At 67.1% G+C, this 179,055-nt stretch carries 179 protein-coding genes, 2 tRNA genes and 2 pseudogenes (2 of these 183 only partly in view); 100 read left to right on the forward strand and 83 right to left on the reverse strand.

Going from position 1 to position 179,055, the window contains the following annotated elements; all coding sequences use genetic code 11:
- A protein-coding gene (locus ABC347_RS13210) for an ammonium transporter (protein WP_413246182.1) crosses the window boundary here: on the forward strand, positions 1 to 694 show its 3' end. Its footprint begins 752 nt before the window's first position; 694 of the gene's 1,446 nt are visible here — the last part of the coding sequence; the start codon falls outside the window, past its left edge; its stop codon occupies positions 692 to 694.
- Between the two features lie 159 nt (positions 695 to 853).
- Positions 854 to 1,252 carry a GFA family protein gene (locus ABC347_RS13215; RefSeq protein WP_413246183.1) on the forward strand — a complete coding sequence of 133 codons (399 nt, stop codon included), beginning with the start codon at positions 854 to 856 and terminating at the stop codon, positions 1,250 to 1,252.
- A 5-nt stretch (positions 1,253 to 1,257) separates the two neighbouring features.
- Here ABC347_RS13215 and ABC347_RS13220 read toward each other — a convergent pair whose 3' ends face one another.
- From ABC347_RS13220 to recQ, 3 genes are read right to left on the reverse strand one after another with little or no spacing between them, the layout of a single operon-like run.
- Entirely contained in the window at positions 1,258 to 1,668 is a 411-nt protein-coding gene (locus tag ABC347_RS13220) for a protein tyrosine phosphatase family protein (RefSeq protein WP_413246184.1), read from the reverse strand.
- Entirely contained in the window at positions 1,665 to 2,111 is a 447-nt protein-coding gene (locus ABC347_RS13225; protein WP_413246185.1) for a hypothetical protein, read from the reverse strand. The genes ABC347_RS13220 and ABC347_RS13225 overlap by 4 nt, the downstream gene beginning before the upstream one ends.
- Positions 2,108 to 3,874 (reverse strand): DNA helicase RecQ, encoded by a 1,767-nt coding sequence (gene recQ, locus ABC347_RS13230; protein WP_413246186.1) that lies wholly within the window; start codon positions 3,872 to 3,874, stop codon positions 2,108 to 2,110. The genes ABC347_RS13225 and recQ overlap by 4 nt, the downstream gene beginning before the upstream one ends.
- Positions 3,875 to 4,036: 162 nt before the next feature.
- Between recQ and ABC347_RS13235 the strand changes: the two genes are divergently transcribed.
- Complete coding sequence (locus ABC347_RS13235) at positions 4,037 to 4,702, forward strand: PEPxxWA-CTERM sorting domain-containing protein (protein WP_413246187.1); 666 nt, start codon at positions 4,037 to 4,039, stop codon at positions 4,700 to 4,702.
- Positions 4,703 to 4,747: 45 nt separating this feature from the next.
- On the opposite strand, the gene ABC347_RS13240 is transcribed toward ABC347_RS13235, so the two are convergent.
- Complete coding sequence (locus ABC347_RS13240; protein ID WP_413247064.1) at positions 4,748 to 6,562, reverse strand: ABCB family ABC transporter ATP-binding protein/permease; 1,815 nt, start codon at positions 6,560 to 6,562, stop codon at positions 4,748 to 4,750.
- A gap of 118 nt (positions 6,563 to 6,680) precedes the next feature.
- On the opposite strand from ABC347_RS13240, the gene ABC347_RS13245 reads away from it, so the two are divergent.
- From ABC347_RS13245 to ABC347_RS13255, 3 genes are all read left to right on the forward strand, one after another.
- On the forward strand, positions 6,681 to 6,914 hold the full coding sequence (locus ABC347_RS13245) for a hypothetical protein (protein ID WP_413246188.1): 234 nt from the start codon (positions 6,681 to 6,683) through the stop codon (positions 6,912 to 6,914).
- 440 nt (positions 6,915 to 7,354) lie between these two features.
- Positions 7,355 to 9,019, forward strand: coding sequence for a tetratricopeptide repeat protein (locus ABC347_RS13250; RefSeq protein ID WP_413246190.1), 1,665 nt, complete (start codon positions 7,355 to 7,357; stop codon positions 9,017 to 9,019).
- Positions 9,020 to 9,070: 51 nt separating this feature from the next.
- On the forward strand, positions 9,071 to 9,922 hold the full coding sequence (locus ABC347_RS13255; protein WP_413246191.1) for an SDR family oxidoreductase: 852 nt from the start codon (positions 9,071 to 9,073) through the stop codon (positions 9,920 to 9,922).
- Between the two features lie 18 nt (positions 9,923 to 9,940).
- Here the strand turns inward: ABC347_RS13255 and ABC347_RS13260 are convergent, their stop codons facing one another.
- Positions 9,941 to 11,161, reverse strand: coding sequence for an FAD-dependent monooxygenase (locus tag ABC347_RS13260; protein WP_413246192.1), 1,221 nt, complete (start codon positions 11,159 to 11,161; stop codon positions 9,941 to 9,943).
- A 131-nt stretch (positions 11,162 to 11,292) separates the two neighbouring features.
- Here ABC347_RS13260 and ABC347_RS13265 point away from each other — a divergent pair, with 131 nt between their 5' ends.
- The 5 genes from ABC347_RS13265 (at position 11,293) to ABC347_RS13285 (ending at position 16,980) form a co-directional block, all read left to right on the forward strand.
- Positions 11,293 to 13,632, forward strand: a complete 2,340-nt coding sequence (locus ABC347_RS13265; RefSeq protein WP_413246193.1) for an FtsK/SpoIIIE family DNA translocase — start codon at positions 11,293 to 11,295, stop codon at positions 13,630 to 13,632.
- A 79-nt stretch (positions 13,633 to 13,711) separates the two neighbouring features.
- Complete coding sequence (locus tag ABC347_RS13270; RefSeq protein ID WP_413246194.1) at positions 13,712 to 14,314, forward strand: LolA family protein; 603 nt, start codon at positions 13,712 to 13,714, stop codon at positions 14,312 to 14,314.
- A 331-nt stretch (positions 14,315 to 14,645) separates the two neighbouring features.
- Entirely contained in the window at positions 14,646 to 15,434 is a 789-nt protein-coding gene (locus ABC347_RS13275; RefSeq protein WP_413246195.1) for an exodeoxyribonuclease III, read from the forward strand.
- Positions 15,431 to 16,486 carry a GTP cyclohydrolase II gene (gene ribA, locus ABC347_RS13280; RefSeq protein ID WP_413246196.1) on the forward strand — a complete coding sequence of 352 codons (1,056 nt, stop codon included), beginning with the start codon at positions 15,431 to 15,433 and terminating at the stop codon, positions 16,484 to 16,486. The genes ABC347_RS13275 and ribA overlap by 4 nt, the downstream gene beginning before the upstream one ends.
- Positions 16,483 to 16,980, forward strand: coding sequence for a L,D-transpeptidase family protein (locus tag ABC347_RS13285; RefSeq protein ID WP_413246197.1), 498 nt, complete (start codon positions 16,483 to 16,485; stop codon positions 16,978 to 16,980). The genes ribA and ABC347_RS13285 overlap by 4 nt, the downstream gene beginning before the upstream one ends.
- Here the strand turns inward: ABC347_RS13285 and ABC347_RS13290 are convergent.
- Together ABC347_RS13290 and ABC347_RS13295 are read right to left on the reverse strand one after the other, a co-directional pair.
- Complete coding sequence (locus tag ABC347_RS13290) at positions 16,973 to 17,635, reverse strand: HAD family hydrolase (RefSeq protein WP_413246199.1); 663 nt, start codon at positions 17,633 to 17,635, stop codon at positions 16,973 to 16,975. The two genes, ABC347_RS13285 and ABC347_RS13290, sit on opposite strands and share 8 nt — an antisense overlap.
- Positions 17,632 to 18,303 (reverse strand): YggS family pyridoxal phosphate-dependent enzyme, encoded by a 672-nt coding sequence (locus ABC347_RS13295; protein WP_413246200.1) that lies wholly within the window; start codon positions 18,301 to 18,303, stop codon positions 17,632 to 17,634. Before ABC347_RS13295 ends, ABC347_RS13290 begins: the two co-directional genes overlap by 4 nt.
- 21 nt (positions 18,304 to 18,324) lie before the next feature.
- Here ABC347_RS13295 and ABC347_RS13300 point away from each other — a divergent pair, with 21 nt between their 5' ends.
- Complete coding sequence (locus tag ABC347_RS13300; protein ID WP_413246201.1) at positions 18,325 to 18,906, forward strand: thiamine phosphate synthase; 582 nt, start codon at positions 18,325 to 18,327, stop codon at positions 18,904 to 18,906.
- On the opposite strand, the gene ABC347_RS13305 is transcribed toward ABC347_RS13300, so the two are convergent.
- Positions 18,879 to 19,778: a porin gene (locus ABC347_RS13305; protein ID WP_413246202.1), complete on the reverse strand. Its 900-nt coding sequence runs from the start codon at positions 19,776 to 19,778 to the stop codon at positions 18,879 to 18,881. The two genes, ABC347_RS13300 and ABC347_RS13305, sit on opposite strands and share 28 nt — an antisense overlap.
- A gap of 22 nt (positions 19,779 to 19,800) precedes the next feature.
- On the opposite strand from ABC347_RS13305, the gene ABC347_RS13310 reads away from it, so the two are divergent.
- From ABC347_RS13310 to holA, 4 genes are read left to right on the forward strand one after another with little or no spacing between them, the layout of a single operon-like run.
- On the forward strand, positions 19,801 to 20,238 hold the full coding sequence (locus ABC347_RS13310; RefSeq protein WP_413246203.1) for a DUF3576 domain-containing protein: 438 nt from the start codon (positions 19,801 to 19,803) through the stop codon (positions 20,236 to 20,238).
- A gap of 13 nt (positions 20,239 to 20,251) precedes the next feature.
- Positions 20,252 to 22,756, forward strand: coding sequence for a leucine--tRNA ligase (gene leuS / locus ABC347_RS13315; protein WP_413246204.1), 2,505 nt, complete (start codon positions 20,252 to 20,254; stop codon positions 22,754 to 22,756).
- Complete coding sequence (gene lptE, locus ABC347_RS13320; protein WP_413246205.1) at positions 22,753 to 23,262, forward strand: LPS assembly lipoprotein LptE; 510 nt, start codon at positions 22,753 to 22,755, stop codon at positions 23,260 to 23,262. The genes leuS and lptE overlap by 4 nt, the downstream gene beginning before the upstream one ends.
- Complete coding sequence (gene holA / locus ABC347_RS13325) at positions 23,259 to 24,284, forward strand: DNA polymerase III subunit delta (protein WP_413246206.1); 1,026 nt, start codon at positions 23,259 to 23,261, stop codon at positions 24,282 to 24,284. Before lptE ends, holA begins: the two co-directional genes overlap by 4 nt.
- Before the next feature lie 3 nt (positions 24,285 to 24,287).
- Here the strand turns inward: holA and ABC347_RS13330 are convergent, their stop codons facing one another.
- Genes ABC347_RS13330 through ABC347_RS13355 form a run of 6 tightly spaced genes read right to left on the reverse strand, consistent with a single transcriptional unit; the run spans position 24,288 to position 29,976 of the window.
- On the reverse strand, positions 24,288 to 25,169 hold the full coding sequence (locus ABC347_RS13330; RefSeq protein ID WP_413246207.1) for a ParB/RepB/Spo0J family partition protein: 882 nt from the start codon (positions 25,167 to 25,169) through the stop codon (positions 24,288 to 24,290).
- Positions 25,166 to 25,948: a ParA family protein gene (locus ABC347_RS13335; protein WP_413246208.1), complete on the reverse strand. Its 783-nt coding sequence runs from the start codon at positions 25,946 to 25,948 to the stop codon at positions 25,166 to 25,168. Before ABC347_RS13335 ends, ABC347_RS13330 begins: the two co-directional genes overlap by 4 nt.
- The gene (gene rsmG / locus ABC347_RS13340; protein WP_413246209.1) at positions 25,945 to 26,568 is read right to left on the reverse strand and encodes a 16S rRNA (guanine(527)-N(7))-methyltransferase RsmG; all 624 of its coding nucleotides are present in this window, start codon (positions 26,566 to 26,568) and stop codon (positions 25,945 to 25,947) included. Before rsmG ends, ABC347_RS13335 begins: the two co-directional genes overlap by 4 nt.
- Positions 26,565 to 28,403: a tRNA uridine-5-carboxymethylaminomethyl(34) synthesis enzyme MnmG gene (gene mnmG, locus ABC347_RS13345; protein ID WP_413246210.1), complete on the reverse strand. Its 1,839-nt coding sequence runs from the start codon at positions 28,401 to 28,403 to the stop codon at positions 26,565 to 26,567. Before mnmG ends, rsmG begins: the two co-directional genes overlap by 4 nt.
- A 53-nt stretch (positions 28,404 to 28,456) precedes the next feature.
- The gene (gene mnmE, locus ABC347_RS13350) at positions 28,457 to 29,743 is read right to left on the reverse strand and encodes a tRNA uridine-5-carboxymethylaminomethyl(34) synthesis GTPase MnmE (RefSeq protein ID WP_413246211.1); all 1,287 of its coding nucleotides are present in this window, start codon (positions 29,741 to 29,743) and stop codon (positions 28,457 to 28,459) included.
- Entirely contained in the window at positions 29,740 to 29,976 is a 237-nt protein-coding gene (locus ABC347_RS13355) for a DUF6489 family protein (RefSeq protein WP_413246212.1), read from the reverse strand. The genes mnmE and ABC347_RS13355 overlap by 4 nt, the downstream gene beginning before the upstream one ends.
- A gap of 52 nt (positions 29,977 to 30,028) precedes the next feature.
- Between ABC347_RS13355 and ABC347_RS13360 the strand changes: the two genes are divergently transcribed.
- From ABC347_RS13360 to ABC347_RS13370, 3 genes are read left to right on the forward strand one after another with little or no spacing between them, the layout of a single operon-like run.
- The gene (locus ABC347_RS13360) at positions 30,029 to 30,508 is read left to right on the forward strand and encodes a methylated-DNA--[protein]-cysteine S-methyltransferase (protein ID WP_413246213.1); all 480 of its coding nucleotides are present in this window, start codon (positions 30,029 to 30,031) and stop codon (positions 30,506 to 30,508) included.
- A complete protein-coding gene (locus ABC347_RS13365) occupies positions 30,496 to 31,191 on the forward strand; it encodes a dienelactone hydrolase family protein (protein ID WP_413246214.1) in 696 nt (231 codons plus the stop codon). The genes ABC347_RS13360 and ABC347_RS13365 overlap by 13 nt, the downstream gene beginning before the upstream one ends.
- Positions 31,188 to 32,165 carry a quinone oxidoreductase family protein gene (locus tag ABC347_RS13370; RefSeq protein ID WP_413246215.1) on the forward strand — a complete coding sequence of 326 codons (978 nt, stop codon included), beginning with the start codon at positions 31,188 to 31,190 and terminating at the stop codon, positions 32,163 to 32,165. Before ABC347_RS13365 ends, ABC347_RS13370 begins: the two co-directional genes overlap by 4 nt.
- A gap of 38 nt (positions 32,166 to 32,203) precedes the next feature.
- Here the strand turns inward: ABC347_RS13370 and rho are convergent, their stop codons facing one another.
- From rho to hemE, 3 genes are all read right to left on the reverse strand, one after another.
- Entirely contained in the window at positions 32,204 to 33,460 is a 1,257-nt protein-coding gene (gene rho / locus ABC347_RS13375; protein ID WP_413246216.1) for a transcription termination factor Rho, read from the reverse strand.
- Between the two features lie 186 nt (positions 33,461 to 33,646).
- Positions 33,647 to 34,072, reverse strand: coding sequence for a CopD family protein (locus tag ABC347_RS13380; protein WP_413246217.1), 426 nt, complete (start codon positions 34,070 to 34,072; stop codon positions 33,647 to 33,649).
- A 29-nt stretch (positions 34,073 to 34,101) separates the two neighbouring features.
- Entirely contained in the window at positions 34,102 to 35,160 is a 1,059-nt protein-coding gene (gene hemE / locus ABC347_RS13385) for a uroporphyrinogen decarboxylase (protein WP_413246218.1), read from the reverse strand.
- Between the two features lie 286 nt (positions 35,161 to 35,446).
- Here hemE and ABC347_RS13390 point away from each other — a divergent pair, with 286 nt between their 5' ends.
- The 10 genes from ABC347_RS13390 to ABC347_RS13435 are packed head-to-tail and all read left to right on the forward strand — an operon-like array spanning position 35,447 to position 41,473.
- Positions 35,447 to 36,262 (forward strand): pyruvate, water dikinase regulatory protein, encoded by an 816-nt coding sequence (locus tag ABC347_RS13390; RefSeq protein ID WP_413247065.1) that lies wholly within the window; start codon positions 35,447 to 35,449, stop codon positions 36,260 to 36,262.
- Positions 36,259 to 36,855 (forward strand): Maf family protein, encoded by a 597-nt coding sequence (locus ABC347_RS13395; RefSeq protein ID WP_413246219.1) that lies wholly within the window; start codon positions 36,259 to 36,261, stop codon positions 36,853 to 36,855. Before ABC347_RS13390 ends, ABC347_RS13395 begins: the two co-directional genes overlap by 4 nt.
- Entirely contained in the window at positions 36,852 to 37,703 is an 852-nt protein-coding gene (gene aroE / locus ABC347_RS13400) for a shikimate dehydrogenase (protein ID WP_413246220.1), read from the forward strand. Before ABC347_RS13395 ends, aroE begins: the two co-directional genes overlap by 4 nt.
- Complete coding sequence (gene coaE, locus ABC347_RS13405; RefSeq protein WP_413246221.1) at positions 37,700 to 38,323, forward strand: dephospho-CoA kinase; 624 nt, start codon at positions 37,700 to 37,702, stop codon at positions 38,321 to 38,323. The genes aroE and coaE overlap by 4 nt, the downstream gene beginning before the upstream one ends.
- On the forward strand, positions 38,304 to 39,029 hold the full coding sequence (gene dnaQ, locus ABC347_RS13410) for a DNA polymerase III subunit epsilon (protein WP_413246222.1): 726 nt from the start codon (positions 38,304 to 38,306) through the stop codon (positions 39,027 to 39,029). Before coaE ends, dnaQ begins: the two co-directional genes overlap by 20 nt.
- Before the next feature lie 57 nt (positions 39,030 to 39,086).
- Positions 39,087 to 39,665, forward strand: a complete 579-nt coding sequence (gene hpf / locus ABC347_RS13415; RefSeq protein WP_413246223.1) for a ribosome hibernation-promoting factor, HPF/YfiA family — start codon at positions 39,087 to 39,089, stop codon at positions 39,663 to 39,665.
- Between the two features lie 43 nt (positions 39,666 to 39,708).
- Positions 39,709 to 40,176 carry a PTS sugar transporter subunit IIA gene (locus ABC347_RS13420; protein WP_413246224.1) on the forward strand — a complete coding sequence of 156 codons (468 nt, stop codon included), beginning with the start codon at positions 39,709 to 39,711 and terminating at the stop codon, positions 40,174 to 40,176.
- Complete coding sequence (locus tag ABC347_RS13425; protein WP_413246225.1) at positions 40,127 to 40,630, forward strand: PaaI family thioesterase; 504 nt, start codon at positions 40,127 to 40,129, stop codon at positions 40,628 to 40,630. Before ABC347_RS13420 ends, ABC347_RS13425 begins: the two co-directional genes overlap by 50 nt.
- On the forward strand, positions 40,627 to 40,953 hold the full coding sequence (locus ABC347_RS13430; protein ID WP_413246226.1) for a DUF1491 family protein: 327 nt from the start codon (positions 40,627 to 40,629) through the stop codon (positions 40,951 to 40,953). The genes ABC347_RS13425 and ABC347_RS13430 overlap by 4 nt, the downstream gene beginning before the upstream one ends.
- A gap of 37 nt (positions 40,954 to 40,990) precedes the next feature.
- Positions 40,991 to 41,473 carry an MmcB family DNA repair protein gene (locus ABC347_RS13435; RefSeq protein WP_413246227.1) on the forward strand — a complete coding sequence of 161 codons (483 nt, stop codon included), beginning with the start codon at positions 40,991 to 40,993 and terminating at the stop codon, positions 41,471 to 41,473.
- Between the two features lie 16 nt (positions 41,474 to 41,489).
- On the opposite strand, the gene ABC347_RS13440 is transcribed toward ABC347_RS13435, so the two are convergent.
- Positions 41,490 to 43,832: a TonB-dependent receptor gene (locus ABC347_RS13440; protein WP_413246228.1), complete on the reverse strand. Its 2,343-nt coding sequence runs from the start codon at positions 43,830 to 43,832 to the stop codon at positions 41,490 to 41,492.
- A gap of 113 nt (positions 43,833 to 43,945) precedes the next feature.
- Here ABC347_RS13440 and ABC347_RS13445 point away from each other — a divergent pair, with 113 nt between their 5' ends.
- Positions 43,946 to 44,572, forward strand: a complete 627-nt coding sequence (locus tag ABC347_RS13445; protein WP_413246229.1) for a TetR/AcrR family transcriptional regulator — start codon at positions 43,946 to 43,948, stop codon at positions 44,570 to 44,572.
- A 54-nt stretch (positions 44,573 to 44,626) separates the two neighbouring features.
- Here ABC347_RS13445 and metW read toward each other — a convergent pair whose 3' ends face one another.
- Together metW and metX are read right to left on the reverse strand one after the other, a co-directional pair.
- Positions 44,627 to 45,214: a methionine biosynthesis protein MetW gene (gene metW / locus ABC347_RS13450; RefSeq protein ID WP_413246230.1), complete on the reverse strand. Its 588-nt coding sequence runs from the start codon at positions 45,212 to 45,214 to the stop codon at positions 44,627 to 44,629.
- Positions 45,211 to 46,332 carry a homoserine O-acetyltransferase MetX gene (gene metX, locus ABC347_RS13455; protein ID WP_413246231.1) on the reverse strand — a complete coding sequence of 374 codons (1,122 nt, stop codon included), beginning with the start codon at positions 46,330 to 46,332 and terminating at the stop codon, positions 45,211 to 45,213. Before metX ends, metW begins: the two co-directional genes overlap by 4 nt.
- A 78-nt stretch (positions 46,333 to 46,410) precedes the next feature.
- On the opposite strand from metX, the gene hisC reads away from it, so the two are divergent.
- Positions 46,411 to 47,514 carry a histidinol-phosphate transaminase gene (gene hisC / locus ABC347_RS13460; protein WP_413246232.1) on the forward strand — a complete coding sequence of 368 codons (1,104 nt, stop codon included), beginning with the start codon at positions 46,411 to 46,413 and terminating at the stop codon, positions 47,512 to 47,514.
- Positions 47,514 to 48,419 (forward strand): prephenate/arogenate dehydrogenase family protein, encoded by a 906-nt coding sequence (locus ABC347_RS13465; RefSeq protein ID WP_413246233.1) that lies wholly within the window; start codon positions 47,514 to 47,516, stop codon positions 48,417 to 48,419. The genes hisC and ABC347_RS13465 overlap by 1 nt, the downstream gene beginning before the upstream one ends.
- Positions 48,420 to 48,421: 2 nt before the next feature.
- Here ABC347_RS13465 and ABC347_RS13470 read toward each other — a convergent pair whose 3' ends face one another.
- From ABC347_RS13470 to ftsE, 4 genes are read right to left on the reverse strand one after another with little or no spacing between them, the layout of a single operon-like run.
- Complete coding sequence (locus ABC347_RS13470) at positions 48,422 to 49,117, reverse strand: lysophospholipid acyltransferase family protein (protein WP_413246234.1); 696 nt, start codon at positions 49,115 to 49,117, stop codon at positions 48,422 to 48,424.
- On the reverse strand, positions 49,117 to 49,647 hold the full coding sequence (locus ABC347_RS13475) for a YdcF family protein (protein WP_413246235.1): 531 nt from the start codon (positions 49,645 to 49,647) through the stop codon (positions 49,117 to 49,119). The genes ABC347_RS13470 and ABC347_RS13475 overlap by 1 nt, the downstream gene beginning before the upstream one ends.
- Entirely contained in the window at positions 49,644 to 50,531 is an 888-nt protein-coding gene (locus ABC347_RS13480; protein WP_413246236.1) for a cell division protein FtsX, read from the reverse strand. Before ABC347_RS13480 ends, ABC347_RS13475 begins: the two co-directional genes overlap by 4 nt.
- Positions 50,528 to 51,241: a cell division ATP-binding protein FtsE gene (ftsE, locus tag ABC347_RS13485; protein WP_413246237.1), complete on the reverse strand. Its 714-nt coding sequence runs from the start codon at positions 51,239 to 51,241 to the stop codon at positions 50,528 to 50,530. The genes ABC347_RS13480 and ftsE overlap by 4 nt, the downstream gene beginning before the upstream one ends.
- Before the next feature lie 154 nt (positions 51,242 to 51,395).
- On the opposite strand from ftsE, the gene ABC347_RS13490 reads away from it, so the two are divergent.
- From ABC347_RS13490 to ABC347_RS13505, 4 genes are all read left to right on the forward strand, one after another.
- Positions 51,396 to 52,088 (forward strand): zinc-ribbon domain-containing protein, encoded by a 693-nt coding sequence (locus ABC347_RS13490; RefSeq protein ID WP_413246238.1) that lies wholly within the window; start codon positions 51,396 to 51,398, stop codon positions 52,086 to 52,088.
- A gap of 15 nt (positions 52,089 to 52,103) precedes the next feature.
- A complete protein-coding gene (locus tag ABC347_RS13495) occupies positions 52,104 to 53,207 on the forward strand; it encodes a 6-phosphofructokinase (protein WP_413246239.1) in 1,104 nt (367 codons plus the stop codon).
- Between the two features lie 80 nt (positions 53,208 to 53,287).
- Positions 53,288 to 53,374, forward strand: a tRNA-Leu gene (locus ABC347_RS13500).
- A gap of 90 nt (positions 53,375 to 53,464) precedes the next feature.
- The gene (locus tag ABC347_RS13505; protein WP_413246240.1) at positions 53,465 to 56,368 is read left to right on the forward strand and encodes a PAS domain-containing protein; all 2,904 of its coding nucleotides are present in this window, start codon (positions 53,465 to 53,467) and stop codon (positions 56,366 to 56,368) included.
- Here ABC347_RS13505 and ABC347_RS13510 read toward each other — a convergent pair.
- From ABC347_RS13510 to ABC347_RS13520, 3 genes are read right to left on the reverse strand one after another with little or no spacing between them, the layout of a single operon-like run.
- Positions 56,365 to 57,543: a BaiN/RdsA family NAD(P)/FAD-dependent oxidoreductase gene (locus tag ABC347_RS13510; RefSeq protein WP_413246241.1), complete on the reverse strand. Its 1,179-nt coding sequence runs from the start codon at positions 57,541 to 57,543 to the stop codon at positions 56,365 to 56,367. The two genes, ABC347_RS13505 and ABC347_RS13510, sit on opposite strands and share 4 nt — an antisense overlap.
- Positions 57,540 to 58,883, reverse strand: coding sequence for an FAD/NAD(P)-binding protein (locus ABC347_RS13515; protein ID WP_413246242.1), 1,344 nt, complete (start codon positions 58,881 to 58,883; stop codon positions 57,540 to 57,542). Before ABC347_RS13515 ends, ABC347_RS13510 begins: the two co-directional genes overlap by 4 nt.
- Before the next feature lie 36 nt (positions 58,884 to 58,919).
- Positions 58,920 to 59,177 carry a DUF6356 family protein gene (locus ABC347_RS13520; protein WP_413246243.1) on the reverse strand — a complete coding sequence of 86 codons (258 nt, stop codon included), beginning with the start codon at positions 59,175 to 59,177 and terminating at the stop codon, positions 58,920 to 58,922.
- 147 nt (positions 59,178 to 59,324) lie between these two features.
- Here ABC347_RS13520 and ABC347_RS13525 point away from each other — a divergent pair, with 147 nt between their 5' ends.
- The 5 genes from ABC347_RS13525 (at position 59,325) to ABC347_RS13545 (ending at position 64,748) form a co-directional block, all read left to right on the forward strand.
- Positions 59,325 to 60,392 carry a type III polyketide synthase gene (locus ABC347_RS13525; protein ID WP_413247066.1) on the forward strand — a complete coding sequence of 356 codons (1,068 nt, stop codon included), beginning with the start codon at positions 59,325 to 59,327 and terminating at the stop codon, positions 60,390 to 60,392.
- On the forward strand, positions 60,389 to 61,078 hold the full coding sequence (locus ABC347_RS13530; protein WP_413246244.1) for a methyltransferase domain-containing protein: 690 nt from the start codon (positions 60,389 to 60,391) through the stop codon (positions 61,076 to 61,078). Before ABC347_RS13525 ends, ABC347_RS13530 begins: the two co-directional genes overlap by 4 nt.
- Positions 61,057 to 62,169 carry an NAD(P)/FAD-dependent oxidoreductase gene (locus ABC347_RS13535; RefSeq protein WP_413246245.1) on the forward strand — a complete coding sequence of 371 codons (1,113 nt, stop codon included), beginning with the start codon at positions 61,057 to 61,059 and terminating at the stop codon, positions 62,167 to 62,169. The genes ABC347_RS13530 and ABC347_RS13535 overlap by 22 nt, the downstream gene beginning before the upstream one ends.
- 30 nt (positions 62,170 to 62,199) lie before the next feature.
- Entirely contained in the window at positions 62,200 to 62,604 is a 405-nt protein-coding gene (gene msrB / locus ABC347_RS13540; protein WP_413246246.1) for a peptide-methionine (R)-S-oxide reductase MsrB, read from the forward strand.
- Between the two features lie 128 nt (positions 62,605 to 62,732).
- Positions 62,733 to 64,748 carry a transglycosylase domain-containing protein gene (locus tag ABC347_RS13545; protein WP_413246247.1) on the forward strand — a complete coding sequence of 672 codons (2,016 nt, stop codon included), beginning with the start codon at positions 62,733 to 62,735 and terminating at the stop codon, positions 64,746 to 64,748.
- Here the strand turns inward: ABC347_RS13545 and ABC347_RS13550 are convergent.
- The 3 genes from ABC347_RS13550 to ABC347_RS13560 are packed head-to-tail and all read right to left on the reverse strand — an operon-like array spanning position 64,745 to position 66,497.
- Positions 64,745 to 65,476, reverse strand: a complete 732-nt coding sequence (locus tag ABC347_RS13550; RefSeq protein ID WP_413247067.1) for a M48 family metallopeptidase — start codon at positions 65,474 to 65,476, stop codon at positions 64,745 to 64,747. The genes ABC347_RS13545 and ABC347_RS13550 overlap by 4 nt on opposite strands.
- On the reverse strand, positions 65,476 to 65,916 hold the full coding sequence (locus ABC347_RS13555) for a YcgN family cysteine cluster protein (RefSeq protein ID WP_413246248.1): 441 nt from the start codon (positions 65,914 to 65,916) through the stop codon (positions 65,476 to 65,478). Before ABC347_RS13555 ends, ABC347_RS13550 begins: the two co-directional genes overlap by 1 nt.
- Complete coding sequence (locus ABC347_RS13560; RefSeq protein ID WP_413246249.1) at positions 65,913 to 66,497, reverse strand: SCO family protein; 585 nt, start codon at positions 66,495 to 66,497, stop codon at positions 65,913 to 65,915. The genes ABC347_RS13555 and ABC347_RS13560 overlap by 4 nt, the downstream gene beginning before the upstream one ends.
- Positions 66,498 to 66,530: 33 nt before the next feature.
- Between ABC347_RS13560 and ABC347_RS13565 the strand changes: the two genes are divergently transcribed.
- Together ABC347_RS13565 and ABC347_RS13570 are read left to right on the forward strand one after the other, a co-directional pair.
- Positions 66,531 to 67,172 (forward strand): ankyrin repeat domain-containing protein, encoded by a 642-nt coding sequence (locus tag ABC347_RS13565; protein WP_413246250.1) that lies wholly within the window; start codon positions 66,531 to 66,533, stop codon positions 67,170 to 67,172.
- Between the two features lie 17 nt (positions 67,173 to 67,189).
- A complete protein-coding gene (locus tag ABC347_RS13570; protein ID WP_413246251.1) occupies positions 67,190 to 68,440 on the forward strand; it encodes a spinster family MFS transporter in 1,251 nt (416 codons plus the stop codon).
- Positions 68,441 to 68,453: 13 nt separating this feature from the next.
- Here the strand turns inward: ABC347_RS13570 and ABC347_RS13575 are convergent, their stop codons facing one another.
- Genes ABC347_RS13575 through ABC347_RS13600 form a run of 6 tightly spaced genes read right to left on the reverse strand, consistent with a single transcriptional unit; the run spans position 68,454 to position 72,964 of the window.
- Positions 68,454 to 69,521 carry a 5-(carboxyamino)imidazole ribonucleotide synthase gene (locus ABC347_RS13575; RefSeq protein ID WP_413246252.1) on the reverse strand — a complete coding sequence of 356 codons (1,068 nt, stop codon included), beginning with the start codon at positions 69,519 to 69,521 and terminating at the stop codon, positions 68,454 to 68,456.
- A gap of 7 nt (positions 69,522 to 69,528) precedes the next feature.
- Entirely contained in the window at positions 69,529 to 70,017 is a 489-nt protein-coding gene (gene purE, locus ABC347_RS13580) for a 5-(carboxyamino)imidazole ribonucleotide mutase (RefSeq protein WP_413246253.1), read from the reverse strand.
- A gap of 54 nt (positions 70,018 to 70,071) precedes the next feature.
- Positions 70,072 to 70,758, reverse strand: coding sequence for a 2,3-diphosphoglycerate-dependent phosphoglycerate mutase (gene gpmA / locus ABC347_RS13585; RefSeq protein WP_413246254.1), 687 nt, complete (start codon positions 70,756 to 70,758; stop codon positions 70,072 to 70,074).
- A 36-nt stretch (positions 70,759 to 70,794) separates the two neighbouring features.
- Positions 70,795 to 71,253 carry a GNAT family N-acetyltransferase gene (locus ABC347_RS13590; RefSeq protein WP_413246255.1) on the reverse strand — a complete coding sequence of 153 codons (459 nt, stop codon included), beginning with the start codon at positions 71,251 to 71,253 and terminating at the stop codon, positions 70,795 to 70,797.
- Positions 71,250 to 72,371, reverse strand: coding sequence for a M14 family metallopeptidase (locus tag ABC347_RS13595; protein ID WP_413246256.1), 1,122 nt, complete (start codon positions 72,369 to 72,371; stop codon positions 71,250 to 71,252). Before ABC347_RS13595 ends, ABC347_RS13590 begins: the two co-directional genes overlap by 4 nt.
- Positions 72,368 to 72,964, reverse strand: a complete 597-nt coding sequence (locus tag ABC347_RS13600; RefSeq protein ID WP_413246257.1) for a DUF4136 domain-containing protein — start codon at positions 72,962 to 72,964, stop codon at positions 72,368 to 72,370. The genes ABC347_RS13595 and ABC347_RS13600 overlap by 4 nt, the downstream gene beginning before the upstream one ends.
- Before the next feature lie 164 nt (positions 72,965 to 73,128).
- Between ABC347_RS13600 and ykgO the strand changes: the two genes are divergently transcribed.
- Both ykgO and ABC347_RS13610 read left to right on the forward strand, forming a co-directional pair.
- Positions 73,129 to 73,254, forward strand: coding sequence for a type B 50S ribosomal protein L36 (ykgO, locus tag ABC347_RS13605; protein WP_004210176.1), 126 nt, complete (start codon positions 73,129 to 73,131; stop codon positions 73,252 to 73,254).
- The gene (locus tag ABC347_RS13610) at positions 73,254 to 73,874 is read left to right on the forward strand and encodes an HAD family hydrolase (protein ID WP_413247068.1); all 621 of its coding nucleotides are present in this window, start codon (positions 73,254 to 73,256) and stop codon (positions 73,872 to 73,874) included. Before ykgO ends, ABC347_RS13610 begins: the two co-directional genes overlap by 1 nt.
- 15 nt (positions 73,875 to 73,889) lie before the next feature.
- On the opposite strand, the gene pheT is transcribed toward ABC347_RS13610, so the two are convergent.
- The 5 genes from pheT to ABC347_RS13635 form a co-directional block, all read right to left on the reverse strand.
- The gene (gene pheT, locus ABC347_RS13615) at positions 73,890 to 76,274 is read right to left on the reverse strand and encodes a phenylalanine--tRNA ligase subunit beta (RefSeq protein ID WP_413246258.1); all 2,385 of its coding nucleotides are present in this window, start codon (positions 76,272 to 76,274) and stop codon (positions 73,890 to 73,892) included.
- A complete protein-coding gene (gene pheS / locus ABC347_RS13620; protein ID WP_413246259.1) occupies positions 76,271 to 77,353 on the reverse strand; it encodes a phenylalanine--tRNA ligase subunit alpha in 1,083 nt (360 codons plus the stop codon). Before pheS ends, pheT begins: the two co-directional genes overlap by 4 nt.
- A 112-nt stretch (positions 77,354 to 77,465) precedes the next feature.
- Positions 77,466 to 77,843 carry a 50S ribosomal protein L20 gene (gene rplT, locus ABC347_RS13625; protein ID WP_413246260.1) on the reverse strand — a complete coding sequence of 126 codons (378 nt, stop codon included), beginning with the start codon at positions 77,841 to 77,843 and terminating at the stop codon, positions 77,466 to 77,468.
- A 15-nt stretch (positions 77,844 to 77,858) separates the two neighbouring features.
- A complete protein-coding gene (gene rpmI, locus ABC347_RS13630; protein WP_012048647.1) occupies positions 77,859 to 78,062 on the reverse strand; it encodes a 50S ribosomal protein L35 in 204 nt (67 codons plus the stop codon).
- Positions 78,063 to 78,199: 137 nt separating this feature from the next.
- On the reverse strand, positions 78,200 to 79,198 hold the full coding sequence (locus tag ABC347_RS13635; RefSeq protein WP_413246261.1) for an FHA domain-containing protein: 999 nt from the start codon (positions 79,196 to 79,198) through the stop codon (positions 78,200 to 78,202).
- A gap of 198 nt (positions 79,199 to 79,396) precedes the next feature.
- Between ABC347_RS13635 and ABC347_RS13640 the strand changes: the two genes are divergently transcribed.
- On the forward strand, positions 79,397 to 81,469 hold the full coding sequence (locus ABC347_RS13640; protein WP_413246262.1) for an AsmA family protein: 2,073 nt from the start codon (positions 79,397 to 79,399) through the stop codon (positions 81,467 to 81,469).
- Between the two features lie 4 nt (positions 81,470 to 81,473).
- Here the strand turns inward: ABC347_RS13640 and hisN are convergent, their stop codons facing one another.
- On the reverse strand, positions 81,474 to 82,238 hold the full coding sequence (gene hisN, locus ABC347_RS13645) for a histidinol-phosphatase (RefSeq protein WP_413246263.1): 765 nt from the start codon (positions 82,236 to 82,238) through the stop codon (positions 81,474 to 81,476).
- A gap of 123 nt (positions 82,239 to 82,361) precedes the next feature.
- Here hisN and ABC347_RS13650 point away from each other — a divergent pair, with 123 nt between their 5' ends.
- Positions 82,362 to 82,673 (forward strand): hypothetical protein, encoded by a 312-nt coding sequence (locus ABC347_RS13650; protein ID WP_413246264.1) that lies wholly within the window; start codon positions 82,362 to 82,364, stop codon positions 82,671 to 82,673.
- On the forward strand, positions 82,670 to 83,728 hold the full coding sequence (locus ABC347_RS13655; protein WP_413246265.1) for a DUF3616 domain-containing protein: 1,059 nt from the start codon (positions 82,670 to 82,672) through the stop codon (positions 83,726 to 83,728). Before ABC347_RS13650 ends, ABC347_RS13655 begins: the two co-directional genes overlap by 4 nt.
- A gap of 9 nt (positions 83,729 to 83,737) precedes the next feature.
- Here ABC347_RS13655 and ABC347_RS13660 read toward each other — a convergent pair whose 3' ends face one another.
- Positions 83,738 to 84,523, reverse strand: coding sequence for a hemerythrin domain-containing protein (locus ABC347_RS13660; RefSeq protein ID WP_413246266.1), 786 nt, complete (start codon positions 84,521 to 84,523; stop codon positions 83,738 to 83,740).
- A 171-nt stretch (positions 84,524 to 84,694) separates the two neighbouring features.
- On the opposite strand from ABC347_RS13660, the gene ABC347_RS13665 reads away from it, so the two are divergent.
- A complete protein-coding gene (locus ABC347_RS13665; RefSeq protein WP_413246267.1) occupies positions 84,695 to 85,093 on the forward strand; it encodes a hypothetical protein in 399 nt (132 codons plus the stop codon).
- Between the two features lies 1 nt (position 85,094).
- Here ABC347_RS13665 and gorA read toward each other — a convergent pair whose 3' ends face one another.
- The 3 genes from gorA to pgi all read right to left on the reverse strand — a co-directional run bounded on the left by gorA (position 85,095) and on the right by pgi (position 89,022).
- Positions 85,095 to 86,441, reverse strand: coding sequence for a glutathione-disulfide reductase (gorA, locus tag ABC347_RS13670; protein ID WP_413246268.1), 1,347 nt, complete (start codon positions 86,439 to 86,441; stop codon positions 85,095 to 85,097).
- A gap of 72 nt (positions 86,442 to 86,513) precedes the next feature.
- Complete coding sequence (locus ABC347_RS13675) at positions 86,514 to 87,509, reverse strand: NAD(P)H-binding protein (protein WP_413246269.1); 996 nt, start codon at positions 87,507 to 87,509, stop codon at positions 86,514 to 86,516.
- 13 nt (positions 87,510 to 87,522) lie between these two features.
- Positions 87,523 to 89,022 (reverse strand): glucose-6-phosphate isomerase, encoded by a 1,500-nt coding sequence (gene pgi, locus ABC347_RS13680; RefSeq protein ID WP_413246270.1) that lies wholly within the window; start codon positions 89,020 to 89,022, stop codon positions 87,523 to 87,525.
- 91 nt (positions 89,023 to 89,113) lie between these two features.
- Here pgi and ABC347_RS13685 point away from each other — a divergent pair, with 91 nt between their 5' ends.
- The 5 genes from ABC347_RS13685 to ABC347_RS13705 all read left to right on the forward strand — a co-directional run bounded on the left by ABC347_RS13685 (position 89,114) and on the right by ABC347_RS13705 (position 92,373).
- On the forward strand, positions 89,114 to 89,437 hold the full coding sequence (locus tag ABC347_RS13685) for a PilZ domain-containing protein (RefSeq protein WP_413246271.1): 324 nt from the start codon (positions 89,114 to 89,116) through the stop codon (positions 89,435 to 89,437).
- Positions 89,438 to 89,507: 70 nt separating this feature from the next.
- Positions 89,508 to 90,218 (forward strand): signal peptidase I, encoded by a 711-nt coding sequence (gene lepB / locus ABC347_RS13690; RefSeq protein WP_413246272.1) that lies wholly within the window; start codon positions 89,508 to 89,510, stop codon positions 90,216 to 90,218.
- 97 nt (positions 90,219 to 90,315) lie between these two features.
- The gene (locus tag ABC347_RS13695) at positions 90,316 to 91,356 is read left to right on the forward strand and encodes a Ppx/GppA phosphatase family protein (protein WP_413246273.1); all 1,041 of its coding nucleotides are present in this window, start codon (positions 90,316 to 90,318) and stop codon (positions 91,354 to 91,356) included.
- A 1-nt stretch (position 91,357) separates the two neighbouring features.
- Positions 91,358 to 92,029 (forward strand): RlmE family RNA methyltransferase, encoded by a 672-nt coding sequence (locus ABC347_RS13700; RefSeq protein ID WP_413246274.1) that lies wholly within the window; start codon positions 91,358 to 91,360, stop codon positions 92,027 to 92,029.
- 80 nt (positions 92,030 to 92,109) lie between these two features.
- Positions 92,110 to 92,373: a hypothetical protein gene (locus ABC347_RS13705; protein WP_413246275.1), complete on the forward strand. Its 264-nt coding sequence runs from the start codon at positions 92,110 to 92,112 to the stop codon at positions 92,371 to 92,373.
- A 7-nt stretch (positions 92,374 to 92,380) separates the two neighbouring features.
- On the opposite strand, the gene ABC347_RS13710 is transcribed toward ABC347_RS13705, so the two are convergent.
- The 3 genes from ABC347_RS13710 to ABC347_RS13720 form a co-directional block, all read right to left on the reverse strand.
- A complete protein-coding gene (locus ABC347_RS13710) occupies positions 92,381 to 93,124 on the reverse strand; it encodes a DsbA family protein (protein WP_413246276.1) in 744 nt (247 codons plus the stop codon).
- Positions 93,124 to 94,488, reverse strand: a complete 1,365-nt coding sequence (locus ABC347_RS13715; RefSeq protein ID WP_413246277.1) for a M48 family metalloprotease — start codon at positions 94,486 to 94,488, stop codon at positions 93,124 to 93,126. The genes ABC347_RS13710 and ABC347_RS13715 overlap by 1 nt, the downstream gene beginning before the upstream one ends.
- Before the next feature lie 82 nt (positions 94,489 to 94,570).
- Positions 94,571 to 97,309: an Rne/Rng family ribonuclease gene (locus tag ABC347_RS13720; protein ID WP_413246278.1), complete on the reverse strand. Its 2,739-nt coding sequence runs from the start codon at positions 97,307 to 97,309 to the stop codon at positions 94,571 to 94,573.
- A gap of 511 nt (positions 97,310 to 97,820) precedes the next feature.
- Here ABC347_RS13720 and ABC347_RS13725 point away from each other — a divergent pair.
- The 9 genes and pseudogenes from ABC347_RS13725 to ABC347_RS13760 all read left to right on the forward strand — a co-directional run.
- Positions 97,821 to 98,645 (forward strand): annotated as a pseudogene (locus tag ABC347_RS13725) (N-acetylmuramoyl-L-alanine amidase family protein); the annotation flags it as partial.
- A 225-nt stretch (positions 98,646 to 98,870) separates the two neighbouring features.
- Positions 98,871 to 98,933: pseudogene (locus ABC347_RS18265) on the forward strand (hypothetical protein); the annotation flags it as partial.
- A gap of 222 nt (positions 98,934 to 99,155) precedes the next feature.
- Positions 99,156 to 102,584: a beta strand repeat-containing protein gene (locus ABC347_RS13730; RefSeq protein ID WP_413247069.1), complete on the forward strand. Its 3,429-nt coding sequence runs from the start codon at positions 99,156 to 99,158 to the stop codon at positions 102,582 to 102,584.
- Positions 102,585 to 102,806: 222 nt separating this feature from the next.
- On the forward strand, positions 102,807 to 112,172 hold the full coding sequence (locus ABC347_RS13735) for a hypothetical protein (RefSeq protein WP_413246279.1): 9,366 nt from the start codon (positions 102,807 to 102,809) through the stop codon (positions 112,170 to 112,172).
- A 156-nt stretch (positions 112,173 to 112,328) separates the two neighbouring features.
- A complete protein-coding gene (locus ABC347_RS13740; protein ID WP_413246280.1) occupies positions 112,329 to 114,800 on the forward strand; it encodes a choice-of-anchor I family protein in 2,472 nt (823 codons plus the stop codon).
- A 75-nt stretch (positions 114,801 to 114,875) separates the two neighbouring features.
- Entirely contained in the window at positions 114,876 to 117,377 is a 2,502-nt protein-coding gene (locus ABC347_RS13745; protein ID WP_413246281.1) for a penicillin-binding protein 1A, read from the forward strand.
- Positions 117,378 to 117,408: 31 nt separating this feature from the next.
- Positions 117,409 to 118,536 carry a peptide chain release factor 2 gene (gene prfB, locus ABC347_RS13750; RefSeq protein ID WP_413246282.1) on the forward strand — a complete coding sequence of 376 codons (1,128 nt, stop codon included), beginning with the start codon at positions 117,409 to 117,411 and terminating at the stop codon, positions 118,534 to 118,536.
- Positions 118,517 to 119,254 carry a class I SAM-dependent methyltransferase gene (locus ABC347_RS13755; RefSeq protein WP_413246283.1) on the forward strand — a complete coding sequence of 246 codons (738 nt, stop codon included), beginning with the start codon at positions 118,517 to 118,519 and terminating at the stop codon, positions 119,252 to 119,254. Before prfB ends, ABC347_RS13755 begins: the two co-directional genes overlap by 20 nt.
- Positions 119,255 to 119,347: 93 nt before the next feature.
- A complete protein-coding gene (locus ABC347_RS13760; protein ID WP_413246284.1) occupies positions 119,348 to 119,866 on the forward strand; it encodes a PEPxxWA-CTERM sorting domain-containing protein in 519 nt (172 codons plus the stop codon).
- 119 nt (positions 119,867 to 119,985) lie between these two features.
- On the opposite strand, the gene ABC347_RS13765 is transcribed toward ABC347_RS13760, so the two are convergent.
- The 10 genes from ABC347_RS13765 to ABC347_RS13810 form a co-directional block, all read right to left on the reverse strand.
- On the reverse strand, positions 119,986 to 120,864 hold the full coding sequence (locus ABC347_RS13765; RefSeq protein WP_413246285.1) for a hypothetical protein: 879 nt from the start codon (positions 120,862 to 120,864) through the stop codon (positions 119,986 to 119,988).
- A gap of 31 nt (positions 120,865 to 120,895) precedes the next feature.
- Positions 120,896 to 121,063 (reverse strand): hypothetical protein, encoded by a 168-nt coding sequence (locus tag ABC347_RS13770; RefSeq protein ID WP_413246286.1) that lies wholly within the window; start codon positions 121,061 to 121,063, stop codon positions 120,896 to 120,898.
- Complete coding sequence (locus tag ABC347_RS13775; RefSeq protein WP_413246287.1) at positions 121,060 to 122,580, reverse strand: PAS domain S-box protein; 1,521 nt, start codon at positions 122,578 to 122,580, stop codon at positions 121,060 to 121,062. Before ABC347_RS13775 ends, ABC347_RS13770 begins: the two co-directional genes overlap by 4 nt.
- A gap of 5 nt (positions 122,581 to 122,585) precedes the next feature.
- The gene (locus tag ABC347_RS13780; protein WP_413246288.1) at positions 122,586 to 122,954 is read right to left on the reverse strand and encodes a CsbD family protein; all 369 of its coding nucleotides are present in this window, start codon (positions 122,952 to 122,954) and stop codon (positions 122,586 to 122,588) included.
- Between the two features lie 34 nt (positions 122,955 to 122,988).
- Positions 122,989 to 123,309, reverse strand: a complete 321-nt coding sequence (locus ABC347_RS13785) for a hypothetical protein (RefSeq protein ID WP_413246289.1) — start codon at positions 123,307 to 123,309, stop codon at positions 122,989 to 122,991.
- Between the two features lie 128 nt (positions 123,310 to 123,437).
- Entirely contained in the window at positions 123,438 to 123,617 is a 180-nt protein-coding gene (locus ABC347_RS13790) for a hypothetical protein (protein WP_413246290.1), read from the reverse strand.
- Between the two features lie 75 nt (positions 123,618 to 123,692).
- A complete protein-coding gene (locus ABC347_RS13795; RefSeq protein ID WP_413246291.1) occupies positions 123,693 to 124,583 on the reverse strand; it encodes an alpha/beta fold hydrolase in 891 nt (296 codons plus the stop codon).
- Complete coding sequence (locus tag ABC347_RS13800) at positions 124,580 to 125,473, reverse strand: pirin family protein (protein ID WP_413246292.1); 894 nt, start codon at positions 125,471 to 125,473, stop codon at positions 124,580 to 124,582. Before ABC347_RS13800 ends, ABC347_RS13795 begins: the two co-directional genes overlap by 4 nt.
- Positions 125,474 to 125,522: 49 nt before the next feature.
- Positions 125,523 to 126,002, reverse strand: coding sequence for a glutathione peroxidase (locus tag ABC347_RS13805; protein ID WP_413246293.1), 480 nt, complete (start codon positions 126,000 to 126,002; stop codon positions 125,523 to 125,525).
- Positions 126,003 to 126,010: 8 nt separating this feature from the next.
- On the reverse strand, positions 126,011 to 126,475 hold the full coding sequence (locus ABC347_RS13810; protein ID WP_413246294.1) for a MarR family winged helix-turn-helix transcriptional regulator: 465 nt from the start codon (positions 126,473 to 126,475) through the stop codon (positions 126,011 to 126,013).
- Positions 126,476 to 126,541: 66 nt separating this feature from the next.
- On the opposite strand from ABC347_RS13810, the gene ABC347_RS13815 reads away from it, so the two are divergent.
- From ABC347_RS13815 to ABC347_RS13825, 3 genes are all read left to right on the forward strand, one after another.
- Positions 126,542 to 127,639: a branched-chain amino acid aminotransferase gene (locus ABC347_RS13815; RefSeq protein WP_413246295.1), complete on the forward strand. Its 1,098-nt coding sequence runs from the start codon at positions 126,542 to 126,544 to the stop codon at positions 127,637 to 127,639.
- Positions 127,640 to 127,688: 49 nt separating this feature from the next.
- Positions 127,689 to 127,763, forward strand: a tRNA-Gln gene (locus ABC347_RS13820).
- 48 nt (positions 127,764 to 127,811) lie between these two features.
- Positions 127,812 to 128,060, forward strand: a complete 249-nt coding sequence (locus ABC347_RS13825; RefSeq protein WP_413246296.1) for a DUF3253 domain-containing protein — start codon at positions 127,812 to 127,814, stop codon at positions 128,058 to 128,060.
- Between the two features lie 10 nt (positions 128,061 to 128,070).
- Here ABC347_RS13825 and ABC347_RS13830 read toward each other — a convergent pair whose 3' ends face one another.
- Both ABC347_RS13830 and ABC347_RS13835 read right to left on the reverse strand, forming a co-directional pair.
- Positions 128,071 to 128,502, reverse strand: coding sequence for a CoA-binding protein (locus ABC347_RS13830; protein ID WP_413246297.1), 432 nt, complete (start codon positions 128,500 to 128,502; stop codon positions 128,071 to 128,073).
- 23 nt (positions 128,503 to 128,525) lie between these two features.
- A complete protein-coding gene (locus tag ABC347_RS13835; RefSeq protein ID WP_413246298.1) occupies positions 128,526 to 129,527 on the reverse strand; it encodes an Mrp/NBP35 family ATP-binding protein in 1,002 nt (333 codons plus the stop codon).
- 73 nt (positions 129,528 to 129,600) lie between these two features.
- On the opposite strand from ABC347_RS13835, the gene hflK reads away from it, so the two are divergent.
- From hflK to ABC347_RS13870, 7 genes are all read left to right on the forward strand, one after another.
- A complete protein-coding gene (hflK, locus tag ABC347_RS13840; RefSeq protein ID WP_413246299.1) occupies positions 129,601 to 130,779 on the forward strand; it encodes an FtsH protease activity modulator HflK in 1,179 nt (392 codons plus the stop codon).
- A complete protein-coding gene (gene hflC / locus ABC347_RS13845) occupies positions 130,776 to 131,645 on the forward strand; it encodes a protease modulator HflC (RefSeq protein ID WP_413246300.1) in 870 nt (289 codons plus the stop codon). Before hflK ends, hflC begins: the two co-directional genes overlap by 4 nt.
- 101 nt (positions 131,646 to 131,746) lie before the next feature.
- A complete protein-coding gene (locus ABC347_RS13850) occupies positions 131,747 to 133,324 on the forward strand; it encodes a Do family serine endopeptidase (RefSeq protein WP_413246301.1) in 1,578 nt (525 codons plus the stop codon).
- Between the two features lie 88 nt (positions 133,325 to 133,412).
- A complete protein-coding gene (locus ABC347_RS13855; protein WP_413246302.1) occupies positions 133,413 to 135,095 on the forward strand; it encodes a helicase HerA-like domain-containing protein in 1,683 nt (560 codons plus the stop codon).
- Between the two features lie 56 nt (positions 135,096 to 135,151).
- Positions 135,152 to 136,453, forward strand: a complete 1,302-nt coding sequence (locus tag ABC347_RS13860; protein ID WP_413246303.1) for a phenylacetate--CoA ligase family protein — start codon at positions 135,152 to 135,154, stop codon at positions 136,451 to 136,453.
- The gene (locus tag ABC347_RS13865) at positions 136,450 to 137,430 is read left to right on the forward strand and encodes an isopenicillin N synthase family dioxygenase (protein WP_413246304.1); all 981 of its coding nucleotides are present in this window, start codon (positions 136,450 to 136,452) and stop codon (positions 137,428 to 137,430) included. Before ABC347_RS13860 ends, ABC347_RS13865 begins: the two co-directional genes overlap by 4 nt.
- Before the next feature lie 89 nt (positions 137,431 to 137,519).
- Positions 137,520 to 139,046, forward strand: a complete 1,527-nt coding sequence (locus tag ABC347_RS13870) for a S10 family peptidase (RefSeq protein WP_413246305.1) — start codon at positions 137,520 to 137,522, stop codon at positions 139,044 to 139,046.
- A 292-nt stretch (positions 139,047 to 139,338) separates the two neighbouring features.
- Here ABC347_RS13870 and ABC347_RS13875 read toward each other — a convergent pair whose 3' ends face one another.
- Together ABC347_RS13875 and queF are read right to left on the reverse strand one after the other, a co-directional pair.
- The gene (locus tag ABC347_RS13875; RefSeq protein WP_413246306.1) at positions 139,339 to 140,028 is read right to left on the reverse strand and encodes a PEPxxWA-CTERM sorting domain-containing protein; all 690 of its coding nucleotides are present in this window, start codon (positions 140,026 to 140,028) and stop codon (positions 139,339 to 139,341) included.
- 120 nt (positions 140,029 to 140,148) lie between these two features.
- Positions 140,149 to 140,595, reverse strand: a complete 447-nt coding sequence (queF, locus tag ABC347_RS13880; RefSeq protein ID WP_413246307.1) for a preQ(1) synthase — start codon at positions 140,593 to 140,595, stop codon at positions 140,149 to 140,151.
- Between the two features lie 89 nt (positions 140,596 to 140,684).
- On the opposite strand from queF, the gene sseA reads away from it, so the two are divergent.
- Genes sseA through ABC347_RS13895 form a run of 3 tightly spaced genes read left to right on the forward strand, consistent with a single transcriptional unit; the run spans position 140,685 to position 143,137 of the window.
- Entirely contained in the window at positions 140,685 to 141,527 is an 843-nt protein-coding gene (gene sseA, locus ABC347_RS13885) for a 3-mercaptopyruvate sulfurtransferase (protein WP_413246308.1), read from the forward strand.
- Positions 141,482 to 142,705: a cystathionine beta-lyase gene (metC, locus tag ABC347_RS13890; RefSeq protein WP_413246309.1), complete on the forward strand. Its 1,224-nt coding sequence runs from the start codon at positions 141,482 to 141,484 to the stop codon at positions 142,703 to 142,705. Before sseA ends, metC begins: the two co-directional genes overlap by 46 nt.
- Positions 142,706 to 142,756: 51 nt before the next feature.
- Positions 142,757 to 143,137, forward strand: a complete 381-nt coding sequence (locus ABC347_RS13895) for a hypothetical protein (protein ID WP_413246310.1) — start codon at positions 142,757 to 142,759, stop codon at positions 143,135 to 143,137.
- Here ABC347_RS13895 and ABC347_RS13900 read toward each other — a convergent pair.
- The 9 genes from ABC347_RS13900 to ABC347_RS13940 all read right to left on the reverse strand — a co-directional run bounded on the left by ABC347_RS13900 (position 143,082) and on the right by ABC347_RS13940 (position 152,679).
- On the reverse strand, positions 143,082 to 144,629 hold the full coding sequence (locus ABC347_RS13900; protein WP_413246311.1) for an ATP-binding cassette domain-containing protein: 1,548 nt from the start codon (positions 144,627 to 144,629) through the stop codon (positions 143,082 to 143,084). The two genes, ABC347_RS13895 and ABC347_RS13900, sit on opposite strands and share 56 nt — an antisense overlap.
- Complete coding sequence (locus tag ABC347_RS13905; RefSeq protein WP_413246312.1) at positions 144,626 to 145,408, reverse strand: ABC transporter permease; 783 nt, start codon at positions 145,406 to 145,408, stop codon at positions 144,626 to 144,628. Before ABC347_RS13905 ends, ABC347_RS13900 begins: the two co-directional genes overlap by 4 nt.
- Positions 145,405 to 146,325 carry an ABC transporter permease gene (locus ABC347_RS13910; RefSeq protein WP_413246313.1) on the reverse strand — a complete coding sequence of 307 codons (921 nt, stop codon included), beginning with the start codon at positions 146,323 to 146,325 and terminating at the stop codon, positions 145,405 to 145,407. Before ABC347_RS13910 ends, ABC347_RS13905 begins: the two co-directional genes overlap by 4 nt.
- A gap of 142 nt (positions 146,326 to 146,467) precedes the next feature.
- Positions 146,468 to 146,884: a DUF3035 domain-containing protein gene (locus ABC347_RS13915; RefSeq protein ID WP_413246314.1), complete on the reverse strand. Its 417-nt coding sequence runs from the start codon at positions 146,882 to 146,884 to the stop codon at positions 146,468 to 146,470.
- On the reverse strand, positions 146,877 to 147,386 hold the full coding sequence (lspA, locus tag ABC347_RS13920) for a signal peptidase II (RefSeq protein ID WP_413246315.1): 510 nt from the start codon (positions 147,384 to 147,386) through the stop codon (positions 146,877 to 146,879). Before lspA ends, ABC347_RS13915 begins: the two co-directional genes overlap by 8 nt.
- Positions 147,383 to 150,337, reverse strand: coding sequence for an isoleucine--tRNA ligase (gene ileS / locus ABC347_RS13925; RefSeq protein ID WP_413246316.1), 2,955 nt, complete (start codon positions 150,335 to 150,337; stop codon positions 147,383 to 147,385). The genes lspA and ileS overlap by 4 nt, the downstream gene beginning before the upstream one ends.
- 73 nt (positions 150,338 to 150,410) lie before the next feature.
- Entirely contained in the window at positions 150,411 to 151,334 is a 924-nt protein-coding gene (locus ABC347_RS13930; RefSeq protein WP_413246317.1) for a bifunctional riboflavin kinase/FAD synthetase, read from the reverse strand.
- Between the two features lie 68 nt (positions 151,335 to 151,402).
- Positions 151,403 to 151,888, reverse strand: a complete 486-nt coding sequence (locus ABC347_RS13935) for a dihydrofolate reductase (protein ID WP_413246318.1) — start codon at positions 151,886 to 151,888, stop codon at positions 151,403 to 151,405.
- Positions 151,885 to 152,679, reverse strand: coding sequence for a thymidylate synthase (locus tag ABC347_RS13940; RefSeq protein WP_413246319.1), 795 nt, complete (start codon positions 152,677 to 152,679; stop codon positions 151,885 to 151,887). Before ABC347_RS13940 ends, ABC347_RS13935 begins: the two co-directional genes overlap by 4 nt.
- Before the next feature lie 119 nt (positions 152,680 to 152,798).
- Here ABC347_RS13940 and ABC347_RS13945 point away from each other — a divergent pair, with 119 nt between their 5' ends.
- Positions 152,799 to 153,173: a JAB domain-containing protein gene (locus ABC347_RS13945; protein WP_413246320.1), complete on the forward strand. Its 375-nt coding sequence runs from the start codon at positions 152,799 to 152,801 to the stop codon at positions 153,171 to 153,173.
- Between the two features lie 54 nt (positions 153,174 to 153,227).
- On the opposite strand, the gene ABC347_RS13950 is transcribed toward ABC347_RS13945, so the two are convergent.
- From ABC347_RS13950 to ABC347_RS13970, 5 genes are all read right to left on the reverse strand, one after another.
- Positions 153,228 to 153,377: a hypothetical protein gene (locus tag ABC347_RS13950; protein ID WP_413246321.1), complete on the reverse strand. Its 150-nt coding sequence runs from the start codon at positions 153,375 to 153,377 to the stop codon at positions 153,228 to 153,230.
- 97 nt (positions 153,378 to 153,474) lie between these two features.
- On the reverse strand, positions 153,475 to 154,317 hold the full coding sequence (locus ABC347_RS13955) for an OmpA family protein (RefSeq protein ID WP_413246322.1): 843 nt from the start codon (positions 154,315 to 154,317) through the stop codon (positions 153,475 to 153,477).
- A 14-nt stretch (positions 154,318 to 154,331) separates the two neighbouring features.
- Positions 154,332 to 154,676: a DUF4398 domain-containing protein gene (locus ABC347_RS13960; RefSeq protein ID WP_413246323.1), complete on the reverse strand. Its 345-nt coding sequence runs from the start codon at positions 154,674 to 154,676 to the stop codon at positions 154,332 to 154,334.
- Positions 154,677 to 154,838: 162 nt separating this feature from the next.
- Positions 154,839 to 155,642, reverse strand: a complete 804-nt coding sequence (locus tag ABC347_RS13965) for a DUF72 domain-containing protein (RefSeq protein WP_413246324.1) — start codon at positions 155,640 to 155,642, stop codon at positions 154,839 to 154,841.
- 11 nt (positions 155,643 to 155,653) lie between these two features.
- Positions 155,654 to 156,274 carry a YbhB/YbcL family Raf kinase inhibitor-like protein gene (locus ABC347_RS13970; protein WP_413246325.1) on the reverse strand — a complete coding sequence of 207 codons (621 nt, stop codon included), beginning with the start codon at positions 156,272 to 156,274 and terminating at the stop codon, positions 155,654 to 155,656.
- A 152-nt stretch (positions 156,275 to 156,426) separates the two neighbouring features.
- On the opposite strand from ABC347_RS13970, the gene ABC347_RS13975 reads away from it, so the two are divergent.
- The gene (locus ABC347_RS13975) at positions 156,427 to 157,173 is read left to right on the forward strand and encodes an OmpA family protein (protein ID WP_413246326.1); all 747 of its coding nucleotides are present in this window, start codon (positions 156,427 to 156,429) and stop codon (positions 157,171 to 157,173) included.
- A 54-nt stretch (positions 157,174 to 157,227) separates the two neighbouring features.
- A complete protein-coding gene (locus ABC347_RS13980) occupies positions 157,228 to 157,656 on the forward strand; it encodes a cupin domain-containing protein (protein ID WP_413246327.1) in 429 nt (142 codons plus the stop codon).
- Between the two features lie 110 nt (positions 157,657 to 157,766).
- Here ABC347_RS13980 and ABC347_RS13985 read toward each other — a convergent pair whose 3' ends face one another.
- A complete protein-coding gene (locus ABC347_RS13985) occupies positions 157,767 to 158,402 on the reverse strand; it encodes a choice-of-anchor C family protein (protein WP_413246328.1) in 636 nt (211 codons plus the stop codon).
- A 172-nt stretch (positions 158,403 to 158,574) separates the two neighbouring features.
- Here ABC347_RS13985 and gyrB point away from each other — a divergent pair, with 172 nt between their 5' ends.
- The 9 genes from gyrB to ABC347_RS14030 all read left to right on the forward strand — a co-directional run bounded on the left by gyrB (position 158,575) and on the right by ABC347_RS14030 (position 166,809).
- On the forward strand, positions 158,575 to 161,049 hold the full coding sequence (gene gyrB / locus ABC347_RS13990; RefSeq protein ID WP_413246329.1) for a DNA topoisomerase (ATP-hydrolyzing) subunit B: 2,475 nt from the start codon (positions 158,575 to 158,577) through the stop codon (positions 161,047 to 161,049).
- Between the two features lie 110 nt (positions 161,050 to 161,159).
- Positions 161,160 to 161,705, forward strand: coding sequence for a Ros/MucR family transcriptional regulator (locus ABC347_RS13995; RefSeq protein ID WP_413246330.1), 546 nt, complete (start codon positions 161,160 to 161,162; stop codon positions 161,703 to 161,705).
- Between the two features lie 41 nt (positions 161,706 to 161,746).
- Complete coding sequence (locus tag ABC347_RS14000; protein ID WP_413246331.1) at positions 161,747 to 162,073, forward strand: hypothetical protein; 327 nt, start codon at positions 161,747 to 161,749, stop codon at positions 162,071 to 162,073.
- 120 nt (positions 162,074 to 162,193) lie between these two features.
- Positions 162,194 to 163,393: an ADP-forming succinate--CoA ligase subunit beta gene (gene sucC, locus ABC347_RS14005; protein WP_413246332.1), complete on the forward strand. Its 1,200-nt coding sequence runs from the start codon at positions 162,194 to 162,196 to the stop codon at positions 163,391 to 163,393.
- 107 nt (positions 163,394 to 163,500) lie between these two features.
- On the forward strand, positions 163,501 to 164,250 hold the full coding sequence (locus ABC347_RS14010; protein WP_413246333.1) for an electron transfer flavoprotein subunit beta/FixA family protein: 750 nt from the start codon (positions 163,501 to 163,503) through the stop codon (positions 164,248 to 164,250).
- Positions 164,247 to 165,176, forward strand: a complete 930-nt coding sequence (locus tag ABC347_RS14015; RefSeq protein ID WP_413246334.1) for an electron transfer flavoprotein subunit alpha/FixB family protein — start codon at positions 164,247 to 164,249, stop codon at positions 165,174 to 165,176. Before ABC347_RS14010 ends, ABC347_RS14015 begins: the two co-directional genes overlap by 4 nt.
- Positions 165,176 to 165,778, forward strand: coding sequence for a hypothetical protein (locus ABC347_RS14020; RefSeq protein WP_413246335.1), 603 nt, complete (start codon positions 165,176 to 165,178; stop codon positions 165,776 to 165,778). The genes ABC347_RS14015 and ABC347_RS14020 overlap by 1 nt, the downstream gene beginning before the upstream one ends.
- Positions 165,775 to 166,524, forward strand: coding sequence for a glucose 1-dehydrogenase (locus ABC347_RS14025; protein WP_413246336.1), 750 nt, complete (start codon positions 165,775 to 165,777; stop codon positions 166,522 to 166,524). The genes ABC347_RS14020 and ABC347_RS14025 overlap by 4 nt, the downstream gene beginning before the upstream one ends.
- Positions 166,525 to 166,533: 9 nt before the next feature.
- The gene (locus ABC347_RS14030; RefSeq protein ID WP_413246337.1) at positions 166,534 to 166,809 is read left to right on the forward strand and encodes an acylphosphatase; all 276 of its coding nucleotides are present in this window, start codon (positions 166,534 to 166,536) and stop codon (positions 166,807 to 166,809) included.
- Positions 166,810 to 166,816: 7 nt separating this feature from the next.
- On the opposite strand, the gene ABC347_RS14035 is transcribed toward ABC347_RS14030, so the two are convergent.
- The gene (locus ABC347_RS14035) at positions 166,817 to 167,743 is read right to left on the reverse strand and encodes an isoaspartyl peptidase/L-asparaginase family protein (protein ID WP_413246338.1); all 927 of its coding nucleotides are present in this window, start codon (positions 167,741 to 167,743) and stop codon (positions 166,817 to 166,819) included.
- A 73-nt stretch (positions 167,744 to 167,816) separates the two neighbouring features.
- On the opposite strand from ABC347_RS14035, the gene ispG reads away from it, so the two are divergent.
- Genes ispG through ABC347_RS14060 form a run of 5 tightly spaced genes read left to right on the forward strand, consistent with a single transcriptional unit; the run spans position 167,817 to position 171,529 of the window.
- Complete coding sequence (gene ispG / locus ABC347_RS14040) at positions 167,817 to 168,947, forward strand: flavodoxin-dependent (E)-4-hydroxy-3-methylbut-2-enyl-diphosphate synthase (RefSeq protein ID WP_413246339.1); 1,131 nt, start codon at positions 167,817 to 167,819, stop codon at positions 168,945 to 168,947.
- A 34-nt stretch (positions 168,948 to 168,981) separates the two neighbouring features.
- Positions 168,982 to 169,209 (forward strand): hypothetical protein, encoded by a 228-nt coding sequence (locus tag ABC347_RS14045; RefSeq protein ID WP_413246340.1) that lies wholly within the window; start codon positions 168,982 to 168,984, stop codon positions 169,207 to 169,209.
- Positions 169,210 to 169,266: 57 nt separating this feature from the next.
- Positions 169,267 to 170,166: a DMT family transporter gene (locus ABC347_RS14050; protein ID WP_413246341.1), complete on the forward strand. Its 900-nt coding sequence runs from the start codon at positions 169,267 to 169,269 to the stop codon at positions 170,164 to 170,166.
- On the forward strand, positions 170,163 to 170,642 hold the full coding sequence (locus ABC347_RS14055) for a GNAT family N-acetyltransferase (protein ID WP_413246342.1): 480 nt from the start codon (positions 170,163 to 170,165) through the stop codon (positions 170,640 to 170,642). The genes ABC347_RS14050 and ABC347_RS14055 overlap by 4 nt, the downstream gene beginning before the upstream one ends.
- A complete protein-coding gene (locus ABC347_RS14060; RefSeq protein WP_413246343.1) occupies positions 170,639 to 171,529 on the forward strand; it encodes a bestrophin family protein in 891 nt (296 codons plus the stop codon). Before ABC347_RS14055 ends, ABC347_RS14060 begins: the two co-directional genes overlap by 4 nt.
- On the opposite strand, the gene ABC347_RS14065 is transcribed toward ABC347_RS14060, so the two are convergent.
- Positions 171,530 to 172,168, reverse strand: a complete 639-nt coding sequence (locus ABC347_RS14065) for a DUF1345 domain-containing protein (protein ID WP_413246344.1) — start codon at positions 172,166 to 172,168, stop codon at positions 171,530 to 171,532.
- A 35-nt stretch (positions 172,169 to 172,203) separates the two neighbouring features.
- Here ABC347_RS14065 and ABC347_RS14070 point away from each other — a divergent pair, with 35 nt between their 5' ends.
- Positions 172,204 to 172,518, forward strand: coding sequence for a DMT family transporter (locus ABC347_RS14070; RefSeq protein WP_413246345.1), 315 nt, complete (start codon positions 172,204 to 172,206; stop codon positions 172,516 to 172,518).
- A 14-nt stretch (positions 172,519 to 172,532) separates the two neighbouring features.
- On the opposite strand, the gene ppa is transcribed toward ABC347_RS14070, so the two are convergent.
- Entirely contained in the window at positions 172,533 to 173,090 is a 558-nt protein-coding gene (ppa, locus tag ABC347_RS14075; RefSeq protein ID WP_413246346.1) for an inorganic diphosphatase, read from the reverse strand.
- An 87-nt stretch (positions 173,091 to 173,177) separates the two neighbouring features.
- Between ppa and hisS the strand changes: the two genes are divergently transcribed.
- From hisS to ABC347_RS14100, 5 genes are all read left to right on the forward strand, one after another.
- Complete coding sequence (hisS, locus tag ABC347_RS14080) at positions 173,178 to 174,422, forward strand: histidine--tRNA ligase (protein WP_413246347.1); 1,245 nt, start codon at positions 173,178 to 173,180, stop codon at positions 174,420 to 174,422.
- Between the two features lie 58 nt (positions 174,423 to 174,480).
- Positions 174,481 to 175,557 carry a peptide chain release factor 1 gene (gene prfA, locus ABC347_RS14085; protein WP_413246348.1) on the forward strand — a complete coding sequence of 359 codons (1,077 nt, stop codon included), beginning with the start codon at positions 174,481 to 174,483 and terminating at the stop codon, positions 175,555 to 175,557.
- A gap of 3 nt (positions 175,558 to 175,560) precedes the next feature.
- Positions 175,561 to 175,935 carry a hypothetical protein gene (locus ABC347_RS14090; RefSeq protein WP_413246349.1) on the forward strand — a complete coding sequence of 125 codons (375 nt, stop codon included), beginning with the start codon at positions 175,561 to 175,563 and terminating at the stop codon, positions 175,933 to 175,935.
- On the forward strand, positions 175,929 to 176,759 hold the full coding sequence (gene prmC, locus ABC347_RS14095) for a peptide chain release factor N(5)-glutamine methyltransferase (protein WP_413246350.1): 831 nt from the start codon (positions 175,929 to 175,931) through the stop codon (positions 176,757 to 176,759). Before ABC347_RS14090 ends, prmC begins: the two co-directional genes overlap by 7 nt.
- 272 nt (positions 176,760 to 177,031) lie before the next feature.
- On the forward strand, positions 177,032 to 177,973 hold the full coding sequence (locus ABC347_RS14100) for a DUF4167 domain-containing protein (protein ID WP_413246351.1): 942 nt from the start codon (positions 177,032 to 177,034) through the stop codon (positions 177,971 to 177,973).
- Positions 177,974 to 178,030: 57 nt separating this feature from the next.
- Here the strand turns inward: ABC347_RS14100 and ABC347_RS14105 are convergent, their stop codons facing one another.
- Positions 178,031 to 178,411 (reverse strand): acyl-CoA thioesterase, encoded by a 381-nt coding sequence (locus tag ABC347_RS14105; RefSeq protein WP_413246352.1) that lies wholly within the window; start codon positions 178,409 to 178,411, stop codon positions 178,031 to 178,033.
- The gene (locus ABC347_RS14110) at positions 178,408 to 178,692 is read right to left on the reverse strand and encodes a hypothetical protein (protein WP_413246353.1); all 285 of its coding nucleotides are present in this window, start codon (positions 178,690 to 178,692) and stop codon (positions 178,408 to 178,410) included. Before ABC347_RS14110 ends, ABC347_RS14105 begins: the two co-directional genes overlap by 4 nt.
- 57 nt (positions 178,693 to 178,749) lie before the next feature.
- On the opposite strand from ABC347_RS14110, the gene ABC347_RS14115 reads away from it, so the two are divergent.
- Positions 178,750 to 179,055: the 5' portion of a CBS domain-containing protein gene (locus ABC347_RS14115; RefSeq protein ID WP_413246354.1), read on the forward strand. 123 nt of this gene lie beyond the right edge of the window; the window shows 306 of its 429 coding nt (coding positions 1–306); the start codon lies at positions 178,750 to 178,752; its stop codon lies off the right edge, out of view.

Below are 179,055 nucleotides of genomic sequence, written 5' to 3' on the forward strand. Positions count from 1 at the left end.
GCTGGGCTACAAGAGCGAGCCGATGCCGCCCCACAGCCTGGTGATGACGATGATCGGCGCCTCGCTGCTGTGGATCGGCTGGTTCGGGTTCAACGCCGGATCCGGGCTGGAGGCCAACGCGTTCGGGGCGCTCGCCTTCATCAACACTTTCGTCGCCACCGCGGCGGCGGGCGTGGCCTGGGCCGTGATCGAACAGATCGTCCACAAGAAGCCGTCGCTGCTCGGCGCGGCCTCGGGTGTGGTCGCCGGTCTCGTCGCGATCACGCCGGCGGCAGGCTTCGCCCATCCCGGCACCGCGATCATCCTGGGTGCGGTCGCCTCGGCAGTCTGCTTCTTCTTCGTCACCACGGTGAAGAACAAGCTGAAATATGACGACACGCTCGATGTGTTCGGCATCCATGCGGTCGGCGGCATCATCGGCGCGATCGGCACCGGCATCGTCGCGGCGCCGCAGTTCGGCGGGCAGGGCTGGATCGACTATACCGCGCCTGTCGCCAAGGCCGGCGAGTATGATCTGGCCGGCCAGGTGATCACCCAGATCTGGGCGGTCGGCACCACCATCCTGTGGACCGGCTTGGTCAGCGCGGCGCTGTTCGTGGCGCTGAAATATACGATCGGCCTGCGCCCGAGCGCCGAGGTCGAGACCGAGGGCCTCGACATCAACGAGCATGGCGAGCGCGCCTACAACTACTGACCGGATCGGGATCGGGGCGGCACGCACCGCCCCGGCCCAGCGAGGTTCCTCCTGCGGACGACCTGGGGCCGGTGGATCATCCACCGGCCTTCTTTTGTCGTGCGAGACGACTGGCCGGACTGTGGATGCTATGAGGTACGCGCGCAGAAGGAGGCGGGGATGACGTTGACCGGCGGGTGCCAATGCGGTGCGATCCGCTATCGGATCAACGGCCAGCCGAAGCGCCATTCGCTCTGCCAGTGCCGCGATTGCCAGCGATCCGCCGGGGCCCCGATCGTGGGGTGGATCATGGTTTCCGCCGACCGCGTCGTGATCGAGGGCACGCCCGCCAGCTACAATTCATCCGGCGACGTGCTGCGACAATTCTGTCCGCGTTGCGGCACCGGCCTGTTCTATCGGAGCGAGAGCCTGTTCCCGGGTGCGATCGACATCGCATCCAGCACGCTGGACGAAGTCGACGCGATCCCGCCGAGCGAGATCATCCAGACGGCCGAAGCGCCGCGCTGGTTCGATGCGATCGCGACCCTGCCGCGCCACGCCCGTTTCCCACGGGACTGATTCCGTCAGGGCAGGACGTGCGCGATCGGCGAGAGGTCGTAGCCCGCCTGCTCAGCCTTGGCGCGGAGCGCAGCACCGTCCTCCGCACCGGCCCGCGCCAGCGCCCAGAGAAAAGTCGATCGAGTGCCCGATCGGCAGAAGGCCAGCACCGGCCCGTTCGCACGATCGAGCGCGGCGCGCATCGCATCGATCTGCACCGTGCCGAACCCATCATGCCCGACCGGGATAGCGTCATAGGAAAGCCCCGCCGCTTCCGCCGCCGCGGCGATCTCGACGCCCTCGGGCTGGCCCGGTTGCTCGCCATCGGGCCGATTGTTGATGATCGCGACGAAGCCCTGGCGCGCGGCTTCGGCCACGTCTGCGGGGGCGATCTGACCGGCTACCGAGATGCGGTCGTCGATCCTGCGAAAGCTCATGATCCAATCTCCGGATAGCGGGCGAGCGCGGCCGACACGCGCGCATCGCCCCGATAGCGCGCCTTGAGCGACACGGCGAGCGCATCGATGCCGGCACATGTTTCGGCGGCCGCGACGGCGATGTCCTTCGCGCGCGCCGGATCGTCGAACGAAGGCTCGCTGCGCCAGTGCTGGCAATCCTCATGACGCGCGACGAATTGCTGCACATCGGCGGGCAGGCGGGCCGCATTCGGATAGACCTGCAACTGCTGCGCATCGAACGGCTTAGGCGCTGGCAGCGACGTCGCCGACGCGCGGGGTGGCGGTATCGAGGGCGTCGATCGATCCCGAGCCGTCTGATCGTTGGCTACCGGCGTGGCATCCGGCTGCGGCGTGGTCTGGCCGGCCGGCGGGGCATCGCAGGCAGCGAGCGCCAGCAGCATCACCAGGATCCGTATCGTCATCGCGCGTCCCTCAAAACCTGCAGGAATGCGTCACCGAACGCTTCAAGCTTGCGCGCGCCGACGCCGGAGATCTGGCCCAGCCCGTGCAGCGTCTCGGGGCGATGCGCCGCCATTTCGCGCAACGTCGAATCGTGGAAGATCACATAAGGAGGCACCCCCGCTTTCTGCGCCAGTTCGCGGCGGCGGGCCCGCAATGCATCGAACAGCGGATCATGGGCATGCTCGACCCCGTCCGAACCACGGCGGCGGCGCTCGCGGCGCGGTGGCAGCACGATCGCCAGCGGCTCCTCCCCCTTCAAAATCGGCTTGGCGCCCGGGCCGAAGAACAGGCCGCCATGATCATCCGTCCGCAGCGCATCTCGGGCCATCAGCGCGCGGGCGACCGGCTTGATCATCCGCAGTTCGGCCTCGTCCGCAATACCGAACACCGACAGCCGATGGTGGCCCTGGCCGATAACCTTGTCGGTCTCGCGGCCGGCCAGCACATCGGTCAGATGGCCGATGCCGAAGCGCATTTCCGTTCGAAACGCGGCGGAAAGCAGCTTCTGCGCAGCCTGGGTGGCATCCACGGTGGCCGGCGGGTTCAGGCAATTGTCGCAATTGCCGCAGGCGGGCGGCGGATCCTCGCCGAAATGGGCGAGCAGCACCGCACGCCGGCACCCCGCCGTTTCCACCAGCCCGGCCAGCGACGCCAGCCGCTGGCGCTCCCCGGCGCGGCGAGCAGGTTCGACCTCCGTCTCGATCCGCTGGCGGGCGCGCGCGAAATCCTCCGCGCCCCAGAACAGCTGGGCGATCGCGGGATCACCGTCACGCCCGGCGCGCCCGGTTTCCTGATAATAGGCCTCGATCGACTTGGGCAGGCCGGCATGCGCGACGAAGCGGACATCGGGCTTGTCGATGCCCATGCCGAAAGCGATGGTGGCGACCATCACCATATCCTCGGACGAGACGAACGCGCGCTGGCCAGCAGCGCGGAATGCGGGGTCGAGCCCGGCATGATAGGCGCGGGTCGGCCGGCCGGTGGCGGCAGCCAGTGCCGCGGCGATCTTCTCGGTGGCGGCGCGGCTCGGCGCGTAGACGATGCCGGGGCCCGGCGTCGCCCGCACCAGATCGGCAAGCTGGCCGGGCAGCCCATCGCGCGGAGCGATCGCATAGCGGATGTTGGGCCGGTCGAACCCGGCCAGCACGAGTCCGTCCTCGGGAATGTCGAGCTGGGCGAGGATGTCGGCCCGCGTATGGCGGTCGGCGGTCGCCGTCAGCGCCAGCCGTGGAATTTCCGCATGATCGTCCAGCAGGCCGCGCAGCAGCCGATAATCGGGGCGGAAATCATGCCCCCATTCGGACACGCAATGCGCCTCGTCGATCGCAATCAACGACAGCGACACGCGATCCACCAGCCTTCGAAAGCCGTCCTGCGAAGCGCGCTCGGGCGCGACGTAGAGAAGATCGAGTTCGCCGTCTCGAAAACGCCGGATGGTCTCGTCGCGATCGGCATCGGCGGAGGTCAATGCGGCGGCGCGGATGCCGGCCGCCTCCGCGGCGCGCACCTGATCGTGCATCAGCGCGATCAGCGGCGAGATCACGAGCCCGGTGCCGGCCCGTGCCAGCGCCGGCACCTGATAGCAGAGCGACTTGCCGGCGCCGGTGGGCATCACCGCCAGCGTGCGCTGCCCGGCCATCACCCGATCGACGACCTCGCGCTGCCGACCGCGGAAATCCGCGAAGCCGAAGGTGCTGTGCAGGATATCGATCGGATCGGCCATGGCGCCGGTTAGCGCGGGATGGGCCTGCGCGTCGAGTGTACCAGGATGGCACGATGGCGAATTCCGCGGTTTTGCAAGCCCCGATGCTGGCCCGCGGGGCAGCCGGGCCGCGCCTTGTTGAATTGGGCGCGTCCTTGCGCCGGTTCGATGAGGGGACATCAGATGTTCAACACAGGTTTCGGGCGCCTGCTCGGCGCAGCCCTGGCCGCGACGACCATCCTGGCAGGGGCAAGCGCTGCCAGCGCCGCCGATTTCAGCTTCGACCTGACCGGTGCCGTCGCCGATGGCAGCGGCGGCAGCTTCGTGATCGGCACCGACACGTACCAGTTCTTCTCGCTGCCGCTGAGCGGCTTCACCCCGTTCACGCTCAACAGCGGCGATACCGTCACGCTGACCGGGTTGCTGGACGGGCTACTGACGGTGCCCGCGTCGGGCGAGCAGCTGTTCGCGATCAACCTGCTCGGGATCGATGAAACCGACTTCGACAACGATCCCACCAACGACGTCACCAAATCGCTCGACGGATCGATGACCTTCACCGATGGAGATCTCGCCGGCCAGACGTTCGGCGGGTCGTGCAGCAACTGCCTGGCCAACATCAGCGGCCGGATACCGGGCGACGCCTTCTCCTTCTCCGCCTTCACCTATAATTCGACCGTGACGCTGTCGGCACCGTACGAGATCACGGCGATCACGTTCAGCTATCAGCTGCGCGATGCGGTGACGGCAGTGCCCGAACCGGCCAGTTGGGCGCTGCTGATCGGCGGCTTCGGCGTCAGCGGCGCCGCGCTGCGCCGCAGCCGGAAGCCATTGCGCGCGCTGGCCTGACGGAGGACGAGCGGGAACGGCCGGGCGGGGCGGGGCCCCGTCCGGTCACTCGGCCGCCAGCGCCTCCTGCTTTTCGAACAGCTGGCGCATCCACATCTCGGCATAAAGACCGCCATGGGCGAGCAGCTGCGCATGGGTGCCGCGTTCGACCACGCGGCCGCCGTCCAGCACCGCGATCTGCTCGGCATTGACGACGGTCGACAGGCGATGCGCGATGACGATCGTGGTCCGGCGCTGGGCGACCCGTTCCAGGGTCGCCTGGATCTCGGCCTCGGTCCGGCTGTCGAGCGCGCTGGTCGCTTCGTCCAGGATCAGCACCGGCGGATCCTTCAGCAAGGTCCGCGCGATGGCCACGCGCTGCTTCTCGCCACCGGAAAGCTTCAGGCCGCGCTCGCCGACGCGGGTGGCGTAGCCCTGCGGAAGGCTCATGATGAAATCATGGATCGCGGCACCGCGGGCTGCCGCCTCGATCTCGTCCTGGCCGGCACCGTCGCGGCCATAGCCGATATTGTAACCGATCGTGTCGTTGAACAGCACCGTATCCTGCGGCACGATCCCGATCTGGCGCCGCAGCGAGGCCTGGCTGACGGTGGAGATATCCTGGCCGTCGATCAGCACGCGTCCGCCGGTAGCATCGTAGAAGCGGAACAGCAGCCGGGCCAGCGTGGATTTGCCGGCGCCCGAAGGACCGACCACGGCCAGCGTGTGCCCGGCCGGGATCTGCAGATCGATGCCATGCAGGATCGGTCGTTCCGGATCATAGGCGAAGCGGACATCCTCGAACCGAACGGTGCCGCCGGCGATGTTCAATGCGGGTGCACCGGGCACGTCCTTCACTTCGGCCGGGGTATCGACCAGCGAAAACATCGCTTCCATGTCGATCAGCCCCTGCCGGATCTCGCGATACACCATGCCCAGCATGTCGAGCGGGCGGAAGAGTTGCGCCAGCAGCGTGTTGACGAGCACGACATCGCCGGTGGTGAACAAGCCCCGGCTCCACCCCCAGACGCTGTAGCCCATTGCGCCGGCCATCATCAGGTTCGTGATCAGCGACTGGCCGATATTCAGCGCGGCCAGCGAGGATTCGATCCGCACCGTCGCGTTCGTCAGCTTGGCGACCGCTTCGCCATATCGTCGCTGCTCGATCTCCTCGGCGCTGAAATATTTGACGGTCTCGTAGTTCAGCAGCGAATCGATCGCGCGCTGGGTGGCCTGCGAATCATGTTCGGCCCATTCGCGGCGTACCCCGATCCGCCATTCCGTCACGCGCCGCGTGAAGATGATGTAGACTGCGACCATCGCCAGCGTCGCAGCGACCAGACCCCAGCCGAACTTGACGAAGAAGATCACGCAGACCGCCGCGAGTTCGAGCACCGTCGGCGCGATCGAAAACAGCAGGAAATAGAGCATCGAATCGATGCTCTTGGTGCCGCGCTCGACCACGCGCGTCAGCGCGCCGGTGCGGCGTTCGAGATGATAGCGCAGCGACAGCGCGTGCAGATGAGTGAAGACCTGCATCGCCAGCCGGCGCGCCGCATCCTGCCCGACCCGTTCGAACACGGCGTTGCGCAGATTATCGAAGAGCACACCGCCGAAGCGCGCGCCGGCGTAGGCAACGACCAGTGCGATCGCCAGCATGACCGCAGGCTCGCCGCCCGGGCTCATCCGGTCGATCGCGGCCTTGTAGGCGAACGGCATTGTGAGCACCGCGGCCTTTGCCAGCAGCACCAGCAGCAAAGCACCCACGATGCTGATCTTCAGGTCACGTCGACCGGCAGGCCACAGATAGGGCAGGAAACGGCGAAGTGTGTGCCAGCCCTGGTCCGGATTGGCGGTTTCGGTAGGGCGATCAGGCGGCATGCGATTGCCTAGATAGGAGATCGCGCGCGCCATGCCAGCAAAGTATCGCGAATGTGCTGGCCGTCACTTTGGAACGGGTCATCGCAGTTTACGTTTTGGTCATGAAGGGAGAGCGGCGATGGGTCCGGTCTATTTCGTGATGGCGATCCTGGGGTGCGGCGATGCCGAGACGGCATGCCAGCAGGTCCGCGTCGTGCCGACCACTTATGCCAGCGCCGACGCCTGTGCCGCCGCGTCGGCCAGCATGCTAGTCGCCAACAGCGACATCGCCTTCCCGGTCGTGATGAGCCAGTGCCGCACGGCGAACCCGACTGCGGCGGCCGATGCCGGAGCAGCGCAGCCTAAGGGCTGATCGCAGAAATCAAAATATGCTGGATGATTAGTGGCCGGTCACAACCCAGTGGGGGTGGGTTGCAACCGGCTCTAACCGGCCGGCGGGCGAGGTTCGTGGGGGCGAACCCAACAACCCGAACCGGCCTGCTGCCGATGCCACCTCGCACCCGTTTCAGCCTGCGGGACCAGAACCGCCGACCGACAAGATGCTGAGGCCGCGACCCCGGCAGGCAGCGACGAAAGAGTTCCGCCGTTGCGTCTGCAACTGGGTCGGCCAGTGCGCCGGACTTAGCCAGAGTGTGACCGTTTTTTCACCGTGACATGGCTGAATCGCGCGCTTCTTGAAGGCGAAATCGGTCCTGCTCCGGGATGGATGACAGCGCCCGGAAGGCGCGCTATCGTGGTGCGGCCTCGCGGTCGGGGCGGGGAGCGCGGTGAGTCCGCGATGGAGCAGGCCGGATGGCCGATATGTCAGCGGCGGAGCATCAGGATCCCGATCCGGCGCGGATCGCCGATGAGCTCGCCACGATCTACGCGGGGCCGGAATTCGCGCGGGCACCGACCATGCGCCGGTTGCTCGATTATCTTATCGCAGAGACCCGCGCCGGCCATGGCGATCAGTTGAAAGCCTATGCGGTTGCAGTAGATGGGCTGGGCCGCGACCCCGATTTCGATGCGCAGGGTGACAGCTATCCGCGCGTTCAGGTCGGTCGGCTGCGCAAGATGCTGGATCGGCATTACGCAGCCTCGCCGCCGCGCAACGGCATCCGCATCGCGATTCCCGCCGGGCGCTACCGAGTTCATTTCGATGCACCCGCCGATCCGATCGCGGAGATCGATCAGATCGAGGCCGAGCCGAACCCGCGACGCCGCACATGGCTGCCGGCGCTTATCCTGGCGACGCTCCTGCTCGTGGGGGCGGCGGCCGCGATCTGGACGTTCCGCGGTTCCGATTCGACGGATCCTCCGCTGGTCGACTATCGCCCGATTAGAGCGATCACCGGCCAGGCGATGCTGGCGGACGCAGTGGACTCGATCCTGCTGGATGGGCTGCGCCGCAGTTGGCTGGTGCGCCTTGGCGGTGCCGCCGAGACGCGGCGATCGGACACGCCCGACTATCGTCTGATCGGCGAGCTGACCGCCACGCCGATGCTGCGCCTGCGGCTGATGCGGCTCGATCCGGAAGAGCTGGTGTGGACGGGGCAGGTGCAGCTGCCGTCGGGCGCGGACGACGCCGCGATCCGGAATGCACTGGCGCCGCTGATCGCGGAACTGATCCAGCCCTATGGCGTGTTCGCCAGCCGCGAGCGGGCGAACTTCGGCAATGCGCTGCCGACGGGGTATGGCTGCCTGCTGGGCTTCGATCGTTACCGGCGCGAGCGCAGCGCGGAGCGCCATACCGCTATCAGCCGCTGCCTCGATCGCACGATCGCCGCCAACCCCAACGATGCTGTTGCGTTGGCCGATGCCGCCTTCATGCCGATCGATGCGCAGATCTTCGGTTATCGCGGGACCGGCGAGCCGCCCGGCCCACGCGCGCTGGAACTGGCGCGTCGGGCAGTCGCTGCGGATCCGCTGCGCGCGCGGGCGCACTATATGCTGGCGCGTGCATTGTTGTTCACCGGCCAGTGCCCGGCGGCGGTACGGTCGGGCCTTCGCGGCGTATCGCTGAGCCCCTATGATCCGGACCTGATGGCGGCGGTCGGCGTCTACATGGTGAATTGCGGCGACCCGCGGGCCGAGACGCTGCTGCTGCGCGCGATCACGCTCGATCCGGGAGCGCCCGCGCATTTCTTCTCGCCGCTCGCCTATCTTGCGCTGGAGCGCGGTGATATCCCTGCTGCGCGCCGCGCCGCCGACGCGATGGTGACGACCGGGGGCGACAGCAGCATACACGATGTGACGCGCGCGGTCGTCTATGCCGCTGCGGGAGACATGGTCGCGGCCCGCCGGGCTTGGCAACTGGTTCGCACCACTTCACCCAAACTGGCGGCCGACCCCGAACGCGGGCTCGTGCGCTTCATGCTCGCACCGCGCCTCCGCCGGATCGCGATCGCGGAACTGCGCAAGGCTGGGCTGGTCCCGTCGCAGCCACGCTCCGTCCAAGCGGCCGATCACGGCTGAACCCTTGGTGCTGCCGCTCGTTCAGCGGCCATTCCAAGGAGTTGCGACACGATGGCCCTCGACGAACCCATGATCCATCAGGATGCCCTGCCCGGCGACGAGAGCCGGCTGGATCCGAGCCCCGAATGGCAGCCGCGCTACCCAGGATCGGGCCGGCTGGACGGCAAGGTGGCACTGATCACCGGTGGCGATTCGGGGATCGGCCGCGCCGTCGCCGCGCTCTACGCGCGGGAGGGTGCCGACGTGGCGATCATCTATCTCAACGAGGATGACGATGCGCACCAGACCGCGAAGATCGTGACGATCGAGGGTCGGCGCGCGATCACGATCGCCGGCGATATCGGGGACAAGTCGTTCTGCGAGCGCGCGGTGGCCGAGACCGTCGAGAAGCTCGGCCGCCTCGACATCCTCGTCAACAATGCCGGCGAACAGCATCCCGACAAGGACATCGTCGATATCGACGAGGCGCAGCTGAAGCGCACCTTCCAGACCAACGTGTTCGGCATGTTCTACATGACCCAGGCCGCGCGCCCGCATCTGGGCAAGGGCAGCGCGATCGTAAATTGCACCTCGATCACCATGTACCAGGGATCGAAGGAACTGATCGACTATTCGAGCACCAAGGGTGCGATCACGGCGTTCACCCGTTCGCTGTCCGAACAGCTGGTTGGCGAGGGGATCCGGGTCAATGCGGTCGCGCCGGGACCGATCTGGACGCCGCTGAACCCGTTCGGGGGTGCCACGCCTGAAAAGCTGGAGACGTTCGGGGAGGGTACGCCGATGGGTCGCCCCGGCCAGCCCAACGAGGTCGCGCCCGCCTTCCTGTTCCTGGCCTGTGAGGATTCCAGCTACATGTCCGGCCAGGTGCTGCATCCAAACGGCGGCACGATCGTCAACGGCTGACGATCGAACGGAAAGCGGTTAGACGGTCTGCCCCTGCAGCAGCAGGGGCAGCGCGCCGCTCTCGCCCCGCGCTTCCGCCATGAAGCGTTCCTTGAGCGGCGCAACCCGTTGTACGAGGCCCAGCCCCAGGCGGCGCACTGCGGCAGGCGCGCGACCGGGCAGGCCGAACAGCCGCGTCAGCGTATCGGTGGCGGCGGCGACCAGGAAGGTATCGAGCGAGCGCCAGCGGCGATAACGGTCGAGCAGCTGGGCATCGCCGAGATCGAGGCCTAGCCGCTTGCCGTCGACCAGCACCTCCACCAGCGCGGCAACGTCGCGGAATCCCAGGTTCAGGCCCTGGCCCGCGATCGGATGGATACCGTGGGCGGCATCCCCGACCAGCGCCAGCCGTTCCGCCGTGATCGTCGCGGCATGATGGAAGCCGAGCGGATAGCGTGCGCGGGGGCTGCACGGCTCGATCGCGCCGAGCAAGCCGCCCATCCGCGCGCGTGCCTCCGCCGCGAAGGCGCGATCGGGCAATGCCTGCAGCGCAGCACCGTCGCGCGCGGCCACCGTCCAGACGATCGCCGACCGATGGTGGCCCGCCGCGTCGTCGCGCAGCGGCAGGATCGCGAACGGCCCGGCCGGATAGAAGATCTCGTGTGCGACGCCGTCATGCGGACGTTCGTGGATCAACGAGCCGATGATCGCTTCATGATCGTAGCGCCAGCGTGCCAGCTTGATCCCGGCCGCCTCCCGCGTCGGTGAATGACGCCCCTCCGCCGCGATCAGCAGCGGCGCAGCGATCACCCGGCCGTCACCCAGCGAGACCCGCACACCGGCCGGATCGCGTTCCACGGCAGCGGCACGCGCGGGCATGTGGAGCGTGACGCCGGGCGCCGCGAGCGCCGCGTCTCGAAGCGCGGCACGCAACTGGCGATTCTCGAACATGTGGCCCAGCGCGCCATCGTCCGGTGCGGGTTCGAACAGCAGAGCCTGTGGCGTCAGGCCATCACTGACCCGGATAGTGGCGATCGGCTGGCCCCGCCCGGCAAGGCGATCGGCGATCCCGACCGCACCGAGCATCCGCCGTGATGCGCTGGCAACTGCCGATGCGCGTCCGTCGAAGCCGGCGGCCAGCTGGGTCGCCGGATCGGCCGGATCGATCACGGTCGCCGTAAGCCCGTGCGCATCGAGCGCGATGGCAAGCGTCAGGCCGACCAGCCCGCCGCCCAGGATGATGACATCGGAACGGTCCATCGGGTTGATGTAGCGCGCGCGCAACAGGACGGCCAGCCATCGTTCTGATGCGCCCGACCGATCGGCACGCGCATGGACTTGTAGGAACATTTGCGGCACGAACAGGGGCTGGGCTGACGGGGGCTGACGTCATGGCGACGCAATTTGCGATGGGGCGCGACGTGGCGCGGGCGATGGCGCTGCGCAGCGGTTCGATCCTAGGGGCGCTGGCGCTGCTGGCATTGGCGCTGGCGATCGGATTCGCGCTGGCCAGCTACCACGCCAGCGATCCTTCGCTGAACACCGCGGCGGGCGGGCCCGCGCTCAACGCGCTCGGCCTGCCGGGCGCCTGGCTGGCCGATCTGCTGTTCAGCCTGTTCGGCTTCGGCGCGGTCCTGCTGCCGCCGGTGGCGCTGATCGCGGGCATTCGCATGTGGCGCGGGCTGATGGTCGGCCGCTGGAAGCGCGGGCTGCTGCTGGCGGTGCTGGGGATGACCGTGCTGGGTGCGGCGCTGACGCTGTATCGTGGCGGCGCGGTCAGCGGCATGCCGGCCGGCTGGGGCGGGCTGGCCGGGCTTGGGATCGCCGGAGCGATCGACGCGGCCCTTGGCCTCGCGGGCGATCCCGCGCTGGTGCGCGCGCTACGTCTGGTGCTGATGATCCTGCTGGCCGCGGTCGGGATCGGCCTGTGGGTCTGGGGGCTCGAGCTGGATGCGGGCGAGCGCGCCTGGCTGTTCCGCCGGCCCCGATTCGCGCGGCGCAATGCCTTTGTCGGCGGCGATGCCGAAGCCGGTAGCGAGGATGCCCAGTCGCCGAAGCCCGTAAGTCCGCGAATGCCGCGGGCTGCGGCCGAGCGGCGCGTGACGATTGCGGTGGAGGAACGGACCCCGCCCACCATCACCACGCCGACGCCCAACGCCGCCCCGCCGCGCCGTCCGGTGGAGCGCCAGACCAAGCTCGATCTGCGCGATACCTATCAGCTGCCGTCGATCGACCTGCTGAAGGAAGCGCCGCCGGCGAGCGGCCAGACGATCGACCGCGCCGGGCTGGAGCGCAACGCCCGCCTGCTGGAAACCGTACTCGACGATTTCAACGTGAAGGGCCGGATCACCGAGATCCGCCCCGGCCCCGTCGTCACCATGTACGAGCTGGAACCGGCGGCCGGGATCAAGGCCAGCCGCGTGATCCAGCTGGCGGATGATATCGCGCGCAACATGTCGGCCTTGTCGGCACGCGTGGCGACGATACCGGGGCGCAGTGTGATCGGCATCGAGCTGCCGAACCCGGTGCGCCAGGCGGTCGTCCTGTCCGAACTGGTGGGCAGCGACGCGTTCGACGATCAATCGGGCGCGCTGCCGCTGATCCTGGGCAAGAATATCGCAGGCGATCCGGTGATCGCCGATCTCGCGCCGATGCCGCACCTGCTCGTGGCTGGGACCACCGGATCGGGCAAGTCGGTCGGCCTGAACTGCATGATCCTGTCGCTGCTCTACCGGCTGACACCCGACCAGTGCCGGATGATCATGATCGACCCCAAGATGCTGGAGCTGAGCATCTACGACGACATCCCCCATCTTCTGTCGCCGGTGGTGACCGAGCCTGCAAAGGCGATCCGCGCATTGAAATGGGCGGTGGAGCAGATGGAGGAGCGCTACCGGATGATGGCGTCGGTCGGCGTGCGCGGCCTGGCCTCGTTCAACGAGAAGGTGAAGACCGCCAAGGCCAAGGGCACCCCGCTCGGCCGCAAGGTGCAGACCGGATATGACGCCGAGACCGGCCAGCCGATCTACGAAGAAGAACAGCTGGAATATGACGTGCTGCCGCAGATCGTGGTGGTCGTCGACGAACTTGCCGACCTGATGATGACCGCCGGCAAGGAAGTCGAATTCCTGATCCAGCGGCTGGCTCAGAAGGCGCGCGCGGCGGGCATTCACCTGATCATGGCGACGCAGCGTCCCTCGGTCGACGTCATCACCGGCGTGATCAAGGCGAACCTGCCGACGCGGATCAGCTTCCATGTGACCAGCAAGATCGATTCGCGCACCATCCTGGGCGAACAGGGCGCCGAACAGCTGCTGGGGAAGGGCGACATGCTGTACATGCCGGGCGGCAAGCAGATCGCCCGCGTGCATGGGCCGTTCGTCTCCGACGACGAGGTGCGCGCGGTGGCCGATCATTGGCGCGGCCAGGGCACGCCCGATTATATCAAGGCCGTGACCGAAGAGCCCGAGGATGGCGGCTTCGCGCTGGAAGGCGCCCCTACCGGGCCCGACGACCCCGAGACGCAGACCTACCGCAAGGCGATCCAGCTGGTGGTGGAGAATCGCAAGGCATCGACCAGCTGGCTGCAGCGCCAGCTGCGCGTCGGCTACAACTCGGCCGCACGTTTGATCGAGCGGATGGAAAAGGACGGCATCATCTCCAGCCCCGACCATGTCGGCCGCCGCGAAGTGTTGATCGAGATCGAGGAGATGTCGCGCTATCTTGGGTGATCGGGAGAATTGGGGTTCAGAAGTCGTTCAAGCGCGTCGCGGCACCTGCCGCATCATGACTGACAGGAAATTGAACCCCATGCCTCGTTTTGCACCGGCCGCAATCGCGCTTTCGATCGCATTGCCCGCCACCGCCGCCACTCCGCTCGATCAGGTGCAGGCGCATCTGCGGGCCACTACTTCGATGACGGCTGATTTCGTGCAGACCGACCGGGCCGGCAAGTCTGTGACAGGCACGCTCAGCCTGAAGCGTCCGGGCAAGGTGCGTTTCCAGTATCAGAAGGGCGTGCCGCTGCTGATCGTCGGTGATGGCAAGGCACTAACCATGATCGACTATTCGGTGAAGCAGGTTTCGCGCTGGCCGATCGGCGGTTCGCCGCTTTCGGTGCTGATCGATCCCAGCAAGGATATTTCGAAGGTCGCCAGGATCGTGCCGGGCGGCGTAGCGGGGCAACTGCTGCTGGAAGCGCGCGACCCGAAGCATCCCGAGTTCGGGACGATCACGATCGCATTCCGCCAATCCCCGTCCGCCCCCGGCGGGCTTTTGATGCAGGGTTGGACCACGCTGGACGCGCAGGGCAACCGATCCGCGGTGCGCCTTTCCGATCATCGATTCAACGTGCCGATATCCGATCAGACGTTCCGCTGGAGCGACCCGCGCCCCCGCAGCAACAATCGCTGACGATATCGTTCATCCGAGCGACAGGTAAGCATCGCTAGAAGCAGACTCGTGGTTGCGGCAAAACGCGCCGGTCGGGATTTCCCCCTGTTGCCCGACAGGCCGCGCAACCCACCAGCGTGACGAACGCTAGGTCGGCCCTCGTTCCATGCCCCCGGAGCGAGGGCCTTTCCTTGTTCGTGACCCCTGCGGGGGCAGGCCCCCCCTTGCTTGCTGCCTCGCAAAGCTCGGGCGCGCCGTCGCGCTTGCGGGCGTTCGGCCCGTTTGAGGGGTCGGGGGTGATCCGGACGTGTCTGGCTGGCATCGGCACGGGCGGATCGCTACATCGCGCGGCATGCCGCTGAAGATCGCTTCCTGGAACATCAACTCGGTTCGCGCACGGATCGATATCGTCGCACGCTTCCTGACCGAGGAAGCGCCCGATATCCTGTGCCTGCAGGAAACCAAGGTGGTAGACGGCACCTTCCCGCGTGCTGCCTTCGACGCCCTCGGCTATACGCATCAGATCCTTCACGGGCAGAAGATGCATCACGGCGTCGCGATCCTCAGCCGCGTGCCGATCGAGGCGGACGACCGGCTGGACTGGCAGGCGAATGGCGAGGCCCGCCATGTCGGCGTGCGGCTGCCGAACGGGGTGCGGCTGGAGAATGTCTATGTGCCCGCTGGCGGGGACATTCCCGATCGTACGCTGAACCCGAAATTCGGGCAAAAGCTCGATTTCCTGGAGCGCATGATCGACTGGTCGGCGACGCTGCAGCACTCCACCATCCTGGTCGGTGATTTCAACATCGCGCCGCTGGAATGCGATGTCTGGAGCCACAAGCAGCTGATCGACGTCGTCAGCCATACGCCGATCGAGGTGGAGACGCTGGCGCGGCTGCAAGCGGCGCATGGCTGGATCGATCTTGGCCGGCGCTTCATTCCCGCGCCCGAGCGCTGCTTTACCTGGTGGAGCTACCGCGCGATCGATTGGGCGGCATCGGATCGCGGGCGAAGGCTGGATCATATGTGGGCGAGCCCGGCGCTTGCCGACAGCGCCGTCGCGCACCGCGTGTGTGAGCCGTGCCGCGGCTGGCTGAAGCCTTCCGATCATGTGCCGCTGGTGACGGAGTTCGCCTTTTGAGCGATCCGCGCGCCGCCGCCCGGGCGATCGATGCGATCCGGCGCGGCTGGCCGATCGCGATCGAGGACGGGGGGGCCACGCTCACCCTGTTGCCGATCGAGACGGCCGACGAGGCCGCGCTCGCCGCATTCGATCCGGTAGCGACGGCCACGCTGCTGATTTCGGCCGGGCGCGCCGAGACGCTGAAGCTGAGCAACCAGCGCGACGCCGCGGAGCCCGACGCCCCGGTGATGATCGCGCGCGCGCCGTGGATCGATCTGCCCGCCGCGATCGCGATCGCCGATCCGCAGCTGGACCTGGCGACGCCGCTGAAAGGGCCGTTCCGGGCGATGGCCTGTGCGAGCGGCCCTGCGGCAGCAGCGCTGCGGCTGGCCAGGATCGCGGGGGTGCTGCCCGCCTTCTTCGCGGGTGGCGCATCGAGCGAGCTGACCATCACGCCAGCGGATATCGACGCCCACGAGGATCCGGCGCGGCTGCGAATCGCGACGCGCGCGCGGTTGCCCGTGGCACGCGCCGAGCATGCCGAGATCGTGGCGTTCCGCGCCGATCATGGTGGCGAGGACCATGTCGCGTTGTTGATCGGGCGGCCCGATGGCGGCGCGCCGCTGGTAAGGCTGCATAGCGAATGCCTGACCGGAGACGTGCTCGGCAGCCTGAAGTGCGACTGCGGGCCGCAGCTGGATGCCGCGCTGGCCGCGATCAGCGCCAGCGGCTGGGGAATCCTGCTCTATCTGCGGCAGGAGGGGCGCGGGATCGGGCTGGTCAACAAGCTGCGCGCCTATCAATTGCAGGATCAGGGCTTCGATACGGTCGATGCGAATCGGCGGCTGGGGTTCGCAATCGATGCGCGCGATTTTGGCGTGGCCGCGCGAATGCTGGCGCTGCTGGGCCAGGACCGGGTGCGGTTGCTGACCAACAATCCGGCCAAGGTTGCGGGGCTCGAGCGTGCGGGAATTGCTGTGGTGGACCGGGTGCCGCACAGTCTGCCCGCGAACCCCCACAATATCGACTATCTTGCCACGAAGCGCGATCGCACCGGACATCTGCTGTGATCCACGTCGATACCGCCACCGGCCTGCTGACTGCCGACGGGGTATCGATCCGCTGCGAGATCGGGCGCGGCGGGGCCGTGCCGGCTGCGGACAAGCGGGAGGGCGACGGCGCCACGCCGATCGGGCGCTGGCCGCTGCGCGCCGTGCTGCTGCGGGCCGATCGAGTGGGCCGACCGGCGGGCCTGCGGTTGCCGTGGCGCTGGATCCGGCGCGACGACGGCTGGTGCGATGATCCCGCCGACCCGGCCTATAACCGGCCGGTGCGACATCCCTATCCGGCATCGGCCGAGCGGTTGTGGCGCGCGGACGGGCTGTATGACGTCATCGTGGTGCTGGGGCATAACGACTCGCCGGTGGTGCCGGGAGCCGGCAGCGCGATCTTCCTCCACTGCCTGGAGGGCCGGCCGACCGCCGGCTGCGTTGCGATCGATCGGGCGGCGCTGCTGGCGCTTGTCGCCCAGGCCGAACCGGACGAGGTGCTGACGATCAGCTGATCAGTGCGGCGATTGTCTCGAAATCCGGGGCGATATCATGCACCCCGAGCGCGCGAAGCCGGGCGGCGTGATCGGGCGGGCAATGGCTGCCGGCGCAGAAGCCGATGACATGCGCGCCGGAGGCGACCGCGCCTTCCGCGCCGACCGGCGAATCCTCGATGATGACGGCACGGGCGATAGGTATGCCGAGCGCTTGCGCGGCGTGAAGATAGATGTCCGGCGCCGGCTTCCCGCGCGCGACATGTTCGCGCCCGCTGAAGATGCGGCCTGCGAAGCGATCGAGCAGACCGATATGAGCCAGGTGGGTCTCGATCCAGTGGGTGCTGCTGGACGAGACGATCGCGATCGGCACTGCGGGCGGCAGCGCGTGTACGAACGCGACCGCGCCGGCGACCGGATCGATACCATCGGCCAGCACGCGCTGATTCTCGATCTCGCGCGCGGCATGGAAATCTTCGGGCAACGGCCGGCCGATCGCGCGCTCGATCGCTGTGATGAAGGCCGGGCCGGCCAACCCCATGAACTGCGCCATCGCCTGATCGGCCGAGGTCGGATGACCGATGCCGGTCAAATAATCGGCGACATGACGATTGCCCGTGGCTTCGCTGTCGATCAGAACGCCATCGAAATCGAACAGGATCGCGGCAAACCTCAACCGCGTTCACCGAACAGCGCGGTGCCGATCCGGACTTGAGTCGCGCCCAGCATCACCGCAGTTTCGAAATCGCCCGACATACCCATGCTGAGACCTTGCAAACCGTGCCGCTTCGCAAGCTTTGCAAGCAGCGCGAAATAGGGCGCCGCCTCGGTATCCGCAGGCGGCACGCACATCAGTCCGGCGATCGGCAACGCTGCCGCTTGGGCATCGGCGATCAATGCGGGCAAGGCATCGATCGCACAGCCGCCCTTTTGTGCTTCGTCACCGATATTGACCTGGAGAAAGCAATCCGGCCGACGGTCCTGTGCGGCCATCGCCTGCGCGAGCGCCCCGACCAGCGACGGGCGATCGACCGAATGGATCGCATCGAACAGTGCGACCGCGGCATCGGCCTTGTTCGATTGCAACTGGCCGACCAGATGCAGGCGAATCCCGGGTGTGGACTCACGCAGCGCAGGCCATTTCCCTTGCGCTTCCTGCACGCGGTTTTCGCCGAAGCTGCGGTGGCCGGCGGCGATCAGCGGCACGATCGCCTCCGCCGGTTGGGTCTTGGAGATCGCGATCAGCTCGACTGCGGCTGGATCACGACGGGCGGGCCGGGCGGCGTGAGCAATGGCGGCACGCACGGCTTCAAGGCGGCTCGCAGCGGTTTCGGGATCGGGCATCGCGGCTCTATAGGCGGCGGGATGCGCGCCCGCCAGCTTCCCGCCCGCTCGATTCCGACGCTGTGGCTGATGACCGACGAGCGGATGGGCGCTGCGCTATGGCCGGCATTGGCGCGACTGCCGCCCGGATCGGGAGTCGTCTTTCGCCACAAGCGGACGCCGGCGGCCGAACGGCGCGCGCTTTACGATCGCGTCCGCCGGATTGCGCGGGTACGCCGGCTGGTGCTGCTGCTGGCGGGATCGACGCGCCAGGCGATCGGCTGGCAGGCCGATGGCGTGCACGGCGCCGCGACCGGCCGGCTGCCGCGCGGCCGGTTGCGCACGCTGCCTGCGCATGACCGGATCGAGCTGATCGCCGCGCGGCGCGCGCGCGCCGACGCTGCCTTCCTGTCACCGGTGTTCGCCACGCGCAGCCATCCCGGTGCGCCCGCACTGGGCCCGCTGCGTTTCGGACTGCTGGCGCGCGGGGCCAGCATTCCTGTGATTGCGCTGGGCGGAATAACGTCTGCACGCGCGCGCCGGGTAGTGGGACTGGGTGCGGCGGGCTGGGCGGCCATCGACGGCCTTGCCCGGGATCAGAAGCGGAAGGCAGTTCCGATATAGACGGCCTGGCTGTCGCGCCGCTCGTCATCCGCGATCGGATCGAGCCGGTCGCTCTGCAGCTTGTAACGCACGCCACCCGTCACCGCGAGGTTGCTGGTGACCGAATAGGATCCGCCGACATCGACCGAATAGCTGTGCTCCGGCCCGATCGCGACCGGGCGGGTGCCGACCGAGCGATCTGCGCCGAGCTGCAGGCGGGTGCTCCACTTCGGCGCATTGTAGCTCAGCCCGACATCGACTGCTTCACGATCGACGGGCAGCAGGCCGCCTTCGATCTTGGCGATGTCACCTGAGAGCTGGAACCGCTTCCAGCCAACCGATACGCCGAGATTATAGGCGGAGGGCGTGATCGCGGAGGCGGTAAGTGCCGCCGTGCGCTGGGCTTCGGCCTTCGTGGTGGCGCGTGCGCGGACGGCGACAGTAACTGCGCGACGGCTGCTGGGCGAGGCCGATGGCGTGAAACGGAAGCCGCCGGCGGAAAGCGCCCCGCCCGCCAGACCGGCGGCGCGGCTGGAATCGCGGATCGCCGGGGTGAACGATCCGATCCCGCTGGGCATGGAAAAGGACAGCGCGGACGCTGCCTTGCGGGCCGGCTTCGACGGCGTCATCGTAGCGGCAAAGGCCGGGGCGAGGACGAGCAGGGAGAGCGCGACACCCGCACCCAACCATCCTGCACCGGATCGACTCGCGACCATGAACTTCATCCCCTCGCACAACGTGCCTAGCATGCGGCCGAGCCGTGCGACCACTGTCAGAAATGTGAATCCCGCCAGCCTGTTGCACGATCCACACATCAGCCGGGCGATGATGCCACCGCGCGCGCGGCTTGCGGGGCGGGCGGGCGCGTCTATAACGGCGGCGACATCGGCCAACGCCATTCTCCCGAGGACGACCATGACCCGCCTGATCCCCACCGCGATCCTGATCGGCGCGACTGCCGCGCTGGCGTCCTGCGCCAGCGACAAGCCCAAGGCCAACGCCGAGGTCGTGGCGGCATCGCGGGTCACCACGATCGGCGTGAATGCCTATCTGTGGCGCGCGGCGCTGGACGCGGTCTCGTTCATGCCGATCGCGCAGACCGATTCCAACGGCGGCGTGATCGTGACCGACTGGTACCAGAACCCCGCGCTGCCCAGCGAGCGGATGAAGGTGACGGTGACGATCCTCGACCAGGACCTGCGCGCGGATGCAGTGCAGGTGGCCGCCCAGCGCCAGACCTATGCCGGCGGGCAGTGGAGCGATGCGCCGGTGCAGGCAGCGACCGTGCAGAAGCTGGAGGAGATCATCCTGTCCAAGGCGCGTGACCTGCGCCGCGCCGCTGTCGCCGGCTGAGCCACACCCTGCCATGACCGACCGGTTCAATCCGCTCGCCGCCGATTCCCGCTGGCAGGCGGTATGGGACGAGCGCGCCACTTTCCGTGCGGACGATGCCAGCCCGAAGCCCAAAAGCTATGTGCTGGAGATGTTCCCCTATCCGTCGGGGCGCATCCACATGGGCCATGTCCGCAACTATACGATGGGCGACGTGCTGGCGCGCTTCCGGCGGATGACAGGCCATGAAGTGCTCCACCCGATGGGGTGGGACGCGTTCGGCATGCCCGCCGAGAATGCCGCGATGGAGCGGCAGGTACATCCGGGCGACTGGACCCGCGCCAATATCCAGTCGATGAAGGCGCAGCTGAAGCGGCTGGGCTTCGCGCTCGATTGGAGCCGCGAACTCGCCACCTGCGAACCCGACTATTACGGGCATGAACAGGCGCTGTTCCTGGATCTGTTCGCAGCCGGACTGGTCTATCGCAAGGAAAGCGCGGTCAACTGGGATCCGGTCGACATGACCGTGCTGGCCAACGAGCAGGTGATCGATGGCCGCGGCTGGCGATCGGGCGCGCTGGTGGAGCGGCGCAAGCTCAGCCAGTGGTTCCTGAAGATCACCGACTTCGCGGACGAGCTGCTCGACGGGCTGGGCGCGCTGGAGCATTGGCCCGACAAGGTGAAGCTGATGCAGGCCAACTGGATCGGCAAGAGCCGGGGCATGCGGTTCCGTTTTGCGATGAGCGAGCCGGTGGCCGGGCAGGATTCGTTCGAGGTATTCACCACCCGGCCCGACACGATCTTTGGTGCATCGTTCGCGGCGCTCTCCGTCGATCATCCGATCGCGCTGGCGCTTGCCGAGACGTATCCCGGGCTGGCCGCCTTTGCCGACGAATGTCGCCGCACCGGCACCGCCGCATCCGAGATCGAGACTGCCGAGAAGCGCGGCTTCGATACCGGGATCTCGGTCGTCCATCCGCTCGACCCGGATTGGTCGCTGCCCCTGTTCATCGCGAACTTCGTGCTGATGGATTATGGCACCGGCGCGGTGTTCGGCGTGCCGGCGCATGACCAGCGCGACTTCGAATTCGCGCGCAAATACCAACTGCCGATCACGCGGGTCGTGGCGCCGAGCCTGGCGGAAGCCGCGACCCCGATCGGTGACGAGGCGGATACCGCAGCCGGGATCGCAGTCAATTCGCGCTTCCTCGACGGAATGAGCACGGCTGACGCCAAGGCGGCAGTGGTCGCGCGGGCCGAGGCGGAAGGTTGGGGAACGGGCACCACCGTCTGGCGGCTGCGTGACTGGGGCGTCTCGCGCCAGCGCTACTGGGGCACGCCGATCCCGATCATCCATTGCGATGCCTGCGGCGCGGTGCCGGTGCCGAAGGACCAGCTGCCGGTGGTGCTTCCCGAGGACGTATCGTTCGACATTCCCGGCAACCCGCTCGATCGCCACCCGAGCTGGAAGCATGTCCCCTGCCCGGCCTGTGGCGCGCAAGCCCGGCGCGAGACCGATACGCTCGATACGTTCGTCGATTCCTCCTGGTATTTCATCCGCTTCGCCAGTCAGCCGCAGGATCGTCCGTTCGACCGTGCGGTGGCCGAGCAGTGGCTGCCGGTCGGCCAGTATATCGGCGGCGTGGAGCATGCGATCCTGCACCTGCTCTACGCCCGCTTCTGGACGCGGGCATTGCGCCATATCGGCCAGCTCGACGTGGCCGAACCCTTTGCCGGGCTGTTCACCCAGGGCATGGTGACGCACGAGACCTACAAGGATCCGGCCGGCAACTGGCTGGCACCCGACGAGGTATCGGGCGGCGTGATCATCGCGACGGGAGAGCCGGTGACGCCGGGCCGCGTCGAGAAGATGTCGAAATCGAAGAAGAACACCGTCGATCCCGGCCCGATCGTCGATCAATATGGCGCGGATGCGGTGCGCTGGTTCATGCTGTCCGACAGCCCGCCCGAACGTGACTTGCCGTGGAGCGAGGCCGGGATCGAGGGCGCCTGGAGATTCGTCAACCGGCTGTGGCGGCTGACCGCGGCCGAGGGCGGAGACGGCGAGGATCGCGAGGTCGATCGCAAGCTGGCGCGCACCGTCGCCGGCGTCGCCGAGGATATCGAAGCGCTGTCGTTCAACAAGGCGGTGGCCAAGATCTACGAACTGGTCGGCCTGCTCGAGAAGGCACCGCCTTCCGCCTCGCGTACTGCCGCCATCGCCACGCTGGTGCGGATCGTCGCGCCGATGGTGCCGCATCTGGCCGAGGAAGCGTGGGCGCGGCTCGGCCGGGATGGGCTCGTCGCCGATGCCGCCTGGCCCGAGATCGACCCTGCGCTGCTGGTCGACGACGAGGTTACGATCGCGATCCAGGTCAACGGCAAGCTGCGCGATACGCTGACCGCGCCGAAAGGCACCGACCGGCCGACGCTGGAAGCGCTGGCGCTGGGATCGGACAAGGTCGTCCGCCTGCTCGAAGGCCGTACACCCAAGAAGGTAATCGTCGTGCCGGATCGCCTGGTGAACCTGGTCGCATGACGCCGGGTCGTGCCCTCGCCGCGGCCCTCGTCGCGGTTTCGCTGCTGCCCGGCTGCGCGATGCGGCCGCTCTATGCCGGTGGCGGAGACAGTGCCGTCGTGGCGTCACTGGGCCGCGTCGACGTCGCGCCGATCGCGGGCAAGGCCGGCTGGCTGGTGCGCAATGCGGTGGCGGACCGGCTGGGCAATCCGGGGGCGAGCCCGCAATATCGGCTGGAAGTCGAGCTGGACGACCAGATCACCGGCTTCGGTATCCGCACCGACAATGCCGTGACGCGCGAGCGCCGGACGCTGCGCGCCAGGTACCGGCTGGTCGATGCTGCGCAAGGCACGGTGCTGCTCGACCAGACCGCAGGGTCGGACGCCGGCGTCGACGTCGTGAGCTCCGAATATGCGACGATCGCCGCCGAGGAGACCGCACTGGAGCGGCTGGCCGAGGATGTCGCCACCCAGATCGTGACGCGGCTTGCGCTCTACAGCCAGCGGACCGCCCGGCCGGCACGGTGAAGGCCAATCGCCAGCAGATCGAGCGCGCGGTTGCGCGGCCCGATCCGGCCCACCGGCTGATCCTCCTATATGGCCCCGACGAGTCCGCATCGCAGATGCTGGCGGGCGCAGTCGGCAAGGCACTCGGGGCCCAGGCGGAGCGAATCGACCTGACCGGCGCGATGTTGAAGGCCGACCCGGCCCGGCTGAGCGACGAGGCGGCCGCGATCTCCCTGTTCGGCGATCCCCGCTGGATCCGCGTGACCCCCGCGGGGGACGAGGCGATCGACGCGGTCGAGGCTTTGCTGGCGCTCGAAGTTCAGGCCTGCCCGGTCGTGATCGTCGCAGGCGCACTGCGCAAGGATGCGAAGCTGGTGAAGCTTGCGACCTCCCACGCGGCTGCGATGGCCTTCGCAAGCTATCTGCCCGAAGGGAGCGAAGCCGATCGGATCGCGATCCAGCTCGGCCGCGAACAAGGCATCACGCTTGGTCCCGATGTTGGCCGGCGGATCGCCGCCGCTGCAGGCGGCGACCGCGCGATCATCGCTCGCGAGATCGAGAAATATGCGCTCTATCTGGACGCGGATCCCGCGCACCCGGCCGAGCTAGATCATGATGCGCTCGATGCGATCGGCGCGGATGTCGACAGCGGTAGCCTCGATCGGCTCGTTGATGCGGTGCTGGGCGGGGATCCGGCGCAGGCGGACGCGGAATTTTCCCGGCTTGCGGAAAGCGGCACGGCGGCGGTGCCGATCGTGCGCGCTTTCCAGAGCCGGTTGCTGCTGCTGGCCCAGCTTCGCGCGCGGATCGAAGCCGGCAACAGCGCCGAAAGCGCTATCACGAGCGCTGGCCGCGGCATCCTGTGGAAATCCAAGGATGCGATCCTGCGGCAGCTTTCACGCTGGGACAGCGATGCCGTGGCGACTGCGCTCGGACGGATCGCGGAGGCTGGACGTGGCACGATGTCGGCTCGCGGCGCCGGGCTCGTGGCGGTGGACGCCGAGCTGCTGCTACTCGCCCGCCGCGCGGCACGACGACGCTGAACGTCAGATCGGCTCGCCGCTCAGCCGCTGGCAGATCATGTCGAGCTGATCGAGCGAGCTATAGTGCAGCGTTACGCTGCCGCCCCGGCTCGCATGAGCGATCGCCACCTTCAGTCCCAGCATATCGCCAAGCTGGCGCTCAAGTGCCTGGATGTCCGCGCTTGCCCCGCCAAGTTCGGTCACGCCCGAGCGCGATCGCGTTGGCTTGCCGCCACGGGCCAGCGTCTCGGCCTCACGCACCGACAGGCCCTTGGCAAGGATACGTTCGGCCAGCGCCTCGGGATCGGCCGCGGTGACGAGCGCCCGGGCATGGCCCATGGTCAACCGGCCTTCCGCCACCATCGCCCGCACCGGTGCCGGCAGATCCAGCAGCCGGACCAGATTGGCGACATGGCTGCGCGACTTATGGACGAGCTTCCCAAGCACCTCCTGGGTGTGGCCGAAGTCCCGCATCAGCCGGGCATAGGCCTCGGCTTCCTCGATGGCGTTGAGATCCTGCCGCTGGATATTTTCGATCAACGCGACTTCAAGCGTTTCGGATTCATCGAAATCCCGAATTATTACAGGGACTTCATGCAGCTGAGCACGCTGCGCCGCCCGCCAGCGGCGCTCGCCTGCGACGATCTGGTAACCGCCTTCATGCGGTCGCACGACGATCGGCTGGATCAGGCCGCGCGTGGCGATCGACGTCGCCAGTTCGTCCAGCCGATCTTCGTCGAAATGACGGCGCGGCTGATTGGGGTGGGGGCGGATCGAAGCGACCGCCACGGTTTGCACCCCGGCGGAGCGCGCTCCACCCTGCCCGGTCGGCTCCTCGCGATCGACGTCGCCGAGCAGGGCAGACAAGCCGCGGCCAAGCCCACGCTTCTGCGGCTCCTGGCTCATGCGGCCTTCGCAGGGCGCGGCAGTCGTCCGATCATCTCGCGGGCGAGCGCGATATAGGCTTCGGACCCCAAGCAGCGATGATCGTAGATCAACGCAGGAATGCCGTGGCTGGGTGCCTCCGACAACCGGACGTTGCGCGGTATGACGGTTTCGAACACCACTGCGCCGAGACAGGCGCGCACATCCTGCGCCACTTGCTCCGATAGGCGGTTGCGCCGATCATACATTGTCAGTGCGACGCCGAGAATGCCAAGCTCTGGATTGAAACGCGCTCGGATCCGCTCGAATGTTTGCAACAGCTGGCTCAGCCCCTCGAGCGCGAAAAACTCGCATTGCAGCGGGATCAGCAGCGAGCGGGCGGCGACGAGCGCGTTGATCGTCAGCAGACCGAGCGACGGTGGACAATCGATCAGGCAGATATCCCAGCGTCCGGGCGGTGCAGCCGTGATTGCCTGATCCAGGCGCCCCGTCCGATTATCGAATTCGATAAGCTCGATCTCGGCGCCCGATAGATCGACTGTCGCAGGCACCACGTCGAGCCGCGGTACCCGTGTGACGATCGCGGCGTCGGCCAGGCTGCAGTCACCCCGCAAGACTTCGTAACTGGATAGCGATCGGACGCTGTTGGAGATGCCGAGGCCGGTCGAGGCATTGCCCTGCGGATCGAAATCGATGAGCAGGACGCGCCATCCCGACGCGGCAAGAGCCGTTGCAAGGTTGATTGCGGATGTCGTCTTCCCGACGCCACCCTTCTGGTTCGCGATCGCCACCCGGATCATGTCACCCCCTTGCGACGGACATTGCGCGCGACGATGATCGCAGCATCGCGATCGGTAACGCTTGGCGCGACCTCGAAATCACCCTGCCATGTCTGCCGCACCGATTCTAGTTCACGCACGGCATTTCTTCCCTTCGGTAGCAACCAGCGTGTCTCAGGATGCGCGAAGCGAGCGCCGATCGGCAGCAGCCGTTCTAGCGGTGCGAAAGCCCGAGCGGAGATTATGTCATGCGTCGACGCCGATATCCGCGCCGCATCTCCCTGCACGACGTAAGCGTTCCGCAGTTCAAGGGTTTCGATCGTCTCGCGAAGGAATTTAACTCTTAACTGACGGGATTCTATCATTGTCACTACGCCGCGATCCAGCGCTGCAATCGCAAGGCCGGGAAACCCGGCACCAGTGCCAAGGTCGACCCAGTTGCTCCACTCCTCAGCATGATCAACGAGTTGGATCGAGTCCAGTAGATGACGCGACCAAATCTGACCGATTGTCGATGCAGATACGAGGTTTTGCCGCTTGCTTCCTTCAACCACAAGCGCCCCGAGCTTCCCGAGACGTTTTATTGTTTCATGTGGAACACCACGAGTTCGGATGCTGTCGATCGCTTCCTGCTCAGTCATGCGACCGCACGGTTTGCGATCAAGATAGCCGACAGCGCTGCGGGCGTTATTCCTCGGATTTGTGCGGCATCCCCTAGAGTAGCCGGCTTGGCTGCAGACAATTTCTCGACCATCTCATGTGATAGACCCGCGATCGACCCATATTGCAGAGCTGCGACCAGCTGAACGGACTGATCGGACAATAAGCGCTCGTTGTCGGCGGCCTGCCGCGCCACATACGGTGCGTAATGGGCGTCCGCCATCACCTCATCAGCAATTTCACGTGGAACATTCGTGAGGTTTGCTGCCGCTGCCGCCGCTTCCCACGTCATCGCCGGAAAGCGCATCCACTCCATAATCGTCCGCTTCACGCCGTCCTGCGGCAATCCCCCGATCGCGATCTCTGAAGAAGTTTTGAATTTGGAAAGTGCTTTGAGTGCACGCGATCGCTGGTCAGTATGCGCGTTAGCCCAAGACGCTCGTCGAGATGATAGCGCGTCGGCATGCTTTGCCGCTGCGGATAGCCGGCTTGCTGCGTTGTCGGCCCGGAGCACCAAGCGATGCTCCGCGCGGCTGGTCAGCATCCGATAAGGCTCGGTCACGCCTTGCAAGGTGAGATCATCGATCATCACGCCGATGTAGCTGTTCGATCGATCAAACCGGATTGCCCCTGAACCGCGCACATAGGCGGCCGCATTCGCGCCAGCGACCAGCCCCTGCGCCGCAGCTTCCTCATATCCGGTTGTGCCGTTAATCTGGCCCGCCAAAAACAGACCGGGGAAACGATCAACTTGCAGGTCGGTCCCAAGACACCGCGGATCGACGTGATCATATTCGACCGCATAGCCTAGTTGCACGATGCAAGCCGCCTCCAGACCGGGTATTGTCGCGATAATGGCCTGTTGCGCGTCGACCGGCAACGAGGTCGATATGCCGTTCGGATAAATCAGATGATCGTCAAGCGCCTCGGGCTCGAGAAAGATCTGATGTCCATCCCGGTCAGCGAAACGCCTCACCTTGTCCTCGATTGACGGGCAATAACGCGGGCCGCGTCCTTCGATCGCCCCGCTGTGAAGCGGGGACCGATCGAGATTATCCACGATCACACGATGTGTGTCGGGCGTGGTTCGAGTGATAGCGCAAAACAGTTGAGGCAGGCGTGGCGCGTCCGGCAGCGCACTCATCCGCCACGGATCGTCATCGGAAGGCTGAATTTCGAGCCGGCCCCAATCAATCGTCCGCCCATCCAATCGTGGCGGCGTCCCAGTCTTAAGACGGGCGATGGGCAAATCGCGCGCGCGCAATTGACTGGCCAACCGGCTGGCGCTGCCTTCTCCGCTCCGTCCTCCCGATATCCGGTCGAGCCCGCGAAAAAGGACGCCGCCCAGAAAGGTCCCGGTGGCCAGCACAACCGCAGCGCAAACGAGCTTGCCGCTGCCCAACTCGACGCCATCGATGCGACCGTCTTGGCTGAAGGAGAGTGCGACCACTTCGTCTTCAAGAATCTGAAGATCACCCTGCTCGGTCAGCATGGTCTGGATCGCGGCACGATATCGCACTCGATCTGCTTGGACGCGCGGTCCATGGACAGCCGCGCCTTTGCTGCGGTTGAGCATGCGATAATGGATCGCGGCAGCGTCCGCGGCGCGCGCGATCAAGCCGTCCCACGCATCGACTTCGCGGACCAGATGGCCCTTGCCCAGACCCCCGATCGCCGGATTGCAGGACATGGCCCCAACCTGGTCGCGCCGCATCGTGACCAATCGAACCTTCGCACCCATTCGCGCTGCAACGGCTGCTGCTTCGCACCCGGCATGGCCGCCGCCGACGACGATAATATCGCAACTGGGGATCATGACCGCGCCTTAATCTGACGGGGCCACGCGGTCAAAATGTTCCATGTGAAACATCATTTTCCAATACAGAAACGGCCGAAAAGAGCGTCGAGCATATCTTCCACACCTGCCCTGCCTTGAATCGCGTCTAGTGCATTGCGGGCAATTCGCAGTTCCTCCGCTGCCAGGACAAGGTCTGTCTCGGACTGCGCCGCGTGCAAAGCCGAACGAGCCTCGATAATCAGAGCTCGATGCCGGGCGTTAAGCGCCACTTCGCCATCACCAGGGATCAAGCTGCGCGCGCGTCGCCCGAGATCGCCCACCAACTCATCCAGTCCGGTCCCGGTAACAGCCGAGACAGCGATCCGGTCACTCGGCTCCTTACCGCGATCCGGCCTGTCGCATTGCGGATGAACCAGCAATGCGTCGTCCGAAGGCGAAGGACCATCGCCGAGCCATATGAGAATATCGGCAGCATCGATCCGCTGTCGCGCGCGCTCGACGCCGATCCCTTCGATCGCGTCGTCGGTTTCGCGAAGGCCGGCAGTATCGCTGAACAGGTAAGCGATCCCACCGAGTGCGAGCGGAACGTCGATCACATCGCGGGTCGTGCCCGCGACGGGTGATACGATCGCGGCTTCGCGGCCTGCGAGTGCGTTGATCAGCATCGATTTGCCGGCATTGGGAGGGCCCGCCACGACAACCCTGATGCCGTCGCGCAGCCGCTCGGCCGGCGGGCGATCGAGCAGCAAGCCAATTTCCGCAACGAGGCGACGGGCATTGTCGTGCCAGGCGACCGACTGAGACCTGACATCATCTTCATCGTCGAAATCAAGCTCGGCTTCGATCGCTGCCGCGATCCCCAATACGGTCTCACGCCAATCTGCGATCCGCCGGCCGAGCGCGCCTTCGCTCATCAAGAGCGCGGTCCGGCGCTGCGTTTCGGTTTCGGCGGCGAGCAGATCGGCCAAGCCTTCCGCTTCGGCCAAGTCGATCCGACCATTTTCGAATGCCCGGCGTGTGAACTCGCCGGGCTGCGCGGGGCGCAAGCCGTCGATCCGTCCCAGTGCGGCCAGGACCGCTGCGACGGTGGCCCGGCCGCCATGAAGGTGAAGTTCGACAAGATCTTCGCCGGTGGCAGTTGCAGGCGCCGGAAAGCGCAGCACGAGCGCGCGATCGAGCTCCAACCCGTCACCATCACGCAATGTGAGCAGCGTCGCCCGTCGCGGTGGTGGAAGCTTCGCGCTTAACGCGGCAAGCGCTGCGTCAGCTTGTGGACCGCTGATCCGAACGATCGCGATCGCGGCCGGTGGCGACCCGCTCGAAAGCGCGAAGATCGTCGCGCCATAAGATGTGCTCATGTTTTGCCGAGGTTGCCCATCTGCTCGAACATCTGGCGCCACATCGACATGCCGGCCTCGCCCATCGGGCCCCAGCTCTTCATCATCGTCTCGACCATGTCGGGCGTGACGCCCTCATCGACCAGGCGTCGCATCTTTTCCACATAGACCGCGTGGACCGGTGAAAGATCCGGCAGTCCGAGGAAGCGGCGCGCCTCTTCCGGGGTGCAATCCACATCGACCGTTACCTTCATGCCCGCACTCCCCGCGCTTGGACCCGACCTTGCCGATTGGTAGGATGGCATGATGCATACGTCCATGCCCAGCCTCGTCTTCGCGAGTCCGATCGGCCCGATCACGATCTTGCGCTCCGGCGCGGTGCTCGCGCGCATCATTGTTGGTGGTCGCCATACCGGAGATCGGCCGTCCGATGATCCGCTGCTGGCAGAAGCCCGCAGTCAGTTGACGCGCTATTTCGATGATCCAGCCGTGCCGTTCCAACTACCGCTTGCGCAGGCTGCCACGCCCCGCGGCCAGCAGTTGCGCGAGGCGATGGCAGCGATCGGCCCTGGCCACACCATCGCCTATGGCGCACTCGCCCGACAGACCGGATCGTCGGCGCGAGCGATTGGCCAGGTCTGCGCGCGCAATCCGTTCCCGATCGTGATCCCCTGCCACAGGGTGCTGGCGGCGGGTGGCGCGTTGGGTCATTATTCGGCGGGAGACGGCATCGCGACCAAGCGTTGGCTGCTCGCACATGAGGGAGCGGAGCGATGGGACGGTTGATGCGGATCGAGGCGCTGGACGGCAGCGCGCAGTTCGATGCCTACTGTGCCACGCCGGACGGCACGCCACGCGGAGCGATCGTCGTCATCCAGGAAATCTTCGGGATCAACGCTGGCGTCCGCGCACGCTGCGATCGCTGGGCGGCTAATGGCTATCTGGCGGTGGCACCCGATCTGTTCTGGCGGTTTGCACCGGGCGTCGACCTGGATCCGGATCGTCCGGAGGATTTCAAGCAGGCGCTGCAGTTGCTGCAGCAGTTCGAGACCGATCCTGCAGTCGCCGATATCGAGGCGGTGATCCGTGTCGCCCGCAAGGACAGCGGCGGCCGGGTCGGCGTCGTCGGCTACTGTCTCGGCGGCAAGCTCGCTTATCTGGCGGCCACCCGAACCGACACCGATGCCAGCGTCGGCTATTATGGCGGCGGTATCCACGAGATGCTTTCGGAAAGCCATGCGATCGCGCGCCCGCTGATGCTGCACTTTGCCGAGGCTGACCATTTCATCGATGCGGAGGCTCGGGCTGCGGTCCATGCCGCGCTCGATGGCAATGGCCATGTCGTGATCCACGAATATCCCGGCGTCGATCATGGCTTCGCTACAGAGACCGGCAAACGTCGCGATGAAGCGGCGGCCAACCTTGCGGACGAGCGCGCGGCTGCCTTCTTCGCGGAGCATGTGGGATGATCGACTGGCGACTGCTGATCCGGACCACGGGCGGGTCGGAGGTGATCGAGCGGGAGACGATCGAGACACCTGTGCCCGGTCCCGGCGAGCTGCGCGTGCGGCACTATGCGGTCGGTGTGAACTATATCGATGTCTACCACCGCTCGGGTCTCTACCCGTTGCCGCTGCCGACCGGGCTCGGCAGCGAAGCCGCTGGCGTTGTCGAAGCGGTCGGTGATGGCGTGACCGACCTGCAGCCTGGCGATCGCGTCGCTTATATGGCACATGTGCCGGGCACCTATGCCAATGTCGGCATTGCCCGCGCGGATCGCACGACGAAGCTGCCGGAGGCGATCGGATTCGATGTAGCAGCAGCCGCGCTGCTGAAGGGCTGCACGGTCGAAGCGCTGCTCGAGCGCTGCGCGCGGGTCGGGCCTGGCATGGCGATCCTCGTCCATGCCGCGGCCGGCGGGGTCGGATCGATGATGGTGCCTTGGGCGAAATCGCTGGGCGCGTTCGTGATCGCGCACGCAGGATCGTCCGAGAAGGCAGCGCGGGCCAAGGCGGCCGGTGCCGATGTCGCGCTCTCCGATCCGTTCGATGTGCTGGCCGATGCGGTGCGAAATCTGACCGGTGGGCGTGGTGTGGATGCAGCGTTCGATGGCGTCGGTGCCGCCAGTTGGGGCGCATCGCTGGCGTCGCTGGCGGTGCGCGGCCTGCTGGTCAGCTATGGCAACGCATCGGGCCCGGTTCCGCCCTTCACCACACTCGATCTCACGCGCGCGGGATCGGTGTTCGTCACCCGCCCGACCGTGTTCGATTACCTGCGCGACCCCGGCAGCTTCGGGCTGTCGGCGAAGCGGGTCTGGGACATGATCGCGGACGGCCATGTCCCGATCGAGATCGGACAACGCTTTCCACTCGACGCCGCGGCGGAAGCCCACCGCGCGCTGGAAGCGCGGAAGACGACAGGAGCGACTATCCTGGAAGTCTGAAGACTAAACTGCGAGATAAGGCTTGAACTCGAATATTCTCAGGAATTCATCGAGTCGAAAAAGTCTTCGTTGGTCTTCGAATCCTTCATCTTGTCGAGCAGGAACTCCATCGCGTCGATCGTGCCCATCTGCATCAGGATGCGACGCAGCACCCACATCTTGCTGAGCTTGCCCTTGTCGACCAGCAGCTCTTCCTTGCGGGTGCCGGACTTGCCAACATCCATCGCCGGGAAGATGCGCTTGTCGGCCACCTTGCGGTCGAGCACGATTTCCGAGTTACCGGTGCCCTTGAATTCCTCGAAGATCACCTCGTCCATGCGGCTGCCGGTATCGATCAGCGCGGTGGCGATGATCGAGAGCGAGCCGCCTTCCTCGATGTTGCGCGCCGCACCGAAGAAGCGCTTCGGCCGCTGCAACGCATTGGCGTCAACACCGCCGGTCAACACCTTGCCCGAAGACGGCACGACGGTGTTGTAGGCGCGACCGAGGCGGGTGATGCTGTCGAGCAGGATCACGACATCCTTCTTGTGCTCGACAAGCCGCTTGGCCTTTTCGATCACCATCTCGGCGACCTGCACGTGGCGCTGCGCGGGCTCGTCGAAGGTGGAGGAGATCACCTCGCCCTTCACGCTGCGCTGCATATCGGTCACTTCCTCGGGCCGCTCGTCGATCAGGAGCACGATGAGGAATACTTCGGGATGATTGTCGGTGATCGCGCGCGCCATGTTCTGCAGCAGCACGGTCTTGCCGACGCGCGGCGGCGCCACGATCAACGCACGCTGGCCCTTGCCCTGCGGCGCAACGATATCGATCACCCGCGCGGACTTGTCCTTGATGGTCGGATCCTGGGGATCCAGCGTCAGCTTCGATTCCGGGTAGAGCGGCGTCAGATTGTCGAAGTTGACACGGTGGCGCACGACATCGGGATCGTCGAAATTGATCGAGACGAGCTTGGTCAGCGCGAAATAGCGTTCGCCATCCTTTGGCGCGCGGATCTCGCCTTCGACCGTGTCGCCGGTACGGATGCCATATTTACGAACCTGGTTGGGCGAGATGTAGATATCGTCGGGCCCGGCCAGATAATTGGCCTGCGGGCTGCGCAGGAAGCCGAAGCCGTCGGGCAGCACTTCGATCGTGCCTTCGCCCATGATCTGCTCGCCGCGCTCGGCCTGTTCCTTCAGGATTGCGAACAGCAGGTCCTGCTTGCGCAGCGTCGACGCGCCTTCGACGCCGAGCTCTTCTGCCATCGCGACCAGGTCGGCCGGGGTCTTCTTCTTCAATTCCTTGAGATGCATGGGAATTTCCTGGGATTCTGGAGCAGGCGGGCAAGCGCTGGCGACGATCGGACGATGTCAGGCGGATGATGTCTGGCTGCGGGATAGCGCCCGCTCGAGCGGCAGGCATCCTCTTGAGCCCCGCGCCTATGCCGCGAGGCAGGGCAAGTCAATTGCGAATTCCTCAGCCCTATGGCGAAGCGCAAGTCAGAACGGGCGCACGATCACCAGGATCACGATCAGCGCGGTCGCGATGCCGGGCACCTCGTTCATCAGCCGCAGCGCCTTGCCGCTCACCGGCCGCTGGCCACGCGCCAGCTTCTTGCCATAGCCGACCATATAGCCGTGATAGGCGCTCAGGCCGATCACCAGCAGCAGCTTGGCGTGGAACCAGCCTTCGGCCCACGCGCCGGTGATCCATGCCAGGGTGAGGCCCAGGATCCAGACCAGGGCCATCGCCGGGGTCAGGATGATCGTTCGCAGCTTGCGCTCGCGGTCGATCCAGCGCCGCTCCTCGTCTGACCCGGGCGCGCTTTCCTGATGATAGACATAATAGCGCGGCAGCATGAACAGCCCGGCGATCCAGAAGATCACGAAGATCAGATGCGCAGCCTTGATCCAGGCATAGGTCATGGTCAGGGCAGCTCCGATCGTTCCGGAAGTCACGGGCGCACCGGATCGCGCAGCATCGCGCGCAGCCGTTCGACATGCGCGATCGGCGTATCAGGCAGGATGCCATGACCGAGGTTGAAGACATGCGGCCTGCCGTCGAACGCGCGCCGGATCCGCGCCACCGCATCGTCGAGCGCCGCGCCGCCCGCGATCAGCGCAAGCGGGTCGAGATTGCCCTGCACAGGCAGCGTCGCCGGCAGGTTGGCGTTCGCCCACACCGGATCGACCGTCTCGTCGATGCCGATCGCATCCACGCCGGTCTCGCGCGCATAGGCAGCCAGCTTGGCGCCCGATCCCTTGGGAAAACCGATTACCGGCGTATCAGGTCGCGCCGCATGCAGCCGCGCCACCAGCCGTGCGGTCGGCGCGATCACCCAAGCCTCATATTGCGCCGGGGAAAGGCTGCCGGCCCAGCTGTCGAACAACTGTACCGCATCCACACCCGCATCGATCTGGCCCAACAGATAATCGAACGTGGCATCCTCGATCAGCCCGATCAGTGACTGGAACGCCACGGGATCGCCATAAGCCAGCCGCCGCGCCTCGGCCTGCTCCTTGGAACCGGCGCCTGCCACCATGTAGGTCGCCACCGTCCAGGGTGAGCCCGCAAAGCCCAGGAAGGTCGTCTCGGGCGGCAACTGGGCCGCCACTTTGCGCACCGTCTGGTAGACCGGCTCCAGCCGCTCGGGCACCTTTTGCAAGCCAGCCCAGACGCCATCGACCAGCGGAGGCGAGAGCCGCGGCCCCTCGCCCGGCCCAAACGTCAGATCTTGGCCCAGTGCGTGAGGGATCACGAGGATGTCGGAAAACAGGATCGCGCCATCGAAGCCGAACCGGCGGATCGGCTGGATCGTCACTTCGGCCGCGGCGTCGCTGTCGTGCACCAGCGCCAGGAAGCCGCCCTTGTCGGCCCGCAGCGCGCGATACTCGGGCAGGTAGCGCCCTGCCTGCCGCATCAGCCAGACCGGCGGGGGATCGCGCCGATCGCCGCGCAGCACTGCGAGCAGGGGGCGATCGACGGTGCTCGTCGGGACCGGCGCGGGCTCCATATCTATCCTTAAGAGAGAATCTAAGAGAATCTGTAGAGGCTAGTAGGCGGCGTGATGCCGGGGTTTATTCCGCCCGCCCCGACTTGCCAACAGCTTGACCGGGCGGACCACGCGGAATTGCGCGATTCGCCAGCGCTGTCCCCATTGTCCACAGGCTGTGGATCGCCGTTGTCCCCTGTGGATCGATCCGCGAACGGCCGGCTGTCAGCGGGGATCGATCGGGCGCTTGTCCCAGGCGGGCGGTATCCGCTAGCGCGGTCCCCATGCTTGTCCACAGGCTTCTACGCTGATGCGCATTCACCTCCATCTGCTCTCCGATTCCACTGGCGAGACGCTCGAGGCGATCGCCAAGGCTGGCCTTGCCCAATATGACGGGGTGGAGACGATCAAGCATTTCTGGCCGATGGTGCGATCGGAAGGGCATCTCGATCGGGTGCTGATCGAGATCGCGCAGAAGCCCGGGCTCGTCATCTACACGCTGGTCAATCCCGATGTGCGCCGGAAGCTCGAGACGCGGTGCAACGCGCTCGGCCTGCCGACGGTCGCCGCGCTCGATCCGGTATTCGATGCGCTGTCGCATCTGCTGGGCCAGGAAAAGAGCGTGCGACCCGGCCGCCAGCACACCATGGACGCCGCCTATTTCGATCGGGTCGAGGCGATCCAGTTCACGATCGCGCATGACGACGGCATCGGAGCGGAGGATTGGGAGGAAGCCGACATCCTGCTCGCCGGCGTCTCGCGCTCGTCCAAGACGCCGACCTCCATCTATCTCGCGAACCGCGGCTACAAGACCGCGAATATCCCGCTAGTGATCGAATCGCCGCCGCCGACGTCACTCTATGATCTCCAGCATCCGCTGGTGGTCGGTTTGACGACCAGTGCCGATCGCCTGGTGCAGGTCCGCCGTAACCGCCTGCTTTCGCTGAACCAGGCGCCTGAAACCGCTTATGTCGATCAGGAGAAGGTCGCTGCCGAGCTGGCGTTCGCGCGACGGATCTTCTCCGATCGCGGCTGGCCGGTGATCGACGTCAGCCGGCGATCGATCGAGGAAACGGCGGCGGCGATCATCAACCTGCTCGGTGAACGGCGGGCGACATCATGAGGCTGATCCTGGCGTCGCAATCGCCGGCGCGCCGCGCGATGCTGGCGGCGGCGGACGTGCCGCACGAGGCGATGGCGGCCGGCGTGGACGAGGAACCGTTCAAGCAGGCGCTGCGTGCCGAAGGGCGCGATGCCCGTGCGCTTGCCGACGCATTGGCAGAACTCAAGGCAATGCGGCTGTCGGTGCGCTTTCCGGATGCGCTGGTGCTGGGCTGCGATACCACCGTTGCGCTCGATGATGGCACGATGCTCGACAAGCCGGAGGATCGCGATGATGCAGCCGCGCAGTTGCGCCTCCTTTCCGGGCGGCGCCACCGGCTGTGGAGCGCGGCGGTGATCTGCCGGGCCGGGGTTGCAGAGTGGCGTCACGTCGCGGTCGCTGCGCTGCATGTCCGTCCGCTCTCGGATGCCTTCATCGACGCCTATCTCGACCGCGAATGGCCGGCGATCGCAGGGTGCGTGGGCGGATACCGGCTGGAAGGCCCCGGCGTGCAACTGTTCGCGCGGATCGAAGGCGATCATTTCACCATCCTCGGCCTGCCGCTGCTGGCGTTGCTCGATCATCTCCGCCAGCGTGGGACCTTGGCGTCATGACCGTCTATGCCGAAGTGATCGGTGATCCGATCGCACAATCCAAGTCGCCCGCGATCCATGGTTTCTGGATCGATCGGCTCGGCATCGACGCGGCCTATCGTTGCTGCCATGTCACCGCCGATGACCTGACGGACTATCTCACCGAACGGCGCGCCGATCCTGAATGGCGGGGCTGCAACGTCACCATGCCGCACAAGCAGGCGATCATGCCGTTGCTTGACAGGATCGATACGGCTGCGGCGCGGATCGGCGCGGTCAATACGGTCGTCCGTGCGGAGGATGGGGGGCTGATCGGCCACAATAGCGATGCGCGCGGTTTTCTGGAACCACTGCAATCGCTGCTTTCGCAGCGGCATCTGTTCCGCATGGCGCGTATCCTGGGTGCCGGCGGCGCTGCCCGCGCGATCGTCTGCGCGCTTGCCGATCGGGGCTTCACGCTGGTGCTGGCCGCCCGCGATCCCGCCAAGGCACAGGCGCTGCTCGATGAACTCGCACCGGGCGATCATCATGTGACGACGCTCGACCATTTCGCGTCGCCGACCGATTTCGCCTTCGATGATCGCGAAGCGTGCCTCGACCTTATCGTCAATACCAGTCCGCTCGGCATGGCCGGCCAACCGCCGCTGGCGTTCGACATGACCCACGCCCCGCCCGGCAGCATCGTCTATGATATCGTGACGTCACCCGTGCGCACGCCGTTGCTGGATGATGCCGAAGCTGCCGGTTTTCGTACGATCGACGGGATCGCGATGCTGATCGGGCAGGCTGCGATCGCCTTCGCGCTGTTCTTCGGCACCGCGCCGCCGCGCACGGACGACGCCGAATTGCGCGCGCTGCTCGGCGCATGACGATCCTGCTCGGGCTGACCGGATCGATCGGCATGGGCAAGTCGACCGTGGCGGGCATGTTCCGCAAACTGGGCGTGCCGGTGTTCGATGCGGATGCGGAAGTCCATCGGCTGCAAGGGCCGGGCGGCCGCCTGATCGCGGCAATCGAAGCGCAATTTCCTGGCACGACGAGTATCGCCGGTGTCGATCGACGGGCGTTGGGGCGGGCGGTGCTTGGCGATACGGTCGCGCTCGGCCGGCTCGAACGGTTGATTCATCCGCAGGTCGAGCAGGCACGCCGCCGCTTCCTCGCCCGCCATCGCGCCGATCGAGTCGTCGTGGTCGATGTCCCGCTGCTGTTCGAAAAGGGGGGGTGGCGGCGCGTCGATGCCGTCGCCGTGGTGTCCGCGCCGGCCTGGGTGCAGCGCCGCCGCGTCCTGGCCAGACCAGGCATGACGCCGGCCAAACTCAAGCAAATCCGGGGCTTACAGATTCCCGACGCGGAAAAGCGGCGGCGTGCCGATTTCGTGATCGAGACTGCGCGGTCGCCGGCTGTGACACGGGGCCAGGTGAAGGCGCTGCTCGCTTGCCTATCCGCGCGCGGAGTCCGATATTGTCGTTATGCGCGAAATCGTCTTTGACACCGAGACCACCGGCCTCAGCCCCGATCGTGGCGACCGGATGGTCGAGATCGGCTGTGTCGAACTGATCAATCGCTGCGAGACGGGCCGCGAGTTCCACGCTTATTTCAACCCCGGCCGGCCGATGCCCAGCGAGGCCGAAGCGATCCACGGCCTGTCCACGACCTTTCTGTCGGACAAGCCCGGCTTTCATGAACGGGCCGCTGACCTGATCGAATTCATCGGCGATGCGCCGCTGATCGCACATAATGCCACGTTTGATTTCGGCTTTCTGAATGCCGAGCTGGCGGCGTGCGGCCGCGATCCCGTCTGTCTCAGCCGGATGATCGATACGGTGGCGATGGCGCGCGCGCGTCATCCGGGCGCCAAGCACAGCCTGGATGCACTGTGCACCCGCTACGGCATCGATCGCAGCCACCGGATCAAGCATGGCGCATTGCTCGATGCGCAGCTGCTGGCCCAGCTTTATGTGGAGCTGACCGGCGGGCGCCAGATCGGCTTCGAGATGGCCGTTACCATGATCCCGACCGGTGCCGGCGATGTCGACCACGCACCCGTCGTGGCCCAGCTGCGGGTGCGGCCGCCGCGCCCGCACGCTGCATCGCCTGCGGAACTGGAGCGCCACGCGACCTTTGTAGGTAGATTGAGCGACCCGCTCTGGGCGCGTTACGGCACGGTGGTTGACCCGACTGCCGCGGCGGCCTAGCCCGCCGAGCTTCGTCGAGACGCGGGGGCGGGGGCGAACAATATTGGAGGTGAACTTATGGAAATCCGCGTATCCGGCCATCAGGTGGACACGGGCGATGCTCTGCGCGAGCATGTGAATCAGCGGCTCCAGGGCATTGCCGACAAATATTTCTCCCGCTCCATTTCCGCCCATGTCACGTTTGGCACCGGCCCGCATTCCAGCTTCGTGTGCGATATCGTCGCGCATGTGATGCAGGGCGTGATCCTGAAGGGGCATGGTCAGGCGAACGAGGCGCATCCCGCGTTCGATCAGGCTGCCGACCGGATCGAGACCCAGCTGCGCCGCTATATGCGACGGTTGAAGGATCGCCATCATGCCAACGGCGCGGCCGCCGAGGCCAACGGTTATGACGCGAATGCCGGCTATACCGTGTTCGAAAGCGCGCAGGACGAGGAGCCGAGCGATAATCCGGTGATCATCGCCGAGACCCGCGTCGATGTGCCGGATGCCAGCGTGTCGGATGCGGTGATGATGCTCGATTTGCGCAACACCACGGCGCTGCTCTTCAAGAACAGCGGCACGGGCGCGTTCAACATGGTCTATCGTCGCACCGATGGCACGATCGGCTGGGTGGAGCCGCAGCGCGCCGCCTGATTTCCCTCCTCGTTTCGGCAGGCACCTGCCGGGCTGGATCAGCATGGACGATTTCAGCGATATCCTGGCACCGTCGGCGGTCTCCGCCGCATTGGCGGTGCCGAACAAGAAGGCCCTGTTCCAGCAGATGGCCGCGATCGCGGCCAAGCAGGTCGGGGTGGATGCGCGCATCGTGGTCGACCGGCTGGTCGATCGCGAGCGGCTCGGCTCGACCGGCTTCGGCGGCGGGGTTGCGATCCCGCACGCCAAGCTGGAAGGGCTGGATCGTGTCGTCGGCCTGTTCGCCCGGCTGGCATCTCCGATCGACTTCAACGCGGTCGACGACATGCCGGTGGATCTGGTGTTCCTGCTGCTGTCGCCACCCGATTCCGGGGTCGAGCATCTGAAGGCGCTGGCGCGGGTCAGCCGCCGCCTGCGCGATCGCGGGTTCGTCGCCAAGCTGCATGGAGCGGGCTCGCGGGATGCGCTTTACGCGCTGTTCGCCGCTTCAGAGAGCCGTGACGCCGCCTGATGCGGCGCCGGCCGGGGCGGAGGCGCATTATCGTGCGCTGGAATCGCTTTACGCCGCCGCGCCGATCAACCGTTTCTTTCCGTCCCGGCTCGAGATCGTCGGCGCGGGCCACGCCCGGATCCGTTTCCGCGTCGACCCGGAAATGCATCATGCTGCAGGCGCGGCCCATGGCACACTCTATTTCAAGATGCTCGACGACGCGGCCTTCTATGCCGCCAACAGCCTCGTCAATGACCGCTTTCTGCTGACGACCCAGTTCAACCTGCTGTTTACGCGCCCGATCCTGGCCGGCGACGTGATCGCGGAAGGGCGATGGATCAGCGGCCGTCGGCGGGTCTATGTCGCCGATGCGCGGCTGATCGATGCCGATGGCGAGGAAGCGGCGCGCGGCACCGGCACCTTCATGCGATCGCGGATCGCGCTGTCGACGCTGCCTGGCTACGCCCAGCCATGACTGCGCGAATCGCTGCGGGGGTGCTGGTGTCCGCGTTGATCCGACAGGTCGAGGCGGCGGGCGGATCAGGCATGGTGCTGGCGCGCGGGGATCGCGAATCGGGTGCGGTCCTGCTGGCACTTGCCGATCGCGGCGTGGCCGGCCAATTGCTTGAACGCACGCTCGGGTTCGATGGTCGCTATACTTGGACGGAAACCGGCCCTGACGATCCGGCTGCGCTGTCCGATTATCTGGCGCGTCGTCGTCAGCGTGATCCAGATCTTTGGGTGGTGGAGCTGGACGGCGCCCAGTCGCGCGCGATCGCGGATGCGATGATCGGCTGAGGCTTTTCTCCGTTCCCGACCTGTTCTAAAGAAGGGCATGGCCACCGCCCCCGCCTGCTTCGATGATCAACCGCTGATCGCCGCCGATGTCGCGCGCGGCGTCGCCCGGCTGTTCTGGCGGCATGACCTGGTATCGCTGTGCGAAGTGCCGCTGGGCAATGGCCGCCGGGCCGACATCATGGCGCTCGATGCCAAGGGCCGCGTCACCATCGTCGAGATCAAGGTGTCCCGCGCCGATCTGCGCGGCGATCAGAAATGGCCCGACTATCTGGAATATTGCGACCGCTTCTTCTGGGCGGTTCCGGCCGGCTTCGATCTCGCGCCGTTTGCGGAGAACTGGTTCCGGCCGGGTTGCTGCGGGCTGATCGTCGCCGACCGCTACGATGCAGATATCGTGAACGCCGCGGCGGACCGGCCGATGCCGGCGGCACGCCGCAAGGTGGAGACGCTGCGCTTTGCACGCCGCGCCGCGATGCGCCTGCTGGGCGGCCTCGATCCCGGGCTGGCCGGGATCGATTGACCGTCCGCACGACGTATCAGAACTTTACGCCAACCGTGGCGAACACCTGCCGCGGATTACCGTAATAGGCAGTCAGCACGCCTTCCTGGCCCAGCGTCGGACGCAGCGCGCCGGCGGCAGTGCGCAGGAATTCTCCCGTATCGGGGTTTTGGGCAAGGAAGTTGTAGCCGGACACGATATATTGCTTGTCCGTGAGGTTGCGGCCGTGGACGCCGAACGTCCAGCGGTCGCCTGGCGCGGTATAGACGATGCTGGCGTCGAGCAGCGCATATTTACCCTGGTCCAGCCCCGGGGTGCGCAGCTCGAACTGCTGGCTGGCGCTGCGATAGCTGAGCGTGCTCGAAGCGCGCAGCGATCCTTCGCCGATCGGCATGGTGTATGCCAGCGTGCCGCTCGCGGTCCATTTCGGGGTATTCTGGAAGGCGCGGCGATCCGCGACGTCGATGCCGCGGCTGTCGATGAAGCGCTTATAGTCCGCATTGATGTAGCCCAGCGACCAGGCCAGGCTCAGTGCATCGCCATCGGTGCCGAAATCGCGCGCGGCGATGGCGTTGCCCTCAAACTCGATGCCCTGGATTCGCGCCTTGCCGGCATTGGTGGTGACGCCGATGAAGGTCTGCTGTCCGTTGATCGTGGTGCCGACCGATCCCGGCACCTGCACATCGGTGTAGTTGGCATGGAAGCCCGACAGCGCGATCGTCACGCGGCGATCGAACAGCGACGCCTTGTAGCCGACCTCGTAGCTCTCGACCGTCTCGGGATCGAACGACAGGAAGTCGAAGATCTCCTGATAGCTGCGGGTGCCGTCGCCATTGGTGTCCGGCGCCGCAGTGGAGACGCCGCGCGGATCGAAGCCGCCGCCCTTGAAGCCTTTGGAATAGGACGCATAGAGCGTGTGATCCGGCGTGGGCTTGAAGCTGACCGAAGCGCGCGGCGTGAACTTCTTGAAGTTCCTGGCACCGCGGAAGTCCGATGTCGTGGCGAACAGCGTGCCGGTGCCGCCGAAAAAGGGCGAACCGCCGCCGAGGAAGGTCTGGCGCAGGATCCGCGACTTGCGCTCGTCCCAGGTGTAGCGGCCGCCGACCGATGCCGAGAACATCTCGTTGAAGTCGTAGGTCAGGTCCCCGAAGATCGCATAGGTCTCGGTATCGACATCGCCGAAGGTGAGTGCGGTGACTCCGCCCGGCAGGCGGACATCGAAGGCAGTGCGGGCATTGGCATCCAGGAAATAGGCGCCGACGAGCCCGTTCAGCCCGCCGACCTCGAACAGCAGCTGCACTTCCTGGCTGATCTGCTTGTTGTTGTAGAATGCGGGCACGTCGACATCGACCGCGGCCAGTGAATCGAAGTCGATCGGCGAAGCGCTGTCATCCTTGCGATAGGCGCTGATCGAGCGGATGGTGATGCCGTCGGTCGGCTCGACCTCCGCGAACAGCGAGACGCCCCAGGCCTCTACATCCTGCCGCGGCGAGGTGATGCCGGCGCGGGTATCATAGACATCGTCGAGCACCGGCGCGCCGCTCAGCAGGCCCGGGATCAGGCGGTGGCCCCCGCGCGGCTGGCTCTTGTCCTTGGTATAGTCGCCGGTCAGCCGGAAGAATGCGCCATCGGCATTGACCTGCGCAGTCAGCCGGCCGGCCCAGATGTCCTTGTCATAATTGTCCTTGCCGGTGGTGATGTTGTCGCCGAAGCCATCGCGGGTCAGCCGCGCCAGCGCGCCGCCCAGCCGCAGCGTACCGTTGCCCACCGGCACGCTGCCGCTGATCACGCCATCGGCCTGATTATAGGTGCCGTAGGTCGCACGAGCCGTCAGGGTCGGATCCGCAGCCAGCCGCTTGGTGACATATTTCACCGCGCCACCGATCGTGTTGCGGCCGTAAAGCGTGCCCTGCGGACCGCGCAGCACTTCGATCCGCTCGATATCGTAGATGTCGAGTACCGCGGCCTGCGGACGATTGAGATAGACGTCATCAAGGTAGAGACCGACGCCCGCCTCGAACCCGGCGACCGGGTCCTGCTGGCCGACACCGCGGATGAAGGCGGTCAGCGTCGAATTGGTGCCGCGCGATGTCTCCAGCGTCACGTTGGGGGTGGTGTTGGAAAGATCGGTGATGTCGATCGCGCCGGATGCCTCGAGCTGGGCCCCGCTGTACGCGGTCACCGCGATCGGCACGTTCAGCAGGCTTTCCTCACGGCGGCGCGCAGTGACGATGATTTCGCCGTCCAGGCTGGATGCGCCCTGCTCGGCCGCCGAAGTGTCGGCCGGCTCGGTCTGCGCGGCGGCTGGCATGCTCGTCAGCGCCGATGCGGCGACGCCAAGCGCCAGGAATGTGCGATATGAGAAAATGGCGCGAGCCATGCTGGTCCCCTCCTGTTGCGTCGCAGACCTGCCACTGGCCTTGCGCTCGTTGACCGAAGCCAATACTGAAACCTGAACCGGGTTTCAACTACCGGATCGAGAGGGGGCCGAAAATGGCGAACAACAGTGGTATGCAGGCCACGCCGCCGACGCCGGTGGACAAGACCCCGCGCACGGCACGCGGCCGGCGCACACTGCGCGCGATCCTGGACGCCGCCGCCGCCGAATTCGGCGAAAAGGGTTTCCACGACGCTTCCATCAGCGCGATCACGGCGCGGGCCGGCGTCGCGATCGGCAGCTTCTACACCTATTTCGACAGCAAGGAGGCGGTGTTCACTGCGCTCGTGCGAGATCTATCGGGTCAGGTCCGCGATTATGTCGCGCCGCGACTGGCAACCGTGGCGGACGGCTTGGCACGGGAGGAAACTGCGCTGGCGACGTTCATCGCCTTTGCCCGCACGCACAAGGAAATCTACCGGATCATCGACGAATCCGAATTCGTCGATCCGACCAGCTATCGCGAGCATTACACCAGCACGGCGGAGCGGATCCGCAGCCGGCTCGAGGCCGCGGCCGCCCGCGGGGAGATCAGCCCAGGTGCCCAGGATGTTCGGGCCTGGGCGATCATGGGCATGAATGTGTTCCTCGGCCTGCGCTACGGCGTCTGGGGAGAGGAACTCGATCCGGAGTCCGTGGCCGAGGTGGCGGGCGATCTGCTGCGGCGGGGGATCGCCCCCTGATGGATCGCGGCTGCAGCGCAGCTGCGTGTCGATCGCCGGCGGGGCCGCATGGGGTCAGCGCCGGAGCAGGAACACTGCCTGTTCCGCCCGGAAATTCGCCGCGGCTGCGCTACAGGCGCGATCGCGGTTCAGGAACCACGCGCGCTCGACGACGATGCCACGTTCGGCCACAAAAGCGCGGAAATCGTCGATCGTCAGCTGGTGGATATTCTCGGTCTCGTACCAGCTGACCGGCAACGCCGCGGTGACCGGCATCCGCCCGCCCCACATCAGGCTCCACCGCACCCGCCAATAGGCGAAATTCGGGAAGGATACGAACGCCTTGCGCCCGATCCGCAGCAGTTCTTCGAGCACCTTGTCCGGCGCGCGCGCGGTCTGCAGCGTCTGGCTCAGGATCGCATAATCGAACGCGCCATCCGGATAGAAAGCGAGATCGACATCGGCATCGCCCTGCACGACGGAAAGCCCGCGAGCGACTGCGGCGGACACGTTGGCAGCGTCGATCTCGATCCCGCGCGCATCGACCTGCCGGCGATCGCGGAGCTCGGCCATCAGCGCGCCATCGCCGCAGCCGATGTCGAGGATCCGGGATCCCGGCGAAACGCTTTCGGCGATGATCGCCAGATCGGGACGCAGGCTCATGCCTCGCCCGCTTTCAGGAAGCCGTCGACGACGCGGTCGAGTTCGGGCACGTCGAGCAGAAAGGCATCATGGCCGAACGGGGACGACAGCTCGACGAAGCTGACCGGCGCCCCAGCCGCGTTCAGCGCATGGACGATGCTGCGCAATTCTGTGGTCGGATAGAGCCAGTCGCTATCGAAGCTGACCAGGCAGAAGCGCGTCGCCGACCCGCGAAACGCATTCGCCAGGCGGCCGCTATGTTCTTCGGCCAGATCAAAATAATCCATCGCGCGGGTGATGTAGAGATAGCTGTTGGCATCGAACCGATCGACGAAGCTGATCCCCTGATGGCGCAGATAGCTTTCCACCTGGAAATCGGCATCGAAGCCGAAGCTCTTGGCGTCGCGGCCCTGCAGCCTGCGACCGAACTTTTCAGTCAGCCCCGCTTCGGACAAATAGGTGATGTGCGCCGCCATCCGCGCCACCGCCAGCCCGGCGGCGGGCGGCGTGGCATCGGCATAATAGTCGCCGCCGCGCCAGTTTGGATCGGCCATGATCGCCTGCCGCCCCACTTCGTGGAAGGCGATGTTCTGCGCGGAATGGCGCGCGGCCGACGCGATCACCACGGCGGCGCGCACCCGATCCGGAAAGGTCGCCGCCCATTGCAGCACCTGCATGCCGCCCATCGACCCGCCGACAACGGCCGCCAGCCGCTCGATACCCAGATGATCGAGCAGCATCGCCTGCGCCCGCACCATGTCGCGGATGGTGATGACCGGGAAGCGCATCGCATAGGGCATCAGGCAGGCCGGATCGATCGACGCCGGGCCTGATGATCCCATGCACGATCCGATCACATTGGCGCAGACGATGAAGTGGCGTGCGGGATCGATCGGCTTGCCCGCTCCCACCATCCGCGTCCACCAGCCGGGCTTGCCCGTGATCGGGTGGGTGCTGGCCACATGATGATCGCCGGTCAGCGCATGGCAGATCAGGATCGCGTTCGATCCGTCCGCGTTCGGCGCGCCGTAGGTTTCGTACGCGATCTCGACCGGCGACAGCGTGCCACCACCGTCCAACCGCAGCGGGCCGGGCAGCGAGACGTGGCGGGCGAGGCCGAAGCGGGCATCGTCGGTCATGGTGCGCGGCTACTGCATGGGGCGCCGCACGCGCGCAAGGTTTGGATTCCGCGGGCTGGATCGCTAAAGGCGCTGGCCATGACCGAACCGACCCCGAAGCCCTGGATCCAGGCCATCGCCCCCTATGTGCCGGGCCGTTCCACTACCGACAGCGGCGCGAAGGCGATTAAGCTTTCGTCCAACGAGAACCCGTTCGGCACCGGCCAGGCGGCGCGCGACGCTTATGAAGGCGCGGTGCGCACGCTCGACCGCTATCCAGATGCCGGCGCGACTGCGCTGCGTGAGGCGATCGCCGCGCATTACGGGCTGGATCCCGCGCGCGTGATCCACGGCACGGGGTCGGACGAGGTGCTGCACCTGGCGGCCGGCGCCTTCGCCGGCGTCGACGACGAGGTGCTGTACGTCCGCTACGGCTTCTCGGTCTACGACATCGCAGCGCGGCGGGTGGGGGCGACGCCGGTGGTGGCGCCCGATACCGACTATGCAACCGATGTCGATGCGCTGATCGCGCATGTCACGCCGCGCACTCGCGTCGTCTATCTCGCGAACCCCAACAACCCGACCGGCACCTATACCAGCCGCGCCGATATCGCCCGGCTGCATGCCGCGCTGCCCGGCGATTGCCTGCTGGTGGTGGACCAAGCCTATGCCGAATATCTTGATCCGGCGGACGACGATGGCGCGTTTGCGCTGGCGCAGATGGCGCCAAACGTGCTGGTCACGCGCACCTTTTCCAAGATCTTCGGGCTGGCGGCGGAGCGGATCGGCTGGGGCTATGGCCCGGCCGCGGTGATCGCGGCGATGCACAAGATCCGCGCGCCGTTCAACGTCACCACCGCGGGCCAGCAGGCGGCGATCGCGGCGCTCGGCGATACCGCGTTCGTGGCGCAGAGCCGCGACCATAATCGCGCATGGCTGGGCTGGTTCGAGGATGAGATGCGCCGGATCGGGCTCAATCCGGTGCCGTCGAAGGCCAATTTCTCATTGGTGCTGTTCGAAGGGCCGCTGTCTGCCGAACAAGCCTACAAGGGTTTGATGGAGCGCGGCTATATCGTGCGCTGGCTGCCGGGCCAGGGCCTGCCGCACGGCCTGCGCATCACAATCGGCACTGAAGAGGAGACGCGGGGCGTCGCCGCAGTACTCGGCGAACTCGTCGCGCAGCACAACGCCGTGCCGGCCTGATGCTGCCGTTTGCGCGCGTCACCATCATCGGGCTCGGGCTGATCGGATCGTCGATCGCGCATGCCGTGCGCCGGGCGATGCCGACAGTGCGGATCACCGGTCATGATGCCGATGGCGATGTGCGTGCGCGCGCCGACGCGCTGGGCTTCCTCGACGATATCGCGGATACGCCCGGCACTGCCGTGATCGATGCCGATCTGGTGATGCTGTGCGTGCCGGTGGGCGCGATGGGCGCGGTGGCGGAAGCGATCGCACCCGATCTGCCGGCCGATGCGATCGTCAGCGATGTCGGCGGATCTAAGGCCAGCGTGATCGCCGCGTTGCGCGCTGCGCTGCCGGATACGGTGATCGTGCCCGGCCATCCCGTCGCCGGCACCGAATTCAGCGGGCCGGAAGCCGGCTTCGCCAGCCTGTTCGACGGGCGCTGGTGCATTCTCACCCCAGATGACAGCGCACCTTCAGTCGCGGTCGAGCGGATGCGGGGCTTCTGGCAGCGCCTGGGCGCCAATGTCGAACTGATGGATGCCCGCCATCATGATCTGGTGCTGGCCGTGACCAGCCATGTGCCGCACCTGATCGCCTATTCGATCGTCGGCACCGCATCCGATCTCGAGGAGGTCACCCGCTCAGAAGTCATCAAATTCTCGGCCGGTGGTTTCCGCGATTTCACCCGCATCGCAGCCTCTGACCCGACGATGTGGCGCGATGTGTTCCTGAACAACCGTGAGGCGGTGCTGGAAATCCTGCAGCGGCTGACCGAGGACGTGACCATGCTGCAGCGCGCGATCCGCTGGGGTGATGGCGATGCGCTCTTCGATCTGTTCACCCGTACGCGGGAAATCCGCCGCTCGATCATCGATCAGGGGCAGGATGATGCGCGCCCTGATTTCGGTCGCGCGCACTGATCTCAGGCGCCGCCGGTCTCGATCCGGTTTATCTCTTCCCAGACGCGCTGCTCGGCCTCGCGGCGCGGCAGTCCGGGCGGGATCGGCGCACCGAACCGGAAGGTGATCACGCCCGGATATTTGAGGAAGCCGCGCCGGGGATAGAGCCGGCCGCTGTCGATCGCGACCGGCACGACCGGAAGGCCAAGCTGCCGATAAAGCCCCGCGAAGCCCGGCTTCAGCGCAGGCGTCTCGCCAGGCGGCACGCGCGTTCCTTCCGGAAAGATCACGATCGATCGCCCCTCGGCCTGTGCTGCGCGCGCCGCCGCCAGCATCCGCCGAAGCGCGCTCGACGATCCTTCACGATCGACCGGGATCACGCCATGACGCCGCGCCACCTTGCCCCAGCCGGGCATGTCGGCCAGCTCGCGCTTCACCACCACTGCGGGCAATTCGATCAGCACCAGCATCTCTAGGGTCTCGTACATCGACTGATGCTTGGCGGCGATCAGTGCGGTCCCGGTCGGCAGCGTGCCTTCGACGCGGGTCTCGATGCCCAGGATATGGCGCGCGCACCAGCGGTGATAGCGCGCCCAGCGTTCGGCATGATCGCGCACCGCCTTGTCGCTGAACGATGCGATCGCCAGCGCGATCAGCACGGCCCCGATCGATCCGAGGTAGAACAGGATCGTGAACAGCAGCGAGCGCAGGAAGATCATCACAGCCCCAATGGCGCGGTCAGCCGGCGCAGTAGATATTTGGTATATTCGGTCGTCAGCAGCAGTAGCCCGGGTTCCCCCGGTACCGCATCGGGCACCAAAGTCACGCCTGCGGGCAGCATGCGCGCCACTTCATAACGGGCACGCGGCATGTGCCAGCCATTGGTGATCAGCCGGATCGACCGATAATTGCCGCGTCGCACCCAGTCGGCGGTCTCCTCGGCATTGGTGCGGGTATCGACCGACTCGCGGCCAAGATCCACGCGCGCCGCCACCAACGCCGGATCGACACGATATTCGGCGGCCAGCTCGGCCAGTCGCACGCGCCGGTCGGCACCGGAAACCAGCATCCGTTTCGCACGACCTTGGCCCAATAGTGCCAGGCCGCGCGGCACGCGCCCGGGCCCGCCCGTCACCACAACGATTGCATCGGTCGCGCCATCACCCGCCGGGCCCGGCAGCGTGACTGCGAACAGCGCGAAGCCCAGCAGGTAGATCAGCGCCGCCGCCGCCGCGATCCGCGCGATCACAGGATCTGCCTCAGCGCAGTCACGACCGTCCAGCGCGCGGCCAGCATCGCCAGCAGCGTGCCGGCCAGCGGCAGCGCCGCCAGTGCGACCCAGGCGGCGGGCGGCAGCGCGATCGATCCGATCAGCTCGGATCCCAGTCGCGCCACCTGCGCGCCCAGCGCCACGATCACCAGCACCGCCAGCCCCAGCCCCAGCAGGCTGCCGAACAGCGCGTCGAGCGCAATCCGCCGCTGGAACAGGCGGGCGATCTGCAGGTCGGTCGCGCCCAGCAGGTGCATCACGTCGATCGTCGCACGGTGGGTATTCAGCGCCGCCCGCGCCGCCAGCACGACCGTGAAGCCGGTCGCCGCCGCCATCAGCACCACCAGCCCCACCGCCAGCCATTTCAGCGCGGCGATCAGCCCTGCCAACGGCGCGAGCGTGGTTGCATGGTCGTCGATCCGCGCTGCGGGCGCGGCGTCGCGGATCAACGCCGAGATCCGCTGGCGTTGCGCCGGATCGGCCAGGTCGACGTCGATCATCGCCGGCAGCGGCAGCTCGCGCCCCAACCCCTCCGCCCCCAGCCACGGCGCCACCATCGCCTCGAGTTCCGCATCGGGAACGCGGTCTGCGCGACGCACGGCGGGATCGCGCGCGAGGCGCGAGACGATCGCGTTGGTCTGCCGCTGGCGCACGGCAGGATCGGCGGCCACGATCTGCACGGTCAGTCGCTCTGCCAGATCCGATCCCAGCCCACGCGCGGCGTGGCCCAGCCCCAGTCCGCCGGCAGCGGCAAGCGCAGTTAGGAACATCATGATCGCGATCACCAGCGGCATCGGGCCGGCGATCCGGCCTTCGGGCAGCAGGCGGCGATCGGCGGCGGCAGGGCCGAAGGCGAATTTCATGGCGCCGCCGTCGCGCGTGGCGGCGGATAACGCAAGGCGCCGGTGGGATCGGACAGCCGCCCGCGATCGAGCCGCATCATCTCCGCATTGCCGACCCGGCTGAGCAGATGGATGTCGTGGGTGGCGACCACCACGGTGGTGCCGAGCTTGTTCAGCGCATCGAACAGGTGGAGCAGCCGGCTCGCCATCTCGGGATCGACATTGCCGGTCGGCTCGTCCGCCACCAGGATCTCGGGCCGGCCGATCACCGCGCGCGCGATCGCCACGCGCTGCTGTTCGCCGCCGGAAAGCGTCGCGGGTCGCGCGGTCGCGCGCGCCGACAGGCCAACCCAAGCCAGCATCTCGCGCACCGGCGTCTCCAGATCGGCCTCCTCGACACCCGCCACCCGCAGCGGCAGCGCGATATTGTCGAACGCGGAGAGATAGGGGACGAGCCGGAAATCCTGGAACACCACGCCGATGCGGCGGCGGAATCCGGGCATCCGCGTGCGCGGCAGCGTCACGACATCTTCACCAAACAGGCGGATCAGCCCGCGGCTGGGGCGCTGGGCGAGATAGAGGAGCTTGAGCAGCGATGTCTTGCCCGCACCGGACGGCCCGGTCAGGAAATAGAAGGCCCCGGGAGCCAGGCTGAAGCTGATGTCCGACAGCGTTTCCGCCCCGGTGCCGTAGCGCAGGCCGACATTTTCGAACTGCACGATGGTCGACACCGCGCTCCTCCCTCTTCGGCCCCAGGCGCCTTGCACGGCTGCCGCCATGGCAGCAACCGCGCCCGCTCACCCTTGCGGCTTGCATCGGGCGGCGACAAGATGCTTAGTCGCAGCCATCCGGCATCCGCCGGGCGACCAGGCTATCCGGAACGCGATGATCCTCTCCTGCCCAGCCTGCCAGACCCGTTATCTGGTTCCCGATGCGGCGATCGGGCCGAATGGCCGTCAGGTGCGCTGCGCATCGTGCCGCCACAGTTGGTTCGAAGGCCCACCGGTGCTCGATCTCGCTCCCCGCATCGAGCCCAGCGAGGCGGATTCGGGTGCGGTGCCGATCCCGCCGCCGATGCCGCCGATGTTCGCCGAGGAACCCCCTGTCGCAGTGGCGGACGCCGGGCCGGTGGACGACCCGGATTTCCGCCCCCGCCGCAATCCGGCGAAGCTGTGGACGATCGCTGCGGTGGCGACGGCCGTGCTGCTGCTGGCGGCGCTGGGCGCTGTAATGGCGTTCGGCTCACCGGCGCTGCTTGCACAGCTCGGCCTGCCGGTCAGTCAGGCCGTGAAGCTCGATATCGTCGGCGATGCCAGCCGGCGCACGATGGAATCGGGCAACGAGTTGCTGGAGGTGAAGGGCCGCATCACCAACCCCACCGATGGCGCGCAACCCGTGCCTGACATTCGCGCCGAGTTGCGCGACGCCTCGGGCCGCACCGTCTACAGCTGGACGATCGCGCGGCCGGTCGATCGGCTGCCGGCGGGCGGCACCGCCGATTTCGACAGCGCCGCGGTCGATGTGCCGCGTGGTGCGTCCGCGCTCAACCTCAGCTTTGCCGATCGCGTCGCGAACTGATCGGGCGGACAGGGCTTGCATATCGGGATCCTCACCGGCGGCGGTGACGTGCCGGGGCTCAATCCCTGCATCCGATCGATCACGCTTTCGGCGATCGATCTCGGCTGGCGCGTGACCGGCTTCCGCCGTGGCTGGCAGGGTTTCCTGGCGATCGATCCCACCGATCCGGCCACCATCGCCGCCAACAGCCGCCCGCTGGATCGCGAAGCCGTGCGCGGCATCGATCGGATGGGCGGCACCATCCTCCACACGTCGCGCGCCGATCCGCGCACCGTGCCCGGTGGCGATCGCACCGCGCATGTCCTGCACGTGCTCGATCGGCTCGGTGTCGATGCGCTGATCACCTTGGGCGGCGATGGCACGCTGCGTTTCTCGGCGCATCTGTCGGCGCAGGGCTTCCCCGTCGTCTCGATCCCCAAGACGATGGACAATGACGTTTTCGGCACCGATTATTGCATCGGTTTCTCGACCGCCGTCAGCCGCTCGGTCGAGGCGATCAACGCGCTGCGCACCACGATCGAGAGCCACGAGCGGATCGGTGTCGTCGAACTGTTCGGCCGGCGATCCGGTGAGACGGCGCTGCTGGCGGGGTTTCTGGCGCAGGTCGATCGCACCGTGATCGCCGAGGTGCCGGTCGATCTCGACCGGCTGGTGCCGCTGCTTGCCGCCGACAAGAAGTCACGGCCCGCCGCTTACGCGGTCTGCGTGATTTCGGAAGGCGCCGACATCGCGGGCGAGGCGGATACGCCCGACGCGGATCTCTCGCGTCCCGCAACGCAGCGCGCGATGGTCGGCGTCGGCCAGCGGCTCGCCAAGGAGATCGAGGCGCGCACCGGCCACGGTACCGTGGTTCAGGAACTGGCCTATCTGATGCGCGCGGGCGAACCCGATGCGTTGGATCGGATGGTCGGGTTCGCGTTCGGCGGCCTCGCGGTGCAGCTGATCCAGCAGCACGCAACTGGCCAGATGGTGGCGCTGAAGGGCGGCAATTATGCGCGGGTGCCGATCGATACCTTGCTGGGTGGCACCAAGACAGTCGATGTCGGCGGGCTATACGATGCCGATGCCTATCGCGCCCGGCTGATGACGGTCGAGGGCATGCCGATGTTCCTCTATTGAGGCGTTGCGGGGGCGGATATGCTCTGCTAGGGGCCTGCGCCTGCCAGCGCCCCGGCATCCGCCAGGGCCCTTCTCGATGTGCGGTCGTGGCGGAACTGGTAGACGCGCAACGTTGAGGTCGTTGTGGCCGAAAGGCCGTGGAAGTTCGAGTCTTCTCGACCGCACCATCGAAACCGTGCGGCGGGCCTTGTCGGGGCCGCCGTTCGCTGCCATCCGGCGGATATGCCGGACCTTTTCAGTTTTGGGGCCAGCCGGGCGTGAGAGCCGGGGGCGAACTCGGGCGACGGGTCGAGGCGTTGGATTGGGGGGCGACGCCGCTCGGCCCGCGCGATCAATGGCCGACGGCGCTGCGCGTCGTCACCCAGATGATGCTGCGATCGCAGTTCGGGATGTTCCTGATCTGGGGGCCGCACCGGATCATGATCTACAACGATGCCTATGCCACGCTGCTGGGCAAGCGCCATCCGGCGGCGCTCGGCCAGCCGTTCGAAGCAGTCTGGCCCGAGATCCTGGCGGAGACGATGCCGCTGATCGAGGGCGTCTATGCGGGCGAGCCGAGCTTTTTCGAGCGGCTGCCGCTGCGCGTGACCCGTAACGACGTTCCGGAGGACACCAGCTTCACCTTCTCCTATTCGCCGATCGAGGATGACGACGGATCGATCGGTGGCATGTTCTGCGCCACTTACGAAACGACCTCGATCGACCGCAGCGAGGAGGAGTTGCGCGCTACGCGCGATCGGCTGCTGCTGGCCGGCCGCGCGACCAGTGATGCGATCTGGGACTGGGATCTGCGTGCCGATCACGTCACCTGGAACGAGGCGCTGGAGGAAGCCTATGGCCACCGCCTCGACGAGATCGGCCTCGACGGGGCCTGGTGGCTGGCGCAGATTCATCCCGACGACCGCGAACGGGTCGATCACGACATTCATGCGGTGATCGACGGCGGCGGCACCAACTGGACCAGCGAATATCGCTTCCGCCGCGCCGACGGCAGCTATGCCGACGTGCTGGATCGCGGCTACATGCTGCGCGATCCCGAAGGCGAACCCGTGCGGATGATCGGAGCGATGCTCGATCTGTCGGGAACCAAGAAGGCTGAACGGGCCTTGGCGGCCAGCAATGCCGCCGTCGCCGAGAGCGAGGCCCGGCTGCAGGGGATCACCGATTCGGTCGATCAGATGATCTGGTCGACCCGGCCCGACGGCTTCCACGACTATTACAACCGGCGCTGGTACGAATTTACCGGCGTACCCTATGGATCGACGGACGGCGAGGAATGGAACGGCATGTTCCATCCCGATGACCAGGAGCGCGCCTGGGCGACCTGGCAGCATTCACTGGCGACCGGCGAGACCTATCATATCGAATATCGTCTGCGCCATCACAGCGGCCTGTATCGCTGGGTGCTGGGCCGGGCGCAGCCGGTGCGCGACGAGGCAGGTGCGATCATGCGCTGGTTCGGCACCTGCACCGATATCGAGGAGATGGTGGCCGCCCGCGAGGAACTGGCGCGCTCGCGGATGACGCTGGAGGAGCAGGTTGCCGAGCGGACGGCCGATCTGGCACGCGCGCTGGATCAGCTGCGCCAGGAAGCCGAGCAGCGTGAGCAGGTCGAGCAGGCCCTGCGGCAAGCGCAGAAAATGGAAGCCGTCGGCCAGCTTACCGGCGGGATCGCGCATGATTTCAACAATCTGCTGACGATCATCACGGGTAATATCGATCTGGTCGGCCGCAGGCTCGGCGACGATGCCGATCCCCGGCTGCGCCGCGCGGTGGACAATGCGTTGAAGGGTGCGGATCGCGCCGCATCGCTGACCCAGCGGCTGCTGGCCTTCTCGCGTCGCCAGCCGCTGCAGCCGAAGCCGACCGACGTCAACCGCCTGATTTCCGGCATGGCCGATCTCCTCACCCGTGCGCTGGGCGAGCTCGTCGCGCTGGAAACCGTCGCCGGGGCCGGGCTGTGGACGGTCGATGTCGATCCGCACCAGCTGGAAAGCGCGCTGGTGAACCTGTGCGTGAACGCGCGCGACGCGATGCCCCAGGGCGGCCGACTGACGATCGAGACCAGCAATGCGATGATCGACGACAATTACGCCGCCAGCCATGCGGAGATCGGCCCTGGCCGCTATGTGCTGATCAGCGTCACGGATACCGGATCCGGCATGGATGCCGATACGATCGCGCGCGCGTTCGATCCCTTCTTCACCACCAAGGAAGTGGGCAAGGGCACAGGCCTCGGCCTCTCGATGGTCTATGGCTTCGTCAAGCAGTCCGGCGGCCATGTGAAGCTCTATTCGGAGCCCGGACACGGCACCACGGTGCGCATCTATTTGCCGCGCCTGGCAGGCGATGCCAGCGTGATCGATGACGGCGTCGCGGCGGAAGGCGAGCGCGGCAGCCGCGACGAGACGATCCTGGTGGTGGAGGACGATGCCGAGGTACGTGCCTATACCGTCGATACGCTGCGCGATCTGGGCTATCACGTGATCGAAGCCGCTGACGGGGCGGAAGCACTGCGGCTGCTGGCGCGCGAGGCCCGGGTCCACCTGTTGCTGACCGATGTCGTGATGCCCGGGATGACCGGCCGCGAGCTGGCCGATCGTGCCCGCACTGCCGATCCGCAGCTGCGCGTCCTGTTCACCTCGGGCTACCCGCGCAACGCCATCGTCCATGGTGGGCGGCTTGAATCGGGCGTCTCGTTCCTGGCCAAGCCGTTCAGCTATGGCGCGCTGGCGACGCGCGTGCGCGACGTCCTGGATCGTCGCGATCTGCGCCGCGTGCTGATCGTCGATCCCGATCCGGGCGCGGCGGAGCGCACGGCCATTCAGATCGGGCGGCTCGGTTTCACCAGCGATGTTTCCCGCAATACTGCCGAGGCGCTCGCGCGTCTGCGCGCCAGCAACGGCCGCTTCGACGCGGCGTTGATCTCGGATCATGCCGCGCTCGGCAAGGTCGAGGGGCTGGTCGCCGAACTCCACGCCATTCGGGACGATCTGCCGGTGCTGATCGCCTGCGATACGCACGGGCCAGCCCTGCGCGATCATTACCGCGGGCATCTGTGCGTCGGGGTGATCGATCGGCCGGTGCCCGACACCCTGTTGACGACTGCGCTGCTGGCGCTGTCGATACGTTGCGCGGGCGGTGACGAGAACGACGTCTAGACGGCCTCGCCCGCGGCGCGTCCGCTGGCCCAGGCCCATTGGAAATTATAGCCGCCCAGCCAGCCGGTGACGTCCACCGCTTCGCCGATCGCATAGAGGCCGGGCACGGCGGTCGCTTCCATCGTGCGGGACGAAATACCGCGCGTATCGATCCCGCCGGCCGTGACTTCGGCCTTGGCGAATCCTTCGCTGCCATTGGGGATGAACGGCCAGCCGTTCAGCATGGCGCCCGCCGCCTGCAGCGCGCGATCGGTCAGCCCCGCCAGCGACCCACCAAGGCCGAGCCGATCCGCCGCCAGCTGCGCCAGCCGGCCGGGCAGCCATTCGGCCAGCAGCGTGCGTGCCTCGATCCGCGGGCGGGCGCGCTTGGCGGCGTGCAGCAGCGCGGGCGCGTCGCCACTTGGCAGCATGTCGATCAGGATCGGCTGGCCATGACGCCAATAGCTGCTGGCCTGCAGGATCGCCGGGCCGGACAGGCCGCGATGCGTGAACAGGCTGGCCTCCCGGAAGCGCGTCTTGCCGGCCGATACGATCGAATCGAAGGCGACGCCGGCCAGATCGCGGAATGCCAGCCCGTCATGGCCCAGCGTCAACGGCACCAGCGCAGGCCGCGGCTCGACCACTTTCAGCCCGAACCGCCGTGCCAGATCATAGGCGAAGCCGGTCGCGCCCATCTTCGGGATCGATGGCCCGCCGGTCGCGATCACCAGCGCCGCCGCGGAAAAGTCGTGCCCGCCGCTCCGCACCCGGAACAGCGTGTCACGATCGACCGCGTCGATCGGCGTGGCGCAGCGAAGTTCGACCGCACCCTTCTCGCATTCATCGACCAGCATCGCCACGATCTGTCGCGCCGATCCGTCGCAGAACAGCTGGCCGAGCGTCTTTTCATGCCAGGCGATCCCATGCGCCTCGACCAGCGCCAGGAAGTCGGCGGGCGTGTAGCGGTCCAGCGCCGATTTCGCGAAATGGGGGTTGGCCGAGATGAATCGATCGGGTGCCGTGCCGATATTCGTGAAATTGCAGCGGCCCCCGCCCGAGATCAGGATTTTCTTGCCGGGCCTGTCGGCATGGTCCAGCAGCAGCACGCGGCGCCCGCGCTGGCCCGCGGTCGCGGCGCACATCAGGCCCGCGGCACCCGCTCCCAGAACGATGACGTCATGCGTGGCGGCCGTCACAGGCCCTCGCCACCCACCCAATGCGCGTTGGAAAGCTTACGGGCGAGCGTCCAGGTCTGCACCCGGATGTCGGGCACTGCCACGATCTCCCAGAATGCGCCCCGCGTCATCGGCCCCAGCGCGAACAGCCGATCGGATGCGGTGCCGTCGCTGCCGATCAGCCGCGCCTGCATGTCAACGTCCAGCCCCAGCCTGAACCGGTCGGGCCGGATCAGGCCGCGCGTCGCCAGCCGGGTCAGCAGCGGCTCCTCGCTGCGCGCAAGATCGCCCTGCGGCCCGGAACAGTTCACGATCCGCCGTACGTCCATCGTCTCGATCGCATCACCGCCGCGCGGCCGCCACGTCACCCGCGCGCCGCGCCCCTGGGGCTCGGCCGCCAGCAGCGTGCCGGCGACCACATCGAGCCGCCCGCCTGCCCGGAGCGCCGAGATTCGCGCATCGACGATCGGGGCCAGCCGGTGCCGATGCACATCCCACCAAGGGCGCAGATGGCGCAGGAAGCGGGCCCGTTCGGCAGGCTCGGCCGCCAGCCACATGTCCTGGGTGTAGGGCCGCAGCTCGTCCACTGCACTGCGCCAGCCGATCAGCCGCGCCCGCGCCCGTACCGCGCGCAGCAGCGCGGTCGCGGTCAGCGGTGGTCGCTCGCTCAACCCGCGCGGCGCGGCCTGGCCATGGGCGCGCGGCACCAGACCGCGTCGCGACATCGCGATCATCTGCCCGCCGAAGCCGTTCGCCTCCAGCAGCAGCGCGACATCGATCATCGTCAATCCGGTGCCGATCGCCAGCACCCGATCGCCATCCTCCAGCCCTGCGGTGATGTCTGCGCGCCACGGATCCGGGGCATAGACGTCCGCCCCCAGCCGCGCGGCGGCGATTCCGGCCGGCTCGTGCGGGCGCAGATTGCCCATCGCCAGCACTGCGGCATCGGCAGTGATCGTGCTGCCATCGTCGAGGGCCAGCGCCACGCCATCCGCGCACTGCTCGACATCGATCACGTCACCCTGCACGATCCGCAGCCGATCGGGATCGCGTGCGACCGTCTCGGCCAGCAGCGCCGCCAGATAGTCGCCATAGACCAGCCGGGGTACGAAGCCGTCCGCATCGAGCCCCTGCTTGGCCAGCCACATCCGGAAATGATCGGGCTGGTCGGGCAGCGCGCTCATCCGATCAGCGCGCACGTTCAGCAGATGATCGGGGTGCGCGGCCGAATAGGCCACGCCGCGCGCCACCGCGCCGCGCCGTTCGATCAGCGTTGCGCGCGGGCCATCGTGGCGCAGCAGGTTGATGGCCTGCAGTGCGCCGGAAAAGCCGGCTCCGATGATGGCGACGTGGCGGATCATCGCCTGTGTCTAGGGATAGAGGTCAGTCAGCGCGCCCTAGATTTCATATTCGATCTGCCAGCTCGGCTCCTGCCAGCCGGCGCGCAGGCTCGGCTGGCGCGCGGCCATGATGCCGTGCAGTCGCTTGACCGCGCGGCTCGCGGTGTGGGGGAATAGCGCGGGGACGAAGGCGTGAACGATGCAGGCCAGCCCGCCGCCGATCATGATCGCACCGAACCGACCCGCCGTCACGAAATGCTCGACAAAGCTTTCGCCGATGCTGCGCGGATGGGAAAGGAACAATCTGTCGAACATCACGCGCGTCTCCAAGGCGATCGCCCGCCATGATAGCGGCAAAAGTCGCGCAAGACGACCGCCGATCCCGAATGGCTCGACTTGGACGCCGGGACGTTCGACAAGGAGAGTTGTCCGCCTGCCGCGGATGTCGGGAAAGGTCGCACTCTGGTCAACGCCCATATCGAAGCGATCGGCTGCGCGGTCCCGACTCACGATATCCATGCCGCCTTCATCGCCTGGGCCACGGATCGGCTTGCTGATCCGCGCGAACGGGCGCTGTTCGCACGGATGGCAAGCCGATCCGGCATCGCGCATCGCTGGTCGGTCCTGCCGCCGACCGCCGCGGGTGGCTCACCGGTCGCGGACGGCGGCTTCTACGCGGTCGATCCCCTGCCAGGCACCGCCGCGCGGATGGCACTCTATGCGCGCCACGCGCCGCCGCTGGCGCTCGCCGCCGTCGCGGATCTGGCGCGGCAGGTCGATTGCGATGCAATCAGCCATCTGGTCGTCGCCAGTTGCACCGGCTTCATTGCGCCCGGGCTCGATCAGGTGATCGCCGCCGCGCTCGGGCTGGGCGGATCGGTGGAACGCACGCTGATCGGTTTCATGGGTTGCTATGCGGCGGTCGCGGCGCTGCGCACCGCGCGCCACATCGTGCGGTCCGATCCGCAGGCCCGCGTGCTGGTCGTCACGGTCGAGCTTTCGACCCTGCATCTCCAGCCGGACGACCAGACCGAACCGTTGCTGGCGATGCTGCAGTTCGGCGACGGCGCGGCGGCGGCACTGGTCACTGCCGAGCCGCGTGGCTTTGCGATCCAGCGGCCGTTCGCGGCGACGCTACCCGATTCGGCACCGCTGATCCGTTGGGCGATCGGCGATACCGGCTTTGCGATGCACTTGTCGGGCGAGGTGCCGGGACGGATCGGGCAGGCGCTCGCGGATGCCGGGCTGCGCCATACCCTGTTGCCGGCGGACCTGCCCGCCCCCGATGCCTGGGCGGTGCATGCTGGCGGCCGATCGATCCTCGATGCAGTGGCATCAGCGCTGGCGCTCGACCCATCCGCGCTGGCCGCATCGCGCGGCGTGCTCGATCGGTTCGGAAATATGTCGTCTGCGACGCTGATGTTCGTGCTGGCCGATCTGCTGGCCCAGCCCGATGCCCGCCATGGCCTGGCCCTGGCCTTTGGTCCGGGGCTCGCCGCCGAAGGCTTCCGGTTCGAGCGCGCCGGATGAGCCTTGCGGTCCGCGATCGTCGTCCCGAACAGATGGACGCGCCCGATCTGCCGGCCGATGTCTATGCCGCGGTGCTGACCGATCTCGCCAAGGTCAACCGTCTGACCCTGTCCGCCCGCCCCACGCTGGCCTTCCTGAAGCGAGCGCTGGCCGGGCGGGCGACTGCGCGGATCCTGGATGTCGGCTTCGGCGATGGCGATATGCTGCGCACGATCGCACGCTGGGGCCGCAGCCGTGGACTGGCGCTCGAACTGGTCGGCATCGACCTCAATCCGGGCAGCGCCGCCGTTGCCGCGGCCGCGACGCCGCCCGACCTGGCGATCGACTGGCGCACCGGCGATTGCGCCGCGCTGGCGGGCGAAGGCTGGGACGTGGTGCTCTCCAGCTTCGTCGCTCATCATATGAGCGATGCTGAGCTCAATGCCTTCCTGCGCTTCATGGAAAACGAATCGGCGATCGGCTGGCTGGTCAACGATCTTCACCGGCACTGGTTCGCCCATGCCGGCTACCCGCTGCTGGCGCGGCTGATGCGCTGGCACCGGATCGTGCGGGAAGACGGCACGCTGTCGATCGCGCGCAGCTTCCGGCGCGAGGACTGGGTGGCGATCCTTGCGCGGGCCGGCATCACACAGGCGCGGATCGTGCGCCGCTTCCCGTTCCGGCTGTGCGTCGAACGGCTGCGCTGATCGTCGGCGGCGGGCCGGCGGGGGCGGCGGCGGCGATCGGCCTGGCGCAGGGCGGGTTGCAACCGCTGCTGCTCGAGCGATCGTCGGCGGCGCACGATGTGGTGTGCGGGGGGTTCCTGGGCTGGGATGGGCTCGCGGCGCTCGAATCGCTGGGGCTGGACCCGATGGCCCTGGGCGCGCGACCGATCGGCCATGTCCGCCTCGCCGCCGGTAACCGTGTCGTCGAGACCGATCTGCCGTTCCGTGCTGCCGGCCTGTCGCGCAGCCGGCTCGATGTGGCGCTGCTGGATCGTGCGATCGCGCTCGGCGTCCGGGTCGAACGCGGCGTCGCAGTCCGATCGGTCGATACGATGGCGGGCTCTGCCGCGCTTGCCGATGGTGGCAGCATCGCGGCCGATGCTCTGCTGATCGCCACTGGCAAGCATGAGTTGCGCGGGGCCACGCGGCAGACGGGCCACTGGCCGACCGCGATCGGCCTGCGCACCGCGCTCGATCCGACACCGGCGTTGGCCGCCGCGCTCGACGGCTATGTCGAGCTGCATCTGTTCGACGAAGGCTATGCCGGGCTGCTGCTGCAGGAAGATGGCGACGTCAATCTCTGCCTGTCGATCGGCAAGGCGCGGCTGGCGAAGGCGCGCGGCGATCCGGCGTCGCTGATCGCGGCGCTGGCCGGAGATTGCCCGCTACTCGGCGAGCGCATCGCCGCGGCGCGGTCGATCAGTCCCTGGGCCAGTATCGCCGGCGTCCCCTATGGCTGGCGCGCGCGCACCGCGCCCGATCCGGCTTATCGGCTGGGGGACCAGGCCGCGGTCATCGCCTCCCTGGCCGGCGACGGTGTCGCGATCGCGCTGGCGAGCGGCATCGCAGCGGCACAGGCCGTGCTGCGGGGCGAGCCCGCGGCCCGGTTCCAGCCGGCTTTCGCCGTCACCGCGCAGACCCCGCTGCGGGTGGCTGGCGCTGCCCGGCGGATGGCTGAATCATCCACGCTGCGGGGTCCGGCGCTGGCGCTGGTAGCCGCCTTTCCCGGTCTGGCACGATTGGCGGCCAGATCCAGCCGGATCGGCGGCCATTCACCGGCCGGAGGGCATTGACTCACGGCCGCCGCACCCCAGATTCACGATATGGACCGACTCGATCTTTCCGAACAGGAATGGCGCAAGCGCCTTTCCCCCGAACAATATCATGTGCTGCGCGAAGCGGGCACTGAACGCGCGTTCAGCGGCCACTGGAATGACAACAAGGTGCCCGGCGAATATCGCTGTGCTGCCTGTGGCAACCTGCTGTTCAAGAGCGACCGGAAATATGATTCGGGCAGCGGCTGGCCAAGCTTCACGGCACCGGTCGAGCCGGGCGCCGTTACCGAGCATACCGATATCAGCCATGGGATGCGCCGGGTCGAGGTGCGCTGCGCCAAGTGCGACGGCCATCTGGGCCATGTCTTTCCCGATGGCCCGCCGCAGGATGGCGGCCTGCGCTATTGCATGAACAGCGTATCGCTGGACTTCAAGGCGAAGCCGGCGGCGTGACGCCAATCGCTCGTGGCGGCGCGCTTGCCGCCCGGGCGGGGCTCGCGTAAGTCCGCAGCCCTGCAATGGCCGCTTCCCGTTCCAAGACCGCACGCCCCCGATCGCGGTGGCGCCTCGCCATCCGGCTGATGCTGTTCGCGATCGTGGCCGGGATCGCCGCGCTCGCGATCGCTGTCGGCATCTCCTACAGCGTCCTGCCGAATTACGGCGCGCTGCAATCTTCCCCCAACGGCCAGATGGTGCGCGTGCGCGCGGCCGATGGCACCGTCATCGTCTCGCTCGGGCCGAGCTATGGGCAGTGGATCCGCTACGACCAGATCCCGGCGGTGATGGTCGATGCGATGATCGCGGTGGAGGACAAGCGCTTCCGCATGCATCCCGGCATCGATCCGATCGGTATCGGCCGATCTGCGTGGCTGGCGTTCGATCGGCGCGGCGAGGGCCGACGCCTGCAGGGCGCGTCCACCATCACCCAGCAGATCACGCGCAACATCTTCCTGAACAACAGCTATTCGTTCGGCCGCAAGGCGCGTGAGATGATCCTGGCGCTCGCCATGGAGCTCAAATTCTCGAAGAACGAGATCCTCGAGCTGTATCTGAACCGCGTCTATTTCGGCGGGGGTGCCTATGGCATCGATGCCGCCGCGCGAAAATTCTTCGGGCATGACGGGCGCACGCTGAGCCTGGCCGAATCCGCGATCATCGCCGGGCTGGTGAAGGCCCCGTCCAACTATTCGCCAACCGCCGATGCCAAGGCCGCGATCGGCCGGGCAAGCGTCGTGTTGCGGCTGATGCGCGAACAGGGCCGGATCAGCGCCGCACAGGAACAGTCGGCCGATCTCGAAGGCGTCCAGCTGGCGCCCGAGCCTCGCCAGAACAGCGTGCGTTATTTCACCGATTGGGCATTGGCGCAGCTCGATACGCTGATCGACGAGACGACTGCGCCGATCGACGTCTGGACGACGATCGATCCCGCCATGCAGAAGGCGGCCGACGCGGCGATCCGGCAGAACACGCCCGATGGCCTGCAGGGCGCGCTGGTCGCGCTCGATCGCGATGGATCGGTGCGCGCCATGGTCGGCGGCAAGGATTATGTGTCGTCGATCTACAACCGCGCCACGCAGGCGGTGCGCCAGCCGGGATCGTCGTTCAAGCTGTTCGTCTATCTCGCCGCGCTCGAAGCCGGCTGGAAGCCCGATCAGGCGGTGGTCGACGAGCCGATCACGATCAATGGCTGGAGCCCGCGCAACAGCAGCCGGCGCTATTCGGGCGAGATCGATCTGCGCACCGCCTTCGCCTTCTCGATCAACACGATTGCCGCCAAGATCGGTGCCGATGTCGGCTTCGCGACGATCGCGGACATGGCCCGCCGGTTCGGTATCACCACGCCGATCAACACGCTGCCATCGATGGTGCTGGGCACGTCGGACGTGCGGCTGCTGGATATGACGCGCGCGTTCGCATCGGTCTCGGCCAGGGGTGTCGCGGTCGTGCCCTATGGCATCGTCAAGGTCACCACCGGCGAAGGCGTGCTGCTGTACGAGCACCGAGTGGATGATTCGCGCGTGCTGGTGGCGCCGTGGGTCGCCGCCGAGATGACCGATCTGCTGCAGACTGCAGTCAACACCGGCACTGCGCGGGCGGCGCAGATCGGGCGTCCGGTGGCCGGCAAGACCGGCACCACTTCTTCCAACAAGGATGGCTGGTTCCTGGGCTTTTCCAGCGGCATCACCACCGGGGTCTGGATGGGCCGCGACGATGCCCGCGCGGTTGGCGGGCTGCAGGGTGGCCGTGCGCCGGCGCAGGCGTTCGCGCAGTTCATGAAGGTCGCGGTCGCCAAGCGCCCCGTTGAGGAATTCGAGACCGAGGTCACGCTGCCCGAATGGCAGCTCGAACCCGACGAGGAAGCCTATTTCGGCACGCCTGACGACGGATCGGCCATGTATGTCGACGAGAATGGCATGGCGGTCGCGCCCGATGCGGGCAGCCCGCGCGAGGCGGCGCCGGCAGAAGAGGATGTCGAGGCGCCGGCCAATCTCGACGAGGGCTGGCTCGATGGCGTGCTGCGTGGCGACAGCCGCGGTGACGATCGGCGGGAGGAACGCCGCCAGCGCCGCCGCGAGGAAGAGGAAGCGCCGCTCTAGGCGCGGCCCCACCAGTGCAGGCTGGCGCCGTGCGCGCGCAGCCAGGCCCGCTCGGCGACAGGATCGCGGCCGAATAGCCGGGCGGCGGCGGCATGGAAGGCGGGCGAATGATCCATGTGCAGCCGGTGGGCCACTTCATGCGCCACCGTCGCGCGCCGCACTGCGGCCGGTGCCAGGATCAGCCGCCAGCTGTAGCGGATGTCGCCCGAAGCGGCGCAGCTGCCCCAGCGGCCGCGCGCATCGCCGATCGTCACAGCGCCGACGACCACCGCTGCATCATCCGCATAAGCACGGGTTTCGGCATCGAGCAGACTCAGCGCCCGGGCCCGCAGCCAGCGGACGACGCGCATGTTGAGCGCATCGAGCGGGCCGCCCACGATCAGCCGGTCACCGTCAAGTCGCGGTGTGCGCGGATGGGTGGCGGCCCAGTCGATCGTCGCCTCGCTTCCGCCCAGCGGAAAGCGCGCGTCCGGCGCGAACGGCCGTGCGATCGGCACCCGCGCCAGTTCCGCCTCGATCCAGTCGCGCTTGGATTCGACCCAGGCGACCGCGGCCCGCAGCCCCGCACGCGGCGGCAGCGTCAGCCGCACCTGCCCATCGCGCGGATCGATCACCAGCCGCATCGTGCGGGCATTGGCGATCCTCCGGATCACGATCGGCTCCGGCGTTCCATCGCGCGTGAACAGCGGCAGGCTCTGCGCAGCCGGCGGCCGTGCGCGAAACCCGATCACAGTGCGCGCTCGACCACATGATGCTCGAGTTCACCGGCTTCGAGTTCGGAGACCGTCCATCCGCGCACCGAGACGCCGGCAGCATGCACCGCTTCCCGATCGCCACAGATCAGATGATGCCAGTCGTACAGCGGCTCGCCATCGCGGATCAGCTTGTAGGCGCAGGTCGATGGCAGCCAGTCGAGCGCGTCCAGCTTGGCCGGTGTCAGCCGCACGCATTCGGGCACATAGGCGTGGCGGTTGCGATAGTCGCTGCATTGGCCGCTGCGTCGGTCGAGCAGCTTGCAGGCGACGTTGGTCGGCAGCAGCTCTCCCGTATCCTCGTCCTCCAGCTTGTGCAGGCAGCATTTGCCGCAGCCGTCGCACAGCGATTCCCATTGGGCGCGCGTCATCTTCTGCAGCGGCACGGTTTCCCAGAACCGATCGGGGGCGATCACGCGATCCACTTCGCGAGCTCGGCTTCGATCTCCTGCGCCGTGCCGTCCTGCGGAATCAGTGCGATCGGCTCGCCCTTCGGCCCGAACAACATCGCCTGCCGGCTGTGATCGACCAGATAGGCGGCCCCCGGGGTGGCGGGCGGCTGTGCCTGATAGATGATCGCATAACGCTTCGCGACCGCGGCGATCTCCGTCTCCGGCCCGGTCAGCCCGATCAGCTTGGGGTGGAACGCAGTCACGAACTGTTTGATAACCGGCACCGTATCGCGTTTGGGATCGACGGTGACGAAGATCGGCGCCAGCTTGGCGGCCTTCGCAGGATCGCTCTTTTCCAGCAGCGCATAGCCTTGCATCAGCTTCTGCATATCGACCGGGCACACATCGGGGCAGAAAGTATAGCCGAAATACATCAGCCGATACTGGCCGGCGAACATGCTGTCCGTCCGCATCCGCCCGTCCTGGTCGGTCAGCGTGAACGGTCCGCCGATACGCGCGCCGGCCAGCGGCGGTTCGGCCGCGGGTTGCGATTGGCAGGCCGGCAGCGCGAGCGCCAGCAGCAACGGCAGGATGGCTTTGTTCATGGTGCTGCCAGCCATGCTTTGCTAGCACGCGCCATGCAAGCAATTGACGGGACGATCGCTGTGGTGCGCACGAAGTGGGTAAAGGCCGGTGGTGCGATGCTGGCGGCGTTGGTGATGGGTTTGGCATCCACGCCTGCCGCGGCGCAATTCTCGGACAGCTATAATTTCCTGAAGGCCGTGCGCGACGGCGACGGCACCAAGGTGACCGACCTGCTGAACAAGCCGGGTAGCACGATCGTCAATACCCGCGATCAGAGCACCGGTGATGCCGCGATCCACATCGTCACGCGCCGCCGCGATACGACCTGGCTCAATTTCCTGCTGTCGCGCGGCGCGCGTGCCGATGCCCGTGACGAAGCGGGCAACACGCCGCTGATGCTGGCGGCGCAGCTCGGCTTCGTCGAGGGCGCGGAAGCGCTGATCCGTCGGCGCGGCGGGATCAATCTCGCCAATAATGCCGGGGAGACGCCGCTGATCGCCGCCGTGCAGCGGCGCGACATTGGCATGGTACGGCTGCTGCTGACCAACGGGGCGAATGCCGCGCAGACGGACCGGATCGCCGGCAAGTCCGCGCGCGACTATGCGGCGGAAGATCGCCGTTCGGCCGCGATCCTGAAAATGATCGACGACACTAAGGCAAAGCCCGCCGCGGGCCCTGCCGGCCCCACCCTCTGATTCCGGTCAAGGGGGGGATGACCGGGACGAATGTGCCGAGCCGCGGCTATCGCGGCGTGGTGCTGGCCATGCTGTTGCTGGTCTACACCTTTAACTTCGTCGACCGGCAGATCCTCGGGATCCTGGCGACATCGATCCAGGATGATCTAAAAATCAGCGATACGCGGATGGGGCTGCTGGGCGGCCTCGCCTTCGCGCTGCTCTATTCCACGCTCGCGATCCCGCTGGCGTGGATCGCGGATCGCACCAGCCGATCCTGGGTGATCACGCTGTCGCTGGGCGTGTGGAGCGGTTTCACCGCGCTCTGCGGACTTGCGACCGGCTTCTGGAGCCTGTTCCTGGCACGGCTCGGCGTCGGGGTCGGCGAAGCGGGCGGGGTCGCGCCCTCCTATGCGCTGATCGCGGACTATTTTCCTCAGGCAAGCCGCGCGCGGGCGCTGTCGATCTATTCGCTCGGCATCCCGCTCGGCTCTGCGCTCGGCGTGCTGTTCGGCGGCTATATCGCGGCAACAGTGGATTGGCGCGCGGCGTTCATCACAGTCGGCCTGGCCGGGGTCGCGATCGCACCGATCTTCCGGCTGGTGGTGCGGGAACCGGTACGCCAGATCGCCGCTGCAGATCAGGCGCCGATCGAACGCGTCTTCCCGATCCTCGCGGCCAAGCGCAGCTTCTGGCTGCTGGCGATGGGCGCGGCCTGCTCGTCGACGCTGGGCTATGGCCTCGCTTTCTGGCTACCCTCGCTGATGCGGCGCAGCTTCGGCCTCGATCTCGTGGAAACCAGCTATTTCTACGGCGCGATCCTGCTTTTGGGCGGGGTCGCCGGCGTGCTGGCGGGCGGCGTACTCGGCGATCGGCTCGGGCGCAGCGACAAGGCCAATTATGCGCGCGTGCCGGCTGTCGCCTTCGTGATCGCGGTGCCACTGTTCGCCGCGGGGATCCTGTCAAGCACGGTCACGTCAGCTTTCCTGCTGTTCCTGCTGCCGCAGGCGCTGGCCTATATCTGGCTTGGTCCGGTGATCGGCGCGGTGCAGCATCTGGTGCCCGCCCATATGCGTGCCACCGCATCCGCCAGTTTCCTGCTGATCAACAATCTGATCGGGCTGGGCGGGGGCACGCTGTTCCTGGGCCTGTTGTCGGACAAGCTGACCGCGCGGCTGGGAGACGAGGCGCTTCGCTACGCGATGCTGATCGGGCTCGGCTTCTACCTGCTGGCCGCGCTACTGATGGCGCTGGCGGCCAAGCATCTGCGCACCGACTGGGTGGATTGATCGGCGCGGCGGATCAGCCGGTCAGCCGCGTCACATGCCCCATCTTGCGGCCGGGCCGCGGATCGGATTTGCCGTAGAGATGCAGACGCGCCTGTGGATCGGCCAGGATCGCCGGCCAGTCGGCTGCTTCGTCACCGATCAGGTTGCGCATTTCGACGCGCGGCGCGCGCAGCGCGGTGCTGCCAAGCGGCAGGCCGCAGATCGCACGGATATGGTTTTCGAATTGCGACGTGATCGCGCCTTCGATCGTCCAGTGGCCGCTATTGTGCACGCGCGGCGCCATCTCGTTGAACACCGGCCCGTCGCGCCCGGCGAAATATTCGAGCGTCAGCACGCCGACATGGCCCAGCGCATCTGCCACGCGCCGCGCCAGTGCCACCGCGCCGTCGCGTTGCTCGGCGATCAGCCCTGTCGCCGGGACCGTGGATGTCGACAGGATGCCGCCCGAATGGACATTGTCGGGCACGTCCCACGCAGTGAATTCGCCCGCTTCGGTACGGCAGCCGATCACCGAATATTCCTGTGCGAAATCGACATGGCCTTCGAGGATGGCAGGCTGGCCGCCGATCGCGGTCCACGCGGCATCGGCATCCTCGGGCGTCGTGATCCGCGCCTGGCCCTTGCCGTCATAGCCGAAGCGCCGCGTCTTCAGGATGGCGGGGGTGCCGACCGCCGCCAGCGCGCGGGTGAGATCGGCGCGGTCCGCGACCGGCGCCCATGGCGCGGTCTTCAGGCCGAGCCCTGCCACGAACCTCTTCTCGGCCAACCGATCCTGCGCCACTTCCAGCGATCGCGGTGACGGATGCACGGCGACGCGCTTGGCCAGCGTGCGCACGGTATCGGCCGCGATATTCTCGAACTCGTAGGTGACGATCGAAACCTTGGCGGCGAACGCCGCCAGCGCGCGCTCATCGTCATAGGCGGCGCGCGTCCACGCTGCGCTCACCTCGGTCGCGGGACCGCTCGCCTCGGGCGCATAGACATGGCAGCGATAGCCCAGCTGCGCGGCGGCGATCGCCAGCATCCGGCCCAGCTGGCCGCCGCCCAATATGCCGATCGTGGCGCCGGGGGCGATCGTCATCGCCGGATCATTCGGGATCGACGGGCACGTCGGCCGTCTGGCGATCGCGCCATGCCTGCAGCCGCGCGGCTAGCGCGGGATCGGACAGCGCCAGGATAGATGCCGCCATCAGCCCCGCGTTGATGGCGCCGGCCTTGCCGATGGCCAGCGTGCCGACCGGTACGCCGCCCGGCATCTGCACGATCGACAACAGGCTATCCATGCCCTTCAGCGCATGGCTTTCGACCGGTACGCCCAGCACCGGCAGCCAGGTCATCGATGCGGCCATGCCCGGCAGATGCGCAGCGCCGCCCGCCCCGGCCACGATCACGCGGATCCCGCGATCCGCTGCGCTGCCGGCATAGTCGAACAGCCGCTTCGGGGTCCGGTGGGCGGAGATGACCAGCGCCTCGTGCGGCACGCCCAGCGCATCCAGCGTCTCGGCGGCATGAGCCATCGTCGCCCAATCCGATCGGCTGCCCATGATGATGCCGACCCGCGGCTGTTCCCCCGTCATCGCCAAGTCCTACGAAGATGATCGCGGCGAATCACGCGAATATTGCGCTGCCGGTCAGCGTTCCGACAGATAATAACGGTCATGCGCGGCCAGATCGTCGCCCAGCTCGTACACGATCGGCTGGCCGGTCGGGATTTCCAGGCTGGCGATATCGGCATCGGCGATACCCGACAAATGCTTGACCAGCGCACGCAGCGAATTGCCATGGGCCGAGATCAGCACGCGCTTGCCGGCCTTCAGCTCGGGCGCGATCCGTGCTTCCCAATAGGGCAGCACGCGCGCGATCGTGTCCTTCAAGCTCTCGGTCTGCGGGATCGCGATGCCGGCATAGCGGCGGTCATTGGCGAGATCCCACTTGCCGTCGGCTTCAGGCAGCGGTGGCGGGATATCGAACGAGCGGCGCCAAATTTTCACCTGATCGTCGCCGTGCAGCGCCGCCGTCTCGGCCTTGTCGAGCCCGGTCAGCCCGCCATAATGCCGCTCGTTCAGCCGCCAGTCCTTCTCGGTCGGCAGCCACAGCCGGCCCATCGCCTCCAGCGCCAGGTTCAGGGTCTTGATCGCGCGGGTCTGGAAGCTGGTGAAGGTCAGGTCGAAGTCCAGGCCTTTCGCCGCCATCAGTCCGCCTGCGGCCTTCGCCTCGGCCACGCCTTGATCGGTCAGATCGACATCCCACCAGCCCGTGAAGCGATTTTCGAGGTTCCAGGCCGATTGGCCGTGGCGGATCAGGACAAGGGTGGGCATTCGGCACTCCGCATGGTGGATCGCCCGCCGGCTAGCTCAAACCGCGCGTGACAGGAAGCGGCTGAACGGATCGGGGCGATAATCGGCGAACGGCGGACAGGGCGTGAAGCCGAACCGCGCGTAGAGCGCGGCGGCAGGCTCGAACAGCGGGCCAGATCCGGTTTCCAGGCTGAGCCGTTCGATCCCGGCTGCGCGCGCCGATACGATCAGATGATCAAGCAGAGCCGCGCCTACGCCCCGTCGCAGCGCCGCGGGCGCAGTCCGCATCGACTTGATCTCGCCATGATCAGGAGCCAGCTGCTTCAGCGCCGCACAGCCAAGCAAGGTCTCCGCATCCCATGCCGTCCAGAATGTCACATCGGCCGCGCGCAGCCGATGGACGTCGAACACATGGCAGCTTTCCTTCGGCGATCCCGCCTGCATCTCGGCCTGGTGATGACGCAACAGATCGATCACGTCCGCGCCGGTCAGGTCGTCGGCGCGAATCGTGATCATGCCGCGTCGATCAGCTCGGCCAGCGTGCCCAGGCAATCCTCCGCCAGCCGCTTCGATCGCGCGGGCGACCAGCCGGCGCGGGGATCGGGCAGATCGTCATTGTCCTTGAACGGCATTTCCAGCGTCATCGCCACCGCGCCGAACCGTTCGGCAAGCTGGTTGGTGGACATCGACAGATTGGCCTTGCCGGGCGCGGCGGTGGCATAGCCGGTCCGCGTCTGGAAATCGGGGCTGCGCTGCGCCAGCCGGTTGCGGAAGGCGTGATAACGATCGCCCTGCGCATCGGTCCATGCCGGGATCCCTTCGAACCCGGCGATGAAGACGTGCGGGATCGCCTCGTCGCCATGCACGTCCATCGCGAAATCGACGCCGGTCCGATCCATCTGGTCGCGCACGCACAGCACTTCGGGGCTGCGCTCGAGAGTGGGCGCATGCCATTCGCGGTTGAGGTTCACACCGGCCGCATTGGTGCGCAGATGGCCGCGTGCGCTGCCATCCGGGTTCATGTTGGGAATGATGTGGATCGTCGCATCGCGGCGCAGCTTGCGGGCGACGCTGCTGCCGGGATCGGCCAGTAGTTCCAGCGCGCCTTCCATCCACCATTCGGCCATCGATTCGCCGGGGTGCTGGCGGGCATAGAGCCAGACCTGCTTCGGCCCTTTTCCTACGCTTAGGCAATCGATCGCCTGGCCATCCAGCGTCAGCCCCAGCACTTCGTGGGTGAAGCCGGGGGCCGCAGCGATCCGCGCCACCAGATCATGATGCCGCTCCATCGCATAGGGCGCGAAATAGGCGATCCACACGCTGTCCGATTCGAAGCGGTGGCGGATGGTCAGCACGCCGTTCGCATAGGAGGTGCCGGCGATCCGCCACCAATCCTGCCGATCGTGCGATGCGCAGGCGCGGTAGTTCGGCCAGCCGTCCGGATACGCCGCCCTGCCTGCGTTCAAGATGCGCAGTACAACCTCGCGCCCGGCCGCACCGGTCAGGCGGAAGTGGAACCACTGGTAGAAGTCGGATCCGTGGTCGGCCGCGATCTCGAGATCGAAGCCGTATGCGGTTTCACTGACGACGCGGATGTTGCCGCTGTCGAAGCGGCTGGTGATGCGGATGGTCATTTCACCGTGATAGTGCGCCCCGATTCGCCGGGGAAGTCCCGGAACAGATCCTGCGCCAGCTTGTCGACTGCCGCCGCCGGGCTGGCATAGGGCGTATCCGAGCGAGCGGCCGTCTCGGCACGGCCCTCCCATACGACCGTGCCTTCGGACCGGCGCTTCAGCTGTACCGAGAGCTCGGTCACGGTCACGTCGCGGCTGCGCGACTTGCCGATCGGGAAGCTCACGCCGCCGCCCAGGCCGACACCGCCGCCAAAGGTGCCACCACCCAACCCGATCGAAACCGGCGAACGTTGCGCCAGCGTCTCGCGCGTGCCGCGTGCGACATCGACTACGGCCACCAGTTCCGAACGTGCCACGCCAGGCGCCACCGTGTAGCCCAGCCGTGCAAGCTCGCGGCCTACGGCGTCGCCATAGGCGCGAAACTCGAGATCGCCGGCCAGCGAGGGATCGCGCGGCTCGACCGCCACCTGCCCGGGCGCGATCGGCTGACCGAGGTGGAAGCGCGTCACGCGCGTTTCGGGAGTCTGCGCGGCGCAACCGGCCAGTGCGATCGCCACACCCAGGGCACCGGCCCGCATGATCACCCGCTTCATTTCATTCCTCCCAAGTACGCAACAGATCATCGTAACGCCTGTAGCGCGAAAAACGATGCCACGCCCGGCCGAATCGGGCCGATTGCTTGACTTGGCGCGGCCTGCCGCATAGGGAGCGCGCTCTTTTCACAGATCCGAACACAGACAGGCAGGCGTCTCAGGCCATGAAGATCCGCAACTCGCTCAAATCGCTCAAGGGGCGTCATCGCGACAATCGCGTGATCCGTCGTCGTGGCCGGACCTACGTCATCAACAAGACGAACCGCCGCTTCAAGGCGCGCCAGGGCTGATTCCCGCTGCACCGTCGGCCGTCGTCTTCGATGTCGGCCATGTGCTGTTCGACTGGGATCCGCGCTACCTCTATCAAACGCTGATCGACGATGCCGACGCGCTGGATAGCTTCCTGCGCGATGTCGTCACGCGTGAGTGGCATTTCCAGCACGATGCTGGCCGGCCTTTCGCGGAGACGAGCGCCGAGCTGATCGCAGCCTACCCGCAGCATGAAGCGCTGATCGCCCAGTTCGGGCCGCGCTTCCTCGATACGCTGCCCGGGCCGATTGCCGGCATGCCCGAGATCGTTGCTGCGCTCGATGCACGCGACGTTCCGCTGTTCGCGATCACCAATTTCTCGGCCGAATTCTGGGTGCCGTTTCGCGCGCGCGAGGCGGCGATCTTCGATCGCTTCCGCGATATCGTGGTGTCAGGCGTCGAACGTCTGATCAAGCCCGATCCGGCCATCTATGCGCTCGCGCTCGATCGCTTCGGGTTGAACCAGGGCGAAGCGCTGTTCGTGGACGATCGTGCCGACAATGTCGCCGCGGGCGAGGCGGCAGGCTTCGTCGGACATCATTTCAGCGACGCGACCACGCTGCGGGCGGATCTGGTCCGCTACGGCCTGCTCGCGGGGTAAGCGGGCCGGCGGCGGTCAGCCGCGCAGCACCGCCCCGACCTTTCCGGCCGCCGCCACGATCTTCTGGCTGATCGCGGACAATTCCGCTTCGGTGAAGCTTTTCTCGCCCGGTTGCAACGTCACCTCGATCGCCAGCGACACCTGCCCGTCGGGCACGCCGGCGCCGACGAAACGGTCGAACAGCCGCACATCGACGATCGCCGCCTTGTCCGCGCCACGCACCGCGCGCACCAGCGCATCGGCGGCCAGATCGGCCGGCACCAGGAAGGCGAAGTCGCGCGTCACGCCCTGTAGCGCGGGTGGGGCATAGGCCTCGCGCAGATGGCCGCTCGCCCGGCGGGCAGGGATTGCATCGAGATAGAGCTCGGCCGCCACCGCACCGCCGTCGATGTCGAACACGCGGGCCGTGGCGGGATGCAGTTCGCCGAAAGCCGCCAGCACGGTCTTCGGCCCCAGCCGCAGCGTGCCGGCGCGGCCGGGGTGCCAGGTGCCGTCGAGCGGCTCCATCACCTGCAACCGATCGACCGGCGCGCCGGCGGCGGCCAGCAGCGCGATCGCCTCCGCCTTGGCGTCATAGGCATCGAACCGGGCCGCCTTGCCGCTGCGCCAGTCTCGCGGGGAACGGTCGGCCGCCAGCAGCAGCGCCAGCGTCGGTCGCTCGCCATCGGCAAGGTAGCGCCGCCCGATCTCGAACAGGCGCACGCTGTCCGCCCCGCGCGCGATATTGCGGCGGGCCGCGGCGATCAGGCCGGGCAGCAGCGACGGCCGCATCACTTTCAGATCCTCGCTGATCGGGTTGGCCAGCGTCCAGTGGCCGCCGCCGACCGCATCGGCCTCGGCCTGCGAGAGGAAGCTCCACGTCACGGCCTCATGCAGTCCGCGCGCGGCGGCGGTACGGCGCACCCGCCGCTCGACCTTTTGTTCGGGCGTGGCGGTGGGCTTCGCGACGCCCTCAGCGCGGGGCAGCGGGGTGGCGGGCACCTTGTCCAGCCCCTCGATCCGGATCACTTCCTCGACCAGATCGGCCGGGCCATCGACATCGCGACGCCAGCTGGGGATCGTCACGGTGAAGTCATCGGCGACGTGGAAGCCGAGCCGGGTCAGGATCTCGCGCTGCCGGTCCTCAGCCACGTCCAGCCCGCCCAGCGACAGTGTCAACGCCGGATCGAAGCGGATCGTGCGCGGGGCCAGCGGCGGCGCGCCCGCCCGCGTGACAGGGCTGGGCCGGCCGCCGGCATGTTCGGTCACCAGCCAGGTTGCGATCGCAAGCCCATCGTCCAGGAAGGCGGGATCGACGCCGCGCTCGAACCGCTGGCGGGCATCGCTGGTCAGTCCCAGCTTCTGGCCGGTCAGGGCGATCCGATCGGGGGCGAAGAAGGCGCACTCGATCAGCACATCGGTGGTGGCATCGGACACGCCCGAATGCTCGCCGCCCATGATGCCGCCGATATCATGGACTGCGCTGGCATCGGCGATTACCGTCATCGACGGGTCGAGCGCATAGCTCTTGCCGTTCAGCGCGAGCAGTGTCTCGCCGTCGCGGGCGCGGCGCGCGACGAGGCCGCCGTTCAGCTTCGCGCGATCATAGACGTGCAGCGGCCGGCCGAGATCGATCGAAACGAAATTGGTGATGTCCACCAGCAGCGAGATCGGCTTCTGGCCGATCGCCGTCAGCCGCCTGCGCATCCATTCGGGTGAGGCGCCGTTGGCCACACCCGTCACCGCCTGCGCGTAGAAGGCGGGGCAGCCCTCAAGGTCCTCGGTCCGCACGTCGGGGGCCGGCCCCTCGTCAGCCACCGGATCGAGCGAAGCCATCCGATAGACCTGAGCGAGCGGCTTCAGCACGCCGGCGCCGGCCGCGGCCAGATCGCGCGCGATGCCGCGCACGCCCATGCAATCCTGCCGGTTGGGGGTGATTGCGACATCGAACAGCGGATCGTCCAGCCCGGCCCAGGCGGCATAGGCCGCGCCCACCGGCGCATCGGCCGGCAGTTCGATGATGCCATCATGCTCCTCGCCCAGCTGCAGCTCGCGCACGGAACACATCATGCCGTTCGATTCGACGCCGCGGATCGCCGCCACCTTCAGCGTGATCCCGCTGCCGGGCACATAGGCGCCGGGCGCGCCGAACACGCCGACCAGCCCCGCGTGCGCATTGGGTGCACCGCAGACGACCTGCAGCGGGCCGTCGCCGGCATCGACGCTCAGCACCTGCAGCTTGTCCGCCTGCGGGTGTGGGGCGGCGGTCAGCACCTTGGCGATACGGAACGGGGCCAGCGCCTCGGCCGGGTTGTCGATCGATTCGACCTCGAGCCCGATCCGGGTCAGCGCTTCGCCGATCGCGGCGGCGTCGAGATCCGTGTCGAGATGCTCCTTGAGCCAGCTCAGCGTGAACTTCATGCCCCCACTCCCCCGGACAGCGTGGGCACGTCGAGCGCGGAGAAGCCGTAATGGCGCAGCCAGCGCAGATCGCCGTCGAAGAAGGCGCGCAGATCATCCATGCCGTATTTCAGCATCGCCAGCCGATCGATCCCGCAGCCGAACGCGAAGCCCTGCCATTCGGCCGGATCGAGCCCGCAGGCCGCGATCACCTTCGGATGCACCATCCCGGATCCGAGGATCTCCATCCAGCCGTCGGGCTCGGCCCCGCCGACGATGCGGCGGCCGCTCTTGTCACGCGTGTAGCCGACATCGACTTCGGCCGAGGGCTCGGTAAACGGGAAATAGCTCGGCCGCAGCCGCAGCACGATGTCGTCGCGCTCGAAATAGGCCTTCACGAACGTCTCGAGCGTCCATTTCAGATGGCCCATCGTGATGCCGCGATCGATCACCAGACCCTCGACCTGATGGAACATCGGCGTGTGGGTGGCGTCGCTGTCCGACCGATAGGTGCGGCCCGGCGCGATGATGCGAATCGGCGGCGGCTGATCCAGCATCGTGCGGATCTGCACCGGCGAGGTGTGCGTGCGGAGCAGCATCCTGCGGCCCTCGCCATCCACGCGATCGAAGTAGAAAGTGTCGTGCATCGCCCGCGCGGGATGGGTTTCGGGAATGTTCAGCGCGGTGAAGTTGTGCCAGTCGTCCTCGATCTCGGGGCCGGTCGCGACCGCGAAGCCCAGATCCGCGAAGATCTCCGCCAGCTCGTCCATCACCTGGCTGACCGGGTGCACCGAGCCTTGCGGGCCAGGCGCGGCGGGCAGCGTCAGATCGATCCGTTCCGACGCCAGCCGCGCAGCCAGCGCCTCGTCCTCCAGCGCGGCCTTGCGGGTCGCGATCGCGGCCGCCACCGCCTCGCGCAGCCCGTTGATGCGCGGACCTTCCTGCTGGCGCTGCTCGGGCGTCATTCCCCCCAGCGTCTTCAGCAGCGCAGACACGCTGCCCTGCTTGCCGAGCGCCGCGATGCGGATCGCCTCGAGCGAGGCGAGATCGGGCGCCGCGGCGATCTGCGCGGTGAGGTCGGATTGCAGCTGGTCGGTCATGATGCCTCGTTGGTCCGGGGCGGGTTAGCGGGGCGGCAGCCCACAACGCAAGCGGGGCGCGGATCGCCTGTCGCAATCCGCGCCCCGCAAGCGTTCTCTCGTGCGAAAGACGTCAGGCCGCGACTCGGGCTCCTTCGGGCAGCGCGGCCTTCGCCTGCGCCACCACGGCGGTAAACGCCGCGCCCTCGTGCATCGCCATGTCGGCCAGCACCTTGCGGTCCAGTTCGATGCCGGCCAGCTTCAGGCCGTGCATGAACACGCCGTAGGTCAGGCCTTCGACGCGGACGGCGGCGTTGATGCGCTGGATCCAGAGCGCGCGGAACGAGCGCTTCTTAACCTTGCGATCGCGATAGGCGTACTGGCCGGCCTTCTCGACGGCCTGGCGCGCGATCCGGATCGTGTTCTTGCGGCGGCCATAATAGCCCTTCGCCTGATCCAGGATCCGCTTGTGCTTCGCCTTGGTGGTCGTACCACGCTTCACTCGTGCCATGGGTCGGCCCTCCTATCAGTTCAGGCCGTACGGCGCCCAGAGCTTGACGCGGGCCGTATCGGCCTCGGCAAGCACGGTCGTGCCACGGTTGGTGCGGATATATTTGCTGTTGTGGCTGATCAGCCGGTGGCGCTTGCCAGCGACGCCATGCTTCACCTTGCCGGTGGCAGTGAGCTTGAAGCGCTTCTTCACGCCGCTCTTCGTCTTGAGCTTGGGCATTTTCGTCTCCTGCTATGCGACGTATTTTGCGGACGGCCGCGGCAGCCCATACCGGCCGGGCAGTCCTGACAAATCGCGGAAGCGTGCGCCCCTAGGGCAATCGCCCGGCATTTGCAACCGCCGCGATCGGGGATCGATCAGCCGCCGGGGCGGATCAGCGTGGAATTGGCGTGCGCGGTCATCACCAGCGTCGCCAGCCGCGGCAGATCGGCGAACATCAGCCGGAATACGCGCTCTGGCTGTTCATAACCCTTGATCGCCACTTCGGTGGCGGGGGGATGCTGTTCGCGGCGCAGTGGTGGCACCAAATAATCGATCGACGATCGGCCGATGACCAGATCGCACTGCAATTCCTTGCTGGCGGTTTCCAGCCGGAACGCCTTGTTCACGGTATCGCCGAGCGCAGTGAAGTCGGAGATCGCGGCGCTGCCCATATTGCCGATCTGGGCATAGCCGGTGTTGATCGCCGCGCCGAAGGTCAACGGGCGCGACAAACCGAAGCGCTTCTCCATCGGCTCCACGATCAGCCGCAGCTCGGCGATCGTATCGATGATGGTGGCGAATTCCTCGCTCGTCACTTGCGGTTGATTATGGACCCAGACGCCCATCACCGCATCGCCGATATATTTTTGCGACCAGCTCTTGTTGCGGAACAGCAGCTCGCCCGCCTCGCGGAAGATTTCGCTCATCAGCGCCGAGATCCGTTCCTCCCCCAGCTCGCGCGCCAGCGGCGTATAGCCGCGAATGTCGATCACCAGCACGCTGATCAGGCTGTTGGAGAGGTGGATCATGGTCGCCGGCGCGGCCATCGCCTCGGCCACCGTATCGCTTTCCAGCTGATGGTAGCGCAGCTCCTGGAACCCGATCCGGATCACATCGCTGTCGGCAAGCTTGGTGGGGCTGGTCACCGGGCGGCCGTTCAGCGTCGTGCCGTTACGGCTGCCGCTGTCGGACAGATAGCAGTGGCCGGTCGCATCGCGACGGATCATCGCATGTTCGCGAGAGGCCATCTCGTCGACCAGCACGATGGTGGAATGCGTCGCGCGCCCGATCCGGCACACGGCGAGCCGCTCGATCGAAAAGGTCTGGGTCTGTCCCGCGATCGTCGCGGAAACATACGGATCGCTCGTCGGCATCGACGGAGAAGTGCCCCCTCTACTTCGGCCAGTTCGTTCGACGCGACACTCGAACCGGAAGCGGTGCGGCAATTTCCCGCAATCCGGCGCTATTTTTCTTTGCGCAAATGATAGGCGCGCCCGCCGACAGGTCAAGGAACCGAAACGATCGCGATGCTTTGACCTTCGATGGTCGATCGCAGAACCGGATCGGATTCGATGATTGCGGACGTCGGCAGCGGCGCTGGTGCGGTAGCCGCAACCTCGCCAAGACGGGATCCCGCCGACACCGCGATCTCCAGCGTGGTCGCGGTGATCGCAACCTTGGTCGGGCTCCTCGTGCTCGCCTGGGCGATCCTGTACGTCACCAAAGGTCGCTTCCTGAAGCCGACTTTCGAGCGGATCGCATCGCGCAATGCGGAGCGGGAGATCAAGGTCGCCGGCGATTTCCAGTTCTACTTCGATTTCATCGACCTCAAATTCCTGGCGGAAGGGCTGACGGTCGCCAATCCGCAGTGGGCCGAACGCCCGCTCTTCTTCCGTGCAGACCGGATCGACGCCCGCGTCGCCAGCATTCCCTGGCTGTTCGGCACGCGCCGCGTGAATATGCTCGATCTCACGAACGGCGATGTCGATCTCGAATGGGATCGCAACGGCCGCAGCAATACCTGGACATTCGGCGATCCGAACGCGCCGGGCGATCCGTTCGAGCTCCCGACCATCCGACAGGCACGGATCGTGGGCAGCGACGTACGCTATCGCGATCATGTACTGCAGTTGCTGGCCGATCTGTCGATCGACACGGTTCGCGCGGCCGATACGCGCTTTTCAAGCGATGTCCGCTTCACCGGCACCGGCACGATGCGTGCCCGGCCGTTCCGCGTCACCGGCAGCCTGCTTTCGCCCAACGCGACCATCTCCGGCGGGCGCAACCGGTTGGTCGCCCGCGCGACATCCGGCAGCGACACGCTCGATGTGTCGGGCACGCTGCCGGGCGCCACCGAACTCGAAGGATCGCGCCTCAAGGTGGCGGCGCGCGGCGCGAACCTTGCCGACCTGTTCGCCTTCCTCGGCGTCGTCACGCCGGACACGCGTGCCTATCGCCTGACGTCGAACCTCACCAAACGTGGTGAGGAATGGCGTTTCACGCGGCTGGCCGGACGGTTCGGTGACAGCGATCTCGGCGGCTCGATGACGGTGTCGTTACCGAGCAACCGGCTGTTGATCGAGGCTGATCTGGCGAGCCGGGTCGTCGACATCATCGATGTCGGTCCGTTCGTGGGCTATGATGCGCGTCTGCTCGATGCCAAGGGCGCTGCCGGGGCGGTCCGGATCGTGGCGGGCACGCCGCGCGTGTTGCCCGATGCCTCGCTCGAGATCGACGCCATCAGCCGCTTCGATGCGAAGGTGAACTATACCGTCCGCCGCGTGCGAGCCGAGACCTTCCCGATCTCGAACATCGCGGTCACCGTCGATCTCGATCGCAGCCTGCTCAAGCTGTCACCGCTCACGTTCGACATGGCGGGCGGCAAGCTTTCGTCCGACATTGCGATCAATGCACGCAGCCGGCCAGTCGTCACGGATTATGATATTCGCCTGGCACCGACGCCGATGGGCACATTGCTTGCCAGCTGGGGGACCGAGCGGTCCGGCACGACGGGGACTTTGGGCGCACGCGTCCAGCTAAAAGGCGAAGGCGATTCGGTGCGCGAGTCGCTGGCCAGCGCCGATGGGCGGATTGCGATCATCATTCCGCGCGGCACGTTTTGGGCGCGCAACATCCAGCTGAGCGAGCTCGACGTCGGCACGTTCGTGCAAAAGATGTTCGAAGGCGAGCTGAAGGATCCGGTCGATATCAATTGCGGCCTGATCGCCTTCACCGTGCGCGACGGGATCGCGGCCGCTGATCCGATCCTGATCGATACGCGCAAGAATGTGATGCTCGGCCGCGGTGGCTTCAGCTTCAAGGACGAGTCGCTGGATATCGGCTTCCGCGCGGATTCTAAGAAATTCAGCCTGTTTGCAGGTCAGTCCCCGGTCGGGATCGGCGGGCGGTTCGCGGCACCGTCGATCAACGTGATCAGCCCGCAACTGCTGAGCCGTGCGGGTGCCGGGGTGGGGCTGGCGCTGGTTGCCACGCCGCTGGCGGGCGTGCTGGCCTTCGTCGATGTCGGCAATGCCAAGTCAGCCGCATGCGGCCCTGTCCTGCGTGGCGCTACCGCCGTCGCCCAGCGCACCACGAAGGGCAAGCCGCGCGACGATGTCGGCAAAGGCCGCGCGACGCGCGACTGATCCTTCACCTCAGCCGTTCGAGCACCGCCTCCAGCAACCGGACGTCACCGACCGCGACGACATGGCCGTCGCTGTGCGCGCCAAGCGCATTGCCCTGCCAGTCGCACATGCCGCCGCCCGCACCTTCGACGATCGGCACGAGTGCGGCGAAGTCGTGCAGCTTGAGCCCCGCCTCGACCACCAGATCGATATGGCCGCTGGCGAGCAGGCCGTAATTATAGCAGTCGCCGGCATACAGCGCGTCGCGCGCCTGCGCCGCCAAAGCGAGATAGCGGTCGCGTTCGTCGCCGATGAAATAATCGATGCCGGTAGTCGCGATCAGCGCATCGCCGAGCGCGAAGCAGCGTCGGGTGCCAGCAGGCCTGTCCCCCAGCCTCGTCAGCTGTCCGCGCGCGCCGACCCAGCGTTCACCGGTGATCGGCTGGTCGATGATGCCCAGCACCGGGGTGCCGGCCTCGATCAGCGCGATCAGCGTGCCGAATATCGGCCGCCCTGCGATGAAACTGCGGGTGCCGTCGATCGGGTCGAGCACCCAGTGTCGCTCGGCCTCCTCACGCACCCGGCCATATTCCTCGCCGATGATCCCGTCGCGCGGCCGCTTGACGTCCAGGATCCGGCGCATCGCCGCCTCCGCCGCGCGATCGGCCTCGGTTACCGGAGATCGATCGGCCTTGGCTTCGGTCTGATAGGCGCGGCGAAACAGCGGGCGGATCGCATCGCCGGCCGCATCAGCAAGCATCTCGGCCAGCGCGATATCATCCTCGGTCATGCTCCATCGACTAACGCAGCGGAGCGCCGGCGCAAGCGCGAAGGGTTGACGCTGCCGCCGGCTTTCGGTCAGGCTTTGGCAGCATTTCAGCTGGACGAAGAGAGGCGCGCGATGTCGGGTTCGATGCACGATCGCCGGGGGGCGGAGGCCGCGCTGCGCCGGCTGGATCGCGAGGCCGGTGCGCTGCGCCGCCGCGGCCCGGGCCCGCATCATGATCCGGTGCGCGGTCGTCCCAGCATCGTCTCGATCCGTCGGCGCAGCGGTTTCGCGCTGATCGTGACGCTGATTGCGCTCGTCGTGCTGGTCGGCTGGGGCATGATGCGCTTCGTCATGTGGTTCGGTGCACTGCTGGGCAGCCAGATCCTGCCGGTGCCGGCCGCCTCGCTCGCCCATTCGGTGATCGGGATCGTCCTCGATATGCTGGCCGGGCGGTGACTGGCGGCTGGCCGGATCCTGCGCGTCCTTCGGGGCATATCCTCCTCGATTTCGATCTGCCCGGCGGCGACGCCACGATGCATGACCTGTCGGCCGCCACCCGCATCGGGCTGAGCCTGTTCGTGGCCGGTGACGAGGCGGCGGCGATCGAAAGGCTCGGGCCGGTAGCTGGCGATCGGTGGGCGGGCCAGCTTCGCTACCAGCTGCGCGACCTGCTCGACCTCGCCGATCCCGATGCCGAAGTTGATATCGAAGGGCTCGCGGCCGACGATGGCTGGCTGTGGATCGTCGGCAGCCATGCGCGCACGCGTCGCAAGCCCGAAAAGCAGGATGATGAGACGATCGATCTGGGTGTGCTGGCCGATCTCCGCGACACGCGGCCACGCTGCGTGCTCGCGCGAGTGCCGTTGATCGCCGATCCCGCTGCGCCTGGCGCGCTGATACCGGTCGCGCAGGATGGGATGCGGCGTGCCGGGATGATCCGCCAGACGAAGCGTGGCAGCGCGCTCGCCGAAGCCTTTGCCGCCGATCCGCTGATCGGCCCGTTCACGCGCGTACCGGCCAAGGAAGGCGGGCTGGATGTCGAAGGGATCGCGGTCGCCGGTGATCGTGTGGCGCTGGGCCTGCGCGGGCCGGTCATCGGCGGGCATGCGCTGTTGGTCGAACTGCGGATCGCGGTGACGGCCAAGGGGCGGCTCAAACTCGCTGCGCCGCCCGTGAAGCGCCTGCTGGCGATGGAGGGGCTCGGCATCCGGGATCTGAAGCGCTGCGATCGCGATCTTCTCATCCTGGCTGGGCCGACCACGGGGCTATCGGGCCCGGTTGCGATCTATCGCTGGCGTGATTGGCTGCTCGATGCCGGCAGCGACGCGGATTCGGTGCGCCTGCACCGGCCTGAACGGATCCTTGAACTGCCGCATGGCCGCGGCGTCGATCATCCCGAGGGGCTTGCGCTCTGGGATGACGACCGCCTGCTGATCCTGTGCGACAGCCCCGCCCCGGCGCGGATCGCCAAGGGCGGGTTCCGGGCCGATCTGTTCGATCTGCCCGGCTGATGCCACCCATCAGGCCAGCGCCAGGCCTTCGCGCTGGATGCCGCGGCTGATCTCGGCATTCTGATCGTCGGACAGCCGCGCCTTCAATGCCGGGAAGATTTCGTCCTCTTCCTCGCGCATGTGCTTCTCAAGCGCGCCACGGAATTCGACCAGCTTGGCCATCCACGCCGGCTCGTGATGCGGCATCTTCTCCAGATCGTAGAGATACTGTTTCACATAGCCGTGGTCATGGTTGAGCGAGTCCGCATGAGCGGCATCGTTCTGGTCGCGCAGCGCGCAGTAGACGATGTTCTCCTCCTCGACGGCATGCTTGCCCAGCGCGTGCTTGAGCTGGACGAGCAGCGTGCCGCGCTTGGCTGTCTGCTTCATGTCGGTCGCCTGGATTTCGTCGATGATCGCCAGCGCGGCCTTGTGTTCGTTGGCCAGCGCCTCGGCCCAGTCCGCCGACAGGCCGACCGATACGGCCTGCACCGCCATCTTGCGCCCGACCGTCGCCGCAAGCCCGGCCACCAGCCCGGCCGCCGCTGCACCGACCATCCGGCCGGTACCTTCGGGCAGGCTGTCGAATGCGCTGCGGACGGCCTTCCCGGCGCGCTTGGCGGCAGAGGGGGCGGGTTTCGCCGGCGGCTTGCGTTTCGGCGGGCTGGCTGGCTTCGTCGCGCCGTTTGCCTTTGCCGCATGGGCAGGCTTCGGCGTGGCGGACTTGGATGGGGCGGTGCGCTTGGCGGCGGGCTTGCGCGGCTTCGCCGGCTTGGCGGCGGGCGACGGGCTGATATCCTCGGCGGGGTCGGCCATGATGCTGCTCCTGAAACGAATTCGTAGCGGACTAACAGCCGGCGGCGAACGGGGTTCCTGTCGCATTGCTGACGGCACCGTTCAGCGCATCGTCAGCGGCATCGCGCGAAATTCGTATCGGCTGTGGCGCGCGTCATAGCTGCCGGGCAGGACCGTTCCTATCTGGCGATAATGTTCCGCGCTTCGGCGCATGGCGGAGAAGCCGCGATGTTCATGGATGCCTTCGTTCCCGGTCATGCCGATGTCGCCGGCGCCGATCTGGCGCCGACGGTGCTGACCCCGCTGGAATGGCGGGTGGTGATGCTGGCCCGGCGCGAAGCGGATCGCTTCGGCGCGGCCGCGATCGGATCGGGCAGCGCCGCCGGCCGCTGGCTCGGCCGGGCGTGGGCGCGGATGACCGGGCAGGAGGGCGTACGCCGCCTGGCGGACGACCGGCTGGAAGCGCTGCGCCAGTTCGTGTGTCTTGCCCGCCGCAACGATCGCCGGCTCTGCGCCGCGGCCACCGGCCTCGCTGCGCTGGGCTTCGCACCCGCCGCGATCGAACTGGCCCGCGCCGCCGCGCTCGGCTGATCTACTTCAGCAGGACCAGTTCCTCCGCCATCGACGGGTGCAGCGCCACCGTGTCGTCGAACTGCTGCTTGGTCAGCCCCGCCTTCACCGCCACTGCCGCCGCCTGCAGGATCTCGGGCGCGTCCGGGCCGATCATGTGCAGGCCGAGCACCTTGCCCGTCTCCGAATGGCAGACCATCTTGTACAGCGCCCGTTCGTTGCGGCCGGCCAGCACATTCTTCATCGGACGGAAATCCGACGTGTAGATCTTCACCTGGCCATATTTGTTGCGTGCCTGGCTTTCCGTCATGCCGACCCCGGCCATCGGCGGGTGGCTGAACACGGCGGATGGGATGCAGCCATAATCCACCCGAGTCGGCTTTCCACCGAACTGGGTATCGGCAAAAGCTTGGCCTTCGCGGATCGCGACCGGGGTCAGCTGCACACGATCGGTGACGTCGCCGACCGCGAAGATGCTCGGGCAGGTCGACCGGCTGTCTTCGTCCACCTTGATCGCACGTCGCTCGTTCAGCTCCACTCCGGCGGTTTCGAGCCCCAGCCCCTCGGTATGCGGCAGTCGCCCGGTCGCGAACAACAGCACGTCCGCCGCCACCGGATCATGACCCTTCATGTGGACCAGCAGCGATCCGTCGCCCTGCTTCTCGACCTTTTCGAAGGCGGCGTTGAAGCGGAATTCGATGCCCTTGGTCATCGAGATCTGCAGCAGGCGATCGCGGATCTGCTCGTCATAGCCGCGCAGGATCACGTCCGATCGCGAGACCAGCATCACATGCGCACCGAACTGGTGGAAGATGCCGGCGAATTCGTTGGCGATATAGCCTGCGCCAGCGATCACCACCCGCTTAGGCAGCGTAGGCAGGTGGAAGACGTCGTTGGATGTGATGCCAAGCTCGCTGCCCGGACAGTCCGGCACGTCCGGCCAGGCGCCGGTCGCGATCAGGATGGTCTTCGCGCTGATCTCGCGCCCGGAACCCAGGCGGATGCCGTGCGGACCGGTCACCACGGCACGCTCGTGGAACAGCGTCACGCCGTTGCTTTCCAGCGTGTTGGTATACAGCCCCTCGAGCCGATCGACCTCGGCCAGGACATTGTCGCGCAGCGTCTCCCACGAGAAACTACATTCGGGCACGTCCCAGCCGAAGCGGCGTGCATCCGCCAGATCCTCGGCGAAGTGCGATCCGTAGACGAGCAGCTTCTTGGGCACGCAGCCGCGGATCACGCATGTGCCGCCGACGCGATAATCCTCGGCCAGCGCCACTTTCGCGCCGTACGCTGCCGAAACCCGCGCCGCGCGCACCCCGCCCGATCCGCCGCCGATCACGAACAGATCATAGTCATAATCGGACATTCAGGCTCCTCGGGCGATTGCGCGACCGCGACTTAAGGGCGGATGGGGCGATCCGCAAACCGACCGATACGATCAGGCTGAACGACCCCGCCGCAGCACCGCATGGTCGCCCGCGTCGTCGATCACTTCGCCGCGGATCAGCCCGGCATAATGGTCTAACAGCTTTGCGCTGCCTGTCTCCGGCGTTGCATCCGCATCATAGGTGCCGGAGACCGGATCGAGCACCAGCATCGATTCTGTCGCATAATATCGGCCGATCCGCGCGAGCTCCGCCTTGGCCGCCAGGCGCGGCGCCAGCCGCCCAGCCAGCGACAGGCCGGCGATGATCGCATCCAGCAGGCCGACCGGCACGGATCGGAACTTCGGTTGCCTTCCGAGCAACGCATAGAGCGCTTCACCCTGATCCCGCGGCGTGATGGCAGGCCCCGGTCCGCCGATCGGCAGGATGCGGCCGAGCCGCGCTTCATTGTCGATGCAATCCACCAGGTAGCGCGCCAGATCGGCATCGGCGATCGGCTTGCAGGCCGTCAGCCGGCCATCGCTGAACAGCAGATAGGGCTTGCCGCGCGTCACGCGATCGACCTGCCCCGACAGCGACTTGAAGAAGGCTGTCGGCCGGACGATCGCATGGCGGATGCCCGATGCGATCAGCGCCGCTTCGAACGCCAGTTTGGCATGCTGGAAGGCGAGCCGCGGCTTCTGCACGCAGATCGCCGAGAGCAGGATGAACTGGCCGACGCCCCCCTCTTCTGCGGCGCGCAAAGCGGCCAGGTTCGCGCCATGGTCGATCGCCCAGGCATCGGCCGGGGCACCGGTGCGCGATGCCAGGCAAGAGATCACTGCGTCGAACGGCTCGCCACGCAGGCCGTCGCGCAGGATCGACCCGACGTCCGTGAGATCGGCGACTTGCACCGCGCATCTTGCCGGCAAGCCCGGAACCTCGGCCGAGCGCTGGCGCACCAGGCAGACTGTGTCATGCCCGGCTGCGACCAGCGCCGCGGCGGTCGCGCGTCCGATCGTGCCGGTCGCCCCAAGCAGCAGCACCCGCCGCCGGGTCGGACAATCCATCGCCGCGCGATCGTCAGCCAAAGGCGCGGGCGATCAGCGCGCGGGTGGAGGGATCGAAGCGCGCAGTGCCCTCGCTTTCGATCGATCTCGCAATCTCCTTGCCCAGTTCCACGCCGAACTGATCGAACGGATTGATCCCCAGCAGCACTGCGTTGGCGAAGGTGCGATGTTCGTAGAAGGCGATCAGCGCGCCCAACCGTGCCGGATCCAGCCGATCCAGCAGGATGGTGGTCGACGGGCGATCGCCGGGATAGTCGCGTGCCGGCTCTTCGGGATTGGCGCGTCCTGCCATCAGCGCCGCGCCTTGCGCAAAGGCGTTGATCAGCAATGCTCGGTGATGGCCATCGTCCAGGCCGTGTCCCGGCTCGATCACCGCGACGAACTCGACCGGCACGAGCCGCGTCCCCTGGTGCAGCAGCTGGAAAACGGCGTGCTGTGCATCGGTGCCGACTCCGCCCCAGGCGATCGCAGCGGTCGGCCCATCGACCGGTTCGCCATCCGGCGTCACCCGCTTGCCGTTCGATTCCATTTCCAGCTGCTGCAGATAATCGGGCAGCAGCCTCAGCCGCTCGTCATAGGCGAAGATCGCGCGCGTCTCGCAGCCGCGGATCCGCGAATAATATTGGTCCACGAATGCCGCCAACAGCGGCACGTTGCTGGTCATCGGGGCGAGACGGAAATGCCGATCCATCGCCGCCGCGCCTTCCAGCAGCGTTTCATAGGCATCCCAGCCCAGCGCCAGCGCGACCGGAAAGCCGATCGACGACCAGAGCGAATATCGCCCACCCACCGTATCCGCGAACGGCAGCACGCGGGTCTCGTCCACGCCCCACTCGATCGCCCGGTCCGGGCTCGCGGTCAGCGCCACGACCCGACCGAACGGATCCGCCACTCCGCCATCCTCGAGCCAGGCCACTGCGCTGTCCGCATTCATCAGCGTCTCGGTGGTGGTGAAGGTCTTGGAGGCGACCGCGATCAGCGTTGCGCCGGGATCGAAACGCGCGAACACTTCCTCCAGCGCGGCACCATCGACATTGGAGACGACCGCCACGTCATAGCGGCTGCCGTCACGTCCCAGCGCATCGAACAGGAGTTTGGGGCCCAGCGCCGATCCGCCGATGCCGATGTGCAGGATGTGGCGGATCGGTCCCAGCGCCTCCGCCTCGATGGCATCGATCAGCGCACGCATCCGCGCCTGCAGTCCACGCGCGTGGCGTACGCTTTCAGGCGCACCCTGCCCGCGTTCGGCGACATGCTCGGCCGCCCGGTCCTCGCTCGCGTTCACGATCGCGCCGGCGAACAGCGCATCGCGTCGGGCTGCCAGTCCGCGCGCTTCGCACAATTCCACGAAGGCTGCGATATGCGCCGCCGACAGGTGGGTCTTGGCGAAATCGAACAGCAGCCCCGCTTCCTCGATCGCCATGCGCGACAGTCGATCGGTCTCTTCGGCGAACAGCGCCGTCAGCGTCCGATCCGGCAGCGCGCCGACCGCATCCCATCCGCCCTGCGTCATCACCATCGCTCCAACCGGTCGAATCGCTGCTTTACGCGACCTTTACGCCCTTGTGCGATAGCCATGCGGGGATGGGACACGGGGAACGGACATGCTGAAGCCGATCGAGGACGATGCCGATGGCCGTCGACCGCGCCAGAGCGAGCGGAGTGCGGTCCAGATGCCGGCTACGCTCTCGATGACCGGCGCACCCCCGATCACGATCCGCATCCACAATCTGTCGACCCGCGGGTTCATGGCCGAGTGCGCCACGATCGGCCTGATCGGCCGCTATGTCTGGATCGAGCTGCCGGGCAGCGCACCGATCAACGCGCGGATCATGTGGGGCGTGGCCGGGCGGATCGGCGGCCAGTTCATCCAGCCGATCGACGAAGCTGGCTGTCACGCACTGCGCGCCGCCCATCCCGTCGGCTGATGGCGTTGCGGCTGCGGCCGCGCCTGCCTAGGGTCCTTTTTCAATTGAGTACGGACCCTAAGCCACCGCAATGACCTTGCCCGATGGCGCGCGCGGCCTGATCCGCCTGCTGGCGATCGTCGCGATCGGCGCGCTGCTGATCCGGCTGTTCGTCGCCCAGCCGTTCGCGATCCCCTCGCTATCGATGCTGCCGCGCTATTGGGTCGGCGATCATATCGTCGCGCTCAAATGGGGCTATCGTGGCTGGGGCGGGGCGACACCGCGCCGGGGCGACGTCGTGATCGTGGCGGCGCGGGGCGGTCATTTCATCAAGCGCGTGATCGGCCTGCCGGGCGACCGGATCGCGCTTTCGCGCGGGATCGTTTCGATCGACGGACGCGCGCTGCCGCGGCTGCGGATCGCCGATCAGATCATACCGCCGGAGGCGAATCAGCCCTGCCCATCCGGCAGCGAGCCGGCACGTGGGGGTTGTCGCCTCGTCCGGCTGCGCGAGACGCTGCCCGATGGCAGCGCCTGGCCGATCCTGGATGCAACCACGACCGCTACCGATGACATGGCCGAGCGGCGGGTGCCGGCGGGGCATGTCTTCCTGCTCGGTGACAATCGCGATCGATCCGCCGACAGCCGCACTGATCCCGCCGCCGGCGGGCTGGGCATGGTGCCGATCGCTGCGATCACCGGCCGCGCCGGGCCGATCCTGTGGTCGACCGACGGCACCGCGCGCTGGTCGCGACCCTGGGGCTGGGCTGCGGCGACCCGCTGGAATCGGATCGGTCTGTAGTCTGCCGGCCTTGCCCCGCGTGGGGGCGATGGCTAGGTTGATACCCAAGTTCCGGTGGCGCTGCGCCATTTCCGGCAAGCATAAGTGATCTTCATCCATGGCGCCCAGGCCGTTCGCCGCCGCGCCGTCGCCCGATCCGGGCGATACGGCCCCTCCCTCCGCCTGGCGGAGCCAGCGCCGCACCTATGCGGCGCTCGATCTCGGCACCAATAATTGCCGGCTGCTCATCGCCCGGCCCGACGGTGACGGCTTCGTGGTCGTCGATGCCTTCTCGCGGATCGTCCGGCTGGGGGAGGGACTGGCTGCGACCGGGCGGCTGAGCGATGCGGCGATGGACCGCGCGGTCGCGGCGCTCGCCGTGTGCGGCGAAAAGCTGCGTCGCCGTCATGTCTCGCTGGTGCGGTCGGTCGCGACCGAGGCTTGCCGCCGCGCCAGCAACGGCGCCGAATTCGTGCGCCGCGTGCAGGTCGAAACCGGCATCTCGCTGGAGGTGATCAGCGCGGAGACGGAAGCGCGGCTCGCGGTGCTCGGCTGCCACGCATTGCTTGAACCAGGCGAGGGGCCGGCGCTGATCTTCGACATCGGCGGTGGATCGACCGAGCTGGTACTGCTTGAAACCGGGCCGAATGGCCCGCGCGTGATCGATTGGTTCTCCGCGCCATGGGGCGTGGTGTCGCTCACCGAAAGCGCGCAGCATGACCCGGCCTGCGCCAAGGCGCGCGCGGCCGCCTATATCGCGATGCGCGATCGGGCGGCAGATGCGCTGGCCGGCTTCGCTCTGCGGCTGGCGGCGCATCATCGCGGAACATTGCGGCTGCTGGGCACCAGCGGCACCGTCACGACGCTCGCCAGCGTGCATCTCGGCCTGCCGAGCTATGATCGACGCGCGATCGACGGGCTGATCGTGCCGGCGGGGGCGATGCGCGACATCAGCGGTCGGCTGGCGGGTTTGTCGATGGCGGAACGGGGCGAACTGCCCTGCATCGGCCGCGAGCGTGCCGACCTGGTCGTCGCTGGTTGCGCGATCCTGGAAGCGATCATGGACATCTGGCCGGCCGAGCGGCTGGGCGTTGCCGATCGCGGTATCCGCGAAGGTATCCTCCGATCGCTGATGAACCACGAGCGGCTGGCGCGCTAAGATGAGTCGCGGCGGATCGGGCGGGCGCACCCGCGTCAAGACCGGGCGGGGGCGGACCGCATCCTCGACCCGCTGGCTGGAGCGGCAGCTGAACGACCCTTATGTGAAGAAGGCGAAGGCCGAGGGTTATCGAAGCCGTGCGGCCTACAAGCTGATCGAACTGGACGAGCGATTCGGCCTGCTGAAAGGCGTTGATCGGGTGATCGACCTCGGCATCGCGCCCGGCGGCTGGACGCAGGTGGTGCGCCGCCAGCGGCCGCACTGCGCTGTCGTCGGCATCGATCTGCTGCCCGTCGATCCGATCGACGGCGCCACGATCCTGCAGATGGATTTCATGGACGACCGCGCGCCCGAAATGCTGGCCGAGGCATTGGGCGGCCCGGCCGATCTTGTGCTCAGCGACATGGCCGCGAATACGGTCGGCCACCCGCAGACCGATCATCTTCGCACAATGGCCTTGGTCGAGGCCGGCACCGCCTTCTCCGCGCAGGTGCTGCGGCCGGGTGGCGGTTATGTCGCCAAGGTTCTGGCGGGCGGCGCGGATCATGCGCTGGTGGCCGAACTCAAACGGCTGTTCGCCACGGTCAAACATGCCAAGCCGCCGGCCAGCCGCAAGGACTCGTCAGAATGGTATGTCATCGCGCAGGGTTTCAAGGGCGATCGGCTGGATTGACCGATCGTTTTTCTTGCGGCACGATTAGCGGCAAGTCGTGCCTGGGCCACGCCAGACGACGCGGTGCGGAGGAACTTAGGATGATGAAGCTCGCCATTGCTGCCGTTGCGATCGCCGTTGCGATGCCGGCTGCCGCCCAGACCGGCGCGGAGCAGGCGAAGATCGATCAGGCGATCTCGAAAAAGCGCAAGGAAGTCTGCAAGACCGAGATCGAGACTGGCTCGCTCGTCAAGCGCGTTCGCCGCTGCGCAAGCGCGGAAAGCTGGGCGCGCCGTACCGATGGCGAGAACCGCGCTGCGCGCGATTTCGTGCAGGCACAGACCGGTCTGATCCTCAGCAACTGATCGGGCGTCAGCGCCCGCTGCGGGCGGCGGCGATCGCCGCCTTCAGCTTGGCGTAGCCGACCGCTCCGCTCAGCAGCTGGTCGCCGACGACGAAGCTCGGCGTGCCGCTGATGCCCAGCGCACGCGCCACGCCGAGATTGTCGTCGATCTCGCGCGCGACTTCCGGGCTGCGGATGTCCGCCATGAGCTTCGATCCGTCGAGGCCCGCGGTCCGCCACACGGCAGTGATCTTGTCGGACGTCAGCGATCCCGTGGCATAGAGGCTGCGGTGCAACGGCAGGAACTTGCCTTGCCGTGCGGCGGCCAGGCTCACCCGGGCGGCCTCGTCGCTGGCGTCGCCCAGCACGGGCAGTTCCTTGAAGACTACCTTCAGCTTCTTGTCCTCGGCCAGCAGCCGATCGATGTCCTTCACGCTGGCCCGGCAATAGCCGCAATTATAGTCGAAATATTCCACCAGTACGACATCGCCATCGGCAGCGCCTGCCCATGCGCCCGCGAACGGCGTCTCGATCGCCTTGCGGTTGGCGTCGATCGCCTTTGCCACCTGCCGGCCCTGCAGCCGTTCGATCGCCTGCGGGATGATTTCCGGATTGGCCAGGATATAGTCTCGAACGATCGCCTCGATCGCGGCGCGGTCCGCCGGCGATTTCGGTGCGGCGGCCCCCTGCATCCCGATCAGCGATACACCCAAGCCGCCCAACACCACGCCCAGCAATCCCGCCATACCCATTTTGCCCCAGTTGTTCGCCATCAGCGGCGCTTCTCGTCCGCCACTGCCGCGCGCGATGCCATCTCGATATCCTGCGCGCGCAGGAAATCGGGCGTGCCTTGCGGAATGCCGTTCATTGCCGCCTGCGCGCTCGCCAGCGCCAATCGCGACTGGCCGATCAGGCTGTACCGCTCTGCGGTCGCCAAAGCTGCGCGCGCACGATCGCCTTCGCGCTCATAGACGATACCAAGCTGGTACCAGGCAAACGGGTTCTCATTGTCACGCGCCACGGCCAGCCGCAGCACGCGCTTGGCCTCCGCGAAATTGCGCGCATCCTCGGTCGCGATCAGCGCATGGCCGAACAGCGCGGCGATCAGCGGCTGGTTGTTCGATCGCGCGACCGCCTCGCGCAGCGGCGGCAGCGCTTGCGCCGGCTGCCCGGATTCGAGCAACACCTGGCCCTTGAGCTCGAGGAAATAGGGGTCGTGCGGGGCGGTCGCGATCAGCTTGTCCACCTCGGCCACAGATCTCTGGGGGTAAGCGCCACGATGCCAGGCATAGGCGCGGGCATAGAGTGCCGGCACCGACTGGTCGGTCTCCGGATATTTGCGCAGCGTCACCGCCGGATCCTCGACGAACCCGGATAGTTTGGCCTTCACGCGCTGGAACCGCGCCTCCAAGGCGGGATCGGTCTTGGCGTCCCAATAAGGCGATGCCTTGTAATCTGCCTCCAGCCGCGCCTGGCGCTCGCCCGACATCGGGTGGGTGCGCATATAGGGGTCGGTATCGGCATAGCTGGATGACAGGCGATACTCCTCCTTGCGCATCTTGCCGAAGAAGCTGAGCGAGCCCTTGCCGGACAGGCCGGCCTTGGTCAGGAACTGGGCGCCGGCGGCGTCCGCGCTCGATTCCTGGGTGCGGCTGAAAGCGAGGAAGCTGCCCATCGCGGCCTGCTGGCCTGCGGTCAGGATGCCCATCCCCGCCTCGCCCCCGCCCATCGCGATCGCGGCGGCACCCAGCACCAGCGACAGGATCGAGATGCCAGTCGCGGCGCGCGCGCCTTCGCCGAACCGCACGATGTGCCCGCCGGTGATGTGGCCCAGTTCGTGCGCGATCACGCCCTGTACTTCATTGGCATTGTCGGCCGCGGTCACCAGGCCACTATGGATATAGACGGCCTGGCCGCCGGCGACGAACGCGTTGATCTCCTTGTCGCCGATCAGCACGACGCGCACGTTCGACGGCTCCAGGCCAGCCGCCACGATCAGCGGCCGGGCCATGTCGGCGAACAGCGCTTCGGTCTCGGCATCGCGCAGGATCGATTGCGCCGCCGCCGGCTGCACCAGCAGTGCCGCGCTCACGATCAGCGCCACGATCGCGCGCGCGAATTTGGCGATAGCGCCCATCAGCGGGGCGGGTGGCCCGCCGCGCCTGAACCGGCGGTGAAGCCGGCAGGCGCAGCGGGCGCGCGGGATCGCCCCGCCACGATCAGGCGCCGAAGGTGCGCTGCCACCAGCCGCGACGCGGTGCTTCGGCCGGCGCCTCGGGTTCGGGGCCGGCCGCCGGCTCCTCGGCCACCGGGGCTTCCGCCTCGGCAGTTGCGATCTCGGCGCGGGCGGCCATCTCCGGGGCCGGGGCGGCGTCGCCGTCGGTCTTCTTGCGGCGGGTGCGCTTCGGTTTGGCCGGCGCCTCCTCGGCAACCGGCTCCGGTTCGGGCTTCGGCGCGGGGGCGGCCTCGATGATCGCCGCCTCGGCCGCCGCATCCGCCTTCTTGCGACGGGTGCGCTTGGGCTTGGCGGCAGGCTCCTCCGCAGCGCCTTCCTGCGCTTCGACCGCCGCGACGACAGCGTCGGACGCAGCGGATGCCACGATCGGGTCGGCAGCCGGCTCGGCCGCGGCATCGGCCTTGCGGGCCCGCGGGCGACGGCGCGCCTTGGGCTTCTCCGTTTCGGCTTCCGCGTCCGGCTCGGGCGCGGGCTCGGCTTCGATCACCGGGCTGTCGACAGCCTCGACGGCAGGCGCCGCCTCGGCGTCGGTCGGCTCACGGTCGCCGACGGCACCATTGCCCTCGCCAGACCGGCGACGGCCTCCGCGGCGGCCACGCCGGCCGCGACGCGGACGATCCTCGCCCTCGCCGGCGAATACAGGCGCTGCACCCTCGCCGCCCTCGACGGACTGCTCGGCACCTTCACCTTCGGCTCCGTCATCCAAGGCCTCGGCCTCGGCTTCGTCGGCAGCCAGCTGATCGTTCCGCGGCTCCTCGTCGCGACGCCCGCCGCGGCGCCGGCGACGGCGGCGTCGCCGGCCCTCGCCGTCGGTCTCGCCGCGCTCGCCGTCCCGCTCACGCTCGCGCTCGCCGCCCTCGCGGCCACGCCGGCGCGGCTGTTCCTCGGCCTCGGCTTCCTCGATCTCTTCCTCATCCTCCTCCTCGGGGATGTCGTCGTCATCGTCGATGTCGATCGGGGCCAGCTGCGGGATACGCGGCGCATAGGCCGGCGGCGGGCCGGCGCTCTCCACCGACATGCGCGCGCCTTCCAGCGCGCCGTCGGGCAGGATCTCGATCACCACACCGTAGCGATCCTCGATCTCGGCCAGCTCGGCACGCTTGCGGTTAAGCACGTAGAAGGCGGCTTCCTGGCTGGCGCGCAGGCGCAACTGGCTGCCACGACCGCGGGCGGCCTCTTCCTCCAGCATGCGCAAAGCCGACAAGCCGGCCGACGATGCGGTGCGCACGAAACCCGATCCCTCGCAGTGCGGGCACGGCCGGGTGGATGCTTCCAGCACGCCGGTGCGGATCCGCTGGCGGCTCATCTCGAACAGGCCGAAGCTGGAGATGCGGCCGACCTGGATGCGGGCGCGATCGTTCTTCAGCGCCTCCTTCATCGCCTTTTCAACCTTCCGGTTGTTCGAGTTCGACTCCATGTCGATGAAGTCGATCACGACCAGTCCGGCCATGTCGCGCAGGCGCAGCTGACGGGCGATCTCGTGCGCCGCTTCCAGGTTGGTGTTGAGCGCGGTCTGCTCGATATTATGCTCGCGGGTGGAACGGCCCGAGTTGATGTCGATCGAAACCAGCGCCTCGGTCGGGTTGATCACCAGGTAACCGCCCGACTTCAGCTGGACGAGCGGCTGGTACATCGCCGAAAGCTGCTCCTCCACGCCGCCGCGCTGGAACAGCGGCACTGCATCGGCATAGTGGCGCACGCGCTTCACATGGCTCGGCATCAGCAGCTTCATGAACTGCCGCGCCTGGCGATAGCCTTCCTCGCCCTCGACGATCACTTCCTCGATATCGCGATTGTAGATGTCGCGGATCGCGCGCTTGATCAGGTCGCTGTCGCCATAGACGAGCGCGGGTGCCGCCGATTTCAGCGTATTCTCGCGGATCTCGTCCCACAACCGGGCGAGATAGTCGAAGTCACGCTTGATCTCGGTCTTGGTGCGCTGCAGGCCGGCGGTGCGCACGATGCAGCCCATCGACTTCGGCAGATCGAGATCGGCCATGATCGACTTCAGCCGCTTGCGATCGGCGGCATTGCTGATCTTGCGGCTGATGCCGCCGCCATGGCTGGTGTTGGGCATCAGCACGCAATAGCGGCCAGCCAGCGAGAGATAGGTGGTCAGCGCCGCGCCCTTGTTGCCGCGCTCTTCCTTGACGACCTGGACCAGCAGCACCTGCCGGCGGCGGATCACGTCCTGGATCTTGTAGCGGCGGCGCAGGTTCATGCGGCGCTGGCGCAGGTTCTCCACAGCGCTGTCGTCGGCGGCGCCATGGCCGTCGACGGCCTCCGCCGGCGGTGCCGATCCTTCGCCGCCATCGCCTTCGGCGCCATCATGATCGTCATGATCATGATGCTCGTCGTCGCGGTCGCGATCGCCGTGCGGGTCCTCGTCGTCATGGTCGTCGTCGCGGCTGCGCAGCGCCTCTTCCTCGGCGGCGTGCTCGGCCTCCTCACGCAGCAGCGCCTCGCGATCCTCCTTCGGGATCTGGTAATAGTCGGGGTGGATTTCCGAAAAGGCCAGGAAGCCGTGGCGATTGCCGCCATAATCGACGAACGCCGCCTGCAGCGACGGCTCGACGCGCGTCACCTTGGCAAGATAGATATTCCCCTTGAGCTGCTTGCGCTCGGCACTCTCGAAATCAAATTCCTCGATGCGGTTTCCCTTGACGACAGCCACGCGGGTTTCCTCCCGGTGGCGCGCGTCGATCAACATGCGCGTGGTCATTCTTATGTCTCCGGGCGCGCTCCGGCCCTGCTTCGGGCGGCGGAGTCACGCGATAGGATGGCCGCAGACGGTCCGCCGAGATGCGGGCGCCGTCTGTCGGCGGGTTTGCGGAAATTGCCTCTGCCGCACGGCCATCCCCGGCGCGGCGCGCCGGGAAGAAGTCCCGCGTCCACGCGCCGCGCCCCTGCGGGCGGCGGGTGGAGACAGGAAAGATATGGACCATTGCGACGTCAACCTAGCAGGCCGGTTGCGGGCATGCCGCCCCCGGCGAAGACCGTGCCCGGTGTCGCGCGCAAAGGCGCGGCCGGATCGGTGGCCAAACTGCTAGCATCGCCATCCGCCCGGCACAAGCATCGCGCCCGCGGCCCGGCTGTGACGTCCGCGCGCCAGCACGCCGGCAACCGCGCGCACCACGGCGATTTGCGCTGGACCATAAGCGCGCCGGCACGGCAGAAGGGCGCCCGTGCTGGTGACCCTGATCCTTTCCGCACTCGCGCTTGCCGCACCGGTCGATCGGCCGGCGGCGTTGGCGATGGCGCCCGCGGCCGGGCGCAACAGCGTCACGATCCGCCTGCCCCCGCCGCAGCCGCGGCGCGCGCCGCTACCGAAGATCTATGGCGGGCGTGGCAAGGATCGACCGCTGGTGGTGATCGATGCCGGGCACGGCGGGCATGACCCGGGTTCGATCTCGATCTATGGCGGCCGACGTGAGAAGGATGCCGCGCTGGCGATCGCCAAGGCCATTCGCGACGAATTGGTGGACAGTGGGCGGGTCCGTGTTGCGCTGACCCGCGAGGATGATCGCTTCATCATCCTGGGCGAACGCCGCGAGATCGCCCGCCGGCTGAAGGCGGATCTGTTCATCTCGATCCATGCCGACAGCGCGCCGTCCGGCAACACCGCGCGCGGTGCGACGATCTATACGCTGTCCGAAGTCGCCTCGGATCGGGTAGCGGCGCAACTGGCGGCGCGCGAGAACCGGGCGGATGTGCTGAACGGCGTGAATCTCGGCATCGAGACGTCGGATGTTTCGTCGATCCTCGTCGACCTTGCCCAGCGCGAAACCATGAACGTCTCGTCCGAATTCGCGGCTTTGCTGCAGCGCGAGATGTCACCTCTGGTCGAATTCAAGACCAGCTTCCACCGCTTCGCCGGTTTGATCGTATTGAAGGCGCCCGATGTGCCATCGGTCCTGCTCGAGACCGGCTACATGACCAATCTCGACGATGCGAAGCGAATCTTCTCCGACGAGGGGCAGCAGGCAATTGCGCTCGGCGTTCGCCGCGCGGTGATCGCGCATTTCGCGCGCCGGCTGGCCGAACGGGAAACACGCTAGAAATACTGCATTATCAATGACGGCGAGCTACGCAGCGCAGTGCAAATGGTTTCATCCGTCCTGAATATCATGCGAAAATAAATGACTTGGTGATGCAATTTTCTTGCGCCAATCAAAGCGCCACCTGCCCATAGGGGGGGCGGGGCAGGTTTTTCCGCGCGCGCCGAACACGGCCGCCACATTGGAGGAAGAACCTTGGAACAAGATGGCGATGACGGCAACAACGTGCTGACCGGCACGGAGGGCAATGATGTTCTCAATGGTCGCGGTGGCGACGACATTTTGACCGGCGCCGGCGGCGTCGATGTGATCCGCGGAGAAAGCGGTAACGACACGGCGATCCAGAATCTGGCCACCGACGGCGTCGACTTCGTTAACCTTGGTGATGGCCTCGATTTCGCGCAACTCTCTGGTGCCGGGCAGATCCGTCTGACCTTTACCTCTTCGCAGGCGGGCAACGGAACGGAAGTCGACAGCAACGATCAGGCTAATCAGGACGGCGGTCTGGCCTTGCGTGTACAGGCCGAGGGCGATGACGGCACGCTGACCGGCGAAGCCAGCCGCTATGACGACGAGGGCACGATCTTCATCGCGGGCGCAGGCACGACCTTCGATGTGCGCGATCTCGTGTCGGGCGTCGCTCGCGGCGATCGCTTCGAAATCGCGGTGCTCGGTACCATGGCGGCCGATACGTTGACCGCCGAACAGGCCAGCCGCCCCTATTATTTCAATGCCGGCATGGGCAATGACGTGGTGATCGGCGGGACGGGCGACGATTTCCTCGTCGGTGGAGCCGGCGACGACGTTCTCACGGGTGCCGAAGGCAATGACAGCTTCATTGGAGGCGGCGGGGTCGACGTCATCAACGGTGCCGAGGGCGACGATACCGCAATCCAGAACGTGGCGACCGACGGCGTCGATTTCGTTAATCTCGGTACGGGTTCCGACATCGTCCAGCTCTCTGGCGCCACCCAGATCCGGTTGACCTTTACCTCGGCTCAGGTCGGGAATGGCAATGCGGTCGACAGCAATACCCTGGCCAACCAGGATGGTGGGCTGGCCGTGCGCGTGGCTGCGGAGGATGCCGACGGTAACGCCGACATCAACGCGAGCCGTTACGACGACGAAGGCGTCACCTTCATCGCGGCGGCCGGCACGACATTCGACGTTCGCGATCTCGTTTCGGGCGTGGAGCGTGGAGATCGCTTCGAGATTGTCGTGCTGGGCACCAGCGCAGCCGATATCCTGACCGCGGTCCAGTCGAGCCGCCCCTACTACTTCAACGCAGGCCTGGGCAACGATGTCGTCACTGGCGGAACCGCGAACGACTTCCTCGTCGGCGGCGGAGGCGATGACGTCCTGACCGGTGCCGAGGGCAATGACAGCTTCATCGGCGGTGCCGGCGTCGATGTTATCAGCGGTGCCGAGGGTGATGATACCGCGATCCAGAATCTGGCGACCGACGGCGTCGACTTCGTCAATCTTGGCGCCGGTGCGGATATCGTCCAGTTGTCGGGGGCCAGCCAGATCCGGTTGACGTTCACATCGGCCGAGGTCGGCAATGGCAACGCTGTCGATGGCGGCACCGGAGCCAATCAGGATGGCGGGCTCGCAGTCCGCGTTGCTGCCGAAGAGGCTGGCGTGGCCAGCGTGAACGCAAGCCGATATGACGATGAAGGCATCACCTTCGTTGCCGCAGCCGGCACGACATTCGACGTCCGCGACCTCACCTCCGGGGTGGAGCGGGGCGATACGTTCGAGATCGTGACGCTCGGTACCGCCGACGCCGACTTCATGAACGCTGTCAGCCCAAGCCGCTCCTATTATTTCAACGGCGGGGGCGGTGCCGATGTGATCACCGGCGGTGACGTGGCTGATTTCCTTGTCGGCGGTGCGGGCAATGATACGCTCAGCGGCGGCGCGGGCACCGATACCTTCCTCGGCGGCGCGGGCAACGACACGATCGACTCCGTCGATCGGCCGTCCAACATCTTTGGCGGATCGATTGCGCCGGAACGCGACATTGTCGACGCAGGCGATGGCGACGATTTCGTCACCGGCGGCAAGCTTGATCAGTTGAACGGTGGTGCCGGCAATGACTTCCTGCTGATCAACTTCAACTTCAATGGTCCCGAAGTGGGGTCGGGAACCCCGATCACGCTCACGCTCGATGGCACCGGCACCGGTACTGCGTCGGACGGGACGTCGATCACCGGCTTCGAAAGCATCAACCTGTTCCTTGCAGATACCGGCGACAATGTGATCGACACCGGTAACGTGACGGCGTCGATCACGGCCGGGGCTGGCAACGACCGCTTGACCACTGGTTCAGGCAACGATCAGCTGTTCGGCGGTGCCGGTGATGACGTGCTGACGGGCGGTGCTGGCAATGACAGCTTCACTGGCGGTGCCGGTGTCGATGTCATCAACGGGGCCGAGGGCGACGATACGGTCAACGTCAATGTCGCGACCGATGGCGCTGACTTCGTCAATCTCGGCAGTGGCAACGACACCGTGCGCTTCGATCGGAACGATGGCGGCACCGGCAACATCCGGATCACCTTCACCTCGTCGCAGGCCGGCAACGGCAGCGCGGTCGATAGCAACAGCATGGCGAACCAGGATGGCGGCCTTGCCGTGCGCGTCCAGGCCGAGGATGCCGACGGCAACCTGACCGGGCTCGAATCGCGCTACGATGATGAAGGCATAACCTTCGTCGCCGGTACGCAGGGCATCACCTTCGACGTCCGCGATCTCGTGTCGGGTGCCGCGCGCGGCGACACGTTCGAAGGCGTCGTGCTGGGCACGGATGGTGATGACGATCTGACCTTCTTCCCACCGTTCCGCGTCGCGCAGAACTTCTACTACAATGCCGGCGCGGGCGATGATGTGGTCACTGCCGGTGACGGAAACGACTTCTTGGTCGGCGGATCGGGGGTGGACCTCCTGATCGGCGGTGGGGGCAATGACAGCTATATCGTCGATGTCGGCGCCGACACGATCGTCGAGTTGGAAGATGGCGGTATCGATACGGTCACGGCGAATGCCAGCTACTTCCTGTCCGCCAATGTCGAGAATCTGATCCTTGGGGGCACGGCCGAAGTCGGCACCGGCAACGGCGGCGCCAACACGATCACGGGCAACGCCAGCGCCAACACGCTGCGTGGCGCCGATGGCGACGATACGCTGATCGGCTTGGGCGGTGACGACAACCTGCAGGGCGGCGCCGGCAACGACACGATGATCGGTGGGGACGGCAACGATCTCTACTATGTCACCGATACCGGCGACGTGATCGTCGAGCTGGCCGGCGGCGGCACCGATACCGTAGTGGCCTCGGTCAGCTACACGCTGTCTGCCGAGATCGAGAACGCAACGCTGACCGGCGGTGACGCGATCGATCTGGGCGGCAACGCGCTCGGCAACCGCCTGTTCGGCAACGGCGCCGCCAATGTCATCGATGGCGGCGACGGCAATGACGAGCTCTATGGTCTGGCAGGCGACGACACGCTGCTGGGCGGGGCCGGCGACGATCTGAATCGTGGCGGGGATGGCAATGACATCCTCGATGGCGGCGCGGGCCGCGACGTGCATGAGGGCGGTCTCGGAGCCGACACCTTCCGCCTGTCGTCCGCCGCGGACACCGGCACGACGTTCGATACGGCCGACCTGATCCGCGACTTCAATCGCCTCGATGGCGATCGGATCGATCTCTCGCTGGTTGATGCGAACGTCAACAGCGATGGCGATCAGGCGTTCAGCTTCATCGGCAATGCCGCCTTCTCGGGCACAGCCGGCGAACTGCGGGTCGAGCAAAGCGGTGGCGCTCAATTCGTGATGGGCGACACCAACGGCGATTCAGTCGCCGACTTCCTGGTAACGGTGATCGCCACCACGCCGGTCCTGCCGAACTTGATCGTGACGGACATCGTGCTCTGATACCATAATAAAGGTAGGTGCACCTTCGGGGCCGCGGCAACGCGGCCCCTTTTTTGTACGGATCCGACATGTTGCGACAAATGTCAGCCCGGACAGGCAAATTTGGGATTCCAGTCTTCGAAATCTTGATCCAGTTTCGCGCCACCGATGCCGGGCTCGCTGGGCCCGGCCCCTCGCGCCGTCCGCGCGCGAGCGGCAAAAATCACTGGAGGGGTACCCACGATGGCCATTCGTTCGCGCAAGCCCGGTCTTACCGAAAACACTCCTCCCTACGATAACGAGCAGATCGGCGGCGACGGGAACGACAGCTTCGTCGGCGGCGCTGGCAAAGATCACCTGGTCGGCAATGGCGGCGACGATTTCCTCCGCGGCAATAATGGCGACGACCGGCTCGAGGGCGGCAGCGGCCTGGATCAGCTGCGCGGCGGCGCGGGCGCCGACATCCTGGACGGCGGTGCGGACGCGGATTTCATGTATGGCGAGGCTGGCGACGACCAGATTTTCGGCGGCGATGGTGATGATTTCCTGCGCGGTGGCGCGGGCGTGGATAGCTTCGACGGAGGAACAGGGTTCGACAGGATCAGCTTCTTCGAGCCAACCGCCACCCAAGGCGTCGTCGCCGATCTGGCGACGGGTGTGATCAGCAATGATGGGTTCGGCAACGCTGAGACGATGACAAGCATCGAAGGTCTCGGAAACACCACCTTCTTCGTGGATACACTGCGCGGCAATGACGGCGACAATCTGCTGCTGGCCAGCAGCGAAGATATCATCGAGGGGCGTGCCGGCAACGACATGCTGCAGATGAACGGTTCGGCGACCGGCGGCGGCGTCTATGACGGCGGCGACGGCATCGATCTGCTGCAGATGTCATCCGGCCTGACCGACGGTACGACCGAATTCCCGCAGGGCGCCTTCGTCAATCTCGGCGCGAACCTGGTGCAGAACGATACTGTCGGCCGCACCGCCACCGTGCGCAACATCGAGAACGTCAACGGCACGTTCGGCGACGATACGCTGATCGGCGATGCCAACGACAATGTGCTGCAGGGGTTCGACGGCGACGACGTGTTGTTCGGCGCGGGCGGCAACAACACCCTGCGCGGCGGGCTGGGGTCGGACGTGCTGCTCGATCTGTTGCCCGGCACCAACGACATCCTCGATGGCGGCGAGGAGCCCGACGACACCACGACCGGCGTCGATTTCGTAAGCTATGCGGGTTCGCCGATCCCCAATCTGCCGGGCGTGACCGTTTCGCTGGCGCTGCAGGGCGTCGCGCAGAATACCGGCCGTGGCAGCGACACGCTGATCGATATCGAAGGGCTGGCCGGCACCGCGGTTGCCGATACGCTGACCGGTGATGATCGCGACAACGGACTGTTCGGCATGGGCGGCGCCGATACGCTGGATGGTGCCGGCGGCGACGACGTGCTCGTGATCGCGGATGCCAATTCCGTCGTCGACGGCGGTGCCGGCAACGACATTCTCGGCCTGTGGACCACCTTGTTCTCGTCTTCGGCGATCACCGAAGTCGGCGGCGGCGTCACCATCGATCTGACCATCCAGGGCGTGCAGGCGACAGGGCAGGGCAATCTCACGCTGCGCAATGTCGAGAATCTGTCGGGTACGCGCTTCAACGACGTGTTCACCGGCACCACGGGCGACAATGCGATCGGCGGCAGCCTGGGCGATGATACGCTGAACGGCGGCGACGGCAATGACCTGCTGTTCGGCGATCGCACCTTCGGCTTCGACGAGGAGACGCAGGAATTCGGCTTCGTCGAGTTCGTCGAGGTGCCGGCCGGCATCCCCTATCCCGGCGATCCGCGCGGCGACGACATCATCAACGGCGGCGCGGGCGATGATATCATCGATGGCGGCGACGGTAGCGACGTCATCGATGGCGGCATCGGCACCGACACGATCCTGCTCGAGGATAGTCCCGACGAATGGGCGATCGCGGCGTATCAGGGCGGCTATGTTGCCTACAATATCGGCGATGGCGAGGGCGAGGCCGACCTGATCACCAATGTCGAGTTCGTGACGTTCGAACAGGAGAATGACGACAGCGACACGCCTGTCACGCTTGCCATCGCGGCGGCGGCGACCTTTACCGCCCAGGTCGGCGATGCCGGCGCGAACGTGCTGACCGGCGGCGCGACCAGCAACCTGCTGGTGGGCCTCGAAGGCAATGACACGCTGACCGGCGGCGACGCGCGCGATGCGCTCGACGGCGGCGAAGGCGACGATGTCATCGTCGGCAATGGCGGCGATGATGGCATTCGCGGTGACGATGGCAACGATACGCTGGACGGCGGCGCCGGCAACGACGAGATCGAAGCCGGCGACGGCAATGACGTCGCGCTCGGCGGCGATGGCGATGACACGTTGATCGGCAATTTTGGCAACGATATCCTGGGCGGCGGCGCCGGCTTCGATCTGATCGACGGCGGCGACGGGATCGATCGCGCGGATCTCGGCGGCGTGCTCGCAACCCAGGCCGTATTGGTGGATATGGCCACGAACAGCGCCGCCAATGATGGCTTCGGCACGACCGACTTCTTCTTCGCGGTCGAGAATGTCAGCGGCAGCACGCGCTTTGCGGATACGGTGCTGGGCGATGCCGGTGCCAATCAGCTCGCCGCCGACAGCGGTGATACGATCGATGGCCGCGATGGCAATGATGTACTGGTCGTCGGCGGGTCTGCCGCAGGCGGCGGCACGATCACCGGCGGCAACGGGTTCGACACCGTAGTGGCGACCGGATCCCGCATCGCCGATGTCGACGGCAACGGCACGTACGAAATCCAGGCTGCGACCGGCGGCGTTACGATCGACTTGGGCCAGCAGCGCATCCTGGATGATGGCTTCGGCAATCAGGCGAACCTGGTGCTGGTCGAAGGTGCGGTCGGCAGCGCGCGGAACGACGTTCTGATCAGTGGCGCGGCGGGCAACAATCTGACCGGCGGGCTCGGCAACGATCAGCTGATCGGCAATGGCGGCAACGACACGCTGAACGGCGGCGCGGGCGAGGATTTCCTAGACGGCGGCACCGAAACCGACACCGCGTTCTACGAGGGGACGTCTGCGCGCTATGCAATCACGCAGACCGCGACCGCCGGCACCTATCTGGTCGGTGATCGCCAGACCGGCGAGGTCGATACGCTGGTCAATGTCGAGCAGATCCGCTTCAGCGACGGCCAGGTGTTCGCGATCGGTGCGCTGGCCATCAATCGCCTGGAAGTGACGAGCGCGACCGGGCCGAACATCGTCGGCACCAGCGCGGCGGATTTCATCATCGGCGATGAGCGCAACAATACGCTGCGTGGGCAAGGCGGGGACGATTTCATCATCGGCCGCGGCAATCCGGCCGGCACGTTCAACATCGACAATATCCAGGGCGGCGCCGGCAACGACACGCTGGTCGGCGGCGCTGGCGATGATCTGATGCGCGGCAACGAGGGTGTAGATCGCTTCTTCGGGGGTGAAGGCTCCGATCGGGTTAGCTTCTTCGAGGTCACGGCCACGCAGGGCGTGGTCGCCAACCTGGCGACCGGCATCATCTCGAACGACGGGTTCGGCAATGTCGAACTGATGTCGTCGATCGAAGGGCTGGGCGGGTCGACCCGCTTTGCGGACAGTTTCACGGGTGACGATAATGCGAACCTGCTGCTCGTCGACTCCGCCGATACCGCGATCGGCGCCGGCGGCGACGATCAATTCCAGAGTTCCGGCTCGCTGACCGGGGGCGGCCTGATCGATGGTGGTGACGGCTTCGACGTGATCAATGCCATCACCATCGATCGGCAGCTCGACAGCGACGGCGATGGCATCGCGGACAGCGAGAACGCCCAGGCCGGCGTGGTCGTCGATCTCCGCGATGGCTTCCTGATCGATGGCTTCGGCAACACCCAGACGCTCGTCAGCGTCGAAGGCACCGGCGGTTCTGGTCTGAACGACACGCTGCGCGGCACCGATGCTGCGAACCTGTTCTATTTCTCCGCCGGCACGGATACGATCGATGGCCGCGGCGGCACCGATACGCTGCAGATAGGGCTGGCGCGCGCCGACATCGTCGTTCGCCGTGTCGATGGCGGCTACACGATTGCCGAGAGTGGCGGCAGCATCACGACCGTGTTCAACGTGGAGACCGTGCGCACCACCGATGGCGAGTTCGCGATCGATAGCCTGGTCGCTCCGGCATCCACCACGCCAACCGAAGGCGACGACGTGCTGACCGGCACGGCCGGCGACGATGTGATCGACGGCCTGGGCGGGAATGACACGATCAATGGGCTCGGCGGCAACGACCAGCTGTTCGGCGGGGCCGGCATCGATACGATCGACGGCGGCGACGGCAATGATTTCCTGGTGGGCGGTGCCGGCGCGGACACGATCAGTGGCGGCAGCGGCGACGATACGCTGACGATGACGGTCGGCCTCGACACCGACAGCTTCGATCTGGGGACCGGCAGCGACATCGCCAATCTGTCCGGCGCTGCGCTGATCCGGCTGACCTTCACCTCAAGCGAGGTGGGCAACGGCAGCGCGCTCGATTCGAACACCCAGGCCAATCAGGATGGCGGTCTCGCGGTTCGCATCCAGGCCGCTTTCAACAGCGATTCTCTCATGGGCCCTCCCAGCCGCGGCGATGACGAGGGCATCGAATATGTGGCGGGCAGCGGCACGAAGTTCGACGTGCGCGACCTGCCGAGCGGAACCCAGCGCGGCGATCAGTTCGATCGCGCTTTCCTTGGCACGGCGGGCGACGATCTCTACACCGCCACAGCCGGCGCATTGACCTATGCCAACCTCGGCGCGGGCAACGACGCGGCCAGTGGCAGTGCGTTCGCCGACACGCTGGTCGGCGGGATCGGCAACGACACGCTGGCCGGCAATGACGGCATCGATGTGCTGCTGGGCGGCGATGGCAACGACGTCCTCGACGGCGGGCTCGGCGACGACCTGATCACCGGCGGCGCGGGCATCGACATCGTCAATTACGACGTCGCGACCGGCGGGGCCGATCGCATCGATACCGGCACCAGCCTCGATTTCGTCAACGTCATCACGCTGTCCGCGGCGGAGACCCGCCTCACCTTCACCTCGAACGAGGTCGGCAACGGCAACATCAGCGAAAGCGGCACCCAGGCCAATCAGGATGGCGGCTTCGCGGTCCGCATCCAGGCCGAGGATTCAGCTGGCAACCTGACTGGCGCGATCGCGCGCGGCGACGACGAGGGCGTGATCTATACCGCCACCGCCGGCTCCACGCTCGAAGTCCGCGACACGCCGTCGGGCATCTCGCGCGGCTCGTTCCGCAGCGTCTGGCTCGGCACCAATGCCGATGAGACGCTGACCGTGGGCAACAGCTTCTTCAACGAGAATTACTACATCAACGGCGGCCAGGGCGTCGACATCATCACCGGCGGCAACGGCAACGACTTCCTGGTCGGCGCGGCAGGCGACGACGTGCTGAACGGCGGCGAAGGCCAGAACAACTATATCGGCGGCGCCGGCAACGACATCATCAACGGCGGCACCGGCCAGGACCGGGTGTTCATCAATCCCGAGTTCGAGGGCGGCGATACCATCAATCTCGGCACCAACCCGGCAGATGCGGTCGATATCGTCAATGTGCAGGGCGCCGCGACCGAATATCGGCTCACCTTCACGTCGGCCGAAGTCGGCAACGGCAATGCCAATGACAGCGGCGCGCTGGCCAATCAGGATGGCGGCCTCGCCATCAGGCTGCAGCGCGAGGATGCGAACGGAAATCTGGTCGGCGCGGTGACGCGGATCGATGACGAGGGGATCGTCATCAATTCGCCTCTGGCCTCGGCCGGGTTCGACGTGCGCGATCTCGTCTCCGGCGTATCCCGCGGCGTCTTCAGCTTGGTCTATCTCGGCACCGCCGCCGACGACTTCAACATCGCGCCCAGCACGCTGCGCAGCCAGTATATGAACGGCGGTCTGGGCAATGACACGCTGACCGGTGCGACGATCGACGATTTCCTGGTGGGCGGCGCGGGCAACGATGTGCTGAGCGGGCTCGGCGGCAACGACCAGTTCCTGGGCGGCACCGGCAACGACACGATCGATGGCGGCGACGGCACGGCCGACGTGGCGATCTATGTCGGCAATCGTGCGAACTTCACCGTCGCGGTCGCCGGTGCGGGCTATACCGTCACCAACCTCGCGGACGGGTCGGTCGATACGCTCGCCAATATCGAGCGAGTGCGCTTCGACGACGGCGAGTTCGACGTCGCCACGCTGCCGCCGGCCGGCCCAACCCAGGGCGATGACGTGCTGGTCGGCACCGAGGGCGACGATACGATCGACGGCCTCGGCGGCAATGACAGCATCAGCGGTCTCGGCGGCAACGATACGCTGATCGGGGGTGCCGGCAACGACACGCTGGATGGCGGCGACGGCAACGATCGTCTCGAAGGTGGCACCGGCGACGATATTCTGAACGGCGGCACCGGCGATGATGTCGCGGTGTATGAAGTGGGTACCGGCGGCGCGGACCGCATCAATCTCGGCACCGGGCTCGATGTCGTCGGCATCGTCAACAACATGCCCGGCACCGAGACGCGGATCACCTTCACCTCCGGCCAGGTCGGCAACGGCAACGCCAATGACAGCAACAACCAGGCGAACCAGGATGGTGGCCTGGCGGTGCGCATCCAGGCCGAGGATGCCAGCGGGAACCTGACCGGGCCGGTGGCGCGGGCCGATGACGAGGGCATCATCTTCAACGCCGTGCCGGGCGGCACGCTGGACGTGCGCGATCTCGTCAGCGGGGCGGCGCGCGGTTCGTTCGAGAGCGTGTGGCTGGGTACGCAGGATGCCGACACCATCACGCTGCAGCCGATCTTTGCGGGCCGCAGCTATTATGTGAACGGCGGTCAGGGCAATGACAGCATCACCACCGGCACCGCCAACGACTTCCTGGTCGGCGGCGCGGGCGATGACGTGCTGAACGGCGGCGAAGGCGACAATGGCTATATCGGCGGCATCGGCGCGGACACGATCACTGGCGGCACCGGGCGCGACAGCGCGACGATCGCGCAGGCGACCGACATGGGCGACAGCCTCTCGCTAGGCGGCGGGCTCGACTATGTGTTCTTCACCGGAACTCCCGGCCAGCTGCGCATGACCTTCACCTCCAGCGAGGTGGGCAATGGCAGCACCGACGACAGCGGCACCCAGGCCAACCAGACCGGCGGGCTGGCGGTACGCATCCAGCTGGAAGGCGCCGGCGATACGCTGACCGGGCCGGTCACGCGGGCGGACGATGAAGGCATCGTGCTGGTCGCAGCGCTCGGCTCGACGTTCGACGTGCGCGATCTGGTCTCCGGCGTGGCGCGCGGCGACGGGTTCGAGGTCGTCACGCTCGGCACCTCGGCCGGCGATGTCTATGACAGCAGCGCTTCGCCGCAGCGGTCGCAATATCTGAATGGTGGCCAGGGTAATGACGTGCTGACCGGCGGCACCGTGGCCGATTTCCTCGTCGGCGGCGCGGGCAGCGATACGCTTTCCGGCGGCACCGGCAATGACAGCTTCATCGGTGGCGCTGGCGACGACACCATCTCCGGCGGCATCGGCAACGATACCGCGATCGTGAACGTGGCCAATGACGGGGCGGATGCGGTCGATCTGGGCGACGGCAGCGATATCGTGCAGGTTTCCGGCGCGGCGCAGGTGCGCATCACCTTTACTTCGGCCGAGGTCGGCAACGGCACCGCGCTGGATGGCGGTACGCTTGCCAACCAGGATGGCGGGCTCGCGGTGCGGCTGCAGGGCGAGGATGGCGCGGACGGGCTGATCGGTGCGGTCGGCCGCTATGACGATGAAGGCATCACCTTCGTCGCTGCAGCGGGCACCACCTTCGATGTGCGCGATCTCGTCTCGGGCGTCGCTCGCGGCAGCGCGTTCCAGGTCGTGGTGCTCGGCACTGCGGCGGCCGATGCGTTGGTCGCCGCCAACACGGCCAGCGCCTATTATTTCAACGGCGGCGCGGGCAACGACACCATCACCGGTGGCCGTGCGGCCGATTTCCTGGTCGGCGGATCGGGTAACGACGTGCTGAACGGCGATCTCGGCGACGACCAGTTCCTGGGCGGGGCCGGCACCGACCGCATCAATGGCGGCGAGGGCAACGATACGCTCGACGGTGGTGCGGACGCCGACTTCCTGGCCGGCGGCAATGGCGATGATCTCTACATCACCGAAGGCAGCGAGCAGCTGATCGAACTGGCCGGCGGCGGGATCGATACCGTCTCCGCCAGCGTCAGCTACACGCTGGTCGCCAATTTCGAGAATCTGATCCTGACCGGTGCGGCGACGCAGGGCGACGGCAATGGCGATGCCAACGTCATCACCGGCAACGGCAATGCCAATTTGCTGCGCGGCCAGGGCGGTAACGACACACTGATCGGTGCGGGCGGCAACGATACGCTGCAGGGCGGTGACGGCAATGATCTGCTCGACGGCGGCGATGGCAATGATCTGCTGGATGGTGGCATCGGCGGCGACCGGATGATCGGCGGCGCGGGCGACGACCTGTTCTATGTCGACAATCTCGCCGATGTCGTGGTCGAGGCGATCGGCGGCGGCACCAACGACCGGGTCATCGCTTCGGTCAGCTACACGCTGACCGGCGAAGTGGAAGTGCTGACGCTGACCGGCAGTGCACTCAACGGCTTCGGCAGCGAGACCGCCAACACCATCAACGGCACCGAGGCGGCCAATGCGCTGAATGGCAATGGCGGCAACGACGTGCTGGTCGGCAACGGCGGCAACGATGTGCTGAACGGCGGCGATGGCAGTGATCTGCTGCGCGGTGGCGAGGGCAACGACACGCTCGACGGTGGCACCGGTGCCGATACGCTCGTCGGCGGCAATGGCGACGACCTCTATTATATCGACAATGCGGCCGATGCGATCGCCGAAGCGGCCGGCGGCGGCACCGATCGCGCGGTCGTGTCGGTCAACTACACGCTGGGCCGCGAAGTGGAGACGGGGATCATCGCCGGTACGGCGGATATCGCGCTGACCGGCAATGCAATCGCCAATACGCTCAACGGCAACAGTGGCGCCAACATCATCCGCGGTGGCGATGGTGCGGATACCATCTTGGGCAATGACGGCGCGGATCAGTTGTTCGGCGATGCCGGTGATGATTTCCTGCGTGGCGGCACTGGCGACGATCTGCTCGTCGGCGGGCTCGGCGTCGATCAGCAGCAGGGTGGCACCGGCGCGGATCGGTTCCGGCTTGCGACGCTGGCCGATAGCGGTCCCGTGTTCGCGACCGCGGATCGGATATCGGATTTCAGTCGCGCGGAAGGCGATCGGATCGATGTCTCGGCGATCGACGCCAACGGCCCGGGGCCGGGTGACACCAGCTTCACCTTCATCGGCGCGGCGGCGTTCAGCGGCACTGGGGGCGAGCTGCGCGTCCAGGCCAGCGGCACCAACCAGTTCGTGTTCGGGGACGTCAACGGCGATGCGGTGGCCGATTTCATGCTGGTCGTGGCCGCCCAGGGCAATACGCCGCTGATCGCGACCGACTTCATTCTCTGATCCCGCAACAGGGGGTGCTGGCGGGGATCGGGCTTCGGCCCGGTCCCCGTCTTCGTTTCGTAATCTTTTCGCCGCTGTGGCGTCATGCTGCCGCAACTGTCGTGTCGCGAAGCGCCGATAGCCGCTGATCCGAACTATCGATCAGGGGAAGACGGCATGGCGCTCACCACCACCGCGAACAACGATCTCGGCATAGCGCAGATCGGCCGCATCCAGCTGACGGGCGCGGAGATTTCGGCGTTCGATGCCGCCAGCCGCACCCTGTTCGTCGCAGCGCCGGGTGGCGTCTCGCGTGTCGATCTTTCCAACCCCACCACGCCGACGCTGCTCGGCCGGATCGATTTCTCACAACCGCCCTTCGCCTTCGGCAACGACGTCAACAGCGTCGCTGTGCATGGCGGCTTGATCGCGGTGGCCGTCGCCGCACCAGTGAAGACCGATCCGGGCCGTGTGTTCCTGATCGATGCGCAGGGCAATCTCGTTCAGTCGATCACGGTCGGCGGAAATCCCGACATGCTGACCTTCACTGCGGATGGCAGCCGCATCCTGGTGGCCAACGAAGGTGAGATGATCAGCACGGCGCAGGATGCGGACGGATCGGTCAGCATCATCACGCTCGGCGCGCCCGGTGCGGCCACTGTCGCCACCGCCACTTTCGACGGCTTTTCCGCCGATGCGCTGCGTGCCGAAGGCGTGCGCGTGTTCGCCGGGCTGGCCGGCACCGAGTTCGCCAACACCACGCTCGCCCAGGATCTGGAGCCCGAATATATCGCGCTGTCGCCCGACGGGCTGACCGCGATGGTGACGCTGCAGGAGGCGAATGCGGTCGCCATCCTCGATATCGCCACCGGACGCTTCACCGATATCGTGCCGCTTGGGCTGAAGGACTTTTCGGCCCTGCCGTTCGACGGCAGCGATCGCGACGGCGCGGGCAACACCACCGCGATCAATTTCCAGACCGGCCGGCCGGTGTTCGGCACCTACATGCCCGATGCGATCGCCAGCTTCCGGGGCGCCGATGGCCAGACCTATTATGTGATGGCCAACGAAGGCGACAATCGCGATGATTTCATCGCGCCGGACGAGACCATCCGGCTCGGCAATGCTGGCTATGATCTCGACGATACGCTGTTCCCGAACGAAGCTGCGCTGAAGGCCAATAGCGCGCTCGGGCGGCTCAACGTGATCAACTATCCCGGACTGCGCGGCGATACCGACAATGACGGCGATATCGACCAGATCCTTACCTATGGCGGGCGTAGCTTCTCGATTGTCGATGCCGCCGGCAACCAGGTCTTCGATAGCGGCGCGCAGACCGAGCTGCTGGCCGCGTCGTTCGGCCTCGTCGCGACCGGCGGTGTCGGCTATGACGATACCCGCAGCGACGACAAGGGCAGCGAGCCCGAAGGCGTCGTGATCGGCGTCATCTCCGGCCGCACCTATGCCTTTCTCCAGCTCGAGCGATCGAACCTGACCGCGATCTACGACGTGACCAGCCCGGCCGACGTCCAGTTCGTCGGCACCGCCTCCTTCCCCGGCGATGTCGCGCCCGAAGGCGCCACCTTCGTCTCGGCTGCCGACAGCCCGAGCGGCACGCCGCTGCTGATCGTCTCGAACGAAGGCTCTGCCACGGTCAGCGTCTACGCGATCACCCCCGCCTTCGATGCGTTCCAGATCGGCGGCACCGGCGTCGATCGGCTAGATGGCAGCGCCGGGCGCGACAAGCTGGTCGGCAATGACGGTGCCGACGTGCTGAGCGGTCTGGCCGGCAATGATCGGCTGGAAGGCGGGCTGGGCGCCGATGTGCTGCGCGGCCAGGATGGTGACGACACGCTCGACGGCGGTGGCGATGCCGACAATCTTCAGGGCGGTGCGGGTATCGATATCCTGCTGGGTGGCGACGGCAACGACGTGCTGATCGGCGGCACCGGTGCGGATGCGATGACCGGCGGCGCGGGCGACGACCTCTATTATGTCGACGATGCCGGAGACACGGTGGTCGAGCTGGCGGGCGGCGGCACCGATACCGTCCTCGCTTCGGTCAGCTTCACGCTGTCCGCCGAGGTGGAGCGCGGCACGCTGACCGGCAGCGCGCTCGATCTGACCGGCAATGCATCCGCCAACCTGTTGATCGGCAACGCGCTGGGCAACGCCATTGCCGGGGGCGACGGCGACGACATCCTTTATGGCGAGGGTGGTGGCGATCAGCTGACCGGTGGGCTGGGTGCGGATTTCCTGCGCGCGGGCGAGGGCGACGATGTGCTGGATGGCGGCGCCGGCGCGGATATTCTTCAGGGCGGTGCCGGTGCGGATCTGTTCCGCCTCGCCGCGCTGTCCGACAGCGGGGCGACCTTCCCGACCGCCGACAAGATCCAGGATCTTTCGCGCGCGCAGGGCGACCGCATCGATCTGTCGGCGCTCGATGCGATCGCAGGTGGCGGTGACGATGCGTTCGGCTTCGTGGGCACCGCGGGCTTCAGCGGCATCGCGGGCGAACTGCGTGTGCAGGCGAGCGGTACCAACCAGTTCGTGTTCGGCGATGTCGATGGCGATACGGTGGCCGATTTCATGCTGGTCGTGGTCACCGCCGGCAATCTGCCGCTGGCCGCGGGCGACTTCATCCTCTGATCGATCGGGCGGGCCGCCCCGGCGGTGCGGCCCGCACGCTGGCAAAGCGATCCGAACCTGCTAGACGCTGGCCGCATGAGTGAGCGCGCCCAGCCATTGTCGTTGCGTTTGCAGCAGGCTGGCGGCGGCGCTGTGGCTGCGGTCGGGCGTGCCTTCCAGCGTCGCTGGGTGCGCTGGCTGGCGATCCTGGTCGGCCTGGGGCTGACCGGGCTTCTGCTGATCTGGCTGCTGTTCGCACGCGGTCTGCCTTCGGCGGACACGTTGCTGAGCTACGAACCGCCGCTGCCGACCAACGTCCGTTCTGCCGATGGCACCCCGATCCACGCCTTCGCGCGCGAGCGCCGGGTGGAGCTTGCCTTCGACGAATATCCCGCGGTGCTGATCCAGGCCTTCATCTCCGCCGAGGACAAGACCTTCTTCACGCATGGCGGCATCGATTTCCCCGGGCTGGCGGGCGCGATCATCGACTACGCCAGCAAGTTCGGATCGGGCGAGCGCGCGCGCGGCGCTTCCACCATCACCCAGCAAGTGGCCAAGAATCTGCTGATCGGCGACGAATATTCGGTCACGCGCAAGGTGAAGGAAGCGATCCTCGCCTACCGGATCGAAAGCGTGCTGACCAAGCAGCAGATCATGGAAATCTACCTCAACCAGATCTTCCTGGGCCGCAACGCCTATGGCGTGCAGTCCGCTGCGCGCGCCTATTTCGACAAGGATGTTGGTGATCTCACGCTGCCCGAGGCCGCCTATCTGGCGATCCTGCCCAAGGCGCCGAGCAATTACACGCCCGAACGCCACGAGGAGCGCGCGCTGATCCGCCGCAACTATGTGCTGAACGAGATGCGCGACAACGGCTATATCGACGAGGCCACGCGCGCCGCCGCGACCGCCAGCCCGTTGGGCACGCGGCCGCGTGCGCGCGCCGCGCCGCGCGCCACCGGCGGTTATTTCCTGGAGGAAGTTCGCCGGCTGCTGATCGCCAAATATGGCGAGAACAGCGATGATGGCCCGTACGGCGTCTATTCGGGCGGCCTGTGGGTGCGCACTTCGCTCGACCCAAGGATGCAGAAGGCGGCGGAGGATGCGCTTCGCGACGGGCTGGCCCGCTATGATGCCGGCCGCGGCTGGCGCGGGCCGATCGCCACCATTGACGCTGGCGAAGGCTGGCGCGGGCGGCTGGTGGCCGAAAATGTCGGCACCGGCTATGATGATTGGCGCGCCGCGGTCGTGCTGAACAAGGCCGGCGGGATTGCCGAGATCGGCTTCACGGATGGATCGACCGGCACCCTGCCGTCGTGGGGGGCGACGATGCCACGCCGAGGCGTCGGCGGGCGCGCGTACGATTATCTGAAGGTCGGCGACGTCATCGTCGTCAAGCGCGATGGCGACAATTACCTGCTGCGCACCATTCCAGAAGTGTCGGGCGGGTTCGTGGCGGAGGATCCGCACACTGGCCGGGTCTATGCGATGCAGGGCGGCTGGGACGAGCGCGGCGGGCAGAGCTTCAATCGCGCCACCCAGGCGCTGCGCCAGCCCGGATCGAGCTTCAAGCCGTTCGTCTACGCGGCCGCGCTGGATGGCGGCATGACGCCTGCGTCGATCATCGTCGATGGCCCGTTCTGTGTCTGGCAGGGTGCGCGGCTGGGCCAGAAATGCTTCCGCAACTTTTCCGGCGGCAATGCCGGACCGCAGACGATGCGCTGGGGCGTTGAACAGTCGCGCAACCTGATGACGGTGCGCGCCGCCAGCCAGACCGGCATGAAGCGCGTGGTGGCCACCGCCAGCCGGATGGGGATCGGCGATTATCCCGCCTTCCTGGGCATCTCGCTGGGCGCTGGCGAGACGACCGTGATGAAGCTGACCAACGCCTATGCGATGTTGGCGAACCAGGGGCGCGAGCTTAAGCCGAGCCTGGTCGACTATATCCAGGATCGCCACGGCAAGCTGATCTACCGCACCGACAATCGCTGCGCGATCATGCAGGGCTGCCGCGCACGCGATTGGGATGGCAAGCCGATGCCGCGTCCGCCGATGCGATCGAAGCAGGCGATGGATGCGATGACCGCCTATCAGACGGTGCACATCCTCGAAGGCGTCGTCCAGCGCGGCACCGCGACCGTGCTGCGCGATCTTGGCCGGCCGCTGTTCGGCAAGACCGGCACCTCCACCGGACCGACCAATGTCTGGTTCGTCGGTGGATCGGCCGATCTGGTCGCGGGCGTCTATATGGGATTCGATCAGCCGCGCTCGCTGGGCGGCTATGCCCAGGGCGGGACCGTGGCTGCGCCGATCTTCAAGCAGTTCGCGAAGGTGGCGATGGAAGGCATGCCGGTGGTGCCGTTCCGCGCACCGCCCGGCATCCGCATGGTCAGGATCGATCGCAAGTCTGGCCGGCGCGTCTATGGCGGCTGGCCGGGCACCGATCCCAAGGCCGCGATCATCTGGGAAGCCTTCAAGCCCGAGAGCGAGCCACGCCGTGCGAGCCGCCGCGACGAGATCGTCAAGCGGGTGGTGCCGCGCGCGGAACGCGTCGGCCCCGACAGGGATTTCTTGCAGCGGGAGGGCGGCATCTACTAAGCCGCCCGCAATCGCATCCCGGAGAAAGATAATGCGCGCCGAAGCGCAGGCTCATGCCGACCAGATCAACCAGGCCCTCGCGCTGCTACGCCGCTTCCTCGATTGGGATCGCGCGCTGCGCCGGCTGGACGAGCTGAACAACAAGGTCGAAGACCCGACGCTCTGGAACGATCCCAAGGCGGCGCAGGACGTGATGCGCGAGCGTCGGCGGCTGGACGAGGCGATCAGCGCGACCCGCGCGATCGAGAGCGAGCTCAGCGACACGCTCGAGCTGATCGAAATGGCCGATGCCGAAGGCGACGCCGCGATGGCCGAGGAAGGCATCGCCAGCCTGGGCGCGCTTGCCGAGCGTGCCGAGCGCGACAAGGTACAGGCGCTGCTGGCCGGCGAGGCCGATGGCAACAACAGCTATATCGAGGTCAATGCCGGCGCCGGCGGCACCGAGAGCCAGGACTGGGCCGGCATGCTGAGCCGCATGTACACCCGGTGGGCCGAGCGCCACGGGCTGAAGGTGGAGCTGATCGACCATCATTCGGGCGAGCAGGCGGGCATCAAGTCGGCCACGCTGCTGGTGAAGGGCGAGAATGCCTATGGCTATGCCAAGACCGAGAGCGGCGTGCACCGGCTGGTGCGGATCAGCCCCTATGATTCGGCCGCCCGCCGGCACACCAGCTTCGCCAGCGTCTGGGTCTATCCGGAAGTCGACGACGATATCGACATCGAGGTGCTGGACAAGGACCTGAAGATCGACACCTATCGCGCCTCGGGCGCGGGCGGGCAGCACGTCAACACCACCGACTCCGCGGTCCGCATCACTCATATCCCGACCGGCATCATCGTGGCCTGCCAGAACCAGCGTTCGCAGCACAAGAACAAGGCCGAGGCGATGAAGCAGCTGAAGGCGCGGCTGTACGAACGCGAGCTGCAGATCCGCGAGGCGGAGGCGACCGCGGGCTACGAGGCGAAGACCGAAATCGGTTGGGGTCACCAGATCCGATCCTATGTGCTGCAGCCCTATCAGCTGGTGAAGGACCTGCGCACCGGCATGACATCGACCGCGCCCGACGACGTGCTCGACGGCGATCTCGATCGCTTCATGGCGGCGGCACTGTCGCAGCGAGTGACCGGCGAGAAGGTCGATGTCGAGGATGTCGACTAGGATGCGCTTCTGCGCCACGATCGGGCTCGGTCTGGGATTGCTCGCCGCCTGCTCGCAATCGGCGGGACAACCGCGCGATCCGAAGCCCAGTGAATTCCCCGAAGCGCATCGCCCGGTCGCGCCGATCGTGTCGTCGCGCTGGTCGACCGAGGAGGCGCGGGACCGGCTGCGCGAGGCGGACGAGGTGATGGATCGCGCCGGCATCCGCCCGGGCAGCACCGTGGCGGATATCGGTGCGGGCGAGGGCTATTACACGATCCGGCTGGCCCAGCGCGTGGGTGCCGAGGGCCGCGTTCTGGCACAGGACATCGTGCCGGCAGTCCGCGACCGGCTGGCGGAACGCGTGACGCGTGAGACGCTCGACAATGTCAGCGTGAAGCTGGGCGAGCCTGCCGATCCGATGCTGCCCGAGAACAGCTTCGATCGGATCCTGCTCGTGCACATGTATCATGAGATCGAGCAGCCCTATGAATTCCTCTGGCGGATGCGGCCTGCGCTGCGCCCCGGCGGGCGGGTGATCGTCGTCGATGCCGATCGCGACACCGCGAACCACGGCACGCCGCCGGCGCTGCTGGATTGCGAGATGGCGGCGGTGGGCTATGCCCGCGTCGATCGCCAGGCGATGCCGTCGGCTGGCGGATATATGGCGGCCTACGAAGCACGCGGCCCACGCCCCGAACCGAAGGCGATCCGCGGCTGCGGCGCGCCGGTGGGCTGACGTCGATCATCACCGGGCAAGGCGCTTGGCGGATGGCGAAGCGGCGGTTAACCCCTATTCCGCGCTCAACCCGCACATTTCGAAGGGGAATTCATGAAAGCTCTCGCTCTGGCCGGTCTGCTGGCCGCCACCGCCACCGTGTCGACTGCGGCGGACGCGGCATTGCTGCAGTTCGATATCACTGGCGACTACACCGCCAGCTTCCAGATCGATTCGGATCCTGTGCCGAACGAATGGATCGGCGGCACCGGGTTCGTGATCTGGGATGTGCCGGTATCGAGCGCCGCTTCGGGCGCGTTCGATATCGGCTTTTTCGATGGATCGCTCGGCGGTGGCCTGAGCATCATCGACTATGTCGATTTCTCGACCTTCTTCGTCGCGGATGGTCCGCAGCTTTACACCGGCCCGGTAAATGCGCCGACCTTCCGGACCGGCACCTTCTCGCTCTCCGAATATGAAGGTCCCGGCAGCTACACGCTCACGATCAGCGAGATCGGCACCGCAGTCCCCGAGCCGGCCAGCTGGGCCCTGATGATCGGCGGCTTCGGTCTGATCGGCAGCGCGATGCGCCGGCGTCCGGCTACGCCAGCGACATCGCGCGCAGCGGCCTGACAAGGCGGCTGACACGATGTCGGCGGGACGCTTCATAGGCGCCGGCCGGTAGCAGTGCCGGCGCAGGACGCCAGCAAAGGTGGCGACGGGCCCGATATGCCGGCCCGCCGCCGTCACACTCAGCGCAGCCGGCGGCGGGTGGCCGCCGTTGCGCCGAAACCGGATGCCGCTGCCCCGACGAGCAGCGCCAGCACGACCATGAACGAGGTGCCAGCCGCGGCGCCCGCCGCCGCATCGGTGGCGGATTTGGCAGTGGCGACGGTCTGGTCCCTGGCGGCCACAAAGCGCTGCTTGGCGCGCGTCACCTGCGCCTGCGCCTCGGGCTGGCTGATGCCGCGCTGCGCGGCGACGATCGCGACGATGCGGGCTTCGGCCCGCTGGCCTTCGGCGCCGCCGCGGGCCAGCGCAGGCAGTTCGCCGGCAACTTCCTTCTGCGCCTGTTCGGGCGTCATCCGCGCCGGATCGGCGGGCGCATCGGAAAGATAGGCCGCCGCTTCCTCACGGATGTCTGATTCGTCGATGCCTGCGATTGATGCTGCGCGCGGGGCGGCCGCGCCGATCGTGCTGCCGGCGGCGCCCGCCACCACGCCCACCGTGCGGAACGCGCCGCCGATGATGCCGCCGACCGCCGACGTGATCAGATAAAGCGTCAGGATCAGCGTGACGCCCCACACCACCAGCCCATGCACCAGCGCATCGAACCGATCGGCAAGGCGTGCCACCCGTGCCGCGGCGAACCCGCCTGCGCCCAGCGCGATGATCGTTGTGAGCAGCCAGAAAAGGCCGGCGCCGATCCCGAAGCCGGCCGCCCCCGGGGTCGACCCTTCGACCGGATCGATCATCGTCAGGCCAATGCCGGCGCCCAATATGCCCAGCACCAGCTGGACCGCGATCGCGATCACCACACCGGCGAAGATCGCGCCCCACGAAAAGCGCGGGGCGATCCGCGGCGCGCGCGCCAGTTCATCCGGCGCGAGGCCGGTGGTCGAAGTCGTCATAGGATCTCCTGTCAGATGGTTGGGCGCGGCCTCAGTCGGCCGGCCCGGTCTTCCGTTCCGCGGCAGCCGATTTGCGGGCGGCGGCACCGCGCCGCTGCGCCTCGTCGTCGCCGATCAGCTTGCCGATCGCTTCCTGCACGGATGCCTTCGTTTCGCGGGCCTTGGCCGCCCGCGCACGCGGGGTCGTCGGCTCGCTCATGCTGCCCTCTCCTGGTTCGGTGCCTCGATGGCGATGCCTTCCCCGTCAAACCCGCGCGCACGCGCCCAGGCGACGGCGGCGATCCGCCGGTTCACGCCGATCTTGGCGTAGATGCGCGCCACATGGTTGCGGACGGTGTTGCCCGCCACGCCCAGCGTGCGCGCGATCGTCTTGTCGTCCTGCCCGCGGCAGATCAGTGCCAGCACCTCGCGTTCGCGCAGGGTCAGGTCGTCGATGCCGGGCCCCGTGGCGTCGCGCTGGGGGGCGCGCAGCCGGGCCAGCTTGTCCATGATCGATCGGCTGAACCAACTGGTGTCCTTCATCACCGATTCGATCGCCTCGATCAGGTCGAGCTCGGTCGCCTTGCGATGCGTGATGTCCTGGAACGACCACAGCACGCACTGTTCGTCGCCCAGGCCAATGGTGACGGTGGAGATCAGGCAGTCGATCGGGCGGCCGTCCTTGGCAGTGATGCGCACGTCGCGATCACGCAGGTCCTGACCGGCCTCGATCGCCAGCTCGATCTCGCGGCGCTGCGCGCTGCCGTCCCACAGCGCGACCTCGCCGAGCGGCCGGCCGATGATCTCGGTCGCGGCATAGCCGGTCATTGCGGTGAAGGAGGCGTTGATCTCGCACAGCCGATGGCCATCGCGCGCGCCGATCGCCAGCGGCACCGGTGCCAGCGCGAAGGTCCGGGTGAAGCGTTCCTCGCTGTGGCGCAGCGCGCTTTCCGCGCGGCGGCGCGGCTCAAGATCGGCGAAGGTGAACAGCATGCAGGGCTGGCCGCTCATGTCGATCGGCTGCCCGGCCACGATCACCAGCTTGGTGCCGCCATCGGGCAGATCGAGCTCCGCTTCCATCTGCGGGATGGTCTCGCCTGCCGACAGCCGCTCCTTCGCCAGGTCGCGCCGCTCGGCCTCGCGCAGCACGTCGATGTCGTACACCGTCTTGCACAGCACGCGATCGCGCTGATGGCCCGTCATCTCCAGGAACCCCTGGTTGACCTTCACGAAGCGCAAGTCGCTCAACCGGCAGATTAGCGCCGGCGCCGGATTCGCATGGAACGACTGTTCGAACCGCTCCTCGGCCTCGTACCGCGCCGACACGTCCTGAATGATCAGCACCAGGCAGGAGGGCGCGGCATCGTCGGCATCGTTCAGCACCAGGCTGCGCACTTGGTGCACCCAGCGCGGCTCGTCTTCGCCCGCCACGATCACTTCGACCACGACTTCCGAAAAGGCATCCCCGGCCACCACCCGCTCGATCGGATAGTCATCCGCCTCGAGCCGGTGGTTGTTGCGATAGCGCAGCTGGAACCGCGACCGATAGTCGTCCACCGTCGCGCCCAGCTCGGCCAGCTCGGCCACGCCGTGCATCGCCAGCGCAGCGTCGTTGGCCCAGAGCACGCTCTGGTCCGGATCAATCAGGATGACGCCCTCGTCGAGCCCGACGACGATCTGGCGCAGGTGGCGCAGACCGGCGGTCTCACGCAGCGAGGCGAGCGAAGACTTCGCCATGACGATCAGACGCGACGCCCGTGCAACAGCCAGCCCAGGGCATAGCCTGCGACCGCAGCGCCGACGGCCCAGGCGATCGGCGGCGTCCTGCGCAGCGCAGCGGTCGCATCCTGGCTTACGCGGCCGATCCGGTCGGCGGCACGGCGGCTCGCGTCTCCCAGCCGGTCGCGCGCCTCGCCCGCGATCGCCGGCGCGCTGTCGACCATGTCGCCCACTACCGACCGGGCACGCCCGAACGCATTCTGCGCGTTGCCGGCGATCTGGTTGACCACGCCGTCCACCTGCCAGTCGCGGCTGTCGACCACGTCGCCGGCGGTCTTTTCCAGCTTGCCGTTATAATAGCGGGCAGCGCCCTGGATCTCGTCCTTGTTCATCTTCAATCCTTTCCGAACTAGGGATTGGGCTCGATCAGAGCAGTACGCCGCAGGCGGCCACCGCTTTGGCCGCGGCGATCGCGACGGAGGGATCCTCGATCGTGCCGGCGACGCGGATCAGATCCGAAGTCGTCAGCACGCCGGGATCGGTATCGCCTTCGCGATAGGCCGCCGCGGTGCGGCCGAGCTGCTGCAGCTGGCCCAGCGAAAGATCCGCCTGCAGCCGCGTACCGACGCAATCGGCGCGCGATGCATCCAGGCCGTAGCGCTGCAACCCGGTCGAGATCTGCGTGGACGGTGCCGCGCAGGCGGCAAGCGACAGCATTGAGCCGAGCGTCGCAACAGCTGCCTTCATGATCGAACCCTCCACTCCAGCGCGCGTCGTCAGTCCAGCGCGCGTCGTCGCGGCCGGTCAGGGCGCATCAACCGATCGAAAGACGCCGCGTTCCTGGTAAATTTGCGCCAGCGATTAGTAGTGCCATGCTATTCGCAGGCTTCGCCCCGCTCGCGATAGAGCTGCTGAAGGCGCAGATGAATGGCGCGCGTTTCGGGTAACTCGGACTTATCAGCGAGATGGCCGTGCGCTTCTGCGCGCGAGAACAGATAATCGCGCTCGGCGGCCCCGGCGCGGATCAAGGATTCTAAATCTTGTTCGTCACCCATGACGGCTTCGCTATCATCACGCCGCGACCGTCCATATCCTGCAGAAATACTATGGCGGTGGTAGGTTGGATCGGGTCAGTGTGGCCGTTTCAGGAAGGCGCGCAACGCGCTCGTCACGGCATCGGGTGCCTCCCATGGCACGAAATGCCCGGCATCGGGCACACGCGCGATCGTCAGATCGTCGATCAGCGCGTTCAGCCCGTCCAGTTGGGCCGACAGTAGCGCCCGGTCGCGCATGCCCCAGATCACCAGCACCGGCATCGCCAAACGCGGGAAGGGTTGGTCGATCCAACCCGGGCGCGCCACCGTTTCGCCGGTCGCCGGCACCAGCATCGGGGTCGCGCGATACCAGTTCAGCATCGCTTCGATCGCGCCCGGCTGCGTCCATTGATCGAGATAGATTCCGCGCTCGTCGCCCAGCCGATCCAGGTCGATGTGCGGCGCGAAGCTCTTGTCGAAAAAGGCTTCCAATCCCATCGCCTGGATATGGCCGGCCATGCCCGGATCGCGGAACGCGCGCATATATTGCGATGCCGCGCGCTGTGCGGGATCGTCGATCAGCGCACGCTGGAACAGCAGCGGGTGGGGCGCATTGGCGATCGCCAGCCGGCCGATGCGATCCGGATGGCGCAGCGCCGCCGCCCACGCCATCGCGCCGCCCCAGTCATGCCCGATCAGCGTGAACCGATCAAAGCCGAGCGTATCGGCCAGCGCCAGCAGATCGCCCACGATGGCGTCCACCGCATAGGCCGCGATGCCCTCCGGCTTATCGGATCTGGCATAGCCGCGCTGATCCGGTGCTGCGATCCGGTGATCAGGCGCCAAGGCGGCGATCTGGTGCCGCCAGGTCCGCGCCGATTCTGGAAAGCCGTGCAGGAAGATCAGCGGATCGCCATGATCGCCCGCCAGCGTCACATCCAGGGCGACGCCTGTCGCCAGGGCGATCCGGCGGCGTTCGATCGTCACGGATAGCTCACCGTCTTGGGTATCTCGGGCAGCGGAATGCGCTCGTCGTCGCCCGGCACCGCGGCGAAGCGGCCTGCGCGCCAATCCTCCTTTGCCTGGGTGATCCGCTCGCGGGAGGACGACACGAAATTCCACCAGACGTGGCGCGGCGTGGCGAAGGCGCCACCGCCCGCCAGCATCACCCGCCCGCCCCGTGCCGAGCGCAGCGCGCCGGCATAGCCCGGCTTCAGCACGTAGAGCGTCTTCTGGTCGAGCGGCATGCCATCAAGCGAGGCATCGCCGACCGCGACATAGAGCGCGCGTTCGTCGGCCTCGGCATCGATCGGCACCGAACCGCCGGCATCGAGCATGATATCGGCGTAGATGGTGGGCGCATGGGCAGTCACCGGTGAGGTCGCGCCCCACAAATCCCCCATGATCACCCGCGCCCGCGCGCCCGCGCTTTCCACCATGGGCAGCGCATCACGCGGCACATGCTCGAACGCGGGCTCGATCTCCTCGCGCCCGTCGGGCAACGCCAGCCAGGTCTGGATGCCGGACAGCATCGGCCCGCCCGGGCGTTCGGCCAGTGGGCTGCGCTCGGAATGGACGATGCCGGTGCCGGCCGTCATCAGGTTGACCGCGCCGGGCTCGATCGTCTGCACGCTACCCAGCGAATCGCGATGGTCCAGCGCGCCGGCGAACAGATAGGTCACGGTCGAAAGATTGATGTGCGGATGCGGCCGCACGTCGATCCCGGTGCCGGCCTCCAGCCGGGCCGGGCCCATCTGGTCGAAGAAGATGAACGGCCCCACCATCGTGCGTGGGCGCGACGGCAGCGTCCGGTGGACCTGGAACCCGCCAAGATCGTGGCTGACGGGGGTTATGCTCTGCAGGATCGGATCGTTCATTCCTACCTCCTAGCCCGGATCGGCGGCGTTGGCAGTGTGCCACGCCCGATCAGAGCAGTGCCTCGATCGCCTGACGGATCGCGTCGGGCTTTGTCGTCGGCCCGAACCGGGCCACCACGCCGCCCTCGCGATCGACCAGGAACTTGGTGAAGTTCCACTTGATCGACTGGCTGCCAAGCAAGCCCTTCGCCTCGCGCTTCAGATGGCGGAACAGCGGATGGGCATCCGCGCCGTTGACGTCGATCTTGGCGGCGATCGGGAAATCGACTGCATAGGTCAGTCGGCAGAAATCGGCGATCTCGGCCGCATCGCCCGGTTCCTGCGCGCCGAACTGGTTGCAGGGAAAGCCCAGCACTATCAGCCCGCGCGCCGCATATTCGCGGTGTAGCGCCTGCAGCCCTTCATATTGCGGTGTGAACCCGCACTCGCTGGCGGTGTTGACGATCAGCAGAACCTTGCCGGCCAGATCGCGGGTGGCCAGCGTGCTGCCGTCATTCAGCGCGATCTGCAGGTCCGGCAGGGCCATCATCAGCCTCCTCAGCGCTCGCGCTGGTCGCGCGGGATCAGCCCTTCCAGCACCTGCCAGAAACCGGTCACGGAACCCTGCCCCGCTTCCGCATAGGCGGCGGACAGTTTTTCGCGCAGCGCTTCGAACAGTTCGGCCTCGAGCGCCGATCCAGCCGCCGTCAGCCGCAGCAGCCGCTGCCGACGATCCACGGTTCCCGGTCGCGTCTCGACCAGTTCGCGCGCAGTCAGGTCGCCCAGCACGCGGCTCAGCGATTGTTTGGTGATGCCCAGGATGCCGAGCAGGGCGGAGACGCTGAGATCGGGCTGGCGGGCGATGAAATAGAGTGCGCGGTGATGCGCCCGGCCCAGCCCGCGCTGCGCCAGCCCCTCGTCGATCCCGCGATACAGGTGGCTGTGGCCGAAATAGAGCAGTTCCACACCCTTGCGGATCTCGGGTTCGCGCAGGAACAGCGGGGAAGCGGATACGACAGCCATGTTGACGTATCATGCCTGTCCCACTATCGCGATGCAAGCGCGATCGGGCGGAGGAGCTTTGCGGACATGGATGACGCCACCAGCCTGGATTTCGCGCACGAGCCGCACGGATCGCCGACCGCTGTCGCGGATCGCGACGCGCGGCTGGCCGATCCCGGCTTCGGCCGCGTCTTCACCGATCACATGGTCACGATCCGCTATGCGGAAGGCAAGGGCTGGCACGATGCCACGGTCGGCCCGCGCCGGCCGTTCACGCTCGATCCCGCATCTTCGGTGCTGCATTATGCGCAAGAGATCTTCGAAGGGCTGAAGGCCTATCGGACTGCCGATGGCGGCACCACGCTGTTCCGCCCGCAGGCGAATGCGCGCCGCTTCCGCCAATCGGCGGAGCGGATGGCGATGGTGCCGCTGCCGGAGGCACTGTTCATCGAATCGATCGAGCGGCTGGTGCGGATCGATCGCGACTGGATCCCCACGGTCGAAGGCGGCAGCCTGTACCTGCGCCCGTTCATGATCGCGAGCGAAGTGTTTCTGGGCGTCAAGCCGTCGTCGGAATATGTCTTTGCGGTGATCGCCTCGTCGGTCGCCAACTACTTCAAGGGCGGCCCACGCGCCGTCAGCCTCTGGGTCAGCCGCGATTATACCCGGGCCGCGCCCGGCGGCACCGGGGCAGCCAAGTGCGGCGGCAACTATGCCGCCAGCCTGCGCGCCCAGTCCGAAGCGATTGCCGAGGGCTGCGATCAGGTGGTGTTCCTCGATGCGGTCGAGCGCCGCTATGTCGAGGAACTGGGTGGCATGAACATCTTCTTCGTGATGGCGGACGGCAGCCTCGTCACGCCGCCGCTGGGCGGAACGATCCTGCCCGGCATCACGCGCGATTCGCTGATTACCCGCGCCCGCGCGCTGGGGCTGACGGTGCGCGAGGAGCCCTATGCGCTCGATCAATGGCGCGCCGATTCGGAAAGCGGCCGACTGGCGGAAGCGTTCGCCTGCGGCACCGCGGCAGTGATCACCTCGATCGGCCAGGTCCGCGGCGGCGACGGCGCGTTTACCGTGGGCGGTGGCGTCCCCGGCCCGGTCGCGGCGCGACTGCGCGCCGATCTGGTCGCGATCCAGCGTGGCGAGGCACCCGATCCGCACGGCTGGCTCCACCCGCTGGATTGATCGCACGGGCTTCCCACGCCGGATCGCACGGCTATAAGCGCCGACGCGTTGGGGCGTCGCCAAGTGGTAAGGCAGCGGCTTTTGGTGCCGCCATTCGCAGGTTCGAATCCTGCCGCCCCAGCCAGCCACATCGCGGCTTGACCGGTTGGCGTGCGGGGCCGACGTTCGTCCGATGACCGACCCGAGGGCCGAAACGCTGTCCATGCTCGCGCGCCGCGCACCGGATGCGACGATCTGCCCGAGCGAAGTGGCGCGCATGATCGCGCCGGACTGGCGCGGCGCGATGCCCGCCGTCCATGCCGCCATCGACGGCTTGGTCGCCGACGGATTGGTGCGGCTGAGCTGGAAGGGACGACCGCTGGCAACGCGGTCGGGCCCGTACCGGATCGCCCGTTCCGGCGATCAGAAGAACGCATTCTGATCTGAGCGGGCTAGTCCGCCACTTTTGCCAGCCCAAGGCGACGGATCTCGATCACGGGGCAGCGGTCCATCACCACTTTAAGCCCGGCGGCCTCGGCACGGGCGGCGGCTTCCGCGTTGATGACGCCCAGCTGCAGCCAGACCGACTTGGCGCCGGCGGCGATCGCCTCGTCCACCGCCTCGCCCGCAGCTTGCGGGCGGCGGAAGATGTCGACCATGTCGATCGGCTCGCCGATCTGGGCAAGCTCGCGCCAGACATATTCGCCATGGACATGCTCGCCGGTGATCGGCGGGTTCACCGGCAGCACCCGGTAGCCATGATCAACCAGGAACCGCATCACACCATAGCTCGGCCGGTCGGGCCGGTCGGATGCGCCGATCATCGCGATCGTCCGGGTTTCCGCCAGCAGCGCGGCGATCTCGTCATCGGAGGTCAGGGGCATGCGCGTCTCCTTTCCTGCTTGAACTAGAATGTCGGCGCCGGGTTCAGCCAGGCCTTCACCTTTTCGGCCAGCGCCAGGAAATGCGCGGCTTCGGGTTCTTCGCCCGCCGCCGGCGGATCGCCCGCATCGGATGCGGTGCGGATCGCAATCTCTAGCGGGATCCGGCCCAGGAACGGGATCTCCATCGTCCGCGCCGCCGCCTCCGCGCCGCCCTGGCCGAACGGATCGCTGATCTCGCCGCAATGCGGGCATTGGTAGCCGGCCATATTCTCGACCAGCCCGATGATCGGCACGCCGGCCTGGTTGAACAGGTCGATCGCGCGGGTGGCGTCGATCAGCGCCAGATCCTGCGGGGTGGAGACGATCACCGCGCCGGCGGGCTTGTGCTTGGCGATCATGGTCAGCTGCACATCGCCGGTGCCGGGTGGCAGATCCACGATCAGCACGCGCGCATTGCCCCATTCGGCATCGACCAACTGGCCCAGCGCATTGCCGGCCATCGGGCCGCGCCACGCGATCGCCTGGCCGGGCGCCACCAGCTGCCCCATCGACAGCATCGGCACGCCGAAGCGGGTCGGCACCGGTTCCAGCTTCTGGTCCTTCGCGGTCGGTCGCACGCCCTCGGCTGACAGCAACCGCGGCTGCGACGGGCCGTAGATATCGGCGTCGATCAGCCCTACCTTCACTCCGAGCCGCGCCAGCGCGACTGCCAGATTGGCGGAAACGGTCGACTTGCCGACCCCGCCCTTGCCCGATCCGACCGCAATGATGGTGCGACCGCGCTTTTCCGCGGTCATCGCCACCCGGACCGCGGTCACGCCAGGCACCGCCCCGAGCGCAGCCTGGATCTCCGTCTCCAGGCTGGTACGCGCGCCCGCCGACAGCCCGGTCACGTCCAGAATCACGCTTACCGTGCCGTCGGCGAAGCGCGGCGCGGCGGCACGGCCGGTGGTGGCGAGGCCGTGTCCGCCGATCGGATCGATGACGCGATCGAGCGCGGCGAGCAGCGTGGCGGTGTCTGTCATGCTGCCGCCATAAGCGATGGCGATCGGCCAAGGCAGCACTGTTTTTATCGGAACCGCCTCCTATAATGGTTCCATGAACGACCGGAGCGGGCCGCGGGCCTTGGGAGAGAGCTTGTTGAACGAGGCAGGCGGCGGCGGCGGCCCATGGGGCGGCGGCTCCGGGGGTTCGGGCGGATCCGGCGGCCAGGGTGGCGGCTCGGGCGGCGGTGACGGCGATGGCGGCGGGCTCGGCCCACGCAACCCGTGGAGCCAGCCGCCGCGCAAGCGTCCGGGCGGCGGTGGCCGGGGCCCGCAAGGACCGAGCGCGCTGGACGAGCTGCTGCGTCGCGGCCGCGGCAAGTTCGGCGGCAGTGGCGGCGGCGGTGGCGCCGGGCTCCCCACGATCGGCGGCAAGCCACTGTGGCTGTGGGGCGTGATTGCATTTGTGGCGCTTTGGCTCGTCACCACCAGCGTGCACCAGATCGGCCCGCAGCAGCGTGGCGTCGTCACCCTGCTCGGCAGCTACTCGCGCACGCTTGGCCCGGGCATCGGCCTGACCCTGCCTGCGCCGCTGTCGGCAGTCACCAAGGTGGACGTCGACGATATCCGCACCATCGACATCGGATCGACCAGCGAGAATTCGCAGAACCTGATGCTGACCGGCGATCAGAACATCATCGACCTCGCCTACTCGGTGCGCTGGAACATCCGCGATCCCGAACTCTACCAGTTCGAGCTCGCGGATCCGGACGACACGATCCGCGAAGTCGCCGAAAGCGCGATGCGGGCGGAGATCTCGGCCGTGTCGCTCGACGATGCGATCGGCCCGCAGCGCAGCCAGATCGAGGCGCGCGTCAGCCAGCGTGCGCAATCGATCCTGGATGGCTATCGCGCCGGCGTCACCATCCAGGGCGTCGCGATCAAGCAGGCCGATCCGCCGCAAGCGGTGAACGATGCGTTCAAGTCGGTCTCCGCCGCACAGCAGACTGCGCAGACCTTCATCAACCAGGCCCGCGCCTATGCCCAGCAGCTGAGCGCCAAGGCGCAGGGCGAAGCGGCCGCCTTCGACAAGGTCTATGAGCAGTATCGCCTGGCGCCCGACGTGACGCGGCGACGCATGTATTACGAGACGATGGAGGAAGTGCTGGCCAGGACCGACAAGACCGTGGTCGAGGCGCCGGGCGTGACCCCTTATCTGCCGCTGAACCAGATCCGTCCGCGCGCCGCGCCGGCGCCGACGCCAGCCGCGCCCGCCACGGAGGCCGGCCGATGAACGCGATCGATCGCTTCGGGCGCGGCCCGCTGGTCTGGGCATTCGCCGCGCTGGTGCTGTTGCTGCTGATCTCCACCGTGATCGCGGTGGTGCCGGAAACCAAGCAGGCGCTGATCCTGCGGGTCGGCCAGCCGAACCGCATCTACAATGGCTACAAGGCGAACGAGGAATTCGGCCGCACCGGGGCCGGGCTGATCGCGCGGATTCCGTTCATTGAACAGATCGTCTGGGTCGACAAGCGCGTGCTCGATTTCGACATGGCGCGCCAGTCGGTGCTGTCGACCGATCAGCTGCGGCTGGAGGTTGATGCCTTCGCCCGTTACCGGATCGTCGATCCGCTGCGCATGTATATCCGCGCCGGCAGCGAGCGGCGCGTGTCCGACGCCCTCAAGCCCATCCTGGGATCCGCGCTCCGCAACGAGCTTGGCCGCCAGCGTTTCGACGTGCTGCTAAGCCCCGAGCGTAGCCAGGTGATGGACAATATCCAGGAACGGCTGAACCGCGTCGCCCGCCAATATGGTGCGGAAATCGTCGATGTGCGCATCAAGCGCGCCGACCTTCCGGATGGCACCCCGCTGGAAAGCGCATTCCAGCGGATGCGCACCGCGCGCGAGCAGGAAGCGCTGACGATCCGGGCCCAGGGCGCGCAGCAGGCGCAGATCATCCGGGCGGAAGCGGATGCGAACGCTGCCAACGTCTATGCCGCGGCGTTCGGCAAGGATCCGGACTTCTATGATTTCTACCGGGCGATGCAGTCCTATCGGATCACGTTCGGCGTCAACAACAATGATGCCAGCGGCGCGTCTTCGATGATCCTGTCGCCCAGCAACGAATATCTTCGGCAATTCCAGGGGCGGCGAAATTGATCGCGCCGCCATCCATTCAATCGCCGTTCAGCCGGGCGACGACAGCGTGGCGACGCCCGCTGGGGTCTGGCCGGGCGCGATAATCCAGGAGGATTCGACCAGTGCGTTACGCCTATGCCATTACTGCTGCCCTGCTTGCCGGCGGTGCGACGGCAACCCTGACGCTCCAGCAGCCGCTAGGCGCGCAGGTCGCCCAGAACGCACCGGGCTCGATCGCCTCCGCCACGCCGCGCCCCAACGCGCCGATGAGCTTCGCCGACATGGCGGCCAAGCTGCAGCCCGCGGTCGTCAACATCTCGACCACGCAGCGCATCCAGGTCAGCCAGCAGAATCCGTTCGCGGGTTCTCCGTTCGAGGATCTGTTCCGGCGCTTCGGCGGTGGCGGCACCCAGCCCGATGGCCAGCCGGTCACACGTGAGGCGACGTCGCTAGGCTCGGGCTTCATCATCTCGGCCGACGGCTATGTCGTCACCAACAATCATGTGATCTCGGGTGGTCCAGGTCGCGGCCCGGGCGGCGCGCAGGCCAATGCGGTGGTCAGCCAGATCACGGTCACACTGCCCGATCGCAAGGAATATACCGCGCGCGTCGTCGGCCGCGATGTCGCGTCCGATCTGGCCGTGCTGAAGATCGAGGCCAAGAACCTGCCGTTCGTCGAATTCGGTGACTCCACACGGACCCGCGTCGGCGATTGGGTCGTCGCGATCGGCAATCCGTTCGGTCTGGGTGGCACGGTGACGGCGGGGATCATCTCCGCGCTCCACCGCAACATCGGCCTCGGCGGCGCCTATGATCGCTATCTGCAGACCGACGCCTCGATCAACCAGGGCAATTCGGGCGGCCCGATGTTCGATCTCAACGGCAATGTGATCGGCATCAACACGGCCATCTTCTCGCCCACCGGCGGCAATGTCGGCATCGGCTTCGCGATTCCAGCCGAGGAAGCCAAGCCGGTGATCGATGCGCTGCGTCGCGGCGGTCGCGTGCAGCGCGGCTATCTCGGTGTCGGCATCCAGCAGATCGACGATGCGATCGCCGGGTCGCTCGGCCTGCCCAAGAATGTCGGCGAGATCGTCAGTCGCGTCGAGCCGGGCTACGCCGCGGCGCGGGCGGGCATCCGCCAGGGCGATGTGATCGTGAAGATCAACAATCAGGCGGTCACGCCCGATTCGACGCTCAGCTATATCGTGGCCAACACGCCGGTCGGCAGCCGCGTGCCGATCGAACTGATCCGCGACGGCAAGCGCCAGACGGTGACTGCGGTCGTCGGCGAGCGTCCGCCCGAGGACCAGCTGGCTGCCGCCGATGGCGACGGGTTGAACCAGGACGAGAATGACGGTGCGACCACGCCGGCGCCCAACGCCCAGGCGTCGACGCGCGCTTCGATCGGGCTCAGCCTGCAGACGCTGACGCCCGAGATCGCGCGCCAGCTGAGCCTAGGCGCCGGCGTCAAGGGCGTGGTGGTCTCGTCGGTCGATCCGTCGTCCGATGCGGCGACGCAGGGGCTGCAGCGCGGTGACGTGATTCTCTCAATCAACCAGCGCAGCGTTGCCACCATCCAGGACGTGATCGCCGCGGTCGATGCGGCGCGCGCAGCGCGGCGCGAAAGCGTGCTCCTGCTGGTCCAGCGCGGCAGTACGCCGGCGCGCTATGTGGGCGTCGGCATCAAGCGGCCCTGATGCGCCGATCCTCCCCCGGTGATCGCTGGGGGAGGAATTGCCCGTTCGGCCCGTACCCCCTAGGCTTGCGAAAAGCGGAGGGACCGGCATGGCGGACGACGATCAGGGCCTCTTTATCGGCGTCGGCGGTGGCCAGCCGCAGTATCTGAATCTCAGGCGTGCCAACCGCCACGGTTTGATCGCGGGCGCCACCGGCACCGGCAAGACGGTGACGCTGCAGGGCATCGCCGAGCAATTCTCCAGGCGCGGCGTGCCGGTGTTCGTGGCCGACGTGAAGGGCGATCTGGCTGGGCTCGCGATGGCGGGATCGCCGACCAGCCCGATGCACGAGAAGCTGGCCGCGCGCGCGGCGGAAATCGGCGATACCGGCTGGGCCTATGCCGATACGCCGGCCGTGTTCTGGGATCTGTTCGGCGATCAGGGCCATCCCATTCGCACCACCATCTCGGAAATGGGGCCGCTGCTGCTGGCCCGGCTGATGGGCCTGAACGAGGTGCAGGAAGGCGTCCTCCAGATCGTGTTCCGGCTCGCGGACGAGGAAGGGCTGCTGCTGCTTGACCTTGGCGATCTCCAGGCGATGCTGGTCCATGTCGCGGAGCATGCCGCCGAACTGACTGCGCGCTACGGCAACGTCACCCGCCAGTCGGTCGGCTCGATCCAGCGCCAGCTGCTGCAGCTGGAGGCGCAGGGCGGTGACCGGTTCTTCGGCGAGCCCGCGCTCGACATTGCCGACTTCATGGCTGTCGACGAGACCGGCCGCGGCCAGGTGAACATCCTGGCGGCGGACAAGCTGATGGCGAGCCCCAAGCTCTACGCCACTTTCCTGCTATGGCTGTTGAGCGAGCTGTTCGAGACGCTTCCAGAAGTCGGCGATCCGGAAAAGCCGAAGCTCGTCTTCTTCTTTGACGAGGCCCATCTGTTGTTCGACGAGGCGCCGCCCGCGCTGCTCGACAAGGTCGAACAGGTCGTGCGGCTCATCCGATCGAAGGGTGTCGGCGTCTATTTCATCACCCAGAATCCCATCGATATCCCCGAAGATGTCGCCGGCCAGCTGGGCAACCGCGTGCAACATGCGCTGCGCGCCTTCACCCCGCGCGACCAGAAGGCGGTGAAGTCCGCCGCGGAGACGTTCCGCGCCAACCCGGGCGTGGATGTGGCGACCGTGATCACCGAATTGAAAGTGGGCGAGGCGCTGGTCTCGCTGCTGCAGCCCGATGGTGCGCCATCGCCGGTCGAACGCACGCTGATCGCGCCGCCCGGCTCGCGGCTCGGCCCGCTTACGCCTAAGGAGCGCGCGATCATCCAGTCGCTCTCGCCGGTTGCGGGCAAATATGACGAGACGATCGACCGCGAATCGGCCGAAGAACTGCTCGCCGCGCGCGCCGGCCAGGAGCGTGATGCCGCTGCCGCCGCGCAGGCCCAGGCCGAAGTCGCCCAGCGCCAGGCCGAGGAAGCGAAGCTGGCCGCGAAACAGGCTGCGCTCGATGAAAAGGCGCGGATCGCCGCCGAAAAGGAAGCCGCGCGCGCTGCCGCCGCGCAGGCCAAAGCCGAGGAACGCGCCAGGATCGCTGCCGAACGCGAGGCGGCCAAGCCCACGGCGATGGATCGCGCGGTCCAGTCCGCCACCCGCGCCGCATCGTCCACGATCGGCCGCACCGTGGCCAACGAGGTCAGCCGCCAGATCTTCGGCGGATCGAAGCGGTCCTCGTCAGGTGGGATCGCCGGCCAGTTGGTGCGTGGTATCCTTGGCGGAATCTTCCGGGGGCGGTGACCTCCCAGCCTCTCGCATGGGTGATGCTGAGACAGGTTCAGCATGACGGCTGAAGAATGACCGACCTTCGCAGCCAGGTCGCGGCGCGGATGCGCACGCTCGAGCGATCGGAGGCGATGTCGCTCGCGCAGATCCATGCCGGTCAGTTCGCATTGCTGCGCGCGCTGGTCGCACATCATGCCGCGCATTCGCCCCACTTCGCGCGGCGGCTGGCGGGGGTGGGCCTGTCTCCCGCCGATCTCGGCACGCCTGATGGCCTGGCAAAGCTGCCGCCGCTCAGCCGTAGACAGATCCAGACCGCGACTGATCTGTTCTCGACGCCCCCCGCCGGCCATGGCGCGACCAGCCCGCGCAGCACGTCCGGCTCTACTGGTGAACCCGTCCGCATCCTGCGCACCGCGCTCAACCAGGTCGACTGGCTGGCCGTCACGATGCGCGATCATCGCTGGAACCGGCGTGACTTCGCGGGCCGCTTCGCTGCGTTCCGCGCGCGGGTCGAAGCGCCGCGCAGGATGCGGGACTGGGGGCTGCCGGCCGCACTGTTCCACCGCACCGGCCCGGCCATCGCGGTGCGCAACACCCTGCCGATCGATACCCAGCTCGATCTACTGCGCGATTTCGCGCCGACCACGATGCTGGCCTATCCTGCCGGGCTGGCGGGGCTGATCGATCGGCTTGAGGCGCTGGGCGAGCGGATCGGTGGAATCGCCGATGTGCGAACCGTCGGCGCGGTCGTCTCGCCAGATCTGCGCGCCCGCTGTCTGCGCTGGCTCGGCGCGCCGATCGCGGACACCTATTCGTCCGAGGAAATGGGCTATGTCGCGCTGCAATGCCCGGAAAGTGGCCTCTATCATGTGATGGCGGAGACGATGCTGGTCGAAGTGGTCGATGACGATGGCGGCCCCACGCCCCCGGGGCGCACCGGCCGGCTTCTGCTGACCGACCTGCGCAACTATGCCACGCCGATGATTCGCTACGAGATCGGCGATCATGCCGAACCCGGCCCGCCCTGCCCGTGCGGGCGCGGCCTGCCCACGCTTGTCCGGATAGCCGGGCGCGAGCGCAACCTGATGAGCTACCCCGATGGCAGCCGCGGCTGGCCTTATCTCGGCCGCATCCGCCATCGCGATGTCGGCGGCGTGATCCAGTATCGCTACGAACAGGTGGCGGCGGACCGGATGGCGGTGACGCTGGTGGTGGAAGCGCCACTCGACGACGCGGCGGAGGACCGGCTGCGCGCCGAAATCGTGCGCGGGCTGGGATTTCCCTTCGCGATCGATTTCTCTTATTCGGACCGCAGGCTCGAACCCGGCCCCAACGGCAAGTTCGAGGAATTCATCAATCGGACCCTGACATGAGCACCCCCGCCTCCACCGAGATTGCCGCCGACGAGATTGCCACCGACCAGCAGATCGCCTCGCTTTCGCTGGCCGACGACGCCCGCGATCCGGACGGGTTCGCGCAGGCGCTGGGCCAATCGTTCGAAATCTATGGCTTCGCGGTGGTGCGCGATCACGGCGTGCCGGCGGAGGTGATCGCGCGGGCGGACAGGGCGGCGCGCGCCTTCTTCGCGCTGCCGGAAGAAACCAAGCGTGCCTATCATGTGCCCGGCACCGGCGGCGCGCGCGGCTATACCCCGTTCGGGATCGAGACCGCGAAGGACGCGACCAAATCCGATCTCAAGGAATTCTGGCATGTCGGGCGCGAGCTGCCGGCCGGCCATGATTTCGAACGCTTCATGCAACCCAATCTGTGGCCGGCCGAGCTGGCCGAGTTTCGAGAGGCCGAGCTGGCGCTGTTCGATGCGCTGGATGCGGCCGGCCTGCGCATCCTGTCCGCGATCGCGCGCTATCTCGATCTCGATCCCGATTTCTTTGTCGATACGGTGCGCGACGGCAATTCGGTGCTGCGCCTGCTGCATTACCCGCCGGTGGACCCGGACGCGCCCGGCATCCGCGCCGGCGCGCACGAGGATATCAACACGATCACGCTGCTGCTGGGCGCGGAAGAGGCCGGGCTGCAGCTGAAGCTGGCCGATGGCCGCTGGCTGCCGATCGCGGTGTCCGAAGGCGCGCTGGTGGTGAATATCGGCGACATGCTGCAGCGGCTGACCAACCACCGCCTGAAATCGACGACCCACCGGGTGATGAACCCGCCGCCCGAACGGCGCGGCATCTCGCGCTATTCGATGCCCTTCTTCCTCCATTTCCGCCCGGACTACGCGATCGAGACGCTGCCCGGGACGATCGATGCGGATCATCCGAACCGCTATCCCGATCCGATCACCGCGCACGACTATCTCTGGCAGCGGCTGCGCGAGATCAAACTGGTGTGATTGGTCGAAGCCGGCCGGCGGTTGGTCGAAGCCGGCCCGTCGCCCGGGGCAGTCGTGCCAGCGGGAAGCCTGGTTGCAAAGGGGGTCAAATGTCCAAGCGTTCCATGCTGCTGGCAGCCACGATGCTGGCGTTCACCGCCCCGGCGATCGCTCAGGACGCGTCCGATGCGAAGGCGGCCGACGCCAAGAAGGAAGCCGCCAAGGACATCCCGCCGCCCACCGTATCGATCACGCGGCAGACCGGCACCTTCGGCGGCACCCGGATCGCCTATCGCGCGATCGCGGGCGAAACCTATCTGAAGGACAAGGACGGCACGCCGACCGCATCGATCACGTCGTACAGCTATATCAAGGAAGGCCCGGTCGATCCGCGCCGCCCGGTCACGTTCCTGTGGAACGGCGGGCCGGGTTCGGGGTCGCTGTGGCTGCACATGGGCGCGTTCGGGCCGAAGCGCGTCGTCATCCCGTCGGATGCGCGCGACGACGGCGCGCCGCCCTATCCGCTGGTAGACAATCCCGAATCGCTGCTCGACGTCACTGATCTGGTGTTCATCGATCCGGTCGGCACCGGTTTCTCGAAGGCGCTCGGCAAGACCGATCCCAAGGACTTCTGGGGCGTCACCAAGGACGCCAAGTCGATGGCGCAATTCATCCGGCTGTGGCTGAACGAACATGGCCGCTGGAACGCGCCGAAGTTCATCGGCGGCGAAAGCTACGGCACCACCCGTTCCGCCGCGGTGATCAACGAGCTCGAAGGCACCTACACCGATGTCGCGATCAACGGCATCATCCTGATCTCCGCAATTCTGGATTTCAGCCAGGCGGCCGACGTGCCGGGCAACGAGCTCGGCTATGTTACCAATCTGCCGTCGATGGCGGCCACCGCCTGGTATCACAACAAGGTCGCCGATCGCCCCGCCACGGTGGAGCAGTTCGTGAACGAGGCTCGCGCCTTCGCGATCGGCCCCTATGCCAGTGCGCTGTTGAAGGGCAATTCGATCACCGCGGAAGAGCGCGCGCAGGTGCGGCCGCTGCTGTCGCGCTATACCGGCGTTTCCGAGCAATATCTGGACCGCGCCGATCTGCGGCTGTCACCGGGGCGGTTCTACAAGGAGCTGCTGCGCGATCGCGGCCAGACCATAGGGCGGCTCGACACGCGCTATCTGGGCAAGGATTATGACAGTGCGGGCGAGGAGCCCGACAATGATCCCAGCTTCTATGCGATCGACGGTGCCTATACCGCCACCATGAATGCCTATGCGCGCGAGACGCTGAAATATTCGCCCGACACGGTCTATTCATCGATCGGCGGGGTGCGGGATTGGGATTGGCAGATCGGCGGCGGCCCACGTGGCGGATCGGGTTATCTCAATGTTGCGCCCTATCTGGGCAAGGCGATGCGCGAAAATAGCGGCCTGCGGATCTTCGTCGGACAGGGCTATTATGATTTCGCCACGCCCTTCTTCGGTGCGGAATATTCGCTCAACCGCACCGGCATTCCGAACGACGGGCGCATCCAATGGCATTATTATCATGCCGGGCACATGATGTATGTGCGCGAGGATGATCTGCGCAAATTGTCGAGCGATGTCCGCGGGTTCATCCGCGCGCGCTGATTGCCGATCGGCTGCTCCGGGGGCGATGTCCGGGGCGGTCGATAGCGGCGAACAGTCCGGCATGATGAAATCGCTGTCCTACAGGGGCCGATCGGGGATATAACCAGATCGGCTCTTTCCACTGTTTATCGAAAGGTAAGGCGCGCGTACCGCTCGTCACGTCGGTCGCCGCACGATGCCGCGGATCGGTGCACAAGCGCTGCTTTCGCTGCTTTCGAGCGATCCCATTACCTTGATCGGGGCGGTTGCCGGCCCCGCGCGACCCCCACGGCCGCGCGAGGCAGGGTTCGGATCAGGCAGTGAGCGCGAACCGGCGCATGCGGCGGCGCATCGCTCCGCCGACCAGGCCGAAACCACCGATCATTAGTGCCCAGGCGGCCGGCTCGGGCACGGCCGGCGCGGACACCAGCGAGAGCGACAGATTGTCGAGCGCGAAGCCCTTGGGCGCGAACGCCGCGTCGAAACCGGAGAAGGTCACGCTCGTCAGCGCCGAACCTGCGAACAGCGCATCGAGCGTCGCGGTCTGGAAATCGGTGATCGCGCCGCCATCGCCATCGATCAGCCCGTCGAGCGCGAACAGCCGGCTCAGCGAACCGCCGCCGACGAGATTGCCGACCACCAGCAACTGGGTCGCGTTGACGGAGGGGTCGATGATGAATTCGGCATAATCGAAAGAGCTCAGCCGGAACGGCGTCGGTGCGGTCAGCGTCAACGGCGGGATGCTGAACGGGATCGTGCCGAGCGGCGCGCCGTAGATCAGGTTGGCAGTGCCGTTGCCCGCGCAGGTGCCGGTGCAGTTGAACAGGGCCGGCTTGATCGCGAGATCGCCGAAGCCCGCCGCGAAGGTATAACCCTGCGTGGTGACAGACGGCGCGACGACCACGCCCGCGAAGCTATTGAAATCGACCACGGCTGCGCTGGCCGGGACTGCGGCGAAGCTCATCGCCACTACCATTGCTGCGCTTGCGAAGATCTTGCCCATGTCGAATCTCCCTTGGATTCGACTCGTATCATACCGCTTTCTTCGCAATTGCGGAACGACGAAGAACAGCATGAGGCCGATTCACGCTCGATACTGTCCCGGAACGAGCTTCTCGTCGCTTTAGCCCCGCCCGCGGTATCCGGCAACGCCTTGATCCGGTACCCATAGTCCCGCAGGCGGCGCGTCGTTCTGCCAGAACACATCGATCGGGATTCCGCCGCGCGGATACCAGTAGCCGCCGATCCGCAGCCAGCGCGGCCGCATTTCGTCGAACAAACGCTGCCCGATGCCGACCGTCACATCCTCGTGGAAGCCGGCATGGTTGCGAAAGCTGCCCAGGAACAGCTTCAGCGACTTCGATTCGACGATCGTCTCGCCGGGCGCATAGTCGATCACCAGATGCGCGAAATCGGGCTGGCCGGTAACTGGGCAGAGCGACGTGAATTCGGGCGCGGCGAACCGCACCAGATACAGGCTGGCGATGCGTGGATTGGGCACATAATCCAGCACGGCGGCTTCGGGGGATGCGGGCAGCGCGCTGGCCTGCCCGAGATGGATTGGGTTCATGGGCCCGGTCCTTAGCCCAAGCGTTCGCGTGATTGAACCGGGGCGTGGCAGCGTCTAGGTCTGCGGCAACCGATAGGGGAGCAGGACGCATGGATTCACTGGTGTCGACCGAGTGGCTGGCCGCCGAGCTCGGCGCGAACGACCTGCGCATCGTGGATGCCACCTGGTATGCGACCGAGCCCGATCGATCGGCTGCCGCCGATTACGAGGCCGGCCATATCCCGGGCGCGGTGTTCATGGATCTGGGCGAGCTGGTCGACAGCAACAACCCCGTGCCCGGTATGCTTCCACCGGCGGAGAAGTTCGCCAGCCGCATGCAGGCGCTGGGCCTGGGCGATGGCAGCCGGATCGTGCTGTACGATGGCTCGCCGCACCATACCTCGGCGCGGGCCTGGTGGATGCTGCGGCTGTTCGGCGCGCACGATGTTGCGATCCTGGATGGCGGGCTGGCCAAGTGGAAGGCGGAAGGGCGCGATCTGGCGACCGGCAAGGAAAAGCTGCGCCACCGCCACTTCACCGTGTGGAAGGACGATGCCAGCGTGCGCACGCTGGATCAGGTGAAGCGCAACCTGGAATTTGGTCACGAACAGCTGGTCGATGCCCGCTCGGCCACTCGCTTTGCCGGTGAGGAACCGGAGCCGCGCGAAGGCGTGACCCCGGGCCACATCCCCGGATCGGTGAACCTGCCCTATGATCGGCTGTTCGAGGCCGATGGCAGCTGGAAGCGCGGCGATGCGCTGAAGGCGGCCTTCGAGGAAGCCGGCGTCGATCTCGCCAAGCCGCTCGTCACCACCTGCGGGTCGGGAGTCACCGCCGCGGTGCTGCTGTTCGGAGCGCAATTGCTCGGCAAGAAGGATGTCGCGCTGTACGACGGCAGCTGGGCCGAATGGGGGGCGGATCCGTCGACCCCCAAGGAAACCGGCCGGGCGTGAGCGACAGGCCCGCCCGCCCCGCGACCCGGCTGGTGGAAGCGGGGCGGCGGCCCGAATGGACGCGGGGTATCGTCAACCCGCCGGTCTGGCGCGCTTCGACCATCCTGTTCGACAGCGTCACCGACCTGCGCGATGCCTCTGCCAATGCCGATGAGCGGCTTTATTACGGCCGTCGCGGCACCCCCACCCAGTGGTCGCTGGCGGATGCGCTGACCGCGCTCGAGCCGGGGGCCGCGGGCACGGTGCTCTACCCGTCGGGCGTGGCGGCGGTGGCGGGCGCGCTGCTCGCGATCCTCAGGCCGGGTGACGAGCTGCTGATGGTCGACAGCGCCTATGAACCGACTCGCGCCTTCTGCCGCAACATCCTGAAGCCGCTTGGCATCGTCACCCGCTTCTATGATCCGATGGCGGGGGCCGGCATCGCCACGCTGTTCGGCGAGAGGACCCGTGCGGTGTTTATGGAGAGCCCCGGCAGCCTGACCTTCGAGGTGCAGGATGTGCCCGCCATCGCCGCGGCGGCGCGCGAGCGCGGCATCGTGTCGCTGATCGATAATAGCTGGGCGACGCCGCTGCTGTTCCCCGCGATCGCGCATTGCGACGTGTCGATCCTGGCGTGCACCAAATATATCGTCGGCCATTCGGATGCGATGCTGGGATCGGCGACCGCGCGGCCCGGCATCTTCGAGACGATCCGGAAGGCCGCGCAATCGCTCGGCCAGCATGTCGCGCCCGACGACGCCTTCCTCGCAAGTCGAGGGCTGCGCACGCTGGGCGTGCGTCTGAAGGCGCATGGCGAGAATGGGCTGGCGGTGGCGCGCTGGCTGCAGGATCGGCCCGAAGTGGCGCGCGTGCTCCATCCCGCGCTGCCGGGCTGCCCGGGCCACGACCTGTACCAGCGCGACTTCACCGGCGCATCGGGTCTGTTCACGATCGTGCTGAACGGCGGCGACGACGCGGCCCGCAGCGCGCTAATCGACGGGCTCGAACATTTCGGGATCGGCTTTTCCTGGGGCGGTTATGAAAGCCTGGCGCTGCCAGTCGATCCGCAGGGCCTGCGGACCGCGATGCGCTGGCAGGCCGAGGGGCCGGCGGTGCGGCTCCATATCGGGCTGGAGGATCCAGAGGATCTGATCGCCGATCTCGAAGCCGGTCTCGCGCGCTTCGCCGCGCTGGCCTGAGCTCGCGCAAATCGCTTTGCGTGCACCGCAGCGAGCGGCTAGCGCGCGGCGATGAACTGGCTGCACATCAAGTATGAAATCTCGATGGCGACGGGGCTCGCTCAGGATGCACTGCATGTCCATGCCGGCATCCTGGTGCTGCTGGCCGCAGCGCTGGTCCTGCGCAGGCCGGTCTCCTCGCCCTGGCCATGGCTCGTGGTGCTGCTGATCGAACTGGCGAACGAGGCGATCGACCTGTCGAACTATGCGCCGGGATCGCGTTCGATTGGCGAGGGCGGCACGGTTCGAGACATCTGGAACACGATGCTGGCGCCCACGGTCCTATGGCTGGCGGCGCGTTACACCCGCGTGTTCGCGCCCCGCGCGGAAGCCGATCTCAGTGACTCGCCGCCACCAGCCGCGCCGTCACCGGATGCTGTGGAGCGGCGATGACCGCATCGATCGGCCCGGTCTCCACGATCCGGCCCTGATCCATCACTGCGATCCGATGGCATAGCCGGCGCGCGACGGCGAGATCATGAGTGATGAACAGCAGGGCCAGCCCGCGCCGCCGCTGCAGATCGCCGATCAGGTCGAGCACCCGGCCGGCGACCAGCACGTCCAGCGCGGACGTCGCCTCGTCGAGCAGGATCAGCGCGGGATCAGCGACCAGCGCCCGCGCGATCGCCACGCGCTGCGCCTGGCCGCCGGATAAGGTCGCCGGCAGCCGATCTGCGAAATCGGCATCCAGCCCCACTTCGGCGAGCGCGGCCAGGACTGCTGCGCCGCGCTTCGCGGCCGGCAGGTCCGGCCGCAGCCGGGCCAGCGGCTCGGCCACGATCCGGGCCACGCGCCAGTGCGGATCGAGGCTGGCGAGCGGATCCTGGAACACGGGCTGCACCAGCCGACGTACGGCGGGCGCCACGGCGCCCGTGGTGGGGATGGCATGCCCGCTCCAGGACAATGCGCCTGCATCGCGCGGACCGATCCGCGCCAGCGCGCGCGCCAGCGTGGATTTGCCCGATCCCGAGCCGCCGATGATCGCCAATCCCTGGCCGGCGGATACCGACAGCGCGGCATCCGCCACCGCAGCGATCCGTCCCCGCCGCCATCCGGGTCGCGCGAACGACACATCGATGCCGCTCGCGGCCAGGAGCGGCGCGCCGGGTTCGGGCAGCGGTGGGGCAGGATCCGACAGCTGTGGCGATGCCGCCACCAGCGCGCGGGTGTAGTCCGCCGTGGGCCGGCGCATCACTGCGTCGGCCGGCCCCTGTTCGACCATGCGGCCCTGGTCGAGCACGATCACCTGATCGGCGTGGCGCGCCACTGCGACCAGATCATGGCTGACCAGGATCATCGCCATCCCCTCTTCGGCCCGCAGCCGGGCGAGGAGATCGAGGATCCCCGCCCGCAGCGGCGCATCGAGTGCAGTGGTCGGCTCATCCGCCACCAGCAGCGCGGGGCGATGCGCGATCGCGGCGGCGATCATCACCCGCTGGCGCTGGCCGCCCGACAGGCGGTGGGGAAATTGGTCAAGCCGCTCGTCCGGTCGCTCGATGCCGACGCGATCCAGCGTCGCCGCCAGCGCCGAACGGTCAGGCCGCGGCGCGCCGGTCTGCCGCCAGGCTTCGGCCAGCTGGCGCCCGATCGTCAGATGCGGGGTCAGCGCTGTCAGCGGCTGCTGGAACACGAAGCCGGCGCGAGCGCGGATCGCACGCAAGGATCGCTCGGGCAGGCCCACCAGTTCGACGTCGCCGAACCGGGCCGATCCGTGCGCGATCCCGGCAGCCAGCCCGAACGGTGCCAGCACGGTCTGCGACTTGCCCGATCCCGAGGCGCCGACCAGCGCCACGCATTCGCCGTGGCCGACTTCGAAATCCAGGCCGTGCACCACCGTGCGGCCGGCGATCGAGACGCGCAGCGCATCCGCGCGATAGATGGTCATCGCGCCAGCCGGTCGCGCAGCCGCTCGCCCGCTACCGTCAGGCTCACGAGCAGCGCCACCAGCACGCCGCCCGGCAGCAGCAGCGCGGCGGGCGCGATATCCATGTCGTCCGCGCCTTCCTTCACCAGGATGCCCAGCGAGGTCAGCGGTTCCTGCACGCCCAGCCCCAGGAAGGAGAGGAAGCTTTCCACCATCACCACCTGCGGCACCGTCAGTAGCAGATAGGCCAGCGCGACACCGGCGATGTTGGGCAGGACGTGGCGCGTGACGATTGCGGCGGCCGGCACGCCTGCCGCTTCGGCCGCCAGGATGAAGGGCCGGGTCCGCAAGCCCATCACTTGGCCACGGACCACGCGCGCCATCGTCAGCCATTCGACCGCGCCGATGCCGATGAAGACGAGCAGGATCGACCGCCCGAACAGCACCATCAGCAGGATGACGACGAACATGAAGGGCAGCGCATAGAGCGCATCGACGACACGCATCATCGCCTCGTCCACGCGGCCGCCGCGCCAGCCGGCGACCGCCCCCCAGGCGGTGCCGATCAGCAGCGCCACCAGCGCCGCCGCCAGCGCCACGCCGATCGTGACGCGCATGCCGACCAAGGTGCGCGCCAGCAGATCGCGGCCCACGCTGTCAGTGCCGAGGGGATGGCCGGGCGACAGCGCGGGTGCGCGGATCGCCCCCCAGTCGATCGCATCGTGGCTCCACGGCGTCAGCAGCGGGCCGATAAGGGCGGCAACGATGAGCAGCCCGAGGACGGCGAGCGCCCCCCTCACGCCCGCATCCGCGGATCGAGCCAGCCATAGAGCAGGTCGGCAGCCAGGTTGAACAGGATGATCAGCCCCGCGTAGAGCGTGACCACCCCCAGCACGAGCGGATAGTCCCGGTTGAGCGCGCCCTGGACGAAATAGCGGCCCAGCCCGGGCAGCGCGAACACCGTTTCGATCACCACCGCGCCGGTCAGCAGCCCGGCAGCTGCCGGCCCGAGATAGCTGGCGACCGGCACCAGCGCCGGCCGCAGCGCGTGCCGCGCCAGCACGCGGATCGGCGGTAGGCCGCGCGCGCGCGCGGTGCGGACATGATCCTGCGCCAGCGCGGTGGCGAGCCCTGCGCGCGTCAGCTTGGCGATCGCGCCCACCACTGGCAGCGCCAGCGCCAGAACCGGCAGCACCAGATTGGCCGGCGCACCATCGCCCCAGCCCGACACGGGCAACCAGCCCAGCCATAGCGCAAAGATCAGCGCCAGCAGCGGCCCGGTGACGAAGCTGGGCAGCGCGGTCGCCAGCGTCGCCGCCGCCATGATCGCATGATCGACGGTGCCGCCGGCGCGCGCGGCCGACCACAGACCCGCGCCGATACCGATCGCCAGCGCCACGATCAGCGCCAGTGCCCCCAGTGTCAGCGAGACCGGCAACCCCTGTGCCACCAGATCGGTGACGGTGAAATCACGATAGACCAGGCTCGGCCCGAAATCGCCGTGCGCGAGCCGCCCGAGATAGCGCAGCATCTGTGCGGGCAACGGCAGATCGAGCCCATAGGCGCGGATCAGCGCATCGCGCGTGGCGGGATCGAGCGGCCGTTCACCATCGAATGGCCCGCCCGGGGCGATCCGCATCAGCATGAAGCTCAGCAGGATCACCGCGAGCAAGGTGGGGATCGCCGTGAACAGCCGGCGGAGGAGGAGGGCGATCACTCAATATCCTCCCCGGCACGGGGAGGGGGACCGCGGCGTCGCCGTGGTGGAGGGGGTGTGCCCCGGGCATTGCGCTTGTGGATGTCCCCCTCCACCAAGCTGCGCTTGACCTCCCTCCCCGTGCCGGAGAGTGCCTTGCCGCTTATTGCGGGACCGATGCCTGCGCGTCCTGGCCAGCGCCTTCGGGGGCGGCCAGTATCTCTCGCGTGGTCGATCCCTTGTCGACGACGGTATTGTCGGTGCTGGCGACATCGGACCGCACGCCGGGCTCGCCCACGCGGCCGGCCTGGCCGACGATCGCCGCCTCGCCCGCGCTGCGCTGCGCCGGGCCGCCGAACAGTGCCTGCAGAGCCTGGCCGCTCGAGTCGGCTTCCTGCGGGCGGGGGGCACCCGGCTTCGGCGGGGTCAGCGCGAAATCGGGCGGGATCACCAGCGGTGCGCGGCGCGCGACCTGGAATTCGTCCGGCCCCGATCGGCCGAATATGCCGCTGCCGCTCGTGCAGCCGCCCAGCAGCGCTACGGCGCCGATCAAGCCCAGTGCGGTCAAACCCTTACGCATTCACATTCTCCGATAGATCGGGCCTGTCGCGCGCCAGCAAGGCGCGCAGCACCAGCAGCAGGACCCCGATGGTAATCGCCGCATCGGCGACATTGAAGACCAAAAACGGGCTCCAGCTGCCGAAGTGCAGGTTGGCGAAATCGACGACATAGCCGAACCGCGCCCGATCGAGAATGTTGCCGAGCGCACCGCCCAGCACCAGCCCGAGTGCCATGACATCGGCGCGCGCCTTTTCGCGCCACATCCAGATCAGCACGCCGATCGCGATTGCGGCCGTCATCGCCACCAGCAGCCAGCGCGCGAAATTGGTGTCGGCGGTCAGGAAACCCATCGATACGCCGCGATTCTCGACCCACTTCAGCTCGAAGATGGGCAGGATCTCGCGCGTGCCGATCTCCTGCAGGCGCACGACCGACACGATGATCCACTTCGTCACCTGATCGGCCAGGAACACCAGTGCTGCGACCGACAGGCCGAGCGCACGATGATTGCGCGCGATCATGCCGCGACGACGCTTGCGCAGCGATCGCACAGGTCGCCGTCCTGCTTCACCTCGGGCAGGTGGCGCCAGCAGCGGCCGCATTTATGGTGATCGGTGACGTGCACGATCGCGACCGGGCCGTGGGACACCGTTTCCTGGCCGACATCGGCGACGATGAACAGTTCGGCCAGCTCCGCGCTGGTCGCCAGCGGGCGATCGCCGACATCGGGGAAGCCCAGCGTGACGACTGCCTCCAGGCTCGATCCGATCTCCTTCGCGCGGCGTTTGGGCTCGATCTCGCGCGTCACGAGCTCGCGGAGTGATCGGAGCGCGGCCCAGCGATCGGCCAGCGCGGTATCGATCCAGTCGGCGTCCACTTCGGGCCATTCCAGCAGGTGCACCGATCCGCGATCCGGATAGCGCGTTCCCCACACTTCCTCCGCGGTGAAGCACAGGATCGGCGCGGCATAGCGGACAAGCGTGTGGAACAGCACGTCCAGTACCGTGCGATAGGCGCGCCGCTTCGGATCGGCAGGCGCGTCGCAATAGAGGCTGTCTTTCCGGATATCGAAGAAGAAGGCGGACAGATCGTCCTGGCAGAAATCGGTCAGCGCGCGGGCATAGCGGGTGAATTCGAACGCCTCGGTCGCGGCGCGCAGCGTGGCATCGAGCGTCGCCAGCCGGTGCAGCATGTAGCGCTCGAGCTCGGGCATCTCGTCCACGCCGATCCGCTCGTCCTCGCCGAACCCGTCCAGCGCGCCGAGCAGGTAGCGGAAGCTGTTGCGCAGCTTGCGATACGCGTCCGACGTGGTGGCCAGCACCTCCTTGCCGATGCGGACATCCTCGAAATAATCGGTCGAGGCGACCCACAGCCGCAGGATGTCGGCCCCACTTTCGCCGATGATCTTCAGTGGATCGACGACGTTGCCGATCGATTTCGACATCTTGCGGCCCTGCCCGTCGAGCGCGAAGCCGTGGGTCAGCACCGCATCATAGGGCGCGCGGCCGCGGGTGCCGCAGCTTTCCAGCAGCGAGGACTGGAACCAGCCGCGATGCTGGTCCGATCCTTCAAGGTACAGGTTCGCGCGCACGCCCTTGCCGTAGCGCGCCTCGACCACGAAGGCGTGGGTCGATCCGCTGTCGAACCAGACGTCGAGGATGTCGTTGACGGGCTCGAAATCGGCCAGCGCATGGTCCGCGCCCAGGATCGCCTGATGATCGGCGGTGAACCACGCATCCGCGCCGCCCGCCTCGAACGCCGCCACGATGCGTGCGTTGACTTGAGGATCGCGCAGATAATCGCCGGTCCTGCGGTTCACGTAGAGTGCGATCGGCACACCCCAGGCGCGCTGGCGCGAGATCACCCAGTCGGGCCGGCCTTCCACCATCGCCTGGATGCGGTTGCGCGATTTGGACGGCACCCAGCGCGTGTCGTCGATCGCGGCGAGCGCGGTCTGGCGAAGCGTGGCGTCGTCGCCGGCCGCGCGGTCCATCGGAATGAACCATTGCGGGGTCGCGCGGAAGATCACCTTCGCCTTGGAGCGCCAGCTATGCGGATAGCTGTGGCTGTAATCCGCGCTCGCCGCCAGCAGCGCGCCCGCCGCGCGCAGATCGGCGCAGATCGGCCCGTCTGGCGCGTTGAACTTGGGGTTGATGACTGAGCCCTGCCCGCCCAGCCATGCCCAGTCTGCACGATATTTCCCGTCGCCCTCGACCGCGAACACCGGATCCAGCCCATGCGCCTTGCACAGCTCGAAATCATCCTCGCCATGATCGGGCGCCATATGGACGAGCCCGGTGCCGGCATCGGTGGTGACGAAATCGCCGGGCAGGAACGGGCGCGGCTTGGCGAAGAAGGCGAGCGTGGCCTCATCCACCCCGTCACCCCGGCCTTGATCCGGGGGCCCGCTGCCGTCGTGCGTCGTCGAAGAAGAAGCGGGATCCCGGCTTTCGCCGGGATGACGAAGGAAGTTGTAGATCGGGTGGCGGGCAGTCGCTCCGGCGAGATCAGTGCCCTTCCAAGCGCCGAACTCGCTCCAGCTGGACACGCCGACGCGTTTGGCCAACGCTTCTAAAAGAGGTCGCGCAACGAGCAGCCTTTTGTTTGCTACAGCGTCCGCGTTGGCAAACGACGCGTCCGTCAGCTCGCGACCATGGCTTCCTTCGACGAGCGCGTACTCAACCTCCGGCCCGTAAGCCAGAGCCTGGTTCACCGGGATCGTCCACGGCGTCGTCGTCCAAATCACCGCGTATGCGCCGACCAGTTCGGGGGCGTTCGGGGCTTCCACGATCTCGAACGCCACGTCGATCTGGGTCGAGACGATATCCTCATACTCGACCTCGGCCTCCGCCAGCGCGGTCTTCTCGACCGGGCTCCACATCACCGGCTTGGCGCCGCGATACAGCTGGCCGCTCTCGGCGAACTGCAGCAGCTCGCCGACGATCGCCGCCTCGGCTTCGAACTTCATTGTCAGATAGGGATCGTCCCAATCGCCCATCACGCCCAGTCGTTCGAACTGGGGACGCTGGATCGCGACCCACTTCTCGGCATAGGCGCGGCATTCGGCGCGGAACTGGTCGACCGGCACCTCGTCCTTGCTGCGCTTCTTCTGGCGGTAGCTTTCCTCCACCTTCCATTCGATCGGCAGGCCGTGGCAATCCCAGCCCGGCACATAGGGCGCATCCCTGCCCAGCAGCGTCTGGCTGCGGACGACGATGTCCTTGAGCACCTTGTTCATCGCATGGCCCATGTGGATGTCGCCATTGGCGTAGGGTGGGCCATCGTGGAGGATGAAGCGGTCGCGACCGGCGCGGGCTTCGCGGATCTGCCGATAAAGCTGTTCGTCCGCCCAGCGACCGAGGATCGCGGGCTCCTTGGCGGCAAGCCCCGCCTTCATCGGAAAATCGGTCTTCGGCAGGAAGACGGTCTGGCGCCAATCCTGCTGCGCTTCGGGCGGGGTGGTATCGGTCATGTCGAGCGCGGCCTTAGCGCGTGTTCCTCCACACTCAAAGCATCGCGTCGCCACATCGACGCTGCCTTCGTTGTCAGGCGAGCCGCCGCCGCGCCTCGGTGCAGTCAGCATCCATCTGTGTGGTCAGGGCATCGAGGCTGTCGAACTTCGCTTCGGCGCGGATGAAGCTGATCAGCGCCACTTCGATGCGCTGGCCGTAGAGATCCTCCGCGAAATCGAAGAAATAGGGTTCGAGCAGTTCCTTGGGCGGATCGAATGTCGGGCGGATGCCGAGGTTGGCGGCCCCATCCAAAACGCGGCCATCGGGCAGCAGGCCCCGCACCGCATAGATGCCGTAAGCCGGGCGCAGATAGCGATCGAGCGGCAGGTTGGCTGTGGGATAGCCGATGGTGCGACCTACCTTGTCGCCATGCTGCACGATCCCCTCGATCGTGAAGGGTCGGGTCAGCAGCCGGGTCGCGGTCTCGCAGTCGCCGGAGCGCAATGCGTCGCGGATCCGGCTCGACGAGACCGGGCCGTCGGCATCGGCCACCGCGCCGATCGCATGCGTGGCCAGGCCATGCGCGCGGCCCAGTTCGGCCAGCACCGCGACATTGCCGCCGCGATCCTTGCCGAAGGTGAAATCCTGGCCGGTCACCACTGCGGCGGCGGCGGCACGCGCCACCAGCCGCTCGGCCACGAACGCCTCTGCCGTCAGCGCCGCCAGTTCGGCATCGAAGGCGAACACCAGCATCGCATCGGCCCCGGCGGCGGCGAACAGCCGTTCGCGCTGGTCGAGCGTCGTCAGGCGGAAGGGCGGGGCATCGGGCCGGAAATAGCGCACCGGGTGCGGATCGAAGGTGGCGACGATCAGCGGTCTGCCTTCGGCCCGGGCGATATCGCGCGCCGCGCCGACCACCGCCTGATGCCCGCGATGGAAGCCGTCAAAATTCCCCAGCGCGACGACGGCACCGCGCAGATGGGCGGGAACCGGGCGGTCGCTCGTCAGCCGCTCCATGACCGGGCTATAGGAAAGCCGGCGCGCATCGGCAATCGAGGGATATCGCGATGTCGGCGCGCCGCCTGCTATCGATCCGGCCGGTCGCGGAGGATCGTCACGAAATCGAAGTCGGGCCCGCCCATCTCGCGGGCGGCGACGCGCCAGCCCGAGCCCAGCGGCGGCATCCTTACGTCCCCCTCCGGCGATCGATGCACTTCGGTCAGCTCGATCCGATCGGCGCGCGGCAGGAACAGAGCGAAGATCTCCGCGCCGCCGATCACCATCATTGCCGGTACATCGCCCACCGCCGCGATCGCGGCATCGACGTCGGCGGCGGTTTCCGCGCCGTCCGCCTGCCAGGCCCGATCACGCGTCAGCACGATGTGGCGGCGGCCGGACAGCAGGCCGGGCAGGCTTTCAAACGTGCGCCGGCCCATCACCATCGGATGGCCCATGGTGATCGCCTTGAAATGCTTGAGGTCGCCGGGCAAGTGCCAGGGCAGGCCACCGTCACGGCCGATCACGCCGTTATCGCCGCGCGCCACCACCAGCACGATTTCGGGCCGGATCACACCGCCACCGGCGCTGGAATGTGGGCATCGGCCTCGTAGCCTACGATCTCGAAATCCTCGTAGCGATAGTCGTCGATCGATCCGGGCCGGCGATGGATCACCAGCTGTGGCAGCGCGCGCGGGGTGCGGGCCAGTTGCAGCCGGGCCTGATCGACATGGTTGCTGTACAGGTGGCAATCGCCGCCGGCCCAGATGAATTCGCCGACGCCCAGATCGCATTGCTGGGCCAGGATGTGGGTCAGCAGCGCATAGCTGGCGATGTTGAACGGCACGCCCAGGAACATGTCCGCGCTGCGCTGGTAGAGCTGCAGGCTCAGCTTGCCATCGGCGACATGGGTCTGGAACAGGCAGTGGCAGGGGGCGAGCGCCATCCGGTCGATCTCACCCGGGTTCCACGCGGTCACGATCTGGCGGCGGGATCCGGGGTTCGTGCGGATCGTGCGGATCAGGTCCGCGATCTGGTCGATATGCCGCCCGTCCGCCGCCTCCCACCGACGCCACTGCTGGCCGTAGACCGGGCCGAGATCGCCGGCCTCGTCGGCCCATTCGTCCCAGATCCGCACCTTGCGATCCTGCAGCCAGCGGACATTGGTATCGCCGCGCAGGAACCAGAGCAGCTCGATGAAGATCGAGCGGACGTGCAGCTTCTTGGTCGTCAGCAACGGAAAGCCCGCAGCAAGATCGAATCGCAGCTGGTGGCCGAACAACGACCGTGTGCCGACCCCGGTCCGGTCCTGCTGCACCGCGCCGCGATCGAGGATCGCTGCCATCAGATCGAGATAATTCTGCACGCGGGGGCTTATGGCGCGACGGCGGGATCAAGCCAAGCCGGGTCATGATCAGTCCGCTCCGGCACCAGACCGGAGCAGCTTGGCCGCGCGCGTCGCTGCAAGCTTGTTAACCACGTTCCATGGGCGATGCTTTTCCAGCCAAGGCCACTGCCGCCCTGCTCGCAGATCGCCTGGCCAATCTGCCGGAAGAACGGCTGGAAGTCGCGCATCTCGATCGCAAGGGCCGATTGCTCGGTTATTCCTCACTGGCGGGTGACGCCGGTTCGGTGCCGCTGCCGATCCGCCAGATCATCGCCGACGCGCTGGCGCTGGACGCCGATGCGCTGGTGATTGCGCATAACCATCCCAGCGGCGATCCCACGCCAAGCCCCGCCGATCTTCGCGCGACCCGCCGGTTGGCCGATGCTGCGCATCCGCTGGGCCTGCGCGTCATCGATCATCTGGTGGTCGGGCGGGGCGGCTGGCACAGCCTTCGCGCGCTCGGGCTGCTGTGACAGCATTTGCCTGGTGCCGGTCGCCTGCATGCAGTCCGACGATTTTCACGCGCCCTACTCGTCGGGTGGTGACAGATCGATCCGGATGTGGCGGTGCCGGTCGCGACGCCGTCGCGCGCGCTGATCGCGATTGACGACGATCGCGCAGCCCGTGGCGGCAGCGGCGGCGACGACGGGCAGGGCGATCATCATGGCGATGGGCATGGAAGTGTCCTCAGCGACTCCGCCTTGTACCGCTTCGCCATGGGCTTCGGCAATCGCCCCGCGGCGGGCCGATGGTCCCGCCGCGGGGCGAACGGCGTCAGTTCAGCGCGGCGAAGCTGCTGGCCTGCTGGCCGACCAAGGTCACTTCGACACGGCGGTTCTGCTGACGGCCGGCATCGGTCTTGTTGTCGGCGATCGGGTTGGCCTCGCCATGGCCGATCGCCTCGATCCGGGCTGGATCGATCCCGGCCGATGCCAGAGCCTGGCGCACCGCGCCGGCCCGAGCGTTCGACAGCTGTTGGTTATAGGCATCCGCGCCTTGCGCATCGGTATGCCCGTCGATGCGCACACGCACCTGCGGGTTTGCCTTGAGATAGCCGGCCAGCGGACGCAGCCGATCGATCGCGCCCGGCTTCAGCTGCGCCTTGCCGGTTTCGAACACCACATCCTGCAGCACCAGCGTGGCGCCCAGCTGGGTCTGCTTCATCTGATAGTCGCGCATCGCGGCGCGCAGGCCGGCGGCCTCGGCGCGCGCTTCTTGCGCCTCGGCCTGGGCGGCGGCCGCCGTGGCTTCGGCATCCGCTAGCCGCGCATCGGTGCGCGCATTGCCGGCGACGCGCATCCGCTCGACGTCGCGCTTCAGCATCGCAATCTTGGCGCGGGTCTTTGCGGTCTCAATCAGCGCGTCGATCTGCCCGGTGATGGCGTCGGCTTGGCCGGTCTCGTTCTCGTCGAGATTGTCCAGCAGCGCGGGCAGCGCAGCTTCGGCGCGGTCGAGCTCGGCACTGCCATTTTCGGCGACGCCCGGCAGCGCACGGGCAGCAGCGATCTTGTCGCGCATCTGATCGACATAGAGCTTGTCGCTCTTGTCCGCGAACGCAGGCGTGGCGACGGCGGTCAGCAGCGCCGTGGCGCCGGCCAGCTTCATTATGGTTTTCATCGTCTGTCTCCCGTTCAGCGCGCGGCGGAAAGCTGGTCGCGCTCGGCGGTCAGCTTGCGCAGTTCGGCAGTGGCCTGGGCGAGCCCGGCAAGCGCATCGGCCTGGCCGGCATAATGCAGCGCGCGATCCTCGTTATCGTCACGAATCGCAGTCTCCGCCTTTTCGAGCGCGGCACGGGCGCGTGCCTGCACGTCGGCGGCCTCGCCGCCCACACCGGCCTTGTCGGCCGCCTCGATCTTCCCGCGCGCCTCGGCAACAGCGGCCCGGGCATCCCGTTCGTCCGCGGCCTGGGCAACGCCCGGCAGCGCCACGGCGGCGAGCGCCATCGCGGCGAAGGCCGCGTTCAGCTTGCTACGCATGTGATCACTCCAGTCAGTTCAATCGCGGCGGCTCAACCCGATAAGTCGCCAGCTTGTTCCAACATGATCAGGCGGAAGGCGTAAGTCACTGTAAGGTAAGCGATCCGATTCTTCGCGGAATAGCTGTCGGATTGCGTATGTAAGGGGAGGTTGCCGACCAGATCACTCTGGCAGTCGTTCGATCAATGCCTTGGCAGCGGCCGGCGCGCGAACCTTGGCGCCGTTTATCATGAAGATGAACACATTGCGGGGTTCGGTCTTCGGGCGTTCCGGGATGACATAGTCGAATCCCTGCGGGCGATGCCCGGCTGCCCAGCTCCGCGCGATCCCGGCCCAGCGATCGAGCGCTTCGGCGGAATAACCGGTCTCGATCGTTTCCTGCGCGTCCTGCAGCCGGGCATAGACGAAGTCTGCGGTCAGGTCCGGGATCACCGGCCGGCCCGGTCCATCGGCGATCACGACTGCTACCCGATGCGCGCGCACCAGATCGATGAAGCGTGGATCACGGAAGCTTTCGTGCCGAGGCTCCACCACATGGCGCAGCGCCAACCCGTCCTGCTCGGGCGGCAACAGCTCCAGGAAGGCTGCGAAATCGTCATGGTCGAACTGCTTGGTCGCCGCGAACTGCCAGAGGATCGGCCCCAGCTTCGGCCCGAGCCGCGTGATCCCCTGTTCGAGGAAGCGGGTGATCGACTCGCCCGCGTCGGCCAAGACCTTGCGATTCACCGCATAACGCGATGCCTTCAGGCTGAACTGGAAGTCATCCGGCACCGCCGCCGCCCATTTCTCGAAGCTCTCGGGCTTCTGCCGGCCATAGAAGGTGCCGTTGATCTCGATCGCAGTGACCTGGCCGGCGGCATGCTCCAGCTCGCGCGCGTGCGGCAGTTTGGGCGGATAGAAGGTTCCGCGCCACGGCTCGTACGTCCAGCCGCCGATCCCCACCCTGATCCGCCCCGCCTGCGTCATCGCCGCTTCCTTCAAGCCGGAAGCGCGCTGCCGACAGGGCCGACCGGTGCTTCCTCGCCGCGCGAATAGGTGCCGGTCAGCACGCCGGCTGCCAGCACCTTGCCGGCCATTGCCGCAACCAGACCGGATCGGCCCGGGCTTGCACCCGGATCGATCGGTTCGGACAGCGCGAACAGCTGAAAGACATAGCTGTGCGGGCCATGCCCGGTCGGCGGATCGGGCGGCAACCAGCCTTCGCGGAAATAGCTGTTGCGGCCGACATCGCGGCCATCGGGCGTGCCATCACCATCGGCTACGATCGCGCCTTCCGCCAGCATGCCGGCCTCGGGCTCGATCCCGCAGACGACGGCATGGACCAGCGGCTGCGCGAACGGCGCGTCGGGATCTTCCACGATCAGGGCTAGTGCGCGCGCCTCCCCCGGTACGTCGTTCCAGATCAGCGGCGGTGAAAGACCCGCGCCATCCGCGGTGAAACGCTCGGGCAGGCGCGCGCCATCGGCGAAGGCCGGGCTGCCGAGCCGCATCGCCGAAAACCCCGACCCAAGCGCGGGATCGGCGATCGCCAGCTTTTCCGGGCCGGCGCGCAGGCCGCGGATCGCGCGGCCCAGCCATTGTGGCACATGTTCGAGCATCCAACCTCCATCGCGTCCGCATCACAGAATGCACGGATGCGCGATCCGGCTCCAGACCCGCTGAACCGCAGCTTTCAAACCTGCTCAGCGGGCGTTCAAGCCATCGCTGCCAATCGGCCGCCCGGGTGGGGACCCATCGGAGGATCAAGACCATGAGCAACAAGTTCATCCTGCTGGCGGCCCTCGCCGCGACCACCGCCGCCGCGGCACCGGCCACCGCCCAGCGCTGGGATTTCCGGCCCGGCGGGCCCGGTTTCCGGCTCGAGGGCATCGGCGTGCCCGATCTCTATCCCGCTTTGCGCGCTTCGCCCCGCGGCCGCGCATACGTGATCCGCAACTTCGATCTGAACGAGGATGGCCGCATCAATCGCCGCGAGGCGGCCGCCGCCAACCGCGCCTATTTCGAGCTTGCCGGTGCGCGGCGCGATCGTTTCGATTGGGCCAGCGTCGATGCGGTGCCGGTCGCGCGGCCGCATTTGGATGCGCGCGCCATGCGGGATTATGGTTTCCGCCAGACGCCGCGTGGCGCCACCATGTCGCTGTCCGAAGAGGTTTTGTTTGCCACCGACAGCGCGGTGCTGCGTGCCGGTGCGAGCGATCGGCTGCGTCCGCTGGCAGCCTATCTCGCCGATAGCCGCGGAGTGCGGATCGCGATCGACGGCCATACCGATTCGCGCGGCAGCGACGCCCATAATCTCGACTTGTCCGAACGTCGGGCGGAAGCGGTGCGCGACGCACTTGAGGATATGGGCGTGACGCGTGCGCGCTTCTCGCTGGCCGGACATGGCGAGCGCGATCCGATCGCCAGCAACGCGACCGCCGCCGGCATGCGACAGAACCGGCGCGTCGAGGTGACGCTGCTCGGCCAGCGCGCGGATCGATTCGCGCTTCGCGATTGATCCGGCACCTGCCCCGGCTTGCGCAGCGCGGCCGGGGCGGGTGATGATCCCGCGATGAGCGATGCCGCCGCGATGATCGAGATGCTGGGCCTCCAGCCGCACCCTGAAGGCGGCTGGTATCGCGAGACCTGGCGCGATGCGGCCGGCCCGGACGGGCGAGCTCGCGGCACCGCGATCCATTTCCTGCTGGAAGCCGGGCAGGCCTCGCATTGGCACCGCGTGGACGCATCCGAGCTATGGCTCTGGCATGCCGGCACTTCGATCCTGCTCGATCGGGCGGCAGGGGATGCCGGACCTGTCACGTCCGACCGGCTCGGCAGCGATCTGCTGGCAGGCGATGCGCCCCAACTGCTGGTGCCTGCGGGTCACTGGCAGGCGGCCCGCGCGGATCGCGGCTGGGCGCTGATGTCGTGCATCGTCGTGCCCGGTTTCGATTTTGCGGGCTTCACGCTCGCAGCGCCGGGATGGGCACCGGGCGGCTGATTCGGGCGGCGGCCCACGCGGAGCGGCTTGCCGGAAAGCGAAAAGGCCCGCTGCGTCTCCGCAACGGGCCATTCGATCCTCTCCGACGCTGTCGCCGGAAGCTATTGCGGTCAGACGGCGACGTAGCCGATCTTCGTCACGCGACGGCGCATTGCACCGCCGACCAGGCCGAAGCCGCCGATCATCAGCGCCCAGGCGGCAGGCTCCGGCACCGCAGTCACGGTGACATTATCCAGCGCGGGGCCGAATGCCGTGGCGGTGTCGGACGAGAAGGTCAGCGTGCTCGATGCGCTCTGCGCGACGAACGAGTAGGAGAAGGTCTGCCAACCCATGTTCGCCAGCGTGTTGGCGCCGGTGACGGTGAAGGTGTCGGTCTGCGTCGAACCGCCGGTGGCCATCGTCAGCAACGTCTTGGTGGCCGGATCGCCGGCCGGGTTGCCGGCCAGGTCGAACGTCACGTTGTAGGTCAGGCCGGCAATTGTGTCGAAGGTCTGCGAGATGCTGCCGATGCCATTGCCGGACAGATCGAAGCTGTTCGTGCCATCCGAAGCGACCCAATAGCTGCCAATGTAATCCACGGTTCCAGCGCCGACCGTCCAGCCGGTAACCGAAGTGTCACCGGCGGAGAGCGTGATGAAGCTGCCGGCGTCGGGGCCGTCCTCGAAGCTGCCGTTCTGGAAGGCGGCGGCGTTCGCCACGCCGGGAAGCAGCGCCATCGTGGCAATGGAGAGAAGCAGCTTGCGCATAGTTGGCCCCTGTAAAATTCGAGTCTGGTCTATTCCCGTAATGACGCACAACGGCGTTTCGGTAAATCGTTTCTTCACGCGTTTGGACATGCGGCCGTTGCAAATCGGGACTCCGGGCCAGGCGGCCCAGCGGGCGCACGTATCGCTTTCCCTGCGGCCCCCTGCTTCCTATATGCTCGGCATGGCAAGCACTCCCCAGAACAGCAGCGATTACGGCGCAGATTCCATCAAGGTCCTCAAGGGGCTCGATGCCGTGCGCAAGCGGCCCGGCATGTATATCGGCGATACCGACGATGGATCCGGCCTCCACCACATGGTGTTCGAGGTCAGCGACAATGCGATCGACGAAGCGCTGGCCGGCCATTGCGATCGCATCACGATCACGCTGAACGCCGACGGATCGGTTTCGGTCGAGGATAATGGCCGCGGCATCCCGACCGGCATCCATGCCGAGGAAGGCGTGTCGGCCGCAGAAGTCATCATGACGCAGCTGCATGCCGGCGGAAAGTTCGACAACACGTCGGACACCAACGCCTACAAGGTCTCGGGCGGTCTTCACGGCGTCGGCGTGTCGGTCGTCAATGCGTTATCCGATATACTGGATCTGACGATCTGGCGCGACGATCAGGAACATTACATGCAGTTCCGCCGCGGCGATGCGGTGGCGCCACTTAAAGTGGTCGGGCCGGCGAACGGCAAAAAGGGCACGAAGGTCAGCTTCACGCCGAGCGCGGACACGTTCAAGATCACCGAGTTTGATTTCGACAAGCTGGAGCATCGCTATCGCGAGCTAGCCTTCCTCAATTCGGGGGTGCGGCTGTTCCTGGTCGATGCACGGCATGAGGAGCGGCGCGAGGTCGAACTGTTCTATGAAGGCGGGATCGCCGCGTTCGTGAAATATCTCGATCGTAACAAGCAGCCGCTGTTTCCGGAGCCGATCGCGATCTCCGGCCAGCGGGACGATATCGGCATCGATGTCGCGCTGGAGTGGAACGACTCCTACCACGAGAATGTGCTGTGCTTCACCAACAACATCCCGCAGCGGGATGGCGGCACCCATCTGGCGGCATTCCGGTCCGCGCTGACGCGGACGCTGAACAACTATGCGGACAAGTCGGGCCTGCTGAAGAAGGAAAAGGTGGCGCTGACTGGTGACGACATGCGCGAAGGGCTGACCGCGATCGTCTCCGTCAAGCTGCCCGATCCCAAGTTCGGATCGCAGACCAAGGACAAGCTCGTCTCGTCCGAAGTGCGCCAGCCGCTCGAAAGCCTGCTCGCCGACAAAATGGCCGATTGGCTGGAGGAGAATCCGCAGAACGCGCGCCAGATCATCCAAAAGGTGATCGACGCCGCCGCTGCGCGCGAGGCCGCCAAGAAGGCCCGCGAGGCCAGCCGCAAATCGGTGATGGGGATCGCCAGCCTGCCCGGCAAGCTGGCCGACTGCCAGGAAAAGGACCCTGCCAAGTCCGAGCTGTTCCTGGTCGAAGGAGACAGTGCGGGCGGATCCGCCAAGCAGGGCCGCGACCGCCACTATCAGGCGATCCTGCCGCTGAAGGGCAAGATCCTCAACGTGGAGCGGGCGCGGTTCGACCGGATGCTGTCGTCGAAGGAGGTCGGCACGCTGATCCAGGCGATGGGCACCGGCATCCGCGACGATTTCAACCTGGCCAAGCTGCGCTACCACAAGATCGTGATCATGACGGACGCCGATGTCGACGGCGCGCATATCCGTACGCTGCTGCTGACCTTCTTCTACCGGCAGATGCCGGAGATCATCCGTGGCGGCCACCTCTTCATCGCCCAGCCGCCGCTCTACAAGGTCGCGAAGGGGCGGTCCGAAGTCTATCTGAAGAATGATGCCGCACTGGACGATTATCTGGTCGAGGCCGGCAGCCAGGCGCTGGCGATCGAGGCGGGTGGCGCGCGCCTGCCGACGACGGGCTTTGCTCAGCTCTTGGATCATGCGCGGCGGATGCGGACGCTGATGGCCTATGCACCCAAGCGCTACGATCCGGCGCTGATCGAGGCGCTGGCCCTGAACGGGGCGCTCGATCCCAATGGCGATGATCGTGCCGCTGCCGCCAGCCGGACCGCCGTCTGGCTGGAACGGATCGATTCGGAAGCACGCTGGAGCGGGGCGCCATCGGCCGATGGTGGCTATCATCTCCAGCGGCTGTGGCGCGGGGTGACCGATCACCATGTGATCGAGCCGGGCTTCCTGGCATCGGCGGAGGCGCGCAAGCTGCACGGCCTGGCTGGCGAGCAGGCCGAGATCTACGGCACCGCGCTGCGGCTGATGCCTTCCGCCACCGCCGCGCCCGAAACCGCTGGCGACGGGGAGGACGATGCGCCCGCGCCCGATCTGCGCGGCAAGGCAGTGGCGCGGCCGTCGGAACTGCTCGATGCGGTACTGGCCGCAGGGCGCAAGGGACTTTCGATCAGCCGTTACAAGGGTCTGGGCGAAATGAATTCCGAACAATTGTGGGAAACGACGCTGGATCCGACGCATCGGTCACTCTTGCGCGTCGAAGTCGAACAGGCCGATATCGCCGATGAAGTTTTCACGCGGCTGATGGGCGACGTCGTCGAACCAAGGCGTGAATTCATCCAGGAAAACGCGCTTTCGGTCGTCAATCTCGACGTTTGACGACGGCCGGATTGATCCAAGTCAGGGCCGGCCCGACAATTTCGCGCCGGCCTTTTCTTTTGGCTGAAGTTGAGCGATAGACCAGCCACTCTAGAAAAGGGGCCGCATCCATGCCGGATACCGATGAACTGCTCGTAACGCTGACCGCCGATATCGTTTCCGCCTTCGTATCCAATAATCGGGTGGGGGCGAGCGAGGTCGCGGGCGTGATCGAGTCGACGCACCGGGCGCTGTCGCAGCTCGGCACGCCCGAAGCGGAACCGGCCCCGCAGCAGAAGCCCGCGGTTTCAGCCCGCGCGAGCATCAAGCCGGATTATCTCGTGTCGCTGGAAAGCGGCAAGAAGATGAAGATGCTCAAGCGTTACCTGATGACCAACTATCAGATGACGCCCGAACAATATCGCGCCAAGTGGGGTCTGCCTTCGGATTACCCGATGGTCGCGCCCAATTACAGCGAGGCGCGCAAGACGCTGGCGCGCAAGATCGGCCTTGGCCGCAAGCCTGCCGCTGCGGCCCCTGCCGAAAAGCCTGCCGGCGGCGCCAAGCGCGGACCGAAGCCGAAGGCCGCCGCACCAAAGCCGGAAGCGGCCAAGCCCGAGCCCAAGGCACCGGCGAAGCGCGGCCGCAAGCCCGCCACCCCCGCCACCGAGGGCTGATGCTCAGCCGCTGTTAAGGCGCAGGCATGAAAGCGGGAGCGATGAAACGCGCCCGCTTCCTCCTCGCCCTGCCTGCCGCCGCCCTGCTGGCATCCGGCTGCGCCACGCTTTCGCCCGAGGCGAAGGTCCGTGATCGGCTGATCGAGGCCGGCATCGGCCGCCGCACCGCAGGTTGCATGGCCGAACGCATGGTCGATCGGCTGTCGATCGGGCAGCTCCGTGCGCTCGGCCGCGTCGCCAAATTGCCGGGCCGCGATGTCGGGCGGCTTTCGGTGCGCGAACTGATCGACCGGCTCGACGCGCTTGGCGATCCGGAGATCGTGACTGTCGTCACGCGTGCAGGGTTGGGCTGCGCAATTGCCGGATAGGGCTAGTCCCCCGGCGAGCCGCCAAGACGGGCTTTGCACTGGCGAAGGCGTCAGGGTTGGCAACGCCGCCGCTTTCATGCTTTAGGCCCGTCCGACTCTTCATCCTGGCAGGGCGGACGCATGAACATCCACGAATATCAGGCCAAGGAATTGCTGGCGAAGTTCGGCGTGGCGATCCCCGCCGGCCATGCGGCGCTTTCGGTGGACGAGGCGGTTGCCGCCGCGGGCAAGCTGCCGGGGCCGCTGTGGGTGGTCAAATCGCAGATCCACGCCGGCGGCCGCGGCAAGGGCAAGTTCAAGGAACTGGGCGCGGATGCCAAGGGTGGCGTGCGCCTGGCCAAGTCGATCGACGAGGTACGCAGTCACGCGTCCGAGATGCTGGGCAACACGCTGGTCACGATCCAGACCGGCGAGGCCGGCAAGCAGGTGAACCGCCTCTACATCACCGATGGCGCGGATATCGCGCATGAATATTATCTGTCGATGCTGGTCGATCGGGCCAGCGGCCGGATCGCGCTCGTGGCTTCCACCGAGGGCGGCATGGACATCGAGGCAGTCGCGCATGACACGCCCGAGAAGATCCGCACGATCATCATCGATCCGGTCGAGGGTTTCCAGCCGCATCACGGCCGCGCCGTGGCGTTCGCGTTGCAGCTGAAGGGTGATCTGAACAAGCAGTGCGTGAAGCTGGTTGGCCAGCTGTACGACGCGTTCGTCGGCACCGACATGTCGATGCTGGAGATCAACCCGCTCGTCACCACCGACGACGGTAAGCTGCTGGTGCTGGACGCCAAGGTGTCGTTCGATTCGAACAGCCTGTTCCGCCACCCGGACGTCGCCGCGCTGCGCGACGAGACCGAAGAGGATCCGGCCGAGGTCGAGGCATCGAAATACGACCTGGCCTATATCAAGCTCGACGGCACGATCGGCTGCCTGGTGAACGGCGCCGGCCTGGCGATGGCCACGATGGACATCATCAAGCTGAATGGCGCGTTCCCGGCCAACTTCCTCGATGTCGGCGGCGGCGCCAGCAAGGAAAAGGTGACGGCGGCGTTCAAGCTGATCCTCAGCGATCCGGCGGTCGAGGGCATTCTCGTCAACATCTTCGGCGGCATCATGCGCTGCGACATCATCGCCGATGGCATCGTGGCAGCGGCCAAGGAGGTGAACCTCGGCGTGCCGCTGGTGGTTCGTCTCGAAGGCACCAATGTCGAGCAGGGCAAGGCGATCCTGGCCAATTCGGGCCTGCCGATCGTTTCCGCCGACGATCTGGGCGATGCCGCCCGCAAGATCGTGGCGCAGGTGAAGAAGGCGGCCTAGGGTTCTGCATCGGGCCGGCTGCGGCCGGCATCGCGCTCCGCCCGGGCCGGGCCCGCGGAGCCGATCCCGGCGAGCCGGAGTGATGCCGTGAGGAGAGGGAAGCGACCATGAAGATCCTCGTCCCCGTCAAGCGGGTGATCGATTACAACGTAAAGCCGCGCGTGAAGGCGGATGGCAGCGGCGTCGACCTGGCCAACGTCAAGATGTCGATGAATCCGTTCGACGAAATCGCTGTCGAGGAAGCGATCCGCCTGAAGGAAAAGGGCGTCGCCACCGAGATCGTCGCCGTGTCGATCGGTGTGCAGAAGGCGCAGGAAACGCTGCGCACCGCGCTGGCAATGGGCGCGGACCGCGCGATCCTGGTGCAGACCGACGACGAGGTCGAGCCGCTGGCGGTGGCGAAGATCCTGAAGGCCGTGGTCGACGAAGAGCAGCCGGGCCTCGTGATCCTGGGCAAGCAGGCGATCGACGACGACAGCAACCAGACCGGCCAGATGCTGGCCGCGCTGACCGGGCGGCCGCAGGGCACCTTCGCGTCCAAGGTCGAAGTCGCCGGTGACAGCGTGACGGTGACGCGCGAAGTCGATGGCGGGCTCGAGACCGTCACCCTGAAGACGCCCGCGATCGTGACGACCGACCTGCGGCTGAACGAGCCGCGCTATGCGTCGCTGCCGAACATCATGAAGGCCAAGTCCAAGCCGCTCGCGAACAAGACGCCGGCGGATTACGGCGTGGAGACCGCGCCGCGGCTGAAGACGTTGAAGGTCGTCGAGCCGGCCAAGCGCTCGGCCGGCATCAAGGTGCCCGATGTCGACACGCTCGTCGCCAAGCTCAAGGAAATGGGAGTCGCCAAGTGAAGACGCTCGTCCTCGTCGAACATGAAGGCGGCCAGGTAAAGGACGCCACGCTTTCCGCTGTTACTGCCGCGTCGCAGCTGGGCGAGGTTCATCTTCTCGTCGCCGGTGAAGGCGTGTCGGCGGCGGCCGAGGCAGCCGCGAAGATCGCAGGCGTCGGCAAGGTGCATGTCGCCGACAATGCGGCGCTGGCCCACAATCTGGCCGAGAATCTCGCGCCGCTGGTCGTCGAGCTGATGGGCCATCACGACGCGTTCGTGGCGCCGGCCACCACAACCGGCAAGAATGTCGCGCCGCGCGTGGCCGCGCTGCTGGACGTGATGCAGATTTCCGACATCCTGTCGGTCGAGAGCGAGGATACGTTCACGCGTCCGATCTATGCGGGCAATGCAATCGCTACCGTGCAATCGTCGGACGCGAAGAAGGTGCTCACGGTACGCGGTACCGCGTTTGCGAAGGCTGCGCGCGAAGGCGGATCGGGCACGGTCGAGGCCGTGTCCGGTGGGGCCGATGCCGGCCTGTCCAGCTTCGTCGGTGCGGAAATCGCCCAGTCCGAGCGGCCCGAGCTGACCTCGGCGAAGATCATCGTTTCGGGCGGCCGTGCGCTGGGATCGAGCGAGAAGTTCCACGAACTGATCGATCCGCTGGCGGACAAGCTGGGCGCGGGCGTCGGCGCTTCGCGGGCCGCAGTCGATGCGGGCTATGCACCCAACGACTATCAGGTCGGCCAGACCGGCAAGATCGTGGCCCCGGAAGTCTATGTCGCGGTCGGCATCTCGGGCGCGATCCAGCATTTGGCCGGCATGAAGGACAGCAAGACCATCATCGCCATCAACAAGGACGAGGACGCGCCGATCTTCCAGGTTGCCGACCTCGGCCTGGTGGGCGACCTGTTTAAGCTGGTGCCGGAACTGACCGAGAAGCTGTGATGCGCCATGCCGTCGGTTGGGTGCTAATCGCCGCCGCTGCCGCCGCCAATGCGGCACCGGTGGAATTCAGCAACCCGACCGCCGGGGTGCGGGTGACAATGCCCGATGGCTGGGTCGCGGTCACGGCCGAACAGAATCGCGAGACCCTGTCGCGCGCCGAGATCAGGGACATGGATTTCGCCGCAGCTGTGGCGCGCTACGCGACAGTGCCGATGTTCGCATTCGCGCGCTATCCCGAGCCGTTCGACGATCTGAATCCCAGCTTCAAGATCAATCTCCGGCCGGCGGGAGCCTTTGTGGGTAGGAGTGGCGTTCAGATCATCGAGGCGATGGTGCCTGGGCTCGAGAAGGCGTTCGGGGCCATGCCTGTCATCCCGCCACACGCAACGACGGTTTCCGGGCTTCCGGCCGGCCATGTGCGCATCGACTATGAGCTTGTCGCGGATGGCCGCAATTTTCCGGTCAGCTCCGATCTCTGGGTGGTGCCGCACGGATCGCACTTCTTCATCATCGGGACCGGCATCCGCCAGGATGAGCGCACCGGAAGCCGGGCGGATGTCGAAAGAATCGTGGCATCCCTTCGCATCGATCCGCCGCGGTGACCGCACGGCTCGCCGGCAAGGTCGCGCTCGTTACGGGCGGATCGCGCGGGATCGGTCGCGCGATCGCCCTGCGGTTGGCACGCGACGGTGCAAACGTTGCGATCCATTACGGCCATCGCCGATCCGCAGCCGATGAGGCGCTGGGCGAGATCGTGGGCGCCGGGGGCACCGGCTTCCTCGTCGAAGCCGATCTGGCTGATCCTCACGCCCCAGCTGCAATCGCGGCCGCGCTGGCAGCGCAGGCGGACGGGATCGACATCCTCGTCAACAATGCCGGCATCGGATCGATGACGGGCATGGCTGAAACCGACGAGGCCGCGTTCGACAGCCAGATGGCGATCAACGCCCGCGCGCCCTTCTTCATCACCCGCGCGCTGCTGCCGCGGCTGCGGGCGTGCGGGCGGATCATCAACATCTCGTCGATGGTCACGCAGGCAGCCTATCCCGGCTGCCTGGCCTATGCGATGTCGAAGGCCGCGCTTAACGCCATGACCCTCTCGCTCGCGACCGAGCTCGGGCCGCGCGGCATCACGGTCAACGGCGTCGCGCCCGGTGCGACCGATACGGAACTGACCGGGCCGCTGCTGTCCGATCCCGCCACCGTGACTTACCTCGAGAACAGCGCCGCGCTCGGTCGTATCGGCAAGCCGGAAGATATTGCCGATGTCGTCGCCTTTCTGGCATCCGACGATGCCCGCTGGGTGACGGGCCAGCTGATCGAGGCAAGCGGGGGCACGCATCTTTAGGGTGCATGCATGATCCACCGCCTGATCTGCGTCACCGGCCGGGTCCAAGGTGTGTTCTTCCGTGCCTGGACGGTCGAGCAGGCGAAGGCGCTGGGCATCGACGGCTGGGTGCGCAACCGTGCGGATGGCAGCGTCGAGATCCGTGCGGCCGCGCCGTCCGAACAGATGGCGCTGTTCATCGCGCGATTGCACGATGGGCCGCCGGCGGCGCGGGTCGATCAGGTCATCGATGAGGAGGCGACCGCCGAGCCGTTCGACGAATTCGCCCAGCGGGCGACCGTCTGACCGATTTTCACTCGTCGTCGTAGATCGCGATTTCCGGCGGCGCATCGTGGGTCGCCATGGCGCGGTACATGCCGGGCGTGTTGAACGCCCAGCCGCCCGATCCGTCGCGACCGACCACGATCACGCCGCCCTTGCCGCCCATATCGCCCAGTTCCGAGACCAGCGCGTCGGCGGCTTCCTCGATCGTCCAGCCACCCAGCCGCACGCGCGCTGCGATCTCGTGGGCGACGCCCAGGCGGATGAAATATTCGCCCGCGCCGGTGCAGCTGATCGCGGCGGCGCGATCATCGGCATAGGTGCCCGCCCCGATCAGCGGCGAATCGCCGACGCGGCCCCATTTCTTGCCGGTCAGCCCGCCGGTCGAGGTGGCGGCGGCGACATGCCCCGCCCCATCGATCGCGACCGCGCCGACGGTGCCGTATTTCATCCCCGAATCAAACGGGGCGTCGGGATCGGCCAGGATTTCGCTCAGCTGGCGGCGGCGCTCCTCCGTCTCGAACCAGCTCGGATCCGCGGCTTCCACACCCTGTTCGCGGGCAAAGGCATCCGCGCCCGATCCCGCCAGGAAGACATGCGCGCTGCGATCCATCACCGCGCGCGCCAGCGTGACGGGGTTGCGCGTGGTGCGGACGCCCGCCACGGCACCCGCGCGCCGCTCCGCCCCGTCCATGATCGCGGCATCGCATTCGACGCGGCCCTCGGCGGTGAAGACGGAGCCGCGGCCGGCGTTGAAGTGCGGATCATCTTCGAGCACGCGGATCGCCGCTTCGACCGCATCGAGCGACGCCCCGCCGGCACGCAGGATCGCGGAGCCCGCCTCCAGCGCGGCGGCCAGCCCGGCGCGACCGCCGGCATCGTCCGCCTCGGACAGCCGGCCGCGTCGCATCGATCCCGATCCGCCGTGGAGGACGAGGGTCCAGTGGGGATCGGCCATGCGTGTCTCTCCGGCTTATCAATGCGTGCGCGCACGCCTATAGAAGGCGGACAGCCAAGCGCGAAGGGTCTCCATGTCCGTCCGTCCCTGGCGCGATATCGCGCGCCGCCAATCCCGTCAGATCATGGTCGGCAAGGTGCCGGTGGGGGGCGATGCGCCCGTGACCGTGCAGACGATGACCAACACGCCGACCGAAGATGCGCGCGCCACGATCGACCAGATCCGGCGATGCGAGGAAGTGGGCGTCGATATCATCCGCGTCTCCTGTCCTGATGTGCCCTCGACCACGGCGCTTCGCCAGATTGTTCGCGCGGCGAAGGTGCCGATCGTCGCCGACATCCATTTCCACTACAAGCGCGCGCTGGAAGCGGCAGATGCAGGTGCGGCCTGCCTGCGCATCAACCCCGGCAATATCGGCTCTTCGGATCGGGTGGGCGAAGTGGTGCGCGCGGCCAAGGCCAATGGCTGCGCGATCCGGATCGGCGTGAACGCCGGCAGCCTCGAAAAGGATCTGCTCGAAAAATATGGCGAGCCCTGCCCGGAAGCGCTGGTCGAAAGCGCGCTGGATCATATCAAGCTGCTGCAGGATCATGATTTTCACGACTATAAGGTGGCGGTGAAGGCGTCGGACGTGTTCCTGGCCGTCTCCGCTTACATGCAGCTGGCCGATGCGGTGGATTGCCCGCTGCATCTGGGCATCACCGAGGCGGGCGGCCTGATCGGCGGCACCGTGAAATCCGCGATCGGGATCGGCAACCTGCTGTGGGCGGGCATCGGCGACACGATCCGCGTGAGCCTGTCGGCCGAGCCCGAAGAGGAAGTGCGGGTCGGCTACGAGATACTGAAGTCGCTGGGCATCCGCACGCGCGGCGTGCGCGTCGTCTCCTGCCCGTCCTGCGCGCGGCAGGGGTTCGACGTCATCCGCACGGTCGAGGCTCTGGAAGAGCGGCTGAAGCATATCAACACGCCGCTGTCGCTGTCGGTGCTGGGCTGCGTGGTGAACGGACCCGGCGAGGCGCGCGAGACCGACATCGGGCTGACCGGCGGGGGCGCCGGCAAGCATATGGTCTATCTGTCGGGCGTGACCGATCACACGGTGCAGGATGCCGACATGGTGGATCACATCGTGAAGCTGGTCGAGGCGAAGGCCGCCGAGATCGAGGCGGCGAATGCCCGTGAAGAGCAAGCTCAGGCAGCCGAATAGCGCGGTGCCGGGCGAATCCGGGCACCTCCCCGTCGTGGTAAGGACGGGGAGGATCGGTGCGGGTTCCGCCGGCGCACTGGCGGCGGCCTCGTTCGTGCTGGGCGCGTTTGCGATGGGCGCGGTGGCGATCGGCGCGCTCGCCATCGGCCGCCTCTCAATCGGTTCACTCCGGTTGCGCGATGCACGGATCGATCGGCTGCGGATCGGGGTGGTTGAGATGGAGCCTGCAGTCGCGGCGTCGAAGCCCAACGTTGGGACGTGATCATTTTCGTTCGGGCTGGGCGGAACCTGAAATTGGCATGAAGATTCAGTTGATCCGATGAGCGCGACGGCACGGGTTGCGCCGGCGATCGCCTTTATTGTCGCGTGTCTCGGCATCGCGCTGTTTTCCACGATGGATGCGGTGATGAAGGGGCTGGTGCTGGCGATCGGCGCCTGGAACACGATGTTCTGGCGTAGCCTGATCGGGGTTCCGCTCTCAGCCATGGCGTTCGCACTTGGCGGCCCGCGCTGGCCGGCGCGGTCGGTGCTGCGCGTGCATGTCGAGCGCGGGCTGGTGTCGACCGTGATGGCGCTGCTGTTCTTTTGGGGGCTGGCGCGTGTACCGATGGCGCAGGCGATCGCGCTGACCTTCATCGCGCCGATCATCGCACTGTTCCTGGCCGGCTGGGCGCTGGGTGAGCGGATTGGCCGCAGCGCCATCCTGGGCACGGCGCTCGCCTTCGCCGGCGTGCTGCTGATCGTCGGCGCGCAGGCGCGGGCGGATCTGGGGCCGGATGCGCTGGCGGGCACGGTGGCGATCCTGCTGTCAGCCTGCTGCTATGCCTGGAACATCATCCTGATGCGGCGGCAGGCGCTGGTCGCGAAACCGGCCGAAATCGCGTTCGCGCAGAATCTGGTCGTCACGATCGCGCTGGCGTGCGCGGCACCGTGGCTGGCGATGCCACCCGCGGCGACCCATTGGCCGGCGCTGCTGCTGGCGGCGGTGCTCGCGCTGGGATCGCTGTTCCTGCTCGGCTGGGCCTATGCGCGGGCGGAGGCGAGCTATCTCGCACCGGTCGAATATAGTGCTTTCCTGTGGGCGAGCCTGTTTGGCTGGCTGGTGTTCGGCGAGCGCGTCGGCTTATGGACTGCGGGCGGCGCCGCACTGATCATCGCCGGCTGCATCGTCGCGGCGCGACGCCGCCATCCCGTCGCCGATCTGGAGGCCCAGCTATGACTGTGAGCGTGCGTCCCGCTACCCCTGCCGACGTGGCCGAAATCCACCGTCTGATCGTGGATCTGGCGATCTACGAACGCGAGCCCGATGCGGTGAAGGCCACGCCGGAGACGCTGCACACCACGCTGTTCGCGCCTGATGCGCAGGTGTTCGTCTTCATCGCCGAGATCGATGGGCGGATCGCCGGCCTCGCGCTGTGGTTCCTGACCTATTCCACGTGGACGGGCCGCCCCAGCCTCTATCTGGAGGATCTGTTCGTCTCCGATTGGGCGCGGAACGCGGGGGTGGGCAAGGCGTTGTTCGGCGCGCTCGCGAAGGAGGCCAGGATGCGGGGTGCCGCGCGGATCGATTGGGCGGTGCTCGACTGGAACGAGGGTGCCAAGGGCTTCTACCGGTCGATCGGAGCCCATCGCTCGACAGGGTGGGAGCCCTGGCGGATCGAGGGCGAAGCACTCTCACGCCTCGCCGATCGATGATCATCAACCCCACGCCCAGCCTCGCGCGGATCGTGCGCGAGGTGCACCGGCCGCTGATCGCGCTGTTCGTGTGGGACGTGATCGTCACGGTCACTTATTATGTCCTGCCGTTCCGGGCGCCTTCGCTGCCGCTGACGCTGTTCGGTTCCGGTCTGGCACTGTTCCTGGGCCTGCGTGACAACGCTGCCTATGCGCGCTGGTGGGAAGGGCGCGTGCTGTGGGGGGCGATGATCAATGCGTCGCGCAGCCTGTCGCGCGCTACGCTGTCGATGATCCAGGGCGAGGACGAACAAGGCATTTCGCTGCGCCGCGCGATCATCCTGCGCCAGACGGCCTATGTGAATGCGCTGCGCTGCCAGCTGCGGCGGCAGGATCCGAAGCCCGAAGTGCTGCGCTTCCTGTCTGCAGACGAGGCGGCGGAACCGCTGAAATTCACCAACATCGCCAATGGGTTGCTGAACGGCACCGGCGCGCGGGTGCGCGCGGCGCTGGACGAACGCCGGATCGACACGATCCAGCAGGCGCAGCTGGAGCAGGTGCTGATCGACATCTCCAACGCGCAGGGGGGGATGGAGCGGCTGAAGAACACGCCGCTGCCGATGCAGTATCGCTTCTTTCCCGCCTTCTTCACCCGGCTGTTCTGCATCCTGCTGCCGATCGGCCTGGTGGAGACGCTGGGCTGGGCGACCCCGGTCGGATCGACGCTTGCCGGGCTGATGTTCCTGGCGGTGCTGGCTATCGGCGATGATCTGGTCGATCCGTTCGCGAACAGCGTCCACGATGTGCCGCTGAGCGCGATGTGCCGTACGATCGAGATCGATCTGCTGCAGGCCATCGGCGATACCCCGGAACCGCCGGTGCAACAGGTGCGCGGCGTGCTCTGGTAATCAGCTGCCGAGAACGTTGATGGTGAAGGCCAGCACGCCGATGTTGAAGCCGAACGCCAGCACGCTATGCGCAGTCACGACCCGGCGCACGGCTGTGCTGCGAATCGTGACGTCCGATGTCTGGAACGTCATGCCCAGCGTGAAAGCGAAATACACGAAGTCCCAATAATCGGGCTCGGCACGGTCGGGCACATCGAGCCCGCCGGCATCGCGCCCGTCGCGCTGCACATAGAAGAGATGCGCATAGTGCAGCGCATACACCATGTTCGAGAACAGCCAGGCGATCGCCAGCGTGGCGACGATCAGCGCGGCGACCGGAGGCGCCGGGCCGCGGCCCTGCGCGAGCTCGTCCGCCACCGCGACCAGGATGACCAGCATCACTGCGCCCGTGATCGCCAGCAGCCCCGCGCGATTGGCATCGTTGCGCTCGGCAATGGTGCGCATCGCCGCCACTTCGGCGGACAGCAGTGGCAGACAGCCCGCCAGGAAGATCAAAGCGGCGAGATCGAAACCGGCCATCACCCCCTGCCGCCAGCCAATCCAGTGGCCGGCGACCGGCGCGGCGGTCGCGAAAACCAGTCCGAACAGGATGAAGCGGGTCGGCGCGAGACGATTGCCGATCGAGGCGGAAGCGGCCATGGCCACTGTCCTATCACCGCGGAGGGGGATGCGCGATGGCCTGGCTGCTGCTGATGCTGGGGGGTCTGTTCGAAGTGGGATTCACCACTGCGCTGCGTTACGTCGATGGCTTCCGCAATCTCGGCTGGACCCTGGCGTTTCTGGTCTCGGTCACGCTCAGCATGGCGCTGCTCGAACTGGCATCGCGCAGCATCGCGATGGGTACCGCCTATGCCGTCTGGACCGGGATCGGCGCGCTGGGCACCGTGATCGTCGGCATGATCTGGTTCGGTGAACCGGTGAGCGCGGTGCGGCTGGCGCTGATTGCCGGCGTGGTCGGCTGCATCGCAGGCCTGAAGCTGACCGCCTGACCCGGGCCGGCCGATCAGCTCAGCGTGGTCTTCGGCTGATCCTGCTTGGCCTTGGCCAGCGCGATCGCATCGAGGATAACCTGGCGGGCTTCCTCGGCCCCACCCCAGGTGCCGATGCGCACCCACTTCTTGGCTTCCAGATCCTTGTAGTGGGTGAAGAAATGCTCGATCTGCTGCATCACGATCTCGGGCAGGTCGCTGCTCTCGCCGATCTTGCTGTAATAGGGGAAGGTCGCATCGACCGGCACGGTCAGCAGCTTTTCGTCGCCGCCGGCTTCGTCTTCCAGCCGCAGCACCGCGATCGGGCGGACGCGCACCACGCAGCCGGGAATGAAGGGCGAGCGAGCGACCACCAGCGCATCAAGCGGATCGCCATCGGGTGACAGCGTGTGCGGCACGAAGCCGTAATTGGCCGGATAGCGCATTGGCGTATGCAGGATGCGATCGACGAACAGCGCGCCAGACTTCTTGTCGAACTCATACTTCACCGGCTCGCCGCCGACCGGCACCTCGATGATGACGTTGAGTTCATGGGGCGGGTTCGCGCCGACGGGGATGAGGTCGATATTCATGCTGCGGCGCAATAGAGGCGGGTCCGGCGGTGCTCAAGTGTCTTCGCGCTTCAATTTCGCGACATTTTCGCTATGGCCCCGCCGACCATGAGCAACACGCGCACGCCGCAGGCCATTCGCGGCACCCAGGACATGATCGGCGAAACCGCGGATCGCTTTCACCATGTGGTGGCGGCCTTCGATCGCGTGCGCCGGCTCTATGGGTTCCGGCGGATCGAGGTGCCGGTGTTCGAGGCGACGGCCGTATTCGCACGCTCGCTGGGTGAAACCACCGATGTCGTCTCGAAGGAGATGTACAGCTTCGAAGATCGCGGTGGCGATTCGCTGACGCTGCGGCCCGAATTCACCGCGGGCATCGTGCGCGCCTACCTCACCAATGGGTGGCAGCAATATGCCCCGCTGAAGGTGGCGACGCACGGGCCGCTGTTCCGGTATGAACGGCCACAGAAGGGGCGCTTCCGCCAGTTCCACCAGCTCGACGCCGAAGTGATCGGCGCCGCCGAGCCGGCAGCTGATGTCGAACTGCTCGCCTTTGCGGATCAGCTGCTGAAGGAGCTGGGCATTGCCGATGGCGTGACGCTGAAGCTGAACACGCTGGGCGACGCGGCGACACGCGATGCCTGGCGGGCGGCGCTGGTTGCGCATTTCGAGGCGCATCGGGGCGAGCTGTCCGAAGACAGTCTGGCGCGGCTCGACAAGAATCCGCTGCGCATCCTCGATTCCAAGGATCCGCGCGATCGCCCGGCTGCGGGCACCGCGCCTTCGATCGACGATTATCTTTCCACCGAGGCCGGCGCCTTTTTCGAGGCGGTGACGCGCGGGCTGGAGGCGTCGGGCGTGGCCTGGACGCGCGATGCGCGGCTGGTGCGCGGGCTCGATTATTATCGCCACACCGCGTTCGAGTTCGTGACCGATCGGCTCGGCGCACAGGGCACGGTGCTCGGCGGCGGCCGCTATGACGGGCTGATCGAACAACTCGGCGGGCCGGCGACGCCTGCGGTCGGCTGGGCAGCGGGGATCGAGCGGCTGGCGATGCTGGTCGAGGGGAGCAGCGAAGCCGGCCTCGACGTGATCATTGCGGTCGAGGATGATGTCGCCCTGCCGGTCGGTCAGCATGCGCTGCGACTGCTGCGCGAGGCGGGTCTGTCCGCCGACATGATCGCGACCGGGTCACCGCGCAAACGCTATGATAAGGCGGCCAAGGTGGCGGCGAAGGTGCTTGTTGGATTACGTTGCGATGGCACGGCTACGACCGTGTCGACTAAGGCGGCCCCAGGCATCGGCGAGCATGAGCGCGTGAAAGAGTTGCTGCTGCCGACGGTGAACGCATGACGCGTAAAAGCCGTGCCCTGGCGCAGGCCGGGGTCCAGCGCCGTGTGGATCGGCGCCAATGATCTCCCTCCCCCCCGATCGGATCGCGCAGATCGAGGCGCGGCGGGATGAGTTGCAGGCGCTGATGGCGACCGGTGATCTTGCCTCGGACCGATTCGTCGCCGTGTCCAAGGAATATGCCGAGATCGAGCCGGTCGCACAGGCCGCGGCTGAGGTGCGGCGGCTGCGCGCCGAGGCCGAATTGCTGGCGCTGATGACGCAGGATGGTGACGACGAACTGCGCCAGATGGCGGCCGAGGAATTGCACGAGAATCGGACCGCGCTGGAAGGGGCGGAGCGCGCGCTGGCGCTGAAGCTGCTGCCGCGCGACACGGCCGACGAGCGCGCGGCGATGCTGGAGATCCGTGCCGGCACCGGCGGCGACGAGGCATCGCTGTTCGCGGGCGATCTCATGCGGATGTATCAGCGCTATGCCGAGGGCCAGGGTTGGCGGGTCGAGCTGATCTCGGCCAGCTCGTCGGAAGCGGGCGGCTACAAGGAAGTGGTCGCCAGCGTGACCGGGGCCGGCGTGTTCGCCAGGTTGAAGTTCGAGAGCGGTGTCCACCGCGTCCAGCGCGTGCCCGTCACCGAGAGCGGTGGCCGCATCCATACCTCTGCCGCAACGGTGGCGGTGCTGCCGGAAGCGGAGGATGTCGATATCCAGATCGACGAGGCGCGCGATCTGCGGATCGATGTCTATCGCTCGTCCGGGCCGGGCGGCCAATCGGTCAACACCACGGACAGCGCGGTACGGATCACCCATCTGCCGACAGGGCTGGTGGTGATCCAGCAGGACGAGAAATCGCAGCACAAGAACAAGGCCAAGGCGCTGAAGGTGCTGCGCACCCGGCTCTATGAGCAGGAGCGCGAGAAGCTGGATTCGGCGCGGGCGGGCGCGCGCAAATCAATGGTGGGTTCAGGTGACCGGAGCGAGCGTATCCGCACCTATAATTTCCCGCAGGGCCGCGTGACCGATCATCGCATCAACCTGACGCTGCACCGCTTGCCCGAGATACTGGAAGGGCAGATGGACGAGCTGATCGGCGCGCTGATCGCCGAGGACGAGGCTGCGCGGCTGGCATCGCTGGATGGGTGAGGCGTGGCCGGGCTGACTCTGGCGCTTGCCATGCTGGCCGCGCCGGAAAGCGCTGTCGGGCCGGTCGAGAAGTTGCGTGAGGTCGTCGTCGAGGCGATCCGCGATTGCCCGAAGGGAGCGCCTGACGAGATCGTCGTCTGTTCGCGGGATCGCGGCATGGCCGAGGGCTTCCGCCTGCCCCGGCTCGACCCCCGCTATGCCCGGCGCGATGTGCGCGGCAGATCCGTCGACAGCCGCGCGGGTGCGGCGCGCGCCAGCGGCGATTGTTCGGCCAGCGGATCGGCCGGGGCCACCGGTTGTTCGCTGGATGCCGCCAACGACTGGGGCGCCTGGAAGAAGGAAGCCCAGCGCGAGGGCGACGCATGGTTCCCATGGTGACGCGGGCCGCGGCGATCGCGACGGCCGCAGCGCGGCTGGCGGAGGCGAGCGCGACCCCCCGGCTCGATGCCGAATTGCTGATGGCGCATCAGCTGGGCACCAGCCGCGAGGCAATGCTGCTCGCCGGGCTGCAGTTGCCGGTGGCGACCGGTTATGACGATCTGGTCGCGCGCCGTGCCGATCATGAGCCGATGGCCTATATCCTGGGCGAACGCGATTTCTGGACGATCACGCTGAAGGTGACGCCGGGCGTGCTGGTGCCGCGGCCCGACAGCGAGACTCTGATAGAGGCGGCGGTCGCTTCGTTCGCGGGGCGCACGCCGCCTGCGACCATCCTCGATCTTGGTACCGGATCGGGCGCGCTGTTGCTGGCCGCGCTGGACCAGTGGCGCGACGCGATCGGGATCGGCGTGGATAGTTCGCCGCGCGCGGTGGCGATCGCGGCGGACAATGCGCGCCGGCTGCGGATGGGCGCGCGCGCCACGATCGTCGAGGGCGGTTGGGATGCAGTGGGTGGGCGGTTCGACCTGATCCTGTGCAACCCGCCCTATATCGAAAGCGGGGCCGATCTGCCGCGCGAGGTCGCCGATCACGAGCCGCCCTCTGCGCTTTATGCGGGGCCTGACGGGCTGGACGATTATCGCGCGATCGCGCCGCTGATCCCGGAGCGGCTGGCGCCGGGCGGGGTGGCCTGCATCGAGATCGGCGCCGGGCAGGCCCATGCCGCATCCGTGCTGTTCGCGCAGGCCGGGCTGGCGGTGGCGGTCCGCCGCGATCTGGCCGGGCATGATCGTTGCCTGATCGTCACACAGCGGGACGGATGACGCACCGCGACGGAAAAGGCTTGGATTTCACCCCGTGACCCACTAGATACCGGGGCAGGCAAGGGGGTTGCCGCCCAGCGATGCGGCCGAAACCCCTGGATGCCGACCCCCATTGGCCGCGTCGATGGATCTGCCATCGACCCGAAGGTGCGGAGGATGCGAGCGCTGCGATGCGCTCGGGCCGCTGGGTGTCGTGCAGGCGAGCATTGGCCGGGACGGGCCCGGCCTTTTGAAGTGGTGAGCTTTATCCCACGAGCGACGAGGACAGCCAGTTGATCAATAATCGCCAGAACGGCCGCCGTGGCCGTGGCCGCAATGGTGCGCGCCCGCAGGGTGGCGGCGCGCCCCGCCCCGAGCAGGGCAACCGGATCGACAATCGCGCGCGTGGCAATGCCAGCCAGCTTCACGAGAAATACAAGACGCTGGCGCGCGATGCGCAGATGCAGGGCGACCGCGTCCTGACCGAATATTATCTCCAGTTTGCGGACCATTATTTCCGCGTGCTGAGCGAGAGCCGTGCCCGGTTCGAGGAACAGCGCGAACGACGCCCGCGTGACGAGTATCAGGGTCGCGACGAGGATGGCCGCGACGATTTCGACGGCGAGGACGAAGGCGACGATCGCGGCGGCGACGATCGCTTCGACAACCGCAGTGACCAGCCCCGTTACGAACAGCGTGAACCGCGCCAGGACCAGCGTGAGCAGCGCACCGATCGCGAATCCCGTGGCGATCGCGAACCCCGTGGTGATCGCGAACCCCGCGCCGACCGCGAACCACGTGGCGATCGCGAGGCGCGCGAACCGCGCCAGGATCAGCGCCGCGAGCAGCGCGAACCCCGCGAGATGCGCGAGCCGCGCGAGATGCGCCCGGCCCGGTTCGAGGAGGATCGCGCACCGCGTGGCGATCGCGAACCGCGCCCCGATCGCCAGCCGCGTGGTGAGCAGCCTGAAGCTGTGACCGTCGAGCCCGTGGCCGAGACCCGCGAGCGCCGCCCGCGCACGCGCCGTGCGCCGGTGTCGCAGCCGGTCGCGAACGGGCATGACGGTGACGATCTGGCGCGGATCGATGTCGCCGCGCTGCCGCCGGCGTTTGCACCGCCCGCCCCGGCCCCGGCCTTGGAAAGCGAGGCTGAGCCGGCCGCGCCGCGCCGCCGTCCCCGCCGGGTGCGCGCCGAAATGCCGGACAATGATGTGAGCGGCGACGCCGCGGCCTGATCCGCCGGCACGTCGATGGAAATGGGGCGGTTGCCGGATGCGGCGGCCGCCCCTTTTCTATGCCGGTGGCAATGCGCGTGGGCGGTGGTTCTCGTCCAGCGCGACGAAGGTGAACAGGCCTTCGGTGACCTTGACTTCGCTGCGCCCGCGATCCCGCGAGGCGATCACTTCGATCCGGATCGCCAGGCTGGTGCGCCCGCGCCGCTCGACCCAGGCATAGACCGAGATCAGGTCGCGGATCAGGATCGGTTCGAGAAAGGCCATCGAATTGATCGCGACGGTGGCGACCGCGCCATCGGCGGTGCGGCTGGCGACGATGCCCGCCGCGATATCCATCTGCGCCAATACCCAGCCGCCGAATATATGGCCGTTCGCATTGATGTCGCTGGGGCCGGGCACCACGCGCAGCACCGGCTCGCGGCGGTTCGGTTCGCTCATTTCCGGCCGCTCCCATCGGCATCGGCATCGTGCCCGCTGCCGGAGCTGAGGAAGGCCAGGCCCATCAGGCCAGTGCCCAGCATCACCGTGAAGAACACGCCGGCGATGGTTGCGATCACGAGATGGATGGTGAGCGGCGCGCCGCTGGCCCAAAGATAGCCAAGCGCACCGAGCACGGCGATGACTGCGGCCACCGCCATCCAGCGCATGATCCGGCGGAAGCGGGCCCAGGCGAAGGCCGCATAGTCGGGATCGGAGAGCTTGTTGCGATCTGCGGGCATGGCTTCCCTTTGGGCGCGACAAGTGGGATCATCAAGTCCGGGGGAGAAGGAGGCGATATGACGATATCCACGATCCTGCGCGGCAAGGGCAGCGAGGTGGTGAGCATAGCGACTGGCACCCGCGTGACCGATGTCGTGCAGTTGCTGGCCCAACGCCGGATCGGCGCGGTGCCGGTGGTCGACGGCGATGCGGTCGTCGGCATCATATCCGAACGCGACATCCTCTATCTGCTGGCCGCCGAAGGCGCGACCGCGCTCGACCGGCCGGTGGATGCGGTGATGACCGCACCTGCCATCACGATCGAGCCCGAACTCGGCATCCTGCAGGCGCTGTCGCTGATGACGAAGCGGCGGATCCGGCAC

This window comes from Sphingomonas canaveralia (assembly GCF_047238125.1).
Taxonomy (GTDB): Bacteria; Pseudomonadota; Alphaproteobacteria; order Sphingomonadales; family Sphingomonadaceae; genus JBDFMH01.

Coding starts and splice junctions, on each gene's coding strand:
- hisS (WP_413246347.1), top strand. CDS start 173,178: ATGAGCAACACGCGCACGCCGCAGGCCATTCGCGGCACCCAGGACATG.
- ABC347_RS13835 (WP_413246298.1), bottom strand. CDS start 129,527: ATGACAGACACCGCCACGCTGCTCGCCGCGCTCGATCGCGTCATCGAT.
- ABC347_RS14035 (WP_413246338.1), bottom strand. CDS start 167,743: ATGGCCGATCCCCACTGGACCCTCGTCCTCCACGGCGGATCGGGATCG.
- ppa (WP_413246346.1), bottom strand. CDS start 173,090: ATGAATATCGACCTCATCCCCGTCGGCGCGAACCCGCCCCATGAACTC.
- ABC347_RS13700 (WP_413246274.1), top strand. CDS start 91,358: ATGAGTCGCGGCGGATCGGGCGGGCGCACCCGCGTCAAGACCGGGCGG.
- prfB (WP_413246282.1), top strand. CDS start 117,409: ATGCGCGCCGAAGCGCAGGCTCATGCCGACCAGATCAACCAGGCCCTC.
- hisC (WP_413246232.1), top strand. CDS start 46,411: ATGACCGAACCGACCCCGAAGCCCTGGATCCAGGCCATCGCCCCCTAT.
- ABC347_RS13800 (WP_413246292.1), bottom strand. CDS start 125,473: ATGAACGATCCGATCCTGCAGAGCATAACCCCCGTCAGCCACGATCTT.
- rsmG (WP_413246209.1), bottom strand. CDS start 26,568: ATGACTGAGCAGGAAGCGATCGACAGCATCCGAACTCGTGGTGTTCCA.
- ABC347_RS14065 (WP_413246344.1), bottom strand. CDS start 172,168: ATGGCCGCTTCCGCCTCGATCGGCAATCGTCTCGCGCCGACCCGCTTC.
- ABC347_RS14010 (WP_413246333.1), top strand. CDS start 163,501: ATGAAGATCCTCGTCCCCGTCAAGCGGGTGATCGATTACAACGTAAAG.
- ABC347_RS13465 (WP_413246233.1), top strand. CDS start 47,514: ATGCTGCCGTTTGCGCGCGTCACCATCATCGGGCTCGGGCTGATCGGA.
- ABC347_RS13590 (WP_413246255.1), bottom strand. CDS start 71,253: ATGATCACGATTCGCGCCGACGACCTGACCGGCGCGGACGTGATCGAT.
- ABC347_RS13895 (WP_413246310.1), top strand. CDS start 142,757: ATGAACTGGCTGCACATCAAGTATGAAATCTCGATGGCGACGGGGCTC.
- ABC347_RS13225 (WP_413246185.1), bottom strand. CDS start 2,111: ATGACGATACGGATCCTGGTGATGCTGCTGGCGCTCGCTGCCTGCGAT.
- pheT (WP_413246258.1), bottom strand. CDS start 76,274: ATGAAGTTCACGCTGAGCTGGCTCAAGGAGCATCTCGACACGGATCTC.
- ABC347_RS13255 (WP_413246191.1), top strand. CDS start 9,071: ATGGCCCTCGACGAACCCATGATCCATCAGGATGCCCTGCCCGGCGAC.
- ABC347_RS13355 (WP_413246212.1), bottom strand. CDS start 29,976: ATGAAGGTAACGGTCGATGTGGATTGCACCCCGGAAGAGGCGCGCCGC.
- ABC347_RS13930 (WP_413246317.1), bottom strand. CDS start 151,334: ATGGAGCGGCTGACGAGCGACCGCCCGGTTCCCGCCCATCTGCGCGGT.
- ileS (WP_413246316.1), bottom strand. CDS start 150,337: ATGACCGATACCACCCCGCCCGAAGCGCAGCAGGATTGGCGCCAGACC.
- ABC347_RS14030 (WP_413246337.1), top strand. CDS start 166,534: ATGATCCACCGCCTGATCTGCGTCACCGGCCGGGTCCAAGGTGTGTTC.
- ABC347_RS13480 (WP_413246236.1), bottom strand. CDS start 50,531: ATGAAATTCGCCTTCGGCCCTGCCGCCGCCGATCGCCGCCTGCTGCCC.
- ABC347_RS13440 (WP_413246228.1), bottom strand. CDS start 43,832: ATGGCTCGCGCCATTTTCTCATATCGCACATTCCTGGCGCTTGGCGTC.
- ABC347_RS13665 (WP_413246267.1), top strand. CDS start 84,695: ATGTTCCGCGCTTCGGCGCATGGCGGAGAAGCCGCGATGTTCATGGAT.
- prmC (WP_413246350.1), top strand. CDS start 175,929: ATGGTGACGCGGGCCGCGGCGATCGCGACGGCCGCAGCGCGGCTGGCG.
- ABC347_RS13520 (WP_413246243.1), bottom strand. CDS start 59,177: ATGTTCGACAGATTGTTCCTTTCCCATCCGCGCAGCATCGGCGAAAGC.
- ABC347_RS13265 (WP_413246193.1), top strand. CDS start 11,293: ATGGCGACGCAATTTGCGATGGGGCGCGACGTGGCGCGGGCGATGGCG.
- recQ (WP_413246186.1), bottom strand. CDS start 3,874: ATGGCCGATCCGATCGATATCCTGCACAGCACCTTCGGCTTCGCGGAT.
- ABC347_RS13600 (WP_413246257.1), bottom strand. CDS start 72,964: ATGAAGCGGGTGATCATGCGGGCCGGTGCCCTGGGTGTGGCGATCGCA.
- metW (WP_413246230.1), bottom strand. CDS start 45,214: ATGAGCCTGCGTCCCGATCTGGCGATCATCGCCGAAAGCGTTTCGCCG.
- ABC347_RS13870 (WP_413246305.1), top strand. CDS start 137,520: ATGTCCAAGCGTTCCATGCTGCTGGCAGCCACGATGCTGGCGTTCACC.
- gpmA (WP_413246254.1), bottom strand. CDS start 70,758: ATGCCCACCCTTGTCCTGATCCGCCACGGCCAATCGGCCTGGAACCTC.
- ABC347_RS14105 (WP_413246352.1), bottom strand. CDS start 178,411: ATGAGCGAACCGAACCGCCGCGAGCCGGTGCTGCGCGTGGTGCCCGGC.
- ABC347_RS13515 (WP_413246242.1), bottom strand. CDS start 58,883: ATGATCCGCCACGTCGCCATCATCGGAGCCGGCTTTTCCGGCGCACTG.
- ABC347_RS13530 (WP_413246244.1), top strand. CDS start 60,389: ATGAGCCTTGCGGTCCGCGATCGTCGTCCCGAACAGATGGACGCGCCC.
- ABC347_RS13770 (WP_413246286.1), bottom strand. CDS start 121,063: ATGAGCGAGCCGACGACCCCGCGTGCGCGGGCGGCCAAGGCCCGCGAA.
- purE (WP_413246253.1), bottom strand. CDS start 70,017: ATGACGGGGGAACAGCCGCGGGTCGGCATCATCATGGGCAGCCGATCG.
- queF (WP_413246307.1), bottom strand. CDS start 140,595: ATGAACCCAATCCATCTCGGGCAGGCCAGCGCGCTGCCCGCATCCCCC.
- ABC347_RS13695 (WP_413246273.1), top strand. CDS start 90,316: ATGGCGCCCAGGCCGTTCGCCGCCGCGCCGTCGCCCGATCCGGGCGAT.
- ABC347_RS13815 (WP_413246295.1), top strand. CDS start 126,542: ATGGATGACGCCACCAGCCTGGATTTCGCGCACGAGCCGCACGGATCG.
- ABC347_RS13660 (WP_413246266.1), bottom strand. CDS start 84,523: ATGGCCGACCCCGCCGAGGATATCAGCCCGTCGCCCGCCGCCAAGCCG.
- rpmI (WP_012048647.1), bottom strand. CDS start 78,062: ATGCCCAAGCTCAAGACGAAGAGCGGCGTGAAGAAGCGCTTCAAGCTC.
- ABC347_RS13445 (WP_413246229.1), top strand. CDS start 43,946: ATGGCGAACAACAGTGGTATGCAGGCCACGCCGCCGACGCCGGTGGAC.
- ABC347_RS13855 (WP_413246302.1), top strand. CDS start 133,413: ATGGCGGACGACGATCAGGGCCTCTTTATCGGCGTCGGCGGTGGCCAG.
- ABC347_RS13220 (WP_413246184.1), bottom strand. CDS start 1,668: ATGAGCTTTCGCAGGATCGACGACCGCATCTCGGTAGCCGGTCAGATC.
- ABC347_RS13810 (WP_413246294.1), bottom strand. CDS start 126,475: ATGGCTGTCGTATCCGCTTCCCCGCTGTTCCTGCGCGAACCCGAGATC.
- ABC347_RS14055 (WP_413246342.1), top strand. CDS start 170,163: ATGACTGTGAGCGTGCGTCCCGCTACCCCTGCCGACGTGGCCGAAATC.
- ABC347_RS13875 (WP_413246306.1), bottom strand. CDS start 140,028: ATGGGCAAGATCTTCGCAAGCGCAGCAATGGTAGTGGCGATGAGCTTC.
- dnaQ (WP_413246222.1), top strand. CDS start 38,304: ATGCGCGAAATCGTCTTTGACACCGAGACCACCGGCCTCAGCCCCGAT.
- ispG (WP_413246339.1), top strand. CDS start 167,817: ATGTCCGTCCGTCCCTGGCGCGATATCGCGCGCCGCCAATCCCGTCAG.
- ABC347_RS13330 (WP_413246207.1), bottom strand. CDS start 25,169: ATGAGCCAGGAGCCGCAGAAGCGTGGGCTTGGCCGCGGCTTGTCTGCC.
- ykgO (WP_004210176.1), top strand. CDS start 73,129: ATGAAGATCCGCAACTCGCTCAAATCGCTCAAGGGGCGTCATCGCGAC.
- ABC347_RS13995 (WP_413246330.1), top strand. CDS start 161,160: ATGCCGGATACCGATGAACTGCTCGTAACGCTGACCGCCGATATCGTT.
- ABC347_RS13310 (WP_413246203.1), top strand. CDS start 19,801: ATGACCCGCCTGATCCCCACCGCGATCCTGATCGGCGCGACTGCCGCG.
- metX (WP_413246231.1), bottom strand. CDS start 46,332: ATGACCGACGATGCCCGCTTCGGCCTCGCCCGCCACGTCTCGCTGCCC.
- ABC347_RS13955 (WP_413246322.1), bottom strand. CDS start 154,317: ATGAAAACCATAATGAAGCTGGCCGGCGCCACGGCGCTGCTGACCGCC.
- ABC347_RS13945 (WP_413246320.1), top strand. CDS start 152,799: ATGGGCGATGCTTTTCCAGCCAAGGCCACTGCCGCCCTGCTCGCAGAT.
- rho (WP_413246216.1), bottom strand. CDS start 33,460: ATGCATCTCAAGGAATTGAAGAAGAAGACCCCGGCCGACCTGGTCGCG.
- hpf (WP_413246223.1), top strand. CDS start 39,087: ATGGAAATCCGCGTATCCGGCCATCAGGTGGACACGGGCGATGCTCTG.
- ABC347_RS13965 (WP_413246324.1), bottom strand. CDS start 155,642: ATGACGCAGGCGGGGCGGATCAGGGTGGGGATCGGCGGCTGGACGTAC.
- ABC347_RS13650 (WP_413246264.1), top strand. CDS start 82,362: ATGCACGATCGCCGGGGGGCGGAGGCCGCGCTGCGCCGGCTGGATCGC.
- ABC347_RS13915 (WP_413246314.1), bottom strand. CDS start 146,884: ATGCGTAAGGGTTTGACCGCACTGGGCTTGATCGGCGCCGTAGCGCTG.
- pgi (WP_413246270.1), bottom strand. CDS start 89,022: ATGACGCAGGGCGGATGGGATGCGGTCGGCGCGCTGCCGGATCGGACG.
- ABC347_RS13565 (WP_413246250.1), top strand. CDS start 66,531: ATGCAAGCAATTGACGGGACGATCGCTGTGGTGCGCACGAAGTGGGTA.
- ABC347_RS14070 (WP_413246345.1), top strand. CDS start 172,204: ATGGCCTGGCTGCTGCTGATGCTGGGGGGTCTGTTCGAAGTGGGATTC.
- ABC347_RS13710 (WP_413246276.1), bottom strand. CDS start 93,124: ATGGCGAACAACTGGGGCAAAATGGGTATGGCGGGATTGCTGGGCGTG.
- ABC347_RS13270 (WP_413246194.1), top strand. CDS start 13,712: ATGCCTCGTTTTGCACCGGCCGCAATCGCGCTTTCGATCGCATTGCCC.
- ABC347_RS13780 (WP_413246288.1), bottom strand. CDS start 122,954: ATGAACAAGGACGAGATCCAGGGCGCTGCCCGCTATTATAACGGCAAG.
- ABC347_RS13745 (WP_413246281.1), top strand. CDS start 114,876: ATGAGTGAGCGCGCCCAGCCATTGTCGTTGCGTTTGCAGCAGGCTGGC.
- ABC347_RS13805 (WP_413246293.1), bottom strand. CDS start 126,002: ATGATGGCCCTGCCGGACCTGCAGATCGCGCTGAATGACGGCAGCACG.
- ABC347_RS13900 (WP_413246311.1), bottom strand. CDS start 144,629: ATGACCATCTATCGCGCGGATGCGCTGCGCGTCTCGATCGCCGGCCGC.
- ABC347_RS13775 (WP_413246287.1), bottom strand. CDS start 122,580: ATGGCGAAGTCTTCGCTCGCCTCGCTGCGTGAGACCGCCGGTCTGCGC.
- ABC347_RS13825 (WP_413246296.1), top strand. CDS start 127,812: ATGACCGACCCGAGGGCCGAAACGCTGTCCATGCTCGCGCGCCGCGCA.
- gyrB (WP_413246329.1), top strand. CDS start 158,575: ATGCTCGGCATGGCAAGCACTCCCCAGAACAGCAGCGATTACGGCGCA.
- sucC (WP_413246332.1), top strand. CDS start 162,194: ATGAACATCCACGAATATCAGGCCAAGGAATTGCTGGCGAAGTTCGGC.
- ABC347_RS13435 (WP_413246227.1), top strand. CDS start 40,991: ATGGCCACCGCCCCCGCCTGCTTCGATGATCAACCGCTGATCGCCGCC.
- hflC (WP_413246300.1), top strand. CDS start 130,776: ATGAACGCGATCGATCGCTTCGGGCGCGGCCCGCTGGTCTGGGCATTC.
- ABC347_RS13240 (WP_413247064.1), bottom strand. CDS start 6,562: ATGCCGCCTGATCGCCCTACCGAAACCGCCAATCCGGACCAGGGCTGG.
- lspA (WP_413246315.1), bottom strand. CDS start 147,386: ATGATCGCGCGCAATCATCGTGCGCTCGGCCTGTCGGTCGCAGCACTG.
- aroE (WP_413246220.1), top strand. CDS start 36,852: ATGACCGTCTATGCCGAAGTGATCGGTGATCCGATCGCACAATCCAAG.
- ABC347_RS13430 (WP_413246226.1), top strand. CDS start 40,627: ATGACTGCGCGAATCGCTGCGGGGGTGCTGGTGTCCGCGTTGATCCGA.
- ABC347_RS13790 (WP_413246290.1), bottom strand. CDS start 123,617: ATGGGTGACGAACAAGATTTAGAATCCTTGATCCGCGCCGGGGCCGCC.
- ABC347_RS13420 (WP_413246224.1), top strand. CDS start 39,709: ATGGACGATTTCAGCGATATCCTGGCACCGTCGGCGGTCTCCGCCGCA.
- lepB (WP_413246272.1), top strand. CDS start 89,508: ATGACCTTGCCCGATGGCGCGCGCGGCCTGATCCGCCTGCTGGCGATC.
- ABC347_RS13705 (WP_413246275.1), top strand. CDS start 92,110: ATGATGAAGCTCGCCATTGCTGCCGTTGCGATCGCCGTTGCGATGCCG.
- ABC347_RS13715 (WP_413246277.1), bottom strand. CDS start 94,488: ATGGGCGCTATCGCCAAATTCGCGCGCGCGATCGTGGCGCTGATCGTG.
- ABC347_RS14020 (WP_413246335.1), top strand. CDS start 165,176: ATGCGCCATGCCGTCGGTTGGGTGCTAATCGCCGCCGCTGCCGCCGCC.
- ABC347_RS13970 (WP_413246325.1), bottom strand. CDS start 156,274: ATGCTCGAACATGTGCCACAATGGCTGGGCCGCGCGATCCGCGGCCTG.
- ABC347_RS13425 (WP_413246225.1), top strand. CDS start 40,127: ATGCGCTTTACGCGCTGTTCGCCGCTTCAGAGAGCCGTGACGCCGCCT.
- ABC347_RS13675 (WP_413246269.1), bottom strand. CDS start 87,509: ATGGATTGTCCGACCCGGCGGCGGGTGCTGCTGCTTGGGGCGACCGGC.
- metC (WP_413246309.1), top strand. CDS start 141,482: ATGGGGGGCGGATCCGTCGACCCCCAAGGAAACCGGCCGGGCGTGAGC.
- prfA (WP_413246348.1), top strand. CDS start 174,481: ATGATCTCCCTCCCCCCCGATCGGATCGCGCAGATCGAGGCGCGGCGG.
- ABC347_RS13950 (WP_413246321.1), bottom strand. CDS start 153,377: ATGCCCATCGCCATGATGATCGCCCTGCCCGTCGTCGCCGCCGCTGCC.
- gorA (WP_413246268.1), bottom strand. CDS start 86,441: ATGTCCGATTATGACTATGATCTGTTCGTGATCGGCGGCGGATCGGGC.
- ABC347_RS13785 (WP_413246289.1), bottom strand. CDS start 123,309: ATGAAGGCAGCTGTTGCGACGCTCGGCTCAATGCTGTCGCTTGCCGCC.
- ABC347_RS14060 (WP_413246343.1), top strand. CDS start 170,639: ATGATCATCAACCCCACGCCCAGCCTCGCGCGGATCGTGCGCGAGGTG.
- ABC347_RS13235 (WP_413246187.1), top strand. CDS start 4,037: ATGTTCAACACAGGTTTCGGGCGCCTGCTCGGCGCAGCCCTGGCCGCG.
- mnmE (WP_413246211.1), bottom strand. CDS start 29,743: ATGAGCACATCTTATGGCGCGACGATCTTCGCGCTTTCGAGCGGGTCG.
- ABC347_RS13860 (WP_413246303.1), top strand. CDS start 135,152: ATGACCGACCTTCGCAGCCAGGTCGCGGCGCGGATGCGCACGCTCGAG.
- ABC347_RS13260 (WP_413246192.1), bottom strand. CDS start 11,161: ATGGACCGTTCCGATGTCATCATCCTGGGCGGCGGGCTGGTCGGCCTG.
- ABC347_RS13395 (WP_413246219.1), top strand. CDS start 36,259: ATGAGGCTGATCCTGGCGTCGCAATCGCCGGCGCGCCGCGCGATGCTG.
- leuS (WP_413246204.1), top strand. CDS start 20,252: ATGACCGACCGGTTCAATCCGCTCGCCGCCGATTCCCGCTGGCAGGCG.
- ABC347_RS13370 (WP_413246215.1), top strand. CDS start 31,188: ATGATCGACTGGCGACTGCTGATCCGGACCACGGGCGGGTCGGAGGTG.
- ABC347_RS13215 (WP_413246183.1), top strand. CDS start 854: ATGACGTTGACCGGCGGGTGCCAATGCGGTGCGATCCGCTATCGGATC.
- ABC347_RS13380 (WP_413246217.1), bottom strand. CDS start 34,072: ATGACCTATGCCTGGATCAAGGCTGCGCATCTGATCTTCGTGATCTTC.
- pheS (WP_413246259.1), bottom strand. CDS start 77,353: ATGACCGACCAGCTGCAATCCGACCTCACCGCGCAGATCGCCGCGGCG.
- ABC347_RS13575 (WP_413246252.1), bottom strand. CDS start 69,521: ATGACGATCGCCCCCGGCGCCACGATCGGCATATTGGGCGGCGGCCAG.
- ABC347_RS13755 (WP_413246283.1), top strand. CDS start 118,517: ATGTCGAGGATGTCGACTAGGATGCGCTTCTGCGCCACGATCGGGCTC.
- ABC347_RS13985 (WP_413246328.1), bottom strand. CDS start 158,402: ATGCGCAAGCTGCTTCTCTCCATTGCCACGATGGCGCTGCTTCCCGGC.
- ABC347_RS14000 (WP_413246331.1), top strand. CDS start 161,747: ATGAAACGCGCCCGCTTCCTCCTCGCCCTGCCTGCCGCCGCCCTGCTG.
- hflK (WP_413246299.1), top strand. CDS start 129,601: ATGAACGACCGGAGCGGGCCGCGGGCCTTGGGAGAGAGCTTGTTGAAC.
- ABC347_RS13275 (WP_413246195.1), top strand. CDS start 14,646: ATGCCGCTGAAGATCGCTTCCTGGAACATCAACTCGGTTCGCGCACGG.
- ABC347_RS14050 (WP_413246341.1), top strand. CDS start 169,267: ATGAGCGCGACGGCACGGGTTGCGCCGGCGATCGCCTTTATTGTCGCG.
- ABC347_RS13360 (WP_413246213.1), top strand. CDS start 30,029: ATGCATACGTCCATGCCCAGCCTCGTCTTCGCGAGTCCGATCGGCCCG.
- lptE (WP_413246205.1), top strand. CDS start 22,753: ATGACGCCGGGTCGTGCCCTCGCCGCGGCCCTCGTCGCGGTTTCGCTG.
- ABC347_RS13760 (WP_413246284.1), top strand. CDS start 119,348: ATGAAAGCTCTCGCTCTGGCCGGTCTGCTGGCCGCCACCGCCACCGTG.
- ABC347_RS13295 (WP_413246200.1), bottom strand. CDS start 18,303: ATGCCCGATCCCGAAACCGCTGCGAGCCGCCTTGAAGCCGTGCGTGCC.
- ABC347_RS13245 (WP_413246188.1), top strand. CDS start 6,681: ATGGGTCCGGTCTATTTCGTGATGGCGATCCTGGGGTGCGGCGATGCC.
- ABC347_RS13685 (WP_413246271.1), top strand. CDS start 89,114: ATGCTGAAGCCGATCGAGGACGATGCCGATGGCCGTCGACCGCGCCAG.
- ABC347_RS13765 (WP_413246285.1), bottom strand. CDS start 120,864: ATGACGACTTCGACCACCGGCCTCGCGCCGGATGAACTGGCGCGCGCG.
- ABC347_RS13830 (WP_413246297.1), bottom strand. CDS start 128,502: ATGCCCCTGACCTCCGATGACGAGATCGCCGCGCTGCTGGCGGAAACC.
- mnmG (WP_413246210.1), bottom strand. CDS start 28,403: ATGATCCCCAGTTGCGATATTATCGTCGTCGGCGGCGGCCATGCCGGG.
- ABC347_RS13300 (WP_413246201.1), top strand. CDS start 18,325: ATGCGCGCCCGCCAGCTTCCCGCCCGCTCGATTCCGACGCTGTGGCTG.
- ABC347_RS14110 (WP_413246353.1), bottom strand. CDS start 178,692: ATGCCCGCAGATCGCAACAAGCTCTCCGATCCCGACTATGCGGCCTTC.
- ABC347_RS13335 (WP_413246208.1), bottom strand. CDS start 25,948: ATGATCCGGGTGGCGATCGCGAACCAGAAGGGTGGCGTCGGGAAGACG.
- ABC347_RS13975 (WP_413246326.1), top strand. CDS start 156,427: ATGAGCAACAAGTTCATCCTGCTGGCGGCCCTCGCCGCGACCACCGCC.
- hemE (WP_413246218.1), bottom strand. CDS start 35,160: ATGGAGCCCGCGCCGGTCCCGACGAGCACCGTCGATCGCCCCCTGCTC.
- ABC347_RS13735 (WP_413246279.1), top strand. CDS start 102,807: ATGGCCATTCGTTCGCGCAAGCCCGGTCTTACCGAAAACACTCCTCCC.
- ABC347_RS13570 (WP_413246251.1), top strand. CDS start 67,190: ATGACCGGGACGAATGTGCCGAGCCGCGGCTATCGCGGCGTGGTGCTG.
- ABC347_RS13595 (WP_413246256.1), bottom strand. CDS start 72,371: ATGACCATCCGCATCACCAGCCGCTTCGACAGCGGCAACATCCGCGTC.
- ABC347_RS13490 (WP_413246238.1), top strand. CDS start 51,396: ATGATCCTCTCCTGCCCAGCCTGCCAGACCCGTTATCTGGTTCCCGAT.
- ABC347_RS13470 (WP_413246234.1), bottom strand. CDS start 49,117: ATGATCTTCCTGCGCTCGCTGCTGTTCACGATCCTGTTCTACCTCGGA.
- ABC347_RS13865 (WP_413246304.1), top strand. CDS start 136,450: ATGAGCACCCCCGCCTCCACCGAGATTGCCGCCGACGAGATTGCCACC.
- ABC347_RS13980 (WP_413246327.1), top strand. CDS start 157,228: ATGAGCGATGCCGCCGCGATGATCGAGATGCTGGGCCTCCAGCCGCAC.
- hisN (WP_413246263.1), bottom strand. CDS start 82,238: ATGACCGAGGATGATATCGCGCTGGCCGAGATGCTTGCTGATGCGGCC.
- ABC347_RS13960 (WP_413246323.1), bottom strand. CDS start 154,676: ATGCGTAGCAAGCTGAACGCGGCCTTCGCCGCGATGGCGCTCGCCGCC.
- sseA (WP_413246308.1), top strand. CDS start 140,685: ATGGATTCACTGGTGTCGACCGAGTGGCTGGCCGCCGAGCTCGGCGCG.
- ABC347_RS13365 (WP_413246214.1), top strand. CDS start 30,496: ATGGGACGGTTGATGCGGATCGAGGCGCTGGACGGCAGCGCGCAGTTC.
- rplT (WP_413246260.1), bottom strand. CDS start 77,843: ATGGCACGAGTGAAGCGTGGTACGACCACCAAGGCGAAGCACAAGCGG.
- ABC347_RS13720 (WP_413246278.1), bottom strand. CDS start 97,309: ATGACCACGCGCATGTTGATCGACGCGCGCCACCGGGAGGAAACCCGC.
- ABC347_RS13740 (WP_413246280.1), top strand. CDS start 112,329: ATGGCGCTCACCACCACCGCGAACAACGATCTCGGCATAGCGCAGATC.
- ABC347_RS13640 (WP_413246262.1), top strand. CDS start 79,397: ATGATTGCGGACGTCGGCAGCGGCGCTGGTGCGGTAGCCGCAACCTCG.
- ABC347_RS13560 (WP_413246249.1), bottom strand. CDS start 66,497: ATGAACAAAGCCATCCTGCCGTTGCTGCTGGCGCTCGCGCTGCCGGCC.
- ABC347_RS13635 (WP_413246261.1), bottom strand. CDS start 79,198: ATGCCGACGAGCGATCCGTATGTTTCCGCGACGATCGCGGGACAGACC.
- ABC347_RS13545 (WP_413246247.1), top strand. CDS start 62,733: ATGCTGTTCGCGATCGTGGCCGGGATCGCCGCGCTCGCGATCGCTGTC.
- ABC347_RS13250 (WP_413246190.1), top strand. CDS start 7,355: ATGGCCGATATGTCAGCGGCGGAGCATCAGGATCCCGATCCGGCGCGG.
- msrB (WP_413246246.1), top strand. CDS start 62,200: ATGGACCGACTCGATCTTTCCGAACAGGAATGGCGCAAGCGCCTTTCC.
- coaE (WP_413246221.1), top strand. CDS start 37,700: ATGACGATCCTGCTCGGGCTGACCGGATCGATCGGCATGGGCAAGTCG.